This is a genomic window from Solibacillus sp. FSL R7-0668, assembly GCF_038006205.1.
In the GTDB taxonomy this organism is placed as follows: Bacteria; Bacillota; Bacilli; order Bacillales_A; family Planococcaceae; genus Solibacillus.
In genome coordinates, this window is sequence record NZ_JBBOUU010000001.1 from 2,495,111 (window position 1) to 2,725,796 (window position 230,686).

227 protein-coding genes, 1 other RNA gene, 1 pseudogene and 5 other annotated features (2 of these 234 cut by a window edge) are annotated in these 230,686 nt (G+C 39.1%); of the genes and pseudogenes, 44 read left to right on the forward strand and 185 right to left on the reverse strand.

Annotation, left to right across the window (positions count from 1 at the left end):
* Window positions 1-288, reverse strand: the start of a protein-coding gene (gene comGB / locus MKX47_RS12485; protein WP_340774628.1) for a competence type IV pilus assembly protein ComGB. The gene continues 789 nt to the left of window position 1, outside the view; 288 of the gene's 1,077 nt are visible here — the first part of the coding sequence; its start codon is at window positions 286-288; its stop codon lies beyond the left edge, outside the window.
* Window positions 269-1,273: a competence type IV pilus ATPase ComGA gene (comGA, locus tag MKX47_RS12490; protein ID WP_340777808.1), complete on the reverse strand. Its 1,005-nt coding sequence runs from the start codon at window positions 1,271-1,273 to the stop codon at window positions 269-271. Before comGA ends, comGB begins: the two co-directional genes overlap by 20 nt.
* A gap of 328 nt (window positions 1,274-1,601) precedes the next feature.
* Between comGA and MKX47_RS12495 the strand changes: the two genes are divergently transcribed.
* Both MKX47_RS12495 and MKX47_RS12500 read left to right on the forward strand, forming a co-directional pair.
* Complete coding sequence (locus tag MKX47_RS12495; protein WP_340774630.1) at window positions 1,602-2,300, forward strand: helix-turn-helix transcriptional regulator; 699 nt, start codon at window positions 1,602-1,604, stop codon at window positions 2,298-2,300.
* 120 nt (window positions 2,301-2,420) lie between these two features.
* Window positions 2,421-2,663 carry a DUF2626 family protein gene (locus MKX47_RS12500; protein ID WP_340774632.1) on the forward strand — a complete coding sequence of 81 codons (243 nt, stop codon included), beginning with the start codon at window positions 2,421-2,423 and terminating at the stop codon, window positions 2,661-2,663.
* Between the two features lie 44 nt (window positions 2,664-2,707).
* Here the strand turns inward: MKX47_RS12500 and MKX47_RS12505 are convergent, their stop codons facing one another.
* A complete protein-coding gene (locus MKX47_RS12505; RefSeq protein ID WP_340774634.1) occupies window positions 2,708-3,352 on the reverse strand; it encodes an MBL fold metallo-hydrolase in 645 nt (214 codons plus the stop codon).
* A 172-nt stretch (window positions 3,353-3,524) separates the two neighbouring features.
* On the opposite strand from MKX47_RS12505, the gene MKX47_RS12510 reads away from it, so the two are divergent.
* The gene (locus MKX47_RS12510) at window positions 3,525-3,704 is read left to right on the forward strand and encodes a DUF2759 domain-containing protein (protein ID WP_340774636.1); all 180 of its coding nucleotides are present in this window, start codon (window positions 3,525-3,527) and stop codon (window positions 3,702-3,704) included.
* A gap of 92 nt (window positions 3,705-3,796) precedes the next feature.
* Here MKX47_RS12510 and MKX47_RS12515 read toward each other — a convergent pair whose 3' ends face one another.
* From MKX47_RS12515 to rpmG, 4 genes are all read right to left on the reverse strand, one after another.
* Window positions 3,797-5,689: an LTA synthase family protein gene (locus tag MKX47_RS12515; protein ID WP_340774637.1), complete on the reverse strand. Its 1,893-nt coding sequence runs from the start codon at window positions 5,687-5,689 to the stop codon at window positions 3,797-3,799.
* A 320-nt stretch (window positions 5,690-6,009) separates the two neighbouring features.
* Complete coding sequence (locus MKX47_RS12520; protein ID WP_340774640.1) at window positions 6,010-6,213, reverse strand: YqgQ family protein; 204 nt, start codon at window positions 6,211-6,213, stop codon at window positions 6,010-6,012.
* A gap of 16 nt (window positions 6,214-6,229) precedes the next feature.
* Entirely contained in the window at window positions 6,230-6,796 is a 567-nt protein-coding gene (locus MKX47_RS12525; RefSeq protein WP_340774643.1) for a 5-formyltetrahydrofolate cyclo-ligase, read from the reverse strand.
* A gap of 149 nt (window positions 6,797-6,945) precedes the next feature.
* Complete coding sequence (gene rpmG, locus MKX47_RS12530) at window positions 6,946-7,095, reverse strand: 50S ribosomal protein L33 (RefSeq protein ID WP_008408521.1); 150 nt, start codon at window positions 7,093-7,095, stop codon at window positions 6,946-6,948.
* Window positions 7,096-7,257: 162 nt separating this feature from the next.
* On the opposite strand from rpmG, the gene MKX47_RS12535 reads away from it, so the two are divergent.
* From MKX47_RS12535 to MKX47_RS12545, 3 genes are all read left to right on the forward strand, one after another.
* Window positions 7,258-7,716, forward strand: a complete 459-nt coding sequence (locus MKX47_RS12535; protein WP_340774645.1) for a hypothetical protein — start codon at window positions 7,258-7,260, stop codon at window positions 7,714-7,716.
* The gene (locus MKX47_RS12540) at window positions 7,713-8,228 is read left to right on the forward strand and encodes a hypothetical protein (RefSeq protein WP_340774646.1); all 516 of its coding nucleotides are present in this window, start codon (window positions 7,713-7,715) and stop codon (window positions 8,226-8,228) included. Before MKX47_RS12535 ends, MKX47_RS12540 begins: the two co-directional genes overlap by 4 nt.
* A gap of 186 nt (window positions 8,229-8,414) precedes the next feature.
* Window positions 8,415-9,626: an MFS transporter gene (locus tag MKX47_RS12545; RefSeq protein ID WP_340777810.1), complete on the forward strand. Its 1,212-nt coding sequence runs from the start codon at window positions 8,415-8,417 to the stop codon at window positions 9,624-9,626.
* A 46-nt stretch (window positions 9,627-9,672) separates the two neighbouring features.
* Here MKX47_RS12545 and MKX47_RS12550 read toward each other — a convergent pair whose 3' ends face one another.
* Entirely contained in the window at window positions 9,673-10,524 is an 852-nt protein-coding gene (locus MKX47_RS12550) for a DegV family protein (protein WP_340774648.1), read from the reverse strand.
* A 329-nt stretch (window positions 10,525-10,853) separates the two neighbouring features.
* On the opposite strand from MKX47_RS12550, the gene MKX47_RS12555 reads away from it, so the two are divergent.
* Both MKX47_RS12555 and MKX47_RS12560 read left to right on the forward strand, forming a co-directional pair.
* Entirely contained in the window at window positions 10,854-11,330 is a 477-nt protein-coding gene (locus MKX47_RS12555; protein WP_340774650.1) for a glutathione peroxidase, read from the forward strand.
* Between the two features lie 104 nt (window positions 11,331-11,434).
* The gene (locus tag MKX47_RS12560) at window positions 11,435-12,169 is read left to right on the forward strand and encodes a glucose 1-dehydrogenase (RefSeq protein ID WP_340774654.1); all 735 of its coding nucleotides are present in this window, start codon (window positions 11,435-11,437) and stop codon (window positions 12,167-12,169) included.
* A gap of 47 nt (window positions 12,170-12,216) precedes the next feature.
* Here the strand turns inward: MKX47_RS12560 and MKX47_RS12565 are convergent, their stop codons facing one another.
* From MKX47_RS12565 to cymR, 9 genes are all read right to left on the reverse strand, one after another.
* Window positions 12,217-13,074 (reverse strand): hypothetical protein, encoded by an 858-nt coding sequence (locus tag MKX47_RS12565; RefSeq protein WP_340774657.1) that lies wholly within the window; start codon window positions 13,072-13,074, stop codon window positions 12,217-12,219.
* Window positions 13,067-13,561 carry an RNA polymerase sigma factor gene (locus MKX47_RS12570; RefSeq protein ID WP_340774660.1) on the reverse strand — a complete coding sequence of 165 codons (495 nt, stop codon included), beginning with the start codon at window positions 13,559-13,561 and terminating at the stop codon, window positions 13,067-13,069. Before MKX47_RS12570 ends, MKX47_RS12565 begins: the two co-directional genes overlap by 8 nt.
* 298 nt (window positions 13,562-13,859) lie before the next feature.
* Entirely contained in the window at window positions 13,860-14,207 is a 348-nt protein-coding gene (locus MKX47_RS12575; RefSeq protein WP_340774663.1) for a DUF2500 domain-containing protein, read from the reverse strand.
* Between the two features lie 116 nt (window positions 14,208-14,323).
* Complete coding sequence (locus MKX47_RS12580) at window positions 14,324-14,905, reverse strand: anthranilate synthase component II (protein ID WP_340774666.1); 582 nt, start codon at window positions 14,903-14,905, stop codon at window positions 14,324-14,326.
* Window positions 14,902-16,290, reverse strand: coding sequence for an anthranilate synthase component I (gene trpE, locus MKX47_RS12585; RefSeq protein WP_340777813.1), 1,389 nt, complete (start codon window positions 16,288-16,290; stop codon window positions 14,902-14,904). The genes MKX47_RS12580 and trpE overlap by 4 nt, the downstream gene beginning before the upstream one ends.
* Before the next feature lie 53 nt (window positions 16,291-16,343).
* Window positions 16,344-16,547 (reverse strand) — a binding site (T-box leader).
* Between the two features lie 100 nt (window positions 16,548-16,647).
* Complete coding sequence (locus MKX47_RS12590; protein ID WP_340774669.1) at window positions 16,648-17,313, reverse strand: tetratricopeptide repeat protein; 666 nt, start codon at window positions 17,311-17,313, stop codon at window positions 16,648-16,650.
* A gap of 57 nt (window positions 17,314-17,370) precedes the next feature.
* A complete protein-coding gene (mnmA, locus tag MKX47_RS12595; RefSeq protein WP_340774672.1) occupies window positions 17,371-18,489 on the reverse strand; it encodes a tRNA 2-thiouridine(34) synthase MnmA in 1,119 nt (372 codons plus the stop codon).
* A gap of 57 nt (window positions 18,490-18,546) precedes the next feature.
* The gene (locus tag MKX47_RS12600) at window positions 18,547-19,692 is read right to left on the reverse strand and encodes a cysteine desulfurase family protein (protein WP_340774674.1); all 1,146 of its coding nucleotides are present in this window, start codon (window positions 19,690-19,692) and stop codon (window positions 18,547-18,549) included.
* Between the two features lie 24 nt (window positions 19,693-19,716).
* Complete coding sequence (cymR, locus tag MKX47_RS12605; RefSeq protein WP_340774675.1) at window positions 19,717-20,136, reverse strand: cysteine metabolism transcriptional regulator CymR; 420 nt, start codon at window positions 20,134-20,136, stop codon at window positions 19,717-19,719.
* Between the two features lie 120 nt (window positions 20,137-20,256).
* Here cymR and MKX47_RS12610 point away from each other — a divergent pair, with 120 nt between their 5' ends.
* On the forward strand, window positions 20,257-21,531 hold the full coding sequence (locus MKX47_RS12610; protein ID WP_340774678.1) for a replication-associated recombination protein A: 1,275 nt from the start codon (window positions 20,257-20,259) through the stop codon (window positions 21,529-21,531).
* A gap of 153 nt (window positions 21,532-21,684) precedes the next feature.
* On the opposite strand, the gene MKX47_RS12615 is transcribed toward MKX47_RS12610, so the two are convergent.
* Entirely contained in the window at window positions 21,685-22,179 is a 495-nt protein-coding gene (locus tag MKX47_RS12615; protein ID WP_340774680.1) for a GTPase, read from the reverse strand.
* Between the two features lie 169 nt (window positions 22,180-22,348).
* Window positions 22,349-22,753 (reverse strand): aminopeptidase, encoded by a 405-nt coding sequence (locus MKX47_RS12620; RefSeq protein WP_340774682.1) that lies wholly within the window; start codon window positions 22,751-22,753, stop codon window positions 22,349-22,351.
* Between the two features lie 162 nt (window positions 22,754-22,915).
* Here MKX47_RS12620 and MKX47_RS12625 point away from each other — a divergent pair, with 162 nt between their 5' ends.
* On the forward strand, window positions 22,916-24,373 hold the full coding sequence (locus tag MKX47_RS12625) for a methyl-accepting chemotaxis protein (protein WP_340774684.1): 1,458 nt from the start codon (window positions 22,916-22,918) through the stop codon (window positions 24,371-24,373).
* A 45-nt stretch (window positions 24,374-24,418) separates the two neighbouring features.
* Here the strand turns inward: MKX47_RS12625 and MKX47_RS12630 are convergent, their stop codons facing one another.
* The 4 genes from MKX47_RS12630 to hisS all read right to left on the reverse strand — a co-directional run bounded on the left by MKX47_RS12630 (window position 24,419) and on the right by hisS (window position 28,780).
* Entirely contained in the window at window positions 24,419-25,180 is a 762-nt protein-coding gene (locus MKX47_RS12630; RefSeq protein ID WP_340774686.1) for a tRNA threonylcarbamoyladenosine dehydratase, read from the reverse strand.
* 132 nt (window positions 25,181-25,312) lie between these two features.
* Window positions 25,313-25,513: non-coding RNA, 6S RNA (ssrS, locus tag MKX47_RS12635), on the reverse strand.
* Between the two features lie 213 nt (window positions 25,514-25,726).
* A complete protein-coding gene (gene aspS, locus MKX47_RS12640; RefSeq protein WP_340774689.1) occupies window positions 25,727-27,496 on the reverse strand; it encodes an aspartate--tRNA ligase in 1,770 nt (589 codons plus the stop codon).
* 15 nt (window positions 27,497-27,511) lie between these two features.
* Entirely contained in the window at window positions 27,512-28,780 is a 1,269-nt protein-coding gene (gene hisS / locus MKX47_RS12645) for a histidine--tRNA ligase (protein ID WP_340774691.1), read from the reverse strand.
* 83 nt (window positions 28,781-28,863) lie between these two features.
* Window positions 28,864-29,103, reverse strand: a binding site (T-box leader).
* Window positions 29,104-29,296: 193 nt separating this feature from the next.
* On the opposite strand from hisS, the gene MKX47_RS12650 reads away from it, so the two are divergent.
* Window positions 29,297-30,889, forward strand: a complete 1,593-nt coding sequence (locus MKX47_RS12650) for an SH3 domain-containing protein (RefSeq protein ID WP_340774693.1) — start codon at window positions 29,297-29,299, stop codon at window positions 30,887-30,889.
* A gap of 58 nt (window positions 30,890-30,947) precedes the next feature.
* Here MKX47_RS12650 and purU read toward each other — a convergent pair whose 3' ends face one another.
* From purU to MKX47_RS12670, 4 genes are all read right to left on the reverse strand, one after another.
* Window positions 30,948-31,847 carry a formyltetrahydrofolate deformylase gene (gene purU / locus MKX47_RS12655; RefSeq protein WP_340774695.1) on the reverse strand — a complete coding sequence of 300 codons (900 nt, stop codon included), beginning with the start codon at window positions 31,845-31,847 and terminating at the stop codon, window positions 30,948-30,950.
* Between the two features lie 105 nt (window positions 31,848-31,952).
* Window positions 31,953-33,152 carry an iron-containing alcohol dehydrogenase gene (locus MKX47_RS12660; protein WP_340774698.1) on the reverse strand — a complete coding sequence of 400 codons (1,200 nt, stop codon included), beginning with the start codon at window positions 33,150-33,152 and terminating at the stop codon, window positions 31,953-31,955.
* A 134-nt stretch (window positions 33,153-33,286) separates the two neighbouring features.
* On the reverse strand, window positions 33,287-34,072 hold the full coding sequence (locus MKX47_RS12665) for a hypothetical protein (RefSeq protein WP_340774701.1): 786 nt from the start codon (window positions 34,070-34,072) through the stop codon (window positions 33,287-33,289).
* 342 nt (window positions 34,073-34,414) lie between these two features.
* Window positions 34,415-34,636, reverse strand: coding sequence for a phosphate-starvation-inducible protein PsiE (locus MKX47_RS12670; RefSeq protein WP_241368761.1), 222 nt, complete (start codon window positions 34,634-34,636; stop codon window positions 34,415-34,417).
* 331 nt (window positions 34,637-34,967) lie between these two features.
* On the opposite strand from MKX47_RS12670, the gene MKX47_RS12675 reads away from it, so the two are divergent.
* Window positions 34,968-35,837, forward strand: coding sequence for a hypothetical protein (locus MKX47_RS12675; protein ID WP_340774704.1), 870 nt, complete (start codon window positions 34,968-34,970; stop codon window positions 35,835-35,837).
* Between the two features lie 47 nt (window positions 35,838-35,884).
* On the opposite strand, the gene MKX47_RS12680 is transcribed toward MKX47_RS12675, so the two are convergent.
* The 11 genes from MKX47_RS12680 to MKX47_RS12730 form a co-directional block, all read right to left on the reverse strand.
* Window positions 35,885-36,448, reverse strand: coding sequence for an NUDIX hydrolase (locus MKX47_RS12680; protein ID WP_340774706.1), 564 nt, complete (start codon window positions 36,446-36,448; stop codon window positions 35,885-35,887).
* Window positions 36,449-36,559: 111 nt separating this feature from the next.
* A complete protein-coding gene (locus MKX47_RS12685) occupies window positions 36,560-36,988 on the reverse strand; it encodes a GatB/YqeY domain-containing protein (protein WP_340774708.1) in 429 nt (142 codons plus the stop codon).
* Between the two features lie 83 nt (window positions 36,989-37,071).
* A complete protein-coding gene (locus MKX47_RS12690; protein WP_340774711.1) occupies window positions 37,072-38,313 on the reverse strand; it encodes a hypothetical protein in 1,242 nt (413 codons plus the stop codon).
* Window positions 38,306-38,803: a sigma-70 family RNA polymerase sigma factor gene (locus tag MKX47_RS12695; RefSeq protein ID WP_340774714.1), complete on the reverse strand. Its 498-nt coding sequence runs from the start codon at window positions 38,801-38,803 to the stop codon at window positions 38,306-38,308. The genes MKX47_RS12690 and MKX47_RS12695 overlap by 8 nt, the downstream gene beginning before the upstream one ends.
* 102 nt (window positions 38,804-38,905) lie before the next feature.
* Window positions 38,906-39,559 (reverse strand): phosphate signaling complex protein PhoU, encoded by a 654-nt coding sequence (gene phoU / locus MKX47_RS12700; protein WP_340777816.1) that lies wholly within the window; start codon window positions 39,557-39,559, stop codon window positions 38,906-38,908.
* 22 nt (window positions 39,560-39,581) lie between these two features.
* Complete coding sequence (gene pstB / locus MKX47_RS12705; RefSeq protein ID WP_340774717.1) at window positions 39,582-40,397, reverse strand: phosphate ABC transporter ATP-binding protein PstB; 816 nt, start codon at window positions 40,395-40,397, stop codon at window positions 39,582-39,584.
* 11 nt (window positions 40,398-40,408) lie between these two features.
* A complete protein-coding gene (gene pstA, locus MKX47_RS12710) occupies window positions 40,409-41,287 on the reverse strand; it encodes a phosphate ABC transporter permease PstA (RefSeq protein WP_340774720.1) in 879 nt (292 codons plus the stop codon).
* 1 nt (window position 41,288) lies between these two features.
* Entirely contained in the window at window positions 41,289-42,233 is a 945-nt protein-coding gene (gene pstC / locus MKX47_RS12715; RefSeq protein WP_340774725.1) for a phosphate ABC transporter permease subunit PstC, read from the reverse strand.
* A gap of 69 nt (window positions 42,234-42,302) precedes the next feature.
* Window positions 42,303-43,268: a PstS family phosphate ABC transporter substrate-binding protein gene (locus MKX47_RS12720; protein ID WP_340774727.1), complete on the reverse strand. Its 966-nt coding sequence runs from the start codon at window positions 43,266-43,268 to the stop codon at window positions 42,303-42,305.
* 222 nt (window positions 43,269-43,490) lie between these two features.
* Complete coding sequence (locus MKX47_RS12725) at window positions 43,491-43,904, reverse strand: response regulator (protein WP_340774730.1); 414 nt, start codon at window positions 43,902-43,904, stop codon at window positions 43,491-43,493.
* 59 nt (window positions 43,905-43,963) lie between these two features.
* A complete protein-coding gene (locus MKX47_RS12730; protein ID WP_340774734.1) occupies window positions 43,964-46,177 on the reverse strand; it encodes a peptidoglycan D,D-transpeptidase FtsI family protein in 2,214 nt (737 codons plus the stop codon).
* 187 nt (window positions 46,178-46,364) lie between these two features.
* Between MKX47_RS12730 and MKX47_RS12735 the strand changes: the two genes are divergently transcribed.
* Together MKX47_RS12735 and crcB are read left to right on the forward strand one after the other, a co-directional pair.
* The gene (locus tag MKX47_RS12735; protein WP_340774737.1) at window positions 46,365-46,727 is read left to right on the forward strand and encodes a fluoride efflux transporter FluC; all 363 of its coding nucleotides are present in this window, start codon (window positions 46,365-46,367) and stop codon (window positions 46,725-46,727) included.
* Window positions 46,727-47,068, forward strand: coding sequence for a fluoride efflux transporter CrcB (crcB, locus tag MKX47_RS12740; protein ID WP_340774740.1), 342 nt, complete (start codon window positions 46,727-46,729; stop codon window positions 47,066-47,068). Before MKX47_RS12735 ends, crcB begins: the two co-directional genes overlap by 1 nt.
* Window positions 47,069-47,090: 22 nt before the next feature.
* Here the strand turns inward: crcB and MKX47_RS12745 are convergent, their stop codons facing one another.
* Window positions 47,091-47,549: a universal stress protein gene (locus tag MKX47_RS12745; protein WP_340774743.1), complete on the reverse strand. Its 459-nt coding sequence runs from the start codon at window positions 47,547-47,549 to the stop codon at window positions 47,091-47,093.
* Window positions 47,550-47,726: 177 nt separating this feature from the next.
* The gene (locus tag MKX47_RS12750; protein WP_340774747.1) at window positions 47,727-48,164 is read right to left on the reverse strand and encodes a DUF1801 domain-containing protein; all 438 of its coding nucleotides are present in this window, start codon (window positions 48,162-48,164) and stop codon (window positions 47,727-47,729) included.
* Between the two features lie 165 nt (window positions 48,165-48,329).
* Between MKX47_RS12750 and MKX47_RS12755 the strand changes: the two genes are divergently transcribed.
* A complete protein-coding gene (locus MKX47_RS12755) occupies window positions 48,330-49,466 on the forward strand; it encodes a fused response regulator/phosphatase (RefSeq protein WP_340774749.1) in 1,137 nt (378 codons plus the stop codon).
* Between the two features lie 171 nt (window positions 49,467-49,637).
* On the opposite strand, the gene MKX47_RS12760 is transcribed toward MKX47_RS12755, so the two are convergent.
* The 4 genes from MKX47_RS12760 to MKX47_RS12775 form a co-directional block, all read right to left on the reverse strand.
* Window positions 49,638-50,453 (reverse strand): CheR family methyltransferase, encoded by an 816-nt coding sequence (locus MKX47_RS12760; protein ID WP_340774753.1) that lies wholly within the window; start codon window positions 50,451-50,453, stop codon window positions 49,638-49,640.
* Window positions 50,446-53,148: an ATP-binding protein gene (locus tag MKX47_RS12765; RefSeq protein ID WP_340774755.1), complete on the reverse strand. Its 2,703-nt coding sequence runs from the start codon at window positions 53,146-53,148 to the stop codon at window positions 50,446-50,448. The genes MKX47_RS12760 and MKX47_RS12765 overlap by 8 nt, the downstream gene beginning before the upstream one ends.
* Window positions 53,149-53,442: 294 nt before the next feature.
* Window positions 53,443-54,048 (reverse strand): superoxide dismutase, encoded by a 606-nt coding sequence (locus MKX47_RS12770; RefSeq protein WP_340774757.1) that lies wholly within the window; start codon window positions 54,046-54,048, stop codon window positions 53,443-53,445.
* Window positions 54,049-54,258: 210 nt separating this feature from the next.
* On the reverse strand, window positions 54,259-54,738 hold the full coding sequence (locus tag MKX47_RS12775) for a DUF456 domain-containing protein (RefSeq protein WP_340774760.1): 480 nt from the start codon (window positions 54,736-54,738) through the stop codon (window positions 54,259-54,261).
* Between the two features lie 133 nt (window positions 54,739-54,871).
* On the opposite strand from MKX47_RS12775, the gene MKX47_RS12780 reads away from it, so the two are divergent.
* From MKX47_RS12780 to MKX47_RS12795, 4 genes are all read left to right on the forward strand, one after another.
* Window positions 54,872-55,381 (forward strand): DUF1189 family protein, encoded by a 510-nt coding sequence (locus MKX47_RS12780; RefSeq protein ID WP_340774763.1) that lies wholly within the window; start codon window positions 54,872-54,874, stop codon window positions 55,379-55,381.
* 59 nt (window positions 55,382-55,440) lie between these two features.
* Window positions 55,441-55,776, forward strand: coding sequence for a hypothetical protein (locus MKX47_RS12785; protein ID WP_340774765.1), 336 nt, complete (start codon window positions 55,441-55,443; stop codon window positions 55,774-55,776).
* A gap of 131 nt (window positions 55,777-55,907) precedes the next feature.
* Window positions 55,908-57,023: a flavodoxin-dependent (E)-4-hydroxy-3-methylbut-2-enyl-diphosphate synthase gene (ispG, locus tag MKX47_RS12790; RefSeq protein WP_340774768.1), complete on the forward strand. Its 1,116-nt coding sequence runs from the start codon at window positions 55,908-55,910 to the stop codon at window positions 57,021-57,023.
* A gap of 18 nt (window positions 57,024-57,041) precedes the next feature.
* Window positions 57,042-57,617, forward strand: a complete 576-nt coding sequence (locus MKX47_RS12795; RefSeq protein WP_340774772.1) for a 5' nucleotidase, NT5C type — start codon at window positions 57,042-57,044, stop codon at window positions 57,615-57,617.
* Window positions 57,618-57,680: 63 nt separating this feature from the next.
* On the opposite strand, the gene MKX47_RS12800 is transcribed toward MKX47_RS12795, so the two are convergent.
* The 13 genes from MKX47_RS12800 to MKX47_RS12860 all read right to left on the reverse strand — a co-directional run bounded on the left by MKX47_RS12800 (window position 57,681) and on the right by MKX47_RS12860 (window position 70,534).
* Complete coding sequence (locus MKX47_RS12800) at window positions 57,681-58,496, reverse strand: C40 family peptidase (protein WP_340774774.1); 816 nt, start codon at window positions 58,494-58,496, stop codon at window positions 57,681-57,683.
* Entirely contained in the window at window positions 58,497-59,270 is a 774-nt protein-coding gene (locus MKX47_RS12805) for a serine hydrolase (RefSeq protein ID WP_340774776.1), read from the reverse strand.
* Between the two features lie 5 nt (window positions 59,271-59,275).
* Complete coding sequence (locus tag MKX47_RS12810; RefSeq protein WP_340774779.1) at window positions 59,276-60,214, reverse strand: S66 peptidase family protein; 939 nt, start codon at window positions 60,212-60,214, stop codon at window positions 59,276-59,278.
* Window positions 60,211-61,164 (reverse strand): oligopeptide/dipeptide ABC transporter ATP-binding protein, encoded by a 954-nt coding sequence (locus tag MKX47_RS12815; protein WP_340774781.1) that lies wholly within the window; start codon window positions 61,162-61,164, stop codon window positions 60,211-60,213. The genes MKX47_RS12810 and MKX47_RS12815 overlap by 4 nt, the downstream gene beginning before the upstream one ends.
* Complete coding sequence (locus MKX47_RS12820; RefSeq protein ID WP_340774783.1) at window positions 61,157-62,203, reverse strand: ABC transporter ATP-binding protein; 1,047 nt, start codon at window positions 62,201-62,203, stop codon at window positions 61,157-61,159. The genes MKX47_RS12815 and MKX47_RS12820 overlap by 8 nt, the downstream gene beginning before the upstream one ends.
* A gap of 15 nt (window positions 62,204-62,218) precedes the next feature.
* Entirely contained in the window at window positions 62,219-63,193 is a 975-nt protein-coding gene (locus MKX47_RS12825) for an ABC transporter permease (RefSeq protein WP_340774785.1), read from the reverse strand.
* Window positions 63,193-64,137 (reverse strand): ABC transporter permease, encoded by a 945-nt coding sequence (locus MKX47_RS12830; RefSeq protein WP_340774787.1) that lies wholly within the window; start codon window positions 64,135-64,137, stop codon window positions 63,193-63,195. Before MKX47_RS12830 ends, MKX47_RS12825 begins: the two co-directional genes overlap by 1 nt.
* A gap of 95 nt (window positions 64,138-64,232) precedes the next feature.
* Window positions 64,233-66,062: a peptide ABC transporter substrate-binding protein gene (locus MKX47_RS12835; RefSeq protein ID WP_340774791.1), complete on the reverse strand. Its 1,830-nt coding sequence runs from the start codon at window positions 66,060-66,062 to the stop codon at window positions 64,233-64,235.
* Window positions 66,063-66,105: 43 nt separating this feature from the next.
* A complete protein-coding gene (locus MKX47_RS12840; protein ID WP_340774794.1) occupies window positions 66,106-67,173 on the reverse strand; it encodes a dipeptide epimerase in 1,068 nt (355 codons plus the stop codon).
* Window positions 67,174-67,186: 13 nt separating this feature from the next.
* The gene (locus MKX47_RS12845; RefSeq protein WP_340774796.1) at window positions 67,187-67,981 is read right to left on the reverse strand and encodes a M55 family metallopeptidase; all 795 of its coding nucleotides are present in this window, start codon (window positions 67,979-67,981) and stop codon (window positions 67,187-67,189) included.
* The gene (locus MKX47_RS12850; protein WP_340774798.1) at window positions 67,978-68,727 is read right to left on the reverse strand and encodes a M15 family metallopeptidase; all 750 of its coding nucleotides are present in this window, start codon (window positions 68,725-68,727) and stop codon (window positions 67,978-67,980) included. Before MKX47_RS12850 ends, MKX47_RS12845 begins: the two co-directional genes overlap by 4 nt.
* Window positions 68,728-69,124: 397 nt before the next feature.
* Entirely contained in the window at window positions 69,125-70,168 is a 1,044-nt protein-coding gene (locus MKX47_RS12855) for a DmpA family aminopeptidase (protein ID WP_340774801.1), read from the reverse strand.
* A 159-nt stretch (window positions 70,169-70,327) separates the two neighbouring features.
* Complete coding sequence (locus tag MKX47_RS12860) at window positions 70,328-70,534, reverse strand: hypothetical protein (protein WP_340774804.1); 207 nt, start codon at window positions 70,532-70,534, stop codon at window positions 70,328-70,330.
* A 176-nt stretch (window positions 70,535-70,710) separates the two neighbouring features.
* Between MKX47_RS12860 and MKX47_RS12865 the strand changes: the two genes are divergently transcribed.
* The 3 genes from MKX47_RS12865 to MKX47_RS12875 all read left to right on the forward strand — a co-directional run bounded on the left by MKX47_RS12865 (window position 70,711) and on the right by MKX47_RS12875 (window position 75,506).
* Entirely contained in the window at window positions 70,711-71,196 is a 486-nt protein-coding gene (locus tag MKX47_RS12865) for a lipoprotein (protein ID WP_340774806.1), read from the forward strand.
* A 275-nt stretch (window positions 71,197-71,471) separates the two neighbouring features.
* Window positions 71,472-73,622, forward strand: a complete 2,151-nt coding sequence (locus MKX47_RS12870) for an EAL domain-containing protein (RefSeq protein WP_340774809.1) — start codon at window positions 71,472-71,474, stop codon at window positions 73,620-73,622.
* A 192-nt stretch (window positions 73,623-73,814) separates the two neighbouring features.
* A complete protein-coding gene (locus MKX47_RS12875; protein ID WP_340774811.1) occupies window positions 73,815-75,506 on the forward strand; it encodes an FAD-dependent oxidoreductase in 1,692 nt (563 codons plus the stop codon).
* 41 nt (window positions 75,507-75,547) lie between these two features.
* On the opposite strand, the gene MKX47_RS12880 is transcribed toward MKX47_RS12875, so the two are convergent.
* From MKX47_RS12880 to yneA, 6 genes are all read right to left on the reverse strand, one after another.
* Window positions 75,548-76,198: an alpha/beta hydrolase gene (locus MKX47_RS12880; protein ID WP_340774813.1), complete on the reverse strand. Its 651-nt coding sequence runs from the start codon at window positions 76,196-76,198 to the stop codon at window positions 75,548-75,550.
* A 13-nt stretch (window positions 76,199-76,211) separates the two neighbouring features.
* Window positions 76,212-76,775, reverse strand: coding sequence for a DNA helicase (locus tag MKX47_RS12885; RefSeq protein ID WP_340774814.1), 564 nt, complete (start codon window positions 76,773-76,775; stop codon window positions 76,212-76,214).
* A 169-nt stretch (window positions 76,776-76,944) separates the two neighbouring features.
* Window positions 76,945-78,939, reverse strand: a complete 1,995-nt coding sequence (gene tkt, locus MKX47_RS12890; RefSeq protein WP_340774816.1) for a transketolase — start codon at window positions 78,937-78,939, stop codon at window positions 76,945-76,947.
* Between the two features lie 191 nt (window positions 78,940-79,130).
* The gene (locus MKX47_RS12895) at window positions 79,131-79,367 is read right to left on the reverse strand and encodes a DUF896 domain-containing protein (RefSeq protein ID WP_340774819.1); all 237 of its coding nucleotides are present in this window, start codon (window positions 79,365-79,367) and stop codon (window positions 79,131-79,133) included.
* Between the two features lie 65 nt (window positions 79,368-79,432).
* Window positions 79,433-80,089, reverse strand: coding sequence for a YneB family resolvase-like protein (locus tag MKX47_RS12900; protein WP_340774821.1), 657 nt, complete (start codon window positions 80,087-80,089; stop codon window positions 79,433-79,435).
* Window positions 80,076-80,426, reverse strand: coding sequence for a cell division suppressor protein YneA (gene yneA / locus MKX47_RS12905; protein ID WP_340774824.1), 351 nt, complete (start codon window positions 80,424-80,426; stop codon window positions 80,076-80,078). Before yneA ends, MKX47_RS12900 begins: the two co-directional genes overlap by 14 nt.
* A 160-nt stretch (window positions 80,427-80,586) precedes the next feature.
* On the opposite strand from yneA, the gene lexA reads away from it, so the two are divergent.
* On the forward strand, window positions 80,587-81,210 hold the full coding sequence (gene lexA / locus MKX47_RS12910; RefSeq protein WP_340774826.1) for a transcriptional repressor LexA: 624 nt from the start codon (window positions 80,587-80,589) through the stop codon (window positions 81,208-81,210).
* Window positions 81,211-81,276: 66 nt separating this feature from the next.
* Here the strand turns inward: lexA and MKX47_RS12915 are convergent, their stop codons facing one another.
* The 6 genes and pseudogenes from MKX47_RS12915 to MKX47_RS12940 form a co-directional block, all read right to left on the reverse strand.
* A complete protein-coding gene (locus tag MKX47_RS12915) occupies window positions 81,277-82,320 on the reverse strand; it encodes an IS3 family transposase (protein ID WP_340777817.1) in 1,044 nt (347 codons plus the stop codon).
* A pseudogene (locus tag MKX47_RS12920) lies at window positions 82,236-82,631 on the reverse strand (transposase); the annotation flags it as partial. The pseudogene MKX47_RS12920 and the gene MKX47_RS12915, both read right to left, overlap by 85 nt.
* Before the next feature lie 78 nt (window positions 82,632-82,709).
* Window positions 82,710-83,408 (reverse strand): gamma-glutamyl-gamma-aminobutyrate hydrolase family protein, encoded by a 699-nt coding sequence (locus tag MKX47_RS12925; protein WP_340774828.1) that lies wholly within the window; start codon window positions 83,406-83,408, stop codon window positions 82,710-82,712.
* Window positions 83,408-84,121, reverse strand: coding sequence for a gamma-glutamyl-gamma-aminobutyrate hydrolase family protein (locus MKX47_RS12930; protein WP_340774831.1), 714 nt, complete (start codon window positions 84,119-84,121; stop codon window positions 83,408-83,410). Before MKX47_RS12930 ends, MKX47_RS12925 begins: the two co-directional genes overlap by 1 nt.
* A gap of 141 nt (window positions 84,122-84,262) precedes the next feature.
* Window positions 84,263-84,808: a 5' nucleotidase, NT5C type gene (locus tag MKX47_RS12935; protein ID WP_340774833.1), complete on the reverse strand. Its 546-nt coding sequence runs from the start codon at window positions 84,806-84,808 to the stop codon at window positions 84,263-84,265.
* Between the two features lie 69 nt (window positions 84,809-84,877).
* Window positions 84,878-85,585 carry a DNA alkylation repair protein gene (locus MKX47_RS12940; protein ID WP_340774835.1) on the reverse strand — a complete coding sequence of 236 codons (708 nt, stop codon included), beginning with the start codon at window positions 85,583-85,585 and terminating at the stop codon, window positions 84,878-84,880.
* A gap of 158 nt (window positions 85,586-85,743) precedes the next feature.
* On the opposite strand from MKX47_RS12940, the gene MKX47_RS12945 reads away from it, so the two are divergent.
* Window positions 85,744-85,902, forward strand: a complete 159-nt coding sequence (locus MKX47_RS12945; RefSeq protein ID WP_340774838.1) for a hypothetical protein — start codon at window positions 85,744-85,746, stop codon at window positions 85,900-85,902.
* 567 nt (window positions 85,903-86,469) lie between these two features.
* On the forward strand, window positions 86,470-87,240 hold the full coding sequence (locus tag MKX47_RS12950) for a glucose 1-dehydrogenase (protein ID WP_340774839.1): 771 nt from the start codon (window positions 86,470-86,472) through the stop codon (window positions 87,238-87,240).
* A 116-nt stretch (window positions 87,241-87,356) separates the two neighbouring features.
* On the opposite strand, the gene glnA is transcribed toward MKX47_RS12950, so the two are convergent.
* From glnA to MKX47_RS12965, 3 genes are all read right to left on the reverse strand, one after another.
* On the reverse strand, window positions 87,357-88,691 hold the full coding sequence (glnA, locus tag MKX47_RS12955; RefSeq protein WP_340774840.1) for a type I glutamate--ammonia ligase: 1,335 nt from the start codon (window positions 88,689-88,691) through the stop codon (window positions 87,357-87,359).
* 70 nt (window positions 88,692-88,761) lie between these two features.
* The gene (locus MKX47_RS12960) at window positions 88,762-89,142 is read right to left on the reverse strand and encodes a MerR family transcriptional regulator (RefSeq protein ID WP_340774841.1); all 381 of its coding nucleotides are present in this window, start codon (window positions 89,140-89,142) and stop codon (window positions 88,762-88,764) included.
* Between the two features lie 169 nt (window positions 89,143-89,311).
* Window positions 89,312-90,559 carry a methionine gamma-lyase family protein gene (locus MKX47_RS12965; RefSeq protein ID WP_340774843.1) on the reverse strand — a complete coding sequence of 416 codons (1,248 nt, stop codon included), beginning with the start codon at window positions 90,557-90,559 and terminating at the stop codon, window positions 89,312-89,314.
* A gap of 118 nt (window positions 90,560-90,677) precedes the next feature.
* Between MKX47_RS12965 and MKX47_RS12970 the strand changes: the two genes are divergently transcribed.
* Window positions 90,678-91,289 (forward strand): trimeric intracellular cation channel family protein, encoded by a 612-nt coding sequence (locus tag MKX47_RS12970; RefSeq protein ID WP_340774844.1) that lies wholly within the window; start codon window positions 90,678-90,680, stop codon window positions 91,287-91,289.
* A 48-nt stretch (window positions 91,290-91,337) separates the two neighbouring features.
* Here the strand turns inward: MKX47_RS12970 and MKX47_RS12975 are convergent, their stop codons facing one another.
* From MKX47_RS12975 to gpr, 15 genes are all read right to left on the reverse strand, one after another.
* Window positions 91,338-91,640: a rhodanese-like domain-containing protein gene (locus tag MKX47_RS12975; RefSeq protein ID WP_340774847.1), complete on the reverse strand. Its 303-nt coding sequence runs from the start codon at window positions 91,638-91,640 to the stop codon at window positions 91,338-91,340.
* A 261-nt stretch (window positions 91,641-91,901) separates the two neighbouring features.
* A complete protein-coding gene (gene hfq, locus MKX47_RS12980; protein ID WP_340774849.1) occupies window positions 91,902-92,129 on the reverse strand; it encodes an RNA chaperone Hfq in 228 nt (75 codons plus the stop codon).
* An 85-nt stretch (window positions 92,130-92,214) separates the two neighbouring features.
* Window positions 92,215-93,114: a tRNA (adenosine(37)-N6)-dimethylallyltransferase MiaA gene (miaA, locus tag MKX47_RS12985; RefSeq protein ID WP_340774851.1), complete on the reverse strand. Its 900-nt coding sequence runs from the start codon at window positions 93,112-93,114 to the stop codon at window positions 92,215-92,217.
* On the reverse strand, window positions 93,107-94,021 hold the full coding sequence (locus MKX47_RS12990) for an alpha/beta hydrolase (RefSeq protein ID WP_340774853.1): 915 nt from the start codon (window positions 94,019-94,021) through the stop codon (window positions 93,107-93,109). The genes miaA and MKX47_RS12990 overlap by 8 nt, the downstream gene beginning before the upstream one ends.
* 31 nt (window positions 94,022-94,052) lie before the next feature.
* On the reverse strand, window positions 94,053-95,942 hold the full coding sequence (gene mutL / locus MKX47_RS12995; protein ID WP_340774856.1) for a DNA mismatch repair endonuclease MutL: 1,890 nt from the start codon (window positions 95,940-95,942) through the stop codon (window positions 94,053-94,055).
* 13 nt (window positions 95,943-95,955) lie between these two features.
* Window positions 95,956-98,580, reverse strand: a complete 2,625-nt coding sequence (mutS, locus tag MKX47_RS13000) for a DNA mismatch repair protein MutS (RefSeq protein ID WP_340774858.1) — start codon at window positions 98,578-98,580, stop codon at window positions 95,956-95,958.
* Window positions 98,581-98,716: 136 nt separating this feature from the next.
* Window positions 98,717-99,292: an outer spore coat protein CotE gene (gene cotE, locus MKX47_RS13005; protein WP_340774862.1), complete on the reverse strand. Its 576-nt coding sequence runs from the start codon at window positions 99,290-99,292 to the stop codon at window positions 98,717-98,719.
* Between the two features lie 108 nt (window positions 99,293-99,400).
* Window positions 99,401-101,584: an EAL domain-containing protein gene (locus MKX47_RS13010; RefSeq protein ID WP_340774863.1), complete on the reverse strand. Its 2,184-nt coding sequence runs from the start codon at window positions 101,582-101,584 to the stop codon at window positions 99,401-99,403.
* A gap of 288 nt (window positions 101,585-101,872) precedes the next feature.
* Entirely contained in the window at window positions 101,873-102,310 is a 438-nt protein-coding gene (locus MKX47_RS13015; RefSeq protein ID WP_340774864.1) for a RicAFT regulatory complex protein RicA family protein, read from the reverse strand.
* Window positions 102,307-103,830 (reverse strand): tRNA (N6-isopentenyl adenosine(37)-C2)-methylthiotransferase MiaB, encoded by a 1,524-nt coding sequence (gene miaB, locus MKX47_RS13020; protein WP_340774865.1) that lies wholly within the window; start codon window positions 103,828-103,830, stop codon window positions 102,307-102,309. Before miaB ends, MKX47_RS13015 begins: the two co-directional genes overlap by 4 nt.
* A 75-nt stretch (window positions 103,831-103,905) precedes the next feature.
* Window positions 103,906-104,250, reverse strand: a complete 345-nt coding sequence (locus tag MKX47_RS13025) for a hypothetical protein (protein WP_340774867.1) — start codon at window positions 104,248-104,250, stop codon at window positions 103,906-103,908.
* Between the two features lie 199 nt (window positions 104,251-104,449).
* Window positions 104,450-104,938, reverse strand: coding sequence for a L,D-transpeptidase family protein (locus tag MKX47_RS13030; protein ID WP_340774870.1), 489 nt, complete (start codon window positions 104,936-104,938; stop codon window positions 104,450-104,452).
* Window positions 104,939-105,187: 249 nt separating this feature from the next.
* A complete protein-coding gene (lepA, locus tag MKX47_RS13035) occupies window positions 105,188-107,017 on the reverse strand; it encodes a translation elongation factor 4 (protein WP_340774872.1) in 1,830 nt (609 codons plus the stop codon).
* A 264-nt stretch (window positions 107,018-107,281) separates the two neighbouring features.
* Window positions 107,282-108,097 carry a stage II sporulation protein P gene (gene spoIIP / locus MKX47_RS13040; protein ID WP_340774875.1) on the reverse strand — a complete coding sequence of 272 codons (816 nt, stop codon included), beginning with the start codon at window positions 108,095-108,097 and terminating at the stop codon, window positions 107,282-107,284.
* 38 nt (window positions 108,098-108,135) lie between these two features.
* On the reverse strand, window positions 108,136-109,167 hold the full coding sequence (gene gpr, locus MKX47_RS13045) for a GPR endopeptidase (protein ID WP_340774880.1): 1,032 nt from the start codon (window positions 109,165-109,167) through the stop codon (window positions 108,136-108,138).
* 165 nt (window positions 109,168-109,332) lie between these two features.
* Here gpr and rpsT point away from each other — a divergent pair, with 165 nt between their 5' ends.
* Window positions 109,333-109,581, forward strand: coding sequence for a 30S ribosomal protein S20 (gene rpsT / locus MKX47_RS13050; protein ID WP_340774882.1), 249 nt, complete (start codon window positions 109,333-109,335; stop codon window positions 109,579-109,581).
* A gap of 103 nt (window positions 109,582-109,684) precedes the next feature.
* Here the strand turns inward: rpsT and holA are convergent, their stop codons facing one another.
* The gene (holA, locus tag MKX47_RS13055) at window positions 109,685-110,695 is read right to left on the reverse strand and encodes a DNA polymerase III subunit delta (protein ID WP_340774886.1); all 1,011 of its coding nucleotides are present in this window, start codon (window positions 110,693-110,695) and stop codon (window positions 109,685-109,687) included.
* Window positions 110,696-110,945: 250 nt separating this feature from the next.
* On the opposite strand from holA, the gene MKX47_RS13060 reads away from it, so the two are divergent.
* Complete coding sequence (locus MKX47_RS13060) at window positions 110,946-111,119, forward strand: YqzM family protein (protein ID WP_340774888.1); 174 nt, start codon at window positions 110,946-110,948, stop codon at window positions 111,117-111,119.
* A gap of 48 nt (window positions 111,120-111,167) precedes the next feature.
* On the opposite strand, the gene MKX47_RS13065 is transcribed toward MKX47_RS13060, so the two are convergent.
* The 12 genes from MKX47_RS13065 to MKX47_RS13120 form a co-directional block, all read right to left on the reverse strand.
* The gene (locus tag MKX47_RS13065) at window positions 111,168-113,486 is read right to left on the reverse strand and encodes a DNA internalization-related competence protein ComEC/Rec2 (protein WP_340774891.1); all 2,319 of its coding nucleotides are present in this window, start codon (window positions 113,484-113,486) and stop codon (window positions 111,168-111,170) included.
* Entirely contained in the window at window positions 113,455-114,030 is a 576-nt protein-coding gene (locus tag MKX47_RS13070) for a ComE operon protein 2 (protein ID WP_340774893.1), read from the reverse strand. The genes MKX47_RS13065 and MKX47_RS13070 overlap by 32 nt, the downstream gene beginning before the upstream one ends.
* A gap of 85 nt (window positions 114,031-114,115) precedes the next feature.
* Entirely contained in the window at window positions 114,116-114,772 is a 657-nt protein-coding gene (locus MKX47_RS13075) for a helix-hairpin-helix domain-containing protein (RefSeq protein ID WP_340774895.1), read from the reverse strand.
* A 117-nt stretch (window positions 114,773-114,889) separates the two neighbouring features.
* Window positions 114,890-115,627, reverse strand: a complete 738-nt coding sequence (locus MKX47_RS13080; RefSeq protein ID WP_340774897.1) for a class I SAM-dependent DNA methyltransferase — start codon at window positions 115,625-115,627, stop codon at window positions 114,890-114,892.
* Window positions 115,620-115,973 carry a ribosome silencing factor gene (gene rsfS / locus MKX47_RS13085; protein WP_340774899.1) on the reverse strand — a complete coding sequence of 118 codons (354 nt, stop codon included), beginning with the start codon at window positions 115,971-115,973 and terminating at the stop codon, window positions 115,620-115,622. Before rsfS ends, MKX47_RS13080 begins: the two co-directional genes overlap by 8 nt.
* Before the next feature lie 6 nt (window positions 115,974-115,979).
* Window positions 115,980-116,540 carry a bis(5'-nucleosyl)-tetraphosphatase (symmetrical) YqeK gene (gene yqeK / locus MKX47_RS13090; protein ID WP_340774901.1) on the reverse strand — a complete coding sequence of 187 codons (561 nt, stop codon included), beginning with the start codon at window positions 116,538-116,540 and terminating at the stop codon, window positions 115,980-115,982.
* Window positions 116,509-117,099 carry a nicotinate-nucleotide adenylyltransferase gene (locus MKX47_RS13095; protein WP_340774904.1) on the reverse strand — a complete coding sequence of 197 codons (591 nt, stop codon included), beginning with the start codon at window positions 117,097-117,099 and terminating at the stop codon, window positions 116,509-116,511. Before MKX47_RS13095 ends, yqeK begins: the two co-directional genes overlap by 32 nt.
* 11 nt (window positions 117,100-117,110) lie before the next feature.
* A complete protein-coding gene (gene yhbY, locus MKX47_RS13100; RefSeq protein WP_340774906.1) occupies window positions 117,111-117,416 on the reverse strand; it encodes a ribosome assembly RNA-binding protein YhbY in 306 nt (101 codons plus the stop codon).
* A 5-nt stretch (window positions 117,417-117,421) separates the two neighbouring features.
* Window positions 117,422-118,252 carry a shikimate dehydrogenase gene (gene aroE, locus MKX47_RS13105; protein ID WP_340774908.1) on the reverse strand — a complete coding sequence of 277 codons (831 nt, stop codon included), beginning with the start codon at window positions 118,250-118,252 and terminating at the stop codon, window positions 117,422-117,424.
* 38 nt (window positions 118,253-118,290) lie between these two features.
* Window positions 118,291-119,394 carry a ribosome biogenesis GTPase YqeH gene (yqeH, locus tag MKX47_RS13110; protein WP_340774911.1) on the reverse strand — a complete coding sequence of 368 codons (1,104 nt, stop codon included), beginning with the start codon at window positions 119,392-119,394 and terminating at the stop codon, window positions 118,291-118,293.
* 36 nt (window positions 119,395-119,430) lie between these two features.
* Entirely contained in the window at window positions 119,431-119,946 is a 516-nt protein-coding gene (locus MKX47_RS13115) for a YqeG family HAD IIIA-type phosphatase (protein ID WP_340774915.1), read from the reverse strand.
* A 33-nt stretch (window positions 119,947-119,979) separates the two neighbouring features.
* A complete protein-coding gene (locus tag MKX47_RS13120) occupies window positions 119,980-120,762 on the reverse strand; it encodes a phosphatidylserine decarboxylase (RefSeq protein WP_340774916.1) in 783 nt (260 codons plus the stop codon).
* A gap of 277 nt (window positions 120,763-121,039) precedes the next feature.
* Between MKX47_RS13120 and pssA the strand changes: the two genes are divergently transcribed.
* Both pssA and sigK read left to right on the forward strand, forming a co-directional pair.
* Entirely contained in the window at window positions 121,040-121,579 is a 540-nt protein-coding gene (gene pssA / locus MKX47_RS13125; RefSeq protein ID WP_340774918.1) for a CDP-diacylglycerol--serine O-phosphatidyltransferase, read from the forward strand.
* A gap of 77 nt (window positions 121,580-121,656) precedes the next feature.
* Complete coding sequence (gene sigK / locus MKX47_RS13130) at window positions 121,657-122,361, forward strand: RNA polymerase sporulation sigma factor SigK (protein WP_340774921.1); 705 nt, start codon at window positions 121,657-121,659, stop codon at window positions 122,359-122,361.
* A 93-nt stretch (window positions 122,362-122,454) separates the two neighbouring features.
* On the opposite strand, the gene mtnN is transcribed toward sigK, so the two are convergent.
* The 15 genes from mtnN to MKX47_RS13205 all read right to left on the reverse strand — a co-directional run bounded on the left by mtnN (window position 122,455) and on the right by MKX47_RS13205 (window position 137,537).
* The gene (mtnN, locus tag MKX47_RS13135) at window positions 122,455-123,147 is read right to left on the reverse strand and encodes a 5'-methylthioadenosine/S-adenosylhomocysteine nucleosidase (protein ID WP_340774925.1); all 693 of its coding nucleotides are present in this window, start codon (window positions 123,145-123,147) and stop codon (window positions 122,455-122,457) included.
* Between the two features lie 128 nt (window positions 123,148-123,275).
* Complete coding sequence (locus MKX47_RS13140; RefSeq protein ID WP_340774927.1) at window positions 123,276-123,950, reverse strand: YrrS family protein; 675 nt, start codon at window positions 123,948-123,950, stop codon at window positions 123,276-123,278.
* Window positions 123,951-124,038: 88 nt separating this feature from the next.
* Window positions 124,039-124,524 (reverse strand): transcription elongation factor GreA, encoded by a 486-nt coding sequence (gene greA, locus MKX47_RS13145; protein WP_340774929.1) that lies wholly within the window; start codon window positions 124,522-124,524, stop codon window positions 124,039-124,041.
* Window positions 124,525-124,790: 266 nt separating this feature from the next.
* Window positions 124,791-125,429 carry a uridine kinase gene (gene udk / locus MKX47_RS13150; protein WP_340774931.1) on the reverse strand — a complete coding sequence of 213 codons (639 nt, stop codon included), beginning with the start codon at window positions 125,427-125,429 and terminating at the stop codon, window positions 124,791-124,793.
* Complete coding sequence (locus MKX47_RS13155) at window positions 125,430-126,707, reverse strand: peptidase U32 family protein (protein WP_340774933.1); 1,278 nt, start codon at window positions 126,705-126,707, stop codon at window positions 125,430-125,432.
* Window positions 126,708-126,726: 19 nt separating this feature from the next.
* Window positions 126,727-127,659: a peptidase U32 family protein gene (locus MKX47_RS13160; RefSeq protein WP_340774935.1), complete on the reverse strand. Its 933-nt coding sequence runs from the start codon at window positions 127,657-127,659 to the stop codon at window positions 126,727-126,729.
* 5 nt (window positions 127,660-127,664) lie between these two features.
* Window positions 127,665-128,297 carry an O-methyltransferase gene (locus MKX47_RS13165; RefSeq protein WP_340774937.1) on the reverse strand — a complete coding sequence of 211 codons (633 nt, stop codon included), beginning with the start codon at window positions 128,295-128,297 and terminating at the stop codon, window positions 127,665-127,667.
* Between the two features lie 434 nt (window positions 128,298-128,731).
* On the reverse strand, window positions 128,732-129,982 hold the full coding sequence (locus MKX47_RS13170; protein ID WP_340770139.1) for an IS4 family transposase: 1,251 nt from the start codon (window positions 129,980-129,982) through the stop codon (window positions 128,732-128,734).
* Window positions 129,983-130,204: 222 nt separating this feature from the next.
* Window positions 130,205-131,296, reverse strand: coding sequence for an endolytic transglycosylase MltG (gene mltG, locus MKX47_RS13175; protein ID WP_340777820.1), 1,092 nt, complete (start codon window positions 131,294-131,296; stop codon window positions 130,205-130,207).
* 217 nt (window positions 131,297-131,513) lie between these two features.
* The gene (locus tag MKX47_RS13180; RefSeq protein WP_340774940.1) at window positions 131,514-132,026 is read right to left on the reverse strand and encodes a DUF1292 domain-containing protein; all 513 of its coding nucleotides are present in this window, start codon (window positions 132,024-132,026) and stop codon (window positions 131,514-131,516) included.
* Between the two features lie 166 nt (window positions 132,027-132,192).
* Entirely contained in the window at window positions 132,193-132,480 is a 288-nt protein-coding gene (locus MKX47_RS13185; protein WP_340774943.1) for a DUF1292 domain-containing protein, read from the reverse strand.
* Between the two features lie 105 nt (window positions 132,481-132,585).
* Window positions 132,586-133,002 carry a Holliday junction resolvase RuvX gene (gene ruvX, locus MKX47_RS13190; protein WP_340774946.1) on the reverse strand — a complete coding sequence of 139 codons (417 nt, stop codon included), beginning with the start codon at window positions 133,000-133,002 and terminating at the stop codon, window positions 132,586-132,588.
* Complete coding sequence (locus MKX47_RS13195) at window positions 132,999-133,271, reverse strand: IreB family regulatory phosphoprotein (protein WP_340774949.1); 273 nt, start codon at window positions 133,269-133,271, stop codon at window positions 132,999-133,001. The genes ruvX and MKX47_RS13195 overlap by 4 nt, the downstream gene beginning before the upstream one ends.
* A gap of 114 nt (window positions 133,272-133,385) precedes the next feature.
* The gene (gene alaS / locus MKX47_RS13200; protein WP_340774952.1) at window positions 133,386-136,058 is read right to left on the reverse strand and encodes an alanine--tRNA ligase; all 2,673 of its coding nucleotides are present in this window, start codon (window positions 136,056-136,058) and stop codon (window positions 133,386-133,388) included.
* A 66-nt stretch (window positions 136,059-136,124) separates the two neighbouring features.
* Window positions 136,125-136,334: a binding site (T-box leader), on the reverse strand.
* Between the two features lie 54 nt (window positions 136,335-136,388).
* Complete coding sequence (locus MKX47_RS13205; protein WP_340774954.1) at window positions 136,389-137,537, reverse strand: MFS transporter; 1,149 nt, start codon at window positions 137,535-137,537, stop codon at window positions 136,389-136,391.
* 103 nt (window positions 137,538-137,640) lie between these two features.
* Here MKX47_RS13205 and yeiL point away from each other — a divergent pair, with 103 nt between their 5' ends.
* Entirely contained in the window at window positions 137,641-138,309 is a 669-nt protein-coding gene (gene yeiL, locus MKX47_RS13210) for a transcriptional regulator YeiL (protein ID WP_340774955.1), read from the forward strand.
* Between the two features lie 70 nt (window positions 138,310-138,379).
* On the opposite strand, the gene recD2 is transcribed toward yeiL, so the two are convergent.
* Window positions 138,380-140,878 (reverse strand): SF1B family DNA helicase RecD2, encoded by a 2,499-nt coding sequence (recD2, locus tag MKX47_RS13215; protein WP_340774957.1) that lies wholly within the window; start codon window positions 140,876-140,878, stop codon window positions 138,380-138,382.
* Between the two features lie 164 nt (window positions 140,879-141,042).
* Between recD2 and hisA the strand changes: the two genes are divergently transcribed.
* On the forward strand, window positions 141,043-141,795 hold the full coding sequence (gene hisA, locus MKX47_RS13220; RefSeq protein ID WP_340774959.1) for a phosphoribosylformimino-5-aminoimidazole carboxamide ribotide isomerase: 753 nt from the start codon (window positions 141,043-141,045) through the stop codon (window positions 141,793-141,795).
* Between the two features lie 38 nt (window positions 141,796-141,833).
* On the opposite strand, the gene MKX47_RS13225 is transcribed toward hisA, so the two are convergent.
* The 9 genes from MKX47_RS13225 to MKX47_RS13265 all read right to left on the reverse strand — a co-directional run bounded on the left by MKX47_RS13225 (window position 141,834) and on the right by MKX47_RS13265 (window position 152,183).
* Window positions 141,834-142,727 carry a manganese catalase family protein gene (locus MKX47_RS13225; protein WP_340774962.1) on the reverse strand — a complete coding sequence of 298 codons (894 nt, stop codon included), beginning with the start codon at window positions 142,725-142,727 and terminating at the stop codon, window positions 141,834-141,836.
* Between the two features lie 55 nt (window positions 142,728-142,782).
* Window positions 142,783-142,995, reverse strand: a complete 213-nt coding sequence (locus MKX47_RS13230) for a YuzF family protein (RefSeq protein ID WP_340777822.1) — start codon at window positions 142,993-142,995, stop codon at window positions 142,783-142,785.
* 70 nt (window positions 142,996-143,065) lie between these two features.
* On the reverse strand, window positions 143,066-143,515 hold the full coding sequence (dtd, locus tag MKX47_RS13235) for a D-aminoacyl-tRNA deacylase (RefSeq protein WP_340774965.1): 450 nt from the start codon (window positions 143,513-143,515) through the stop codon (window positions 143,066-143,068).
* Between the two features lie 18 nt (window positions 143,516-143,533).
* Window positions 143,534-145,729 carry a RelA/SpoT family protein gene (locus MKX47_RS13240; RefSeq protein ID WP_340774966.1) on the reverse strand — a complete coding sequence of 732 codons (2,196 nt, stop codon included), beginning with the start codon at window positions 145,727-145,729 and terminating at the stop codon, window positions 143,534-143,536.
* Window positions 145,730-145,939: 210 nt separating this feature from the next.
* A complete protein-coding gene (locus MKX47_RS13245; protein WP_340774968.1) occupies window positions 145,940-146,452 on the reverse strand; it encodes an adenine phosphoribosyltransferase in 513 nt (170 codons plus the stop codon).
* Between the two features lie 15 nt (window positions 146,453-146,467).
* On the reverse strand, window positions 146,468-148,789 hold the full coding sequence (recJ, locus tag MKX47_RS13250; RefSeq protein WP_340774970.1) for a single-stranded-DNA-specific exonuclease RecJ: 2,322 nt from the start codon (window positions 148,787-148,789) through the stop codon (window positions 146,468-146,470).
* Between the two features lie 116 nt (window positions 148,790-148,905).
* The gene (locus tag MKX47_RS13255; protein WP_340774972.1) at window positions 148,906-149,277 is read right to left on the reverse strand and encodes a LapA family protein; all 372 of its coding nucleotides are present in this window, start codon (window positions 149,275-149,277) and stop codon (window positions 148,906-148,908) included.
* Window positions 149,278-149,392: 115 nt separating this feature from the next.
* Window positions 149,393-151,666 (reverse strand): protein translocase subunit SecDF, encoded by a 2,274-nt coding sequence (gene secDF, locus MKX47_RS13260; RefSeq protein ID WP_340774977.1) that lies wholly within the window; start codon window positions 151,664-151,666, stop codon window positions 149,393-149,395.
* A 211-nt stretch (window positions 151,667-151,877) separates the two neighbouring features.
* Complete coding sequence (locus MKX47_RS13265; RefSeq protein WP_340774980.1) at window positions 151,878-152,183, reverse strand: post-transcriptional regulator; 306 nt, start codon at window positions 152,181-152,183, stop codon at window positions 151,878-151,880.
* Between the two features lie 121 nt (window positions 152,184-152,304).
* On the opposite strand from MKX47_RS13265, the gene MKX47_RS13270 reads away from it, so the two are divergent.
* Window positions 152,305-153,777 carry a putative polysaccharide biosynthesis protein gene (locus tag MKX47_RS13270; protein ID WP_340777825.1) on the forward strand — a complete coding sequence of 491 codons (1,473 nt, stop codon included), beginning with the start codon at window positions 152,305-152,307 and terminating at the stop codon, window positions 153,775-153,777.
* On the opposite strand, the gene MKX47_RS13275 is transcribed toward MKX47_RS13270, so the two are convergent.
* The 8 genes from MKX47_RS13275 to MKX47_RS13310 all read right to left on the reverse strand — a co-directional run bounded on the left by MKX47_RS13275 (window position 153,745) and on the right by MKX47_RS13310 (window position 160,696).
* Entirely contained in the window at window positions 153,745-154,398 is a 654-nt protein-coding gene (locus MKX47_RS13275) for a DUF421 domain-containing protein (protein ID WP_340774982.1), read from the reverse strand. The genes MKX47_RS13270 and MKX47_RS13275 overlap by 33 nt on opposite strands.
* Before the next feature lie 87 nt (window positions 154,399-154,485).
* On the reverse strand, window positions 154,486-154,746 hold the full coding sequence (yajC, locus tag MKX47_RS13280) for a preprotein translocase subunit YajC (protein ID WP_340774985.1): 261 nt from the start codon (window positions 154,744-154,746) through the stop codon (window positions 154,486-154,488).
* A 123-nt stretch (window positions 154,747-154,869) separates the two neighbouring features.
* Window positions 154,870-156,027 carry a tRNA guanosine(34) transglycosylase Tgt gene (gene tgt, locus MKX47_RS13285; RefSeq protein ID WP_340774986.1) on the reverse strand — a complete coding sequence of 386 codons (1,158 nt, stop codon included), beginning with the start codon at window positions 156,025-156,027 and terminating at the stop codon, window positions 154,870-154,872.
* A 134-nt stretch (window positions 156,028-156,161) separates the two neighbouring features.
* Window positions 156,162-157,199: a tRNA preQ1(34) S-adenosylmethionine ribosyltransferase-isomerase QueA gene (gene queA / locus MKX47_RS13290; RefSeq protein WP_340774989.1), complete on the reverse strand. Its 1,038-nt coding sequence runs from the start codon at window positions 157,197-157,199 to the stop codon at window positions 156,162-156,164.
* Between the two features lie 16 nt (window positions 157,200-157,215).
* Window positions 157,216-158,220, reverse strand: coding sequence for a Holliday junction branch migration DNA helicase RuvB (gene ruvB, locus MKX47_RS13295; RefSeq protein WP_340774992.1), 1,005 nt, complete (start codon window positions 158,218-158,220; stop codon window positions 157,216-157,218).
* Window positions 158,221-158,236: 16 nt separating this feature from the next.
* Entirely contained in the window at window positions 158,237-158,857 is a 621-nt protein-coding gene (gene ruvA / locus MKX47_RS13300; protein ID WP_340774994.1) for a Holliday junction branch migration protein RuvA, read from the reverse strand.
* A 121-nt stretch (window positions 158,858-158,978) separates the two neighbouring features.
* On the reverse strand, window positions 158,979-159,758 hold the full coding sequence (locus tag MKX47_RS13305) for a phosphotransferase (protein ID WP_340774996.1): 780 nt from the start codon (window positions 159,756-159,758) through the stop codon (window positions 158,979-158,981).
* Between the two features lie 47 nt (window positions 159,759-159,805).
* Window positions 159,806-160,696, reverse strand: a complete 891-nt coding sequence (locus MKX47_RS13310) for a LysM peptidoglycan-binding domain-containing protein (RefSeq protein WP_340774999.1) — start codon at window positions 160,694-160,696, stop codon at window positions 159,806-159,808.
* 201 nt (window positions 160,697-160,897) lie between these two features.
* Here MKX47_RS13310 and MKX47_RS13315 point away from each other — a divergent pair, with 201 nt between their 5' ends.
* On the forward strand, window positions 160,898-161,425 hold the full coding sequence (locus tag MKX47_RS13315; RefSeq protein WP_340775001.1) for a transcription repressor NadR: 528 nt from the start codon (window positions 160,898-160,900) through the stop codon (window positions 161,423-161,425).
* Between the two features lie 42 nt (window positions 161,426-161,467).
* Here the strand turns inward: MKX47_RS13315 and MKX47_RS13320 are convergent, their stop codons facing one another.
* The 3 genes from MKX47_RS13320 to MKX47_RS13330 are packed head-to-tail and all read right to left on the reverse strand — an operon-like array spanning window position 161,468 to window position 163,692.
* Window positions 161,468-162,766, reverse strand: a complete 1,299-nt coding sequence (locus MKX47_RS13320) for an FtsW/RodA/SpoVE family cell cycle protein (RefSeq protein WP_340775003.1) — start codon at window positions 162,764-162,766, stop codon at window positions 161,468-161,470.
* Window positions 162,756-163,154: a helix-turn-helix transcriptional regulator gene (locus MKX47_RS13325; RefSeq protein WP_340775006.1), complete on the reverse strand. Its 399-nt coding sequence runs from the start codon at window positions 163,152-163,154 to the stop codon at window positions 162,756-162,758. The genes MKX47_RS13320 and MKX47_RS13325 overlap by 11 nt, the downstream gene beginning before the upstream one ends.
* Before the next feature lies 1 nt (window position 163,155).
* On the reverse strand, window positions 163,156-163,692 hold the full coding sequence (locus tag MKX47_RS13330; RefSeq protein ID WP_340775008.1) for a sigma-70 family RNA polymerase sigma factor: 537 nt from the start codon (window positions 163,690-163,692) through the stop codon (window positions 163,156-163,158).
* Window positions 163,693-163,894: 202 nt separating this feature from the next.
* Here MKX47_RS13330 and MKX47_RS13335 point away from each other — a divergent pair, with 202 nt between their 5' ends.
* A complete protein-coding gene (locus MKX47_RS13335; RefSeq protein WP_340775010.1) occupies window positions 163,895-164,491 on the forward strand; it encodes an HD domain-containing protein in 597 nt (198 codons plus the stop codon).
* Window positions 164,492-164,647: 156 nt separating this feature from the next.
* On the opposite strand, the gene MKX47_RS13340 is transcribed toward MKX47_RS13335, so the two are convergent.
* From MKX47_RS13340 to MKX47_RS13445, 22 genes are all read right to left on the reverse strand, one after another.
* A complete protein-coding gene (locus MKX47_RS13340; RefSeq protein ID WP_340775012.1) occupies window positions 164,648-165,037 on the reverse strand; it encodes a thiol-disulfide oxidoreductase DCC family protein in 390 nt (129 codons plus the stop codon).
* Window positions 165,038-165,047: 10 nt separating this feature from the next.
* Window positions 165,048-165,920, reverse strand: coding sequence for a prephenate dehydratase (gene pheA, locus MKX47_RS13345; protein ID WP_340775015.1), 873 nt, complete (start codon window positions 165,918-165,920; stop codon window positions 165,048-165,050).
* Between the two features lie 96 nt (window positions 165,921-166,016).
* A complete protein-coding gene (locus tag MKX47_RS13350) occupies window positions 166,017-166,472 on the reverse strand; it encodes an ACT domain-containing protein (protein ID WP_340775018.1) in 456 nt (151 codons plus the stop codon).
* A 17-nt stretch (window positions 166,473-166,489) separates the two neighbouring features.
* A complete protein-coding gene (gene obgE / locus MKX47_RS13355) occupies window positions 166,490-167,779 on the reverse strand; it encodes a GTPase ObgE (protein WP_340775021.1) in 1,290 nt (429 codons plus the stop codon).
* Window positions 167,780-167,784: 5 nt separating this feature from the next.
* A complete protein-coding gene (locus MKX47_RS13360) occupies window positions 167,785-168,309 on the reverse strand; it encodes a Spo0B domain-containing protein (RefSeq protein ID WP_340775023.1) in 525 nt (174 codons plus the stop codon).
* Between the two features lie 161 nt (window positions 168,310-168,470).
* Window positions 168,471-168,767 carry a 50S ribosomal protein L27 gene (gene rpmA / locus MKX47_RS13365; RefSeq protein ID WP_241369299.1) on the reverse strand — a complete coding sequence of 99 codons (297 nt, stop codon included), beginning with the start codon at window positions 168,765-168,767 and terminating at the stop codon, window positions 168,471-168,473.
* A gap of 13 nt (window positions 168,768-168,780) precedes the next feature.
* Complete coding sequence (locus MKX47_RS13370; protein ID WP_340775030.1) at window positions 168,781-169,122, reverse strand: ribosomal-processing cysteine protease Prp; 342 nt, start codon at window positions 169,120-169,122, stop codon at window positions 168,781-168,783.
* 11 nt (window positions 169,123-169,133) lie between these two features.
* Window positions 169,134-169,442, reverse strand: coding sequence for a 50S ribosomal protein L21 (gene rplU / locus MKX47_RS13375; RefSeq protein ID WP_340775032.1), 309 nt, complete (start codon window positions 169,440-169,442; stop codon window positions 169,134-169,136).
* Window positions 169,443-169,456: 14 nt separating this feature from the next.
* Window positions 169,457-169,535, reverse strand: a sequence feature (ribosomal protein L21 leader region).
* 45 nt (window positions 169,536-169,580) lie between these two features.
* A complete protein-coding gene (locus MKX47_RS13380; RefSeq protein WP_340775034.1) occupies window positions 169,581-170,192 on the reverse strand; it encodes a site-2 protease family protein in 612 nt (203 codons plus the stop codon).
* Window positions 170,193-170,732 carry a hypothetical protein gene (locus MKX47_RS13385; protein ID WP_340775036.1) on the reverse strand — a complete coding sequence of 180 codons (540 nt, stop codon included), beginning with the start codon at window positions 170,730-170,732 and terminating at the stop codon, window positions 170,193-170,195. It abuts the gene before it with no gap.
* A 104-nt stretch (window positions 170,733-170,836) separates the two neighbouring features.
* On the reverse strand, window positions 170,837-171,634 hold the full coding sequence (gene minD, locus MKX47_RS13390; protein WP_340777827.1) for a septum site-determining protein MinD: 798 nt from the start codon (window positions 171,632-171,634) through the stop codon (window positions 170,837-170,839).
* Window positions 171,635-171,721: 87 nt separating this feature from the next.
* Window positions 171,722-172,390 (reverse strand): septum site-determining protein MinC, encoded by a 669-nt coding sequence (minC, locus tag MKX47_RS13395; protein ID WP_340775039.1) that lies wholly within the window; start codon window positions 172,388-172,390, stop codon window positions 171,722-171,724.
* Window positions 172,391-172,476: 86 nt separating this feature from the next.
* On the reverse strand, window positions 172,477-172,992 hold the full coding sequence (mreD, locus tag MKX47_RS13400) for a rod shape-determining protein MreD (RefSeq protein WP_340775041.1): 516 nt from the start codon (window positions 172,990-172,992) through the stop codon (window positions 172,477-172,479).
* Window positions 172,992-173,912 carry a rod shape-determining protein MreC gene (mreC, locus tag MKX47_RS13405; RefSeq protein WP_340775044.1) on the reverse strand — a complete coding sequence of 307 codons (921 nt, stop codon included), beginning with the start codon at window positions 173,910-173,912 and terminating at the stop codon, window positions 172,992-172,994. Before mreC ends, mreD begins: the two co-directional genes overlap by 1 nt.
* Before the next feature lie 14 nt (window positions 173,913-173,926).
* Window positions 173,927-174,943, reverse strand: coding sequence for a rod shape-determining protein (locus tag MKX47_RS13410; protein WP_340775046.1), 1,017 nt, complete (start codon window positions 174,941-174,943; stop codon window positions 173,927-173,929).
* Window positions 174,944-175,307: 364 nt separating this feature from the next.
* Window positions 175,308-176,006 (reverse strand): RadC family protein, encoded by a 699-nt coding sequence (gene radC, locus MKX47_RS13415; RefSeq protein ID WP_340775049.1) that lies wholly within the window; start codon window positions 176,004-176,006, stop codon window positions 175,308-175,310.
* Window positions 176,007-176,017: 11 nt separating this feature from the next.
* Window positions 176,018-176,611 carry a Maf family protein gene (locus MKX47_RS13420; protein WP_340775052.1) on the reverse strand — a complete coding sequence of 198 codons (594 nt, stop codon included), beginning with the start codon at window positions 176,609-176,611 and terminating at the stop codon, window positions 176,018-176,020.
* 104 nt (window positions 176,612-176,715) lie between these two features.
* On the reverse strand, window positions 176,716-177,318 hold the full coding sequence (locus tag MKX47_RS13425) for a translation initiation factor 2 (RefSeq protein WP_340775054.1): 603 nt from the start codon (window positions 177,316-177,318) through the stop codon (window positions 176,716-176,718).
* A gap of 110 nt (window positions 177,319-177,428) precedes the next feature.
* A complete protein-coding gene (locus tag MKX47_RS13430) occupies window positions 177,429-179,114 on the reverse strand; it encodes a GGDEF domain-containing protein (RefSeq protein ID WP_340775056.1) in 1,686 nt (561 codons plus the stop codon).
* Window positions 179,115-179,184: 70 nt separating this feature from the next.
* Complete coding sequence (locus MKX47_RS13435; RefSeq protein ID WP_340775058.1) at window positions 179,185-180,438, reverse strand: bifunctional folylpolyglutamate synthase/dihydrofolate synthase; 1,254 nt, start codon at window positions 180,436-180,438, stop codon at window positions 179,185-179,187.
* Window positions 180,439-181,704, reverse strand: a complete 1,266-nt coding sequence (locus MKX47_RS13440) for a bifunctional folylpolyglutamate synthase/dihydrofolate synthase (RefSeq protein WP_340775059.1) — start codon at window positions 181,702-181,704, stop codon at window positions 180,439-180,441.
* A gap of 98 nt (window positions 181,705-181,802) precedes the next feature.
* On the reverse strand, window positions 181,803-184,445 hold the full coding sequence (locus MKX47_RS13445) for a valine--tRNA ligase (protein WP_340775063.1): 2,643 nt from the start codon (window positions 184,443-184,445) through the stop codon (window positions 181,803-181,805).
* A gap of 62 nt (window positions 184,446-184,507) precedes the next feature.
* Window positions 184,508-184,891, reverse strand: a binding site (T-box leader).
* Between the two features lie 103 nt (window positions 184,892-184,994).
* Here MKX47_RS13445 and MKX47_RS13450 point away from each other — a divergent pair.
* Window positions 184,995-185,186, forward strand: coding sequence for a hypothetical protein (locus tag MKX47_RS13450; RefSeq protein ID WP_340775066.1), 192 nt, complete (start codon window positions 184,995-184,997; stop codon window positions 185,184-185,186).
* 224 nt (window positions 185,187-185,410) lie between these two features.
* Here MKX47_RS13450 and MKX47_RS13455 read toward each other — a convergent pair whose 3' ends face one another.
* The 16 genes from MKX47_RS13455 to MKX47_RS13530 form a co-directional block, all read right to left on the reverse strand.
* On the reverse strand, window positions 185,411-186,037 hold the full coding sequence (locus tag MKX47_RS13455) for an alanine racemase (protein WP_340775068.1): 627 nt from the start codon (window positions 186,035-186,037) through the stop codon (window positions 185,411-185,413).
* A 129-nt stretch (window positions 186,038-186,166) separates the two neighbouring features.
* Window positions 186,167-187,456, reverse strand: a complete 1,290-nt coding sequence (hemL, locus tag MKX47_RS13460) for a glutamate-1-semialdehyde 2,1-aminomutase (protein ID WP_340775070.1) — start codon at window positions 187,454-187,456, stop codon at window positions 186,167-186,169.
* 1 nt (window position 187,457) lies between these two features.
* Complete coding sequence (hemB, locus tag MKX47_RS13465) at window positions 187,458-188,438, reverse strand: porphobilinogen synthase (protein WP_340775072.1); 981 nt, start codon at window positions 188,436-188,438, stop codon at window positions 187,458-187,460.
* Complete coding sequence (locus MKX47_RS13470; RefSeq protein ID WP_340775074.1) at window positions 188,435-189,178, reverse strand: uroporphyrinogen-III synthase; 744 nt, start codon at window positions 189,176-189,178, stop codon at window positions 188,435-188,437. The genes hemB and MKX47_RS13470 overlap by 4 nt, the downstream gene beginning before the upstream one ends.
* Window positions 189,168-190,100, reverse strand: coding sequence for a hydroxymethylbilane synthase (hemC, locus tag MKX47_RS13475; protein ID WP_340775075.1), 933 nt, complete (start codon window positions 190,098-190,100; stop codon window positions 189,168-189,170). The genes MKX47_RS13470 and hemC overlap by 11 nt, the downstream gene beginning before the upstream one ends.
* 18 nt (window positions 190,101-190,118) lie before the next feature.
* Complete coding sequence (gene ccsA / locus MKX47_RS13480) at window positions 190,119-190,946, reverse strand: cytochrome c biogenesis protein CcsA (protein ID WP_340775078.1); 828 nt, start codon at window positions 190,944-190,946, stop codon at window positions 190,119-190,121.
* Window positions 190,947-191,134: 188 nt separating this feature from the next.
* Complete coding sequence (gene hemA, locus MKX47_RS13485) at window positions 191,135-192,493, reverse strand: glutamyl-tRNA reductase (RefSeq protein WP_340775080.1); 1,359 nt, start codon at window positions 192,491-192,493, stop codon at window positions 191,135-191,137.
* Window positions 192,494-192,710: 217 nt separating this feature from the next.
* The gene (locus MKX47_RS13490; RefSeq protein WP_340775083.1) at window positions 192,711-195,686 is read right to left on the reverse strand and encodes a VWA domain-containing protein; all 2,976 of its coding nucleotides are present in this window, start codon (window positions 195,684-195,686) and stop codon (window positions 192,711-192,713) included.
* A gap of 12 nt (window positions 195,687-195,698) precedes the next feature.
* Window positions 195,699-197,141, reverse strand: coding sequence for an S-layer homology domain-containing protein (locus MKX47_RS13495; RefSeq protein ID WP_340775085.1), 1,443 nt, complete (start codon window positions 197,139-197,141; stop codon window positions 195,699-195,701).
* Between the two features lie 95 nt (window positions 197,142-197,236).
* Complete coding sequence (locus tag MKX47_RS13500; protein ID WP_340775088.1) at window positions 197,237-198,937, reverse strand: phosphate ABC transporter ATPase; 1,701 nt, start codon at window positions 198,935-198,937, stop codon at window positions 197,237-197,239.
* Window positions 198,938-199,115: 178 nt separating this feature from the next.
* A complete protein-coding gene (locus MKX47_RS13505; RefSeq protein ID WP_340775089.1) occupies window positions 199,116-199,289 on the reverse strand; it encodes a YjfB family protein in 174 nt (57 codons plus the stop codon).
* Window positions 199,290-199,426: 137 nt separating this feature from the next.
* The gene (gene yihA, locus MKX47_RS13510; protein ID WP_340775090.1) at window positions 199,427-200,008 is read right to left on the reverse strand and encodes a ribosome biogenesis GTP-binding protein YihA/YsxC; all 582 of its coding nucleotides are present in this window, start codon (window positions 200,006-200,008) and stop codon (window positions 199,427-199,429) included.
* Window positions 200,008-202,350 (reverse strand): endopeptidase La, encoded by a 2,343-nt coding sequence (gene lon / locus MKX47_RS13515; RefSeq protein ID WP_340775091.1) that lies wholly within the window; start codon window positions 202,348-202,350, stop codon window positions 200,008-200,010. The genes yihA and lon overlap by 1 nt, the downstream gene beginning before the upstream one ends.
* Before the next feature lie 282 nt (window positions 202,351-202,632).
* Window positions 202,633-203,904 carry an ATP-dependent protease ATP-binding subunit ClpX gene (clpX, locus tag MKX47_RS13520; RefSeq protein WP_340775092.1) on the reverse strand — a complete coding sequence of 424 codons (1,272 nt, stop codon included), beginning with the start codon at window positions 203,902-203,904 and terminating at the stop codon, window positions 202,633-202,635.
* A 380-nt stretch (window positions 203,905-204,284) separates the two neighbouring features.
* Window positions 204,285-205,574: a trigger factor gene (gene tig, locus MKX47_RS13525; protein WP_340775095.1), complete on the reverse strand. Its 1,290-nt coding sequence runs from the start codon at window positions 205,572-205,574 to the stop codon at window positions 204,285-204,287.
* Between the two features lie 107 nt (window positions 205,575-205,681).
* Complete coding sequence (locus MKX47_RS13530) at window positions 205,682-206,656, reverse strand: tetratricopeptide repeat protein (protein WP_340775097.1); 975 nt, start codon at window positions 206,654-206,656, stop codon at window positions 205,682-205,684.
* Window positions 206,657-206,873: 217 nt separating this feature from the next.
* On the opposite strand from MKX47_RS13530, the gene MKX47_RS13535 reads away from it, so the two are divergent.
* The 4 genes from MKX47_RS13535 (at window position 206,874) to nspC (ending at window position 210,998) form a co-directional block, all read left to right on the forward strand.
* On the forward strand, window positions 206,874-207,332 hold the full coding sequence (locus MKX47_RS13535; RefSeq protein ID WP_340775098.1) for a hypothetical protein: 459 nt from the start codon (window positions 206,874-206,876) through the stop codon (window positions 207,330-207,332).
* 160 nt (window positions 207,333-207,492) lie between these two features.
* Window positions 207,493-208,302 carry a pyrroline-5-carboxylate reductase gene (gene proC, locus MKX47_RS13540; protein WP_340775101.1) on the forward strand — a complete coding sequence of 270 codons (810 nt, stop codon included), beginning with the start codon at window positions 207,493-207,495 and terminating at the stop codon, window positions 208,300-208,302.
* Window positions 208,303-208,569: 267 nt separating this feature from the next.
* Window positions 208,570-209,805, forward strand: coding sequence for a saccharopine dehydrogenase family protein (locus MKX47_RS13545; protein ID WP_340775102.1), 1,236 nt, complete (start codon window positions 208,570-208,572; stop codon window positions 209,803-209,805).
* Between the two features lie 32 nt (window positions 209,806-209,837).
* Window positions 209,838-210,998, forward strand: a complete 1,161-nt coding sequence (nspC, locus tag MKX47_RS13550) for a carboxynorspermidine decarboxylase (protein WP_340777830.1) — start codon at window positions 209,838-209,840, stop codon at window positions 210,996-210,998.
* Between the two features lie 37 nt (window positions 210,999-211,035).
* Here the strand turns inward: nspC and MKX47_RS13555 are convergent, their stop codons facing one another.
* The 3 genes from MKX47_RS13555 to MKX47_RS13565 form a co-directional block, all read right to left on the reverse strand.
* Window positions 211,036-212,178, reverse strand: a complete 1,143-nt coding sequence (locus tag MKX47_RS13555; protein WP_340775105.1) for a hypothetical protein — start codon at window positions 212,176-212,178, stop codon at window positions 211,036-211,038.
* Window positions 212,165-212,662 carry an RNA polymerase sigma factor gene (locus tag MKX47_RS13560; RefSeq protein ID WP_340775107.1) on the reverse strand — a complete coding sequence of 166 codons (498 nt, stop codon included), beginning with the start codon at window positions 212,660-212,662 and terminating at the stop codon, window positions 212,165-212,167. Before MKX47_RS13560 ends, MKX47_RS13555 begins: the two co-directional genes overlap by 14 nt.
* Window positions 212,663-212,809: 147 nt before the next feature.
* Complete coding sequence (locus MKX47_RS13565; RefSeq protein WP_340775108.1) at window positions 212,810-214,261, reverse strand: protein adenylyltransferase SelO; 1,452 nt, start codon at window positions 214,259-214,261, stop codon at window positions 212,810-212,812.
* Window positions 214,262-214,491: 230 nt separating this feature from the next.
* Here MKX47_RS13565 and MKX47_RS13570 point away from each other — a divergent pair, with 230 nt between their 5' ends.
* The gene (locus MKX47_RS13570) at window positions 214,492-215,082 is read left to right on the forward strand and encodes a biotin transporter BioY (protein ID WP_340775110.1); all 591 of its coding nucleotides are present in this window, start codon (window positions 214,492-214,494) and stop codon (window positions 215,080-215,082) included.
* Between the two features lie 109 nt (window positions 215,083-215,191).
* Window positions 215,192-215,641 (forward strand): universal stress protein, encoded by a 450-nt coding sequence (locus tag MKX47_RS13575; protein WP_340775113.1) that lies wholly within the window; start codon window positions 215,192-215,194, stop codon window positions 215,639-215,641.
* A 43-nt stretch (window positions 215,642-215,684) separates the two neighbouring features.
* Here MKX47_RS13575 and MKX47_RS13580 read toward each other — a convergent pair whose 3' ends face one another.
* The 3 genes from MKX47_RS13580 to MKX47_RS13590 all read right to left on the reverse strand — a co-directional run bounded on the left by MKX47_RS13580 (window position 215,685) and on the right by MKX47_RS13590 (window position 220,722).
* Entirely contained in the window at window positions 215,685-218,876 is a 3,192-nt protein-coding gene (locus MKX47_RS13580) for a DEAD/DEAH box helicase (RefSeq protein ID WP_340775115.1), read from the reverse strand.
* A 121-nt stretch (window positions 218,877-218,997) separates the two neighbouring features.
* Window positions 218,998-219,981 carry a M23 family metallopeptidase gene (locus MKX47_RS13585; RefSeq protein ID WP_445683590.1) on the reverse strand — a complete coding sequence of 328 codons (984 nt, stop codon included), beginning with the start codon at window positions 219,979-219,981 and terminating at the stop codon, window positions 218,998-219,000.
* Window positions 219,982-219,990: 9 nt separating this feature from the next.
* The gene (locus MKX47_RS13590; protein ID WP_340775116.1) at window positions 219,991-220,722 is read right to left on the reverse strand and encodes a polysaccharide deacetylase family protein; all 732 of its coding nucleotides are present in this window, start codon (window positions 220,720-220,722) and stop codon (window positions 219,991-219,993) included.
* A 208-nt stretch (window positions 220,723-220,930) separates the two neighbouring features.
* Here MKX47_RS13590 and namA point away from each other — a divergent pair, with 208 nt between their 5' ends.
* A complete protein-coding gene (gene namA / locus MKX47_RS13595; RefSeq protein WP_340775117.1) occupies window positions 220,931-221,941 on the forward strand; it encodes an NADPH dehydrogenase NamA in 1,011 nt (336 codons plus the stop codon).
* A gap of 63 nt (window positions 221,942-222,004) precedes the next feature.
* On the opposite strand, the gene MKX47_RS13600 is transcribed toward namA, so the two are convergent.
* From MKX47_RS13600 to MKX47_RS13615, 4 genes are all read right to left on the reverse strand, one after another.
* A complete protein-coding gene (locus MKX47_RS13600; protein ID WP_340775119.1) occupies window positions 222,005-222,514 on the reverse strand; it encodes a hypothetical protein in 510 nt (169 codons plus the stop codon).
* A 289-nt stretch (window positions 222,515-222,803) separates the two neighbouring features.
* Window positions 222,804-224,213, reverse strand: a complete 1,410-nt coding sequence (gene hpaB, locus MKX47_RS13605) for a 4-hydroxyphenylacetate 3-monooxygenase, oxygenase component (protein WP_340775121.1) — start codon at window positions 224,211-224,213, stop codon at window positions 222,804-222,806.
* A gap of 120 nt (window positions 224,214-224,333) precedes the next feature.
* Window positions 224,334-225,335, reverse strand: a complete 1,002-nt coding sequence (locus MKX47_RS13610) for a VanW family protein (RefSeq protein ID WP_340775124.1) — start codon at window positions 225,333-225,335, stop codon at window positions 224,334-224,336.
* 401 nt (window positions 225,336-225,736) lie between these two features.
* Window positions 225,737-228,100: a bifunctional 2',3'-cyclic-nucleotide 2'-phosphodiesterase/3'-nucleotidase gene (locus MKX47_RS13615; RefSeq protein ID WP_340775127.1), complete on the reverse strand. Its 2,364-nt coding sequence runs from the start codon at window positions 228,098-228,100 to the stop codon at window positions 225,737-225,739.
* 184 nt (window positions 228,101-228,284) lie between these two features.
* Between MKX47_RS13615 and MKX47_RS13620 the strand changes: the two genes are divergently transcribed.
* A complete protein-coding gene (locus tag MKX47_RS13620; RefSeq protein ID WP_340770139.1) occupies window positions 228,285-229,535 on the forward strand; it encodes an IS4 family transposase in 1,251 nt (416 codons plus the stop codon).
* Window positions 229,536-229,866: 331 nt separating this feature from the next.
* Here the strand turns inward: MKX47_RS13620 and MKX47_RS13625 are convergent, their stop codons facing one another.
* A protein-coding gene (locus MKX47_RS13625) for a ribonuclease J (protein ID WP_340775129.1) crosses the window boundary here: on the reverse strand, window positions 229,867-230,686 show its 3' end. It continues 845 nt past the right edge of the window; the window shows 820 of its 1,665 coding nt (coding positions 846-1,665); the start codon falls outside the window, past its right edge — the gene reads right to left on this strand; its stop codon occupies window positions 229,867-229,869.

The following is a 230,686-nucleotide window of genomic DNA, read 5'->3' on the forward strand; positions in this document are numbered from 1 at the left end:
TTCAGCTAGCTCGATCGAAATCAAATATTGCTTATTAAGGCCCAGAAATGTGAATACTTGCGTCACACTCCCACCACTCGTCAAGATTGCCTTTACTTGCTGTTGAACGGGCTCATAATGTTTGATGTGGTATGGCAGTAACATTTCAATACTATGCGCAAAGGTGTAGCCCTCGTTTAATAATGTTGCCGTGCGTTCTAATAATGTTGGAAATTCATGTGCCTTTATAATCGGTCTCGTGAATAGTTCACGCTTCCAAATCGATTCTTTAGCTAGAGGTATATTCATAGCGCCCTCCTGACAATTTATTCTTTTGCCCTAGAAGTGTAGCCTCTGTGGATAATTGATAAGCCGCATTATTTCGGATGGCTTCAAACACATCGTCCAAGTCCTGACCATGCAGCAACTCGAATAACGCCTTATATTCCCCACCCTGCTCCACTAATGTTTGACAAATAACCGCGCGCATCATTTGACGCATTTCCTCATAAGAAACAGATAAATCATGTAAGCGATATAAGCAATTAATGCTATCCTTCGCGTGAATTGTTGAGATGACTAAATGACCCGTAAAGGCGGATTCAATCGCAATCTTCGCCGTTTCCTTATCGCGTATTTCACCAATCATCAATACTTGTGGCGAATGACGTAACACCGCTTTTAATGAGGCCGCATACGTGACACCTGCCCTTTCATTCACTTGAATTTGAAGTAGCTCCGGTTGGACACTTTCAACCGGGTCCTCAATCGTGATGACATGGCGATTTAGCTGATTCGCGCAATAATGTAGCAAGGAATATAATGTCGTTGTTTTACCACTGCCTGTCGCACCACTTATTAGGATCAGACCACTGTCCTGCTGTACAAAACGCTCTAGCAGCTGTGCGCTTTCTTGAAAATGGCATAAATCCTGTAAGGGGATGGCATGGTTCTGCTTTAAAATTCGAATGGCGAGGCTTTCTTTTAAGTAGGCGGATGGCAAGGATGAGATTCTAAAGGAGTAATGAAAATCATGGAATTGTTTTTGAAAGGCGCCACTTTGAGGTTTGCGCTTTTCACTAATATCGAGTGCAGATAAAAATTTAAAATAAGAAATCATACGGATGGAAAGCTCGCTTGGACTTTCTCGTATTTTTTGAAAGTGACCATATTTGCGAAACATAATTTGATAATGGTCTTCTTTGGGCAGTAAATGTATGTCTGAGGCTTGAAAATCAATGGCTTGCTGAATGAGCTCAATGCACTTTTGTTCAATAATTGCTTCTTGTTCGATTTTACTTCACTCCCTCCATCTAGTTTATCCCTCAAAACGGGACAGTAAGACGCCCATCATCAACAGGCAAATTCACAAGACAGCTAAATGGGCAATCAGCTGTCCTTTAAGGCCCGATTCATGAAAGTAAATGCATGCCAGAAAATGAGCCTCTAAGCCATGCTTTTACTTTATCGAAAGTATATAAGATGCTCGGGAAAATAGGAATAGCTTTGTTAAAAATTTCTTTTTATATGGGATATTTAGGCGAAATTGACATTTTGGCCATTATTTCATGTAAAATAGAAATAATGAACCATTATAAATACCAATGATTGGAGGATAGAAAATGCTACATCCAATAAAAATAACTAGTACTTTAGCCGATGAAACACGTTTTTCAATTTACGAATACATGTTACAGCATAAAAAACTTTTTACGGTTCAGGAAATTGCCGATGAATTCCAAATCCATTCGAATGTAGCGCGCCTACACTTAACGAAGCTTGCAGAAATCGGGGCAATCTCAGCTGAATTTCTTAAGACGGGGAAAGGTGGACGCCCCGGTCGAGTTTACCGAATCAAACAAGAAGGGATTCAACTTAGCTTTCCATATCGCGACAATTCGACGATTTTGAAGTGGTGCATTCAATTAATCGATCAACTTGGCGAGGAGGCACTACAACAAGCAAAAAAAATTAGCTATGAGGATGGGCGTCAAATGATGCAACAACTTATCCATACCCAAAAGGACACTTTGCCATTATCATTTGATGAAAAATTAGCCATTTTAACAAAAAGTGCTCAACAAATTGGCTATATTCCAGAAGTCATTCATGAAGCACATTCCAAGAGTTTATTATTTTCCATTTATAATTGCCCTTTTCATGAGCAAATGAAGGAAAATGGCGAAATCACATGTCAGCTACACGAATCATTTTTACGCGGACAAGTTGAAATATTATTTGGTGACAGCGAATTCGCACATTTCGAAAGTATGCTGCATCATTGTGACTTTTGCAAATATAAAATTACGATACGCAGTTGATGGAAAAATAACACGCGATTGTCACAACTCTCCCATAAGTTCTAGTTTACATTGTTTGGAGCATTGCCTTATAATAGATGAGAGATTAGTCTATTTTACGTAAAAGGAGGGAAAATCTAAATGAGCAATATGTATAAAGTTATGGCATTCTGGACAGCTGTTTTCGCCGTTATGTTCTACCTTGGTGGTATGAACGAGGTTTCGCTATTATTCGTAGGTAATACAGGATTATTTTTATTATTAGGCTTCTTAAATCTGTCAGAACGCATGTATCTATACATTTTCGGAGCTTACTTAACTGTTTTCTTCGCAGGATTCACGTATTTTACAACGTTCATGCACACTCCTGGTGGAGGACACTAATTAAAAAAACGACTGCTTCTAGTACGCAGTCGTTTTTTTATTTTTTAGAAGCCATTTAAAAACGGATTTTGATCCATTTCAGCAGCTGGTGTTGTATAGCCTCCATGACCCGGATAAATAATTGTATCCTCAGGCAATGTGAGCAGTTTATCATGAATCGACTTCAGCAATACTTGCGTCGATCCCCCAATCAAGTCTGTACGACCTATACTTCGTTCAAACAATGTATCCCCTACAATTGCAAAGCCATCTTCTTTAAAGATAAACGACACACTGCCTGGAGAATGTCCTGGTGTATGTACGACATCAAAGGTGAAATCACCAATCGTTAATTCCCCTTCTGCACGAAGAATATGCGCTTCGTCCGGTGCTTTTACAATGTAGTTTGGCAACTCAGCATATTTTCCAGAGCCGTTTTTGAGAGGATCTGCTAACCAGTCCACTTCCTTTTCATGTACATATAACGGGAGCTCAAATACTTCTCGTAACGCCTCAACTGCCCCAATATGATCAAAATGTGTGTGCGTTAATAAAATCGCGAGCGGCTTTAGTCCATTATTTCGTAGCTCTTTTACAATACGTGTTCCTTCTTCACCTGGATCAAAAATTAAACAATCTTTATTCTTATTACTGACAATATAGCAATTTGTTTGGATTGGTCCGAGTGGGTAAGTACGGATATTCAGCATTTCTTTCACCTCAAATTGTGTTATAACGATCGTTTCTAGTGTACCATGACTTAAGTGTTCATATAAACGTCATTTTTAGTCCTCGACAAACGATTAGGAAACATTTACAATAAAAGAGGAATATTGTTGCGACATTATTTGGAAACTAATGTCGAAAGGAGTGTCAATTTTCATGAACTTATTAATGGTTATTTTTGGCTTAATTGCAATTTTTGGCGTAGTTGGCATATTCCAATCAATCAAAGAAAAAAACCTCTTAGCTGTGTTATTTAACGCCGCTGCTGCAGGTGTTTTCGGTTGGTTCGTTATTATGACGATTCTCAATCAAGGTTATCCACCAGTTAGTCACTAATTGCAAAAAATACCCGCACATTTGTTGCGGGTATTTTTTTTGTTCTTTATCATCCAAAGAAAAAAGCGCCCCCTAATTGGAGACGCTGTTAATTATTTTTCCTCTACTGTTAGATTCCCCGTTTCAACATCATAGAAGCGTAGTAAATCGCCGTTAATAATTTGATCCGAATAGCCTAACTCTTTTGTTGCTCGCTCAATATATGGCTGACAGCCCGCGATGTCGACCTCTACGCCTGTTTCACGGTCATAGCATACTTCCCCAGCATAAACTACCTTATCCGTAATAAATCGACCGTCACGGAATATTACAAAGTCCTCATGCTCCTCAGAGAATAAGTCTGCCCCTAACTGCATGTCCTTAGATGTGTCAATCCCTAATAAATGCAATAATGTTGGACGTAGATCTAATTGCCCTGAAACGGCTTCCATCACTTGTCCATCATTTGAGCCTGGAATATGGATGAAGAGCGGTACCGATTGTAATAACGCACTGTCATAAGGCGTAATTTCCTCTTTCCCTAAATATTGCGCCATTGCTTTATTATGGTTTTCAGAAATCCCATAGTGGTCACCATACATGACAATAATGGAGTTTTCATATAACCCTTGTTCTTTTAAATCCTCGAAAAACACCTTTACAGATTCATCTAAATAACGAACCGTTTGGAAATAACGATTTAATGTACCTGAATTTGAATTGAATTCATTAATCATCACGTCTTCCGGATCTAAATAGAATGGATAGTGATTCGTTAATGTAATTAAACGGCTATAAAACGGCTGTGGCATTTCCTTCATCAATGCTGTTGATTGCTCAAAGAATGGGATATCCTTTAATCCCCAGTTCACTGAGTTCTCATCATTCACATTATAGGATTCAATATCATAAAAGTTATCTAAATTGAATGAATTGTAAATCATGTCACGATTCCAGAATGATTTGTTGTTGGCATGCATGACATTTGTGTAGTAATCATTTTCGCCTAATCTTTCTGCAAATGAGTTGTACGTATTTTCACCATGTGTGAAGAATACCGCACCACGACCTAATCCGAATAATGAGTTTTCAAAAATAAACTCTGAATCCGATGTTTTCCCTAAGCCTGTTTGGTGGTAGAAATTATTAAAATAATACGTGTCTTTATCCTGTGTTAATGAGTTTAAAAATGGTGTAATCACTTCGCCATTCATTTCATTGTTAATTACAAACGTCTGTAATGATTCTAATGACACCGCAATGACGTTACGCCCTTCATACTTACCAAACATTTGGACGTTTGGTTCTGCTTGATTGGCACGAACATAGTTGCTTACTTCGACTAATTCACTGCCGTCTGCTAACGCACGTTGCGCAGATGATTTTGATTGCACATAAATATCATAAAGATGATAGTTGTATGTCCCGATATTTTTCACTAATAATTCACGGTCAAATGCACGTGTTAATAATTGTGGACGCTCCGTTTCAGCTAACCCTAAGTTTAAAAATAAGACAGCTGTCGCCAATACAAAGTAAGCTTTACGAGCATCTTTGCGCACTGGCGTAACGTTTTGAACTTTCGGTAAATATTTCAATGCGATGAAAATGATGAATACATCGACAAAGTATAAAATATCGATCCAGTTAATAATAGCCGCAGCAGATGTCCCTAATTCCCCAAAGTTACTTGTTTGGAACAATACAGGCAATGTAACAAAGTCATTATAGAATCGGTAAAATGCTACATTCCCATAGAGAATTAACGCAAGTAAAATACTGCCGCCTACGATATAACGATTTTGAGCTTTTGGAGATTTAAAGAATAATGATAGACCGTAGAAAAATAACAAGAAGCTTAGCGGGTTAATGATTAAAATTAACATTTGCATCGCATTTTCTACATCCATATCAAAGCTAGTTACGTAGACAATAACCGTCTTAATCCAAGTTGCTATTACAGCAATCGCTAATATCGAATGTTTAGGCCACTTAAGACTTTTCATATCCTATACATCCTTTCTCCAGTAGTACTCTAATTTATATATTAATAAAATAACATGCTAATGAAAACAAAGTTTATCTTAATCCTTTTTGTAACGGTGTGCAACATAAATTCACACCACAACAAAAAAACACTTTCAGATAAGTTATTCTGTTACACACATTAATAGTTAGTACGTTTGAAAGAAAAAGAGGTTTCACAAAATAGTAAAACAGCGAATTTCACCGCTGTTTTAAGGAATATTTGCTTCAAACACTTTTATTCCTTGCCTAACAAATAACAAAGTAAGATAGAACTCTTCAAAAATGCAGCATTTCGTCGTTAGTGTTTTTCCATTTTCAGTCTTTGCTCTTCTTGTCGTAAGATTAATAACGCCATTTGAAAATCTTTTGTATCAATAAATTTCGATCGATACAGCTCCTTCACTTCATCTTCCATTAAGTGTAAGTCACCAATTCGATCCTTCGTATAAATGTATATGCCATATTGCTTTAATAAGTGAATAATATCTAACATTGATTGCATCCGTCTGTCCTCCAAATCATTGCCCACAATTCATACAATTGTGCTCTCCTACTATTATATGTACCGGCAAATCATGTGATTCTCGCGGTACTTCGTTTATTACTTGTTCTTCAAATGCCAGGGCGATTTTCATCCCTGTATAATGCTGTAAATAGCGGTCGTAATAGCCCCCACCAAATCCAATACGATAGCCCCTTTTATCAAAAACGACACCCGGTACAATGATGACATCCATCTGTTGCTTTTCCACCGGCTCACAAAGGGCTGGAATCGGTTCTAAAATATTTTGATAAGCCCGTTCTGTTTGAGCAAACGTATCGATTTCGTAAAATTGCATAGTACGATCGGATGCATTGCATTTTGGGACAGCGACTTTTTTATTCATTTTCCACAATTGCTCAATTATAAAACTTGTATCCACTTCTGGTTTGTTAGATAAAGTAATACCGATTGTCGTCGCCTGAATAATGGCCGACTGTTGCAATAAATTTTGTGCAATCGCATAGGAGCGCTCCCGATACTGCTGATAGGGCATATTATTTAGTTGCTGCAAAACGGAATTTCGAAGCTGTTTTTTATCCATGCTAATCCCCCATTTCAAGTAAGAACAACAGAATTCATTTAAAAGCTAGTATCATTCTTCACCATCACGTAAAGAATCATAATAACATTTAACAAAAATGCATATAAAAAGCCAAAACCAACAAGTGGCTTTGGCTAATTGAGCGATTATTACTTTGTTTCACGGTGAAGAGTGTACTTCTTCTCGCGAGAGCAATATTTTTTAAGTTCAAGACGCTCTGGATTGTTACGCTTGTTCTTTTTAGAAATGTAGTTACGTTCGCCGCAGTCTGTGCAAGCTAAAGTAATGTTTACGCGCATTATTAACCCTCCCACTCTAAATTAAGAATATAAATTTATTTGAGCATGATTTATACGACTTACCCATTATAACATACTCTCCAAAAAAATCTAGCATGATTTATTATTAACTTTTGATATGGTAAAATAAATTTTAGAATAGCTTTGCAGGGGGTATACATAATGGAAATTTCATCGATTTTAATGATTGTCGGTATCGTTATCATCATCTTATCCTTATTTATGAAAGATAAGTCATCTAAAATTGAAAAGGAATTAGATGATTTATCCATTAATATTTATCAAGAAACAAATTCTTTAAAGCGCCGTATTAAAACATTAGAAGAGGAATTGCTTGTTGAGCCAAACTTCCAAGTAAAATCACCAAACGGCAATCAAAAAAAGCAGCAAGAGGCCATGCAGTCATTTCAACAGATAGCCGCGCAAGTTAAGGCGTCACAAAGCTATGGTGCTCCATCACAAAATGCACCTAAAGCGAGCAATAAACCGATTAACGGCATATTAGTAAGCCAGGTGTTAGCGCTCAATGGACAGGGCCTATCAATCGACGAAATTAGTAAGCGCTCTACCCTTTCACATGCTCAAATTCAGGCGATTATTGCAAACGGAGGCATCCAATGAAAAAGTCTATGCGTGCATTCGGTATCGGCGTGTTTTTAACAGGGGCTGTCTTTGCTAGCTATGAGCAATTATTCCCTGATCAACAAGCGAAGGATACAAAAGTGCTTGAAAAACAGGTAAAGCAATTTGAGCAGCAAATCGAAAAATTAAATAAGCAACTGGCCGCGCAAGAGACAACCGAAACGAGCGAAGCCAAACAACAAAAGGAAGAAAATACTACCAATCAGTCACCAAATACGGACGAAAAAACAAGTAAAGATAAAGTAGCATCCTCAGAGGCTTCAACAGAAAATATTACGGAAGCAACAATCTACATATATGAAGATGTTTCAATCTATACCATTGGCCAGCAAGCAGAGGATTTAGGCATTGTCAAAAATGGTCGTGAATTGGAACTTTTCTTAGCAAAGCCCGAATATTCACGTTCGATCCAAAAAGGGGCATTTGATTTGCGCTCTGATATGACGATTGAAGAAATCGCCAAAACACTAACTGGCAAAAAGCTAGAATAAAATCAGGTGGTAGAATTTTCACATTCTATCACCTTTTTTCGTTTCAAAACACGTTGCTTCACTTATAACCTATTTTTATTATGTACATAAAAATAATGCATTATCTTTCTGAGAATAGGTCGACTATACTAAATGGTAATTATTGTACAAAAATTTGTCATATTTTTATCGATTGAAGGGATATTTGTGGAATACATAAAAAAAGGAACAAAAGAGTTTACATTTACGAATTTGGCATTGTTTGCGGCTGGATTTATAACATTTGCTAATCTATATAGTACACAGCCGCTCATGCCTCAATTCACAAAAGATTACGGGATTTCACCGGCAGTCGCCAGTTTATCATTATCGGTAACGACTAGTATGCTCGCATTTAGTTTACTCTTATTCGGGTCATTGTCAGAAGCTTGGGGACGAAAAAAATTAATGACCGTTTCCATTTTTGTTGCATCCCTTCTAACAATCGTACTTGCATTTTCTCCTAATTTTGAAATGCTTCTTTTATTACGTCTTGTACAGGGATTTGTTTTTGCAGGAGTACCCGCCATTGCTATGGCCTATTTAGGGGAAGAAATGGAGCCTGCAAGTCTTGGGGCTGCAATGGGACTATACATTAGTGGAAACGCAATTGGTGGGCTATCAGGGCGCGTCATCATGGGCACGATGACACATTATTTTGATTGGCATATCGGTATGCTTGTGCTCGGCATGCTCAGCTTAATCATTTGTGCGTATTTCGTTTGGGCATTGCCACAATCAAAGCATTTTACAGCTCAACCATTACAATTTTTAACTTTAACGAAATCATTATTACACCATATAAAAAACGGCAAGCTCCTCTGTTTATTTGGAATTGGCTTTACGCTGATGGGGAGCTTTGTCACGATGTTCAACTATATAGGCTTCAAGCTAGTTGAGCCTCCGTACAATTTAAGCACGGTAATCGTCGGCTGGATTTTTGTTGTTTATTTAGTTGGTTCATGGAGTTCCGCATGGTTTGGGACTTTATCGGATCGTTTTGGTCGTCAGAATGTTTTATATAGCGGGGTAGTTATTATGTTAAGCGGTGCTTTGCTCACAATGCCCCATAGTTTATGGATCAACATTATCGGACTTGTTATTTTTACTTTCGGCTTTTTTGGCTCTCACTCAACCGCGAGTGCATGGGTATCAGCTACCGCAAAAAAAGATAAGGCTCAGGCATCTTCCCTATACTTATTTGCTTATTACATCGGATCAAGCATCGGGGGAACGGCTGGTGGTGTGTTTTGGTCAACGTTTAGCTGGACAGGTGTCATATTATTTATAACAAGCGCTCTTGTTCTTACACTCGTTTTAACTGCCGTAATTCAAATCATCACTTCAAGCAAAAAAGTTCATTCTGAAATAACTCTATAAAAAAAACAGTACTTAAAGTCTTCTCGACTTTAAGTACCGCTTCTTTTTATTCACGAACCCAAGTTAATCCAAGTGTTCCCTCACCAGCATGCACGCCGACACATGCCGACAGTGGTGTTGGGGTAAATGTAATGGATGGGAATAATTGTTGTAGCTCTTTTTTCCACTCCATCGCGCCTTGTTCATTATTACAGTTAATAATGGCTACCTCGTTCACGGTTGACTTTGCCATAGCACGCTGTAATTTTTCAATGACTGCTTTTTTGGCACGCTTATCAGCACGTACCTTTTGGACGACCTCTACGCCACCTTCTTTATTGTACTCTATTACTAATTTAATATTTAATAGATTACTTAAAAACATTGCTGTTCCAGAAACACGACCACTTTTGTGAAGTTGCTCTAAGCTTTCTGGAATAAATGCTAGCTCGGCCTTTTCGCGCATCGCTAAAATTTGCTCAACAATTTGCTCTGGCTCTAGCCCTTGTTTTTCTAATTTCATCCCTTTTTCAAGCATCGCCTGCATTGGGTACGAACCGATTAATGAATCGATTGGATAGTTTTTAAAACCAGCTTGCTCGGCAGCCATTGGCGAGCTTGCGACAGTACCCGATAAACGCTCAGACGTATGAATCGCAATTGCACAATCATAGCCTTGTTGTTTTAACTGCTCATATAATGCTACATGCTCCCCAAAAGCTGGTTGTGACGTTTTCGGATGTATATTGGCATTGCGTAATTTTTCATAAAATTCATCATGTGTCATATCAATTGTTTCACGTAATGCGCCCTCTTCAAAAACAATATTTAAAGGTAATACGTGAATATTATGTTTTTTAATAAAGTCCGGCGATAACAACGCTGCCGTATCTGTAACCCATGCAATCTTTTTAGTCATTTTAAAGCCCCTCAAATTTTTTTAGTGGATATGAGCCTTACATACATTCAAAGCAGCTCCACAAAAGAAAAGATTGTCTTGACGTCTCATCACGAAAAAACACCTTTTTCTAACCTTCAAACAATGTAAGCGGATTCACATGAGGGACATAGTGACATATGTCATATTGTCAGAAAAAAATTATATTCCAGACAATATTTCGACACGCTTTTCCTAGGTTTTTCTTAGCTTAATAGAGGATAATTATTTTACAGACAATAATTTTTCTTGTACGATAAAATTGCATAAAAAATTCCACACTAAATTTTCTTCGCAAAGGAGATTTTTTTATGAATATTTACGATATTCCTGTTAACAATGAAAAAGGAGAATCCTATCAATTAGATGTGTATCAAGGTCAAGTACTGTTAATTGTTAATACGGCAAGTAAATGTGGGTTTACCAAGCAATTTACACAACTAGAAGCTCTTTATGCAAAATATAAAGAGGATGGCTTCGTTGTTTTGGGTTTCCCTTCCGATCAATTTAAGCAGGAACTCGAAACTGGTGAAGAAGCGGCTAATTTTTGTCGCCTCGATTATGGCGTAACCTTCCCGATGCATGAATTGATTAAAGTAAATGGTGCAGAGGCACACCCATTGTTTCAATATTTAACTGCCGAAACGAAAGGTTTTCTTGGACAAGCAGTAAAATGGAACTTCACAAAATTTCTCGTTGATCGTGATGGCAAAGTTGTAAAACGCTATGCCCCACAGGATAATCCACTCAAAGCAGAACAAGAAATTACAAAGCTTTTAAAGAAATAAATGTTGCCAGAGCTTTTTAGATGACGAAAAAGTAGTTTACGCGTATACTATCAGTAATATGTACGCAAGACATATATTAAATTCAACATTAGGAGTGTTATATTATGGGTCGTTTAGAAAATAAAGTAGCAATTATTACAGGTTCAGCTCAAGGTATGGGTGCAGAACACGCACGTCTTTTCATTTCAGAAGGTGCAAAAGTAGTTTTAACCGATTTAAACGAAGAAAAAGGACAAGCATTAGCAGCTGAATTAGGTGAAAATGCTGTATTCGTAAAACAAAACGTAACAAGCGAAGAAGATTGGGCAACAGTATTAGCAACTGCTGAAGAAAAATTCGGTCCAGTTAACGTATTAGTAAACAATGCTGGTATTACAATGGCTAAAAACATGTTAGATGTAACTGTAGAAGAATACAAACGCATCGTAGACATTAACCAACTATCTGTATTTATCGGTATGAAAACAGTAGCAAGCTCAATGCAAAAAGCAGGCGGCGGTTCAATCGTTAACATTTCTTCAATGAACGGCTTAGTTGCTGGTGCAATCGGTTACACAGATACAAAATTTGCCGTTCGTGGTATGACAAAAGCGGCTGCAATCAACTTAGCACCAATGGGTATTCGTGTAAACTCAGTTCACCCAGGTGTTATCGCAACGCCAATGGTTGTACAAGAAGATACAAAAGCAGCCGTAGAAGCATTCTCAAAACATATTCCATTAAAACGTGTTGCACAACCTGCAGAAGTATCGAAAATGGTATTATTCTTAGCGTCAGATGATTCAAGCTACTCAACTGGTTCTGAATTCGTTATCGATGGCGGTTTAACAGCTCAATAATTATAAAAATCAAAGCAGCCGAGGTCACTTACCTCAGGCTGCTTTTTTTAAAATAATGGCTTTTCTTCACCTTCTAGCTCTATAAATAATGGAAATAAATAACCGAGTCCGATGCCATACATCATAACAGCGCCTCCAATTGTTAGCCATAAGGGAACACCAAAATTGGATGGTAGTAAGAGGAATGCGGTGAAAATAAATGATACCAGTCCTGATACTTGACGTGTTTTTTTAGCATAAAAAAGCTTACCAGCACATACTTGACATTGCATTTGAATGGTGAAGCGCATCATCAACCTGCGTTTTTCCTTTTTAGTATATGCGTGCTGGCAATGTGGGCAGCATACTTGCTCACCTTGATTGCGTGCACTATATAAAATGAGTAATAATACAAGACTTAGCAAGCAAACATAAATCAGCATGCCTTTTATTTGTAAAGATACTTGAAGTTCATAAAATGTCCTCACTACTGAGAAGAGATATGAAAACGCAAAAAATACTAGTATATGGCGTGTTTTGATTATATTTTGACGGATTTTATTAATACGAGCGCCCTGCCAACGCTTTGTTCGAACGATTGTCAACATTGCCACGAAGGCGTTTAATATGGTTAATACTCCGATTACATAGCTTAAAGCTGTTTCGAGTGTCAAATTATTTTTCTGCTCGACATTCGGAGGCTGACTTGCTTGCTGCTGTAACGGATTCACTGGGGCATCTGTGAAAAATAGCAGCATACAAAATCCGAGTAGCCCAACAAATGCCGGGGCAACGAGCCAGCTCCATGGAAATGGCTTGCCTTCCTTTTTAAAACTTTGCGCTTGAACATTTTGCTTTATCCGTTGCTTTTGCTGTGCTGATAGCTTTAATTCTTGTAGCTCCTGCTTCCACTGCTCGTTATTCATCACGTATCCCCTCCCACTTTAACTTTGGCTTTAATTTGACGCGTGCACGTTGCAATCGCGATTTCACCGTAGAAACCGCGAGCTCTAATAGTTCTGCAATTTCAAATACCGTCATTTCTTCATAATAATAGAGCAAAAGCACTTCACGATCCTTTACCGGCAATGTCAAAACAGCTGCCGTAATTTCAGCTTGGAGCTCCTGTTCGATATAAAGTTGCTCCGTATCCTTTGTGGTTGCTTGAAAAAATTCGAGCAACGTATGTTTTTTATTTTTCCAGCTGCGCAAATAATCATAGCTTCGGTTAATGGTCATTTTCACTAAATAGGTTTTTAATGATGCTTCCCCTTTAAATTGCGTAGAGGTTTGATAATATTTCATAAACACATCCTGCACAACTTCCTCTGCTGCTAGGCGGTCCTTCGTATAAATAAAAGCCATGCGATATAAATAATCGCTATATGTATCAATAATTTGTTCGATATCCACAGTGCTACCTCCTTTCACTACAATAGACGGAGCAACTTTCAAAATGGACGCATTTTTTAAAAAAAATAAATGGAGAATTTTGGGGAATCGCAAATAAAACGTGAAAGTCGCAAATATAATCTAAATTTCGCAAATAAACTCAAAAAATCGCAAATATATCTCCTCCACATAGTCCCTAGCTTCCGAAATAAATCCTGACTTTCTTTTTTTGCTAGGAAGATAACAAAAGGAATGCGTGTATTCTGCAACACGCATTCCTTTTACATAAACCTATTAATACATTTCACTTGAACAATTTTTATGCTTTCTGGCGTTCAAAAGAAATATAGCGCGTGCCCTGAAAGGATAATAAACCAAGATCTTGCTCAACTAATTGCCCATACTCCTTACCTGCAATGCTGAATTCCATTCGATCCCCGCTTTGTACTTCAAACGTTATATAATAGGTCGTACGTGAATTGTCACCTTGAACATGGATTCGCTTTGAGACAACCTCTGCTGGCACTGTAAGTAAAGGAGAATTATTATTTTTAATTCCTTGTTTTATACTGGATCCGATGCCGAAAATAAACATACCAATGACAATAACAAATACAATCCCTATAAAGATTGGGCCAATCATAAACATCATATCACCAGAAAACATATGAACACGTCCTTTCTCTCTTTCTATACGTTCATATAATAGAAGGGTTTCATTTGTTACCATTTTTTGAAAAATACACTACTCCATCACCACGAGCTCAAATTTTCAATTCCTCATCAAGCTTCCACCTCTATTTGCTGTAAAAAGGCTTGAATCATGTTGTCGCCCGCTGCTGTGCCAATAGATTCAGGATGGAATTGCAAGCCGAACAGTGGATAAGCTTTATGCTGGATGGCCATTATCTCGCCATCATCCTTACTGGTAGCCACAATATCAAATTCAGAACTTACTGTGCCCGCCTCGATAATCAGTGAATGATAGCGCATGACTTCAATTTCCTCATCAAACCGAGCAAATAATCCCTTCTGCTCATATTTTAAGGGACTCGTCTTGCCATGCATAATGTTTTTTGCGCGGCTCACCGTTGCACCAAAGGCTTCTCCAATCGATTGATGCCCTAAGCAAATACCTAAAATCGGGTACTCCTTGTAAAGCGCTTGAATCATCTCAATAACAATGCCTGCCTCTTTTGGCTCACCTGGACCTGGCGAAATAACGATTGCTTTTGGCTGCAGCTTGCGAATGTCCTCCACTGTTAACGCGTCATTTCGAATAACTTTGATTTCCTCATAAAATTGTCCGATTTGATGATATAAATTATAGGTAAATGAATCATAGTTATCGATTAGTAAAATCATTTGCGCACCTCCAGTAGAGCCTTCGCTTTATTTAAAGTTTCCTCATATTCGGACTCGGGCACAGAATCATACACAATCCCTGCACCAGCCTGCACGTAGGCCTTTCCATCTTTGACAATCATCGTGCGAATGGCGAGCGCTAAATCCATATTACCTGAAGTCGATAAATACCCAATCGCACCCGCATAAATGCCGCGCTTTCGTTGCTCTAGTGTGTTAATAATTTGCATCGCACGAATTTTCGGTGCCCCCGATACCGTCCCTGCTGGTAAGCTCGACGCTAAAACATCCACCAAATGGGCATCCTCACGCAGTGTGCCAATGACCTCGGATACAATATGCATTACATATTTATATTTTTCAATCTGCATATATTTTTTCACTTCAACCGTGCCAATTTGTGAAACGCGTCCAACATCATTACGCCCTAAATCAACCAACATCTTATGCTCGGCAATTTCCTTGGCGTCTTGCAGCAGCATTTGCGCAATTGCTTCGTCTTCCTGTGGTGTTTTGCCACGAGGCTTCGTACCTGCAATCGGATTCGTTGTGACAATGCCATTTTGCACCTTTACTAAGCTTTCTGGTGAAGTCCCTAAAATCGTGTACGGCCCAAAATCCATGTAAAACATATAAGGTGAAGGGTTCGTTGTACGCAGTTTTCGATACAGTGCAAATGGATTTTCATGAAAGTTTGCTTCAAATGTTTGTGACAGCACGACTTGGAAAATATCACCACGACGAATATGTTCCTTTGCCGTTTCCACCATATCAATAAAGCGCTGTTTTTCAATCGTTGGCGCAAAGCTTACTGGCGCTACCTCTTGTTGCTGATAAATGACATTAGTCGTTATTTGCGCTTCAATCTGCTCAATTTTCTCAAGCATTTCCTGTCCACTTCGCCCCTGCTGCAATAAATCAATCACAACAATCGATACTTGCTGCTGTAAATGATCCATCACAATAAATGTATCATAGAAAAAGACATGGACATCTGGCATATTATAGACATCGCCTATTATTTCACCAATCTGTTCAAAGTGAAAGGCGGTTTCATAGCCAAAATAACCAATGACCCCACCAAAAAAGGCAAAGGGTAACTCGGTCGTTCGAATCGGTAATAGCTCCTTTAACAGCGCGAGCACTGGCTTTTCAACAGTCTGTTCTGCCTCGTCACCTAATGTATAGGTACTCGATGTCGCGCCACCCTTTAGCTCACCAATCGAGTCTAGTGCAATAAATGAATAACGCCCACTATCTTTAAATTTTGCATTGGACTCAAATAATACCTTTTGCTTTGCTTGTAATGCCTCATAAATCGCAATTGGCGTTAATGTATCTCCGTTCAATTGCTTCATTACATAATCCTTCATCTCAACTATCATGCTCATCTCTCCTCAGCTCCTGCTTTTATGCACACAAAAAGGCCCTTTCGCTTGTAAAGGACGAAAGAGCCGTGGTGCCACCTTTATTGACTATAAAAACTATAGTCCACTCATTTCTCGTAACGTGAGAGCTACGGCATAGCATTTCCTCTATGCAGCTAGAAAGTCCATTTCATCAAGTGTATTTACTAACTCCCACCAACCGTTAGCTCTCTTAAAAATACCACTTCATTACTTTTCTTCATCATCGCTTTTGTATTAGCTAATATTGTATAACGACTTCATTATTTTTTCAAACTATTTTAAATAAATAAAAAATCCCCGCTTCACAAAATGTAAAAGGGGAATTGTGTATAATTAATTTTCGCGTTGGCAAATCATATCATAAATATATTTTGCTTGATCGAATTCAGGTTGCAATGTATAAGCTTGCTTTAGATGATATTTCGCTTTTTCTGTATCTGTCGTTGAAACTGCATACAATACACCTAAATTATAATGGGCATCGGCGTTGTTCCAATCTTCTTCAATAACAAAATCAAGCTCAGGCTTTGCAAAGTCGAACATTTCCAGCGTACATAATAAAATCCCATACGCTAAACGAATTTGAAGATCCTTCGGTGCCAGTTCTGCTGCCCGTTGCATATACGGTAAGGCTAATTTGTACTGTTCACCACGCTCGAAGCATTTAGCGAGCATATAGTAAGCATCTGCTCCTTGAATGCCGTGGTCAATTGATTTTTGATAAAGCTTCGCCGCTTCTGTGTAGCGCTCTACCTCATAATATAGATTGGCTAAGCCGTAGTAAGCAGTTGCCGCTTGTTCATCCACTGTAATGGCTTTTTGGAAGAAACGCTCTGCACGCTCAATATCGTTCATTGCTGCAAGTAATGTACCAAAATTGACATAGCCCACTGCTTCTTCAGGATTTGCTTCAATTGCCTGAGTGAATGCTTGTGCTGCATCCTCATAGCGTTTTTCTTGAAAGGCCTTTATGCCGATTTCGTTATAATTTGTATCCATATTTTCACCTCTAAACAAATATATAGACGTTCACGTTAAATGAACGTCTATCGAGTATTATCCTACATATGTTAGTTTTTCATTATTTTTAAATACTTCATCAATTGTACCGCCACCTAAGCATACCTCACCGTCGTATAAAACAACGGCTTGCCCCGGTGTAATCGCACGTACTGGCTCTGCAAATTCAATATAGGCTGTGCCGTCTTCACGCATCGTTACGGTAACAGGTGAATCTTCTTGACGGTAACGGAATTTCGCCGTACAAGCAAATGTACCTGTTTTCACTTCGGATGCAAAGCTCATTTTCACCGCTGATAAGGCATCTGAATACAGTGCATCATGGTGGAAGCCTTGCCCAACGATTAATACATTACGTGCTAAGTCTTTACCGATTACAAACCACGGCTCCCCGTCGCCACCAATGCCTAAGCCATGACGCTGACCTAATGTGTAGTACATTAATCCATCATGCGTGCCCTTCACTTCGCCATCAAATGTTTCCATATTGCCAGGCTGTGCAGGTAAGTACTGACTTAAAAATTCCTTGAAGTTGCGCTCCCCGATAAAGCAAATCCCTGTTGAATCCTTTTTCTTCGCTGTTGCAAGACCCGCTTGCTCGGCAATTTTACGCACTTCTGGCTTCGGTAAATGGCCGATTGGGAACATGACTTTTTCTAATTGCTGCTCTGTTAATTGATTTAAGAAGTAGGTTTGATCTTTATTATTATCAATGCCGCGCAGCATGCGAACACCTGATTCGTCACGCTCGACACGCGCATAGTGACCTGTTGCTAAATAATCCGCGCCAAGTGCCATCGCATGCTCTAAAAACGCCTTGAATTTAATTTCTTTGTTACACATCACATCTGGATTTGGTGTACGACCTGCTTTGTATTCTTCCAGGAAGTACGTAAACACCTTATCCCAATATTGTTTTTCGAAATTAACCGCATAATACGGAATGCCAATTTGGTTACATACTGCGATTACATCTTCGTAATCCTCTGTCGCTGTACATACACCATTTTCGTCCGTATCATCCCAGTTTTTCATAAAAATCCCGATGACATCATAGCCTTGCTCCTTTAATAAATGAGCGGCTACTGATGAGTCTACCCCACCACTCATGCCGACTACTACTCGAATTTGTGATGGATTTCTTGTTTCTACCATTTACTATTCACCTTTTCTTAGACAAATCGCGTAAAAGGCGCGAAGTCTTTCATTAAATTATTGAACGGTGCGCTTCACAATATCAGCTGTACGCTTACCTGCTTCACGAACTTGCTCATTTGTTAATCCTAACCCAAAACTGAAGCGAATGGAACTACGAAGTTCTGGTGCATTTTCTCCAAACATCGCAACCAATACATGCGAAGGATCAATCGCACCCGCTGTACAAGCCGAGCCACTTGATACGAGCACGCCTGCCATATCTAAATTAATTAAAAATGACTCAACATTTGTTCCCATAAAAGTCACATTAAACACATGCGCTAATACTTCCTTTGGATGACCATTTACTTTAAATTGAATGCCTGCTTCTTGGAATTCTTCAATTAAAATCCGTTTGAATTCATTGTATTGTGCTGTACGAGTTTGTGCTTTTTCTGTCGCCAGTTCAGCCGCCTTTGCGAATGCCACTGCCGCTGGGACATTTTCTGTACCCGCACGGCGCTTCTTCTCCTGCGAGCCACCATACATAAAGTTGGCTAGCTTGCTGCCTGTTTTTGCGTACAAAAAGCCAATTCCTTTAGGACCATTAATTTTATGCGCTGATACGCTTAATAGATCAATATGCAATGCTTCGACATCGATTTCCTGTAAGCCAAATGCTTGTACCGCATCTGTATGGAAAGTAGCTGAATGATTTTGTAACAATGCCCCAATTTCGGCAATCGGCTGAATCGTTCCTACCTCGTTATTGCCGAACATCATCGTTACTAAAATCGTATCCTCACGCAATGCCTTTTCAACATCTGCAACAGCAACACGGCCTGTTTTATCCACAGGCAAATACGTTACCTCAAAGCCTTCACGCTGTAATTTTTCGCAGGCATGCAAAACGGCGTGATGCTCGATTTGTGTTGTAATTATATGCTTGCCTTCTTGTTGACGTGCGTATGCTGTACCGAAAATCGCCGCATTATCTGCCTCGGTACCACCACTTGTGAAAATAATTTCCGTTGCGTTGGCATTTATTTTTTTCGCCAAAGATGAACGCGCCTCGTCTAATGCTTTCCGTGCTTGACGTCCTATTGTATGAATACTAGATGCATTGCCGCTTTCTTCAGCCATTGCTTTTGCCATTACGTCAATGACTTCCGGTGCAACGGGAGACGTCGCCGCATGATCTAAATAAATTATGTTGTTCAACGTTGTTTACTCCTTTAATACCGACTAAATATAGAACATATAGCCATCTGTTGCTTCGTTGTTTGTATATTTTGCTAAGTCTTCGATCGATGTTGTATCTAAAACATTTTTTACGGCATCACGAATACGCATCCATAGCTCACGCTGAGGTGCTTCTTCGTTTTCAATTCCTTCAACCGGCTGAATCGGTCCCTCTAATACACGAATGACATCTGCTGCAGAAATTTCAGCTGGCTTTGACGCAAGCATATAGCCACCATATGCACCACGTACACTTTTTACTAAACCTGCATTGCGCAGTGGTGACACAAGCTGCTCTAAATACGCCTCAGATAACTCTTTTTCCGCAGCAATTTGACGCAATGGAATAGGTCCTTCCCCGTAATGCTTTGCTAATTCAATCATAATTGTCAGACCATAACGTCCTTTTGTTGAAATTTTCATCAATTACACCTCAAATTTTTCTAGTCCTTTACTAACATTTATTATAGCATAACTCCTTTTAAACCACTCGGAAATACTTTATCATAGAATAGATAATTCAAAAAAAAGGAGCGAAATCCTATGCAAAACGAACCGCTCGCTTATAAAATGAGACCAAAACATATCGATGAGATTGCCGGACAAAAACATATTCTTGGTCCGGATACACCGCTTTATAAAATGATCGACAAAGGTCATGTGCCTTCTATGTTGCTCTACGGACCACCCGGCGTAGGAAAAACATCGATCGCCAATGCTATTGCTGGTAGCTCCAAGCTTCCCTTTTTTGCGTTAAATGCAACACATGCCGGGAAAAAGGATATTGAGCAAGTCGTGATGGATGCCCGGATGAGTGGCAAAGTCATTTTATTTCTGGATGAAATCCATCGATTCAATAAATTACAGCAAGATACGCTGCTGCCTCATGTTGAAAATGGCTCCATCGTCTTAATCGGCGCGACTACGGAAAACCCATTTCACGATGTCAATCCTGCCATTCGTTCACGCTGTGGGGAAATTCTGCAATTAGAGCGTCTAACAGAACAAGATGTATTTCAGCTACTAAAAATCGCCTTAGCGGACGAAGATAGAGGTCTAGGTAAACTAGCCATTCACGCTACGGACGAGCAATTAGAGAAAATCGCCAACGCAGCAAATGGCGATGCCCGAAAAGCGCTTACCCTTCTAGAATCGGTCTACTATGCATCAGATGAAATTGACGGTACAACGATTTTAAATGACAAGGCAATCGATGCACTTGCAAAACGGATCGGGGTTTTTGGAGATAAGGGCGGCTCGAACTTTTACAATTTATTATCTGCGTTGCAAAAATCAGTTCGAGGCAGTGACGTAAATGCCGCGCTCTATTATTTAGCACATTTACTGGAAAGTGGGGATTTAATTGCGGTTTGTCGTCGCTTACTGGTGATGGCGTATGAGGATGTGGGGCTCGCCAATCCGGCAGTCGGCGCACATGTGCAAGCCGCTACAGAAGCAGCTATTAAGCTTGGATTACCAGAAGCGCGCATCCCACTTGCCACTGTCGTAGTTGAAATGTGCTTATCGGATAAATCCAACTCTGCCTATCAAGCGCTTGATGCTGCCATACAGGCCATTCACGAAGGCAAAACCGGAAATATTCCCAATCATTTAAAGGATGCCCATTATGCAGGGGCGAAGGAGCTCGGTCATGTTGGCTATCGCTATCCACATGATACACCCATTGGCACATTCGGTGGCTGGGTGAAGCAACAATATTTACCGGAGGAGCTAGAAGGGATGGAATTTTATAAACCGGTAATTGCTGGTAAGGAAAAGCGAATGGCCGCCATTTATAAAAAGCTAAAATCGTTTTAATCCTAAAAGATGAAGGGAATGTCCCTGAATGCTTTTCTAGGACATTCCCTTTTATTACTTCATCAGCCAAGCGATAAAATATAGAAGAATTTTGCTTAATTAAGTGACTCAATAAAAAAAAGTGCCTGAAACAGTTTGTTCAGACACTTTTCATTATTTGTATGTTTTTGATAATGCGTAAAACGTTTCAAAGCATGTATTCGATTCCCCAGTTGTCAAAAGTTCAACTGCTTGACCTGTTAATTGCTCCATACTCTTTTGAATTTCTGAAAGGAACTCCTCATTTTCTTCTAATGAGGCATTGGGTAAGCAGCCTGCACTTGTTTTGAATAATTCATAAATTTGTGCACTCGCCTCTTGATCGCCAGCATCGATTAAATGAAATTTAGCTAGACCTGTAAAATACACTAATTTTGCAGCAATATCCATAAATAATATCCAGTAGGTAGATGCTTTTGGTAATTCACCTTCATTTCGGGCAATATAGCCATTGAAGTTTTGCACAACCTTTTGCAATAAGTCTTCCAATTGCGCATAGGCTTTTGACCAATTTTGTGTCGAATCAATATAATCAAATACAATGGTATCGACCTGTAATTGTAACTGCGGTAAATTTAATAAATCATTTTTTAACTCAATATTCGTCATTTAAGCTCCTCCTTACATCCCCGAACGTATAAGCAATACGTATTCTAACTATAGCAAAAAAAAAACGCCTTTCCGTAAAAACGAAAAAATCACTAATATTCCGCCATATTTTTGACATATTCATTACTTTAATAGAATATTATGTAATTTGATGTCACTTTATTCCTTCTCACTTCAGTCGGTTGATATATATAGAATAATATTTTTGATGAAACGTAGCAGATTGCTCAATTACTGGAAATTGCTCTCTATGAAATATATGAAATTGTCCATGTACATATTCCTTAATCGTCTGTTTAGAACTATAGAACACCCAACGATATGTCTCAATCCAGTGGTATAGTTCGCATTCTTTGTAATTTGAAAACAATGGCTTCGCTTGGAGAACAGCCGCCATTTTATAAAAACCCTCACTTAGACGGTAGCCCTTTGTCATAAAATCGTATTCCGGCTCAACAATTTGCTGTGTATCCAATACATGGACTGTATGATGCGCGGCGTCAATAGCAATCTCAACGGTACTGACAACATCCATTAAATTAAGACCTTTATATTCTATCTGTTGTATTGGCATAAAAGTCTCCCTTCAAAGTACTCCGTAATATTATATCATCATAATTTCCACACAAAAATAATGAATGACCATTCAAAAAAGACGTGACAGAATCTTGAAAATAATATATAAATTAATACAAATGATTTATTTTTAAATATGTAAAAGGGAGAGGTTCATGCAATGATTAATCAATTAAAAGAACAAGATTTAATCGAAAAAAACACCATTTTAATGCTCGTTTATGGTATTTCAGCCGTATTAGGAACCATAGCGCAATTTATTATTGACCGCCCTATAGGTGTAGCACTTTCTCTTTTCCTCCCTGTTAGTATTGTCTTTATTCTTTATATGGCGCAACGGAAATTATCGGTGCTTCAGGCTTACTTTCCTTATGCTGTAATTGTCGCTGCTGTTATTACAGTTTTAGGGACAATCATAACGAATAAAGTTACGCTAGCAACGATTATTTTAAGTATTTTTGTGCTCATTTTATCAAGTGTGCACAACAAATTATCCATCCTAATTGTTGGCTATATCGGCTCAACATCCGGACTGATTTTCAATTTTATACTCGACACAAATGGCTTTGCTGTAGACCCAGCGAATGTTTTCGTTACTCAAACATTAATGTTCATCGCGATTTTGCTTCAAGTTCGCCAAAATCGTTCGTTGCTACATAGTGTTGAAAAGCTCATGATCGATGCGAACGACCGCGCTGTAGAAGAAGGTCAATTACATCAGCATTTAGAAAATTCGGTGCAGTCCATTACATCAAAGCTAGAGCTGATTACCGATAGCACCAATCATTCGAGTGCGGCACATCAGCAAATGCTCGCTTCATTAAAGGAAGTAAGTGTTGGCGCGCACAAGCAAGCCCATTTTGTCCAAAATATTGTGCAAAGTACCGAGCAAACCAATCAAGCGATTCATTCCATTATTTCTGAATTAACGAATATTGTGGAACGTGCCGAACAAGCTAGTATCCGTGCGGTAGATGGTGCAAATTCTATGTCCCAGCTCAATCAAGAAATTAACAGCTTCACGTCCTTCTTTAACGAATTAAACACAACCTTCCATTCATTGTCAGAAAAAATAACAGAAACCAATGATTTTGCCTATTCCATCCATCAAATAACGGCGCAAACGAATTTATTAGCACTCAATGCATCAATTGAAGCAGCGAGGGCTGGTGAACACGGGAAGGGCTTTGCGGTTGTGGCAGATGAAATCCGTAAACTTGCTAGTCATACGGATGATATGGTAGTAAAAATCGATCAAAATCTAGCCCAAGTAAATAGCTTTAACCAACTTGCTCTTAACCGATTGCACAGTGGGCTTACCCTTGTCACAAGTCAGGAGCAAACCGTGCAAGCTTCAAGCGAAACATTTAATAACTTATTCGATGCGCTAAAAACATTACAGCAAAATTTACAGCAATTTTCATCCAACGTCCAATCAATCGAACACAATGCGGAGTCTATTGAAATATCAACCAATGAATTTGCTGCCATTATAGAGCAAAGTTCCAATTCAATTGATCAGCTATGCCTTGTACTCGAAAGGATTAACGAAGATCAACATCAAGTTTCAAAAAATATTGAAGACACCTATAATCAGGCAGTACAAATTATTGGCTAAATAAAGAGGCGTCCCGAAAATCTCTTCCGGACGCCCCTTTTCTCGTTAACCTTGTACGCGTGTAATTTTTACGTCTTTTAAAATCGTATTGATTACCCAACTTGCTGCAATTAAGCCCGCAACCGATGGTACAAATGCATTGGATGATGGTGGTAATTGGGCCTTACGGATATCAGCTTCTGGCTTGCCTACATATTGTGCAACATCGGCACGCACAACAATGGGTGATTCATCTGAGAATACTACAGTTATCCCTTTTTTAATGCCCTCTTTGCGAAGCTTTGTACGAATCACTTTCGCTAATGGATCGGTATGTGTTTTGGAAATATCGGCAATTTGAAAGCGTGTAGGATCCATTTTATTTGCCGCACCCATGCTTGAAATCATCGGAATTTTGCGTTTTAAACATTCCTTCATAATATGAATTTTGTAAATGACCGTATCCGAAGCATCAATGACATAATCGATTCCTTGGGCAAAAAATTGCTCATACGTTTCTTCTGTATAGAACATATGCATGTCAATAACTTCACATTCTGGGTTGATGTCGGCGATGCGTTCCTTCATGACACCTGATTTCGATTGTCCCACTGTCGATAAATACGCTACTAATTGACGATTAACATTTGTAATATCCACATTATCCTTGTCTACTAAAATAATACGACCAATTCCGCTACGTGCACAAGCTTCAGCAGCAAATGAACCGACGCCACCTACCCCTAAAATTGCTACGGTTGTATTTTTTAATTTTTCTAGCCCTTCTGTACCGATTGCTAGCTCATTACGAGAAAATTGATGCAACATCTCTTTGTACCCCTCAATCTTTATCATTCTACTAGGAATTATAACGACTCCAACCTGCACATGCAAGTAACAATGAGTAAACAACAAAAAAACTCTCCTACATATTAGGTAGGAGAGTAAGACAAGGAATAGACGAATCCCAAATATGCCGTCTTGCTAACAACATCGTTTTGATCCCGCATCATTAGCAGGGGGGTGCACTAATCGTAGCGTTAAACTTCCCGCTCTAAAATGGGGCATGTTTGCTTCTACGGAAATAAGTAGCTCCCAACGATTTAATGTTCGGTCAAAAGTGTTAGGTAACAATTTACGTGACGAACATCTTAGGATTCGTGTTACCATTATATTAACACCGAAATTCTGATAATTCAAATAAAAACGATATATTACTTTAAAATATCATATTTGAACTAGATTCATGGAAAATATTATAAATTTCGTGTGACCAACTGTCAAAAAATAACGTGCAAACAAATATAGAGTGTAGGGTTTTATCAAAAAAGACACTAAACGAATGATAATCGTCTAGTGCCTTTAAACAATCCATTATTTCTTTGGAACAGCTACTCGTAAACTTAATTCTTCGAGCTGTGCGTCTGAAACGCTTGATGGCGCTTCTGTTAATAAGCAGCTTGCCGTTGCTGTTTTTGGGAACGCAATTGTGTCACGTAAGTTTGTGCGACCCGACAGCAGCATCACTAAACGGTCAAGACCCATTGCTAAACCGCCGTGTGGAGGAACGCCGTAGTCAAATGCTTCTAATAAGAAACCAAACTGTGCACGGGCTTCTTCTTCTGAGAAACCAAGTAACTCAAACATTTTTGCTTGTAAGTCTGGCTCATAAATACGTAATGATCCCCCGCCAAGCTCATAGCCGTTTAATACGATGTCGTACGCTTGTGCACGAACCTCTTTCGGATTTGTATTCATTAATTCTAGGTCTTCATCGAATGGACGTGTGAATGGGTGGTGCGCTGCATAATAGCGACCTTCTGCTTCGTCGTATTCGAATAATGGCCAGTCTACAATCCATAAGAATTCGAATTTTGATTCATCAATTAAGCCTAATTCTTTCCCTAGTTTTAAACGTAATGCGCCTAAAGCATCTGCTACGACAGAAGATTTATCCGCTACGAATAATAATAAGTCGCCTGCTTGGGCTTCTGTTGCAGAGATAATGCCGTTTGCTGCTTCCCCTTCAAAGAACTTCGCGATTGGTCCGTTTAAGCCTTCTTCCGTTACTTTTAACCAAGCTAAGCCTTTTGCACCGTAGCGACCAGCAAATTCACCTAACGCATCGATGTCTTTACGAGAATAGTTTGCCGCAGCACCCTTTACATTAATCGCCTTCACTTCGCCACCATTTGCTACTGCTCCAGCAAATACGCCGAATGCTGAGTCTTTTACGATTTCTGAAAGCTGTTTTAATTCTAAGCCGAAGCGTACATCTGGTTTATCAGAACCGAAACGATCCATTGCTTCTGTATAGCTCATACGTGGGAATGGTGTCACCACATCAATCCCCTTTACATCCTTCATCACTTGCGTTAGTAAGCGCTCGTTCATTTCAATGATTTCATCCATTGATAAGAATGATGTTTCAATATCCACTTGAGTAAATTCCGGTTGACGGTCAGCACGTAAGTCTTCATCACGGAAGCAGCGTGCAATTTGGAAGTATTTCTCAAAGCCACCCACCATTAATAATTGCTTAAATAATTGTGGTGATTGTGGTAATGCATAAAATTCGCCATCATGGACACGAGATGGTACTAAATAATCACGTGCGCCTTCTGGAGTTGATTTTGTTAAAATCGGTGTTTCTACTTCTAAGAAGCCTTCATTTTGTAAGAAGTTACGAATCGTACGTGTTACATCTGAACGCATTTTGAATGTGTCATACATAACTGGACGACGTAAGTCTAAATAACGATATTTTAAACGTAATTCTTCTGAAACTTCTACATTATTGTCAATCGCGAAAGGTGGGTTTTTTGCTTCGTTAATAATTGTTAATTCCGTAGCAACTACTTCGATTTCGCCTGTTTTCATATTTGGGTTTACTTGAGATGCGTCACGTAAAACGACTTTCCCCTTTACTTCGATAACGTATTCATTACGGATTTTTTCAGCTAATGCTAATGCGTCTTTTGCTTGATCGCCGAATACGACTTGTACGATGCCTTCGCGGTCACGCATATCTACGAAGATCAGTCCACCTAAGTCACGACGCTTTTGTACCCATCCTTTTAATACTACTTCTTGCTCTGCTTGTGCCGCCGTTACTAGGCCGCATGCATGTGTTCTTTGTGCCATTGTCTATTCCTCCAACTATTTGTTTTCTAAAACGTACTGGACTAAATGACCGAACTCGACTTTTGTTTGGTCGCCTGTTTGCATTGCTTTCACGTTTACTACTTGCTCTTCTAATTCTGTCTCACCTAACACAATGGCAAATTTTGCATTGGCACGGTCAGCCGCTTTCATTTGCGCTTTCATTTTGCGATCTACGTAGTCAATATCTGCAGAAATTCCTTTTGCACGGAATGAGCTTAGAAGTTCTACTGCTTTTAACTTTGCCTCATCGCCCATTGCCACAACATAGATATCTAACGTATCCTCTGTTTCTAGCTCAATGCCCTTTGCTTCCAGCGCTAATAGTAAACGCTCAATTGACATTGCAAAGCCGATACCTGGTGATTCTGGGCCGCCAATATCTTCTACTAAGCCGTTGTAACGACCACCACCGCAAAGTGTAGTAATCGAGCCGAAGCCATCGCCTGTAATCATAATTTCGAACGCTGTGTGATTGTAATAATCTAATCCGCGCACTAAATTCGGGTCAACTTCATAGGAAATGCCCAATACATCAAGGTAGCTCTTCACTTTTGCGAAATATTCTGAAGAAGCGTCTGTTAAATAATTTGTTAGCGCAGGAGCAGTTGCCATCGCTGGGTGCTTCGCGTCTACCTTACAGTCTAAAATACGCAATGGATTTTTTTCTAAACGGCTTTGGCAATCACTGCAAAGCTCGCCAACAACCGGTGTAAAATGATTAATTAACGCGGTGCGGTGTGCATCACGTGTTTCTTTATCTCCAAGTGAGTTAATGACTAATTTTAAATCTTTTAAGCCAAGTGATGTGTAGACATCCATCGCTAGTGCCATAACTTCTGCATCAATTGCTGGATCCGCAGAACCGATTGCCTCAACACCAAATTGTACGAATTGACGATAGCGACCCGCTTGCTGACGTTCATATCGGAACATCGGCCCTGTGTAATAGAGCTTCACAGGTTGATCAGGATTTCCAAACATTTTGTGCTCCACATACGCACGTACTGCGGATGCTGTACCTTCTGGGCGTAATGTTAATGAACGATTGCCTTTGTCGGTAAATGTGTACATCTCTTTTTGTACGATATCCGTTGTATCTCCTACACCGCGTTGGAATAATTCTGTTGACTCAAACATCGGTGTTCGAATTTCTTTATAGCGATAAACATGACAAAGCTCACGAATGGTTTGTTCTACTTTTTGCCATTTTTCTGTTTGTCCTGGTAAAATGTCCTGCGTTCCTTTAGGTACTTTAAAATTCATGTAAAGCACTCCTTTCATAGCTGTTTTGACCAAATTTTCACGAAAAAGAAAATAAAAAAAGCCCTCGTCCCCTGCAAAATTTTGCAAGGGACGAAAGCTTATAGATACTTCCGCGGTTCCACCCTAATTGATATACATCAACATGTACATCCTCTCGAACTCGGATAACGGCCGATTCCGTTTTCCCCTACTAAAAATTTTTTTCGAGGAAACGCCTCTCAAGTGTTGTTCACATGTTACATACTGTAGGAAAGATTTCAGCCGATGTCTTTCCCTCTCTTGTCAGTAGTGGCAACCGCTACTTATTTGGTCATTGGCAATGTTACTTTTTTTAAATTAACACTAATGTTAATGATGTCTCGCACTGTTGTCAACTGTTTTTTACTTGTGTGAATGCCACATAGAAAAAGCCTATTTCTCTTTCCTTTAAAAAAATGATATATTTCTTATCAGATATCCTTTTATAATATAAGGGTAAACAATACATATCAAGTTTTTACTAAAAAGGAGGCGCCTATGAAGAATAAGCGTTTGGCGATTTTACTTTCGCTGCTTTTAGTATTCACAACCATTTTTACACTCCCAATAAGTAAAGAGCCTGCCTATGCTGAAGGTGAGCAGCTTTATGTGAATGCAGAAATATTATATTTACGTGAGGGTCCTGGTCTTTCCTATCCAATCATCGAAACATTAAAAGATGGGACAGCCGTTACTTCACTAGAAAAAGAGGGAGACTGGCACAAGGTTCGTGTAGGAAATAAAGAGGGCTATGTTGCATCTTGGCTTGTAAAATCCGCGGCAAATAATTCAGCCGCAACAAGCAAAAAAACAGTCGTTGCACAAGTAAATTCACTCAATTTACGTGCAGAGCCATCCCTGTCAGCAGCCGTTTTAGCAAAAATCTCTTCTGGCACTGAAAGTACATTTATACAGCAGCAAGGTGAATGGATTCAAATTCAATTTGATGGCATGACGGGCTGGGTATTTGACGATTACGTTACGGTAAAAGAAGCGACTGTCTTACAAGAATCTAAAACAGATACGAACCATGCCAATGAATCCAAAGGCACACAATCCGTTGAAAATGATCCCAACACATTTACGATCAATGTCAATGCGGTAAATATTCGAAAAAAGCCGGATCTAACGGCGAAAAAATTAAAAACAGCAAAAAAAGATCAGCAATTTGCTGTAATAAGCCGCGATCATAATTGGGTACAAATCGAATATGAAAAAGGTAAAAAAGGATGGATTTACAGCTTTTATGGCACCTTTACAGAGCAAAGAACAAAAGAAAAGCAAAAAGAAACAAAAAATAGTGAAAGCGTTACAATCATTTATAACGGCACAAACTTACGTGAAGAACCCTCTACAGCATCTCAAGTTGTAGCACGTGTCGATGCAGGAACTACATATAAAATTATTGAGTCTGAAGGCGAATGGTACAAGATTGCATTGAATGATGAAAATACGGCATATGTTGCCAACTGGGTTGTGACAAACAATCAAGAAACAGATAAAGTCAAAACAGCCAACAAGGCAAAACGCAAAAAAGGCACATTAAATGGTCTAACAATCGTAGTGGATGCTGGGCATGGAGGAAATGACCGTGGTACAACAGGTGCCCGTAATACAGATGAAAAGGATATCACCATCCTTACTGCTGAATTATTACGTTCCAAATTACAGGCAGCGGGTGCCAATGTTTTGATGACACGCGAATCAGACGTCTACATAGATTTACGCAAACGCGTAGCTATTTCACATCAATCAAATGCGGATGCCTTTATAAGTATTCACTATGATGCATTAGAAGATAGCTCCGTACATGGCTTTACAACTTATTACACGAACAGCTATCAGCAAGAATTAGCTGAATCGATTCACGCAGGCATTGCCGAAAAAGTCTCGTTAAAGGATCGTGGTGCTCGCTATGGGGACTATTTAGTATTACGCGAAAATCGTCAGCCCTCTGTACTATTAGAGCTCGGTTATTTAAGTAATCCAACAGAGGAACGTGCCATTACAACGGACTATTTCCGTGAGCAAGCAACACTTGGTATCTATCAAGGGTTACTCGATTATTTTGATGATCAAATAGAGAAATAAATTCCAATAAAACAGGGCATGCACGGATGTTTCTTTCCGTACATGCCCTTTTCATTACCTAGTAAAATACAATCGTTTTATTACCTTCTACAATAATTCGATTTTCCAAATGCCAACGTACCGCGCGTGCTAATACACGACGTTCAATTTTCCCACCAATTTTCTTTAATTCCGCAACATCATTTCGATGGTCTACTCGCTCGACATCCTGCTCAATAATTGGCCCTTCGTCTAAATCATTCGTTACATAGTGACTTGTCGCACCAATTAATTTCACCCCCCGTTGATAAGCACGTCGATATGGATCTGCACCAATAAACGCAGGTAAAAACGAATGATGTATATTAATAATTCGGTGTTCATATTGCGCAACAAATTGAGGCGTCAATATTTGCATATAACGCGCTAAAATAATGAAATCAATAGCATATTGTTCGAGCAATTGTAGCTGCTGCAACTCAACCTGTTCACGTATTTCTTTGTTAGCTGGAATATAATAAAACGGAATATTATTTGCCTCCGCAATGCTTCGTGCTACCTCAGAATTACTAATAATGAGGGGGACATCCATATGTAAATCTCCATTATTCCATTCCCATAACAACTCCATTAAGCAGTTTAAATCCTTGGAAACAAAAATAGCCGCGCGTTTTTTTACAGTCGGATAATAAAATTTATACGTCATGTCATAGTCAGCTGCAATCTTTTCAAATTCTTGCTCCATTTGTGCCATCGCTACCTTCGAGTTATCAATATGATAAGCGATTCGGATAAAAAACATGCCACCTTCAGGATCATTTGAATATTGGCTCGATTCTACAATATTGGCTCCCTGTTCATATAAAAAGGTCGATAGCTTTGAAACAATCCCTGATTGATCGACACATTTTACTAATAAATGGCCTTCAATTTTTAGGTTTTGTCGTTCGGCTAGTGGTTGTTGAACGGTTTGTTCCACTTTCTTCACTCCATTCTTTTCATAAATGCTATTATTATTGATTTCAGAATATTCCGCAACCTAAAAAGCGTAATGTTCACAATTTAGCAACATTACGCTTTCTCATTATTGTTTGATTAGTTGATACAGATAAAACATTTCATCTTTATTGACGATTTTCGGTACGGGATAGAGTGGATTTGCTTCTTGCAACGCACGTTCCACCATGAGCGGTACATCGTGATTATCAATCCCTTGAATTTTATTTGGAATAGCCATCTTTGCGTTTAGCTGTTCAATCGCCTCAATAAAGAGCTGTGCCTTGCGTTCATCACTGTCTGAAATTTTACCAATGCCCACTAAATTAGCCAGCTCAGCTAATGGTTTTGCCACGCTGTCTCCGTAATACCTCAAAACATGCGGTAAAATAACGGCATTGGCATAACCATGTGGAATTTGATAAAAGCCGCCTAATGTGTGTGCAATGGCATGGACATAGCCCACATAGGCGCGCGTAAACGCTAGCCCCGCCAAATATGAAGCACGTTGCATTTGGGCACGTGCCTCCATATCCGTACCATCCTCATAGGCTCGGTATAAATATTTAAAAATGATAATGACCGCTTCACGTGAATATTTTCGCGTTTCTTTCGTGTTACTCAATCCAATATATGCTTCCACTGCATGCGTCAAAGCATCCATACCCGTAGTAGACGTAATATGCTTCGGTAAATTAACCGTTAATAATGGGTCGAGTACGGCATAATGTGGTACAAGTGATGGGTCCATAATGGCAAATTTCTCATGCGTTTCACTATTCGATACAACTGCTGCAATCGTCCCTTCACTGCCTGTCCCAGCAGTTGTTGGCACCGCAAAAAATGGCGGCATCTCTTTACGTACTTTAAACAAGCCCTTCATATCCGTTATTGATTTTTCTGGACGTGCTATACGTGCTGCTACCGCTTTGGCACAATCCATCGGCGAACCACCACCAAACGCAATAATCGCTTGACACTTTTGGCTTTGGTAAAGACTTAATGCTTCTTCAACATTAGTAAACGTCGGATTCGGAACCGTTTTATCGTAAATGACATACGAAATTTGAAGCGCTTCCAATTGGGCTAATAATGGCTGTAGTAAGCCTGTCTTTTGAATACCTTCATCTGTCACAATTAGCGCCCGCTCAAGCTGCAACTCTTGCATCAGCTCTGGTAATTTTAATAGACTATTTTCCCCTTCTAGTAATTCAGGTGTTCTCCAATTTAAAAACTTCATGCCTAAGCGCATGGATTTTTGAAATGTTCGACAATATGCGGTGTACATAGTAACACTCCATTTCTCTCTATATTTAACATAAACTATTCGATAAATAATAGAAAAGTCCTTTTAAAAAATACATCCTGGTCATTAAGGCAGCTTAATAACTCGGATGTACTTTTTCGTTTAGGCATTCATTTTTACTCATTAGCAAAAAATACCTGTTGTGCAAATGAAATCGGTTGTAGTTCAAAATTGTCTTCACTCATTGCAATCACTGAAAACTCAATATCAAGCGATTCCAAACGAGTAGCATAATCCTCTTCTGCTAATGCTTGGAAATCGTCAAATTGATTATCGGTAATCATTATCAAATCGCGCCCATTGCACAGTGCATCCTCCGCAAAAATAGCGAAAGCCTGCTCTATTGCTGGCACAATCATAGCTGAATTCCCCTTAAATTCATTTAAAAAGCGGTCAAATAACGCCAATTGAAGTACCCCGTTTTTAAAATGCAACGGTATTTCTAGCGTTTCACTAAATGGAATAATGATTAAATCGCGCTTTTGTGTCGCACATAAATGAAAGAGCGGCATGATTGTCCCTTTACAAAACACTTCATAAGGCTTTATCGTTGCGGATTGCTGTAATAACACAATCATTGGTGATTGACCCGCTTTTATTTCATTGAATGGGACAAAATAGACATTGTCCTCAACTACTGTTCGCTCCTTTAATAAACGCTGTTGCTGCGCTAATGAAAGTAAATAATCTTTGTCCTGCATTTTAGGCATCGTTGCTTCCACTTCTTGAATCATTTCCTGCAGTGATATGGAGATTTCCATTATCTTTATAAATTTTTCGTCCTGCTTATAACGCGTTAATAATTGCTGTTGCTCGATTTCCTCCAACCCTTGAAAGGAAGCATTTTTGTATAAAAACCGAAGAATTTCCTCGTTTAATAGCGTCTTTCGTTCGTTTGTCATGTGAAGAAGCTCCTCCATAATTTTTAGTCGATAAGGGTAGTATAGCCAAAAATAATACAGATAAGTAGTAACTTGCTTTGAGCATCATTTTCTTTACAAAATAAAAACGACATCCCAATTTGGAATGCCGCACCATACAGATGTATGTATATATTTCAATTACGCCTCGGCGTAATTGCGTCCAGATTTTTTTCAAGCGCGCTTGAAAAATTCCTTAAAAAAATCTGTGACATCCGCCGGGGCAAAATTTGATTCAGCTAGGGATTGAACCCCCTCTGAATTGAAATCAAATTTAGTTGTTATCCCACACTTTTCAAAGCGGAAGACTTTTGCTGAAGCAAATTATAGTTTTTCAGTTAAACCATGTAATGTGTCTTTTAATTCGCGATCGTGGTTTGAAAGCTCGATTAAGTTTTCTAAACGCTCGTGTAAAATTGGACGTTCGATTACTAACTGCTCGTCTAATACTTGTACGAATAATTCTAAAAGCATACGGTTTTGAATTAATAATGCTTCTTCTACACGCTCAGGAGCGATTGTTACTACTCTCTTTTTTTTCGCCATTGTTAGGGCCTCCCTTTTATTTATACAACGTTATTTTAGCACAAGGTGGGGCAATTTTGTGAAACTATTTCAAATTCCTCCACGCTTTTAAGCAAATTCCTTCCATTCTCCGTCTTTTTTTATAATGTAAAACAATTTTTGAACATGGATTTTTGAAATTGCTAACCCTTCCGCTGCCATTAAGCCTATCACTTAACCTGATCAACCGTTATAAACTTCTCCTCAAATAAAATATTCCTTCCGATTAATAGTTCCTATGGTATAATTATTTATACCTATTATCGGTACTTAATGTAGACTACTGATTGACTATATTGAAAGGAAGATTTGATTGCAACCAATAATATCTCAAATAGACTATGAAATTCGTTTAGTACAACACCTACTTTCGAACCGTTTTTTACGCACTGAAAACGGGAAACTTCTAACAGCCCGTTCGATTTCAGATGATACAGTCGGCTTTGAAACCGAGGATAGCCTATGTCGTGAGTGGCTTTTATCGATTTATCCTAGCTACCACTTTTATGATGGGTTCGAAACACTTGATTTATGTCATCAATATATTCAATCAACGAATTACGACAATGAGCTATTTCGGATTGTACAATTTCATGGGCAGTTTTTTGCAGTTGTTTATGAAAACGCACGGCATCAGCAAGTAATTGGCAGAGAAACTTCTTATTTCACAAAAAATAATCTTTTTCTTTGCGCAAAACGTCCTCCATCAAACTTAATGACTAAAGACCGTAATAAATTACCACCGATTCCACTAATCTATTATGAATTACATGCGTTTGATCCAGCGCTTAAGATTTATCAACTACATAAAGAAACACACGTATATCAGGAAGTTCCGATATTAGAGGCGATTGAATATGCCGTTCTCCTCGGAATTACCTTCAAAGATATTTGGTATTTATGCGATTCGCCACATGCGATTGCACATAATCGAGCACTATTGAATTTATATTTCAATCAAGGTCATAATTTAACATTGTTCGGCAAATATTCAAATGCCATTGCGATTAACCCATTCCAGCGACTTGTCCATTTACAAAAGGGGCGAATCGAGCATTTCCAAATGGACGTAGATAATCCACGTTCACAACAACGCTTAGTTCCCTATCGTGAAGTTCGTCGTTTGCACGAGCAGATGCGTACACGGCCCATTCAATTTGATACGTCACTACAACCAATATAGAAAAAGAGTGTTCTGAAAAAATCAGGACACCCTTTTTAGCTCTCGAATTAGAGTTGCTGTTCTTTTATTTTTGTTACAATTTTTTCGTATACTGGAATCATATGCTGCTCTGTACATTTTTGTTGAATTTCATCAATCTGAATCCAGCCAACCGCGCTATTTTCATCTAGCTTGGCTTTCAGCGGAGCATCCTCTTGCACCTCAAATACATAGGTCGCATTAAAATGTAAATGCGGTGCAACATATTTCCCTTTTTTCATATGACCGATTACAGGTAAAATATCGAGCGAAATCATCGTCTCTTGAAGTGTCTTTACCTCACTTAGCCCTGCCTCTTCCTTCAATTCCTTCTCTGCTACATGAAGTAAATCAGGATTTCCATCGGCATGTCCACCTGTCCAGCTCCATGATTGATAGATATTATGGTACACCATTAATACTTTCGTGCGATCCGAATTAACAGCAAACGCGGAAGATGTGAAATGCAAAATTTCATTGTTTCGCGTCAATACATCGGATAATGTAGCCATTGCACGCAAAATTAACTCTTGGTCTTTCGCTTCTTGTTCATTGTACGGTTTGTATAACGAAATTTGATCATGTAAATTCATTGGAAATCCTCCCTATTTACCCATAGATAACTAAATTGTACCGTATCAGTTTAGAAAAATATAGAAAAAAAGCTTTACAAAATGGGTCATTTCGTAAAGCTTAGATTGAACTTAAGAAATTAATGATTTCACGACTTTCGACATCGTTGCGCCATCCGCCTTACCATCTAATAATGGCTTGGCAATTTTCATCGCATCACCCATATTCATGCCAGCTGTTACACCAGCAGTTTGTAGTGCTTCAATGATTTCTTGTTCAGATAATTGCTTCGGTAAAAAGCCTTTCAAAATAACTAATTTTGCTTCTTCCTTTTCGATTAAATCTGTACGATTCGCTTGTTTTGCGCCATCTAACGCTTGGTTCGTTTGCTTCACTTCACGATTAATGATTGCGATTTCTTCTTGCGGTGTTAGCTCGGCACCCTTTTCTTTTTCTGCTAAATCTAATGCCGACTTCACAAGCGTTAATACACCTTTCGCCAATGCATCTTTATTTTTCATCGCTTGCTTAAGTTGATCAAATACTACTGTTTTTAACATGTTAAAAGCCCCTTTACATCTGAATAAGCATTGTAACTTATTCGAGTTCTTCTTATTGTATCATGTTAAAGTGCGTGTATAAATTATTTTGTCACGAATGATCGTAGCCAACTGTCCATTTTTTTCGTTTGCTCCTTTGATAGCTTGGCAATTGTTTGATCACCATGAGGAACGAGGAAAAAGTTATTGTCTTTATTTTGGAAAATTGTATATGCCTTTTCGCTTAAATGAACGATATAGCGCGGTGTTAAACTATTACTCTCCAGCTGTTGAGATTCCCACTTTTCTTGGTGTGTTTCCTGCTTCCAATAGCTTTCCTGCTCCGCTGTTAAATAGATTTCAGGGACCGTTGCCTCACTTGCAGAAATGACCACTTCTAAATCTTCTGCGATGCCATTAGTTAACTGCTGATCGTAAGAAGTAACCGTTCTATCTACGGACACACGAACAAAATCCCCTACTTGTAACGCAACATCATCATAATTAATGAGCCAAGCCTTTAAGCGTTGTTCCTGTAAGGCGTGTAGCTCTTGTGCCGTCATTTCTTCTATTTCTTGGTAGGTCGCGTTTTGAATGAAGTAAACCATCTTTCCTTCAATCGCTGCAATCGTCCCTGATTTTGATGAGGATGCGCCATGTATTGTTTTTGGCACTTGAAAATGGTCTCTAGCTATTTCTAATTCCGGCTCAAAATTTGCTTTTAAATAATCATTCGCTAAGCTTTCTGTATAGTACAGTACAAAGTCCTTTAGTAATTTCGGATTTTCTTCAAGCAACTTATTATTTAGCTGTTGGGCATAGATCGTATTTTCAATTAAAATTGGCTTCACATACTGCTCATACTGCTTTTCTGTAAGCTCTGATAGACTAAAAAATTCATTATAAATAGGTGTATTTTCCTCATTAAAAGCTTGTATAATTAACTGCTCCTGTGCCTCGTATTGTTCCTCCGTATACGTTAGCTTTTTCGATTTAGCATATTGCTGGAGGGCAATCGTATTTTGAAAACGCTCAAAAACGGCTTCATTTAAGGAATCTTGATCATCTTCTTTTACATCATAAAAGCCTGACATGAGCTCTGCCGATTTGTAGTACTCAAACAAGTGTTCATTATTAAACAAATCGTTCGCCTGCTGTTGCTCTGTTTTATTCGGCAAAAGCCATAGCATAAAGCCCATGATGCACAGGGCCATCACCATTACGGGGGCTACAAGTAAATTGCGCTTCGGTTTGTCGTTCTTCATTTGTAATCTTTGTTTTACAGTATGCTTACTATCCGCTAAATCCCCAGCCACTTCGATAAGTTCTTTTTTGAAATCAGTCATGATTGAGCACCTCCCAATCTCCTTCTAATACAGGACGCAATTGTTCACGGGCTCGCCTTAGTCTTGTTTTCACCGTATTTTCATTTACCTGTAACACCTGTGCGACTTGTAAAATCGACATTTCCTCAAAATAATATAAAATGATGGGCTCACGGTATTTTAATGAGAGCTTCAAAATCGCCGCACCAATTTTCGAACGCTCTTCCTGTTGTACGAGATGATCTTGGTCTGTCGTCTTCATCCACCATTTTGTTTCGAATTGTAGCTTTTTATAAGCCCAGCTCTTTAAATAATCTTTGGATTTATTGATAGTCAGGAGGGATAAATAGCTTTTTAGCTGCCCGCGTTCCTCATAATTGGCCTCCATAAATTTAAGAAATACATCCTGCACGATGTCCTCTGCTGCATGACGATTTTTCGTATAAAAGTAAGCGATGCGTAGTAAATGCGTGCTATATTCATCCACGATGCGCTCCAATTGATCATTCATCTACAGTCCCGCCCCCTTTCTCATATTGTAAACGATTGCCAGTTGCTTCACGTTTCAAAAAACGAAAAAAGCTATACGATTTATTTTCGCATAGCTCATCGATTAATTATTTAGTTCATAATGCTTGCCTTTAACAAGGTAGAATAAATGCTCGGCAATATTTGTCGCATGATCTGCTGAACGCTCGATACAGCGACAGATGAAGGATAAATTATTTACTTGCGCCACATGCTCATTTGAGATAGAAAGCTTCATTAAGTTGCTAATCGTATTGCCCGTTAAATCATCAACTTCATCATCTAGCTGCGCAATTTCCTTCGCTTTTGTTGTGTTTTCTTCAATGAAGGCTTCTACAATTTGACGCAGCATGGAAATCGTTTTATGGAACATTTCTTCAATTGGCTCAATGCTTGTAATAAAGGGCTGTTTGCCAATACGAATCGTCTCTTTCGCAATATTTACTGCGTAATCGCCAATGCGCTCCATATCAGCAGCTGCTTTTATAATGACAATTAATCGACGTAAATCCGTTGCAACGGGCTGCTGCTTGGCAATTAACAAAATTACACGATCATTAATCATTTCTTCTAAACGATTAATTTTACTATCTTGTTTAATCACTTGTAACGCCAAATCAATATCTTGTTTTGTTAAGGATTCAAAAGACAATTGGAATGCGCCAATACTCGTATCGCAAAGCTCCATTAAATCTTGCTGAACCGCCATTAAATCATGTTCAAATCGTTCGCGTATCATATTCGACATCCTTTAACGCTCCTTATCCAAATCGTCCTGAAATATAATCTTCTGTTCGTTGATCCGATGGTGTTGAGAAAATGACATCGGTTTTGTCAAATTCCACAACCTCGCCATTTAAGAAAAAGGCTGTTTTATCTGAAATACGTGCGGCTTGTTGCATATTATGCGTAACAATCACAATGGAGTACTGTTCTTTCATTTCCTGCACAAGCTCCTCTACCTTTAACGTGGAGATTGGGTCTAGGGCACTCGTTGGTTCATCCATTAAAATAACATCTGGTTCAATGGCTAAACAGCGTGCGATACAAATACGTTGCTGCTGACCACCTGACAAGCCGTATGCATTTTGGTTTAAGCGATCCTTCACTTCATCCCAAATCGCTGCACCGCGCAAGGATTTTTCAACAATCTCATCTAAAATCTTCTTATTTTTAATACCATGAATTCTTGGACCATAGGCAATATTGTCATAAATGGATTTCGGAAATGGATTTGGCTTTTGGAACACCATCCCTACTTTTGTACGGAGTTCTTCTACTTCATAGCCTGCGCCAAAAATATTGCGCCCACGGTAGTTCACTTCACCAGCCGTACGCACGATTGGCACAAGCTCCACCATACGATTTAACGCTTTAATATATGTCGATTTCCCACAACCTGAAGGACCGATAATCGCCGTTACTTCATTTTCCTTCATATCTAAATTAATATCCTTTAACGCATGGTGCTCACCATACCATAAATTAAAATCACTCGACTGCATTACGATTGCTTTATTATCAGGTGTTACAATTTGCGGGATTGCCTCAATTTGCTTTGATAAAACTTGAACCATATTGTTCACTCCTAGTATCGTTTTTGGAACTTATTACGAATGAAAATCGCAATGGAGTTCATCGTTAATAACACAAGCATCAATACAATAATGCCAGCCGAAGCTACATATTGGAACGCTTCTTGTGGTCGTTTTGCCCAGTCAAAAATTTGCATTGGCAACGCTGTAAATGTATCTAAATAGCCAGTAGGTAAAAATTGTAAAATTACAGGGATACCGATCACGACAAGCGGTGCTGTTTCACCAATTGCACGAGATAGCGCTAAAATACTCCCTGTTAATATTCCTGGAATCGCCCCCGGTAACACCACACGGACAATTGTTTGCCATTTTGTTGCGCCCATGCCATATGAGGCTTCACGCTGCTCTTTTGGTACTGCACGAATCGCTTCCTGAGACGCAACAATGATTACTGGCAAAATTAATAGGCTCATCGTTAAACCAGCCGCTAAAATACTTTTATCGAATCCAAACAGACGTACAAAAATTGTTAAACCAAGTAAACCAAATACAATGGAAGGTACACCGGCTAAATTGGAGATATTGATACGGATAAAATCATTCAATTTATTTTGCTTTGCGTACTCCTCTAAATAAATCGCGGTACTCACCCCTAAAATAATCGATACGGGCGCGACGACACTCATCAACCATAATGAACCAATAAGTGCCGCCTTAATCCCAGCGTTTTCTGGAATACGGGATGCAAAGCTCGTTAAAAATTGCATATCAAAATGACTAACACCTTGCGATATAATTCGGCCAAGTAGCATTGCCAATGAAATCAGCGCAAAGCTTGTCGCTAAAATAAAGATAAACTTCCATATTTTATTAGCCGAAAGTCGTTTCGACATACGTTTCATTACTACATCTTCTTGAATATAGCGCATGTTAATACTCCTCTCGGAAGCGTTTTGAAATATACGTTGCTAGTAAATTCATCGTTAATGTAAAGATGAATAATGTAAAGCCTACTGCGTAAATAGAATAATAAATTGTCGTTCCATAACCAGCATCACCTGTCGTTACTTGAACAATATAAGCCGTCATTGTTTGAATCGAATCGGTAAAGCCAAAATCAAATTTCGGTGTCGATCCACCCGCTAGTGATACGATCATTGTTTCACCAATTGCACGAGAAATTCCAAGTACAACCGAAGCAACAATTCCGGATAATGCAGCAGGTAATACGACTTTTATCGCCACTTCAAATTTCGTTGCGCCTAATCCAAGTGCGCCTTCACGAATCGAGCGTGGCACCGAGCTCATGGCATCCTCTGACATCGACGTAATCATTGGTAAAATCATCACGCCGACAACAATTCCCGGACTAATTGCATTAAAGATTTTTAAATTTGGAATAATGACTTGTAATATCGGAGTAATGAAGGTTAATGCGAAAAATCCATAGACAATTGTAGGTACCCCTGCAAGCACCTCTAAAATTGGCTTTACAACTTTACGAACACGCTCCGAAGCATATTCACTTAAATAAATCGCTGCTCCTAAACCAAATGGCACTGCCACAAGAATCGCGATACCAGTCACTTTTAATGTGCCTAATATTAATGGCAAAATCCCGTACAATGGCTCTTTCCCTGAAAACGGTAGCCACTCCTTACCAAATAAATAATCGGTAATCGATACACGCGTAAAGAATTCAATTGTTTCAAAAATAAGTGTAAAAACAATTCCAAATGTTGTTAATACCGAAATCGTAGCAGCTAAAAATAATAGCACCGGTACGCATTTCTCAATGATTTTTTTTCCTTTGCGATTGCGTGCCTGTTCAATTAACTGCTGAACATTTGGTCGCTCTTGTTGTTTGAGCGTCATAGGAAAACCCCTTCCACAAATAAATAAAAATCGTGTATGGTGCGAGGCCCACACACGATAGATGTTAAATTACTTTAAGCCTTCTAATACTTTTAAGCTTTCTTCGTACTTTTCAGCAGGTAAGCTTACATAGCCTACAACCTCGGCCATTGCACCAGCATTTTCTAAAGAGAATTTCATGAAGTCATATGCTGCTTCACTATCTTTTAAGGCACTGTTTTTCACGTAAACGAATAATGGACGTGATAATGGTGAATATTCACCTGATTCAATTGTTTCGTTTGTTGGCTCAACACCGTCTACTGAAACAACTTGTAATTTATCTTTATTTTCTAAGTAGTATGCATAACCAAAGTAACCAATTGCGTTGACATCACCTGTTACACCTTGTACTAACACATTATCATCTTCTGAAAGCATCGCGTCTTTTGCGATATCTTCCCCATCTAAGATTACTTCATCAAAGTAATCATACGTACCTGAGTCTGCACCTGGTGAGTAATAAACAATTTCTTCTGCTGGCCAAGATGGATCAATATCCGACCATTTTTTCTTCGTGCCATCTTCAATCCAAATTTTCTTTAATTGATCTACTGTTAAGTTTTTCGCCCATGTGTTGTCTGGGTGAACAACAACCGATAATCCATCATAAGCTAATTCGAATTCTGTATAGTCAACGCCTGCATTTTTTAATTCTTCTGCTTCTGTATCTTTAATTGGACGTGAAGCATTCGAGAAATCTGTTTCACCATTGATGAATTTTTCGAAACCGCCGCCTGTACCAGATACACCAACTGCTACACGTACATCTTTTTGTACCGCTGCATATTCTTCAACTAATGCTTCTGTAATTGGTGCTACTGTTGATGAGCCATCACCTACTACATTGCCTGTTAATTGTGCCGCACCAGACTCAGCTTGCTCTGTATTTTTATCAGCAGATGTTGTTGAAGCATCTTCACTATCTCCACATGCCGCTAAAAATAATGCCGATCCTAGTAATGCTGTTGATGTTAAGTACTGCCACTTTTTCATTTAATTTTCCTCCGCTTGTATAAAGAATTGTTTTTCTTACAATTCAAACTATAAAGCGAGTTTATTGAGTTCATATATTCGATTGGTAAAAGGAATGTAAAGCATTGTAAAGAAAAAAGACAATTTGCAAATTTTTTTAGCAAATTGTCTTAATTCCTTCATTAATCTTCGGTTATTGTAAATATTTTAATAGATTGTAATGAGGCAAATTACCTCGTACGATTACTGAACCTTTTTTACGTCTTTTATATCCATCAGCTTTACTTCGTGTTTTGTGCTAGTAGATGCCGCCTTTTTTGTTTTGACGGTATGTACATGGAGAACAATCGTTTTAGCATCTCGGTTATTCGCATAGCCTTCAAATGAAGCATTATAAAAAATCGTACCGTCCCGTAATGTAACAGTTGCCTTTTTTGCAGCGGTTAATTCTCTATAAAATGAATAGGCCTGCAGATTACGCTCGCGTTCAGCACGCACAAGCCTCGGCTCTAGTACATATAATAGTCCTTCGAAAATTGCGACATAAATAAGCGTCATTAAGATGATTAACCAAACGGGCATATCCATGACCGCTAAAATAACAGCATTACTTAGTGCACCTACAATAACAATGCCTTGCATTACCTTTTTACGCATAATACGCTCCTTGAAAAAGCTCCTGCAGTCGATTCACTACAGGAGCGTTATGATTTATTTTATTCCGTAACTTTTTCTACTGCTTCATCTTCTGATAATTTTTCATCTGAATCTTTAATAATAGGTTTATCTACTTTGCTAGCAGAAAGGCCTTGTTCTGCATAGTTGCCCTTCAATTCAAAGTAAGCATCTAATAGTTCCCTTGCAGTTACATTGGCATGTGCTAAATAGTTACTATTACTAAAATTCGTCGTTGCCCATGGATAGATTACGGCATACGCAATTTCAGGATCTTCAAATGGAGCATAGCCTACGTTAACAATATTAATTGTATCCGTCCCATATTTTTCTTTTTGAGGACCATAATAAACTACTTGGGCCGTACCTGTTTTACCAGCCGCTGTGTATTTGGCATCCGCAAACTGTCTACGTGCCGATCCATTTGAACCATTGAAAACGCGGCGTAAGCCTTCTTGTACTTGTGCAATTTCTTTCTCACTATTTTCAATTTTATTTAAAATCGTTGGTGTCACTTCATCTACTAATTGTCCAAGATTTTCACCATCTGGAGACGGATTACGAATTTCTTTTAGCATACGTGGCTGAATACGATACCCACCATTTGCAATCGTCGAAATATATTGTGCTAATTGCATCGTTGTATACGTATCGAACTGACCAATTGCTAAGTTTAGTAATTTGACATCGGTATCTGGGTCAGCTTGATAACCAATCGCTTCACCAGGTAAATCAATACCTGTAGGCACACCTAAGCCAAATTGTGCATATTCATTCCGCATTGTTTGCAGGGTACCCTTCTCTAAACTAAAGCGTGCGCCTGGAGAATAGGTACGTCCCCCCATTGCCATTGCAATTTTAAACATATAAACGTTTGAAGAACGCTCCAATGCCGTTAAATCATCTAATATGACACTGCCTGTTTTGTTGAATAATGAGTTTAGTGTAATATTCCCGATACGCATAGGTGCATCGAGCATTCTTGTACCCGGCTTGATTACCTCTTCATTATAGCCCATCAATACCGTAGCAGCCTTGACAGCAGAGCCCGCCTCGTAAGCTGTTGTAAAGGTTCCATAAGAATAGTCGACAATGTATGGCTTGCCTGTTTCTTTGTCTTTTTCGATTTTCTTGCCGACTACGGAAAGCAGTTCACCAGTTTTAGGATTCATAGCAACTAAAAAGCCACGATCTAATAAATCCGAGCCCCCTCTAGATTTTAACTCTAATAACTGGGTCTCTAAAATTTCTTCTGCTTTCTTTTGTAAATCATTATCAATCGTTGTTACTAAATCTTTCCCTGGCTCCCCATCAAAGGTTGTCATCGTCTCGACAACTTGGCCCTTTTTGTTCGTCAAGTTTTTAACAACCGATTTTTCACCTTGTAAAATTTCTTCGTATTGTGCCTCAAAATAAGATTCCCCAACACGATCATTTCGAGAATAATCACGTGCTAAATAGTGATTGAGCTGTGATTTAGGAACCCCTTTACTTGGGACTGTCGTACGTCCTAAAATAGCGAGTGGCGATAAGCGAACACGTTTCCAATCCGTTGTCGTATTCACACCTGGTAAATCAGCTAGCTGCTCGGAAACACGGGCAAACTCTTCATCTGTTACATTTTCACCTTTAATAATTTGAGGGGATAAATTGTACCCCGTCGTCATTTCACGATAAATCGCTAACACTTCTAAATCAAAATCAGATAGTTGCGCTAGTTCTGCATCGGTAATACGCTCACGAATACGGCGATCATATTCTTGATTGATTTCTTTTGTTTCCATTTCTTCATTTTGATTGCGGTATTCCGTCATTTCTTCTTCGGTTACTTTCGCCTTGGCATCTTCATTATTACGTAAAATCCAGAAATCCTGCTTATCACGATAGGTCACCTTATCAGTAGGCTGATCTATTAATTGGGCAAGATTTTCTGCTATTTCTAGCATCTCAGCGGATTTTGTCGTTTGCATTTTTGTGTAGGTAATCGCATTTTCAGGCTGATTGTCTACTAAAATTCGTCCATAGCGGTCAAAAATTCGTCCGCGCGGTACACTTGTATTGACCCGTACTTCCTCTTTACGTTCCAATTCAAGTACATAATCTTCTCCCTTAACAATTTGAATATAGCCTAAACGAAAAATTAACAGGGAAAATAGGATAAATATCGAAAAGAAAAGGACGTTCATCCGAAATGTTAGGCTAGCACGCTGTTGCGCTTTTGGATTCGGCTTACGATTTTGCGTTATTTTCCGCAAAAGAAACACCCCTTTCTTAGTTATGTATTAGCTATTGAATACTTAGTCATACCTTTAAGTATAACATCCGAAACAGCTTGAAAAAAGAGTGGACTTTACAATTATTCACCTTTTAGACGGAGGGGAAAAAGAAAAGTTTCCTTTTTCATTCAACTTACGCGAAAATAGAACTTAAGAGGTGGTACGTTTGAATACTTTAGCCGTTGGATTTGGCGGTGCGCTCGGTGCGATGACACGCTATTTATTGAGTGAGCTTATTCCAGTAAATACGGGCTTTCCCTTTTTGACCATGTCTATAAATTGGACAGGTAGCTTGTTATTCGCCCTATTATTTTTAATCTTACCGAAAAAAATAGAATGGTTAAAGCTAGGGGCAACGACAGGCTTTTTAGGTGGCTTTACGACATTTTCTACTTTTAGCGTGGAAGCACTTCAGCTATTGGAGCAGCAAGCATATATTTTCGCATTACTCTATATTGTCGCAAGTTCAGTTGGTTCGATTGCCTGCTGCTATATGGCCTATTATTTTACTAAAAAGGTTGTGAATTAATGATGATCGCAGTCGCAATCGGTGGCTTTTTTGGGGCAATCCTGCGCTTTCAACTGAGCCAATGGATGCATAGTACGTTAAAAAAGGAAAAATACATCGCAACCTTATTGATCAATTGTATTGGCTCGCTTTTACTTGGGTTATTTATCAAGGATGCGCATTCAGAATTTTTGTCACAACTACTGGCAATTGGCTTTTTAGGTGCCTTCACAACCTTTTCTACGTTTTCATTTGAAGTCGTTCAATTAGTAGAAGCACGAAAATTGAAAACCGCGCTTCTTTATGCGAGCAGTTCATGCTTTTTCAGTATCGTATTTGCAGCTATCGGCTTCTTACTGTAAAAGGAAGTGACCCCGCTACATGTCACTTCCCTCTTTTTCTATAAATTTCGCACGACAAGCACATCACATTTTGCTGTCGTACAACAGCCTCCGAAATCGACCCCATCAAGAATCGCTCTACTTCCCCCTTGCCTGTTACGCCACAAATAATCAAATCAATTTTTTTCACCTTTGGGAGCGCTTTGGCGATGATCTGTCGTGGTGCCCCGTACTCTAAAATCATCTCTACCTGCTGAACGCCTGCTTGCTTGGCCATGTCTATATGAGAAGTCAACATTTCTATCGCCAAATCACTTGCTTTATCCGCCATATTCATATTATACGTTTCATAAAAAGCAAATGATCTTGTATCAATGACATGTACTACATATAACTTCGAATTGGCATTATTAATCGCCACTTGAATTGCACGTTTAAACGCTAACATCGATTCATTCGAACCATCCACCGCTACTAAAATATTTCGATACGTCATGCTCATGGAAATGCCCTCCCTGTATTTATTCTTTATCAATACCCTATGAATTTACCGTGTAAAACTTGTTTACAAACAGAAAAAAGCCTTGTAGACCTGCTACAAAGCTGCTTGAATATTTTATGATTATAAAAGATTGTGAATATTTAGCATAGCCTTTATTACATAGCTGGGTGCATATGCTTAGCGTGCTACTTCTTTTTCATATAAGGCAATCCATTGCTCAGGGGACATTTTTTGGCATAATTCACCGATTAATTCGTACGGAATATGCTTTGTTGATGTCCAGCGAATACAGCTTTTGCCCATATTTAACTTTGTCGGCACCACTTTGGCGTACGATTCCTGAAACCACGAAAGCAGCTGTGGATCACTATAGATCCCCATGTGATACAACGCAATATGCCGTTTTTGTGGCGCAATTGCTAAAAATGGTAACGGTGTATTAGGTGTACAGTGATAGCCCTTTGGATACGTTGCCAGTGGTACGCTATACGCCATCATATTTCGGTCTAGTGATTTTTCAAAGCCTTTTGGTAAATTTTCTTCAATGGTTATCATTAACTTTACAAAGGCATCATGCCATTTTTCATCGATTTGTGCTAGAAATTCGTCGTACAAAATCATCACTCCTTCTTTTTAAAAGAATAACAAATTCATTAGCTTTTCGTTACATATTTGAAGTAAACGGGGTGTAAATTTTCAATTCTTTTATCACATCTGTATAATGAATAGAGTAGAAATCAACAACTTTTCATATAATTAACAGAGAGTGAAGGTGTTAGTATGACGATACTTATTGTAGATGACAATCCAGTAAATCATTTCGTGATTGAGCAAATCTTAAAAAGCGATGGTTATGATAGCTATGTCTCCGTTCAATCTGCAAAAGAAATGTTTGACTATTTAGATCCATCCAATGCACCTAACTGTAATGAAATCAATGTCATATTACTAGATGTTATGATGCCAGAAATGGATGGCATTGAAGCCTGCCGAATCTTAAAACAAAACCCAAGGTGGAGAGATATTCAAGTTATTTTTATTACTGCGCTTGATGATAAAGCGAAATTATCAGAAGCACTTGATGTTGGGGGAATAGATTACATAACAAAACCAATTAATCGCATAGAGTTATTGGCACGAATTCGTGTTGGGAAACGATTGAAATCTGAGCTTGATTGGCATAAAAATCAAGAGGCAAAAATTCAAATGGAGCTTAATTTAGCTTCTAAGGTTCAACAAAGCTTATTAAGCCCACCAATTCAACAGCCCGATTTTTCCATAACGGCATCGTATTTTCCGTCTTCCAATCTAGCGGGAGATTTATATTATTGGGAAAAAATCGATGAGCATCGTTATGCTGTTATGCTGTTAGATATGATGGGACATGGCGTTTCCGCATCTCTCGTTTGCATGTATATTTCTTCCGTACTACGTGAGGCTATAAAAAAACTCACGAAACCTGAGCTTGTCATAGCAGAGCTCAACCACTATATGACACTGCTACAAAATGATAAAGAAAATCTTCTCTACTATTTTACTGGTGTGTATTTAGTAATTGATATGAAGGAAAAAACATTGGAGTATGTGAATGCAGGTCATCCAGCGGGCTATGTGTTCATCGATGAGCAGCAAACAATACCACTCGTACATACTAGCTATGCAGTTGGATTTGTTGAGGATATTAAGATCGAAAAAAAGGTCATTCATTTTAATTCTTCCATCCAAATCGTCTTATATACAGACGGTGTGTTAGAAGCAATGGGGGAATGTGACATAACTGCGGATCAGGAAATTTGTAAAATTGCCAGCTCTACATGGTCAACAGATATTCCACCCATTGACTATTTATTGGAGCAAGATTTACAGCAAAGTCAGCCAGATGATATGTGCGTATTATTATTGCAGGCAAAATGCTGAGAAAAGTTTGCACCGCACTAGATAATTTCGGGACAGAATTCCCAAAAATCCCTATATAAAAGACCACCGTTTTATTCCGTATAAAGAATAAAATGGTGGCTTTTCAATTTTAGCGAAGATGTATGACATATTTTCGGAAGTGACAAAGGAAACAATAATCTCTGCTACCCGCTATAATGCTTTTTGATATATACGTTCCGCTGCATTAACAGTCCTATATTTATGTGCAAGTGGTGTAAAATGTAATGTTTCTTTATCACCTAAACCTAAAAATCCTTGCTGTGCTAAGCTATCGTAAAATAAATGATGCACATCATGCTGAAGCTCCGGGGTGAAATAGATCAGGACATTGCGACAAATAATCACATCGAACTCTTGAAAAGATTGATCGGTCACTAAATTATGCTGTGCAAACACAATATTTTCTCTTAAATACGAATGAAAAACAGCAAAGCTATCATCCGTTTTATAATATTGTGATAATCCTTCCGTTCCCCCAGCTAAAATATAATTTTTAGTATAGGCTTGCATTTTTTGAAGCGGAAGTGCTCCCTGCTGTGCTTTTTTTAACACGCGTTCATTCATATCTGTTGCATACATCATCGTCTTCTCAAGGAGCCCCTCTTCCTGCAACAGGATGGCCATAGAATAAACTTCTTCACCTGTAGCACATCCTGCATGCCATATTCTGATTTTCTCTAGTTTTTGTAATTGCGGGACAACTTGTTCACGAAAGGCCCGAAAGAAACTAGGGTCTCGGAACATCTCCGTCACATTAATCGAGAAATCATTGAGCAAAATTTTCAGAAGCTCATTATCATAAATAATAGATTCCGTTAAACGAGATATCGTTGGAATATTATTAATTCGCATTCGATGCTCAACGCGACGTATGATTGATTGTAAATTATATTTTCGAAAATCAAAGCCTGATAAAGAATACAATGCCTCTAGTAGTAACTTTACTTCTAACTTTTTTTTATCCATTTCTTAAACGTTCTCCACTTGTTAACCATACTGTTAAAACTGAAAATAATTGTTCCAAGTTTAGGGGCTTACTTATATAATCAGATGCGCCTACTTCAAATGCCCGGTCACGATCTTGCTTCATTGCCTTAGCAGTTAATGCAATAATCGGTAGCTCTGTTAATTGTAATTCGCCACGAATACGTTCCATCGTTTCATAGCCATCCAATTCAGGCATCATAATATCCATTAATATCGCATCAACACGTGGCGCCGTTTGTAAAATATTCAAACATTCTAAACCATTTGTTGCTTCTAACACATGAACACCTTTTTGCTCCAACGCTTGACGTAATGCATAAATATTACGATAATCATCATCCACTATTAAAATAGACTTTCCATTAAAGATTGTTTTTGTCGAATCGATTGGTAAAGTTGCCATTGTAGTAGCGACTTCCTGTTCGGCAATTTGTACAGATGAAGTATTTCCTTCTGGCAAGCTTGGCAAATAAACAGTAAATGTACTGCCTTTTCCTTCAACGCTTTGCAATGTAATCCATCCACCTAAAAGTTTGGTTACTTCTCGACATATAGATAATCCGAGGCCTGTACCTCCATATTTGCGAACCGTTGCACCATCTGCTTGCTGAAATGATTCAAACACAATTTGCTGCTTATTTTGTGGAATACCAATTCCCGTATCGATTACACTCACCTTAAGCCATCTATCACTAATTTGTTGCATCGCTGAAGTAACAATCGCTTGTTCAATTCCCACTACAACAGACCCTTTTTCTGTAAATTTTAACGCATTGGATAATAAATTGTTTATTATTTGGTGGAAGCGTTTCACATCTGTATGGAAACTTTCAACTATGTTCTGTGCTACTTCCACCGTTAATTCAATCCCTTTTTGCTGGGCAATTGGTGAAAATAAACTCGTAATATGCTGTGTTATTTCGTAGACATTCATTTCCCTAAACCATAAATCCATTTTCCCAGCTTCCACTTTAGATAAATCTAAAATATCATTGATTAGATTCAGTAAATCTTCTCCTGAATTATGGATAACCTTCGCATACTCCAGTTCATCGTCAGTTAAACGCTTTTCGTTATTTTCTGCAAGCAACTCAGATAATATTAAAATACTATTTAGAGGTGTGCGCAATTCATGCGACATATTCGCTAAAAACTCAGATTTATAATTGGAGCTTTGGCGTAGCTGTTCTGCACTTTCTTTTAACTCAAATTGCGCTTTTTCTAGTGCATATGTTTTATTCTCAGCATCTCGAGTACGCTCTTCCAACCGTTCATTTATCGTCGTTAGCTCTTCTGTTTGCATTTTTAATTCTTCTGATTGGGTTTGAAGCTCTTCAGATTGCACTTGTAATTCCTCTGTCATTGCCTGTGATTCATTTAATAAACGAATAATTTCCATTCGTCCAGTAATGCTATTTATCATTGCTCCTAAATAAACAACAACTTCTGTAATTAATGCGTGCTGTTGTTCTGAATATTTTTTTAAGGAGGCTAATTCAATTACAGCAATGACCTCTTTCCCGAAAAATACAGGGACAATAATACCATTCGTAATCGGAATATTTCCTAAAGCTGTCTCTAGATAATGGAAGCTATTTTCTTTATTTTCATAACTTAGTATGCGCTTTTCTTTTACAGCTTGTCCGATATACCCTTGACCAGCTATAAAACTCTGGCGACCTACCTCCTCATTTGACTCTGCAAACGAAGCAATTTTATTAAATTGATCATGGTTACGGGTATCTTGAATATAAAATGCGCCATAAACAGAATTTGTCCGCGCAGTTAATGAATTAAGTAAAACTTTCCCTAACTCCTCCATGGTGTCAACACCTTGATAAGCCGTTACAATTTCAGCTAAATTCCTTTGATACCATTGACGATTTTCCATTGTAACTAATAGCTCATTCGTCGCATCAACAAGATCGCGGACTTCATCATTTGTTTTTGCTACAATACGTTTGCGCTTCTGACTATCCGACTTTTTCATATTTTGAATCGCATCGGTTACTTCGTTAATTGAACCTGTAATATTTCGTGATATCATCGTAAAGACAATAATCGTTGCTACTGCAATGAAGGTAAGAATAGCAAAAAGACTATATGTTAAATTTTCATTTCGCTTATTAAGCTCTAAAACATTTTGTTGAATCGCTTCTGTTTCAATATTACGAAACGTCGAAAATTTCTGTTGGAGTTCACTAAGCGCAACACTACTACGTTCGCCATCAAAACTCGCAACAGCTTTATCAATATTTTGATTTGTTAATATCGTATTTACTAATGGCTGTCCAATTTTATTAATCCAATCTGTAATACTCGTATAAATTCCATTTAACTGATTTTCTGCAGTAGAATAATCCTCTACAAGCGTTTCTAACTCTCTAAATGTGGTTTCCCATGTCGTGAACTCCTCATTATATTTCTGTAAATATGTCTCATCTTTTGTAATTAAATACCGATGTAGTGACGATTCCATATTCAGAATTTGACGTTCTAAATTGTTTGAGGTAATACGCATTGAAGAATCATATTGGATAATGCCATTTCGCTCTTGCTGTAAACTCGTTATTTGATTATTTAATACGATAGCAGAAATAGCTAAACATACAATTAAAATAAGATAACCACTCGTTATTTTAAAACCAATTCCAATTTTTCGTTTTCGATTCATTTTAATCCTACCTTTATCGGATAATTCTAACATTAGAGTAATAGGAAAAAACATACATCCTATTCTATTTTTACAATTATAGCTGAATGTAAAAACATAAATCAAATAGAATCATCTTAAACGAAGATTTCCATAATCCATTGCATTATTTCAGCATACTGGTATAAAAAAAGAACCACACCCCGCACAAATTGTACGAGTGTGATTCTAGGTCTTATCTGTCATCCAATTATTTTCTCTTTACAAACATTCAACATAAATATTGGTACAAAGATCAATTGAATCCGATAATAATTATTTTGCAGCGTTGAATTTAGCTTCTACAACATCCCAGTTTACTACGTTCCAGAAAGCACCGATGTAGTCTGGACGACGGTTTTGGTAGTTTAAATAGTAAGCGTGCTCCCAAACGTCTAATCCTAATACTGGTGTTTTGCCTTCCATTACTGGAGAGTCTTGGTTTGGAGTTGAAGTTACAGCAACACCGTCACCGTCAACGATTAACCAAGCCCAGCCTGAACCGAAACGAGTAGTTGCAGCTTTAGCGAACTCTTCTTTGAAAGCGTCGAAAGAACCGAATTTAGCATCGATAGCAGCTGCTACGTTGCCTACTGGTGTGTTAGAACCGCCTGGAGCGATTACTTCCCAGAATAATGTGTGGTTTGCATGTCCGCCACCGTTGTTACGTACAGCTGTTTGTTTGTCAGCCGGTAAAGCGTTGATGTCAGCGATTAATTCGTTGATGTCTTTGTCCGCGTATTCAGTACCTTCTACAGCAGCGTTTAAGTTTGTTACGTAAGTGTTGTGGTGTTTAGTGTGGTGAATTTCCATTGTTTTTGCATCGATATGTGGTGCTAATGCATCGTATGCGTAAGTTAATTCTGGTAATTTGAATGCCATGATTTATTCCTCCCTGGAACAATAAGTTTAATGTTGATTACAGTACTAGGTTATCAAAAATGGACACGTCATTCAATCATAAAATAGCGAGAATGAACAATTCAGCCTTTTGACCGAAAAAGCGTTTCCATTTATTTCTCCCCTTCATGTAACCCTTTCCATGTTTAGTGTATGCTAACTATCCCTTACTTTTCAACTAATCGGCTCACATTATATGGCAATAAAGAACAGGATGAGCATGATTGCTTGAATAATACCTTTTGTTGCTACTGAAGTTAAAAAACCAACAACCGATCCTACACCAACCTTGACCGCCTTCTTAAATTCCGTACGCTCTACAATCAGTTCACCAATAATCGCACCGAGAAAAGGTCCTACAATAATCCCTGCAAACGGAATGACAAAGGGACCGACCAATAAACCGACCGTTGATCCCCACATACCTGCCTTCGAACCCCCAAATTTTTTGACCCCTACTAAATTAGACACCGTATCTGCCACAAATAATAACGCGACAAATAGCAATTCAATTAGCCAAAACCACCAAGGTAGCTCACTAAAGCTATAAAACAACCCATATACAATAAATCCACCGAGCAAAAACAGTACCGATGGAATAATCGGGTATACTAAGCCAACAAAAGCAATGATAAATAACGCAATAATGAGCGTCCAAGCAATAATATCCAAAATAACACGTCCCCTAAAAAAGATTTCACTAACTATACGAAAATGCCACAGAAAAGATTCATTTTCCATCCCTTTTGTTTAATTGGGCATTTTTTCATGTTACACTATTCGATAAAGGAGCTCGAGAATACATATGAAAAATATTTCACATCTACAGCTATTCATTGATAGCTTAACGAACCCTAAAAAATTGGGGGCATATCGCATCCTTTCAATCGGAAAAGTGATGCAATATGCCTTTTTAATGATTGCTTTACTGACCGCATTTTCGTTTGGTCAATTTGTCAACGGAGGTTCCGATGCAATCTTTAGCTATTCCGAAATCGAACAATACGCGGCCGATGTTCAGTGGATTGTTTATCCAATTGCGGTTATCTTTTTATTCGTACTAAATACGAGTATCTACTTCATTAAAGTAAGCTTATACGCACTTGCGGGACAGTTTTTCGTCAAACCAATGAAGCGCCGTGGGGAATATCGTCAAGTATGGCGAAGCGCCGTGTTTGCCTGTACTTGGGCAACACTACTTACCATGTTTGGAGGTCTATTCCCGATTTCAGCAATGCTACTCACACTGCTTGGTATTTTTATTACGATGTTATGGATCATCCTTGCAATTACAAAATATCCACTCGCAAAATAATAATCTGCCCCCCTCCAACATATGATTGAATTATAGATGCATAGATTGGAGGGATTTTTTTGCGCTTTTTTATCATGTCCGTCATCCTATTAGTTCTTGCCTTCGTAATTAAAGTTGACTTGCAGGAAGGTACCATTCCAATGGCCTCGTTTTATCACACTGAGGAAAAATGCGAGCAGCAAGAACAATTACAATATGTAGCCGTTCAAATTCAGCAAGATGATACAATATATAGCTTATTTGCAGCAACACCTTCTCCTATTAAAACAACATTTCCAGAACGATTATCGCAATTTTACCAGCTCAATCCCCATTTAGAATTACAAACACTCATTCCCGGAAATACGGTCCTTGTACCAATTATCTCGAATACAACAAAAATATGTGTAAAATGACTTCCTGGCGTTTCTTTCTTGTTCTTCTAATCAGACACTGATAAAATAAGGAACAGTGACGGCTTACATATCGTTTCTATCTATGAAAGATAAAAACAACATTAAAAAGCCCGAAAAGGAGAGAATTTTTCATGAGTGAAATCGTTCACCGCACAAAAACGCGTCCTGTACGTGTCGGTAATTTAACAATTGGTGGAAATAACGAAGTCGTAATTCAAAGTATGTGTACGACAAAAACACATGATGTCGAAGCAACAGTTGCAGAAATTTTACGTTTAGAAGAAGCAGGTTGCCAAATCGTGCGTGTTGCCGTTCCCGATGAGCGCGCAGCATTAGCAATTCCAGAAATCAAAAAACAAATTCATATTCCATTAGTGGCAGATATTCATTTTGACTACAAATTAGCACTAAAAGCCATTGAAGGCGGGATTGATAAAGTACGTATTAATCCAGGTAATATCGGGCGTCGTGAAAAAGTAGAAGCGGTTGTGAATGCAGCAAAAGCAAAAGGAATTCCGATTCGTATTGGGGTTAACGCTGGTTCATTAGAACGTCATATCCTTGAAAAATATGGCTATCCTACTGCAGACGGTATGGTTGAATCTGCATTACACCATATTAAAATTTTAGAAGACCTAGACTTCCATGACATTATCGTCTCGATGAAAGCATCAGACGTTAACTTAGCGATTGAAGCCTATGAAAAGGCAGCAAAAGCATTTGATTACCCATTACACTTAGGGATTACCGAATCAGGTACATTATTTGCTGGTACGATAAAATCAGCAGCTGGACTAGGTGCCATCCTTTCAAAAGGCATCGGGAATACATTACGTATTTCATTATCTGCTGATCCAGTAGAAGAAATTAAAGTTGCTCGTGAATTATTAAAATCATTCGGCTTAGCGTCTAATATGGCGACATTAATTTCTTGCCCAACATGTGGTCGTATTGAAATTGACTTAATTTCAATTGCCAATGAAGTAGAAGAATATATTTCAAAACTAAATGTCCCATTAAAAGTAGCAGTGCTAGGCTGTGCGGTAAATGGTCCAGGTGAAGCACGTGAAGCTGATATCGGGATTGCTGGTGCTCGCGGTGAAGGTCTTTTATTCATGAAGGGGAAAACCGTTCGTAAAGTACCTGAAGAGACAATGGTAGAAGAACTGAAAAAAGAAATCGATAAATTAGCAGCAGAAATGGCTGAAAAACGCGAAGCTGAGGCAAAAGCTAACGCCAACGCGTAAAGAAACGGAGTAATGGAAATGACGAACTTAAAGCATCGATTCGGCATCGATATTGATGGAACAGTTACATGCCCTGCTACATTGATCCCTCATATTAATAAGCAGTACAATATTAATATGACGTTAGAGGACGTAACAGATTACGACTTTTTAAGTGGCTTTCCATATCCGATCGACCGCAACGAATTTAATACATGGTTCAAAGCGAACGAACCACATATGTATGAGGTGAGTGAGCTTGCACCAGATGCACAATCGGTCTTAACCAATTGGCAAAAACAGTACGAGTTATTTTATATTTCGGCTCGCGGTGAAAATGTATTTGATATTACGAAAAATTGGTTTGACACATACAAAGTCCCGTATGACCATATTGAATGCATCGGGAGCCATAAGAAAATTGAAATAGCGAAAAAGCATCAAGTAGAAGCCTTTTTCGAAGACAAACATGATAACGCTGTAGAAATTGCAGAGGAACTAAAAATTCCGGTTGTCCTATTTGACACACCATACAACCGATTAGCTGTACCAAACAACGTTATCCGCGTTGCAAACTGGCAACAAGCCAATGAATGGATTCGAAAAAACTTCTAATTGTAAACGATGAAAAAACGTCATTTCCCACAAATGAGGAAATGACGTTTTTAGTTTTTCATCTTATGAAAACAAGCTTCCATAGCCCGTAATCGTCGTCGCTAAATCTTCTCGATAATGATCGTCTAATGGGTTAAAGCTATTCACATTGACTTCATTGCCCCCCAAGGACGAATGAATGTATTGCTCATCCCCAATATACATGGCGACATGTCCCGGGAAGAAAATCAAATCCCCACGCTTTAACTGTTCACGTGTAATTTCTCGCAATGGAAAGCCATCCATAATTTTGGCATCGCGGTAAATATATGAACCATTTAACATATAAGCCATCGAGCATAGGCCTGAGCAATCGATACCAAGTGGCGACTTTCCACCCCAACGATACGGTGTGCCGATATAACGAAACGCTGTCTGCACAACTTGCTCACGGAATAACTCCTCATTGGCTGTATATACTTTTACTCGCTTTTGAAGCCAAGCTGAACGTACATAGCCAAATTGCCCAGTAACGAGCTGCACCTTCGTCCATGATCGTTCTAACCCTGCTTCTTCAATTACTTGAATAAATGCACCGCGCGTTAATGTCAGAATCTTATCGCTTTGAATTTTCGGCCCCGTTAATACATCCGCAAAGCTTTGGTTCACAACATAATCTGCATCAGCAATCCAGCTTGAAATGATGGCTGTACCTATCGCTAAATCTGATTTTAACATATATCCCTCATAGCGATAAAATGTACGAACCTTTACCCACGCTTCATCCATATCCTCTAAAACCTCTACCGGCATCCCATACAATGCTTCATCCACTAACTCTGAATGACTGTCCGTTTTTTCATGTAAATTGGCAATCATCACTTTTACAACTGCATTCATTCACTTGACCTCCATCTCACTTTTCGCCTCATAAACGATTTTTGAAATTTGTCCGATTAAACGCTTTGCTTGCTCATTATCGGTTACTTCCGTAATAAAGACCCCAATAAAATAGGCGCCTTTATTATGAAATACAATGCCACAATCATGATCAACCGTATCCAGCCCACCTGTTTTATGAGCTATTTTTACATCATCGACTAGATAACGCTTTAAAGACTCATGGCTTCGCTGACGACATAAAATATTTAAGGCAACAGCCGTCCATGTAGCATTTAATAACTTTCCGTTATAAAGTGCTTCAAAGAGTTTTTGCATATCACGTGCTGTCGTTTCATTGTCAAAGCCTTGCTGCTGGCGCTCAAAGTCCATCATTTTACGCTGTACTTTTGTATCGTGTAAACCAATCTCTTTAAAATACGCATTATACGCATCCATACCTAAATAATCGATACAAGCATTGGTCGCTGTATTATCACTGGTAATGGTCATCCACAATAATAATTCATGTAATGTTGCACGCTTTTCTCCTTGCTCGGTAAGGACACTAAAATCCACAAAGTTTTCGTCAGCAATATCAATCATTCGCTGTAAATCACCATTTGTCATTTGTAAATGCTTTAATATTGCAATTAAAATAGGGACCTTTATGACACTTGCACTACTAAATATATCAGAAGGCAGCTGCTCATAAATTTCTCCGTTTGCATAGTGTTGCACGGAAACGTGGACTTTAAACGGGCTTTGGGCAATGATCTTTGTTAATTGTTCCATCGCCTTTACCCAATCACTTCAATCGTGTGATTCGTCGCATTAATTGTTACTGTTTTCCCTAGAGGTAGGGACATCGTTGGTAATACATGACCACAAGTGATGTCCGCTAAGACCGGAATATTTAGAGGTGCTAAAATTTCTGCAAATACTTGCTCTAGTGTTAAATTATTGTCAGGATTTTTTGTATCCATCGGTCCACAATCTGTCCATGCGCCTAGCATAATTCCGGCACATGCGTCTAATTTACCTGCTAGCTTTAATTGTGTCAGCATGCGATCGATACGCTGTACATTTTCGTCGATATCTTCTAAAAACAAGATTTTCCCTGTAACGTCAATCTCATAAGGTGTGCCCAGTGAAGCGGCAACTAATGTTAAATTACCACCCGTTAAAATTCCTGTCGCTACTCCCGGTGTAATCGTCTGCATCTCTTCTCCCGATTTATTTTCCAGGAAATAATGCGCCCACTCTGTATTTGTTACACTGTTCACAAAATAGTCCCATGTGTAGTCATCCATCGCTGGCTTAATAAATTCGGTAGACGGCATCGGTGTATGATACGTCACAAAGCCACATTGTTGATTGAATACCATATGTAAAGCTGTCACATCACTATAGCCTGCAAATACTTTGGGGTTCTTTTGTATCATTTCTAAATCAAGCATCGGTAAAATACGTGTTGCGCCGTAGCCACCACGAATACAGAAAATTCCATCAATTGCGGGATTGGCAAACATTTCATTTACCTCTTTTGCTCGCAGCGCATCACTACCAGCTAAATAGCCGTGACGTGTGCGACAAGTTTCCCCAACAACGACGTTAAAACCTAATTTTTCTACCGCTTCAATCGCAGGCTGTAATCGCTCTGTTGGTGTAGCACCTGAAGCACTAATTAATGCAACGGTATCGCCTTTTTTCAATGATCTTGGAATAATTAAGCTCATACATTTGCCTCCTGACGTTCAATAATCGCACGATACGCTGCTTGTTCCTCTTGATTAGCTAATACAAAATGGCCTTCCTCAATTTCAACAAACTCCGGCGGATCTGTCTCATATTGGTGGACCGTTGGATCATATACTTGTAATTTTTTTTGACGCTCTTTAATTGGATTAGGCTCTGGAACTGCCGCTAATAATGCCTTTGTATAGGGGTGCAATGGGTTATTAAACAGCTTTTCCGTTTCGCCTAGCTCTACAATTCGCCCTTTATAAATGACCGCCGTTCGATCGGTAATAAAACGTACAATCGATAAATCATGCGCGATGAATAAATAGGTTAGGTCACGTTCCTGCTGTAAGCTAGAAAGCAAATTCAGCACTTGCGCACGAATCGAAACATCTAGGGCTGAAATCGGCTCATCTGCTACAACAAACTCTGGCTCCATCACAAGTGCACGTGCAATACCAATTCGTTGACGCTGCCCCCCAGAGAATTCATGCGGGAAGCGGGAAGCAAATTCTGGTAGCAGCCCTACTTCTAGTAATGCTTTCTTTACCTTTTCAATGCGCTCTTGCTCACTACTAAACTTCTTATTATTAATTAGACCTTCTGAAATAATATAATCCACCTTGGCACGTTCATTTAGTGACGCACCTGGATCTTGGAAAATCATTTGAATTTTTTGCGTAATTTCTTTATCCCATGCACTCGAAATACGTCCGTTAATTTTTTTACCATGGAATAGGATTTCGCCGTTTGTGATGGGGTTAATGCGCATAATGGCACGGCCGATTGTCGTTTTACCGGAACCGGATTCGCCTACTAAGCCAAATGTTTCCCCTTTATAAATATCAAAGCTGACATCATCGACTGCTTTGAATTCCTTTTTACCACTGCCAAAAATGATATCGATATTTTTGACTTCTATTAGCTTTTCACGTTCGTTACTCATGCATATATCGTCTCCCTTCCGCAAAAAATGCTTGTAACACTTCTGGAGGCTCGACTTTCGGTGCTTTCGGGTCAAGTAGCCATGTCCGTGCAAAATGCGTATCCGTCACTTGGAAAAATGGTGGACGTTCCACAAAATCAATTTTAAGTGCATATTGATTGCGCGGGGCAAATGCATCCCCTTTAATTTCTTTAAATAGGTTCGGCGGTGTTCCTTTAATGGAATAGAGTGCCTCTCCCTTGACACCAAGTTGCGGTAAAGAGGAAATTAACGCCCATGTATAAGGGTGCTTGGCATTAAAGAACACTTCATTCGTCTGCCCCACCTCAATAATATCCCCGGCATACATTACCGCAATTCGGTCTGCCACCTTTGCAACAACACCAAGGTCATGTGTAATGTAGATTGTCGTTAATAAATATTTTTCTTGTAGCGTTGTCAGCAGCTGTAAAATTTGCGCTTGAATCGTTACGTCAAGCGCAGTTGTTGGCTCATCACAAATTAAAATTTGCGGATTACATGCCACCGCAATGGCAATGACGATTCGTTGACGCATCCCACCCGAAAATTCATGCGGATATTGCTTGTAACGGCGCTCTACATCATGAATGCCCACATCACGCAAGAGCTGTAATGTTGTTTCATAGGCATCCTTTCCTTTTAACCCTTGATGCAGCACGACACTTTCTTCAATTTGTTTCCCAATCGTTTTAAGCGGATTGAGCGACGTCATCGGATCTTGCGTAACCATCGCAATCTTTTTACCACGAATTTTTAACCAATCCGCTTCTGTTTTAAACTGCGCTAAATCATGCCCATCATAGACAATTTTGCCCGAATCGATATAGCCATTTTTGTCTAATAAGCCCATAATGGATTTGACCAATACCGATTTGCCCGAACCAGATTCCCCAACAATCGCTAGACTTTCCCCTTTATATAAATCAAGTGAAATATCACGAATGGCCGTTAATGTTTGGCCACGTAATTTAAATTTAATAACGACATTTTCAATGGATAAAATCTTTTCTCGTTCCATACAACGCCATCCTTTCTACACATGGTTTTTCGGATCCGCTGCATCTGCAAACGCATTTCCGATAATATAAAAGGCAATCGTAATGACACTTAGCACAATACTTGGGAAAATTAATTGATAACGTAAATCCGGTGACATCATCAGCACGCGACCTTCGTTAATTAAGTTTCCTAAAGATGGCTCACTTACTGGTAAACCTAAACCAATATACGTTAAAAATACTTCCGCACCAATAGCAGCAGGAACCGCCAAGCTCATACGCAGCATAATGACTGAAATTAAATACGGCAATAAGTTTTTCAAAATAATTTTATAGCCGGGTGTTCCTAATGTTTTGGATGCTAAATTATACTCACGGTCACGTAAAATAACAATTTGATTCCTTAAGAAACGCGCCATCTCCACCCAGCCGGTAATACACATAGCGATAATAATTGTTGAAATGCCTGGACGTAAAATATACGCCATTAAAATTAAGACAATCGTCGTCGGAATATTATCTACAATGTTATACAGTTGCGTAATCGGCATTTCTAATTTTCGTGAATAGCCCCACAACGCACCGACCGTAAAGCCAATAATCACTTCAATAATGGCAACAGCAAAGCCGATAAATAAGGATGTCCGTGTACCTTGCCAAATACGCGACCATAAATCCTGACCAATCGAGTTTGTTCCGAAAATATATTCTTCATTCGGGGCAACATTTCGATCCTGCATCCCCGTCTCCGCATTAAGATAAATTTGGGTAGGCGATTTTTGATCTGGTAAATAGGGTTGTATAAAGGTAAACGCAATTAATAACACCACAAAGAATAATAAAAATACGGCAATTTTATTTTTTGTAAAGGAACGGAATGTCGAACGCCAATACGAGTAATTCGAATAAGCGGTTTCTTCTGCTTTTGCATCATCAACACCGGCAAATTCAAATAAATGCTCGTTCGATTTATCCGAAATATTTTGAATTTCTTTCGTAAATAAGCCCATTAGCGCACACTGTCTCCCTTCCCTAGCTTAATTCGAGGATCAACAATGGCCATCAGTAAGTCCCCTAAAATAAGCCCTATAATCCCTAACGAAGAAAACACAAGAACTAATCCTTGCACGACGTTATTATCTTGTCGCTGAATCGCATCTACTAACAAGCCACCCATGCCAGGAATTGAGAATAATGATTCAATATAAATCGAACCTGTAATTGTAAATAAAATCGTAGCTGGTAAATATTGCGCCATCGGAATAAAAGCATTTCGCATCACATGTCGGAACATGATTGTACGCTCCTTTACCCCTTTAGCACGTGCCAATTTAATGTAATCCTTGTTCAACTCATCGACCATATAACGACGCATCCACATTGCATAGGACGCAATCGGACCAAGCGCTAGACAAATTAACGGTAAGATGAAGCTCTTCGTATTGTATTCATCAAATAGCATCGGTAATCCGAGCCAATCTGAAATATACATCTGGATCATTAAGAAATAAACCATTGCCGGCACCGCTACAATAATGACGATGTAGCCTGTTCCAAGTCGATCTAGCCAGCGCCCTTTAAATTGCGCCATTAATATCCCTAGTGGTACACCTACTAAAAGTGAAAGCGCCACCGCCCCTAAACCAAATAAAATAGAATACATCATTTTATCTGCAATAATATCTACAACTGGAACATCTGTACGATATGTAATCGACTTTCCTAAATCCCCTTGGAATAAATTCACATAAAAGTTTTTCAACTGTACAAGGAGTGGATCACGTAAGCCCAAATTCGTTAAATATACCTCTTGTTGTTCCGGCGACATTTTTTCTGCTGCTGCCCCTAAATAGCCTTCATCTGGCATTAGACGTAGTAGGGAAAAAACAATCGTAATAATAATAAATAGCGTGAAAATCGATTGCACAATACGTTTGGTAAGATACTTTAACATGCGATTCCCTCCTTACATTTAAAATACGAAAGGAGATGCAGAAAAAAATTCTGTCATCTCCTGACGTTACTACATGTTAAAAGCGCATTAAGAAATTACTTTGAAGCGTTCGCTAAAGCTTCTGCACGTTCTTTTTCCCATGCCTCTTTAGCTGATTTATACTCTTCATTGCTCATTGGCTTTTCTAGGATAGACTGACCTTTAAATTTCTCAGATGTGACACCAAATGGCGAATATTGTGATTCGAATGGGTTTAATTTCGAAGCGACATAGCCGCCACCGCCAACAGCGTAAGGAATGACGAATGCTTCTTCAATTAAGAATGCCTCTGCTTTTGCAAATAGTTCATAGCGTTTTGCTGGATCCACTTCTGCTTTTGCAGCTTCTACTAACTTATCGTATTCACCGTTATATCCTTCTGCTAACTCAGGCTTGTTATAAGTACCACCTGTCGTGAATGGATCTGTATACGTTGATGGGTCAGCAAAGTCAGGACCCCAGTTTGCTTCGATCATCGCGAATTTACCTGGACGACGAACTTCCCCTAAGAAGCCTGTCGCTGGACCAGCAAATAATTCTACATCGATGTAATCTGCACCTAATAAGTTTTCAAGCTGTTGCTCTACGACTTGTGAGCGATTTGCCCATTCAGGTGAACCCGAGTTATAAGGTAATACTAATTTCACTGGGAATGTTGCTTTTCCTGCTAAAGCAGTCATTGCCGCTTCTTTATGCTGGATAGCTAAATCTTTATTAAATGAATCCGTTTCTGTAATTGCTTTTAATGGCTCTAAAACTGTGTAATCTACACCGGCAACGTCCACGAAGTTTTTCGGTGTAATCGTGTTTGATACTAAATCTTGCGGGTTGTATGGCTCAATTGTTAACAGCGCCGATACTCGGTCTAATGCATGGTACAGTGATTTACGGAAATCTTTGTTGTTCACTGCGACTTTCCAGTTTTCTGGCTGACTCTCTGCATCAAATTGTGGATCAAAGTTTAATGCATAGAAATATGTGTAGAAGTTATTTGTATTTTGACGTACTAACTCTTTTTTGTCCTCCGCATTTAACCATTCATCTAAAATAGATGTTGGAATGCTTGCGCCGTCAATTTCGCCACGTAAAAATAACTCAGGTGCTACTGTTGCTGCCTCTTTGTTATATTTATAGCGAATACGGTCGATTTTTACATTGTCTTTATCCCAGTACGTATCATTTTTCACAAGCACACGCTCATTTTGAGGCTCAAATTTGTCTAAAATATACGCTCCGTTGTATAAGAAATTATCCGCAGTTGTACCGAAAGCCTCGCCCTTTTCTGCTAAGAACGCTCCGTTAACCGGGAAGAAACATACGTAGTTCAGCATTGATAAGAAATAAGGTGTAGAGCCTTCTAATGTGTACTCTAGTGTATAGTCATCTACTGCCTTTACCCCAACTTGCGAGAAGTCTGTTACTTCTTCGTTGTAGAAAGCGTCACCATTTTTTACAACAGTAGCAATCCATGCTGTTGAAGATTCATTTTTCGCATCAAGCACGTAGTTTAATCCGTCTACGAAGTCTTGTGCTACAACATCAGCCACTTCTTTTCCTTGATTGTCTACCCATTTCACGCCTTCACGTAATTTGAATGTCCAAACCGATGCATCTGCATTTGCCTCCCAGCTTTCTGCTAAACCTGGTTGTACAACACCATATTGATCATATTCAATTAATCCGTCTACTAAGTTTGCCGCTACTGCGAACTCATTTGTTTCTGAAGTTTTTAAGTAATTTAATGTTTTAATTTCACCAGAATACACTGTGCGGTACTCTTGTGGTTTGCCTGAATCGCCATCCTTGCCTGAATCAGCTGAATCATCGCTACAAGCAGCTAAAACGAATGCAAACATACATGCTAAAGCTAATAAATATTTTTTCATGTACTTTTCCCCCATCATTTTCTTTTTCTTGGCTTCTAGGAGCCTATAGTAAAAATCCTAAACCGGCGCGTTCAACCATTTGAATTGTTTCCCCCTCAAAAATAGGTCCACCGTTTATCGGATCTTTAACACAAAGACTAGGTCCATCTAAATCGACCATTGTAACGATTTTGTTTGCTGCCGCAAAATGTGCTGCCGCGCTCACGCTAATTTTCGTTTCGAGCATACAGCCAATCATACATTCCACTCCGCTAGCCTGTGCGATATTCGCAATTTGCTGCGCCTTTGAAATGCCCCCTGTTTTCATCAGCTTAATATTTATTAAATCCGCCGCACGCTTTTCGATGACCTCGATGGCCTGCTTCGGTGAAAACACACTTTCATCTGCCAATATTGGCGTTTGTGTGTGATTGGTCACATACTGCATCCCAACCACATCACTATAATGGACAGGCTGTTCAACTAATTCCATTTGCACCCCTGCATCTTCTAATTGACCAATTATGGATACAGCCTGTTTCGGTGTCCAGCCTTGATTTGCATCAATTCGTAGCCCAATTTGAGGACCTACTGCTTCGTGAATTTTTAAAATGCGGTTCACATCCCCAGTCGGATCCTTTCCTACTTTAACCTTCAAAATAGAAAAGCCGCGTTTCACTGCCGCTAAGCTATCTTGCACCATTTCCGGATGCTCATTGACACTAATCGTAATGTCTGTAGTCAATGATTTCCGATAGCCCCCGAGCAATTCGTAAAGAGGCGCATTATATTTCTTCGCCCACAAATCATAAAGTGCGATTTCAACAGCGGCCTTTGCACTTGTATTTTGGTATAAGCAGCTGTCTACAAGCTCACATAAAGCCGCAATTTCTGCCAAATCCATTCCTTTAAGGAGTGGTGCAATGACTTGTTCAATTGCATACTGAATCGATCCAAGTGTTTCACCGGTGATGACATGCGTTGGTGCAGCTTCACCAATGCCTATTTGGCCATCATCCGTGTGAATGGTCACCATCACATTTTGTATACTATGCACCGTGCGTAAAGCCGTCTTAAATGGCGTAATAAGGGGCGCTTCTACTAAACTTACTTTGACATCTGTAATTTTCATGCTGTCACCTGCTTTATGTTAAAAATTGTAGTATCCGTAGCACTTCGAAAAAATCATCCGTTTCAAACACTACGGTATTATGCGCCTTAAATGTGGCACCCGGATAAAATGAATTACGATACGCCTTAATATGATCTTTATAAATAATTTCTACGTGAAAATGCTCTGGCAATTCAAGTTGTAGCTGTTCACGCTCTATTTTCATTGCTTGCTCGATTAATGCCTTCGTTTCTTTCAAGGTCTTTTGAGGACTGACATTAATTGTCGCATGCCCAACGCCCTCTTTCGTCGCAAACGTCACGATTTTTTCATTGAAGCGTGCAATATGTTCTGTCAGTGCTTGATCCCCACTAACAAAAGCTACAGGCACTTTATGAAGCGCTGCCGCATAAGCATTAATAATAAATTCACTTGCATAGTCTCCATTAATTTTCACATCAGCTAATAAACTTAATGTATGAGCAAGCGGATTTTTTGCACTGCCTCCTTCACTGTGATACCCAATAAAAATCGCTCGGTCAAAGCTGTCATCAAGTCCCGCGACCATACACATCGGTTCTTGTGTCCAACCGCGAATGATTTTCACATTTTCCGGCAATTGTTCTATTAAAATATTTCGCGCTGAATCATGCGCATCCTTTAATAGAATTTCTGTAGCGCCACCTGCAATCGCACCTTCAATTGCAGCAAGCACCTCTTTTGTCATTTGCTTTTGAAATTGAAGATAGTCTGGTGAATTTAATTCGGTTTCACTCCAAACCGTCGTTCCTGTAATCCCTTCGATGTCTGCGCTAATATATACTTTCATTTATATCGATACTCCTTTAGCTCATGGTTTTCGATTGTGGCAATGATTGGTCCATAAATGGCATGAGGCGCTTTTGATTTTCTTGCCCATGTGACATTTCCAAAATCAAAATGCCACCATTCTTCCTCATAATTGTGAAAGCCCGCATCCGTCATACTATGAAATAGCAGCCTACGATTTTTTAAAGCATCTGTATTTTCAGTTAAATGACTCTCGAAATAGGCCGTTGCCGATTTAGCACATGTTTCATCGAATGCCGTTCCTAAATCAAGTGGATTCCCTTCAGCGTCACCCAATGTAACATCAATCGCTCCACCCGTTAAATGGGGAGCGGGATATTGAAAATCCACACTTGGAAATGCGACATATTTCAATGTTTCCGCTTCAATTTGCTGTTCATTCCAGCTCGGATTGCTCAAAGTTATTTCACGCTTAAATTGCTCATACAACGCTTGCTGCACTTGTAGCGGTCTAAAGCCGTCATACACAATAAGGCTATAGGCGTTTGGCAAATATTGAAGTGCCTGCAATAATCGATTGGCTGCCTGCTCACGTAAATAGATGACTTGTAAACTATCAGTAATGCGCTGTTGATAATAGCTAGGTTTGATAAAAAGTCGTTTATTGATTGGCTCCAGCTTGATTAAAGACTCTTGATTATCCAAAATAGGTGGTCGCTCGCCTGTACCAATTATTATTTGAATTGGCTGTAAGTATTTTTCTAAAATTGTTTTGCACCCCACCATATGTAAATTAAATTATCAACAGAAAAATGATAACATTTAGATTTTTCAGTTTATTTATCTAAAATACCATAATTATTTCGAATGCGGAAGTTATTTATTGAAAATTCATTACTATTATTGTATTTATTTGGTTTATAACCATAAGTTAGGGTTTTCTTGCAGATTGATTAAAACGTGATTTCAAATTAGAAAACAATGGATGGTTTTGGGAAATCGCACGGATAAAAGCTAATATCGCACGGAAATTTAAAAAATCGCACGTATCTGCGTAAAATCGCACATAAACTCGAAAAATTCGCACACAAAAAAATTTCGCGAGCACTGCCACCCAAAGAGCCTTGCAATCGCCTATCTTAAGCCATTTACTAACGTTTTCCTCAAAGCAGCTATCCTCACCTTAAAAATCGAATGGATACCTTTTCACGCAGTGCCCTTGTCTGCCAATTGTTGTTTCTGCTTGTGTAAGTGAATTTAAAATGGCCTCTTCTGTTGCCTCTGCAGCCGCTGTAAATAATAAATTCATCATCGGCTGATCATCTCGTAATTGGACACGTGTCTCGAGCATTGCTTCACTTTGATGCGGTATTTGATGGGCTGTTGAAAAGCCAATGACAATATCGCCACTACCATTGGAAAAATGACTACCCGTACGTCCTAGCCCAATACCGCAGCGCTTGATTACACGCTTTAATTGGCGATTGCTTAATGGGGCATCTGTCGCCAATACAATGATAATGGAGCCATCTGTTGGCGCAATTGTAGAATTTTGTGCCTCTGTGTTTACGTGGTAGCGTTCCTTCATAAATTCCTCCGTCGTCCCAAAATTACTTAAGACAAGGCAACCTACTGTATAGCGTAAGTTTTCAGCTTCAACTATTCGTGAAGCACTGCCAATCCCCCCTTTATATCCAAAACAAATCATTCCCTTTCCCGCTCCGACCGCGCCCTCTGTTACAAGTTCTGTCGTCGCATTTTCAATTGCTCCAATAGCATGTGCTGGTGTTACAGAGCAATGACGAATCGAATTTAAATGGCTATCATTGCATTCTCCGACCACGATATTAACCGTCCCTGTCGTCAAACCAATTTCCTCATTTTGTGCTAATACATACTGTAGGGTACCTTGCGTAACAGCAGGCACACTAAATGTATTTGTCAGCATAATAGGTGATTCTAAAACCCCTAGCTCATCAACCTGTACAAGCCCCGTTGTTTTGCCAAAACCATTCAGCACATAGCTCGCAGCGGTCACCTTTTCGCGGAAAAGATTCCCTCCATGCGGTAAAATCGCCGTCACACCTGTACAAGCAACATCACCTTTTTCGTTTAGCGGATAATCCAATGTTACATGCCCTACTTTGACACCCGCTACATCCGTAATACAATTTTTTTCACCTGAAGTTAACTTGCCTATCTTTACACCTAATTGTTGAATTTTCATGTCGTTCTCCTTTTCATATGTAAATTCTATCCAACTCTATCATAATCAACATGTTTTGATTTGAATAGCAACAAAAAAGGAATTTGCCTTTACGAACAAAGACAAATTCCTTTACGTATCTTGAAATGGTGTTTGATTCCAAAGCAACATCATCATTGACTAGATTTCTAATATCCCTCTCGACCAACGATCTACAAAGCTTTCGAACGTAATGCCGTATTTATTGTACACTTCATGATAAACAAAATAAATACCGAGCTTATCTAATACTTCATCATTAATTCTCATCGTACCAGCTCCTTTATTCTTCATTACGACGATGATGATTGAGCCCATTTCATTGCGATACAGTAATACTTTAATCATACCCAATGATTTAATTTAATATTCAATCCATGCAATCAAGAGTAAAATATTATTCCTTTCTTTATCCCCTTTCATCTCGTTACAAATTTTTCACATTCTCATCAGAAATCAACCACTTATTGGGATTGCATTTTAGTATGATAAAACTGTGGATAAAGTTTGATGGAGGGAATGGGATGAGAAAGTTTTTAGCATTGCTGCTAGCAGTTACCCTTTTAACAGGCTGCAGTGATACGATGAAGGATATTAAAGATGCGGCGGCAGGTATTAACTCCAAGGCAACTGAAGCTGCTACTGCGATTTCGATTGATGTCCATTCAATTCGAGCGATTGAATTAGCATTTGACAACAAGCAAGTGGCAATTAACGACTTATTTAAAACTATATTACGTGATGTGCAATGGCATTATGACGAGTCAGCGAACATATTAAAAATTTCAGGTACATGGAAGAACAATCAGCTTTTTTCTGAACAGTATTTTACCGAACAGCAAAAGCAGCAGATAATAGAAAATGGCAAAGTAACCATTCAGTTACATTTCGTCGACAATCAATTATTAGAGTCCAAAACAGCCGCACAGCTAACCTTACATAACGAGTTGCTTGTCGATTTGCAAGGCGAGCAACTATTACAGCATTTTTACGACGTTTTTAAAAATTAACGCAAAACATGAATCCTACAAATTATTATATGCAAAGAAGCGTCCTGTGAATCGGACGCTCTTTTAATACAAAGGTATTATTAAGCGAAACTTATAACCTCTCATCTCGGTATACAGCATTTTCTTATAAGGACTTTGTATCAATAGCAGTCCATAATAAGCACTTCTACCTGTTAATAATGAATTTTTTTCATATTCTCATAAATTCTGTTTCCATTCATAGTAATTTTGTTATAATTTAATTAATTCTAACAAATTAATAAAGGGGAAATTTTATGCAGATTAATCAATTACCGCCCCTATCAAAAGATCAATTACTCCATTGGCTCATTGCCTTAAGTAATCAGCTTTCGAAAGGAACACTCATTGTCGATATTCATGATCGAAATTTAATGATTTTACATGCAAATGACCACTTTTTACAATTAACAAATTATGAATTACAGGAGATTTACAATCAAAACGTATCCATTTTTAACGGTAGTCGTACGAATACTGATGCTACAACGGAATTCATCACACATATTCGACTCGGACTGGCAAAAAAAATTACGCTTTTACATTATACAAAAAATGGTGCAGCCTTTTGGAACACGATTACCATTCATCCGATTCGAGATGCAGAGCAAACGATTCAATATGTATTATTAACATGTGAAAATACTACGGAAGCAGAATTAAATAAAATGGTTTACAAATTAGAGCATGAGGTTTACGAAGCAATTGACAATGAACATAATATTCAATCCATCTTGTCCCTCATCGCTCAAAAAATCGAAATGTTTTATATTCATGATGTGTATTGTACCATTCATATTTTCGATCAACATTATGCTTGTAAATCGCTCGGCTCCCACTCACTACCAGTAGAAGTAATTGAAGAACTTGATCTGTTGACTGTAACACCTAATATAAGCCATAGTCCACGCGCCATTTACTTAAAGGATTTTTCAAGTAAACAGATGGCTAGTAAGCACTTCAATTTGAATATGATCAAAGGCTCTTGGACAAAGCCCATTTTAACTTCTCAAAATGAAACGATTGGGATATTAACATTGTTCTTACAGGATGATTTAGAATTAAAGCAACATGATATCAACTATTTAAATCGGCTTGCGCTATTAATTCAGCTCTCCATTAAGTATGCAGAACAAAAAATTGAACTTAGTCACCTAGCTTTTTATGATATCGAAACGAATTTACCGAATTTACAGAACTTTAAAGTAGAGTTAGCAAAGTGGCTTGATGCGGGATTTACAGGCTATATTGCCGCCATTCATCCAACTGAGTTCAATAAAATTGTCGATTTATATGGGCGAAAAGCTGGCGCAGAGTTATTAAGCCAAATAGCGGATCGCCTGCATAGCTACTTACCAAGTGATGAGGAATTAATGGCACGATTTTCGAATTCCATTATTTTAGCAAAAAAGGCGCATCTGGATTCATTCCATTCTCATTTCAAGCACGCTGAGCCTTTAACACAAGTGCCGTTCATCATTAATGGGGAGGAAAACTATATAACGGTGAAAACAGGCTATACAGCATTCACCCCCCAAATGACCGTTGAGCAATGTATTCACCAAACAGACATTGCATTGACGAAGGCAAGAAAGATAAACGGCACAAGCTGTTCCATGTATGAGGAAAATAGTATCAAACAACTAACAGAAGAGATGAATATATTCAATCAATTGACGTTTGGCATTAACAACAAGGAGTTTGAAGTGTATTTACAACCCAAAATCAATTTTGAAACGATTGAGGTTGAGGGATTCGAAGCATTATCGCGCTGGAATTCTAGCAAGCTCGGCTTCATTTCGCCTATTAAATACATCCCAATTGCTGAAGAATCAGGGAAGATTAAGGAAATCGATCTGTTAAATTTAACGACGATTTTACATTGGCTACAGCAACGTATAGATGCAGGCAAAAAAATTGTTCCCATTTCGTTGAATATCTCACCTGACCATTTTTATGAGCCCTATTTTTTAGATAATATTATCGAAATCTTTAATCAGTTCCGTGTTCCAGCAAAGTACATCAAACTCGAAGTAACAGAAAGTATCGAACTTGTCGACTTCGCAAAAGCAAAGGATATTTTGGAAAAATTAAATGACTTTGGTATCGAAAGCTCCATAGATGACTTTGGTGTAGGCTTCTCTTCCTTAAGCTACTTACCAAAGCTACCTTTCTCTGAAATCAAGATTGACCGAAGCTTCGTCAATTCCATGAATGAGCCTGGGATGTATGCCGTCGTCCAAACCATTATTCAATTGGCACATCATATTGATATGCGCCCTATTGCAGAGGGAATCGAAACGGAAGATCAGCTCATGATGTTACAAAAACTAGGCTGTCCGGCTGGTCAAGGCTATTATTTCTATAAGCCTATGACCATACAAGATGCCGAATTATTACTTGACTAATCTCAGAGAGTGCCCAAGAAGTTTTCTAGGGCATTCTCTTTTTTAACTAGCAAAAAAGAAGGAAATATTCATTTTGTACCGAAAGTAATTACATAGGCTCATTTTTTTCATTCGTTCTCCTATGCATTGCCTTGCAACGAATTAAAAATGGATTAACTGAACTCTAGCTATTTTAGATTGGGGGATTTTATAATGAATTGGGATTTACAATATGATGTAGTAGTCGTTGGCTCAGGCGCATCTGGTTTTGCGGCTGCCATTACGGCAAAAAAAGAACAATTAAACACATTATTAATCGAAAAAGAACCCTATTTCGGTGGTGCTTCTGCGCTTTCTGGTGGAGGTGTATGGATTCCGAACAACCGCTATTTAGTGGATGCTGGCGCTGCTGACAGCTACGAAGAGGCAAAAACTTACTTAGATGCTACTGTAGGTAATGCAGTAGCTGAAGATGTGAAAGAGGCTTATTTAAAGCGTGGCATCGAAATGCTCGATTATATGCATGAGCTTAGCCCACATATGCGTTTTTCTTATGCGAAAAATTATTCGGATTACTACCCAACACTTCCAGGTGGCAAAGGGAAAGGACGTTCTATTGAGCCACTATTATTTGATTTAAATGAGCTAGGAGATTGGAAGGATCAGCTTCTTTCACCTACAATCGATACGAAGGGCTTTGTCATGACGGGGCAAGATTTTGTAAAAGTAAATATGATTGCCCGAACAACTGAGGGAAAGGTGCGCTCTTTACGACTTGGCTGGCGCTTAATGCAGCATTTACTGATGAAAAAGAATTTCGCCGCGCTGGGTCAAGCATTGATTGCGCGTTTGGCATTAACCTATAAAGAATTACAGGGCGAACTTTCATTGTCCACTGAATTTGTTGATTTTGTTTACGAGAATGACCGCATCATCGGAATGGAAGTAATGAAAGATGGCGAACGCCTCCTTATTAAAGCAGAACATGGGATCATTTTTGCTTCTGGTGGATTTTCACGCAGTCAAGAATATCGCGAAAAATTTTTACCAGCGCCACAGCATGCGGAATGGACAAGCTCGCCGAAAGGACAAACAGGTGACATTATCGCACCGTTTGAAAAGCTTCACGCAAAATTTGGGCTTATGGACAAGGTTTGGGGAGCACCATCAATCATTGACCATACAGGTAGACCCTTTTTCTTAGTGGCAGACCGTGGCATTCCAAACATGATCATTGTGGACCAGGACGGACAACGCTATATTAACGAGCCAACACCGTATCATGAATTTGTTGACAAAATGTATGAGCATAACGAAAAAACGGGTGGCAAAGCAATTACCTCTTGGATTATTTTAGACGGCCGCGCAAAAAGCCGTTATATATTTGCAGGGTTATTCCCAATGCAGGACTTCCCAAAAGATTATTACAACAATCAAATTGTTTACAAAGCGAATAATATCGCCGATTTAGAGCGTCAATTAGCTATTCCATTTGGTAATTTACAAAAAACAATTGAACGATTTAATAGCTTTGCCCGTAGCGGTGAGGATTTAGATTTCCACCGAGGCGAAACCGAGCATGACCGTTATTATGGCGATCCAACATTAAAAAATCCAAACTTACTCGAAATCAATCGAGCTCCATTTTACGCACTAAGAGTATATCCGGGTGATATTGGTACAAAAGGCGGCGTTGTCATAGACCGCGATGGCCGCGTATTACGTGAAGACGGCACAGCTATTGAAGGCGTCTACGCATGTGGCAACTGCTCAGCATCCGTTATGGGTGCGGCATACCCAGGTCCGGGTGCAACACTTGGCCCTGGCATGACATTTGGTTATTTAGCTGCACTGGACTGTAAAGTGAATAAAGCATTAGCCAAATCAAAATTAGCCTCGGTATAAGTAAAACCAGCTGACGTTTTTTACGTCAGCTGGCTTTTTAATTAGCTTAATGGTGTTGGTAAATCCTCTGCTAAAAAGGCAATTAAATCGCGTAAGTTATCTGAACTCACACCATGCCCTACTGGATAAGTTCTGAATGTGACATTCGTTCCATAATCATTGAAGAAACGTACCGCATGCTCTGCCCATTCAATCGGGAAATCATAATCATATTCACCATGTGAAATGAAGATTTTCGATGCATCCATTGTTTTTTTACTATATTCTAGCGCTGCAAACTCCGGTAAATAGCCACTTAATGCTGCAGTTCCACGTAATTTATTCCCCATCACCATGGCCAGAGATTGCGCCATTGCTGCCCCTTGATTGAAGCCCACTACATAAAGCTGTTGCTGATCTAAATCAAATTCTCTTACTGCCTCAGTAATAAAATTTTCTACACCCTTCAACACTTTATCAAAGATGTGACGCTCTGGTTTCCCCTCTTCTTCAGCAAATGTATAGAAGGCATAGCCTGGGCGATGCTGAATCGGACCTTGCAAACTGAAAATATGGCAGTGCGATGAAAAGGAATCTACTAATTGCAGCAAATCCTTTTCGTCGCTACCTAAACCGTGTAACAGAAAAATAGCAGGTTGCTTTATCCCTTGTACAGCAGGTGTCTTGTGTAAGTAAGTAAATGGTGTATTCATAAAAAAACTCCTTTTAAGAAAGCGTCATTTTATTGACAATCTGATCACTATGATATGCGATATAACCATCAATCGTTTTTAACGTTTCTTCAATATTTCCTTGTGTTAAAATTGTTGCCTTTTTTGAAGTGACTAATGTGATGAAATCGACACGTAATGCATGTTCAACCGATGCATAGGCATAATCGTATATCACATCTTCGTCCTCTACCTCAAGTTCCTCATAACGCTTATGAAAATCAGCCGTGTAAGCATCCATATTTTGAGCAACATTATCGCGGACACGCATTTGCTGTGCCATTAATTCATTTTCTAAAAAGCTCACTTTTGGCACTTGACCTTGCCCATATGTATCACGAACAATCGTTTCCCATGCCATCTTATTTTCAACGTAGTATGCCATATTTAGCATTAAACGATCATAAAATTCGATTGTTGATTTGGCAGATTCTCTTTTTTGATTTACATTATCTTGAATAATATTTTGAAACTTCGTAACATCTACATTTTTCGTAAGTAAAAAAAAGGTTTGTTCGATAAATTTATTCAGCTGTTTTTGTAATGGTTCTGTCGTCATAATCCGTTCACTTCCTTGTCTATTTACGCTTATTTTCACTGTCTATCGTACCATTCCTTCCCTAAGAAAGCACGTACTTTAGAACAGCAAAACCTATAGATGCCCTGTATTTTTAATGAACATAGAAAATGCCACCCGCTATTTTAACGGGTGGCATCTGTTCGTTAGATTATAGTGCTTTTGCTTTTGCTACTACATTTTCAACTGAGAAGCCGTACTCTTTTAAGACAACTTTTTCAGGAGCTGAAGCACCGAATTGATCGATTGCTAATACGTCGCCTTCGAAGCCAACATATTTATGCCAGCCGAATGATGCACCCATTTCGATCGCTAAACGTTTTGTTACAGCTTTCGGTAATACAGATTCTTTGTATTCTTTTGATTGCTGTTCGAAACGATCCATTGATGGCATTGATACTACAGAGGCATCGATGCCATCTGCTAATAGCGCTTTTTTTGCTTCAATTGCTAATGATACTTCAGAACCTGTTGCAATTAAAATCATATCTGGTGTTGCTTTCGTAGCTGGAGAAACCACATAAGCCCCTTTTTCTACACCTGTATAAACGGTTTCAATCGAAGCGTCTAATACTGGTAAGTTTTGACGAGACAATACTAAAACAGTTGGTGTTGAAGTACTTTCTAGCGCTAACTTCCAAGCAGCTACGGATTCGTTTGCATCTGCCGGACGAATAACAGATAAGTTTGGCATAGCACGTAATGACGCTAAATGCTCGATTGGTTCATGTGTTGGACCATCTTCACCAACAGCGATTGAATCATGCGTGAATACGTATGTTACCGGTAAGCCCATTAATGCAGATAAACGAATAGCTGGACGAACATAGTCAGAGAATACGAAGAACGTACCACCAAATACATTTAAGCCGCCATGTAATGCCATACCGTTCATCGCTGCACCCATTGCGAATTCACGTACACCAAACCAAATATTACGGCCTTCTGGAGTTTCTGCGAAGAAGTCACCAGCACCTTTGATTGTTGTTTTGTTTGAGCCTGCTAAGTCAGCGGAACCACCGAAGAATGATGGCGTTGTTTTTGCAATGGCATTGATCGCATCACCTGAAGAAGAACGTGTTGCAACGGATTTACCTGCTTCATACACTGGTAATTGGGATGCAAAGTTTTCTGGTAAATTGTTGTCCATAGCGTTAACAAACTGCGCTGCTAATTCAGGGTATTCATTTTTGTAGCCTGCAAATAATTCATTCCAAGCGTTTTCAGCTTGTGTACCTTGTACGTCTGCTGCCGCTTTAAACGTTTCGTAAACCTCTGCTGGAACGTGGAATGCTTCGTGTTCCCAAGCATATGCTGCTTTAGTTAATACCACTTCATCTGTACCAAGCGGCGCACCATGAGAATCTGATTTACCTGATTTGTTTGGAGAACCAAAGCCAATTACTGTTTTTACTTCAATAATCGTTGGGCCACCTGTATTTTGTTTCGCTGTTTCGATTGCTGTATTAATTGCCGCTACATCTGTACCATCTTGAACTTTTAAATAGTTCCAACCGTAAGATTCGAAACGTTTTTGGATGTTTTCAGAGAATGACTTTTCTAAATCACCATCAAGTGAAATGTCATTTGAATCATATAACACAATTAACTTATCTAATTGTAAGTGACCTGCAAGAGAAATAGCTTCTGCTGCAACGCCTTCCATTAAATCGCCGTCGCCACATAAAGCAAATGTATAGTGGTCTACTACATCATAGCCAGGTTTATTGTAAGTAGCTGCTAAATGACGCTCAGCCATTGCCATCCCTACAGTCATCGCAATACCTTGACCAAGTGGACCTGTTGTTGCTTCAACGCCTACTGTATGACCATATTCTGGGTGACCTGGTGTTTTTGAACCCCATTGACGGAAGTTTTTCAGTTCTTCCATTTCTAATCCGTAGCCACCTAAATGAAGTAGGCTATATAAAAGCATAGAGCCGTGCCCCGCTGATAATACGAAACGGTCGCGGTTATACCAATTTGGATTTTGTGGGTTATGACGTAATTGCTTTGTCCATAATGTGTAAGCCATTGGAGCTGCACCCATTGGTAAACCAGGGTGACCAGAATTTGCTTTCTCGATTGCGTCAATTGATAATGTACGGATTGCGTTAATTGCTAACTGATCCATTTGTTGTGTCATTATGTGACATCCTTTCTCGTACTTAATTTATACATTGTCTAGTTTAGACAAAATCACCAAAGAAAACAATGGGTATTCACAACGTTTCTGAGAATATGTCATACTTAATGATAAATGTGACATATTATTAAGTGAAATCCACCGAGCCTTAGCCTGTTACTGCAGAAGTATAGGACTTCTACGGTATCAAATTAATTTAAGAAGCCTTTTTGAGATTTCAATTGCTTTAATTTTTCTGGTGTTACGTCATTACCTTCTTCATCTACTACTTTTACATGTTCAATTGTGTCACGCATCGTCGAACGGAATACATCTAAATATTCTTTACGTAAAGCTGTACGCTCTTTCGCTAATTCCTCCGTTAATTTTCCTTCTTTTGCTAGCTTCGAAAGCTCATTAATACGAGCGATTTTTTCTTTTGATAACATACATTCTCACCTTTCTAATATCCAATACTACAAAGGTATAAAAAAACAACCTGGAGAGCAAGTGTTTACTCTTCAAGTTGCTCCATATATTCCATATAGCGGCGGTGAACGGTAGCTTTACTAATCGGGATGCCTAGACCTTTTAAAGTCGTGGCAATTTCAGCAAATGTCAATCCCTTTTGACGTAATTTGACGATTTCTTCAATTGACACTTCTATACGTTCACGCCCCTCTGCATTCCCGCGATTTTTAAAATTATTTTGTGGCATATAGCCATTTTCAACAGCACGGCGCATACCACGTCGTATTTTGGCATTATGCATACGGCGCTGATATTCTTCAACAATTGCCAATATTTCAAGCAACATTGTGTCCATTTCATTTAATGCGATTGGGCCCGCATCATTTAATGTATAAACAGTGGCTTCATATTTTTGAATTAAATGGAGTACGGCCATTCGGGCATTACCTCGTCCTAAGCGCGTTTCATCTTGCACAAATAGGGCTTTTACTTGCTGCTCTTTCATAAAATCGAGCATATCTAATAATCCATCTCGATCTACTTCATACCCACTATGCTGATCTTTGTATACATAAAGCTCTGAATAGCCCAATGATTTCGCATAGCTTGTTAGCTCTTCTTGCTGGCGAACTAACGAGGTTTCTTGCGTGTCTTTTTCAGTACTAACACGGCAATATAATACTGCTTTACTTTGATTCATGATTTCTCGCTACCTTAACTGTCTTATCTCCTGATGATTCTTCGTCATTTAAGTTGGCAATATAGTTGGAATCCTGCTCTACAGGGACCATCAGTACTTGACCATATACTACCTTTTCATCTTGTAAGCCATTTTCCTTTTTTACAAAGTGAATCCAATCGTTCTTTGCCATTTTACCACGATATGTTTCTGCTAACGACCATAAAGTATCCCCCTGTGCAATGGTCACCTGTTCGTATTGTTCGATTTTTTCATCTTCAACGATAAAGAATGTAAACATAATAATAGAAAATGCCAGTACCATTGTTGTGAAACTGTTTAATTTGATTTTTTTCATCGTAAAAACCCCTTTAAAGAATGTATGTTCGGAATGTTTGTTCTCATAATAATACGAACATACGTTTTTGTCAACACCTTTTTCGAACCTATGTTTGCTTTTATTTATACATACTGATATACTGTAGTTAAGAAAATCGTATTATAAAGAGGTGAGTTCGTTGACACAAAAAATTTCTAAAAGGCAGCAAGCAATTTTAAATTTTATTAAAGATGAAGTACGTGCCAAAGGTTATCCACCATCCGTTCGCGAAATTGGAGAAGCGGTTGGTTTAGCTTCTAGTTCGACTGTTCACGGGCATTTAGCGCGTTTAGAAAGTAAAGGGCTTATCCGTCGCGACCCTACAAAGCCACGTGCAATTGAAGTATTAGATCAAGAAGCATTAACAATTCCGAAATCCGGTGTAATTCAAGTTCCTTTAATTGGAAAAGTTACTGCTGGATTGCCAATTTCAGCCATCGAGGACATTCAAGAATATTTCCCATTACCTGATACGTATGGCGCTTCTGAGGATGAATTATTTATGCTTGAGATTATGGGTGAATCGATGATTGAAGCAGGGATTCTAAATGGAGACTATGTAATCGTCAAAAAAACAGCGACAGCCAACAATGGGGAAATTGTTGTGGCCATGACTACGGAAGATGAAGCGACTGTCAAACGCTTCTACAAAGAAAAAACACATTTCCGTCTACAGCCCGAAAACAGTTCAATGGACCCTATTCTTGTGAATCAAGTTACTATTTTAGGTAAAGTAGTAGGATTGTATCGTAATATTCATTAAATAAAAAATCCTCCGCCAACTGACATGACTGAAGTGACCCCTAAAAGTTAGACACGGTTATTTCACTTAGGCAGCTTGGGTAAAATGAGTTCGGTATTGCACCGGACTCATTTTTAATTTTGCCTTCATGCGTTTCGTGTTGTAATAGTGTATATAGTTTTCAAGTTCCTTTTTAAAATGCTCGACGCTTTCAAATTCCTTTAAGTAAAGGAATTCAGACTTCATGATGCCAAAGAAATTCTCCATCACCGAATTGTCATAACAGTTCCCTTTACGTGACATGCTTTGCACAATGCCTCTCGATTGGAGCGCATGGCGATATTGTTTCATTTGATAATGCCAACCTTGATCGGAATGCATCAGTAGCTGGTGTTCCGCTGGTAATCGCTCTAACGCCTTCTCCAACATCTCAGAAACCAACGAATAGGTTGGTCTTGAGCCGATTGTATACGTGATAATTTCGCCATTAAATAAGTCTAAAACAGGCGATAAATAGAGCTTTTCGCCAAATAATTTAAACTCCGTAATATCTGTTACCCACTTCTCATTTGGGGCTTCAGCTGTAAAGTTGCGATCTAAAATATTTGGCGCAATTTTACCGACTGTCCCTTTATAAGACTTATATTTTTTCATACGCACTACGCACTTTAAACCAAGTTCTTTCATGATGCGTTGAACCTTTTTATGATTCACTTTTTGTCCACGATTCGCGAGCTCATCGCGAATACGACGATAGCCATAACGACCTTCGTGTTCCTCATAAATCGATTGAATATCATCTTTTAGTTTGGCATCTGGATCCGGTCGATGCATCTTCTTGACGTAATGATAGTATGTGCTACGTGGAATGCCTGCGAACTTCACAAGCGCCTTCACCGGGTATTTATGCCTTAATTCATAGATGACCTTTACTTTGTCTTCTTTGGTGATTTTTCCTTGGCTTGAACTAAGGCGTTCAACTTTTTTAAATACTCGTTTTCCATACGTAGCCGATTGATTTCTGCTTGAAGTGCTTCTGGTGAGCCTTCTACTGGTGTTTGTTTTAGTTGTGTATTTGTTTCTTTTTTCATGGATGGACGCCCCTTTTTCTTTGATTGAAGGGCATCGAATCCTTTTGTTTCAAACTGTTTTTGCCACTGTAGAATAGTGGATGGAGCTGCTATGCCAAAGATAGCTGCTGTTTCATTTAAGGACGTACCGTTTTCAATCATGAAGTTTAGTACGTCTAGTTTAAACTGTGCTGAATAATTTGTATATCGTTTTACAAATGCTTCTGCACCATTATGTTCGTATTGTTTCTTCCAAACCCGAATATTTTTTTCATCAGCCCCGATTGATTGAGCAATTGTTTTGAAGCTTTCATTGCCGTTCATATACCTTAGAACAGCTTGTAGTTTTTCTTCAGCTGTAAATTTAGCCATAAAAAATGCACCTCCAAATGTTAGATGTGTCTAACATTTGGGGTGCAGTTCACCAACTGACATGACGGAAGGATTTTTTTAATTCTTATAGTGAATTGCTGCATCTATAAAACTAGTAAATATTTTTTTAGAGGGGGCATCATTTTGTAGCCCTTCTGGATGCCACTGCACACCGATAAAATAGGGATGTTCTTGGTGTTCAATTCCTTCAATTACCCCATCCTTTGCCCGCGCATTCATTATAAAGCCTGGAGCAACTGCATCAACGGCCTGATGATGGAAAGAATTCGTTAAAATGGATTGTTCCCCAAGTATTTGTTGTAACTTTGACGGAAGTAGCTCAACGGTATGTGTTAGCTCATGACGCATTGACGCTTGAGTATGCTTAAGCACATTTTTTACTTGTGTATCAATATCTTGGTATAAAGTTCCACCAAATGCTACATTCATCACCTGTTCTCCTCGGCAAATTCCTAAAAGAGGCATATTGCGTTCAAAGGCTTTTTTAGCAATTAATAGATCACTTTGATCCCGTTCATCTATCACAGTTCCCAGTTTATAATGGGGCTCCTGACCAAAAATAAGTGGATTGACATCATATCCTCCAATTAATAATACTGCGCTTACACTACTTAGTATGGCATCAACCGTTCCTTCATCCACATACGGCAAACAAATAGGAATACCCCCAGCATGTTTGATCGCCTGAAGATACGTATTATTTATTTCCATTTTCCCTTCAACAGGGTGCATCGTTAAACCGATAATTGGTTTCATTATTCTCCTCCAGCAACACTCGTTTTACATGCCTCTACAAAGCTTTTAAACAACCGTTGTGCATGCATATTTCCAAGTGGCGCCAACTCTTCTGGATGCCATTGTACGGAAATACAATACGGATGATCCTCATGCTCCATCGCCTCAATTACGCCATCCTTCGCAACACCTGATAAAACAAGCCCTTCTCCAAGTTTACCAACCGCTTGATGATGATAGGTATTGACACGAAACTGATTTTCTTCAAAAATAGCTTTCATTTTTGGTGTAAGCACTTCCACATAATGTGCCAATGCACCGCGCTTCGATTGCTGTTTATGCCCAATTGCATCTTCTACTTGTGTTGGAATGTCTTGAATAATCGTACCGCCAAAAAAGACATTCATAATTTGCATGCCTCGGCAAACCCCTAAAATCGGCATATCACGCTCAAATGCCCGCTTCATAAACAACAAATCACTATCATCACGCTTCCGTACAACGCGCCCAATATTTTGATGAGGTTCCTCGCCAAATAAATCAGGGTCAATATCTTCCCCACCTATTAAAATAATGCCGTCCACTCTATCTAATAGTGCATCCACATGGTCTTCTGTCGCATTAGGCAAACAAATTGGAATTCCTCCTGCAATTTCCACGGAATCTAAATAAGCATTATTAATATCCAATTTTTTATCAATATCATACATCGTTAAGCCAATAACTGGTTTCATCTCTCTATCCCCTTAAAATGCAATAATGATTCAAACTATTCAAATTATACTATTATACAGCTGTAAAATACTAGCATCTAGTTAATATGTATATAAAAACAAAAAATCACCCACAACATTGTCAATGGGTGATTTTGTTCATTAGTTTTTAGCTAATATATCCATGAAATACGATTGAATTTCTCGCCAATTGTATACGCGCTTAAAGCGATCCTCTGACGCGTTATAAGGCATTGAATAAAGTAAACCCGTACCACGAAAGGCTGCTAATTGACGCGGACTATCATCAATTAAATAGTCCGTATGTATAACGGCCTTATTGCCACAAAAGACGATGTTTTGCGTTTTTAAAAACGGCAAATGCTCCATTAGCCATTCATATTTCGCATTAAAAGAGCCCGGTACATCCATTGCAGCCGTCGCAATATAAATTTCAAAATGTTCTTGTAGCTCTTTTATCACCTCAACACAATCTGGATCTAGTACGGCTAAATCACGGAAATAGTCTGGCTCATTTAATAATGCAAATAGCTTCTTCGCCTCTTCTCGTGGTAAATCACGCTGTGTTGTCAGTAAAAATTCGCCATTTGAAAAATTTGTCCCGAAATTTTTATTATAAGTGTCGCATAATTTCGTATAAAAATCCGCTAACACCTGATCCATATCAATTGCAATACTCGGTTTCATTTTATGCCTCCTCAATGATTTCCTCTTATTAGTTTATACAGGGTATTCTCTAAAAAACAAGCGTTAGCCTTAGCAGCGTACATATTTACGTTTGAAGCCGATTCGTCCCTTTTCAATTTGCTTTTCAATTTCTAATGCTGCATGTAAAATGCCAGGTTTCTTTCCTTCACGTTGCATTTCAACCGGACCAATTTCATGTGCGATTTTTAAGGCTTCTTCATGTAATGGCTGAAAGGAAACCCCCACCGTCATGACAAAATTATTCATCGATGCTTGTGCTCGCGGTGGCGCTAGGTGTATCTCTTTCTTCACTTGCTCGAGCATGCCTTGAATTTTCTGAACATCAAAATAATCATCTTTGCGATTTCCTAATAGCCAGCAATAGCAACTCCAACCCGCGGACATTTTCAATTCCTCACCACTGGCAATCCATTTATCACTTACTCGCTGAGCAATATCCGATTCCGCCAATGTTACCGCCACGACGTAATCTGAAATCATATAAAAATAAGCACCGTCAATCCAGCGATCATAATCCTCCTCGGTCATCGCCTTTGCATCTGCAATTACCCCCGCAAAATACATGGCATCATAATTGCCCGTTGCATATAATTTTTCCGCTAATGGTTGGTCAATTTTAATTTGCTTTCGATAAGGCTTCATCGATCCTGTTGTTACACCAAAAACAGGCTCCACCGCTCCATTACCCATATAAATCTTTTTCGTACGCTCTTTCCCAAGTGCCTCTAATTCTTGCATCATCGTTTGAAATTCCATCAATAATCCACCATCTTTCTTCCCTATCCAAAAGAGTTCACCTTGTTCTATTACAATAATCGATTTTCTTCATTCTGTCATTTTCAATTCGTTTACAAAGGATAAACAGCTAAGAATTTCTCATACTAACTTTATTATTAAGATAGGATGTGATCTATTTGGTAAAATCAAAATTCGCAAAGCTTGAGCCTGCGCAAATTGAAGAATTAATCAAACTTGAAGAAAAACTAGAGGTAACTTTACTCGCTTATGACCATTTCGTCACGGAAGAGCAATCACAAGAAAGCAATAATACAAATACAATTAATCCGTCGTAAGATTTCCTTTTTTGCCAATAATGTAATCGTAATATACCTTTTTTTATACAGAAAACGCATCTGCCAGCGTTTTCTGTATAACCTTGAAAAGTCTTATTGTAGCTAGATTTATCGTTATCATTTAAATTCGATACCAAGCTCCTCTTTAAACTATTTACTTTCAACGCGATTTAAATCAAGCTCGGATATTTTTGATTTTATAATAACCTTTTGCGCTTCTAAATACAGTTCTTTATTACTATTACTACTACAAGCTGATAGTATAAGCACTAACATAACTATAATTATTGCTCTTACTTATTTTTCAGTTAACATCCCCAGTATCTTAGTGTAATATATACTCCACCAATATATTACACTATGTTAAAAAGCTAATCTTTCCCAATGAAGTTATTTCCTAGAGCTTAGAACATAATGATTTAACAAGCTTTTGTAGTCACAAAAATTCAATACAAAATCTTTGTACATCATAAATATATGATGTATATTATAAAAATAGTTTACTAATAAACATTTACAATTGAAGGTATTATTTACAAGTAAACAAATTACGAGGAGATGAAATTGATGATGTTAATGGAAGGTAAAGCTGGTTTAGTATCAGCAGCAGGATCAGGCATTGGACGCGCGAGTGCCCTAGCATTAGCGAAAGCTGGCGCAAAAGTAATGGTTTCAGACGTAAATGAAGAAGCAGGTCTAGAAACCGTTAAATTAATTGAAGAAATCGGTGGCGTAGCAAAGTTCTTCAAATGCAATGTTATGAATGAAGACGAAGTAATTGCATTAGTTGATGAAACGGTAAAAGCTTTCGGTAAATTAGATTTTGCCCACAATAATGCAGGCGTAAACTTACAGCGCACTAAAATTGGAGAAGCGGATTCAGATGCATGGGATAAAACAATCCGTATCACATTATATGGTACATTTTATAGCATGAAGCACCAAGTAAATGCGATGTTGAAAAATGGTGGTGGCTCAATCGTCAACACTGCTTCGGGTGCTGGAATCGAAGGCGCTGTAAATATGGCTGCTTATGTAGCTTCTAAACATGCTGTAGTGGGAATTACAAAAACGACTGCATTAGAATATGGTAAAGATAAAATCCGTGTTAACGCAATTGCTCCAGGTTCTACGGTTACACCAGCAATCGAACGCTGGGCAGAAACTTCACCAGAGCAATATAACGCCGTATTAAAAGCGATGCCTTCAGGTGAAATGACAAGAGCTGAAGACCAAGCGAATGCTGTATTATTCTTATGCTCAGATTTATCAAAACAAATCAACGGTGTAACACTACCTGTTGATGGTGGCTATACAGCAGGTAAATTACCACTATAAGCTTTTTTCACGTTTAAATTAAAGGCATCATAAAAGCTTTGAAAAATACATGGAGAAATTGAGGCAGTAAAAAGTTAAAAAAAGCGTTGGAGCTAGTCACCCCAACGCTTTATCAATTAATACATCTTCATATATTGGTCGCGTTCCCACTGGTGGACAGTTGAACGGTACATCTCGAACTCGATTTCTTTTGCTTCTTTAAAGTTCGCATAAATATGGCTACCTAAAGCGCGTTGAACAACTTCATCTTTCGCAAGTAGACCCAGTGCATCGTCTAATGCTGCTGGTAAGTTGTCGATACCATTTGCTTTACGCTCTTCTTCGCTCATTACATAGATGTTACGGTTGATTGCTGGAGGTGGTGTCAATGCTTGACGAATTCCCTCTAAGCCAGCCTCTAAAATAACAGCCATCGCTAAGTAAGGGTTAGCAGATGGGTCCACAGAACGCACTTCTACACGAGTTGATACACCGCGAGAAGATGGGATACGGATTAGTGGTGAACGGTTTTGTGCTGACCATGCTACGTAACATGGTGCTTCATAACCTGGTACTAAACGTTTGTATGAGTTAACAGTTGGGTTTGTAATTGCTGTAAAGCCTTGTACATGCTTTAACACACCCGCCATGAATTGCATCGCTGTATCGGATAAGCCAATTTCTGCTGATTCATCGTAGAAAGCATTTTCTTTCCCTTTGAATAACGATACGTTAAAGTGCATGCCTGAACCCGCTTCACCGAATAATGGTTTTGGCATAAATGTTGCATGTAGGCCATGTTTACGAGCAATTGTTTTTACTACTAATTTAAACGTTTGGATGTTGTCACAAGCTTTGATTGCATCCGCATATTTAAAGTCGATTTCGTGTTGACCTGGTGCTACCTCATGGTGTGAAGCTTCGATTTCAAAGCCCATTTCCTCCAGTTCTAACACGATATCACGACGACAGTTTTCCCCTAAGTCTGTCGGTGCTAAGTCGAAGTAACCACCGTTATCATTTACTTCTAACGTAGGCTCCCCTTTTGCATCTAATTTGAATAAGAAGAATTCTGGCTCAGGCCCTAAGTTAAAGTTCGTGAAGCCCATTTCTTCCATTTCTTTTAATACGCGTTTTAAGTTATTACGTGGGTCACCTGCGAATGGTGTACCGTTTGGATTATAAATATCACAGATAAAACGTGCTACTTTCCCTTTTTCTGCTGTCCATGGGAATACCATAAACGAATCATAATCAGGATATAAGTACATGTCTGATTCTTCAATACGTACGAAGCCTTCAATAGAAGAACCGTCAAACATCATTTTATTGTCTAATGCTTTATCTAATTGGCTTACTGGAATTTCTACGTTTTTAATCGTCCCTAAAATGTCTGTGAACTGTAAACGAATAAATTTTACTTCTTCTTCTTGTACGAGACGTTTAATATCGTCTTTTGTGTATTTACCCACTAAATTCCACACTCCTACTATTGTTCAGTACTCAATATATTGCATTTTTTAATCTTATATAATTCACACGTTATTGGTAAAAACGTGATAAATCCCCTTGTCGAATGGATGTTTTTTGCATGCGCTGTGCTTGACGCATTTCTTCACGCAAAATTTTACGTAATTCTGTATCCGAAATTTCTTTAGTTGCCTGCTGTAATGCTGGGTCATTTTTCATCGCGAATACTTTTTTAATGCCTGCCATATTGACACCTTGCTCTAACATATCTTTGATTTCCAATAATAGATCGATATCATTCAGTGAGAACATGCGTCGATTTCCTTCAGTACGGTGTGGCTGAATTAAATCATGTTCTTCGTAATAACGAATTTGGCGCGCAGTTAAATCAGTTAACTGCATAACGATACTAATCGATAATAGTGGCATGGAACGTCGAATTTCGCTACTCATTTAATCCACCTCCCTTGCACTTATCATAATCCTTTGTGACATCCCTTGTCAATCTAATGTCAGAAAAACTAACACAAGATGTATAAACTAGTAAATCTGGTTCTGAAAGTAGAGAATTATCTAAAAATCCATCAAAAAAAGTCGTCCGAAGATCGAACGACTGAAGAAATTATTTCAACTTCTGTACCGCCACACAAATGGCATACTTGACATGCTCGTACGTTAAACCACCCTGTACGAATGCTGTATATGGCGGACGGATCGGACCATCTGCCGTCAGTTCAATGCTTGAGCCTTGAACAAATGTACCTGCTGCCATAATAACATCATCCTCATAGCCTGGCATATAAGCTGGCTCTGGGGCAAAGTGTGCGTTAATTGGCGAAGCGGCTTGAATTTCACGACAAAACGCAATCATTTGCTCTGCCGTTTGGAATGAAACGGATTGAATTAAATCCGTGCGTGTATCCGTATAATGCGGCGCTGTTGTCATCCCGATTTCTTCAAGCATCGCGGAAGTGAAGATTGCACCCTTTAAGCTTTGCGCAACAGTATGTGGGGCCATAAAGAAGCCTTGGTAAAAGTCTGCTAATGTATTTAAGGATGCCCCTGCCTCAGCACCAATACCAGGAGAGGTCATGCGGTAGGCACATTTTTCTACTAAATCGGCACGTCCCGCAATATAGCCACCAATTTTTGCAAAGCCACCACCAGGGTTTTTAATTAAAGAACCAGCCATTAAATCGACACCGACTTCTGTTGGCTCTAATTCTTCTACAAATTCCCCGTAGCAGTTATCTACAAAAATGACAGCCTGTGGTGCGATTTCTCGAATTTTTTTCACCATGTCTGCAATGGCTGCAATCGTAAATGAAGGGCGTGTTGCATAGCCTTTCGAACGCTGAATCGCAATCATTTTTGTCTTTTCTGTTACTTGTGCTTGGACACCTTCCCAGTCGATGTCTTGATTATCAATTAAATCAACATGACTATACCCAATTTTATAGTCCTTTAAAGAACCGGTATCTTTTTCTCCGCCGTCCACGATTGATTGCAATGTATCATATGGTTTTCCAGTAATGTATAAAAGCTCATCACCCGGACGTAGCACACCGAATAAGCTTAATGTAATCGCATGGGTACCTGAAATAATTTGCTGACGGACAATCGCTGCCTCTGCACCAAAAACTTCTGCATACACGCGCTCTAAATTGTCACGCCCTTCATCGTCATAGCCATAGCCTGTTGAAGGATGTAAATGAAAATCACTTACTTGATGGTTGCGAAATGCGGCTAGTACTTTTTGTTGGTTATAAAAGGCGCGCGCATCTACCGCCGTATGATAGGGACGAACTTTTTCTTCGATACGCGTTGCAAGTGCCATCGTTTCGTTCGTTAAAATTGATTGAAATGCCATTTTTTAAAACTCCATTCTATGTTCAAACTCTTCCTATTATACCTCATAATTTTTCTTTTTGACGAATGATTGAAAAACTGCTATTCTCATGGTCTAGTAACTTTAAGGAGGAAGTCAGTTGGCTTGGGATGTGTTTAGTGTGATTGGCACAATTGCCTTTGCTATTTCCGGCGCGATTGTCGCAATGGAAGAAGAATATGATTTATTTGGTGTGTATATTTTAGGAATTGTAACCGCTTTCGGTGGGGGTGCCATTCGAAACCTGCTCATCGGCTTGCCGGTCTCTACATTATGGAGCCAGGAAATGATGTTTCAAATTGCATTAGCAGCCATTACGATATTCTTTTTAATGCCACATCATTTAATTAAGCATTGGAATCGTTGGGGCAACTTTACGGATGCCATTGGATTATCAGCCTTTGCAATCCAGGGGGCTATGCATGCGGTTCATTTAGATCTACCACTTTCTGCAATCATTGTCGCTGCGGTATTAACAGGTGCTGGCGGTGGCATTGTGCGTGATTTACTTGCAGGAAGACGCCCGATTGTTTTACGTCATGAAATATACGGTGTATGGGCAGCATGTGCTGGTCTGTTGATTGGTCTTGAATTTTTTAGTGGTGATTTCTTTTTATACGGCTTATTTATCATCATTACGATTTTACGGATTTTCTCCTATACACGTAGCTGGAGCTTACCGATACGCAAGCTACACTTTTCAAAACAATAATAAAAGCACAATCACTCAAAACCGAGCGATTGTGCTTTTTTGAATTCATTATTTAAATTCTAATTCGCCATCATATGCCAGCATACCACCTTCAAGGTTCGTCACATCGAAACCTTGAGCAGCTAAGTAATCGCAAGCACTTGCACTACGACCACCAGCTTTACATACGACAATGTATGGCTTTGAAGCATCTAATTCACTTGTACGCTCTGGAATCGATCCAAGTGGAATATGTACAGCACCCGGAATCATTCCTTCCTCTACTTCAAAATTTTCGCGCACGTCAATTACATTTAAATCTTCATTGGCGTCTAGTAAATTAATTATCTCTTCTGTTGTCATTGTTTTCATGATAGTTCCTCCAATACGATCTTGCTTCTACGTTATTATAAACAATCCCACTGCAATGTGCTATTCAATTCTATTAAGGCATACTTGCGCTCACACTTTTTTCTTGATTTCTCGAAAAACGGCGCGAAAAAATTGCCAGCCTTTGTAAGGGATATGCTAGATTCGGCTAGGGGTTGAATCCCATCTTAATAAGAATTGCATACTTGGCATTCATCCCCAGTAGAATGGTTTCTCTGACGCAAGCTCTATTTCTTGAATTTATTATTCCTCTTCTGTTAAGGCTATATTTTTTGAAGGCACGAATGTTGAAATAGCATGCTTATAAATCAGCTGCTGCTTACCGTCTGTTTCTAATAGTACAGTAAAATTATCATAGGATTTTACGAGGCCCTTTAACTGAAAGCCGTTTAATAAAAATACAGTAACGAAAATATTATTTTTACGCATATTGTTTAAAAAGGTATCTTGTAAATTGATTGATTTTGTCATCGTATTTGTCTCCTCATCCATAAAATATATGCAATATCTAACTATTCGTTATTCGGAGAGATTATCCCTTTAATTTAATGATAATTTATAAGAAAGTTTTAATTTTAGCCCAATCATTTCCGATCCATTCGATTTCCATTTTATTGCGGAAATACGTTAATTGGCGCTTTGCATAACGGCGTGAGTTTTGTTTCACTTGCTCAATTGCTTCATCTAATGTGATTAAACCATCAAAATACGCGTAAAATTCTTTATAGCCAATTGCTTTAATCGCTTGTACATCGCGGATTCCTGCATCATAAAGCACGCGAACTTCCTCTAGCAAACCCGATTCCATCATTAAATCGACACGCAAATTGATGCGCTCATACAATTTTTCTCGCTCCATATCCATACCGATTATTAAATGGTTGTAAAGTGCGACATCTCCGCGATTGAACTGCTCCTCCGCACGCGAAACCCCTGCAAGCTCTGCCATTTCTAACGCACGAATGACTCGGCGCGTATTGTTCGGATGAATTTCCGCCGCGGCAGCTGGGTCGATTTGTGTCAACTTTTCATGCATGGCTTCAGGACCAAGCAGTTCAAGCTCTTTATAATACGCTTCACGCGCTTCTTCATTTACTTCTTGCTTCGTAAATTGGAAGTCGTATAAAACGGATTGTACGTAAAGCCCAGTCCCCCCCACTAAAATCGGCATTTTCCCACGCGATTGAATTTCCTCAATTTTTTCACGGACCAATGTTTGATACTCTGCTACCGAAAAGCCTTCTGTCGGTTCTTTAATATCAAGCAGATGATGCGGCACACCGTCCATTTCTTCTGCCGTAATTTTTGCTGTCCCAATATCCATATGACGATAGATTTGCATCGAATCGCCGTTAATAATTTCCCCGTCAATCTCTTTCGCTAAACGGATACTTAATGCTGTTTTGCCTGATGCAGTTGGGCCAATAATGGCCACGACATCGATTGTTTTACTCATGCTCTAACCACCGTAATATACTTTCATACACTTTTTCTTTGCCGATTTCATTTAATAGCTCATGGCGCATGCCCTCAAACAGTTGCACCTTTACATGTTCAACACCGGCATCGGCTAACTGCTGACCCGCCTTTAATACACCTTTTGCCTGTTTTTCACCAACTGGGTCATGCGTTCCACTAACAAGTAAAATTTTTAAATCTGGGCGAATGTGAGCATTGAGCGCAGGTACATCCAGCTTTGCAAGCGCACCTGTTAAGTCGGCATACAATTGATTCGTCGATACAAAGCCACAATATGGATCGTTAATATATTTTTGCACCTCTGCCTCGTCCCTCGTCAGCCAGTCAAATGGCGTTTTAGGATTTGGTACTTGGGCATTAAAGCTACCAAAGCTTAATTGATCCATTATTTTACTTGGTTCTGCTGGCCCATTTAAATGCACGAGTTGACTTGCCAGCATATGGCCGGCTTTATGCATCAATTTCGGTGAACCTGTTCCACTTAAAATAAGGCGCTCTATATGCTCACTATACTGTTGGATGAAACGACGCGCGATAAAGGAGCCCATACTATGTCCGAATAGAATCGGCTTGCCTAATTGCGGTAAAGTAAGCTGCTGTAAAATTTCCCTTACATCTTCTACCACTCGTTCAAAGCCATTTTCCAAATCAAAATAACCAAGTGTACCATTATTCTCCGCAGTGTAGCCATGACCACGATGATCATGTGTTGTCACATAATAACCTTGCGCACACAGCACTTCTGCAAAAGCCTCATAGCGCTCACTATGCTCCGCCATGCCATGTAATAAATGAATATGCTTTGTCGGTTGTTGCGGTTTAAATGTTCGTACAAAAATATCGTAGCCATCTGACATTGTTAAATAATATGTGTTTTTTTCCATACCTTCACCTCATCAATTTTTTTGTTTCAAGTTACATCACGCGTTTGAACATTTTTTCTACTTCATAAGTTGTAAAATGAATGAGTACCGGACGCCCATGCGGACAAGTGAATGGATTGTCTGCTTTGCGTAAGTCTTCAATTAACCGTTCCATTTGCTGCTTATCTAAATAATGATTAGCCTTAATCGATTTTTTACAGCTCATCATAATTGCGGCATCCTCACGTAATTTCTTTATATCCGCTTTACTTGCATTCAACACTTGCTCAATTAGCTCTTCAATAATTGCTTGTTCTTCACCTTTTGGGAACCACGTCGGATGTTCACGTACAACAAACGACGAATGACCAAATTCCTCAATAAACACGCCGACAGCTTCCAGTTCTTGTTTTGATTCCTTTAAACGCAGGGCTTCATCGGCTGAATAGTGAAATGTAAGTGGCATTAACAGCCCTTGACGTTCGTTCGCATTCACTTCGCCTACTTTATCTCGGAAAAATTCATATTTAATACGTTCCTGTGCAGCATGCTGGTCGATTAAGTAAAAGCCGTCCTCCATTTGTGCAACGATATACGTACCATGAATTTGCCCAACGATTTCAACTTGTGGGAAATGTTGCTTGTGCTTTTCCGGTGCAAGTTGTGTGTTCAAATTTTGTTTGGTAGCTGGTTCCGTATTCAATGGCTCGTTCGGTTCATCGAAAGAGGATTCTGTTAAGGGCTCTTGCACATTTTGCACAGGTACTGATGGTGTGCTTGTTGGCATAGGTGCATACGGCTCCTTAATCACAGTAGGCTCTGACGATAAGCGTTCAACGATTGAACTCATTTTCGTTGCATCGAAGGACGGCTCTGCTGTCTTTTGTGGATTCCAAATATCCAGCTGTTCACTTGATACACGTACCGGCTTTTCCTTTTTCTCTGCAAGCGGAATACGAATGACCTCCCGAATTGCCGCGCGAATCGTATCTTCAATCAGCTTTAACAATTCCGGCTCTTTACTTAAGCGCACTTGATGCTTGGCGGGGTGCACATTGACATCGGTTAGCTGTGGATCCCCCTCTACATACAGCAATACAATCGGAAAACGTTCAATTGGTAAATACGTATGATAGGCATCGGTAATCGCTTTTTGAATGACAAAATGCTTCACCCAACGCCCATTGACAAAGAGGGACATATAGTTTTTTGAGGCACGCGTTACTTCAGGTAAGCTTGCAAAACCGTGAATTTTATAGTCCTTATTGCTTCCTTCAAAGGCCAGCATTTTTTTGGCATTGTGCACGCCATAAATTGCTGCTAACACTTGCTGTACTTGTCCACGACCATTCGTTTGCAGCAAGGTTTGTCCGTTATGCACAAGCTTGATCGCTACTTCTGGATAGCCAAGCGCAATACGGTTCACAAAATCAATCGTATGTCCCAACTCGGTTTGAATCGTTTTCAAATATTTTAATCGTGCAGGCGTATTGTAAAATAATTGCGCAACCGTAATATCCGTTCCTCGTCGAAGTGCAGTTGGCTGATGTTCTTTTAAATGCCCACCCTCTAAATAGAGATGCACGCCGCCTTCTCCATCCGACGTTCTTAACGTCAGCTTTGAAACGGAGGCAATCGATGCTAATGCCTCACCACGGAAGCCTAATGTCCGAATCCTGAATAAATCCTGTTCTTTTTCAATTTTAGATGTCGCATGACGAGAAAAGGACAGGAGCGCATCCTCCTCATCCATCCCACTACCATTATCGACTACTTGAATCGAGCTAAGACCCGCTTCTTCAAGAAAAATTTCAAGGGATGTACTGCCTGCATCTATTGCATTTTCTACAAGCTCTTTGACAACAGATGATGGACGCTCTACTACCTCACCGGCTGCAATTTTATTCGACAGCCATTCATCCATAATTTGAATTTTCCCCATGCGAATCCCCTCCTTAGTGATTGCCTACTAATTTTTGCTGCAATTCATATAGTAACGTCATTGCCTGCATCGGTGTTGTCCCCATCACATTTAATTTTGTTAGTGTATCGAGTACCTGTTGCTGCTCAGGTGACAAGACAGGCTCATCACTAATGCTAAACAATGATAATTGCAATTCATCCTCTGCTACTTTTGGTGATGCTGTTGCAATTGGCTCAGATTGCTTGGGTTCCACTGCTTGTACAGCTGATGCTGGCTTTTCCGTATTTCCTGCTTCAAATTGCGCTAACAACACACGCGCACGTTGTAAAATAGCTTGTGGCATTTCTGCAAGCTCTGCAACATGAACACCGTAGCTTTTATCTGCCGCGCCTTTTTTCACCTTGTGTAAAAATACGACACGTCCATCCTGCTCCGTTGCACTCACATGGACATTTTGGAGTCGAGCCAATTCTTGCTCTAAATCGGTTAGTTCATGGTAATGCGTTGAGAATAGCGTATTTGCCCCGATTTCATTGTGAATGTATTCCATCATCGCCTGCGCTAAGCTCATCCCATCATAGGTTGACGTCCCGCGCCCAATCTCATCAAATAACAGTAAGCTCTTTTTCGTTGCGTGAGTGATGGCATGCTGTGACTCCAGCATTTCAACCATAAATGTCGATTGTCCAGCTGCTAAATCATCCGCAGCACCGATTCGTGTAAAAATTTGGTCTGTAATCGGTAGCTCTGCCTCGGCAGCTGGTACATAACAGCCCATTTGTGCGAGCACGACAATTAATGCTACCTGGCGCATATATGTACTTTTCCCAGACATGTTCGGACCGGTAATAAGCATCATATTTTTGTCATCCGTTAAAATACAGTCATTCGGTACATAGCTTTGTTTATTGAGCATTTTTTCTACGACTGGGTGACGCCCCTCTACAATCTTTAATGCTCGCCCTTCATGGAATACTGGCTTCGTAAAACGGTATTTATCGGTAACCGTTGCAAAGCTCATGAGCACATCCAATTCACTAATAGAGGCCGCTAGCTTTTGCACGCGTGGAATATACGTTTTTAATTGATCACGTAAGGCAACGAATAAATCATATTCTAATGCTAAGCTTTGTTCTTCTGCATTTAAAATAAGCGCTTCTTTTTCTTTTAATTCCTCTGTAATAAAGCGTTCGGCATTCGCTAATGTTTGCTTGCGTTCAAAGCGTGCTAAGTCAGTATTGCCCAAGTGTGATTTCGTAATTTCAATATAATAGCCAAACACGCGATTATAACCGATTTTCAAATTCTTAATGCCTGTTAATTCACGTTCTTTTTGTTCAAGCTGCGCAATCCAGTCCTTCCCATTACGCGAGGCATCCCGGTATTCATCCAATTGTGCATTGTAGCCATCGCGAATGACATCGCCTTCTTTGATAGAAATGGGTGGATGATCGGTAATGGCATGTGCCAACAATTGCTCGATATCGGCACATACATCTAATTGTTGCCCGAGTGTTGCTACTTGTTCACGTCCACTGTCCATTAACTTTTGCTGAATATGCGGTACTTGGCGCAGTGATTCCCGAAGCTGTGCTAAGTCACGGCCACCTACTGAACCGAATGCGACACGACCAGCTAAACGCTCCAAATCATAGACATTTTTTAGTAATTCATTTAATTCTTGACGTAAGAAAAATTCTTCCAATAATTCAGTCACAACGGTTTGACGCGCTTCAATCGCTTTTTTGTTAGCAAGTGGCTGATGCATCCATTGTTTAAGCTTACGTCCTCCCATTGCAGTAACTGTTTCATCTAAAAGCCATAGCAAGGTTCCTTTTGAATCGCCACCGCGAATGGATTGAATTAATTCTAAATTACGCTTCGAGTTCGTATCAATGCGCAAATAGCTGTCTGCTTCTATATAGGTAAACGCTTGAATATGGGAAAGTGAACGCATTTGTGTGCGCTCAACATATTGTAATAAACGCTTGGCAACTCCCTGCAACTTGCCTGGTAATGCGGCTACATAGTTGTCCGCGCGTAAGCTGTCCATTTCTTCTTTTTCAAGTGATAATACGATGCCGCTTGTTTCCGCGTAATCCGCTAATAATAGCTTCAATTGGTCCGTAACAATTACTTCCTTAATGGCATATGCCTGAAGCTGCTGAACCAATTCCTTTGCGCTACCTTCGATAATGGACGTATTGGCTTCACCTGTCGAAACATCTAAATAGGCAAATGCTAATTCATTTTCCGAAAGTTCCTCCGCTGCTGCAATGAAGTGGTTGGATTTCCCGTCAAGTGCTTTTCCTTCCATGATCGTTCCAGGTGTAATGACTTGTACAACTTCACGTTTCACAACACCTTTTGCATTTTTTGGGTCTTCGGTTTGTTCACATACCGCTACTTTATAGCCCTTTGCTACAAGCGTTTCGATATAGCCCTGTGCAGCATGATGCGGTACACCACACATTGGTATCGGGTTGTCTGTGTTCCCTGCTCGCGCGGTTAATGTAATCTCTAATAGCTGTGATGCTTGAATGGCATCATCAAAAAACAGCTCATAAAAATCGCCTAAACGATAAAATAAAAACGCGTCTTGATAGTCTTGTTTGACGAGCAAATATTGCTGCATCATTGGCGTATATGTAGTCATTAATTATTCCCTCATTTACTAAACTTGTACTCTGTATTATACCACTTGCTTCGGGAATTTCCTTATGCTCGCTTTTGGAAATATCGAACAAATAAAAAAAAGCGCTCAAGCACGGAACTGTACTTGAGCAAAATCATTATGAAAATGATGAGGAATCAAATTCGGCATGATCGGAGCTTGATGACGATGAAGATGAGGATGAAGAGCTCGATGCACTTGGAGAATGATGTGAACTTTCATCAAATGACCACTCCTCCTCATAATCAGTTGGATGTACATTAATGACAACCGTTGTTTCTCCGATAATTTCAACTAAGAATTCTCGTTCAATCGTTACTTGAATTTTATCTCCTGATTTTGTAATGATGGCTTCGATACAGTTTGGTTGTTGAATGACACGCACTTTCACATCGTTAGAATCAATTACTTCTCCATCTCGGAAAGATAACTTTATTCGATCTTTATAAGCAATCGTTTCCGTATGAACGGCAGTTTTTGAATGATTACTATACGCGTACCAAACATTCACATCAAATTTCCCTGTTACTTCAACAAATTTACCATTGCGCTTTGCTTGATATTGATGGTTAATAACCCAACATCCTAAAATACTTGTCGGCGCATTTGGTGGACATAGTAATTCTTTGCTTTCGGTACGCTTTTTCCCTTTCGCTACCACTGCTTTTGTTACAATTTGACGCAAACGCTTCACGAAAACTTCTCTCCTTTCTTAACTATTGCTAATGTATGCGATAAGTGCCTAAAGGGTGATGGAACAAAAAAAGAACTACTACATTTCGATGTAATAGTTCCGATTGTTTTAAACGGGTATGGAGTCCTCGAGTAATTTTTCGACGTCGGATAAGGTCATTGGTTTGTAATAATAGTAACCCTGACCCGTTTGACAGCCAAGACGCTTTAACTCTTCATGCTGTTCTTTTGTTTCAATGCCTTCTGCTACGGATAGCATATTTAAATTTTTAGACAGTTGAATAATTGTTTTAACAACGGCGTTCATGCGTGAATCGGCTAAATGATCGACAAAACTTTTATCTATTTTTATTTCTTCAAATGGGAGCTCTTGCAAATAGCTTAACGAGGAGTAGCCCACACCAAAGTCATCAATCGAAGTATCAATACCAATTGCCTTTAGTTCATTAATAATTTTTTTGGCACGCAGTATATTATCTAATTCAGTACTTTCCGTAATTTCAAATTTAATGTACTTTGGCTCGATATTGTAGCTTTCAATTATTGCTAATGATTTTTCAACAAAGCCTGGACTATAGAAATGGCTTGGTGATACATTTACCGACACTTGGTACTGCTTTAAGCCACGTGTCGCCCGTTCCTTCTGCCATTGTAAAACCTTTTGAAAAATAGCGAGATCGATTTTATAAATATTGCCCGTATTTTCGGCAACTGGAATAAACAGTGCTGGTGATACAAAGCCCATATCTGCTGAAATCCATCGAGCTAGTGCCTCAAAGCTCTCGATTTCACCTGTTTCGATATTTACTTTTGGCTGTAGCATAGGGAAAAACTCATTATTTTTCAAGCCTTTTGTAATATAGGCAAGTACATTCATTTCTTGTTCTACTGATTCCACTTGGCTTTGCTCAAATTGTTTGATGACTGTACCTGAAGCCTTCAATGCATTGGACAACGCTGTATCCGCTTGCTGAATCGCTTCAAAAAACGGCTGATTTTCATTAAATGCCGACTTTCCAATCTTAAGTGTCATATACGTTTCTTTGTCATTAATATAATAGGGATCATTCAAAACCCCGTCGATTTCTTGCTGCGGCGTGTTCATTTCGTCAATGGTAAACCGACTCGCTATAATAATGGATGAACTCGTATACCGGGCAATTATTGAATCATTAAAGGTCGACATATTTTGCAAACGACTCGCCAATTGTTTTAGGATCTCATTGCCACCTTGGCGTCCATACAAGTCAACAATATTTTGATATTCTCCCGGCTCAATAATAAATAAATGACCTTCACAGCCATGTTCAATTAATGCCATCAACTGATTTTTAAAATGTTCAAAATTATTTAAACCCGTCGAGACATCTTGATATGCCAATTGACGGATGGCCGTTTTTTGATCGAAATATTTTATGGCAAGCGTCACAATCGGCGCAATTCGATTTAAAAACTTGAAGTCAGCCGTCAAAGGTTCGGCTAGTTGGTCAAAATACATCGAAAATAAACCGATAAATTGCCCTTCAGAATTAACAATAGGTTGGCTCCATAATGAAACAAATGAATACTGTTCTAAAAGCGGATTAAACAATTCGTTGTATGGTGATTCCTTTAGATTTTTAATAATGATAGGCTTTTTGATTGGGTTATTTCCATGAAAAGTTAAGCCTGTTAAGAGCACATCTTGTTCCATGTTTGGCTTTCCCTTCATTAAGTCACCATATACATGCTTGACATGGTTGTGTTTATCCACTAGCACGATTGCTGTACAGCATTTCTTACCAAATGTTGTATCAATCGTATGACAAACATTATTCAGGACGCGTTCAAAGGTGTCGCCATTTTCTAGGCTATAATATATTTCTCGTTCTAATTCAATCAACAGTTCGACATTCATCGAATCCGTGACATCTTTCATTAACAAGATACTATAGTGTAAGTCACCATATTGGTTACGCACAGGTAACACATTCACTTCATTCCAAAAGGTCGTGCCATCTTTGCGATAATGGAGTGACGATGTTTTAAAGGTTAGACCATTTTCAATGCTTTCTTGAATTGCTTCCTCGTTCATTACATCAGTGAGTGGCCCATGTAATTGATCGATTGTCATGCCACTCATATCCTGTTCACTATAATCTGTCATACGTGTAAAAACATGATTCACAAAATCAATTGTATTGCCCTTTTTAATATTGATAATAACAACTGCTGAATCAAGCTGTCTCGCCATTTGACATAACCAAAAATACATTCCTGCATCACTTAAGCTTCGATTATCGAATTCATTCATATAGGGAGTCCTTTCATATTAATTATACTAATTCAATAGTATAGCAAAAAAACAGGCATTTCGACTGATTAATCCGATAATTCTTTCTAACTATTTTTTTGATTTCATCAGTTTATGTACTTAATTTATCATCATTACTATACTTTCATTTTTTATATGTGCAAGTTTACTAAGATTCATTAGTAATAAAAGCTAAAAGCAGTTTTTTTAATTTACTTTCCTTATTTTCCAATAAAAAAAGCGATTTAAATAAGCTTGCCTGCTTACTTAAATCGCTTGAAAATTTATTTATGAACAAGAGCCTGGCACACTATTGCGTACTTTAGAGCCTGTTTCGCCTTTTAGTATATCGCCACCCGTTGAAGCAATCACTTCATTTGTCACATTGTTTGCAATGGCATTCGAAACAAGCTGCAATAGGTCATTGACATCTGTTTGCGACTGCTTGAATTGCTGTACAACTGGAAGTTCATCGATTTCTTTCTCAATGTTTTCGATTTTAGTTTCCATTGTTTGTACTGCGCGCTCTTTTCCTAGGTGCTGGAAGTTTACTACTTGCTTCTGAAGTGTTTTTAATGAAGCAATTTTTTCACGCACAAATTGATTTTCATTAATTTGCTCTTCTGCCTTTTTGAAAAATTCCACTTCTTCTGTGTTGGCAATCATATGAGCAATTTCTTTCGCCTTTTCAACGATTTCATCTTTTGTATATAGTTTTGTTGTCATTTTACGAATTCCACCTCTTCTATAAATTCACCCAATAATGAGTAGGATTTTGCTTCTACAATTTTCACTTGAACAAGCTTACCAATGTATTTGGGATCAGCTTTAAAGTTGACAAGACGGTTTTTACGCGTATAGCCTGCTAAAACATCCTCACGTCTTTTACTGCTTCCTTCTACCAACACTTCAACAATTTGACCTTCCAAATCTTTTAATGCCTTTGCAGAAAATTCTCCCACAACGGCATTTAAGCGATGGAGACGATCTTTCTTTTCTTCCTCTGTTACGTTATCCACCATTTTCGCAGCAGGTGTACCTTCACGTGGCGAGTAAATATACGTAAAGGCCATATCAAATCCAACTTGTCGATATAAATCTAGCGTTTCTTGGAATTGTTCCTCTGTTTCATTTGGATAACCAACAATAATGTCCGTCGTTAAGGTCACATTTGGAATGGCTGTTTTAATTTTATCGACTAATTGTAGGAAATGCTCGCGTGTATATTTTCGCGCCATTATTTTCAAAATTTCATTTGAGCCTGATTGCACCGGTAAGTGAATATGGTCGACTAAATTGCCACCTTTTGCAAGTACTTCGATTAAGTGATCATCAAAATCACGTGGATGACTTGTTGTGAAACGAATACGCGGAATATCAATTTTGCGTAATTCATCCATTAGGTCTCCTAAACGATAGTCGATGTCCTCGAAGTCCTTCCCGTAGGCATTTACATTTTGACCAAGCAACATGACCTCCTGATAGCCCTGTGCAGCTAATTCACGTACCTCCTGAATAATTTCCTCTGGGCGACGTGAACGCTCTTTCCCGCGTGTATACGGCACGATACAATACGTACAGAATTTATCGCAGCCGTACATAATGTTCACCCATGCTTTAATCGAGCCAAGACGTTTTTTCGGTAAATTCTCAATAACGTCGCCCTCTTTTGACCAAACTTCGACAACAAGCTCCTTCGACATATAAGCTTCGTGCAAGATGTTTGGTAAGCGGTGAATATTATGTGTACCGAATACCATGTCCACATGCTGGTACTGCTTTAAAATTTTGTTTACGACAGATTCTTCCTGCGACATACAGCCACAAACGCCAATTAGCATTTCTGGGTTTTTACGTTTATATTTTAACAAGAAGCCTAGCTCACCAAATACTTTGTTTTCTGCGTTTTCACGAATCGCACATGTGTTTAGTAGCACGACATCTGCTTCTTCAATGATTTCCGTCGGTGTATAGCCAAGCTGCATGAAAATACCAGCCATCACTTCTGTATCATGCTCGTTCATTTGACAGCCATAAGTACGAATGTAAAACTTACGATCCTGTCCCATGCCTAAATATTTTTCTTCAATATCAAAATCTTTATGGTATTTTACTTCTTCTTTTCCGCGTTTTTTCGCATCTTTCAATGAAGGAGCCGTAAATACTTTCTCAAAATATTTACTATAGTCTTTTTCTTCTTTTGGTTGTTTAATCTGCTGACTTGCTAGTCGTTGTTCTTCATTCATCGACTAATTGCCCCCTATCATTTATTACAATTACTCATTTCAACATTATAGCGAACAGTGACTAGTAGTTACAAGCTAGTCGATAAATTGTTTGTAACTATTTCTGTCATTTGTCCGCAAAATTGTAAGAAATGTGACACTTAATTTCATTACCTGTGACCAATTCATTGCATACCTTGCTTCAAACTGATGCTTCGGTAGTTTCAGTACATCTCGAAATAATGTTTCAGCATCGAGCTGTTGTTCATTTAAATACGCTAAAAAGGCTAAAAACAGCTTGTGGTCTTCTAGTGCAAGCTCTTTACTTTCGATGAGCGCATCCATACGATCACTAGGTGAATTGGCACGAGAAAGTAACAGCTCCAACTTTTGCTCCAGCTTGTCATTTTTATATTGTAAAAAATCCAAAATGTCCGTCATGCCGTACCTCCTCTGCAAAAATGGGTGTTGTTTCCTTTCTTACTGTAGCAGATTTGGGTGGTTTTCTCATTAAAAAGGTAAAGCCAAAAAGATTGCTTCTCTAGCAATCACATTCATTATTCATTTAATAAGATACTCATTTTTCAAATAAAGAGTTCCACTCGAAAGAATAAAAAAACGGTTTAATTTAAGATTCACTTTACGGATGAATAATAACTTGTGTCCCTATTGGAACAATACTTGCTAACTTTTCAACATCTTTATTATGCATACGAATACAGCCATGTGATACAGCGTGACCGATAGAGCTTGGATTATTTGTCCCATGAATTCCATAATGTTCTTTCGATAAACTCATCCACATTGTCCCGAATGGACCACCTGGATTTGGCTGCTTGTTGATAATAATAAAGTTTCCTAGTGGGGTTTCAGTAAGTATTTTTCCTACAGCAATAGGATATTGTTTTTGTAGAACACCATCTTTAAATAAGCGTAACCAGCGATTATTTACTGAAATCTCAATTTGAAATGGGGTCGTATTTGGAAAACCAGGTATGATTATTTGCTGTCCAATATAAAGTACATCAGGGTTGATACCAGGATTGGCATGAATGATGGCCGATAAGGGGGTTCTAAAATTTCTAGCTATTTGGGACAATGTATCCCCAGCTTTTACCGTATAAATCATTGTAATCATCTCCAACATCAAAGTTAATACCGTATATTATGCTTTGAACGAAGAATGAGTTTGAAATCCTGGCATCCTATTACTCGGCAAAAACTAGAATTCAGCAAAAATGATATCTGATTTTTTTGAGTTACCTAATAATAATTACCCCTAACCTTATCTCAGAGTAAAAAAAGGGGAATGACCAAATTCATGATTGGTCATTCCCCACACAATTCAACTAAAAAAAAATTTAACAGAATTTCTAACTTACTTCGTATCATCCATCTTCAATACAGCCATGAACGCCTCTTGAGGTACTTCGACTGAACCGACTTGCTTCATACGTTTTTTACCGGCTTTTTGCTTTTCAAGTAATTTACGTTTACGAGAAATGTCACCGCCGTAACATTTGGCAAGAACGTTTTTACCGATGGATTTAATTGTTGAGCGGGCAACAATTTTTTGACCAATCGCTGCTTGCACAGGAACCTCGAATTGCTGGCGAGGAATTAATTCCTTCAGCTTTTCTACGATTACTTTTCCACGCTCATAGGCAAAGTCTTTGTGAACGATGAAGCTTAATGCATCGACATGCTCGCCATTTAATAAAATATCCATTTTGTTTAACTTCGAAGGCTGGTAACCAATTAACTCATAGTCAAATGACGCATAACCTTTTGTATTGGATTTTAAGAAATCAAAGAAGTCATAAACAATTTCCGCTAATGGCATTTCATAAACAATTTTTACACGTGTATCATCGATGTAATCCATGCCTGAGAAGTTCCCGCGTTTCTTTTGGCAAAGCTCCATTACCGCTCCAACGAAATCATTTGGTACCATAATTGTTGCTTTTACATATGGCTCTTCAATACGGTCGATTTTTTGAGGATCTGGCATCATTGATGGGTTATCTACCTTTAATACCGTTCCATCTGTTTTCGTTACTTCATAAATTACAGATGGTGCTGTTGTAATTAAATCAATATTAAACTCGCGCTCAATACGCTCTTGGATAATTTCCATGTGTAAAAGCCCTAAGAATCCACAACGGAAACCAAAGCCTAGTGCTTGAGAAGTTTCAGCCTCGTATTGTAATGCAGAGTCATTTAACTCTAATTTCTCTAGTGCTTCACGTAAATCATTATATTTTGCTGTATCAATTGGATATAGACCACAATATACCATCGGGTTTAATCTACGATAACCTGCTAATGGCTCTTTCGCACCGCGAGCACCCGCGAATGTTACCGTATCCCCTACACGCGTATCTTGCACATTTTTAATAGACGCTGTTAAATAACCAACATCCCCTACTGTTAGCTCTGCTTGAGGAACCGCTTTCGGTGAGTGAACACCTACTTCAATTACCTCAAATTCAGCACCCGTTGCCATCATGCGAATTGTATCGCCAGCTTTCACAGTACCGTTGATAATACGAATCGAGATGATAACCCCTCTATAAGCATCATAGACCGAGTCGAAAATTAACGCTTGTAATGGCGCGTCTGGGTCCCCTTGTGGAGCAGGTACTTTTTCGACGATTTGCTCTAATATATCTTCAATACCAATTCCTGCTTTTGCTGAAGCTAGTACGGCTTCTGATGCATCTAAACCAATGACATCCTCCACCTCTTGACGTACGCGCTCAGGGTCTGCAGCTGGTAAATCAATTTTATTGATTACTGGTAAAATTTCTAAATCATTGTCGAGTGCAAGGTATACGTTTGCTAAAGTTTGCGCTTCGATCCCTTGAGCAGCATCGACTACTAGAATAGCCCCTTCACAGGCAGCTAATGAACGTGAAACCTCATAGGTGAAGTCGACGTGACCTGGTGTGTCAATTAAGTGGAATGTATATTGCTCGCCATCTTTAGCATTGTATTTTAATTGCACGGCATTTAGTTTAATCGTAATTCCGCGCTCTCGTTCTAAATCCATAGAGTCTAATAATTGTGTTTTCATTTCACGCTGCGTTACCGATTTCGTTGATTCTAAAAGTCTGTCCGCTAGCGTTGATTTTCCGTGGTCGATATGCGCGATAATCGAGAAATTTCGGATATTTTCTTGGCGTTTTAAGCGTTGTTCTCGGTTCATAGTAATTTCCTCTCCTAATTAGAAAAAACACCGCTTTCATCGTTCAAAGCCTGGTGTTATGACGTATGTAAATAATACCCCACTTACTTTTCTACTAAAATACAGCCCCTATGCGCTCATGTTTTTACACAAATAAGCGATAGAGGCCTTTCGTATCTTTAATTATACTATGAAAGGTCATGCTACGACAACAACGAACGTACCTCATCTACGTGCATTTTTTCTGAATCCACTAAAAAATGTGCTTTATTAGACGAAAAAATGCTACACAATCGTTTCGACAAATGCGAGACGAATTGCTTGTGCTAATACAGCCATTGTCCGTTGTAGCTCTTCCTCCGTATTATCAATTCCACCAAATTCAATGAGCAGCATATTTGGCGCTAAATCTTGATTGTAAATACCATTCACATGGTCACCTTGCTGTTTCAAGATCCCCCGCGAAATGCCTGGAACAATACTGTTTAATTGATCATTTAACGCATTTGCATACGCTAAGTTCGCCTCATAGCCTGCATGTTCAGCTCCGACAACGAAAGCAATTTTTGCGTAGGTTTCTTCACCATATTTTAAAGTAGTTGCCTTTTTACCAACGGCATCTCGGTGAAAATCAATAACAAGCTGATAGTCCTCTTGTTGTAAATATTCAGCTAACACAGGACGCACCACCTTATACGCCTGGGGAAGCTTCTTATTTGTTAATTGCATTTCCGTCATCACATCAAAATCCATAAAATGTGGGGTAATACCATTCAATTGTAAGTAGTGTTCCATCATTTGCTGCAACGAGTAGATATTCGTTTGCTCATCATAAACCGCCTGTAAACCCGTCGTTTTTTCAACAATGGGTTTATAGGATTCATGTGAATGAGTAAAAAGCAAAAGCGCATTAAACGGTTCTGGCTGTTCCATCACTGTTTCCGGTTCTGGTACATCTGCTGCGGCAAATACGAGATGGGGCTGCTCTTTTTTTTCGGTTGCTACCTTATTATTTGGAAAAGGGAGTTGCCCAATAATGAGGGGCAGTGAAAATAAAATAAGCAGTAAGATTGTAAAGCGTTTTAGTTTTTGCAAACACATCACCCTTTCTCCACTACGATATGGAGACTTGATGAAAATTAGAACGATTTTCTAGCATTTTTTATCCATTCAAATAAACTTTCACTTAGTAATACGGCAAATTGAGTTAACCAAAAATCCACCTCTTTTGGTGTCACAATAAGGCGTTCAGGATGGGAGCTAAACACTTCCTCAAACAGTTGACGGCGATCCTCATTAGACCATGTTACCCATTGACCAAATATCGGTTCTAATGATGTTAAATCAAGCTTTTCCTTTGATGAAGTCCAATTCGTCACAGATAATTTACTAGAAGGCTTTCCTTTTTCGCTAATTTTTGCGGCAATCGATTGAAACACTGCTTCGACAGCATCGGCCATCAAAATGGGTGCCTCTACAACTGTAGGAATACCAATCGCGCTTATTGGTACGTTTAACACTTCCTTTGAAATTTCTTTTCGGTGATTCCCTACACCACCACCCGGCTGGATGCCTGTATTCGTTAATTGAATTGTACGGCATAGTCTTGCACTACCACTCGTTGCAAGCGCATCAATAATAATGACAAGCTCAGGTTTAATGCTTTCTGTCAAAGCTTGTACATAATCGCTTGTTTCAAAGCCTGTTTGTGCTGTCACACCTGGCGCATACAAAATAAACTCCGGGGATTCTAGCTCTGATTGCTTTTTATGCATGGCGTCAATGACATATGGTCCAATTGCATCAGGGGTAATCGTTTTATTCCCCAATCCAATAACTAAAATTTTCGAATCGGTCGTTATAGGAATTTCCTTATGCATCTCTTCTAAATAATGAATAAGAGATTCCTGCATTTGCGAAAAGCCGTGCTGGTCTTCAGAGGTTAATGTGGGAATGGATAACGTCACATAGACCCCTTGTTTTTTATGAATCTGTCTTTCCCCAACTTCACTGACTTCCACCTTCGTGACCTTTACCCGATTTTGCTGTGATTCTTCAATTTGAATCCCACTGGTTTCTTGTAATTTTTCTTTATGTTGCTCATCCGTTTGTAAAACAACTTCTGCTGTCTCATCAATTAAATCTGTCCGATTCCAAGTAATTCCTTGCATTTTAACACCTCCATTAGCAGTGTGTTCAAACTGTCAAGTAAATATTCTTTGCGTTTATGTATTGCATTTCCTTCAATCCTTTGGTAGAATGATTTTTGTTGTATTGACACATGAATTAAGTGAGAAAATACTCATCTCGTATCTAAAATCTAGGAGGTGAAAGAAATGCCAAACATTAAATCTGCTATTAAACGTGTAAAAGTTAACGAAAAAGCTAACGCTGCAAACGTACAAGCTAAATCAGCTATGCGTACTACAGTAAAAAAAGCTGAACTAGCGATCGCTGAAGGTGCTGCAAACGCACAAGAATTAGTAGTTGCTGCTTCTAAAGCATTAGATAAAGCTGCTTCTAAAGGTCTTATTCACAAAAACGCGGCTTCTCGTAAAAAGTCTCGTTTAGCGAAAAAAGCTTAATTTAACTTATAAAGCCAACTGTCATTTTGATAGTTGGCTTTTTTCGTTGTCTCTCAACAAAAATAGTAGGTGCTTAGAAATACATTCTGAAACACCTACTTTTTTATAATTTTTTCATTAAAAATAATTCTAAGTGACGTTCACGATTGCCACCTGTCGTCTTTAGCTGTAAATCTACATCTGCGAGGCTGTAGAGTGCCTGTAACAGGCGTTGCTCACTCGGTCGATTTCTCTGTCCTGAAATGATTTGAACGCGGTATGGGTGGATTTTGAGCTGTTTGGCGATCTGCTGTTGATGATAGCCCTTCTTTTGCAAATAAAAGATATGATTCATCGTACGAATATTGCTCGCAAGCAATCCTACCAATTTAATTGGCTCTTCTTTTTGACGAAGCAAATCATGATAAATTTTCAATGCCTCTTCTTGATTATGCTCTAAATAGGCATTAAGCATTTTAAAGGCATCATGCTCCAATGTTTTCGCTACCAAATCCTCCACTAAGTCAATCGTCATTTCAAGCTCCTCACCTAAATAAAGCGCCATTTTTTCGATTTCCATTTGAAGTTGCAGCATATTCGGTCCTACCATTTCCAAAAGCTTACCGATTGCATTGTCTGAAATGGCTTTGCCGTGCTTTTGCGCCTCATTTTGTATCCACACATTTAAATCATTATTTTGCGGTGTTTCGGCAAGTAGGACGACACATTTTTCTTTCATAAGCTTGGTCATTTTTTTACGCTCATCCAGCTTTTCATAGGGGGCGATAAATACTGTGACTGCCGTATCTGTCGGGTTGTTCAGCCAATTTTCAAGACGCTTAACATCATGCTCTATTTTTTCCTTCCCTTTTTCTGTCGCTTTTAAAAAGGAAGCGTTTTTGGCGATAATTAATTTACGCTCCGTAAAGAAAGGGATTGTATCGGCCTCATCGATCACATAATCAATCGGCTGTTCGTTTAGATCAAACGTCATCACTTCCGCCTCATCTTGTGCACTGAGCGCCGTTTTCAAGCGCATAATCGTTTCATCTATAAAGTAGGATTCTTCCCCTACTATTAAATATACTGGAGCGAAATTCCCTTTTTTTATATCTTGCCATACTTTTGTCATCATACTAGGGAACCTCCTTACGTTTTCGTATCCTATAGTATACACATTTTTTCGCAAATTGAGAATGTAGAGTTTATAGGAAGCATGCTATGTATAAGCTCGTTTTGCGGATTCTACAAAATTGTTTGCGACTTTGTGGATTTTTCTTGAAATTATTTGACAATACTTTGCCTAATAAAAGGAATAATTAGTATTTCGTATAGCATTTTGGGTGGGATTATTTTATAATTATGGCAGATTAGGAGGGATACTTATGGCAGGACATCAAGATCCAAACTACGTAACTGAAAACCCATTTGAAGGTCGCGGCCGCGCAATGAAAGGTAACGACTTCCCAGATGCAGGTTACGGTTTCGCTATCGGCGGCGGTTTCTTCATCACATTGTTCATCATTGCGGTTATTGTAGAAGCAGCTGTACGTTTATAATCCATTAAAAAGAGAGCAACTGACACGATTCAGTGGCTCTTTTTTTAGTTATTTATGAAATAATTGATTCGACGTTTCGAATCGAACTTGGTCATGTTTCACATACAGTTCCACGGTGCCGACCTCTCCTATTGTTAAATACGGAATTTGGCGTTGTTCAAAACGGTTGACAACATCAATATGAGGATGCCTATAACGATTATTTTCACCTGCTGTAAAAATCGCAAGCTTTGGCAACGTTTGCTGTACAAATGCTTCCGTACTCGACGTTTTACTGCCATGATGCCCTGCCTTTAAGACATCGAGCCGTTCAATCGCCGTGCTATAGAGCCGTACAATTTCCGTTTCCCCCTCCTTTTCTACATCCCCTGTAAATAACGCCTTAAACGCGCCCTGCCTTACTAACAGCACCAAAGAATCATTATTGCCTTCATAGATCGTCTCTTGTGGCCAAATATAATCAAAGCGTACATCGCCAATTTGCCAGCCATCACCCGCCATTTTTTCTTTTATGGTCGTCTTTGTATGGGCTAGCTCCTCTAAAAAATCATTCATTACCGCTTTATTAAGTGAATTCGGTGTGACATGTACTTCCGAAACACGAACCTCCCGCAATACCTCCTCTGCCCCCTCCACATGATCTGCATCCGCATGTGTCAGTACAAAGGTATCAATTTTTTGAATGCCACGCCCCTTTAAATAAGGAACAACGACTTGCCTCCCCACTTCATAGGGCGTATCCCGTTCCTTCCAAGCCTCTTGACCAAAGCGCAGCAAGCCTCCAGCATCAATCATAACAACGGATTTTCGGTAGGGCATTTCAATAACAATACAATCCCCTTGTCCCACATTGACAAAGGCGATTTTTAAATCCCCATGTAAATACGTTTGAAAATGAAAAATAAGCGCCGGGATAAATAATGTTGCAAGGATTCTTTTCATATTTGCGCCTTTATCAAGGAAATAAAAGGTCACAAACACCGAAATATATAGCATAACCAACCAAAATAAGGACGGCTTCCCGGGATTCCACATTTGCATAATCGGCTGCTGCATCACGAGAATCAGCTCGGTCAGCCATGTACGAAGCGGCTCATAAACAGCAAGAATTACGTGATTAATCGGTAGGGGAATGAAGGAGCCCATGAGTAAAATTAAATTGACAGGTAAAATAATGAAGGAAAACAATGGCACAAAAAAGATATTGGCAATAAAGGATGATAAACTAATTTCGAAAAAATGATGTAAAAGCAGTGGGTAAACGAGGATTTGACAAACAAATGTAATAAAAAAGGACTGAATCCAAAAATTTTCATAGCGCGCTAAAATGCGGCTTGAGTATACAAGACTGTACGTAGCCAAATAAGATAATTGAAAGCCTATCTGATAGATTGCACCGGGCTCCATCAGTAAAAAAAAGAGGAGACTCAGTGACAACGCATCGTCCATTGGAATTTTCCAGCGAAAGTATTGTGCCAGCATAATGAATTCAACAACCGTAACCGCACGCCAAATCGACGGCGCACCACCCGCTAAAACGGCATAAATCGGCAATAAAATAAGCAACAGACTATTTGCCACTTCACGCCGTACACCTAAACGTAATAATAGTTGAAAAAACAAGTAGGATACAAGGGCCACATGAAGCCCCGATATCGCAAACAAATGCGTAATGCCTAGTTTTTGATATGCGCGGTTCAATTCTTCATCGACATTTTCCTGCAAACCAATTAATAATGCCTGTGCTTCTGCAGCAAGTGAAGGTGGAAACGTTCGTTCAATATGCTCCTTTAACCAAAAACGCTGTTCATAAATCGGTTGTAATAGCGTCTTTTTCGTGCCCACAAGCGTCATATTGTCGATTTCCACAATGCCACGTGCACCTTTACTTTGCAAATAGCGCCCCATGAAAAAGCCGTAACGATGAGCTGGAATGGAAGGCGCTACTTGCTGGCCCGTGACATGATAAATTTGCCCCGCTAATTGGCTCGCTTGTAATTCCTGCTTTTGCTGCTCACTCTTTATTTCGTAGGTTACATAGACATTGTTGCCTTGCGCATCTTTCATAAAGCCTCGCAACATGACACCGTTTATTTTGTATTGATCGCTCCAAGTTAGCTCAGCAGGCAAAATGACCGGCTCCTGCAACTTCTCGACCTCATAGCTAAAATAACTATAGGTCAATAAACCAAGCGCAGCAATCCCGACTAAATGCCATTTCCATAACTTTTTATAGGAACAAAAACCAACTAATAGACCGAGTAATAATAAAAGCCTTACCGATTGAAAACTAGCGACAGCACTAATACAAACCGATAAGGCATAATAAATCCAATTATGCTTCCATAAGTTTACCAAATAAAGCATGCATCTTCTCCTCAAACGGGAGCAGCTCTTCATGGCTCGCACCTAAAGCACGCATTTTTTCAAGCATGTTAAATGTTAACGCAAATTTTTCATCTTGTAAAAAATCAATTTTCGCTTCATCAAAAGGAATATGTACAACCTGAACATTTGCTTTTGCAAATAATTCTAATGCATATGTACTATTTTTATAATCCTTTGCATAGTAGATGTTTTTAATTCCGGCTTGAATAATCGTTTTCGTACAAGGTAAGCACGGGAAATGCGTTACATAAAGGTCGGCCCCATTTGCTGGTGTACCGTACTTTGCACATTGTAATAAGGCGTTGGTCTCTGCATGCACCGTACGCACACAATGATTATCCACAACATAGCACCCCTGTTCAATACAATGCTCGTCACCCGAAATCGAGCCGTTATAGCCACCTGCAATAATGCGTTTTTCGCGAACAATTGTTGCGCCAACAGCTAAGCGTGTACAAGTACTACGCAATGCTAATAAATGACTTTGTGCCATAAAAAATTGATCCCAAGTAATACGCTCCATATGATAACCTCCAAAAATTATGTCACTTCTCAGTTTATACGTAAGTTTTGCGAATCGCAATGCTCGATTATTTCGAACTTTTACATTACTTTACATCAATTAACTCTTTTAGTTGTTCAAATGTCTTTTCACCGATTCCTGTTACCTTCTTCAAATCCTCAATCACTTGAAACGACCCCTGCTCTGTACGATGACCAATAATCGCATTGGCCTTTGAGGGACCGATGCCTGGCAGCTGCGTCAATTGACTTTCATCTGCCTTATTGATATTGATTTTGCCGGATTTATTGACCCCACCTCCGCCACTAGATGAGGAAGGACTTGCAGCAGCTGTTACAAGCGTTTCAAGCTCCTCCGTTAGCTGCTCACCAACTTTTGGGATATAGAGCACCATTTCATCTTGTAGCTTTTGTGCATGGTTAATGAGTGTCGGATTGGCCTGTTCCGTATAGCCTCCTGCCGCTTCTATGGCATCCACAATGCGCATTCCTTCTTCAAGGGTATATACCCCCGGATAACGAACAGCGCCTTTCACATCGATCATATACGCTTCAGGTGGACTCTTTTCAATTATTTCAGGTTCGGTAGGTTCAATGGCTGCAAGCGGTGTGATCGGTTCAATAGTTTGCAATGAGGAAGGTTGGGATGAATCGTCAATGGTGAAAAAATAAAGTATGAGTGCTGCGATGACAGTTCCTGCAATCACAGCCCACTTTTTATACTTCTCTAAAAACGGCTGCACAACAAAAAACACCCTTTCTTAAAGAAGGCTTTGTATATGGAGCTACTTCCACTATACAAAGTTTCATTCCTCAAGAAAAGGTATTTCATGTAAACTTGTTGAAACTGTCTATTTCGACTATTTGACCGCGCGAATAAAAATACGTTCACTTTCATCGTGTGGTGCTTCGTCAGTCCAATCTGCTGAAATTTCAACCGATGCAAAGCCGATTTCTTTTAACCACATCTCATATTGCCCTATGGCAAAGGTACGCTGAAAATGCTCTTCGTCAAAGCGTTCAAATAAATCGCCTGCTGTTTGTACAAAAAACGTCATTTGATGATAGACGGAATGCTCAAATTCACCTGGCTCGGTATGCCAAACATAGGTCAATTCACCATCATCATACGTAAATGGCCCATCTAAAAAGATTTCGTCCATTTTAAATAGGGAATGCACATCAAAAAACAATTGCCCACCGTCGCGCAAACTCACATAAATACGCTTTAACGTTTCCATAACGTTTGCCTCGTCTTTTACATAGTTAATCGAATCAATCGGTATAATGGCAACATCTAAGCCGTCAAAGCCTTCGATTTCGTCCATACTCATCGCAAATAACGGCATTGTGATCCCGTTTGCTGCCATTCGTGCACTTGCCACAGCCAACATGTCTTCTGATAAATCAATTCCAGACACCTGATAGCCCTCTGCATGGAGCAAACTTGCTAATGTTCCAGTACCACAGCCAATATCTAATAATTGCTTGAATTGTATTGCGGGTGCATGGCGTGTAATCCATTGTACATACTGCCCATACGGAATATCCGTCATCAGCTCGTCATACACCTCTGCAAAACGCTCATAACTATTCATTGTGAGTTTGTGGCGCGTCTAATTGTGGTGCATCTCCCCATAAACGCTCTAGGTTGTAGTAAGTACGCTCATCTTTGTGGAAAATATGCGCCACAACATCGCCCATATCTACTAAAATCCAACGAGCTGTATCGAAGCCTTCTAATTTGCGCACATTATAGCCTGCTTCTTCTGCTTTTTCTTTAATTTCACGTGCAATTGCTTGTACTTGGCGCTCTGAGCTACCTTCTGCGATGATGAAATAATCGGCTAAAAGTGAAATACCTTGCATATTTAATGCAACAATATCCTCCCCGCGTTTGTCATCAATTGCTTTATACGCAATGCTTAATAATGTATCATTCATGTATGTTTAGTCCTCTCTCATTAAACTGTTGTAACATTCAATTGAAACCGGATAAATGGCTAATTGCGCACTTACTAAATGCAGTAGCGAATGCGTTACACATGCGCGAAAAGCATCATTCAAGTCCACCTTGGCATAGGCACGTAGCTCATCAACCCCAGGAAACTTTCGATTTGGTTCAATCATGTCGGCAACAAAAATTATTTTTTCAAATGTGGTCATATTCGCTCGTCCAGTCGTATGGAATCGAATGGCATTTAAGATGTCTTCATCGTCAATTTGGAATTCGTTTTGGACAATCCATGCGCCAACAGGTCCATGTAAAATCTCGCTATTCCATTCTAGTAATCGCGGATCTAAATGATGTTCGTAAACGACTTTTTTCATCCATTCGACATCGGCATATTTAGCAATATCATGAAAAATCGCGGCCACTTCAGCCTTTTTTTCATCTTGCCCATAGCGCTTTGCCAATTGAATCGCGGTTTCCATTACACCAATCGTATGAATATACCGTTTATTTGGCATACGATCTTTAATTGCCGCTAACATTGCTTGACGCTCCATAGAGACCTTCCTTTCGAATATACTGCTCCACTGTTTCGGGTAATAAATACTTTAGGGAGCCTTGCTGTTGTAATCGATTCCGAATAAATGTTGAAGAAAGATTAATCTCCGGTGCTTCCACCATTTGTACATTATAATCTGTTTTGGCCTCAAAACCTGGACGCTTCACTCCAACAAAATGGACAAGCTCGACCAACTCATCAATGCGATACCATGTATGAAGCGAGTCAATCATATCGCCACCAATGATGAAATAAAATACTACATCGGGTTCGCGTTCACATAATGCCTTCATCGTATCGTACGTATAGGATATGCCTCCACGCTCAAGCTCAAACGTTTCCAGCTTAAAATAAGGTACGCCTTCAATTGCAAGCTCAACCATTTTTAAACGCTGTTCATTTGTGGCAGATTGAGATACCTCTTTATGCGGTGCTTTTGCATTTGGCATAAAGCGTACTTCTGACAAACCAAGTGCCACATACACCTCATTCGCCATTATTAAATGACCAATATGTGGCGGATTAAATGTCCCTCCAAAAAGACCAACCTTCTTCATAACCATTCACCTTATTTCGCTTGTGCTTTTGGTAATACGATTTTTTTGTTGTTGCGAGATTCTTTATATAACACAACCGTTAATCCGATTAATTGTACGAGCTCTGCGCGAGTACCTTCCGCTAACGCTTGTGCTACGTCTTTTTTGTCTTCTTCACAATTATCTAAAATACGTACTTTGATCAGTTCACGCGCTTCTAATACATCGCGTAATTGTGTAAGCATGGCATCATTTACGCCACCTTTTCCTACTTGGAAGATTGGATCTAAATGATGTGCCTCAGCACGTAAAAAACGTTTTTGTTTACCTGTTAACATAACTTCTATTTTCCTCCTAATTGCTCTGATAAGCGAGCAATCATTGCATTTGTATTTGGGTAACTGCCTAACCAATGCTCATAAGCGATCGCCCCTTGATGAACGAACATGCCTAAGCCGTTGACAATTGTTGCTCCTTTTTGCTCAGCCGCTCGCAAAAAAGGCGTCATTAATGGATTATACACAATATCAGCTGCAATTGCCCCTGTTGGGAACTTATCAAGAGAAAATGGTAATGAAAAATCTCCTGTTGACATGCCTGCTGGTGTTGTTTGAATAAATATTCGATAGGCATCTAAATTTGCTTCGGCTTGCTGCATGGAAATGGCTTTACCGGCATTCATTTCGTCGATGATTTGTTGTGCCTTTTGAACTGTGCGATTCGCCATAGTGATATTTTCATAGCCCGCCATTTGAAGTGCAAACGCAATGCCACGCGCTGCACCACCCGCACCGATTACCAGAACAGGCTGTTGACGCTTTGCCGTACCAATCGCTTCTTCCAGTGACTTGACAAAGCCTGGGCCATCCGTGTTATAGCCTTTCAGCTTGCCCTCTGCTGTTCGTACAACGGTATTGACGGCACCCATTTTTTGGGCCAGTTCATCTAATTCGTCTAGATGTGGAATGATCGTTTGTTTGTGTGGAATTGTGACGTTCCAGCCACTCGCACCTAGTAGCTTAAACGACGCAACGGCCTGCTGTAAATTTTCAGGCTTTACGTGTACTGGAATATACGTTGCATCGACATCTTCCTGCTCATACCACGCATTGTGCATTTCAGGAGATTTTGATTGTGCAATCGGATCTCCAATAACCGCAAACCACTTTTTCATCGATAAGTCCTTCTTTCAGAAAAATTTATATCTATCTGTTAAATCAATGACGGGCGAATGAATACTTCTACCCCTTTAGGTGCAAATGCTGCTACGACAACATTGGCATGCTGTACGGTAATCCAGCCTAAGCCTGAGAAGACAACATCTGTTTTCGCCTCTTTAATTGAAAATTCATGGCGTACTAATTCTGGTAATTTTTCAATATGCGCTGCTGTAGGTGGTGCTAAAAGCTCCCCTTTATGCTCCGCGTATAGTGAGTCTGCACGATCTAGCTTCGTACGGTGAATCGGTAAATCATTGGCCACATGTACTGTAAAGGCAGAGCGCTCCCCTTTGATAAAATCAAAGCGTGCGAGTGCACCAATAAATAATGTTTGCCCTGGATTTTGTTGGTATACTTTTGGCTTAATTTCTTTTTTCGGCATAATATATTTTAGTTCACTCGAATCAATATAATGCGCCATTTGGTGGTGATTAATAATACCAGGTGTATCAAATAAAGCAGAACCGTCATCTAATGGAATCCCAATCATATCAAGCGTTGTTCCTGGGAAATGAGAAGTTGTAATGACTTCTCCCTCACCTGTTGCTTGCTTAATAATGCGATTAATAAATGTTGATTTCCCTACATTCGTACAACCGACTACATAAACATCTTGTCCATGACGGTATTCTTCAATCGCCTCAACTACTTCTTGCATGCCCATTCCTTTATGTGCAGAAACAAGCTTGACATCGATGGGCTTTAACCCTAATGCCTTCGCTTCACGTTTTAGCCAATTAATGACTTTCTTTTCTTTTACTGATTTCGGTAAAAGATCGGCTTTGTTGGCCACTAAAAGCACCGGATTATTTCCTACAAAGCGGTGTAAACCAGGTAACCAGCTGCCATTAAAATCAAAAATATCAACAATTTTCACGATGAGACCTTGCTGTTGTCCAAGACCATTTAAAATACGTAAAAAATCGTCATCTGTTAAGCTAACTGGTTGAATTTCATTGTAATTTTTTAAACGGAAACAACGCTGGCAAATAATCGTTTCCTTTTCTAATGAAGAAGCTGGCGCATAACCTAGCGCATTCTTATCTTCGGTTTGAATCACTGTTCCACAGCCAATACATTGTGGCATTTCATTCATTAAATATTTCCTCCTAAAATAAAGGGCATCGAGGGATTAGTCTTCCCACGGATATTGCCCTTTTCGTTTTAAATCATTGTACACACGGCGCTCAACAAAGCGGTTAAACTTTGTTACAATTCCGTCCGAATCCGCAACAGGGCGCACTAAAAACGTATAAATTTTTTGACGCTTTGCCCCCATGACATCTGTTAATAATTGGTCCCCTAGCATCGCAACCTCATGGCGACGTAAGCGAAGTTGCACCATCGCATCATAATAGGCCTTGCCTAGTGGTTTTTTTGCACGATAAATAAACGGGATTCCATGTGGCTCTGCAAACGTTCTTACGCGTTGTTCGTTGTTGTTTGATGCGATAATAATTTTAATCCCTGCTTCACGCATCATTTCAAACCACGCAACCAATTCTTCCGTTGCATCTGCACGATCCCATTCTACTAACGTATTATCTAAATCTGTAATAATGCCCTTGATACCGAGGTTGGCTAATTTTTCTGGCGTTACTTCGAAAATACTCGTGACAAATTCATTTGGTAATAAAAAGCTATACAAATTCGTTACTCCTTACTCAAATTGATTTTTCTATTATAACATAGTAGCAAAGGCTTCTCCCATTTTTATCTTTGCCCCATGCGTTACGTTGTCGCAAAATGCCACTGCATCTCGTTCGAATAGCATGACAACCGTCGAACCAAATGCAAAATAGCCGACTTCCTCACCTTTCGTCCACTGGCTCGTTGTATTCGTTAACTCAATCGAATTGACAAAGGTTGCTCCTACTTTTATAAATGCCGTTTCATGCAAAGCATCATATTTTATTTCACTAATCATACGATAATTATGGCTAATTGGTTTTTTTCCATATTCAAGACCCATTTGATTGACTGGATATGATTTTTGTCCGAGTACATACTGGCGTGTGATCCGTCCGTCAATTGGGCTATGTATGCGGTGGTAATCTGCTGGGCTTAAATAAAAGACAATATAGGTGCCCTCCTCATAGCGCTTTGCTTGCTTAGTCGAACCGAGTAAAGCGGCTAGTGAATAGGGCTTGTTTTTCACGGTAAACATCATGCCCTCTGTTATTTGCCCAAACGCTTCAATTTTTGCATCTACGGGACTGGCAAATTTCGTTGGGCAATGAGCTACGGGTCTTGCATCCGCTTTCAACTCACGCACAAAAAAATCATGTAAACTTGTAAATTGTTGTGGTGATTTTGAAACCTCTGATAGGTTAATTCCGTATATATTACTATAGCTTTTTATAAAGGATTTACTTATTCGTGATTGAGCAACTGTTTGAAGCATTTTTGATGAAATTTTCCCATTCGAAAGTTCGATCAAATTTTGATATATTTTTTCCTTCATATGCACTCGCCTCCATCGTTCATTTTTCGTATATTATCTACTAATAGTTTTTGACGTTTATTTTTGCACAGTGAAATTTCTAGCCACCACATAGCTGAATTGCTCGCACCATATCAGGCTTTTCAGACCCTATTTTTACTGTTCAGAAATGCAGGATAAATATAAATTATATAATGGAAATGCACACAAATAAAGGGCTTATTATGAATAAACTACTACCTTTTTTTCAATTAACAAGTATAATAAAGAATAGCGAATGAGCAAAGGAGTGTTTCCGATGTTTCTATTTCAGAAGGTGGATTCCACATTGAAAAAGATAAAAGCAAATGCTGCAAATATTATAACAATTACTAATATGTCATTTGGTGGCGCTGCTATTATGGCGACGTTAAATGATTCATATAGCTACAGTGTCCTATTAATTTTTTTCGCAGCATTTTTAGACCGCTACGACGGAAAAGTAGCACGAAAATTTAATCAAGAGTCTGAATTAGGGAAACAACTCGATTCAATGGCTGATATTATTTCGTTTGGTGTCGCACCTGCCCTCTTAATGTATGAAATGGCTTTAATCGATGCTGGTGTTTCGGGAATGATGATGCCCGTATTATTTATCGCAGCTGGTGCAATCCGTTTAGCACGTTTTAATGTTATGGATTCAACAGGTTATTTCGTAGGATTACCCATTACAGCGGCGGGTACGCTACTTACATTTTCATATTTCTTTACGGATATACTATCAACGCAATTTTACATGATTTTGTTCCCTGTACTTGCGGTCATGATGGTTAGTACATTTACATTAAAAAAAGTGTAGGCACTTAAAGTCCTACACTTTTTTCATGCGCTGACGAAATGTATCATATACTGTCGAAAACATGAAAGGAGATTTCTTTGAGCGGTGTTTTAACTGTACTGCTTCAACTTTGGCTTGAGTTCCCTGCACTTGTCGGCTATTTAAAAGGGCAAACCTTTTCGAAGCCACTCAGTCGTGAACGAGAACAGCAAGTAATTGCCCGCTTTATGGAAGGTGACGAACAGGCTCGGATTGAATTAATCGAGCATAATATGCGACTTGTCGCGCATGTCGTCAAAAAATTTCATCCCCCACACGAATTGCTTGATGATTATATTTCAATTGGCACGATTGGTTTAATGAAAGCTGTCAGTAGTTTTACCCCTGAAAAGAAAACCCGCCTAGCTACGTATGCCGCGCGCTGTATCGAAAATGAAATTCTCATGTATTTACGCACACAAAAAAAGGTACAAAAAGACGTATCCCTTTTTGAACCGATTGGAATCGATAAAGATGGCCAATCCCTTCAAATTCGTGATTTACTTCAGCTTGATGAACCCACTGCTATCGAAAAAATCGAAAAGAAGGAAGATTTCGCGAAGCTGTATCATTATTTAAACACACTCGATCCGCGTGAACTCGAAATCATCTCCTACCGCTATGGCTTGCAAAACTTTGATCCACACACACAAAAAGAAATCGCCACACGCCTTAATATTTCACGTAGCTACGTATCCCGGATTGAAAAACGAGCACTCATCAAGCTGTATCAGCAGTTTAAGCATAATGAAAACCAACATTAGCGTGAGTTATACGATTTTAACATTGTAAAAAGGGCACTTTGCGATTTGCAAAGTACCCCTTTCAATTAAGCATTAATGAAAACGCATTTCGAATTATAATTTTGTAATGGCCTTTAATACGATCTCTGTCGAATGCTTTGCTGCTACTGATAAAAACTCATCGAAGCTAATATTTGATTCTTGACCTGCGATATCAGATAACGCACGGATTACAACAAAGGGTGTGCCAAATTGGTAGCAAACTTGCGCTACGGCCGCTGCTTCCATTTCAACTGCTTTCATTGTTGGGAAGTCTTTACGCACCGCCTCAACGCGAACAGGATTGCTCATAAAGACATCACCTGAACAAATTAAGCCTACCGCTGCGTTGTGCTCGCCTACTTCCGCTACTGCTTGTTTAGCCACTTCCATTAGCTTTTCATCTGAAAGATATGCTGCTGGCATGCCCGCCATTTGTCCAATTTCATAACCAAAAATCGTCACATCACAATCATGGTGGCGGACTTCATCAGAAATGACAATATCGCCTACGTTTAATGCACGATCAAAGCCACCCGCTGAACCTGTGTTAATTACAACATCTGGCTGATACTTTTCTAGTAAGATTGTTGTCGACATTGCGGCGTTTACTTTACCGATTCCACTTTTTAAAAGCACTACTTCTTTGCCTTCGTATGTACCTGTTGTATATTCGCTGTTTGCGATTGTTTCTGAATGTGGGTTTTGCAATGCTGCGCGTAATAATTCTACTTCTTGTTCCATTGCCCCAATTACTGCGATTTTCATGTTTGTTCCTCCAATAATCAATTACGCCAAGACATAATTGTATCCAAATTCATTTCAAGCCCAGGACATCTGCCAGGGCTCTACTTAAAGTACTCAATTCCACTGCACTTCGTCAAGCTTAAATATCGTTAATAGGCATCTTCTACCGTATTTAATACTTCTAAGCGTGTTGGTTTCCAGCCCTCTCCGTCAATCCATTCGATGCTGACACGATACATTTGCTCTTTATCCATGGATGTGACAACGGCAATGGCAGTTGATGCACTACCATTATTTTTTATTCTTAACACAATACTATTCTCTTGCTCTAAGTCAAGCACGCTAAATATGGCCTTTAGCTTCTCTTCATAATCGATATGACCTTTTTCAAATATCGACTCATGAGTACCCGTTTGCTCTGTCGGGTAGGCTGTCCACGTATCATTTACTTGAACTTCCTGTACAATTGGATCTGCTGAAGGAAGTACCGTATTTTCTACGACATCGGTTGTTTCTTCAGCATTATCAGTTTCCTCAGTCACATTTTCATCGTCTTGGTCGTTTTCATCCGTTATACCTGTACCCGTTTGATCTTCGCCCGATTGTTGCTCATCTGAAGAAACTTGCTCGTTTGCATCCTTTGCTTCTGCCTGATCATTTGGTACTGGATCTTTTGATAATATTATCGCTAATGTTGCCACAATCGCTATTGCTACAATGGCAATCAATACATTTAAATTTTTGTTGACCCTATCAAATTTTGTATTTTGCGCCTTTTCTTCTGCATATTGCTGTCTTGTTTGAAAGCGTCGTTTACGTTCCATCTCAATCCCCCCTATGCCTGTACATATTGTAGCAAAAAGAAAAGCAGTTAGCGAATGAGAGCTAACTGCTTCTTACATAAAAATTCAATTATTTAATATCTAAAATAACAACTTCCATGTCGCCGCCTGGTGTTGTTAATTTTACTACATCATCGACTTGTTTGCCCATCAATGCTTTTGCGATTGGTGAGTCATTTGAAATTTTCCCTTCAATTGGGTCTGCCTCTGCTGAACCTACGATTGTATAAGATTCTTCAAAGTTTGCACGCTTGCCATCGATGAGCTCATCGAATGTAATCGTTTTGCCAAGAGACACAACGTTTGTAGTAGCGTCTTCCGTAATGATTAATGCATTACGTAGCATTTGCTCGATTAAAGAAATACGTCCTTCCACGAATCCTTGCTCTTCTTTTGCTGAATCGTACTCAGAGTTCTCTGATAAGTCACCAAAAGAACGTGCTACTTTAATACGCTCTACTACTTCTGGGCGTTTTACTGTTTTTAATTCGTTTAACTCATTTTCTAATTTTGCTTTACCTTCAAGTGTCATTGGATATTGTTTTTCGTTTGACATTTGTTCTCACTCCTCCGTTATACCTTGAAAACGTTTACTTATTCCATTTTCATATTGCTGACTTTATTCTTATTTCGAACAAAGTTTACAAATCAAATTTTTTGTTCATAAATAACAGAAAACCCGACTACTAGTTTACGGTATGTGTAAAGATTGCTAAATAGAATCTTTACACAGCGTTTACTAGCAGCCGAATTTCATCTTTGCTTATTTATGTGTTGTTTCCATAATTGAAATGCAATATTTGTAAATACTACACCATCATATTACAAGTTCGCATCAGTTTCAAGAATTGTTTTTATTTTCGTTACCATCAAATCAATTGCCACGTTATTATCGCCACCTTCTGGGATAATCACATCCGCATAGCGTTTTGTTGGTTCGATAAATAAATTATGCATCGGACGTACTGCCGATAAATATTGCTCGATTACTGAATCTGCTGTACGACCACGGTCTTTAATATCACGTTGAATACGGCGAATGATGCGCAAATCCGAATCCGTATCTACGAATAATTTAATATCCATTAAATCACGTAAACGCTCATCCTCTAACACTAAAATACCTTCCAGGATAATGACATCTTTGGGCTCAACATGAATAATTTCTTGTGAACGTGTATGCTGCACATAATCGTAAACAGGCTTTTCTACCGATTGATAATCTAATAAGCTGTTCACATGTTCGATTAATAAGTCTGTATCGAATGCTAATGGATGGTCATAGTTTGTCAGTAAACGTTCATCAAACGTCATATGGCTTTGGTCTTTGTAATAATAGTCTTGTTCAATCACAACAACTGAATCTTCACGGAAAACATCATAAATGGCACGTGTAACACTCGTTTTACCTGAGCATGAACCACCAGCAATCCCGATGACAACTGGGCGCTTCTTTGTCATTTAGTTGTTCTCCTTTCGCATCATATCAAAGTGCGAAATCGGTTGATCCACTTTGAATTTCACGATTTGTAATGGATGACGGGCAACATCTAGCTCATTGCCATCCTCGTCCCAAATTTGGCCGACTGTCATTTTGAATGTTTCGATGTTTGGACCGAAAAATTCAATTGTATCGCCTGGTTTGAAGTAGTTACGCTGCTCTAATGTGACCATTTGCGTCTCTGCATCATAGTCCATGACAAAGCCGGCGAAATCCCATTTCATTTTGTGTGAGTGGAAACCGAACATTTGCTGTTTGTAGCTTGGCTCACCTTCAAAGAATGATGAAGCCGTTGCACGGTTTGCACAGCGCGCTAATTCTTCTAGCCATTCTTTTTGGAATGAGAAGTTCTCAGGGTCTGCACAGTATGCGTCAATTACTTTACGATATACAGAGACAACTGTTGCAACGTAGTGAATTGATTTCATACGGCCTTCCACTTTTAATGAGTCAATGCCAAGCTCAATCATATGTGGAATCGATTCGATTAATTTTAAATCTTTCGGGCTCATCGCGAAAGGTGCTTCCCCTTCGTTAAATAACGCCACTTCTTCGCCATCTTTTTCTTCGTATAGGTCATAATCCCAACGACAAGATTGACAACAGCCACCACGGTTTGAGTCACGTGCTGTCATATGGTTCGATAATGTACAACGACCAGAGTAAGCGATACACATTGCCCCGTGCACGAATGCCTCGATTTCAATGTCTACTTCCTCTTTCATTTTGCGCATTTCCTCGCCGCCAACTTCACGTGCTAAAACGACACGCTCTAAACCTTCGTCCTTCCAATACTTCACTGCTTTCCAGTTCGAAAGGGATTGCTGTGTCGAAAGGTGAATTTCTAAAGATGGTGCTGCTTTTTTACAAGTTTCGATAATTAATGGGTCGGCTACGATAATCCCTTTAACGCCGGCCCCTTCAATCGCTTGTAAATAGTCTTCCAGCCCGTCCATGTTTTCGTTATGGGCAAAGATATTTGTCGTAACATAAATAACCGCGCCATATTTATTGGCGAACTCGACGCCTTCCTTCATTTCCTCAATTGTGAAGTTCCCTGCGTTTGAACGTAGACCAAATTCTTGACCGCCGATAAATACAGCATCAGCGCCGTAATGAACGGCAACTTTTAATTTTTCTAAGCTTCCTGCTGGTGCTAGAAGCTCAGGTTTTTTCGTAATGATTGTTTTTCCGTTAATTGTCTCACGGATTTTTTCGTTTTGAATTAACTGTAGCATACTGCCTTCGTTCTCCTTCCTAGTAAACTGTTTCTTTGTAGATGAAGCCAGTATCCAGTGGACGTAACGCCGGCTGAATTGCCTCTACTTGCTCGAATAATTCAGATTTGATGTCTTCATACGCATCTTCACCTTGTTCAAAATACGTATCAATCGCCTTACGGTAAAGTGATGTTACCTTAACGACATAATCAAACGTTTGTAAAATACCGTCGATTTTTAACGAATCAATGCCAGCTTCGAATAATTCGTTTAACTCCTCGATGATACACATATCATTTGGCGAATAAATATGCGTACCATTCATATCTTCATAAATTGGGTATTTATTTTTACGCTCTTTATCATGTAAGAACATGTTTTTATTGTCTTTACGGTTTTCGATTTCCATCGCTTGATCGCGGTATAAGAAATAGTTACCTAAAAGAGAGCGCTTAGATTGGAACATACATGTCATGCCGTGCACTTGCACTTCAATTTCATGCTTTGTATTTTCTTTAATTTCTATTACTTCATCAACTGAAAGCTCGCGTGCTAATACACCGCGCTTACTGCCGCGCTCGCCCCAATAATTCACTTGGAACCAGTTAGTTGCTGTCGTTTCTGGGTTCCAATGTAATGGAATCGTAATGCCTAATTCACGGACGGCTACGATTACCGCTGGATCACCGAAAATCAGTGCGTCAACACCAATTCGTTGCATTTCTTGTAAATACACGTCTAGCGCTTCTAAACGATCGTTATGGAATAACACGTTCACCGCTACATATACTTTTTTACCTGCAGCATGAATCAGCTTTGTTGCCTCTTCTACTTGTGCTACTGTAAACTCTCCAGCTAATCGTAAGCCAAATTTTTGTTCACCAATTACAAAGGCATCTGCACCTGCATCAAGTAATGCTACAACATGCTCAACCGATTGTGGTGTTACTAATAATTCTGGTTTTTTCACACTAATCACCTCTTCAAACAAATTAACAAACCATCGCCAACTGGGAAGAACGCACTTGTATAATCAGGATGCGCCATAATCCAATCAGAAAATGTTTTTAAATTTCGAATCATCGTTCTTTTTCTTCTCGGTACTTCTTTTATATCTAAATCTGAAAGCCCGTGCATATACATATTATCGATGTATAAAACGCCACCCGACGGAACGAGCGGTGCATACTTTTCGAAAAACTTCATGTATTGCCCCTTTGCCGCATCAATAAAAACAGCATCAAAAGTAGGTTGAATGGATTCCACCTCTACTTCTAACGCATCGCCTTCAATGACTTGTATACGGTCTTTTACCTGTGATCTTGCAATGAATTGTTTCGCATATTGTACACGCGACGCATCACGTTCAATTGTGACAATATGGCACGTTGGTAACGCTTGTGCCATACGCATTGCCGAATAGCCAATCGCCGTTCCAATTTCTAAAATTGATTTCGGATTTTGAATACGCAATAGCTGGTTTAATGATTCAATACCTGCAAGCTGCATAATTGGTACATGGTTTTCCTCTGCAAAGCGTTCCATTTCTAATAATAATTCATCACGTTCAGGAATGAAGGAAGCAATATAGGCATCTGATAATTCCATTCGTCAATCTCCCTTTACGTGTAGTTTTTGCGCATGTCTTTTCATAAGAAAAAAGACGAAACGTAAGATGTTTGCGCCTACAATTTTTTTTTATATAAGGACAAAAAATCACAACTTATGATAGCACGAAAACAAGAGGAATGCGAATAATCTTTCCTAAAATCCGCCTTTTGACGTAAACAGCCAACCTGTTACGAGTAATCAAGACTCAATTTTTAAAAATGTCTTTCTAAATTCGAAACTCTTTATTCTATTTTAAGTCATTAACGTTGCATAAAAATTTTTAACGTTTGTCAAAAGAGATAAAATACCTATTTAATATTAATTCCAGAATTTTCTGAACAATTGTTCTTCCTAGATTTTAAAAAAAGTCAACATGCGCATAAGCGGTAGCTCTTATCCACAAATTGTAAATTATTTACATCCGATACAGCTTAGAAAATTGGATCATACGTTAATTCGTCCAGATGTTCCACCTCTCTTTCGTGGAACTGTCTGACGATGTGCTGAAATTCTCTGTTCCAATCGTACTTTTTCCGTCCTTTTGATTTTCTGGTTGGCGCCCTAAATAGCGCTTTTATAAATACTTCAAATGGCTTAAAGAGTAGATTTTGGAGCGTTTCTTTTAAGTCTAAAAGAGGTCCATTATGGTTCAATTTCAGTTTTAATAATACCTGTAAGCAATACGTAATTAAGGCGATCCAAATTTGTGTATACACAGCGTTTTGACTTTTTCCGTAGAAGCTTTTGATTCTTAGATGTTGTTTCATCCATTTAAAAAACGTTTCGATTTTCCAACGATAGCGATAGAGGTCACCAATTTCTTTCGCCGATAAATCGAAACAACTTGTAAGAATGATAATTTCATTCCCTTCACTGTCCTTCGTTCGAATTAAACGTAGTGTATTCTGCATTTTCGTTCGGTTCTGCTCATCACCTAGAAAGACTTCTTGATCAGAAAAGATGTTATTTTCAACGTCTGGGACTTGTTCATTCAACACTTCGATTTTTGCATTTTTCTTCAGTCGTGTGATAAAACGAATTCCTCGATCGCAGAGTTTATCGTATTGTCGATAGTCCGTATAGCCTCGGTCAAACAGATGAATCGCATCGGAATCGACATCAATTAACTTGTTCATTTGCGTGCGATCTGCGTGTTTCGCTGGTAAAATGACCGCTTGATCAGGAAGTGTCACATCTTTTGTGACAACCACGCGCAAATGTAGACGAACGCCTGCCTTTGTTTTTCGAAACGTTGCCCAAGGATATTGGCTTAGACTCATCGACATCGTAGAAGAATCGATGACAAGTAATTTCCCAATATCACGAAGAAACGGTGAGTTTCCTTTCATTTTCACCTGAATGGAAACGGCGAGATGGCGAAAGACTTTTTCGAATATTCTAGGGGTGAGGCAGGATTGTTTACGCGAAAGCTGCGACGAACTAATGGCATCCATTTGAATAAATGTATGAAGTTCTTCGGTATCTTTCAGCTGTTTCGCTAATTTTTTAAGCGAACTTTTTTCATTCAATTGCGCAATGATGAACAGCTGAAGAAACTTATAAGCTGTCAACTTTTTAATGTAAGAGTCGAGATTTGAAACGTTCACAACTTTTAAAAATGTTTTCTCATCGAGTACTTTTAACAATTCATTTAATGTGGATTTTGTGGTATCCTTGTCCATGGGTAAGCTCCTTTAAATTGGGATTTGGACAGAACTACCAAACCTAATTATAAGGAGTTTTTTCGTGCAATGGAATACCTAATTTTGGGATATTTTTAGATAGAAAGACTCTTGATATAATGTGTTTTAAATTAATGCAATGTTAATGATTTTAAGTATAAAAATCAGCGTTCAACTCCACTTTCAAAAAAGTGTGAGACAAACGCTGAATAGGAATGAAGCCTAGCGTAAATACTTTTCAATATTTGCTAAATGCTCATCATAGGTTTTCGCAAAGTGATTTGTTCCTTCTTTGTCTGCTAAGAAGTATAAATAATTCGTATCCGTAGGGTTCAACGTTGCGTCAATCGATATTTTTCCAGCACCGGCAATTGGTCCTGGTGGTAGACCAATATTGACATACGTATTGTATGGATTCTTCACTTCTAAATCTTCATAGAGCACGCGGTCTTTATGCGAGCCTAACGCATAGAGCACGGTTGGATCCGTTTGAAGTGGCATATCAATATCCATTCGATTATAAAACACACTCGCAATTGTTTCACGGTCTGTTTGAGCTGTTGCTTCTTCTTCAAGAAGTGAAGCAAACGTTAAAAACTCATGAATCGACATTTCCTTTTCTGCTAACACCGTTGAATATTCAGACACAATGGTATTCATGGACGTCAGCATCGTTTTAATAATGTCATCTAGCGTCGGATCTTCCTCAAAGAACGGGTAAGTTGCTGGATATAAGTAGCCTTCTAATGCATAGCGAATATTTTCATTTAAAATAGCCTCTGTCAGTAAATCTGGATACTCTGTCATCATTTGCTCGATAAATGCTTGATCTGTCACTCGCGCCATAAATTTTTCAGCACTATGTGATGTATTTTTTTCTACAACTTTTGCAATTTGCTCTAATGTTAACCCTTCAGGTACGGTCATTGTAAATACAGGCTCACGATACACACGCCCTGTTTTTAAGCTTTCGATAATTTCATCCAGCGTCATAGATTGCGTTAATGAGTAATTTCCTGCTTGGAAATCTGATTCGTTTTTAAATTTTGTGTAATATTTAAAAATGCGGGCATCTTGAATGATTCCTTTTTCCTCTAAAATACTAGAAATCAATGTAATACCAGACCCCATCGGAATCTCCACTTCAATTTTTTTATTTGACTCCGGGTCTACTGGCTCTAATGCCGAAGTTACATAATTATAGCCCGCATAACCTACTATTGCGATGACGATTAGAACGACAAGCGCGATAATCCCAACAATTTTTCGCACGGTTTTCACCTCTCCTTTGCGTTCCTTCATCTTCTCGAACATTTCTTTCTTGGAATTTTCATCTAGCACGGGAGTCCCCCCTTTTTCTCTTTCATTATGATACATAAATTTTAGCTTTCATACAATAATTGGCGTTAAAGTAATGAATTTATTCTCGTAAATGACGACGAAAAATATATTTAGAGGTTCAAACAGAAAAAAAAGAGCTCTGCAAAAGTTTTTCAACTTTCAACATAGCCCTAGTTTTAAATACATTAAGTTAGTTTTGTGCTAATGAATTGAGCATTTCTTCTACCATTGCCCATTCTTCATCGGTTTCGATTGGTAATAGGTCTGCTACCTCACCATTATCCCCAGCAATATAAGCTGAAGCAAATACTTCATCTAATTGTGGCTCATCATCTTCTAAAATTGCATAGAATAAATAGCTTTTTCCTGCATTATCGAAACGGTGTAAGATTTGACACATAATTTCTTCATCATTCTCATTTGTAATCGTGAAGTAATTGGCTTGATCTGCACCAAATTCAGCTAATACCGTATTCATCACTTCTTCCACCATTGCCCATTCTTCATCGGTTTCGATATCTGAAAAATCAGCCATTTCGCCATTTTCGTCTAGCTCATAGCGCAATGCAGAAATGCCCGCATCTTCATCGCCTACTAATGAAAATAAAACATAGGCATGTTCGTCTGAATCAAATGTGAAGACAACACGGCATTGCTGCTCGCCGCCATCTTCTTTTTGTAAAATGAATATATTCTCTTCCATTTTTTTCCTCCTAAATGATGGGTGCTGTTTTAAGCGCCCTGACTTATTTAGCAAAAACTTTTATGAGACGAAGCATTCATAATCCCCATTATGCTACTTTCCATCTTCGCGCAAAGGGATTGTCCAGAAAGCACTTCCAGACAATCCCTTTGTTTTTTAAAAAAAATTATTCTTCGCCTAATTCGTCTTCGATTTGATTTAATACTTCTTCAATTAAATCCCATTCCGCTTCAGTTTCGATTGGCATTAATTCGCCATCTTCACCATTTTCAGCTGGAGCAAACGCTGATGCAAAGATTTCTACAGCGCCATCTTCATCTTCTTCAGCACCTACTAAAGAATAAAGCACGTATGATTTACCGAACTCTTCTGATTCAAATGTGTGTAAAATTTCGCAAAGTTGTTCGTTACCTTTTTCGTCTACTACTGTAATGTGGTGTTGTTGTTCTGACATTCTCGTCACCTCTTCATAAAATTTAGGCAATGCCTATTATTGCACAACTCATTATACATAAAGCTTTCTGTATTCAGTACAAAAAAGCCTCATTTTAATCAGTTTTTAATTTCGGCTGTCTAAATAACCTTGTAGAATCATGACAGCAGCCATTTTATCAATGACTTGTTTTCGTTTTTTTCGGCTTACATCTGCTTCGAGTAACACGCGCTCTGCAGCCATCGTTGTTAAACGCTCATCCCACAGCTTCACAGGGAACCCAAATGTCTCTTCTAATAACTTTTTATAGTTTTCGGAAGCTTCCCCGCGAGGACCAACTGTATTATTCATGTTTTTTGGATAGCCGACAACGAATTCTGTGACATTGTGCTCTTTGACAAGCTCTTGAATGCGCTCAATGCCGAATTCGCCCTCTGCTTCGTTGATTTTTACAGTTTCAATCCCTTGCGCTGTCCAACCGAGTGCATCACTAATTGCCACTCCGATTGTTTTTGAGCCAACGTCTAAACCCATAATTTTCATTTTTCCGCCTCAGTATTCTCTCTAATATAAAATTTCACGAGCTCTTCTAGTATTTCATCACGCTCGAGCTTGCGGATTAAATTACGCGCGTCCTGGTGGCGAGGGATGTATGCCGGGTCACCAGATAATAGATACCCTACAATTTGATTTGTTGGATTATAACCTTTTTCTTCTAGAGACGTATACACCTTCAACATCACTTGCTTTACTTCTTGTTCCATTGACTCTTCAGGAAAACTAAATTTCATCGTTTGATCGAAAGAACTCAAGACCAGCACCTCGCTTTCAGCAATAAGGAGATGGAGCTAGACCCCATCTCCATTTTTACCATTATAACTTATTCAAGCAAGCACTTCAAATATGCTTCGTCTATATTTTCAAACTTATAAAGATTTTACGTGCTCATATACGTTTGCTAATGCTTCATCTAGTTTAGAAGCATCTTTTGCACCAGCCATCGCCATATCTGGACGACCGCCACCTTTACCACCACAAGCTTCTGCTACTAATTTTACGATATTACCTGCGTGATAGTTACCGCCAACAATATCTTTTGTCACACCCGCACATATCATAACTTTTTCGTCATCTGAAGCACCTAAGACAATAATTGCAGACGCCATTTTTTCTTTTAAGTCATCCATCATTTGACGTAACTGATTGTTGTCCTTTGCTTCAACGCGTGTTGCAAGTACTGTAACATCACCAATTTGTTGTGCCGCATCTAATACCGCACCAGCTTGAGCGTTAGCAATTTTTTGTGATAAGGATTCATTTTCACGTTGTAATTCTTTATAATCTGCTTGTAATGATGCGACGCGTGTTGCTACATCTTTTGGATTTGCCTTTAATAATGCCGCAGATTCATTTAGAATGGCTTCTTCTTCTTTAATTGCTTCATATGCAGCTTTACCTGTTACGGCTTCGATACGACGTGTGCCAGCACCAATACCGCCCTCAGATACGATTTTGAAAATGCCAATTTCAGAAGAACGGCTTACGTGTAGTCCACCGCAAAGCTCGATTGAATAATCTGAAACCGCTACTACACGCACGACATCTCCGTATTTTTCGCCGAATAACGCCATTGCGCCCATTGCTTTGGCAGAGTCGATATCCATTTCTTGAATGATCACTTCAATATCTTCCCAAATTTTTTCGTTTACTGCACGCTCTACTTGTGCAAGCTCTTCTTTTGTTGCTGCGCCGAAATGAGAGAAGTCAAAACGTAAACGGTCAGGACCTACATAAGAACCGGCTTGTGCTACATGATCACCTAACACATCTTTAAGTGCGCGGTGCATTAAGTGTGTCGCTGTATGGTTTTTTAAAATTAATTTTCGTTTTGCTTCATCTACTTTTGCTGTTGCTACGTCGCCAACATTCATTTCACCAGACTCTACAACAACTGTGTGTAAGGGTTGTCCATTTGGTGCTTTTTGAACATCTTTTACGATGGCTTTAAATGTGTCTGATTCAATTACACCTGTATCGGCGATTTGACCACCCATTTCAGCATAGAATGGCGTTTCAGATAAGATGATTAGCGCTTCTTGTCCTTCAGAAGCAGTAGTTACTTCTTGTCCATTAATGACAATTGCTGCAACCGTGCCTTGTAGTTCATACGCATTGTAAATGAATGTCGATGCTTGTTTTAAGTTTGATAATACTTCATTTTGTACTTGCATAGAATCTACATCTACACGTGCATTACGAGCGCGCTCACGTTGCTCTTCCATTGAAGCCTCGAAGCCTGCGTGGTCAACTGTCATGCCTGCTTCTTCTGCATACTCCTCAGTTAATTCTACTGGGAAACCAAAAGTATCATAAAGCTTGAATGCATCTGCACCCGGAATAACCGTTTCACCTTTTGCTTTTTGCGCATCAATCACTTCAGAAAGAATAGCTAAACCACCGTCTAATGTTTCGTGGAAGCGGTCTTCTTCGTTTTTAATAACACGTTGGATGAATTCTTGCTTTTCTGTTACTTCTGGATAGAAGTCTTGCATGATTGCACCAACTGTTGGCACTAATTTGTACATAAATGGCTTATTGATACCAATTTGTTTTGCATAGCGAACTGCACGACGTAATAAGCGGCGTAATACATAGCCACGACCTTCGTTTGATGGTAATGCACCGTCACCGATTGCGAACGCTACTGTACGGATATGGTCAGCGATTACTTTGAATGGCGTGTTAATATCCTCCGCTGAGCCGAAAATTTCTTTTAAGTCTACTTCGCCTGGACGTTTGTATTGACGGTTGGCGAATTCTTCTGTTTTTTCGATTATTGGCATAAATAGGTCTGTATCGAAGTTTGTTGGTACGTTTTGCACAACGGAAACAATACGCTCTAGCCCCATACCTGTATCAATGTTTTGCTTTGGTAGTGGCGTGTAAGTGCCATCTGGATTGTGGTTAAATTGAGAGAACACAAGGTTCCAAATTTCTAAATAGCGCTCGTTTTCGCCACCTGTGTATAGCTCCTCTTCAGGTGCACCGAATGCATAAGCCTCACCGCGGTCATAGAAAATTTCAGAGTTTGGACCAGATGGACCTTCGCCGATATCCCAGAAGTTGCCCTCTAAACGGATTAAACGCTCAGCAGGAATGCCGATTTCGTTATGCCACACGTCATATGCTTCTTGGTCTTCAGGGTGAATGGTAATTGATAATTTTTCCGGTTCAAAGCCCATCCACTTCGGATCTGTTAAGAACTCCCAAGCGTAGTGAATGGCCTCTTTTTTGAAGTAATCCCCGATTGAGAAGTTCCCTAACATTTCAAAGAATGTATGGTGACGCGCTGTTTTCCCTACGTTTTCGATATCGTTTGTACGAATTGATTTTTGCGCATTTGTAATACGTGGATTTTCTGGAATAACACGGCCATCGAAATAAGGCTTTAGTGTTGCTACCCCTGAGTTAATCCATAATAATGAAGGGTCGTTGATTGGTACAAGTGGTGCTGAAGGCTCAACATGATGGCCTTTTTCTTTAAAGAAATCTAAATATAAACGGCGAATTTCAGATCCTGTCATTGTTTTTGTTGTCATATAATTTTTCCTCCTAATAATATTGAATACGATGGAATTCCCAATAAAAAAAGCCTCCATCCCAGGTAAAGGGACGAAGACTGTTATCTCGTGGTACCACCCTAATTTATAATGCCAAAAGCACTATATCTCAGATGCTTGTAACGTAAGCATACGGCAGGGATTAGCTGCACTCTGGAGTAGCTTTCGGTAATAGATTAGGGAGATTTTTTCAGCCGAGAAATCTCTTTCTAATGCCTAATTAACATTACGTACTTATTCCATCATCGTTTTCATGTTTATTCTTTGTTTATTATAGAAAAACGAACTCCTGCTGTCAATTGTATGTCGTTAATAATCAAAACGTTTTTTCGTCAACACAATAATAAATACAGCCGGAACTGTAAAGATTAGCATTCCTAAAAAGGCTAAGCCCGGCTCCACTTCATACAGAACTCCACCAAGCCATGTTAATAGAGCGGCACTTAAGCTCATCGCTAATGCCGAGTACATGCCTTGTGCATTCGGAATTTGCTCTTTTGGTAATGCTTTTGAAATATATTGAATGAAGGCATAATGCGCCATGGCAAACGACAAGGCATGCAGCGCTTGTGACACGACGAACATCGGCATATTTGGAAATAAATAAATGAGTAGCCAGCGCAGCGTCGAACCAATTGCCGCAAGTAACAACAGCGAAGAAGGCTTCCATTTCGTTAAAAACGTATCTGCCTTTAAAAAATATAATATTTCAAAAAGCACTGCCACATTTAAAATCATCCCAATATAAAATGCATTGACATTTAAATCTTGTAAATAAATATAACCATAATTGTAGTAAGAGGCATGTGCACCTTGCAATAAAATCACGACAATTAATACAATGGCAAAACTTTTTACCTCAAACAGGCCTTTCATCGATAATGATTTCGTTTCCTCTGACTTCGGTATAACCGTTAACATCTGAGGTGCAGGCATTAATTGAATGGCAAATAAGGCCGTTAACCCAAATATCATCGCCCACAGGATCGTTTGCTCCCCGTAAATACCTGTTAGCATACTAATAATTAATACCGCCACAACATAGCCAAACGAACCAAGTGATCGTGCTTTTCCGTAATGAACTTGCCCATGTTGCATTAATGTAGCGGCACTGCTTTCCATAGCTGGTAAAAGTGCCGGATAAAACATACTAAATAACATAGTAATAATAAACAGCCCGACAAACGAACTGACCGGAATATATAATAGCGTCACAATTAACGACACTAAGGTAAAGAATATAAGTACGCGTTTATTACTCATAATTTTCGAGATAGAAGGGAATATAAACATCGTCGAAATCGCCCGTGCTACTAATCCGAACCCCATAATAATACTGGCCTCTGAAACCGAAATTCCCTTATCATTTATTAGCCAGCCTGTCCAATAGGCAATAAAAATGCCCCAAGTTGCAAAAAACATAAAGAAGTTTTTCGCTAACCAACGTTGTTGATTCATACAAAACCTTCCTTTTCTTAATTCTTCTACGTTGAATAGTAGCACGATACCCAGTACAATACTGTGAGATATCTCATATTTTTGTTAGGAGTGGCAAACGTAATTGAAAAAATTAGTACAGGATGAAGCAAATTACTATATTAGCAAATACCCCATTTCACATTTCTTTTCATTTGATATTACCCCATATATCCATGTCTATGAATTTGAAAAAGGAGAGTATATATTCCAGGAGCAATCCTACCCCGAAGCGCTGTTCTACATGGTTGAAGGCAAGGCAAAGCTCTATATTACCCATAAAAACGGCAAAATTTCGTTAATTGAATTTTTAACTTCCCCGATGTTTATGGGTGAAATCGAATTATTAAACGAAGCACGCTACTCAAAAGGTATACAGACGGTGACGCAAACTATTTGTCTTGCGATTCATTTCCGAGATGTAAAGGACAAGCTACTCGCCGATCCAGTGTTTTTAAAAATGCTTTGTTTGTTTTTAAGCACCAAAACGATGAATATGACGACTCGATATACGCAAAACCAAGCCTATCCGCTAGAAAATCGACTCGCCTCTTTTATATTGCTCACTTCTGACAATGAGTTTTACAAAGAAAAACATACCGAGGTGTGCGAATACTTAGGCGTATCTTACCGTCATTTACTATTTGTCCTCGCCAAGTTTACAGAGGCTGGCTATTTAACAAAGCATAATCGTGGCTATCTTATAAATGACCGAGAACAACTCGAGCAATTAGCAGCTGAAATCCAGTACTAAAAAAATCCAGTAATCCCCTCTGTTTCACTTGGGAGAAATTACTGGATTTAATACATAAGTTATTTTCATTCTACTCATTAAAATCATATGGTGAAATACCGTCCATGCCAATTAACGGATGGATGTAGGGTGCTGTTTCCACCGTTAAATTGGTTGGCAATGTTTCACCGATTTTATGTGAATCTACTGTATTCAATAATCCAAGCTGCTCTGTAGCAGGCTGCTTTGGTGCTTGCTGCTGCGTACTTTCCGAAACGGCTATTGGCTTTTCTTGCGTCACCACCGCTTCAGCCTCTGTCGTTAACGCTGGATTTAAACGTGCCTTTAATGTTGTGAAGCGCTGCAAATCATCGGTTGTTGCTAATCCTTTTGCAAGGACATCGGGTTCGCCACATAAGATTAAAAAGTTTTTTGCCCGTGTAATCCCTGTGTACAGCAAATTACGTCGTAGCATTTTTGAATAGCCACGCACCACTGGCATAATGACCGTCTGGAATTCCGAGCCCTGAGATTTATGAATGGAACAGCAATAAGCGAGTGTAATTTGATTTAAATCAGGGCGCTGATAGGTTACTTCAATGCCATCATAGGAAACGACAAGTAAATCCTGTTTTTCTACCGTCTCCTTGGCACGAATAATGGCAATGACTTCCCCCATATCTCCATTAAAGACATTGTTTTCAGGCTGATTGACGAGCTGTAGCACTTTATCGCCAATACGGTAAATCGTATCCCCAAAGACGAGTTCTTTTCGGGTACCATCGTTTGGATTAACAAGTTCCTGAATTTCTTTATTTAAATTATCAATTCCAGCAGGTCCTCGATACATAGGCGCGAGTACTTGAATATCACGAATGGCCTGGCCTTTTGACATGGCCCCCTTCACAACTTGTGTGACGACACTTGTTACTTGGCCTGCTGCGGCTTGAATAAACGAACGGTCCGAAGTTTTCGCCGTTAATGTTTCAGGTACAATACCTTTTTTAATTTGATGGGCCATTTCGATAATCGTGGACCCCTCCGCTTGACGATAAACATCGGTTAATTCGACGATCGGAATCTGCTGTGAACCTAGCAAGTCCTTTAATACTTGACCCGGTCCTACAGGAGGGAGCTGGTCCTGGTCGCCCACAAACACTACTTGTACATCTTCATGCAATGCTTTTAATAGCTGATGTGCTAGCCATGTATCGACCATCGACATTTCATCAATAATAATGAGTCGTCCCACTACTTCACGTTCGGTTTCTTCACCCTTTTCCTGCCCGTTAAAGCCAAGTAACCGGTGGATGGTCATCGCAGGTAGACCTGTTGATTCGGCTAATCGCTTGGCTGCGCGTCCAGTTGGGGCTGCTAGAACAATGGGAAATGGCTCGTCCTTTTCCACATAGGTTTTCGGATCCAACGACAAACCATGCAATTCGGCATAGACTTCCACGATTCCACGCACAACGGTTGTCTTCCCTGTACCTGGCCCACCAGTTAAAATCATGACGGCTGAATTAAGCGCCGTTTCAATTGCCTGTGCTTGTGTTGGTGCGTAGGTTACCTCGTACTGCTCCTCGATATTACCGATTGCTTTTCGGATTTCGTCACGAGAAAAATTTTGTGCTTGTTTATTTTTTTCTTTTAGCTCATTTATTTTACTCGCAATTCCTACCTCACTAAAATAGAGCGAGGGCAAATACAGGCGCGTTTCTTCACCGCAAATTTTGGATTCCTCTCGCATTTCAATTGCGGCTTGGGAAATCGCCTCATACGGAATTTCAATGCGCTGACTTTGCTCCAGCATCGACTTTACTTGAGGCAGCACGATTTCAGCGTCTAAATAGACATGCCCTTCCGATAAAGACGCTGCTGTTAGCACATGAAAAATCCCGGCTTTAATTCGGTCTGGATGATTCCCTGTAATGCCAAGCTTCCCACCAAGCTCATCCGCGCGAATAAACCCTACACCATCTACTTCCTCGATAAGACGGTAAGGATTTTCGGTTAAGAGCGTAATCGTTTCCTCACGATACGCTTGGTAAATTTTCATCCCCAGCTGTGGACCAAATCCCCACTCATTCAGACGTACCATGACGCGCTCTAAGCCAAGGTTTTCTTCGATGGTTTGGCGAATATGCAATTTTTTTTCTGCCGTTAAACGTGGTACCACATCGAGTGCGGATGGATCTTCTAAAATGATCGTCAATGCATCAAGGCCAAGCTTTTTAACAATTGTCTCCGCTGTTTTGCGTCCAATTCCTGTAAATAAATCGCTCGATAAATAATGCACGATCCCTTGCTCTGTTGTTGGCACTTCTTTTTCAAAAGTATCAATTTGAAATTGCATCCCGTATTTTGGATGTGTTTTCATTTGCCCTGTAAAACGGTAGAGCTCATCCTCCGCTAATTTTGGAAAATAGCCAACAATAATGATTTCTTTTTCTTCATGTTGAATATTGGTTTCTTGAATTTTGACACGAACAATGGAGTACATATTCGTTGCATTATGAAAAATTGTTACGATTGGGCGACCTAGAATAAAATTTTTATTTAAGTCGAACAAATTGAGATTTTCCGCCATTTCCATGCCACACTTTCTTTTTTCTTCGTATCGCCATTTTATCATATGATGCCTAGACTGTCTTAGCTATTACTACATCTACAATACGTCTGATTTTTCTATTAATTTCATGTAGTAAAGTGTTATGATAGAACATATTGAACGAAAGAAAAGGTAGTGATGATATGCAATTTAGACCATGTATTGACTTACATGATGGCAAAGTCAAACAAATCGTCGGCAGCACGCTCGGCTATGAAGACAAAGAAGTTGTCGAAAATTTTACATCAGCGCATGATTCCTCGTATTATGCATCATTATTCCAGCAAAACAAATTGACGGGTGGGCATGTTATTATGCTTGGTCCTGGCAATGAAGATGCGGCCATTCGCGCATTACAAGCCTATCCAAACGGCTTGCAAATTGGCGGCGGCATTACAGCAGACAATGCGACAAAATATATTGAAGCTGGTGCATCCCATGTCATCGTAACCTCTTATATTTTCCATGATGGAATATTAGATAGTGAACGTCTTGAAAAATTAGTACAGGCTGTTGGCAAAGAAAAATTAGTCCTTGATTTAAGCTGTCGCAAACGAGATGATAAATGGTTTGTTGTAACAGACAAATGGACAAAATTTAGTGATTTTGAAGTAAATGCCACGTCCATTCAACAAATCGAAAACTATTGTGATGAATTATTGATCCATGCAGTTGACGTGGAAGGCAAAAGAAGTGGGATGCAGGAGGAGCTTGTTCGCGATTTAGCGCAGTGGACCTCGATTCCAACAACGTATGCAGGTGGTGTCCGTTCGCTTGAGGATCTAAAAAAATTCGAAAAGATTGCTAACGGGAAACTACATGTCACCATCGGCAGTGCTTTATCCATATTTGGTGGCGATTTAGATTTCCAAAAAGTTGTGGCGTATTGTGAATAATAAGAAAAACGACGAGCCATCATATGCTCGTCGTTTTTTTATAAATTCCACATTAACCTTTTGGCAATCATTTGATATTCTTCAGGACCAATGCCCGGTGCAAATTCTTCAGGTAATTCATGTAAATCCGGAATTTTCGCTCCCTTTGGTGTGCCCTCCTCCACAATGAGCGGCGCGTTCGTCATTGGATGCGTACCTTTCCAAATCTTATCAATATCTTTATAATCCCCCACATAATTCCACGTAAACAGCACATTGCCATAACCGCGCTCTTCATATTTCCTCGCCTGATCAAACACATGATTATCAAGGCTTGGGATTGGTAGCATTCTCGTGACATCGAGTCCTGTCGCCATTTCGAGCGCTTTGGCATACGCCACGACATGAACCCCACCACGCACAAGTAAATACCCAATCATTTCCCGCGCAGTTGGATGATCGGTCATCTCAAACACACGCATTTTATGAGTACGCGCTCCGCATTCTAAGAAAAAGTTATGCAGTAAATCGAGCACTAAATTCCCACTAGAAAACACATTTTCCCCCGTCCAAGGCTTCCCCATCGAATCCACTGGTAAAGACGTTTGTGCAGCAGCAATAAAACTTTGTGTATTCCGCATGTTTTTTGCATTTTGCAATGGCGCCACATTCGGTACACCTGAAAATGAGCTATCTTTATGGAGTAAATTAATCGTATTGGCGACAAGCTCTACGTGACCAAACTCCTCTGCCGTAATACTTGCCACTAAATCATAAAATGGCTTTAGCTTCTTTTTACCACGGAAATTAAACGATTGATACATATAATTATTCAGTGTCGACATTTCACCAAATTTGCCACCTAACAATTCCTGAACCGCACTTGCTGCATTGGCATCGCCATATTCAACTTGCGGCAACTCAATTAATAAACGATTAACACGTTGAAACAAACTCAGCATCCCTCCTACTCAACAAAGCATATGCCGGTAGAAGTCGCGCTAGACCTTAGTCTTTGTGATTTACAAACGGCGTAATCCACACAATTTGATCAATGCGAATGTAAAAAGGGGTACGGCATACATCTAGTATAATATAATCTGGGCAAACTGCTGCTAAAACACCTTGCTGTACATGATTACCCGTTTGCTGTACAGCGACCATTTGCCCTAAATAATGCTGAATGGCTTCCAACCAATAGGCATTTGAATAATTATTCATTTGAACCAAAAAATCACTCCTTTAATTGCATACCCTACAATATGCATAAAAGGAGTGATTCGTTCTTCAATTATGATTTTACCTTCGATTCTATAATTATCGTGACAGGACCATCATTGATCAGCGCTACATCCATCATTGCGCCAAAAACACCCGTTTCGACTTGTAGCCCGTGCGTTGTCAACTGTTTATTAAATGCTTGCCATAACGGCTCAGCTTGCTCCGGACGTGCCGCTTCGACAAAGCTTGGACGCTTTCCTTTGCGTGTATCCGCATAGAGCGTAAATTGTGATACCGATAAAATCGCGCCACCTACCTCATGGATTGCACGATTCATTTTGCCATCTTCGTCTTCCCAAATTCGCAAATCTGCAATTTTTTTGGCAACATATTGAATATCCTCAAGCGTATCGCTATGTGTGATCCCAACTAATAACACATAGCCTTTATCAATCGCACCTGTAACTTGTCCATCCACGGTAACGGACGCTTGCTTTGAACGTTGTAATACTACTCGCATTTATAACCCTTCAATCTATTAATTAATGACGCGCTGTACCGAATAAATATCGGGCAGTTGCTTAATTTTTTCAACCACTTTATGCAGTCCCGAAATATTCGAAATTGCAATTGTTAAATGAATCGTTGCAATTTTCTCGCGGTCAGCACGGCCTGTTACGGCTAAAATATTCGTCTTCGCTTCACTTACGGCATGCATGACATCATTTAATACCCCCGGACGATCAAACGCTGATATTTCAATATCTACTGGGTATTCCTTACGCATTTGAGTCGCGGCATTTTCCCATTCTACTTCAATTAAGCGTTCCACATTGCTGTCCTCTTGAATATTCGGACAATCTGCACGGTGCACCGATACACCACGACCTTTTGTAATAAAGCCAACAATTTCATCACCTGGCACTGGCGTACAGCAACGGGATAAACGAATGAGTAAATTATCGATACCTTTCACAATGACACCCGACTCCGTACGCTTTTTCGGTGCACTGCTGTTCATATTTTTAACGATTTTTTCAAGCGCTTCTTCCTGTTCACGCTCTTTACGCATTTTTTCAGCAAGGCGATTGACAATTTGCTGTGCCGTAATACCGCCTACCCCTACCGCTGCATATAAATCATCTTCATGTGTGTAATTGAATTTCTCAATAACACGCTTAATATTCTCTGATGTTAATACCACTTTAGCGTCAAACTCTTGTGCTTTTATTTCTTTATCAACAAGTTCTTTCCCCTTCACAACGCTTTCTTCACGTACATGCTTTTTAAAGAACTGCTTTATTTTATTTTTCGCCTGTGAGCTTTGTGCAATTTTTATCCAATCTCGACTCGGTCCGAATGATTGTTTGGATGTTAGCACTTCAATGATATCACCTGTTTTCAGTGGTGTATCAAGTGGTACCATTTTACCATTTACTTTGGCGCCAATCGTTTTATTGCCCACTTCTGAATGGACACGGTACGCAAAGTCGATTGGGACAGAACCCGCTGGTAACTCAATGACGTCCCCTTTTGGCGAGAATACGTAGACCATATCAGAAAATAAATCAAATTTTAAAGACTCCATAAACTCCGCAGCGTTCGAGGATTCGTTTTGGAATTCTAAAATTTCGCGGAACCATGTTAATTTTTGGTCAATATTTTCGACATTTTGCTCCACTGTTCTTCCTTCTTTATAAGCCCAGTGCGCGGCGATACCGAATTCGGCAATTTTATGCATCTCTTTTGTGCGGATTTGCACTTCAAGTGGATCGCCATAGGGTCCGATAACCGTTGTATGCAATGACTGATATAAGTTTTGCTTCGGCATCGCAATATAATCTTTAAAACGACCAGGCATCGGCTTCCATAATGTATGGATAATTCCGATAACCGCGTAACAGTCTTTAATGCTATCTACTAGAATACGTACCGCCAGTAAATCATAAATTTCATTGAACTGCTTCTTTTGCAACACCATTTTACGGTAAATGCTATATAAATGCTTTGGACGGCCATACACATCGGCTTCGATCTCAACTTCTTCTAATTGGGAGTTGATTTCATCCATCACATTGTCTAAATAAGCTTCACGTTCATCACGTTTTTTCTTCATTAGACTAACAATACGGTAATATTGCTGCGGATTTAAATAACGTAGCGCTGTATCCTCAAGCTCCCATTTCACCTTCGAAATTCCTAAGCGATGTGCCAATGGTGCAAAGATTTCCAACGTTTCTTGAGAAATGCGACGTTGCTTTTCTGCCGGTAAATGCTTTAACGTACGCATATTGTGCAGACGGTCCGCTAATTTAATTAAGATAACGCGAATATCCTGTGCCATTGCGACAACCATTTTTCGGTGATTTTCTGCTTGTTGTTCTTCTTTTGACATATATTTAATTTTTTCAAGCTTTGTTACGCCATCAACTAATTTTGCTACTTCTTCACTAAACTCGTTCACTAAGTCTTCACGAGTTACTTCTGTATCTTCTACTACATCATGTAAAAAGCCTGCTGCGACTGTTGCTGGGTCCATTTGCAATTCTGCTAAAATGCCAGCTACTTGTACAGGGTGAATGATGTATGGTTCTCCAGAACTACGGAATTGCTCTTGATGCGCTTCCCTTGCTACCTCATACGCTTTTACAACAAAGGCAACATGTTCATCATTCATATAAGATTTGACGAGCTCGAAAACCTCTTCGGGCGCCATTATTTGTTCTTTCGCCATTTTTTGTCCACCTTGTTTCATATTTTCACGTTAAGTATAAATTCAATTGTATAAAAAATGTCTAGCAAATGTAAAGACACGTAGGCATTTAGTTTTGCAAAAACGAGAAATTTGTAGAATTGTTGAACAGGAATGGGGGGACATTCATTTGCAATATCCTCCATAAAGCAAAAGCTACCCTGCTTAACATGCACAAGGTAGCTTGACTGATTAATATTGAATTAACGTTTTAATCGGTACTTTGCTAATTTTTTCGCGGCCCTTTAATTCCTCTAGCTCAATAATGAATGCCGCACCAACAACAACACCGCCTAATTCCTCGATTAAGCGTACCGTTGCTTCCACAGTTCCGCCCGTTGCAAGTAAATCGTCACAGATTAATACTTTTTGACCTGGTTTTACAGCGTCTTTGTGCATTGTTAATGTGTCTGTTCCATATTCTAAGCCGTAATCAGCTGAGATGACTTCACGTGGTAATTTACCTGGCTTACGCACCGGGGCAAAACCAATTTCTAATGCATATGCTACCGGGCATCCAATGATGAAACCGCGCGCTTCAGGACCGACGATAATTTCTGCGCCCACTTCTTTTGCATAAGCAACGATTTGATCTGTCGCATATTTATAAGCTGGACCATTATCCATAATTGTCGTAATATCCTTAAAGCTGATTCCTTCTTTAGGCCAGTTTTCGACTGTTGTTACATATTGTTTTAAATCCATTGTTCCTTGTCCTCCTCAAGAACTCAATCGTTCGTCAAACCAATGCTTTAGCTCACTATATGTAGCATATAAAAGTTTTTGCTCCAGCTCAATTTGTTTTGAACGCATTTTATATGACGGTGCCTCTGATAATGCTTTCTTCGGCGCATGATCATTAACAGTCGTCAAACCATTCTCTATTGTAACAAATCCTAGCTCAAAAAACACTTTTGTCATAAACTTAATTACTTCGATATTGAGTCCGATATGTTGCGATAATTGTTGAATATGCTGATTCAGATTAAAGGCAGGACGTTTTTTTAAGAAACCGTAGTACCATTTAAAATGATCGCGTGTAGGCATCCCATTAAAGTAGGCCGAGTTTTTTGTATAAAAATGTGCATAAATTCGTTCAATCTTTGCAGTTTGTAATAATGCCTCCAAAATGGCTACATTTTCAGGCAAATCAAGTAGTACGAGATTACGCTGTATAGTAGTGAAATCCGTTTGTGCTGTTACAAGGACAATCTCTTTCGGAATCGCCTCTGTATATTCTTGTTTTGTTTGCTCTGTAAAGGCGATAAAGTCCGTTTGCTCAATCGGTATTTTAGCAAGCCAATGCGCTGTTTGGCTTTTTCCACGGTAATCATACAGCTGCCATTCCTTGACCCCAACATCTTGAATCATAAATTGCGGCTTTTTATTCCCTTGCCACTCATTAATTTGCAAATCACCAACGAGCGATAAATCAATGCCATACGAAATTTCATCGAATAAATAGCCTTTGCCAAAGCCAATAGCATCGAGTGTCGCGTAGGCATCTTCTAGCTCCATTTTTAAATGATTTTCTGCTGAACCAATTTTACGCATCGATTTGACTTTAACATTTTGAATTGCGAAGTTTGGTTTCGGAAACTCTGTCCCAAATGGCGCTAATTGACGAATTTCTTCAATCGCTTCCACTGAAATTTCGTTTAAGGTAATCGGCACATCAATATGTAGCTTTTGAATGAGCTGTTCTTCGGTTAAACAGGCACTTGCTTGGTCATGCAGACGCTGACGTAACTCATCAACATGTTCCAATGGTAACGTCATCCCAGCTGCCATTGGATGCCCACCGAAATGCGGTAATAGTTCACGGTTTTTGGCTAATTCATTATACAAATGGAAGCCTTCAATACTACGCGCAGACCCCTTGGCAATGCCTTTTTCATGGTTCAAAGAGAGCACAATCGTTGGGCGATAATATTTCTCCACTAAACGAGATGCAACAATCCCTACAACACCAGGGTTCCAGTTTTCTCCCGCAACTACTAACACAAGGGAGTCCTTTATTTGCGGTGAGCTTTCTATCATTGTTATCGCTGCATTCGCAATTTCCTCAACGATTTTTTTACGCTCGGTATTTTGGTCATTTAACTGTTTGGCTAAATCGTTTGCCTCTATTGGATTTTCGCTCATTAAAAAATGAACCCCTGGCTGTGCGTCACCTAATCGACCAATTGCATTTAAGCGTGGTCCAAAATAAAAGCCGACTGTTTCTTCATTAATATCCTTTTGGCTTACTCCAGATGCCTCAGAAAGGGCAGGAACCCAAGGATTGTGCGACTGTTGTAATGCCTGTAACCCACGCTGAACAAGATAGCGGTTTTCGCCAACGAGTGGTACTAAATCTGAAATTGTGCCCACTGCCACATATTCAAATAAATGTTCAGGTAGCTCCCCATATAAAGCATGCGCTAATTTAAAGGCCACTCCTACACCTGCAAGCTCTCCAAACGGATAATGCCCTTCTGGTACACGCGGATGCACGATGACATTGGCATCAGGCAATACATCTCCTGCTTCATGGTGATCGGTAATGATGACATCCATTCCAAGCTCGCGCGCTAATTTTACTTGCTCGATGCCACTGATGCCGTTATCGACTGTAATTATGAGCTGTACGCCATCTGCATGTGCTTGGCGGAATAATTCTTCATTCGGTCCATAGCCATGCTTAAATCGATTTGGAATGACAAAATCGACATCCGACCCTAAATCTAGCAGCACATTTAGCAGAACGGTCGTACTTGTTATGCCGTCCGCGTCATAATCTCCATATACTAAAATCTTTTCACCACTGTCTAGAGCCTGTTCAATTCGTGCGACAGCCTCTTCCATACCTGCCATTAAAAACGGATCATGGTAATCATCCGAATTGATTGTTAGTAAAGGTTTCGCTTGTTCTACTGTCTCACAGCCACGTGCAATTAAGATTTTTGCAGTAATGGATGAAATCTTTAGCTGTGACGTGAATTGTTTGATAAGTTCTTCATTTGGTTTTTGAATTGTCCACAGTTTTTGTGACTGAATCATGTCATTTCACTTCCTCATGCAGTCCATTATACAAAAAATAAAGCGGGTTTCCTAAGGTTTCCTTCCAAATAAAAAAAGATGCTTTGTGAATCGTTCTACAAAACATCTTTCCATTTTTATTGAGCATTGATTCTTTTCGAAACCTCTGAAGACTCCTCCTCAACAATTGCCGAAACACTGCGCTCACTCAATTGTTCTTTTAAACGTAGAAGTTCGCTATCCTTTTCATTAATAATTGTTCGGGCATTGTCCAATTCTTTTCGTATCATTTTGATTTTGTGCTCACTGTTAAACATTCGGAAAGCCGAAAAGCAAAAGCTAATAATAAATCCAACCAAAACCGAGCTTAAAATGACTAGAATTAATGGCCAATATGCTTCACCGAATACATAATCAACCGGAACCCTTTCAACATTTACCGTTGCAAAAATGGCAATAATAAGTGCAAATAGCAGCCCTACAACAAATGTCCATTGCATTTTCATCATCGTCTCACCCACTCTTATAAAATGACTATCTAGTTATTTCTATTCCCATTTTATACATTCCGCAAAACTAAAAGCACCCGATAAATAAATATTTATCAGGTGCTTACATGTTCTATTAAACTTGTGGCTCGTCTGAACCCCATTGTTTTTTCTCTTTTTTCACAACAGCCGTACCCTTTTTGTCCATTTCGCGAGACTTTAATGTGTACCAAACTTGCGCTGCGATACAAATTGATGAGTACATACCTGTAACTAAACCAATTAGTAAGGCAATCGAGAAGTTTTGAATCGATGGTGCACCTAAGAAAATAAGCGCAATGACTACGATAATAACCGTTAATACCGTATTAATCGAGCGTCCCATCGTTTGACGCAGTGATTTGTTGACGATTAAGGCAAGCTCTTCCTTCGTAGTAATCGAACCTGCACGATCAATATTTTCACGAATCCGGTCAAACGTTACAATCGTATCGTTGATCGAATAACCAACAATCGTTAATACCGCTGCGATAAATGTAATGTCTACCTCTAGACGTAGAATACTGAAAATCACCACAATAAAGAATACGTCATGCAGTAAAGAAGCAATTGCCCCTAGACCCATGCGCCATTCAAAACGAACTGCTACATAAATGATAATGCCTAGTGCCGCTAATGATAAGGCATAAATCGCATTTTTTGCTAACTCTTTACCAACTGTTGCTGAAACGGTGCTTAAGCTTGGCTCATGCCCGTATTGATCCATAACAGCTGCTTTAAAGTCTAATACTTCTTTTTGTGTGAAGTCGGTTTTATAACGCATAACCGCGATATTTTGATCATCTCCTGAAATGACAACATCTTCATTGGCGAAGCCGATTTCATCTAAGTAATCCACAACCTCTTCTTGTTTTAACGCTTGGTCCGCTAAAATTTCGACACGAGTACCTTGTGAGAAATCAATGCCTAAGTTGAGTTTGAACACGCCAAGCACGACAATACCGATGACAAGAATAATCGATGATAGCGCATAGAATTTTTTACGATTCTGTACGAAATCCAGCTTATCAAATTTTGTTGTTAAATCTAAAGAAGTAATATTATCCTCTAAATTATGCTGCTTTGACTTTGGAATACCAAACCATGCTGGATTGCTAAAGTAGCCACTATTTACTAATAGTCCTTGTAACATACGTGAACCCCATACCGCTGTTACAAATGATAATAAGATCGAAATGATTAATGTTGTTGCGAAGCCTTTTACCGAGCTTGTACCAAAGTAGAATAATACAACCGCTGCCAGTAAAGTCGTTAACTGTGCATCGATAATAGCTGATAAGGACTGTTTTGAACCTAATTTAAAGGCATCTTTTACCGTATGCCCTACACGTAATTCTTCACGAATACGCTCGGCCGTTAAAATATTCGCATCTACTGCCATACCAATACCTAATACAATTGCTGCAATACCCGGTAATGTTAATACCGCATTGATTCCGTTAAATACGATTAATACTAAGTAAGTGAATACTGATAATGTAATGATTGAAATAAACCCTGGTAAACGGTAGTACAGTAACATGAAGACGAAAATTAAAATAACGCCGACAACACCCGCAAATACTGTATCATTTAAAGCATCTTTACCAAACTGTGCACCAATCGAAGTGGAGTATTTTTCAGTTAATTTTACAGGTAATGAACCCGAGTTTAATATTGACGCAAAGTGTTTTGTTTCATCAACAGTAAAGTTACCTGAAATCATAACATCTGTCGTATTTAGTACTTGTGTAACAGAGGCAGCTGATTCAAACTTTTGCTCATCTGCTGGCTTTTGAATTTCAGCAGCATATGAATCTACGCCCTCTTCAAAATCTAACCAAACGACTAATAGGTTATTTGGTGCACCCATATCTTTTACTTTTTGTGTTACTTCAGCAAATTTTGCTGCATCTTTTAATGTTAATGTAACGATTGGACGGTTTTGTTCATCAAATGATGCATTTGCACCACCCTCTTTTAAATCCGTACCATCTAATAAAATGTTATCATTCACATCACGGAATGTTAAATTGGCCGTACTTGATAAGAGCTCACGCGCAGATGATTGATCATCTAAGCCCGCTAGCTGTACGCGAATACGGTCTTCTCCTTCAATTTGAATGCTCGGCTCACTAACACCAAACATATTTACACGATTATTCAGCGCTGCTGCCGTATCTGCAAGCACCTTTTGTGTAACTTCTTGTCCATCTACCAATGATTCGACTTCATAAAGAACCTCGAATCCACCCTGAAGGTCTAAGCCGAGTCTTACATCGTTTAGCACCTTCTCTACCGTTGTGCCCATTCCTGTAAATAGCAATGCTACAACAAGAACAAACGTAATAATACGGTTTGCTAATTTCATTTAAAAATCCTCCTCAATGTCGTACAAAAAAGTACGAGCAAAAACATCAAGCTACATACCACAAACTATGTAATCATGGCGATTTATTTACTTTTTGCTTTTCAAATATAATATATCTCCGCGTTGAAAAGCGCAACACTCTCATTATGAAACAGCTTGTGGAAACTGTCAAATTATTACTAGATATTACGATTTACTTTTTTACGAAAATCTATTTTTTCGGATCGAATAATTCGTCTAGCTCGTCCTTCGATAACATTTGCTGTACATCACTATGCTTCAATCCCTTTATTTGGATATAATTCAACAATTCTGAAGCACCTACTCCTAAAATACCTGAAGCAAGCTCATGAAGCCTTAATTTTTGAACGTCCTGCTTACGCCAGATTTTATCAATGCAATAGCACCATACATCTTGCTCTGTAATAGAATTATAGCCAAAGTAATGAATTTCCTCGACTTTGTTTTTCAAAATTTCTTGAACTTGTTCATAAAGTTGTGAATACGGAATTTGCATAGCAATCACCCCTACTGTAGGTTTTAACTTAATTTCATGGAGCATACGTTAATTGTATATGAATTCGAAAGGAGAGAGCAGAAGGTAATTGGGCTCATTTTTAAAAGGAACATTATTTTTAATGTTCGTCATTTTCATATCTAAATGTTTTGGATTTCTTTACCGCATGCAATTTATGCGTATCGCAGGTGAAGAAGTTGTCGGGCTCTACATGACCGCCTATCCGACATTTATCTTTTTTATTTCTCTTATTCAATTAGGGATTCCGATTGCTGTGTCAAAGCTTATCGCTCAATATGATGCGACACGCAAAAACGAGCAAACTGCAGCTGTTATGGCAAGCGCTATTAAACTATCTATCATTTCCATTATCGTATTTACACCAATCGTCTTACTCAGTACGCCTTTTATCGCAAAAACATTATTACATAATGAAAATTTAATTTTGACACTTTATATTAGCGTCTTCACGATTCCACTTGTCATCGTATCAAGTCTCATAAAAGCATACTTACAAGGGTTAGCTAAAATTGCGCCTACCGCTTGGGCACAACTGCTTGAGCAAGTTGTTCGAATCGGACTAATCATGGCTGTTTTGCCGTATTTTGTTTCAACATCCCCTGCCAAAACCGCTGCAGCAGCAATGGGGATTACTGCGATTGGTGAAATTTTTTCATTATTATTTTTAAGCTACTTTTACTTCCGAGCAAAACGAAAACATGCAATAACTAAAAAATCTAATTCTTCTTTCACGAAACCGATTATGCAAATTGCTTTACCCTCTGCTGGGAGTAAATTATTCGGCACATTTACCTGGTTTTTAGAGCCGATTGTTTTTTTAAAGGCGTTGACTGTTGCTGGGCTAACTGCTGGTGCAGCCACTACACTATACGGGGTAATTTCTGGTGTACATATCCCATTATTATTATTCCCGGCATTCATTCCAAGTGCGTTATCAATTATACTTGTACCTGCTGTTAGTAGCGCCTTGGCACGCAATGATTTGCCCCTACTCACAAAACGAGTTAGCCATTCCTTAAGACTCAGCTCTCTCGTTGGCTGTATTGCTGCTACCGTATTCTTCATACATGGAGACGAATTGGTCACTGTTTTGTTTCATTTAGAAGAAAATCGAGGCTACATGAAAGTTTTAGCACCTATTTTTTATTTTTATTATATTCAAAGTCCACTACATGCCATTTTACAGGCGATGGACGAGGCACAAGCCGCTATGATGAACTCGATTTATGGTGGTCTCGGCAAACTGTTTTTATTATTTTTCCTTGCGTCTCAGCCGGAAATTCAAGAATTTGGTGCTATTATTGCCATTGGTTTTGGCGTGTTAATCACGTCCTTTCTACACATCGCCTCCATTAAGCAACAGCCCAAAATTCGTGTAGGCTTCCGATTTTTTATTTTGCCCTATAGTGTATTTATCGTTACAGCAGCAGTTTTGCCTACCTACACGCACCAATATCCACTGACAATTCAAATTATGATAACACTTGTCGTTACCGTTGTATTACTTCTTCTTACAAAACAAATTCGCATTCAAGATATTTTATACATTCGGACGATCTTTTCGCGCTCGTAATTGGACAAACCACTTTCCATGATCATAGCTACAATAAAAAATATCTCTAATATTAGTATAACCTTGTAGCATCAGTTCGTGCTCAAGCCAAGCTACATCTTTATTAATAATTTTCAAATGTCGCTGATCCACATATCCATCTAGTACAAGTGGTAAAATTACCGGGTCTTGGTCCTTTAGATAGATGGACAATTTTCCAGACTGCTCTAAAAATGCATAGGCCACATCCTGTACAGTGCTCACACCCTGCTCACGTAATTGCTGTAGCAAATCATCTAAATTATAGCGCTGCTTTTTCATTTCAGCTTCACAAAGCCAGCCGTCACGAATGATTAAGGTCGGGTCGCCTTCAATAAAATCACGTAACTTTTTATTTTTTAAAATAAACCAGGAATTCACATACTGAATGAGAAATAATACACCAATTGGTAATATATCCTTCACTAAATCATGATTCAAATCATCCAAAGCAAGTGCTGCCACTTCTGCCATTAAAACAAAAATTGCCAAGTCGACAATGCTCAATTCGCCAACTTCTCGCTTGCCCATTAAGCGAAAAACAACAAGTAAAATAATATATAAAAAGATTGTTCTACCACTAATCAGTAAATAATCATTCATATGATCACCTCCTAATTAGCATGAACAATAATAGAAAATTCATACAAAAAAGGCTTGCAGAATCTACTTCCACAAGCCTTTTACTTATTACACTGATTCTACACGACCAATTGCTTGGCGTTCGAATTTTAAACGTGTGTTACCATCAACTAATAAATATACAGTTGTATCTTCAATTGCGTCGACTTCACCATGTAATCCACCAACTGTAACGACTTTATCGCCACGTTTTAAACTATTTTGCATTTGTGCCGTTGCTTTTTGACGTTTTTGTGCTGGTCGAATTAATATGAACCACATCGCAATGAACATTACGATAATCGGTAAAAATTGTACTAAAGCATCCATTCTCAAATTGCCCCCCTTCTATATCTCACTTTCATAGTATAGTATAAACTTACGCAATTTTGCGCAAAAAAACTCTAAAATTTCTCAAAAATTTATAGAACCGCTCATTTTTCATTCAAACCGTTAGAAGTTTTTTGCATTGGGCTTATTATAGCCATACTTCTCAAAGAATTCCTCTTTAAAATCACCTAAACGATCTTCACGAATCGCCTCACGAACTTGCTCCATTGTTTTAATTAAGAAGCGTAAGTTATGGTAAGACGTTAAGCGTAAACCAAATGTTTCTTCTGTACGCATTAAGTGACGCACATACGCACGTGTATAATTTTTACAAGTATAACAATCACATGTTTCGTCAATTGGTGTAAAGTCTTTAGCATACTTCGCGTTTTTAATAACCATACGCCCCTCTGACGTCATTAATGTACCATTACGAGCAATTCGTGTCGGCAACACACAGTCAAACATATCAATCCCACGAATCGCACCGTCAATAAGTGAGTCAGGAGAACCGACGCCCATTAAATAACGTGGCTTGTCTGCTGGCATCATAGGTGCAGTAAAATCTAATACTTTGTTCATAATTTCTTTTGGCTCGCCTACTGATAAACCACCAATCGCATAGCCTGGGAAGTCTAATTCAACGAGTGCTTCAGCAGATTTGCGACGCAATGCCTCATACTCGCCCCCTTGAATAATCCCAAATAAGCCCTGCTCATCTGGACGCTGGTGCGCTTCCTTACAGCGTTTTGCCCAACGCGTTGTACGGTCTACAGAGGCCTCCATATATTCATAAGTGGCTGGGAATGGTGGACACTCATCAAACGCCATCATAATATCTGAGCCTAAGTCGTTTTGAATTTCCATCGCTTTTTCAGGAGATAAAAATAATTTATCGCCGTTTAAGTGGTTACGGAAATGAACGCCTTCTTCTTCAATTTTACGGAACTTGGATAAAGAGAATACTTGGAAACCGCCTGAATCCGTTAAAATTGGACGATCCCAGTTCATGAATTTGTGTAATCCGCCCGCTTCTTTTACGATATCATTCCCAGGACGTAACCATAAATGATAGGTGTTCGATAGGATGATACCTGCATTCATCTCTTTTAATTCTTCTGGGCTCATTGACTTAACCGTCGCCTGTGTTCCTACAGGCATAAATGTTGGGGTTTCAAATGAGCCATGTGGTGTATGCACAATGCCTAAACGCGCCCCTGTTTGCGCACATGTCTTAATTAATTCATAACGAATGGGTGGTTGTTTTTTTGTTTCTGTCATCTATAATTCCTCGCTTTTCTAAAGTATTAACACTACTTCGAATCTTTTACACCTTGGCGTAAAAAACACCTACCACTCATTGTAGTAGGTGCACACAAATACTAATTGTATAGAGATTATAGCCTAAATGCAAATTACTTCTTCGGACGAATAAACATCGCGTCACCAAAGCTAAAGAAGCGATATTTTTCTTCCACTGCTTTTTCATAGGCATTCATAATCGTTTCCTTTGAAGCTAATGCACTGACAAGCATGACTAGTGTTGACTTTGGTAAATGGAAGTTTGTAATTAATCCATCGATTGCTTGATAGGTAAAGCCCGGGAAAATGAAGATATTTGTCCAGCCTTGTGAAGCTACGATTTTACCGCCATGATCACGCGCAACAGTTTCTAATGTACGTGTTGAAGTTGTGCCAACAGAAATCACTTTACCGCCAGCATCTTTCACTCCTTGAATCGTGGCAGCTGCTTCCTCAGATACGCTGTAAAACTCGGAGTGCATATCATGGTCCTCAATGGAATCCACACTTACCGGACGGAATGTACCTAAGCCGACATGTAATGTGATGAATACCACCTTTACCCCTTTTGCCTTAATGGCTTCCAGCAATTCTTCTGTGAAGTGAAGGCCAGCTGTTGGTGCTGCTGCCGAACCGCGCTCTTTTGCGAAGACCGTTTGATAGCGATCTTGGTCGTCTAATTTTTCGCGAATGTATGGTGGTAATGGCATTTCACCTAATTGGTCTAATATTTCATAAAAAATGCCGTCGTACTCAAATTTGAATGTACGTCCACCATGATCTAACTCACCTGTACAAGTTGCGGTTAATAAGCCATTACCAAACGTCACAACTGTGCCCACTTTGACACGCTTTGCAGGTTTCACTAATGTTTCCCACTCATCGTCATTCGTTTGCTTTAATAATAACAGCTCGATATGCGCCCCTGTTCCTTCTTTTTCACCCATTAAACGAGCAGGTAAAACACGTGTATCATTTAATACAAGACAATCCCCTTCGTTTAATTCATCTAAAATATGTCCGAATTTATGATGTTCCAGTGCTAGAGAATCCGGATTGACAACCATTAAGCGACTCGCAGTACGGTCTAATAATGGGGTTTGGGCAATTAATTGTTCTGGTAAATGAAAATCAAAATCTTCTACTTTCATGCTGATTACTTCCTTCTTATTCTTTTTGTGCAGGCGGATAGCCGAAATGGTCATAGCAAATCATCGTCGCAATCCGTCCGCGCGGTGTACGCTGAATAAAACCAATTTGCAGTAAATACGGCTCGTACACATCTTCAATTGTAATACGTTCTTCTCCGATAGACGCAGCTAATGCATCTAAGCCTACCGGACCACCACCAAAGCGCTCAATCATGGACTGCATTAATTTATGATCAATATGATCCAACCCGCGTGGATCGACCTGTAATAATTCCAAAGCCTGCTGTGCTAGGGCTTCAGAAACAACACCATTTGCTAACACCTGTGCATAGTCACGTACACGCTTTAGTAAGCGATTGGCAATACGCGGTGTGCCACGAGAACGACGCGCAATTTCATAGGCTGCCTGCTCATTTAGTTCAACGCCAAATAGCTCACCCGAACGAATGACAATTTGTGCGAGCGCTTCCTCATCATAATACTCTAGGCGGGCCAGTACACCAAAACGATCACGTAATGGCGCGGATAAAGCACCTGCACGTGTCGTTGCACCGACCAATGTAAAAGGTGGCAAGTCTAAACGAATCGAACGGGCTTCAGGGCCTTTACCGACAACAATATCTAAGCAAAAGTCTTCCATTGCCGAATACAATACCTCTTCAATGGCACGTGGCAAACGATGAATTTCATCGATAAATAAAACATCACCTGCTTCCAGTGAGCTTAATATGGCAGCTAAATCACCTGGACGTTCAATCGCTGGACCACTCGTCATTTTGACATTGACTTCCATTTCATTGGCAATCACTACCGCCAACGTAGTTTTCCCTAAACCTGGTGGACCATAAAGGAGAACGTGGTCAAGACTTTCTTGGCGTAGCTTTGCGGCTTCGATAAAGATTTTTAAATTTTCCTTTACTTTATCTTGGCCTATGTATTGCGCCAAGCGTTGTGGCCTTAACGAAAGCTCAAATTGCTGTTCAGCTTCTGCCGCTTGTCCAGAAAGTACACGGTCTGACAAAGTTCTCACTCCTTTTTTATTTTAACTTTAATAATAATTTTAACGCTTGTTTAATGTAAGCATCTGTCGTTTTTAAATTTTCATCTTCATCTAGTTGAGACTTGATTTTTTCTAGCTCTTTTTCAGAATAACCAAGTGCGACTAATGCTAACATCGCTTCCTCTAGCTCATGTTTATTTGGATTGACACCAAACAATGGGAGCTCATCTTCTGTGCTCGGCAATTCAACCGCATCTAGCAGCATGTCCAGCTTGCCCTTTAAATCTAAAATCATTTGACGCGCTGTTTTCTTACCGACACCTGGAAAGCGCACTAAAAAGGCCTCATCCTCCATTTCAATTGCTTGAATAACGGAAGTCGGATTGCCACTTGCTAAAATGGCTAAGGCTCCTTTTGGACCAATGCCTGACACTTGTATGAGCTTTTTAAATAATTCACGCTGCTCTAAACTATGAAAACCGTATAAATTTTGTGCATCCTCACGCACTTGCATCGATACGAATATTTGCTGCTCACTTGCTGACATTCGAAAAGCATATGGATTTGGTGTATAAAGTAACCACCCTACCCCTTGTTGCTCCAACACGATATACTCTGGCGTAATTCGCGTCACTTGTCCTTTTAAATAATCATACATCGCTTATCCCTCACATTTCTGGCTTCATTATAGCATAGTTTGATTGGATTTACCGAACGTATGTTGCATTAACCAATAGAAAAGACTGCCTAATCGACAGCCTTTCTAAGTGTAACATATTCTACTTCATCATAGTTTGAATCGTGCTTTTTAACGGCGCTTTATATTTGAGCCAATCACGAACAATCGATTGGATAAATGGATAGCAGGAAAGCTTCTGCCGTTGGTTTAATTTCAAATAAAATAAGCTTTCTCTTAAGATTTCATTCGGGAAATTCAAATAATGCAATTTATGCTTGGCTGTTTGTAAATACGGATGCGTTTTCATCAGCTTTGCTAAATTATATTTTGTTTGTGGTAACACACGATGCATCCATAATATTAATTCATCTGAAGCTTCTCCAAGAGTTGCTAAATCAAAGTCAATAATTTTTACATCATTTGCTGAAATCATAAAATTATGGTGTACTACATCCCCGTGTAATATTGTGAGCGGTTCGAAATTTCGCTGACTTTGCTCAATTGCGTTTAATGCCTCAAACGCTTCCTTTACAAGGACTTCATAATGATTGTGGAGCAAGCCCTTTAATGCCTCTTCTTGCGCAACAAAACGTTCAAATCTGCGCTGCCACTTTTGGAACAACTGATAATTGGGCAATACGTCTTGTGACCAATTGATTTTATCCGTTGATTTGTGTAGCGTCTCCAGAGCTTGCAAGGCTAGTATTTGATGCCCTCTTTTTTCATAGTTTACGCTCGTACCGTCAATCCATTTTTGCTTTAAAATATGACGATCTTCATTGTGCTCAAGTGGCACATGGTACGGAAAATCAATATTTTCTAACTGTTGATGAACGTATTTCACTTTTTGTGCAAGCCATATATCTTCATAATATTTCATAAAAAAACGACCCTTTGGTGAATCCCATTGCCAACAGTTTTCTTTAATTACGATCGACATGACTTATTTTGTGGTGGCATTTGGTGCATCGGGTGCGTTTGATGCATTTGCGGCATCTGTGGCATCTGTGGCATTTGATGCATCTGCGGCATCATATATGAAGGATATGGCATCATTTGTGGATGGCAACAAGGGTTCGGCATGCACATCATTTGTTGAATTTCTTCATAATAATGCTGTAATTGCTGCTCTTGATCAGAGCAGTCACATTTTCTCATTGGTGATTCTTCTTCTCGCATGATTGGTAGCATCGGCATCGGCTCTTCCATTGGCATACGGTGACAGTGTGGGCATCGAGGCATTGGCATCATTTGTGGCATGCAATGATGCATCATAGGCTGCTCAATAAATATCGGCTGCTGTGGTGGTTGCTGAATATAGATGGGCTGTGGGTGAATTACTTGTGGTTGCGGCATTGGCATTGGCATCGGCATCGGTTGTGGGACGGCTTGTGGCATAGGTTGTGGTTGTGACGCTGTTACGTTTTGCTCAATGGATGGTTGCACATGTACATGCGTTTGCCAATTTGGCATCGGCATTGGTTGTGGGATTGGTGGTTGGAAATAAAGGTCACCTTGCCACAATGGTCTTTGCATTTGCGGAGCTGGTAATGGCGTTGGTACTGGAGTTGGAGTAGGCTTCGGTGGTTGTACTTGTACTTGTGTTTCCTTCATTGGTTTTTGATGCTCTTTTTCTACATGCGGTACCTGTACCTCTTTTTTCGGTGCACTATTTGGTAAATAAATTTCCATTCCCGGCACAATATAATCGGGATTGGTTAAATGTGCGTTTAAACGCTTTAATTCTTCAAAGCCAACAGCATATTGCTTGGCTATCTTCCACAAAGTATCTCCCTTTTGGACAATATGAACGCGCACATCTTTCCTCCTTTTCTCGTAATAGCATATGCAACAATCGCCTGGTTGCCACCATTTTAGTATTTAGAAAAACATATTTTGCGCGAAATGATGAATTTTCTTATGTGGATTCCCTTGAATAAGTTACGCTTGCTTATCCGCCAAGTTAATCAAAATTGTGTTACACTTAAAAGAAGAGCTATGTTGATAGAGGTGAATTTAATGAAAAAACTCTTAGGAGAAGATCGCAGAATCGAACTTCTTGCCTTACTAAAAAATGCCAAGCAACCATTGACAGGAACCGATTTGGCTAAGCATACAAATGTGTCACGTCAGGTCATTGTCAATGATATGAATTTATTAAAGGCGCGTAATGAGCCGATTGTCGCAACAAGTCAAGGCTATATTTATATGCATCATGTGCACCAAGAAAAAATCACTCGTAAAATTGTATGCACGCACAAGCCCGAAGAAGCAAAAGAAGAGCTCTTTATTTTAGTGGATTGTGGTGTTACGGTAGAAGGCGTTATTGTTGAACATCCTGTATATGGTGAAATTACTGCCTCAATCATGGTATCCAATCGTTTAGAAGTGGAGCATTTCGTCAAACGCGTAGAGGAAACCAATGCCCTTTATTTATCCGCTTTAACAGACGGCACCCATTTACATGTCATTAGTGCAACGGCACAAGAAAATTTAAATTTAGCTGAAGCGAAATTGCGGGAACGCGGATTTTTAGTAGAACATTAAAATAGCAGCCTAACGGTTTTTTTGCCGTTAAGCTGCTTTATTTTATGACGCCATCTTGTGCGCTATCATATAAGATTTTCTTCGATACACGCTTAATACAAGCCCAATTAAAATGGCGTTGAGTAATAATGGTGTCATCCCATAGCTGATAAATGGCAATGGCACACCTGTCAGTGGTAGGAAACCAAATACCATTAATATCGAGTAAAGACTTTGGGCACTGTATAATGTCACCGCGGCGATGACAAGCAATTTTCCAAATGATTGCGGCATCGTGCGTGCATGCCATAAAATGCGCAGTGCAATCCCAAGTATAACTAGTATGGCAGCGACACCCGCCACATAGCCATATGCTTGAATGAGCTGGATTAAGGCATAATCGGTATGTGCTTCTGGTACATAGTAAATCGTTTCCGCTCCAAACCAACCCGCCCTTGCAAGTGCTGTTTTAATTTGGAGCATCATATAGCCTTCCGATGTCGCAAATAAGTCAGGATTTAAAAATGCGGCGATACGCACCGTTTGATACGGTTCGAGTAAAAAATGATAAGCATATATACTGTACAAAATGAGCGCTACGTTTATTGTTCCTACTACTACAAAGACCGTTTGCTTCACTTTACGCGCAAAATGACTAAAGCTAAATAATACTGCTACAACGACAATATATAGCATTGCAACCGCAAGATTTGGTAGCTTCATAATTAAATAAAGCGGCAATAAAAATAACCCCGTTAACTGCCATAGCTTCCATTTTCGTTCGGTAAAAAACCCTGCAAATGCTACTAGTAATAGTGGTAGCACTGTCCATGCTTGAATGAGAATTGGCCCGATTCGAAACATCGCTTCTCCATTACGGAAGGTATTAGAAATCAAGGGCAGTATAGCAAGTAACAGGGTTGCCACGCCATAAATTGGAAAACTAAAGCGTTGTAACTTACGGTAATCCACAAACATTAGCCCCACAATTAACGCCATTGCTAACACTATATGAATAATTTTATTTTCTACTAAATAACGTGTCATATCATATCCGAACACTTCATTTACATCCACTGTTAAAATCGGTACAAAGCTTGAGGCTATCAGTAAAATAACCGCACCCATTAACCAAAAATCCCATTTCGGTCGGTGAATTTTGTCTAGTGATTTTCCCAATTGCGATGCAGAGCCCATTTCGCTAATCGCTTTTTGCTCGGCTTCCTCTCGAGAATAGCCCTTACTGACCCATGCCTTTGTAGAATGCCCAATATGCTGCTGCAACTCCTGTTCGACATGGCTACGTGCCTCTTTCGAACGGATATAGCTTGTAACTTGCTGTAAAAACTGCTTACTCGACATGCATGCGCACCCCCAAAATTCGTTGTTTTAGCGTAAGTTTGATGCGCTCGCTGTCCTGCTGCAATTGCTTTGTCCCAAGCTTTGTTAATTGATAATATTTAATACCTTCATGCCAGCTTGCCATCAGCCAGCCCTGCTGCTCTGCTTCATGTAAAATGCTGTAAACCAATCCTTCATTCTCAACAATTTGCTCAACAGCGCGCACATGCAGCTGCTGTGTCAGCTCAACACCTGATTTTGCTTCAGTCAGCATCGATAAAATTTGCTGCTTTAATGAAGCGCTTTGTAGCTGCTTTCGAATATTTTGCTGATGCTCATTTGTAAATTCCAGCTGTTTAAAGGCCGTTTGATCGACGGTTTTTTTTAATTTTTTTAATCGCTCTTCCACATTATTCACGCTCCAATCGTTTCTTTAATAATTGTTTTGCCTTGCGAAGCCTTGTTTTTACAGTGCTTTCATTTAACTGCAAGACCTCTGCCATTTCCTTCATCGTTTGTTCCTCGTAATAGCATAAATAAATGACTTCGCGGTATTTCATAGGTAATGCAAATACCGCGCGCACTAATTCATCATCCTGCTCTTGCTGGATGACCTGCTGTTCTACACAATCAGCACTCTTCACTTGTGCAAATAAGTCTTCCTTTGCGGCCTCTACATTTCTTGCATACCAGCTTTTTAAATAATCCTTTGTATGATTAATCGCAATACGCCACAGCCATGTTTTTAGCGAGGAATTAAAATGGAATGTGGGCAATGCCTGATAGCATTTCACAAAAATTTCTTGCGTTAAATCTTCTGCAATCGCTCGATTATGTACGTACTGCATGACGAGCTGTAAAATATCTTGGCCATAATCACTCATCAGCTCATCAATGATAACTTCATAGGAAAGTTGTTTCGTTTGTTCAATTGAATAGCTATCCACTTCTTTTCCTCCCTTCCTAACATTAGACGAGTGCCGTTTAATCAAAGTTTGCTTTTTCTTTCAAAACAATTAATAACAATATAATACTATAAAATAATATACAATAACTTCGATACAATCTAGCCGTTTATTAATTCAACCAAAATTGGAACTTTGGTAAAATTATTACATATCAAAAAATCATAAAAGGTGATACAAGATAATGGAAAACTTAAAAAATGCATTAAAATTAATTAAATTAGGAGAAGTGTTAAAGAAAGAATTAAGACATAGTTGGCTCTCTGATGGACGAAGGGAAAGTGTCGCTGAACACACATGGCGTGTAGCTCTCATGGCAATGGCGCTCGAATCCTCTTTACCTCAGAAAGTAAATAGTGAAAAATTGCTGAAGATGATTATTATTCATGACTTAGTAGAAGCATATGCGACAGATATTCCGGCTTTCGATACAATGAACAATGTAGAAGCAAAGCAAGCGAAAGTTGAAAATGAAATAAAAGCGATTGAAAAAATTCGAGATTTAATTGGTGGAGAAACAGGTCAATTATTTTACGATTATTGGTTCGAATTTGAACATAAGGCAACCTATGAAGCAAAGGTTGCGAACGCATTAGATAAATTAGAAGCACAAATTCAGCACAATGAAGCAGACCTTGAAACATGGTTACCAATTGAAATGGATATGCTATTCATGTTGGACAAGCATACCGATTTTGACCCAGTATTGACATCACTTAAAAATCTAATTGTCGAGGATGGTATTATTAAACTTAAATCTGCGGGCATTAATGTCCAGTAATTTTATATAAAGGAAGTTTAATAAACATACCCAAATCAAAATTCGTACACAAATTAAAAGCCAATAAATGCTCATACAACAACGTTTACTGGCTTTTCTAATCATTATTTTATACACCCACCAATGTAGGAAATTACCCTACAAAGAACTATGCCTCTATAAAAACCGCTCACGCTGCTCCACTGATGGCAATTGACATACCTCTTTTTTTCCAAACCATTTATAACGATTTTTGGCGATGTAACGATAGACCGTATCACGAATAGGTCTCGGGGTTATCATTACACCATACAACAACTTCCACAAGCCATCCAACTGCTTGGCGATTTTTAAGGCAGCAGTAGATTTCGTGTGATAATGTGAGCCTTCAATCAGTACTAAACTATTTACATCATTCGGCACCGAAAGCTCCTTTAACAAAGCTTGCCCTACTTCACTTTGAAGCGCTGCAAATTGAAATGTCGCTTTTTGATCCCGTGCTAGGATAAACTGCACGCTCGCATCACAAAAATGGCATTCCCCATCAAATAATACAATACGTCTCACGTGATTCACCTCACTCTGGTGTAACGTATGTAAAATAAGTACCGAGTGACTTTACAGTACAACCAAGTGCGATAAGCTCTTCAACGGCACCTTTCATCATCGGTTCATCCTCGTCTGCTAGTATATCAATAATAAAGAAATAATTCCCGAGTCCTGTTTTTAATGGACGCGATTCGATTTTACTCAAATTAATTTTGCGCCATGCAAATACTGATAGTACTTGGTGTAGTGCTCCTGACACATCTGTTGGTAATGTTAGCATAAATGTCGTCTTGGGCTGTGCTTGTAGCGGCACTAAACCGTGGCGAATATTTTGCTTTGATAGCACAAAAAAACGTGTATGATTAAAATGGAAATCATGAATATTCGTTTCGGCAATATGTAAATCGTATTTTTCCGCAGCAGAAGCATTGGCCACTGCCGCAATACAACGGTCTTCCGTTTGGGATACCAATTTTGCCGCAGCGGCAGTCGATGCATAGGGCGTTTGTTTTACGCTACCATGATTGTAAAACAAAAATTTATGGCATTGTGCGAGTGCGTGCGGGTGTGAATAAATTTCTTCAATTTCATCTAGTTGATCTGCATATTTTTTATTGACTAGCAAATGCTGTTGAATTTTTGACATCACTTCCGCTGTCACAAACAGCTCTGCCTCATGGAATAAATAATCCACCGTTAAAGGTACCGAACCTTCCAACGCATTTTCTACAGGAACAACGGCTAACTCAACCTTGCCCTCCGATACCGCTTCAATGCATTCGGGAATTGATTGATATGGAATATGCCAATCGTGCGGAAATAGTCCCTTTGTTGCTAAATATGTAAACGACGCCTCTGGACCTAAATAAGCGATACGTTTTTCCCACTGTTGTTGTGACATCTATTACACCTCGTTTTAGGTTCTAAATTTTCTGTAAATTATATTAAAATAAATAGGCTGCCCAATATGTCCGAAAACATTGGACAACCTATTCAATTATAGTGCACCCGAGCTAATTACTTCAGCCGATTCAATAAAATTAAGCTGATTTAAGCTACGAATCAGCTCATCCAGCTCACTGATCATGCTTGTTACATCTAATGACAATGTAACATTCGCACGCCCCTGAATTGGGATCGTTTGGTGAATCGTCAGCACATTGCAGTGTGCATCTGATACCGTTTCAAGTAATTTGGCAAGTGTGCCTTTACGATCTTGCAATTGGATAAAGACCGTTAAAATACGCTCTTGCACGATTGAATGGAAAGGAAAAACTGCATCGCGATATTTATAAAATGCACTGCGCGATAAGTCAACTTGCTTTACGGCATCCCATATTGAAGCAACTGATCCATTTTGTAAGAGCTGTTTGGCCTCTAATGTTTTTTGCATGGCATCCGTTAACACGTCTTCACGCACTAAATAATATCGTTGATTCGCTACGTTTTTCATTAAGATCCCTCACTTCATTAGTCAACAAAGTCAAATTCGAATTCCATTAAACGAACAGTGTCGCCATTTTCAGCGCCTCGTTTACGTAATTCTTCGTCTACGCCCATTGCACGTAATTGACGAGCAAATCGGCGAATACCATCTTCACGGCTGAAGTCTGTCATTTTAAATAGACGTTCGATTGTGTAACCAGAAAGCACGAATGAACCGTCATCATCACGCGTGATTTCAAAATCAACACCTTTAGATTCGTGTTTATATAGTACGACTGCATCTGATTCTTCATCTACTACTTCATGTAATAAGAATTCTGGTGTTACTTCTAGTAAGTCTGCTACTTCGAATAATAACGGCTTTAATCCTTGACGAGAAACAGCTGAAATTGGGAAGACCTTTACATCGTCGCCCACTTTCTTTTTAAACTCTACTAAGTTTTCCTCTGCATCTGGCATATCCATTTTATTCGCTACCACGATTTGTGGACGCTCTAACAGACGTAAGTTGTATTGCTCAAGCTCGTTATTAATCGTTACGTAATCTTCGTAAGGATCGCGACCTTCCATACCACTCATATCAATTACGTGTACAATAACACGTGTACGCTCGATATGGCGTAAAAATTGCATCCCTAATCCAACACCTTGGTGCGCGCCTTCGATTAGTCCTGGTAAGTCTGCCATAGCAAACGAACGGCCATCCTCTGTTTCAACCATTCCTAAGTTGGGCACGATTGTTGTAAAGTGATAGGCACCAATTTTTGGCTTCGCTGAAGAGACTACCGATAATAATGTTGATTTACCGACTGATGGGAAACCAACTAATCCAACGTCCGCTAATACTTTTAGTTCTAAAATAACTTCTAACTCTTGACCTGGCTCACCTTTTTCAGCTAGCTCTGGTGCTGGGTTTGATGGTGTTGCAAAACGACAGTTACCACGTCCACCACGCCCAGCTTTTGCGATAATCGCCTGCTGGCCATGCTCAACTAAGTCTGCGATTACATTTTTAGTTTCTGCATTAACAACAACTGTTCCAGGCGGTACTTTAACGATTAGGTCCTCTGCACGACGTCCATGCATGCCTTTACTCATCCCATGCTCGCCGCGCTCAGCTTTAAAGTGACGCTTGTAACGGAAATCCATTAGCGTACGTAAGCCTTCTTCTACCTCAAAAATAACATTCCCACCACGGGCACCATCGCCACCTGCTGGACCACCATTTGGTACATATTTTTCACGGCGAAACGCGACCATTCCGTCTCCACCGTCTCCACCTTTAACGTAAATCTTTACGTGATCGACAAACATTGCTTTCACTCCTCATAATTACGAACAACATACTTCCATATAGTATCGGTTTGCTCATATGTTTTCACTTCAAAAATTGTTTCTTCTATTGGAAATGGTGTCATTTGCCAATTCCCGCTTAAATGGAATGTTATCGACCATTCCTTGTCATTTGCTTCAATGTTCAACTGTAATTGATGCATCGTATAAGGGTCAAGCGCATCATAAACATGAATAATTGTCTTTTCCAAGTATTGTACAATTGCCTCATCGTACGCCTCCTTAATGGAAGATTGTACATCACTTATGAGTTGCAATTGTAAAGCAGGGTAGCGCCAATGAACAGTTTGTAGCCATTCTACTGTATTCTTTAAGCCAAGGCGATTGATGTTTGATAGGATTTTACAATGTTCAGATTGTTGTAAAATCACTTTTTTAGCATCCTCTACTCTTCCTAGATCTAAATTCATTTGAATTAGATGAAGCTGATTTAAATAATCGTGATTAGCGTAACGTAACGCTTCACTAACAGTTAGTTTGGAAACGACCATTTTGCACACTCCATAATAAATATTCGTTATTTAGTATAACAAGTTTTCATACATTTTTCTCTTCATACCTCACACGAAAATCGTATTCAATACTTAAGAAAACTTCAATCATTCATCCAAAAAAAAGGACTGCAATAAATGCAGTCCTTTAATTGCAAAAATTATGCTTCTTGTGCAACTGGGTATACTGATACTTTTTTCTTGTCGCGACCCATGCGTTCGAATTTAACAACGCCGTCAACTGTTGCGAATAAAGTATCATCTCCACCGCGGCCTACGTTTGTACCTGGGTAAATTTTTGTACCGCGTTGACGGTAAAGAATTGAACCACCAGTAACGAATTGACCATCAGCACGTTTAGCGCCTAAACGTTTTGACTCAGAGTCACGTCCGTTTTTAGTAGAACCTACACCTTTTTTAGATGCGAAGAATTGAAGATCTAAAGTTAATAATAACATACTGTTCCACCTCCTAGATCATTTTATATTTCAATTCGATATATTCTGAATAGCTCGCAGTCATTGTATAGAACTGCGTCACCATTGTGTTCAGAATAACTTGTAATTTAGCGTCTGTTTCATCAGTCAGCTCCGCTTGAGGTATTGTTACCTTTAAGTAACCCCCCTGTGAACCTTGCTCGATTTCAGGAGTAATCCCTGTAAGTTGTGGAATGGCATTTACTGCACCAAAAGATACAGCAGAAGCACCTGCACAAACTAAATCTCGACCATAAACGTCCGACAATGCGTGACCTGAGATTTCAAAGCCATATGATTTGCGATTTGCGTCACTATAAATAGTTACTGTAATCATAATTTCACCTATTAAGCGTTGATTGCTTCAACTACTAATTTAGTGTATGGTTGACGGTGACCTTGTTTACGACGGTAGTTTTTCTTCGCTTTCATTTTGAAAACAGTAATTTTCTTTTGCTTACCTTCTTTAACAACTTTAGCTGTTACAGTAGCGCCAGCAACAGTTGGAGCTCCAACTTTAACTGTTTCTCCACCTACGAATAAAACTTTGTCAAAAGTAACGATTTCGTCAGCAGCTACACCTAGTTTTTCAACGTAGATTTCTTGACCTGCTTCAACTTTGATTTGTTTACCACCAGTTTCGATAATTGCGTACATTAAAATGCACCTCCTCTTAGACTCAGACTCGCCCGGAATTGCAGGTGACCATAAAAGATACTTAAAACCTGTTCAGCGCGGTTGCAGTAGCACGGGTGCTACAAACAATAACATTAAAATACTACCATACCAAAATTCTTAAGTCAACCGGTTCATCACATGTTTTTCAAATGCTGAACGGTATTTTCGAATTCTCCAATCTGCTATTACTTTGCTCCATAAGAAAATACTTACAACAACGAAAGGAAGAGATTGTGGTAGTAAATATAATAGTACGATAATTGTGACTGTAAGTAAATAGAAAGAGTTGGAGACATAATATTCAAATAATTTAGAATGAGCGTAACGATTTAGTAAAGTAAAACAAAGTATTCTGCCACCATCAAGTGGCCAAATAGGCAATAAGTTCAAACATAAAATAAAAAACTGAATTTCGATAAACAACTCTTTTAATAAGGGTGGCAATAAAAAACTAAGCGCTATGCCTATTATTGTTGCAATAGGTCCGCCCATCGCAACGACAATCAATTTCCGATAAGATAATTGCATTTCGTGCTTCAAAGTCATTTCCCCACCATATGGCATTATTTTGCATGTCTCCACTTGAACGCCGACACATTTTGCCGCTAGAAAATGACCAAGCTCGTGGATCACTAGCGAAATCATTACCGCACTGTACATGGCAATATCGCCATAAAGGGCAATCAACAATAAAAGCAATAAAAATGCTGGATGAATGGAATACTTCATTTAAATTTCGCGATCCTTTAACCACTTTGTAGTTTGCTCCATATTCCAAATAACACCGTCTTTTTCAATTTGAATATAAAGCTCCCCACCTTTTTTCGTTGCAATAACGGTTCCTTGACCAACTGTTGTATACGGCAATACATAAAATTCATCAACAAAGCCAAATGTCATCGTCATTCCATTATCATAAATTACCGAAATCGATTTTCCGTTGTATTGCGTATGACCCGTAAAAATAATCAGTCCGTCATAAAGCGCATTTAAAACAAAAGGTTCCTTATACGTTAATAAAAAGCCTTCATTAAAGCGTTCGATTGTTTCGAACATTTGCAATTGCTCCACTGAATTATGAGCTGTCACAGTAATTTGCTGGTCCTTTGGCTGTGTGAAAGCGATAACTAGTTTGCGCATATACAGCAAATCATCCGAGCTATAAACAATTTTATTAATCGCTCGCTTTATTGTTAAATCGCCAAAATGATTCGCGCCTGCAATGCCAAGAAAAAGAGCGATTGCGATGAGCCATTGCCATTTTTTCAAGCTCACCATCCTATCCTTTTTTTCTCTAGTATATGCTTCATACAAAAGTGCATGAAAAAAGGAACGCTAAAAGTTTTTTTGACCTTTAGCATTCCTCTGATTCATTACTTAAATAATGATTTTATTTTAGCCAATACGCCTTTTGGTTGTTCGTCCTCTAATGTCATTAGGGGCACAGAATCCCCTAAAATACGGCGTGCAATATTACGGTAGCCTAATGAAGCTTTGTTACTTGGATCCATCACAATAGGCTCTCCTTTATTGGAAGAGCTGATAACATCCTCGCTATCTACAATAATCCCTAATAAATCGATGGATAGATGCGTCGTTACCTCGGTAATGTCCATCGCATCCCCATTATTCATTAAGTGCTTACGAATACGGTTAATAATTAATTTTGGCGGTTCAATTGGCTCTTGTTCAAGCAATCCAATAATGCGATCTGCGTCACGTACAGCTGAAATTTCAGGTGTTGTCACGACAATCGCTCGATCCGCACCCGCAACAGCATTACGGTAGCCTTGCTCAATTCCCGCTGGACAGTCGATTAATACATAGTCAAAATCACGCTTTAATTCGTCAACTAATGCCTTCATTTGCTCAGGATTTATTGCATTTTTATCTGTATTTTGAGCAGCTGGTAATAAGTATAAACGATCATCTACACGTTTATCTTTCACGAGTGCTTGATGTGTTTTACAGCGCCCTTCAATCACATCGACTAAATCATAAATAATGCGATTTTCTAACCCTAAAATAACATCTAAGTTACGTAGCCCGATATCAGTATCGACTAAACATACCTTTTTTCCTTGCAGTGCTAATGCAGTTCCAAGGTTAGCGGTTGTCGTCGTCTTCCCTACGCCACCTTTTCCTGATGTTACTACGATTGCTTCTCCCACATTAGCGGCCCCTTCCTTATGTAAGGTAGCATCTTGAGTAATTGCTTCATCAATATTCTTTGCGAATAATAGCTCTTCTTCACTCATTTAGCTTCCTCCTTTAAATGTTGATAAATTCGGTCGAATATTTCTTAATTCTTGGATTCGGTCATAGGAAATCGTACCATCTTCGCTTATATAGGCAAAGACTTGATGCATATGATCTAAAATATAATTGCTTTCATTTGTCATAACCTCGACAAAATTGGCGATTAACACATGTGTTGGCTCAAAATGTGAAGCAAAAACAATGGCTTCTTCATTACCATTTGCACCAGCATGAACAATCCCCTTCAGTTTTCCGGCTATATGAACATTGCCTCCTGCTTCGACACGTCCATTTGGATTGACATCACCTAAAATTAGAAGATCTCCCGTTGCACGCAAAACTTGCCCAGAACGTACAATACCAACAAATGTTTCAAAGTGGCTGGATTTCACCTGCTCTAGACTTTCTTCTACAGTGAGAACATCACTTTGAATATTTTTCACACGGTATTTTTGATGTTTCTCGACAGCTTCAATGAGCTGCTCCTTTTGTTCGGGCGTACAGTAACGTTTTCCTATGTGCAATTGTACATCTATTTTACCATCAAGATGTCCATCTGTAACTTTTTTTCCGAGTTCTTCAAGCAATTCCGTATAAGAGCATTGATCGTCTAAACGAAGGACTAAGCCATCCTTCGTCCCTTTAATATGGACAAGTTGCTTCTTCATAACAAATTCCGTCACCTCGCGCCAAATTATTATGAAAAGAAACAATCCAAAATAACGTGAATTGTTTCTTTTCATCATGTTGCCACTTAAGCGCGTTGAAATACGCGAGCGCTAATACAATATTTAAACGCCCAGGCAAGCATTATTAAAAATAAAAAGTTTGCAATTAAAGTTGGAGCTAATCGATAAATTAAAAATGGTTGTAATGCCATCGTAGTAAACTGAATTATATAGAAAAATTCATATAAAACCACTTCTAATATCGCTAACAGCCCAAGAGATAAAAATGTTGTAAATAGTAAATGCGCCTCAACACGTTTTACAAACCACGCTGCAATAAAGCAAATGGCAGGATATAAAACAGTGTAGAGCCCAATAATATTAATATAAAATACGTCAAAGCATAGTCCAAAGATCAACCCGTAAATCATGGCCTTTTTACGACTATAGTAAATGGCTAAAAAGATTAAATACAATATTAAAAAACGCGGAATTAAATAATACGTGCTGTTATTCCACTGAAGCGGTGAAAACATCGCAAACTCAGATTCTACTAAAAATAATAGTATTCCAACAAGTACAATCACTAATCGAGTGAGCATTATTCATCCCCCTCGGCAGTTGCCTCGTCTACTTTATTTGTTAAATCTGCATTTGTTGCATTGCCATCAGAGCCATCAACTGCTGTCATTTTACGCTTTGCAATAATGACATTTTCTAGCATCGAAAAGTCTGCTGCAGGCTTTACATAGGCCATTTTCGTCAGACCAAAGTCATCAGTCGTCACTTCGGTAATCTCACCGATGAGCACACCTTTCGGGAAAATCCCCCCTAAACCTGATGACAGTACTTTTTCGCCTTCTTTTATTTTCAGTTTTGAATCAATGCGCTTTAATAATAATTCGTTACGCTCGACGTCATAACCTTCAATTAAACCATGAATTTCTTCATTGTTTTCACCAAAGACAATTGCGGAAACACGGTAATTTTCGTTGTTCGTATATAGTAGCTCGACTTCAGAGGTATACGGTGTCACGACTACAATTTTACCGATTAGCCCACGCGTTGTCATAACTGCCATGTTCTTTTCAACACCGTTTGCCGTTCCTTTGTTTAAAATAATCTTATCTTCCCATTGATCAGGGTTTCTTGCAATGACCGTCGCCTGAATCGGGTCAAAATCACGTAAGCCTTCCTCTACTTTGGCAAGCTCACGTAATGTAGCATTTTCAGCCTTTAACGTACTTACTTCCGCCTGTAAAACGGCGAAATCCTCTAAGCGCATTTTTAAGCGTTGATTTTCCTCGTACGTATTCATGAGCGAGTCAATATTGCTAAAAATACCCGTTATGTAGTTTGTTGGCTTTGCGACAAGTGATTGTGCAAAGCCAACTGTATCTTTAATAATTTTTTCGGGTAATGTTGCGTTATGACGATCACGCAAAGAGAAACCAATCAATGCCACTAGAAAAATTACACTTACTAAAAGTATGATTAATTTTTTATTTGTTAAGTGTGGCATAAGAATAGGCCTCCTTATTTTGATTGTTGAGCACGAATAAGATCGATATTATCTAGTGCTTTACCCGTACCAATTGCTACACAGTCCAATGGGCTTTCGGCAATAAATACAGGCATTTTTGTTTCATCGCTAATCACTTTATCTAAGTTACGTAATAATGCGCCACCACCTGTTAATACGATGCCGCGCTCCATTACGTCTGCTGATAATTCTGGCGGTGTTTGCTCTAATGTTTTCTTTACGCCATCTAAAATCGCTACAATTGCCTCGTGTAATGACTTAGAAATTTCATCAGATGTAATTTCAATTGTTTTTGGTAGACCTGTAACTAAGTCACGACCACGAATTTCCATTGTTTCTGCTGGACCTTCTGCACGTGCTGTACCGATTTCTACTTTTACTTGTTCGGCCGTACGTTCTCCGATTGTTAAGTTATATGTTTTGCGGATATAAGCGATAATCGAATGATCCATTGCATCCCCGCCTACACGTACCGATTCACTTGTTACGATACCACCTAATGAAATAACCGCAACCTCAGTTGTACCGCCACCAATATCAACGACCATAGAACCTGTTGGCTCCCAAACTGGTAAATTTGCACCGATTGCTGCTGCAAATGGCTCTTCAATCGTAAATGCTTCTTTTGCACCTGCTTGTCGAGACGCGTCGATTACTGCACGTTGTTCCACTGATGTTATGCCAAAGGGTACACAAATCATGACATTTGGCTTCTTCCAGTTAGAACCAGATGCCTTCATTGATTCACGTAAATAGTATTGAATCATAGCTGTTGTAATTTCAAAATCAGCAATTACTCCATCCTTCATAGGACGAATGGCTACGATTGAACCTGGTGTACGACCGATCATATTTTTAGCATCATTACCTACCGCAACGATATCTCCAGTTTTTGTATTTTTTGCTACTACTGAAGGCTCACGTAATACGATCCCTTTTCCTTTAACAAATACTAATGTATTAGCTGTGCCAAGATCAATCCCGACATCTTTATTCCCTAATCCAAACAAATTAAGTACTCCCTTTCTTATAAAAACCGTTCTTTATTTATGGTGTTACTGAAATCATACGCTCTATTATAACGAATTACATCAAAAAATTATAGTGTCACAAGCACTGAATCGCGAATTTTGTCGAATGTTTTCAGATAACACTACTTTTCTATTGTATTTCTATTTTCGTTTTGAAACAAATAAAATTAATATGTAAGATTTAACAATATCACAACATGGACATGACGAATATGACAATAAGAAGTTCCTTAATGCACTCATATTTTAATAAATTTTCATAATGTAATAGTTGTTATTGTAATGTAACAAACAAGAAAAAGGGTCTATCCCAAAATTACCGTTTAGGCAGACCCTTGTCCATTTAAAAATACCCTTTTTCCTTCATACTAATAAATTGATGATCCCCGATGATAACATGATCAAGTAAATCGACACCAACAATTTTACCTGCTTCATAGAGTCGTGTCGTAACATCAATATCCTCAGGACTCGGGGTTGGCACGCCGCTGGGGTGATTGTGCGCGCAGATTATTGAAGCAGCAGAGCGCTTGACAGCTTCGCGAAATATCTCGCGCGGATGCACGATACTAGCGTTTAAGCTACCAACAAAAATCGTTTTCTTATGCAGAATTTGGTTTTTGACATTCAAAAATAAGACAACAAAATGCTCCTGCTGCAACGAAGTCATATCCTGCATTAAAAAATTGGCTGCATCCTCTGGCGACCGAATCGTGTAACGCTGCTCGCCTTCTTTTGATGCTAATCTTCTTCCTAGCTCAATCGCTGCCAGTAATAACACCGCCTTAGCTTCACCAATGCCTTTAATTTCAGTCATTTCCTCTAGTGTGGCAAATTTCAAATTGTGCAATTTTTCAAAAGTTAGCAATACGCGATTCGCAACTGCAAGTACGGATTCATGTTTCGTTCCTGTACCTAGTAAAATGGCAATTAGTTCCTGATTCGAAAGACTTTTTGCTCCTTGACGCAATAATCTTTCACGTGGCCGATCTGCTTCATGGACATCATGAATTTTCATATTTAACAAAGTTGTTTCGATCATTTACAACACTCCTAAACATGTAGTTTGAGAAGTTGTAAAGTAAGCAATTTTTGAACCAATGATGCAATCGGTAAGCCTACGACATTATTATAATCTCCTTCAATTCTATCAACGAGTAAGGCGCCACTCGTTTGAATGCCGTAGCCACCAGCCTTGTCAAATGGGTCTTTTGTTTGAACATAGGCCTCAATCATTTCATCCGATACATGCTTAAAAAGGACGGATGTTTTCTCGACCATTGTATGCTCTGTACCATCTGCTAAAATAATAGCGACCGCTGTCATCACCGTATGTCGATGGCCTCGTAGCTGCGTTAAGTGCGCTATTGCTTCTTCATATGAAGTAGGCTTATGTAAAATTTGGTCTTTAAAAACAACGATTGTATCGGCCCCGATGATGCATTGCTCAGGACATTTTTTGGCAACATCTCGTGTTTTTAAAAGCGCAACCCCTTCTACATATTCTGCTGCAGTCATAGCTTGTACACTTGTTTCTTCAACATCACTTGTTACAATTGTAAATGGCACACCTAACATCGATAATAGTTCTTTACGTCTCGGAGAAGCTGATGCTAAAACGAGTTGTTCAGTAGTAGTAAAATTCATTTTCCAATCCTCCTACTACTATAGTAAACGACAATTCAAAATTTGAAAAATGCCCCAAATCAATTGAATCTAGTCAATTTGACAATTTACGCATCTTTTTTAGCTCAAAAAGTCACTTTCAAGCAATCTAGCTGTTCAAAATAATTTTTTGCTAAATGAAGTCGGATGACATTTGGATTTGTTGTGAGCTTCAACACTTCTTCAGCGCGCTTTACCCAATCCTCTGGAACTGCTGTTGCGTCTGCCTGATCTATTCCTTGTAATGTCAGCCATTTCGTATCTTTCAATGTTTTCGGCAATTGAAGCTGAGCTGGGTTAGGACAACTGCTATGAAACGTTAGTTTTTTATAAAACGCACTTGGCACAACAGTTAATGCCGTATCTACCTTTTCGATATCTAGGCGCGACCATACAAAATATTGCCCCTCAATTTCCACAATTGCCGATTTATTTAACGTTGGAAACGAGGCAACAAATTGTGCCGCGCTGTCCGATGACGAAAATACTCCATGCTGCAACGCATAAAATACTTGAACAATTTCTTCCTGCTCTTGCTGTGAAGTCGTTTCTACAACGGGGCCTGCATCCTGTGCTTGTTCTTCAATCGGCATTTTTAATAGCATGATTAATAACAATACACCGATAATGCCTGTCATACTTCCAATGAGCATCGCCTGAAAGACTACATTATTTTTTATCTTTTTCATTTAGAAATCGCCTCAACTCTTTTAGCTCCACTCTAGCAAAATGCACATAAAAAAAGACGAGACTGCTGTCGTCTCGTCAAAAAAACTTTTCGATATTGTTCGAGCAAATTTTACAAATGCTCCTGATAAATAGCCACGCGATTACGTCCGGCTTGCTTTGCACCAATATAGAGCGCCTTATCAGCAAATGATATTAAATCCGATAAATGATGCGTATGCTCAGGAACACTCGCTAATCCTATAGATACTGTCACATGAACCGTGGTCTCTTTTTTTAGTTGTTGCTCTAATTCAACTACTTGGAATGACAATCCTTCAATGACTTGTCGATAATATTCGGCTATTTTTAGTGCTTCATCGGACGTTGTGTTCGGTAATAATACGACAAACTCCTCACCACCATAGCGCGCCAAAACATATGTTTCTTCAACAAGCGCCTGTAATTGAGAAGCAAATTCCTTCAAAATTATGTTCCCATTCTCATGACCATATGTATCATTTAAACGCTTAAAATGGTCAATATCTAATATAATTACCGATATATTTTCTATTTCTTGTTGCGTGAATTGAATTTCCATTTCTTTCATGCGCTCTGTTAAATAACGATAATTATACAAATTTGTTAATGCACAGCGTTCACTTTTATATGTCGTTTCCTCGATGACCGATTTCTGCTCCAATGCCGTTTTATATGCGGTCACAAGCAGCTGACAATGATCTACTTGGGCTTTATTAAAGGCAAAAGGCACATCACTTTCTAGCACAAGCATTGCCGGCTCATTGAATTGGGTAATCGGCATGACTAGTAAAGATTCAGCCTTTAAATCGGTTGCCAATAAGTCTTCCATTTGTAAATAAGCTCTTTTTTTTACATCGTGCACACGCTTTTTGGCATACACCTCTTGTAACAGAGCGAGCTGACACTGCTTAATCGCACGTTTTTCAAGCTGATCATTACGATGAATAAAATAGGCATTTTTTTCATAGACAATGGAAGCTTGCTTTGCTCCGGTAACAAGTAATACCTTTTGCAAAAAATTTTTTGTAACTTGTAGCTGTGTTTCATACTCATTAATATTCACTTGAAATTCCATCACATTTTCTAATGTAGCCGATTTTTGCAGTAAGGTATCATAGCTACGTAATAGCTTTGCTGTGATTAAGTAAACGAGTAAGGCTATGACTACAGCATAGTTTCCATACATTAAGATAAAGACATATAACGCTGTACCTAACAATATAAAAAACACAGAATATAATAGCTCTCCAAATAGCCGTCCTTTATATTTAACGGCTTTTAAGTAAGTTTCCTGCTTATTTAAAATCATAAAGGCAACTCCACTGAAAAGCCCAAATATTGCATAAAACAGACTATTCACAAACAGCATTTGTAAAAAGGACATTGTTTCAAAATCAAAGCCAATTCCCTTAATAAGGCTATAAGACAGTAAAGGACCGACTAAAAACACCAGTGAATAGATCGGGTATTGTGAGAAATTTCCCGTTTTCGTGCGACCTAGTAAAAAAGCAATAACAGCTAATTGATAATAAAGTAACATCATCGGCAACCCGTACAAGTATAAAATCGGAATTGTTAACCAAAAAACATTTATGCGCTTCACTTGTCCATATTTTAATGGATAGCAGGCACCAATACATATTACTAACAATAAGCTTAAAAATGTAAATAAATCTATTTGATGCGAAGGCACTCTATCAAATAAGAGGGCCAGCACAATTGTTACAATTATGAAAACAACTGTATTCATGATTATTCTTTTTAAATAGCTATACATATTTCCCCCACCAGAAAACACTTAAGTCCAACTATAGTACCAAACTAGCGATTCGATGTCACCTGATTTCTCATAAGCGGGTAATTTTCTGTCGTATCTCGCTCAATAAATAGAGTGAACCTGTCACAATTCGTATTTTTTTACTATTTATTGGAGTATGTAGCAAAGCATCTACATCTTTTACAACGGATTTTTTACTGGCATTACTTTTTTGAAGTAATTGCTGGGCTGGCATTGCACGTGGATTCTCTATATCCACAAAATAGAAGATGTCACTCACTTGTTCCAGCATGCTTAAAATTTTGTCTACATCCTTATCCGCTAATAAACCAACGACAAATTCGATCTGTTGTGCTGGAAATTGCTGCTGAATCGTTTGTACGAGCATTTCGATACTCGCTGGGTTATGTGCCCCATCAAAATAAACATCGGGTAATACTTGTTCAAAACGCCCCGCTAGTTTTGCTTTGCTAACGGCTTGCTTGATTTTTTCTTTGTTTACTGGCAAATCAAATGCTTGAAGCACTTGTAAAAATGCAGTAATTGCCAGCGCCATATTTTTTCCTTGATGTGTTCCTAAAAATTGACGAGATAACTGGTCAATGGACAGCCCTATTGAAGTATGTGTATAACTTTCGTACAGTTTAGTTGGTGTCACACTAAATTCACGCCCGTATTGCGCTATGGACGTATGCTTGCTATGCGCTTCCTGTTCGAAAATACATTGAACCTCCTGTGGCACCTCGCCAAGTACAACAGGTCGACCTGGCTTGATAATACCCGCTTTATGTGAGGCGATACTAGCGAGTGTCGTGCCTAAAAAATTTGTATGCTCTAGCGCAATGCTTGTAATAACTGAGACAATCGGCGTCACCACATTCGTACTATCTTCACGCCCCCCCATACCGGCTTCAAGCAGCACTAAATCCACCTGCTGCTGCTTGAAAAAAAGCAACGCGACGACGGTTAACAGTTCAAAATCAGTTAACTTCCCACTTAAGCCATATTCCTGTAATTGTTGAAAAATCGCATCTAGCTGCTGGGCATTAATTGCCACACCATTGATTTGAATTTGATCATGGATATCGACAACGCATGGTGACATAAACTTCCCAACAGATAGGCTATATTCACGGGCCATTGCCTCCACAAAGGTTAAGGTAGACCCCTTGCCATTCGTACCGGCAAAATGCACAACCTTTAGCTCTTTTTCAGGGTTTCCAAGTATTTCAAGCGCCTGTTCAATCGAAGCTAAACCTGGTTGAATCACCGGATCACTCGCTACTTGCCAACGTTCTTTATAGACATCTAATAACGGTATCATTTATACCCATCCTTTGCTTACAAAATAGCTTCGCACTTCGGCAATGAAATAAAGTGAGCCTGTAATGACCAGCACCTCATCCGCCGTTATCTGTTCCATTTTTTGCTCAAGTAGTGCAATCCAATTTTCATTGGCAAACTTTTGTTGATGATGACTTTGTGCAAATAATTGCGCCGCTGTAGCTGCACGTGGTAAGTCAATTTGTGTGAAATGCATTTCTGAAGCAATTTGATCCATTAATTGAATGCTGAGCGCATGATCTTTGTCCTGTAATGCCGCATAAACAAAGACGTATTGTTTATTCGGAACCACTTGTTGCAATGTCTCAATAAGTGCGGTTGTTCCTTCCGAATTATGCGCTCCATCTAATACAATATTAGGGCGCACCCATTCAAAGCGACCTTCCCATTTTGCTTTTTTCAATGCTTCACGTATTTTCACTTCATCTAATTCTTGCAAAAATAGCTTCGTTGCCGTAATCGCAAGTGCCGCATTGGCAATTTGATGCTCACCAAACATCGCTAGCTCCACATTTCTTAGCTCCATCTCACCTAAATAATCGAACAGCCCTTGATGAGGCTTTGCAAAAAATTGCTCGTTTAATGTATATATCGGTGCCTGTAATTGCTGTGCCGTTTCTTTAATAACCGCTAATGCTTCCTCATTTTTCACACCGACTACGACCGGTTTCCCAGCTTTCACAATTCCGGCTTTTTCAGCTGCAATCCGTGCATGCGTGTCGCCTAGCATTTCGGTATGCTCTAAGGAAATCGTTGTAATGACTGACACCTCAGGAATAATAACGTTTGTTGAATCTAAACGCCCCCCAATCCCTGTTTCAAGAAGTGCCACATCTAAATTTTTCTCGGAAAAATAAACAAGTGCCAGCAATGTCACAAACTCAAAAAAGCTTGGAAATTTGCCACCAAGCTTGTCTGCAATCACCCTAGCTAAAAGATTGGCAATACGTAAAAAATCAGCGTCCGAAATTTGCTGCTTGTTGATTGTTACGCGCTCATTGGCACGCTCTAAATGAGGCGAAATAAAAGCACCTACCGTTAAGCCATGAGCCATTAAAATTTCACGCGTAGCATTTAATGTGGAGCCCTTTCCATTAGAGCCAGCAAAATGAATGAATTTTGTTTTCTTCTGTGGATTACCAAGTGCATTTAAAATGATGCCTGCCGATTGCAGTGGCTCCCCTTTATACTGACTTGCCTTTAAGCGAAAAATAAAATCTGTGCATTGTTCCATCGTTTGAAACATAATTCTTCTCTCCCTAAAACCGTTAATGAATGCAATACATCCTATTATAGCGAAAATTAAAGAAAAGAGGCACCGAAAGTTCGGCACCTCTAGTTAAATTACATCGCTTTTAATTCGGCAATACGTTTTTCAACGGTTGCAAATTTTTCTTCGTAGTCGGCAAGCTTTTCACGCTCAGCGGCTACTAATGCTTCTGGTGCTTTTGAAACGAAGCGTTCATTTGCTAATTTACCAGAAACTAATTTTACTTCTTTTGCCCATTTTTCGAGTTCTTTTTCAAGACGGGCGATTTCTTCTTCAATATTAATTAATCCAGCAAGTGGCATGAAAATTTCTGCGCCTGAAACAACGGCTGACATTGCTTGGGCTGGTGCTTCAATACCATCCCCAATTGTTAAGCCATCTGGATTACAGAACTTTTCGATATAGCCTTTATTTGCTTCTAGTACAGCTGCGATGCTCGCTTCTTTTGCAGAAATCGTCATCGCTACTTTTTTGCTCATTGGCGTGTTTACTTCTGCACGAATATTACGTACTGAACGAATGATGTCCATTAATAGCTGCATATCTGTGCTTTCTGCCTTGAAATCAAATGCAGGGTTTACAGTTGGCCATGCCGCTACTGTAATTGATTCGCCCTCATGCGGTAAGTGCTGCCAGATTTCCTCTGTTACGAATGGCATTAATGGGTGTAATAGGCGCATTGTATTGTCTAAAACATGAGCCAGTACAGAACGTGTTGTTAATTTTGCGGCTTCATCTTCACCGTATAATGGTAATTTCGCCATTTCGATGTACCAAGAACAGAAATCATCCCAAATGAAGTTGTATAGCTCACGACCTACTTCACCGAATTCGTATTTATCTGATAATGTTGTCACACGCTCGATTGTTTCATTTAATCGACTTAAAATCCACTTGTCTGCTGTAGAAAGGTCGCCTGTTAAATCGATTTGTTCGAATGTTAAGCCTTCCATATTCATTAAAGCAAAGCGTGAGGCGTTCCAAATTTTGTTGACGAAGTTCCAAGTTGATTCTACTTTTTCAGTAGAGTAACGTAAATCCTGACCTGGTGAAGAGCCTGTTGCTAAGAAGTAACGTAATGAATCGGCACCGTACTGCTCGATTACTTCCATTGGGTCAACCCCGTTACCTAATGACTTAGACATTTTGCGTCCTTCTGCATCACGAACTAAGCCGTGAATTAAGACATCTTCAAATGGACGTTTGCCTGTGAATTCTTTCCCTTGGAAGATCATACGGCTTACCCAGAAGAAAATAATGTCATAGCCTGTTACTAATGTGCTTGTTGGGTAATAACGTTTGTATAACGCATCCTCTTCGTTTGGCCAGTTCATTGTAGAGAATGGCCATAATGCAGATGAGAACCACGTATCTAACACGTCTTCATCTTGTGTCCAGTTTTCTTTGTCTGCTGGTGCTTCTTTCCCTACGTAAATTTCGCCTGTTTCGTTGTGATACCACGCTGGAATTTGGTGACCCCACCATAATTGACGCGAAATACACCAGTCATGAATATTTTCCATCCAGCGGTTATACGTATTTTCGAAACGATTTGGTACGAAGTTTACTTTTTCTGCTTCATTTTTTTGCATAGCTAACGCTTCTTCCGCTAATGGGCCCATTTTTACAAACCATTGTGCTGAAAGATAAGGTTCAACTACTGCATTTGTACGCTCTGAGTGACCTACTTGGTGTACGTGAGGCTCGATTTCAACGAGTACGCCCGCTTCTTGTAAGTCCGCTACAATTTGCTTACGGCATTCGAAACGATCCATGCCTGCATATTTACCTGCTAAATCATTCATTGTGCCATCTTCGTTCATAACTAAAATACGCTCTAGGTTATGACGGTTCCCTACTTCAAAGTCGTTCGGGTCATGGGCTGGTGTCATTTTTACAACACCTGTACCGAACTCTTTATCTACATAATCATCGGCAACGATTGGAATTTCGCGACCTACGATTGGTAAAATAACCGTTTTCCCTACTAAGTGGGCATAGCGCTCATCCTCTGGGTGAACAGCAACACCAGAGTCACCTAGCATTGTTTCTGGACGCGTTGTCGCAACACGTAATTTACCAGAGCCATCAGCAAGTGGGTATTCCATATGGTAAAATGCGCCTTCTACTTCTTTGTGAATAACCTCGATGTCAGAAAGGGCTGTTTTTGCAGCTGGGTCCCAGTTAATGATGCGTTCGCCGCGGTAAATTAAACCTTTTTCGTATAATTTAACGAAAACCTCTTTTACCGCTTCTGATAAGCCTTCATCTAACGTGAAACGCTCTTTTGAATAGTCTAATGCTAGACCTAACTTCGACCATTGTTCACGGATGTGAGAAGCATATTCGTCTTTCCATTCCCATGTTTTTTCTAGGAATTTTTCGCGTCCTAAATCATAGCGTGAAATACCGTCTTCACGTAATTTTTGCTCTACTTTCGCTTGTGTGGCAATCCCTGCATGGTCCATCCCTGGTAGCCATAGTGCATCATAGCCTTGCATGCGCTTCATACGGATTAAAATATCTTGTAATGTTGTATCCCATGCGTGACCAAGATGTAATTTCCCTGTTACGTTTGGTGGTGGAATGACGATTGAGTAAGGCTCTTTATCGCTTGTTGGGTCTGCTTCGAAAAATTTACCGTTTAACCACCATTCATAGCGGCCGGCTTCTGTTGACTGTGGATCATACTTTGTTGGCATTGTAATTTCCGTCATGTGAATCTCTCCTTTTAATTAAAAACTTTTTCAATGAAATCAAAAAACTCCCTTCGTCTTTAAAAAAGGACGAGGGAGTTAAATCGCGGTACCACCTTTAATTCCGTTTGGGTTTAGTCAAGCGCTCGCATACGTCGTCACTTGCTTCACTCGTCCACTCGTGAACTATATGTTCAACTCGCGTCTTCGCTCAGCTGCGTTCCTCGTCTGACAAGCGCTTTCTTTAAACCCTTATGATTTAATTAAGCGCTCGCAAAATCTGCGGCGTTCCTATGCCCAATCGGCACTTCATTCGATAACGGTGTTTAACCGGAACTTAGCTACTAATCGTTCACTAAGTCAGCTCCTAGGCTACCTTCTGTAATTACAATGTAGAAACTTTGCAGCTACCGTTTCCTCTCTTACACATTGCCAATTTACATACTCTTCCTATTCAACGCTTCAATTATAGAGTTAGTCTTTATTTTATGATGTTTCGCATAAAATATCAAGGACTTCATCACACATGTTAAATATTTTAAACATATACTATACAAAAGGAGTTTTGCTGTGCGAAAAAATTATAATCCATACTTATTGCCGCCTTGGCTTCGAAAATTCCGATTTTTAATGCGCCATTGTATTATTCCATTAACGGTTTTCCAAGCAATTCGTACCATTATCTTTCCCACAACGCTCGACATTATTTTGCTTTTTATCTTAATGTTATTTTGCTATTTACTATTAACCGATTTTATTTAGTGTCATACACCCATTCTTTAAGAAATGATAATGTGTATTCCCCAATCCAAAATTTTGATTTAAGTGTAGTGATGCATTATCACTACAGAAGGCCAACACGCTCTTTGCCATGAATGAGTTGCTGCACGATGTGACGATTTTAGCAATGTGAGGAAGAAAACATATGTATGACAAATTAAAAAGAGGCAATAACGAATTATTTTAGTTTCGTTATTGCCTCTTTATTATTTGTGTTCTTTATTTAAGTGTACTTGTACGACGCTATAAGCTTCTGCTAGTTGCTCAAGAAAATCAACTTCCTCACTCGATAACTGAGGGCTTTCTTCAATTATTGCTTTCACATAGTCGATCGGTTCGTCAGACTGCGTTACTTCAACAATTGGCTCTGACTTAATTTCCTTTTTCATAACTGGCTCTAATTGAAGATCCTCTTTAACCATGGCAATCTCTTCATTTGGTTGCGCCTTTTTTTCAACATCACAATGTACTTGCCAACTACATACACATTGCCCTTGCTCATTCACATCCACAGTGGATTGTAATGCCTTAATGTTCACATTTTCCACGTCATCATTTGGGATATCAATCGAAAACGGGATTGCATATTCAAAATAGGCCTCGTCCTTTTCGATTGCCAAATGCTCAATAAACGTACCTTCTTGCTCTGTTTCTTCACGTTCTTTGAAATCAAATTGCATACTTCCCTTTAATACATAGACACCCTTTAAAACAATCGAGCTTTCCGTCATTTCACTATGCCAATTTGGTTCTACTTTAATTACGGAACCTTGTTGCACTGTACCAAAATGAGCAGGAAAGCATAACACCTCTTGCATTTGCCAATTTTGCATATTCGCATCTCCTCTCTACGTTTACTTTATGCCGCCCTAAAACTTTTAGACCTATTGCCTGTATTTTCAGTAATGAGGAGAACTAAAAAGACCCTTGTTTCTTTTGATTAGAAACAAGGGTCTATCAAATTAGCGTGCCAACTTTTCAAATACTGTATGGAAAGCCGCAACAGTTTTAGCGATATGCTCTTCTGTATGAGCAGTTGAGATGAATAAACCTTCAAATTGGGATGGTGGTAAGAAAATGCCTTCCTCTGCCATTAATTTGAAATATTCAGCGAATAAGGCTAAATCAGATGTTTTGGCTGATTCAAAATCAACCACGTCTTCATTTGTAAAGAAGAAACCAATCATGGAGCCCGCACGATTGACCGTGTGCGGAATATTGAATTTCGTTGCTGCTGCGCGGAAGCCTTCTTCTAATTGGTCTCCAAGCTTTTGGAAATACTCATAAGATTCTGGTGTTAATTGCTCTAAAGTGGCACGACCCGCTGTCATCGCAAGTGGGTTACCTGATAGTGTACCCGCTTGATAAATCGGACCAGCTGGCGCAATGTTTTCCATAATCTTACGTTTCCCTGCAAACGCACCTACTGGCAGACCGCCGCCAATTACTTTCCCTAGCGTTGTTAAATCAGGGGTAACACCATAATAGCCCTGTGCACAGCTATAGTCTACACGGAAGCCTGTCATTACCTCATCAAAAATTAACACGGTGCCATGCTTTTCTGTTAATTCGCGTAGGCCTGTTAAAAACTCTGGCTTTGGCGGAACAACACCCATATTACCTGCAACTGGCTCGACAATAACCGCCGCTAATTCAGAACCATATTTTTCAAAGACTGTTTTTGCGGCCGCTAAATCATTGTAAGGCACTGTCAATGTATTTTTCGCGATATCCGCTGGCACACCCGGAGAATCTGGTAAACCTAATGTTGCCACGCCTGACCCAGCTTTAATTAATAGTGAATCACCATGCCCATGATAAGAACCTTCAAATTTCAAAATTTTGTCGCGTCCTGTATAGCCACGCGCTAAACGTAATGCCGACATCGTTGCCTCTGTACCCGAAGAAACGAATCGAATCATCTCAATACCCGGTACACGATCCAATACTAATTTTGCTAGCTCATTTTCAGAAAGAGATGGCGCACCAAAAGAAGTTGCCTTTGTTGCTTGCTCTTGAATCGCCTGCACGACTTTTGGCTCTGAATGACCTAAAATAAGTGGTCCCCAAGATAATACGTAATCAATGTATTCATTGCCATCAATATCTTTAATGACCGCACCTTTACCTGAATCCATAAAGATCGGGTCTAAATTCACAGATTTAAATGCACGTACCGGTGAGTTTACGCCACCTGGCATTAAGTGAACAGCTTCCGCAAAAGCTGCCTTTGATTTCTCGTAACTACGCATATTATTTTTCCTCCAACCAACGACAAACGTCTTTTGCATGATAAGTAATAATTAAATCAGAACCCGCACGCTTCATACCTAATAATGTTTCCAGTACAACGGATTTTTCATCAATCCAGCCATTTTGAGCTGCTGCTTTAACCATTGAATATTCACCAGAAACATTATAAGCAACAACTGGCACTGGGAAGCTGTTTTTCACATCACGAATAATGTCCATATAGGCTAGTGCTGGCTTTACAATTAAGAAATCCGCGCCTTCTTCCATATCTGAAGTAGCTTCACGAATGGCTTCCATACGATTCGATGGGTCCATCTGATACGTTTTACGATCCCCGAATTTAGGTGCGCCCTCTGCCGCTTCACGGAATGGTCCATAATAGCTCGATGCATATTTCACGGCATACGACATAATCGGAATATGCTGGAACCCTTCTGCGTCTAAGCCTGCACGAATCGCTGCAACAAAACCGTCCATCATGTTCGATGGGGCGATAATATCAGCACCCGCTTTTGCTTGAGATACTGCTGTACGCGCTAAAATATCTAAAGATGGATCATTTAAAATTTGCTCGCCCTCAATGACACCACAGTGACCATGATCAGTAAATTCACATAGGCAAGTGTCAGCAACTACTAATAGCGCCGGATGACGTTCTTTAATTAAACGCGTGGCCTCTTGAACAATACCATGATCGTGGAAAGCACCCGAGCCAACCGCATCCTTTTCAGCTGGAATCCCGAATAGTAAAACTGCTTGAATGCCTAATTCAACAATTTCATCGATTTCTGCTGCTAAATTGTCAAGTGATAATTGGAACACACCTGGCATTGAGCTCACTTCATTTTTAATGTTCTCGCCTTCAATAATGAATAACGGATAAATTAAATCTTCTTTGTGTAAGTATGTTTCTTTTACTAATGCACGCATCGCAGGTGATTGACGTAAGCGACGGTGGCGTTGGAAATAAAGTTCTGTCATGATGATAATTCCTCCAAGATGAGCTGTTCAATGACAGCTTGCATCGTATAGATTTTTGGTTGCACAATCGGCTTTACACCGTATTTTTCTAGTGCTGCCGTTGTAATATGACCAATCGAAGCAAATTTTACATAGCGCCAATCGACAGTTGGCACAATCGAGTGTGCATAGATTTCTACCGCAGATGGGCTTGCAAAAATGACAATAGGCTCTTCATGCGCTAATAAACACTCTTCTAATGGCTGTAAATAGCTTTTACAAGGACGTGTTTCATAAACGGTCCATTCATCAGCACCTGTGCCGTCATGAATGGTGCTTTTCGCCATAGAGCCACGTACAAATAACGCCCGCTCATTTGGCAATAGCTCGAATTGTTGAATAAACACATCGGCGCTATAAACAGTCGGCATAAAGTGAATCTTAAACCCATGCTGATTTAGTAATGTGGCTGTCTTTTCACCGACAGCCGCAATTTTCAACGTGCTCGGTACTGTGACTAGGGCACGCTCTAGCTTATCGACAAAAAATGTAACGGCATTTTGACTCGTAAAAATAAGCCAATGATACGTCTCAAGATTGTTAAGATACGTTTGATCTTCCATAGTCACTTTTTCAACGGTTTCAATTAACGGATAGCAATAGACTTGACCACCATGCTGTGTAATAAGCTCTTTGACAGACATAACAACACTTGAGCCCGTTAAAATAATCGTTTTGTTTGCAAGTGCCTTACTGTGCATCAAGCTCAGCCTTTACTTTTTGAATTAAATCAAAGGCACCTTGTTCAGTTAATTTGGCTGCAACCTGTTTCCCTAATACATCTGCATCTGTTCCTGTTAATGTTTCTTTATAGCTTACAGAAGCATCCGGTGCTGCGACCAAGCCTGTTAATGTGATATTGTCCCCATCAACCGTTGCATAGCCAGCGATTGGTACTTGGCAGCCCCCATCCATCGCAGCAAGGAACGAACGCTCCGCATGGGCAGTTTTCCATGTTGGTGCATCTGTTAATTTGGCCAATTGCTCCAGTAACTCAGCATCATCCGCGCGACACTCGATGCCTAAAGAGCCCTGTGCTACTGCTGGTAGACAAATATCTGTCTCTAAATATTCTGTTACGACTTCATCGCTCCAGCCCAGACGTTTAAGGCCTGCTGCCGCTAAAAGTATCGCATCATATTCTTCTGTTTCAAGCTTATTTAAACGTGTATCGACATTGCCACGAATCCATTTAATCGTTAAGTCTGGTCGTACTGTAAGTAGCTGTGCTGAACGGCGCAATGAGCTCGTCCCAACAATTGCACCTTTTGGTAAATCGGCAAATTTCACATGATTTTTTGAGATGAACGCATCACGCGCATCTTCACGGGGTGGAATACAGCCAATGACTAAGCCCTCAGGTAACACAGCAGGCATATCCTTCATGGAGTGCACAGCAAAATCGATTTCTTTATCGTATAAAGCTTGCTCAATTTCTTTTACGAATAAGCCCTTGCCCCCAACCTTTGAAAGCTGCACATCTAAAATACGGTCACCCTTTGTAACGATCTCTTTCACTTCAAATTCAAACGGTACACCTGCTGCTTTTAATTCGTTAATAAACCAGTTTGTTTGCGTTAAGGCTAATTTACTTTTACGTGAACCTACAATAATTTTTCTCAAGTTACTCCGACCTTTCTGTTATACCCATAGATGGAAATTCGATAATTTGCTGCCGAGGAAGAAATTCACGACAACGAGTAAAAACAAGTAAATATGGACGCGTGCATACATCGTACCTAATAAAATACCTTTGCGGTGCAATAAAAAAATAATTAAGTACACAACCGACACGACAAATGAGCCAATAATTTTCACGTCAAAAATGGAAAGTCCCTCTAACGTTAAAAATGCCCATTCCAGCCCTAAAATTAAACTAATTAATAATAAGGGTACACCAATAATGGTTGAATAGTTAATCCAATTCATCGTTTGCTGTAAATTAGGCAACCGCGACCATAAATTATTCCATTTTTTTTGCTTTAGTAGACGATACAAAATCAAATACAAAATGGCAAAGATAAACGCGACAGAAAATGCCGCATAGGAAACAATAGCAAAGCTAATATGAATCAGTAGCATTTCGGAAATCAGTGCTTCCCCAACAATTTGCCGTGCTGATTGTGGTGCAATTAAATGAATCGACATAAAAATAAAGCTCAATACATTAATAAAGAACACCGGTAAATCAACGCGAACAATGCAGTGTAAGACAATCGACAGCATTGTAAGCAGCCATGCGTAAATAAAGACTCCCTCATAAAGTGATAAAATGGGGAAGCGTTTCGTCTCTAGGACAAAAAGCACTATGTAAATCGTTTGCAATACCCAGACAATCGAAACAAACCAAAATGCCACACGTCTACATTTCACATTTTTATATAAATAATCAATAAAATATAGCACGATACTGAGCGCATAGAGAACAATCATGAGCTCATATAATCTTGCCATAACTACATCCGTCATATGCACTATCCCCTATTTGAAATTTGCTCCAATAGCCCATTTCTAGATATGCTTAGAACACATATCTAAAAACATACATGAAAAAGCGTTTTCGCTATCTATAATTTTACCATATAGATACGAAAACGCTTATGTTTTATTTGAAGAAAGTACGTCAATAAGACCTTGTTTCTATTGGCATTGTTCAATTAATAAGACAAACGTGGCTCGAAATTCGCATCAGGTGCCGTTTTATCTTGCTGCACCTTTTGCTGTTGCATTTGCAGTACTTCCTGCTCAACATCCTCTTCTATTCCAAAGATTTGTTGGAACAATGCAAGCTGTGCTGCCGCTTCATTGGAATTGGCCAATTCCTTTGCCTGTAAAATTGGATTTTTTAACAACTGATTAATAATTGATTTCGTATGTTTATTTAAAATTTTTCGTTCACGTTCAGTTAAATCAGGCATTTTGTTTTCGATACTCATCATCGTCTCTTCTTGAATAGACGCGGCCTTTTTACGCAATGCTGAAATTACCGGAACGACACCTAATGTTTTAAACCAATCCTTAAACTCGATAATTTCGTTTTGAATCATAGCTACAATATCATTAGCAGCACGTTCACGCTCGGCTAAGTTAGCTTGTACAATACCTTGTAAATCATCAATATCATACAAAAAGACATTTGGCACATCACTAATTTTTGGGTCTAAATCACGTGGCACCGCAATATCTACCATAAATAATGGATCGCCTTTACGGAATTTTGCAACATCCTTCATTAACTCATAATCAATCACATATTCTGTCGCTCCTGTTGAACTGATCAAAATATCCGCCTCAAGGAGCGTACATTGTAACTCGTTCATTGCCTTGGCATCCCCATCAAATTTAGCTGCTAGGTTTTGTGCTTTTTCAAATGTACGATTGATTACCGTTACCTTCCCAACACCATTACCATAAAGATTTTGAATCGCGAGCTCACCCATTTTACCAGCACCTAAAATCGCTACATGCTTGTTTTGTAATGAACCGAAAATCTTCTTTGCTAATTCAACTGCTGCATACGAAACAGATACGGCATTTTCTCCGATCGCGGTTTCACTATGAGCACGCTTAGCAAATGTGACAGCTTGTTTAAATAATTGATTGTAAACGGTTCCCGTAGTCCCTAATTCTTGACCTTGTAAAAAGCTTTTTTTCACTTGGCCTAAAATTTGTGTTTCACCTAACACCATCGAATCAATCCCCGCCGTTACACGGAATAAATGATCTAATGATGCATCCTCCTCACGAATAAAGAGGTGATCCTCAAATTGTTCCATCGGGATATTAAACCAGTTTGCTAAAAATTGCTTGATATAATAACGACCTGTATGCAATTGATCTACAACCGCATAAATTTCGGTACGGTTGCATGTCGAGATAATTACATTTTCTAATATACTTTTTTGATTTTGTAGCGCTTCCATCGCATTTGCAATATCAGTTTCGATAAATGATAATTTCTCACGGATCTCGACTGGCGCTGTTTTATAATTCAAGCCTACTACCAATGTATGCATGAATCCCCCACACCTCACACGTTCTAATTCATAGTGTCTATTGTAACATAATTCCAACATGAATCACGTCTAGTTTGTGAACATGCTATGAATAATATCGTTTGCACTAGATTGTAATAATTCTAATGTAAGTTTAACAAAGTTCCCTTAATAATTCAATGTGTTTAACTCAGAAAGAAGGCTACACCAAAAGTTACCTTTTAGTATAGCCTCATTTTTACATCATATGTTTTTTTATTGTAATCACATTTCCTGAAGCATCTAACGCTTGGAATTCTACTTCTGTATAAAGATCGAATTCTGGGAACTCATATAAATTTGGTCGATGCATATAGCGTGAAGAACCACGCGACGGTAAGTCATATTGAACATTACCACTTGGCGAATGGAAAATAACACGCACACCTTTTACAGTTGTACAGCTTGTATTAACATCCGCAATCAATGTTACTTTTGTAGGTTCAATTCGTACATCCGTATTATTGAATAATGTATCGCCAACTAAGCAGCTATTATTGCTTACAGGTGTTTTACATAAAATCGAATTAATAATCGATTGTAAGGCACCATGTAAATTCTCAATCTCTACAATGTTTTGGTAAGTCCCTTTTGTCTCAGAGGCGATATCTTTTAACAGCTTTTCGTTTACTTGCTTATACGAGCCAACGGAAACAGTATGAATTGCAACGCCTTGTTCCTTTGCTTTTCGAAGCACTTCATCTAAGCCATTGGTATTGGAATAACCATCTGTAATTAAAACAATCGCTTTATTCGTAAATTCATTGGTTGAGAAGTTGCTTAATGCTGTTTTCAACGAAGTGATGATATTTGTACCACCTGAACGCTTTTGATCTAACAGGCTTGCCATATTCGCAACTTCCTCTGCCGTATCTTTCGCTTCAAAGGTTGCTCGTGTATTAAAACGATAGACATGCGTTGGATTTGCATTTATTCGCTTCACCGTTTGCTTCACTTTACTTCTTGTTTCGTTAGTAGGATCTACTCTATTCATCGAACCTGAATGATCGACTACAAACATGACCTCCGATTCAAGTAAACATAAATTATTCTCAAATCGAGGATTAGCGAAAATTGGTGCTGAAACGGTTTGCCCTTTCAATGAACCAATTACCTTATCATAACGCGGGTCTAAGTCGACTAAACGAACCTTAACCTGAGATTTACCGTAAATAATATCATCAAAGAACACAACGGCAGAGCCGGGGCTACCTGTACCGGTATTGTAATCTTTTGTATTCGTATCGAATGACACCAGCTTTGATTTACCGTTAAAGGTTACTTCAACCGTTCCGTAATAATCGGTAATGATTGTTCCACCTGGTGCAACAAGGTTGACAATCACTTTCGTATAACGATCCATACCTTCTGGACGCTGTTCTAATTCTTGCCCTGCAAGTAATACATCGATTTTAGCAATCGCTCCGAGTAATTTACCGATTAAATCTGCTTGTTCCTTCTGCAATAGGTTTTTATCCACCTGACCTAATCGTTCGTACATCGCTTGAATCACTTTTACTGTTTCTGCATGGGCTAATGTAATATTATCCGCAGGAGGTAAAAATTCTTTAATTAAATAAATAATAACGGCGTGTACTTTACTCTCAAATTGGTCTAAATATTCTTTTCCAATTACACCTTGTAAATCATATGTGGCACGGCCTTCACTATTGATTGTGTACATTACTTTTGCACTACCTACGCCGCCCCACTCTGAGTCTTTATCTGCGCCATAAATCATATAATCTAAAATTTGCTCAAATAACCAAACAGAAATGATTTGCCCCTCTAACTTTAATTCTGCATTTCCATATTGAATTTCATCCGATTCTACGTCACCTTGCGTCAAGGCACCTTGCTCGTTTGTATACGTTTCCCATTTCGAACCGGTCATCAATTTCGTATCGACATCATAATCCGTTACAGTAATTTCGCCATTCACTGTAAATGGAACTGTAATCGTACCTACCGTCCCTACAGGTAGCGCTGGTAATGGCTTCGCTCCTGGGTCTACATTGCCGCCATCCCAATCTGTTTGCTCTGGGTCATGTACTTGATACGTAACGCGTAATTCTGGCTTTGGCACATAACGAACAGATGTTTTGATTACTTGATTTTTATACGTGTAATATTTCTCTGTTGGGTTCACCATTTCAAAGCAAATCGTATCCACAATTGATTTGGATGCAGCTGGTGCCGTTACATAAACGCTTAACAATGGACCATCTGTGTATACGACGCTCGCTTCACCACTTGTACTGTTATTCGTTTCAGAAATTTTTGCCTTTGCTTGTGATGTTACTTTAAATGCTAATGATTCATCATAAGGGATGTCATTGCCATAGCTATCTCGTAAATCAATCGTAATCAGTGTAGAATCCACACCATTTGCGATTAATTCTTCATTTTTAACATCAATGCTTTTTACTGCTTTATACACATCTGGGCGTTTTTCTTTGTCATCTGTGCTAGAACCCGGCTTAGATGGAATCGTCACCGAATTATCTTTAGATGTAACAAAGTTTACAGGTATTGTAATTTTATTATTATCCTTACCTGATGGCGATGCTGGTAGCCCTTCGATCGATAGCTTACCTTGCTTATAAACACGATACATAAATACGGCTAAGTCGCCGCGCTTCATTGTATTGCTTGCCACATAGTCTTCATACGTTTTTTGTCCCGTTGTACCTGTAGTAATTTCGCTCATATATAAATAACGAACCGCTTGAACGTCTGATAAATCCAGTCCATTCGCTGCTGCATAAATGAGCGCAAATTGCCCCCTCGTTACAGTTGATGTACGCTTGTTCGGGCTTGCCACTCCATTTAATGGCATATTTAAATCACCATAATAATTATATAAAATCTCTTGAATCGCTCGGTCTGACTTTCCCTTTAAATCAATATGAAAATTATCATCTAATTTTGAAATAAAATGAAGTAGCTCCCATTCCTTTACAGAATAGCCACCATCAAATTTATTCCCAGGAAATAAGGCAAGATATTGATTGTCAACCGCCCATTTAATGGCAGTATACTTTGGATTCTTTGTCGTAACATCCGAAATTTTTGTAGTAGCTGCCTCCACCGGGGACGCACTAAATGGTAATGCTGTTGAAAGAATTAGTACACAAATTAACACTAGCGCCATATATTTTTTCAAAGTAATCAAATTAGCACTCCTCTACTCGTAGAACAAAATATTGTCACGATAATTTTCTTTTAAATCCGTTTCTAAATAACGTAAGAAGCGTTCAATAATGGCTGCTGATTCGGCACGCGTTAAGATTCCCTTTGGATTGAAGTTACCACCATCGCCCTTTAGTAACCCTAATTCTGTCGCTACATACACCGAGTCACGCGCATAGTCCGAGATTTTATAATCGTCCCCATACGAAGTAGCAAAGTTTGGATCTGGTGCTTTTCCTTCAAGCCCTAATGCACGCACTAAAATTGTCGCAGCTTGTTCACGTGTTAAAAAGCCATCTGGTTCAAAGGTTTGTGGTGTAATACCGAATATAACGCCTTTTTTCACTGCTGCTTCTAAGTAGTTATAATCTTTCATTGTACGCTTTACATCTTTAAAAATCGTCGTTGTTGTTGCTTTCTTTTTCTTCTCTTCTAATACACGAATATCAATTGCTTTACCAATTGCCACCGCAAAATCATAGCGCTGCTCGGGTGTATTTGGCGAATAGAAATTCGATTGATCATCTAAAATACCTAATGAATAAAGCTTTTCAATTTGTTCGCGCGCCCAGTTTGATGAAAGATCACGGAACTTAGGGATCTTTAACATCTCAATTTTTGGCATATACTCAATTTCCAGCGATACTGTGCCACTAGTTTTTGGTAAATCATATTCATATTGCGATAATGTATCCGCTGAGCTAATTGTTTTGTAATTTCCTTTAAAACTCGATAAGCTTGCATCACTTTCGTTGTACTCTAGTACGCGTGACTTCGCAGTGGATACTTTATTTGTTACCGTTCCAATTTCTCCGTCTCCGAACTGGATTTCATATTCTGTGATTTGCGTTTCAGCCGCACCCCAGAAGTTTTCATAGCCTTCATCTCGGCTATCAATATGCACCGTAATTTCTTCTGTCTTTGCATTTCTGCCGCTGCCGACTACTGTTGTATACGTCTTGCGTGCAATCGCATTGCCTGCATAATAATCCGAAGCCGGGCGCTTATCGGTTACTGAGCTGTCAGAAAGCTGATAGTCCGCTAACGTATACGTTGCATTATTAATCGTAATTTTTTCGGTAAATTTCGTAACGTTACCCGTTGCTGTACTTTGACCAATTTGATCATAGTTCGTTACATCATATGTATACGCAAAGTTACGCGCTAGCTTTTCGCCTTTTGGTCCAGTTAGCGTTAATTTATACGTTTCTGTCAGCTTCCCTTTACTCTCTTTTGTTGTAACGGAGATATTTTTGCTTGTGCCTGTAAACTTAATCGGTTCACCTGTTATAAAGATATATTCTTCGTAGTCATATTCATTTTTAATACCACCTGTAAAATCCAGTGATTGCGCCGAGCTCTTTTGCGGCATGATTAGCCCAAGCATCAGCAAGCAGGAAAAGGCTAATGAAAGTATAAATTTAAATTGGTTGTTCACTCAAACATCCCTCTTTTCTTTAAATCGGTTCTATTGTAACATTTCTCCAAAAACATGGATTGGCATGCGAGTAGTTCACTCACATGCCATCTTACTTATTCGCTTACCATTAAAACATAAACATCCGATGTTGAACGAGCAATGGCCGTAATATGATCAGATTTTTTAATATCATTGATTGTAATTACTTTACCATTTTTAACAATCATCGCTTTCGATAAATCAAGCGTTAATGCCCCGTATCGGAAACTCCATGATCCATCTTTATTCCATTGACTACTATTTTTCACCGATAGCTTTTTCGTATTATAGTTGATATCCACAACACGGCCAGTTAACGTTAATGACGCTAATTTTTCATTTGGAACAAAGTGAATTCCTTGAATATGACCACCCTTCTCATAGAAATAACCGTAGTATGGGTTTGGTGAGTTTGTATAGTTATCATATAAATCTAAATCTAATTCAGGTATGACTTTGAACTGTGCTGAGCCATCTAATTCAGATGCAATTGTTGAATTACTATATGCAAATTGCTTATTTGAATTATCCGTTTTCCAGAAATGATTATCGAATCGTTCAATATCTGTTAATTCTAATTGATATGCATCCATATCAGCTACATCAATACGACCGAAGTATAGACCATAGTCTGATAAGTTTGGCGCTAAGAAACCATCATTTGTAATATTGACAACATGTGCATAATCGTTCTTCGTTGCCCCATCTGTCAGCACAAATGCCGTTGTAGAAATAGGTGTTTGCTCTGTATCTAACGCGATTAAGCCCTCTGGTTCTACTAAACGACCATTTCGAATTAAAATCGAGCCATCATGATATTGAATTTTTGATACGTTTTTCAATGAAATTGTATTGACATCCAATGATACATATTCAATCGGTTGATAATACGTACGCTCATTTTTAGCTAATACAATAATTTTGTCGACTACTTCTTTACTAAATTGCTTTTTCGTTACGAAATATAATTCATTATTTTTATAGTTCGCTAATTTTGCTTTTGAAATCTTTTTGTTGCCTACATAAATCGTTGTATTATTCGTGAAGTTAAATGTTTGTTGCGCTTTCGTCTCTTCTGTACCGAAACGCCAGTTCAACATTGGGTGGGCATTTTTAACAACCATTGTATTTTTCGATGTATTAACTGCGTTTAAACTTGCCTTATATAAATCTTCTACTACTATTGCCGCAGTCGAAATAATATGAATTTCTGACACGCGTGATGTAGTCGCCGTTTCGAACTTTAATCGAACACGATCCCCAACATAAAGAGTGCTTAGATCAACAGCAGAATTACCTTTAAACACCTCGGTATTGTTTGATACTGTGAATGTTTTTGTTGAAGAACCGTCGACTTTCACACGAATTTGTAAGCCATTTGCGTCAACCGATGTCACGCTACCTGAAAGCTGCTTACTATTGGCAACAATTGAACCATCCTCGATATTCGTTGTGCCACGCATTTCTTTAATTTTACCATTCGATAATTTAATCGTTACGGGCATTCCGCTTTTGAAGCCCTCAACCGTTGTTAGCGTATTATTGATATAGTAAATGCTGTTTGCAGATACTTGGAATACGCCCGTCGTACCATTGCTCTTTTTTAACGAAATATTTTTTAGTGTACGTTTCACACTACCGTCCTTATTTTCCGTTTCACTATAGTGTGCTTTTACAAATGTATATGTAGTTGCTGCCTCAGCTTGTTGTCCTGTTGGAAACATTGCTAAAGCAAGTATAATTGCTAGTAATGCTGTTGCCCATTTTTTTAGCAATTGTTCCGCCTCCTTTATGTTCCTTCTACCTACTAATTCTATCAAAATAGATTCATGCATAATCTATTAATCAAAATTCGTAACAAAACGCTCGTAACTTTTGTATAATTTGTAAAGAAAAACAAATTATTTACTATATTTAACAAAAAGTGAGCGTTTTTGATTTTGGTCAAAAATTTTAAATAGATACATCAATTGAATGACCAGATGTTGGGTGTGGCGCGTCTAAGATTTCAAGTACTTGCTCAGTAGATTGCTCTTGAAATTCCATCGCTTGTTTCGTTACAGCCAATGAAACGTTTTGCATTAATTGTGCTTTTTTCATCGACATCGCTACTGCTGCAATATCCAAATGTAACACCTCCCTACACCATTTATCGACATTCCCTATTAAATATCAAGTCATTATCCTTTATTTATCATCAATATTATCAATTTTCTTCAAAACAAAAGCAATCTCACAGACAAACATGAGATTGCTTTTTATTGTTATATACGTCCTTCAATTTCAGCCCAAGCTTGCTCGAAGCCAAGACCTTTTTCAGAAGAAAATACAATTAATGGATCTTCCTTTTCCATTTGTAGTTCGTCACGGACATTCTTTTTATGTTTGTCCCATTTACCTTTTGGAATTTTGTCAGCCTTCGTCGCAACAACAATGACTGGAATGTTGTAATGCTTCAAGAAGTCATACATCATTTGGTCATCATTTGTTGGATTATGGCGGATATCGACGATTAGCACGACCGCTTTTAACTGCTCGCGCCCCATGAAGTATCTTTCAATCATTTTCCCCCATGCGGCACGCTCAGTCTTTGACACTTTCGCATAACCATAACCAGGTACATCAACAAAATACAGCTGTTCTTCAATACGGTAGAAGTTTAACTGTTGCGTTTTTCCCGGCTTTGACGAAATACGTGCCATCGCTTTACGGCCAATCATACGATTAATGAACGAAGATTTGCCGACATTCGAACGACCCGCTAACGCAAACTCAGGTAAACCATCTTCTGGGAACTGTTCTTCTCGGACAAAACTTCCGATCATTTCAACGTTATGGACTTTCATTACTTATTAAAACCTCCATCTAGTGCAATCGCCAATACTTCTTCAGCTTCTGACACTAGCTTAAATGTGAGCTGCTCACGAACTGTTTCTGGAATATCCTCAATATCACGTTCATTGTCTTTCGGAATAATAATCGTTGTAAGTCCCGCACGATGCGCACTTAACGATTTCTCCTTTAGACCACCAATCGGTAATACGCGACCACGAAGCGTAACTTCACCTGTCATGCCGACTTCGCGCTTAATAGCTTTACCCGTAATTGCCGAAACAATGGCTGTTGTCATCGTAATCCCTGCAGAAGGACCATCTTTTGGAACAGCACCTTCTGGAACGTGAATATGGATATCGGTCTGCTCAAAATAATCGGCATCTACGCCTAAATCATTTGTTAATGTACGAACATAAGACAATGCGATTTGAGCTGATTCCTTCATCACATCGCCAAGCTTCCCTGTTAACACTAACTTCCCTTTACCAGGCATTAACGAAACCTCAATTTGAAGTGTATCGCCACCAACCGTTGTATAAGCAAGACCCGTTGCTACCCCAACTTGATTTTCCGTTTCAGCTTGACCATAACGGAAGCGATGTTTTCCTAGCATTTCTACTAAAATTTTTGATGAAACCGTTACTTTTTTCTTTTCTCCGGAAACAATTTTCTTTGCTGCTTTACGGCAAACCGTTGCTACTTGACGTTCAAGGCCCCGCACACCTGCTTCACGCGTATAGTAACGAATTAAATCGATCACTGCCTCCTCTTTAATAAGTAGCTGCGCTCGCTTTAAACCATGCTCCTTCATTTGCTTCGGAATTAAATGATTTTTTGTAATTTCGATTTTCTCATACTCGGTATAGCCCGCAATATTAATTACTTCCATACGGTCAAGTAATGGTCCTGGAATTGTACTTAAATCATTCGCTGTCGCAATGAATAACACATCCTGCAAATTGTATGGCTCTTCGATGTAGTGATCGCTAAATGTATTGTTTTGCTCTGGATCTAACACTTCAAGCATTGCTGCTGAAGGGTCGCCACGAAAATCATTTGACATTTTATCGATTTCATCAAGTAAAAATACAGGATTGGTTGTACCTGCTTTTTTCATGCCTTGGATAATACGCCCTGGCATTGCCCCAACATACGTACGACGGTGACCACGAATTTCTGATTCATCACGCACACCACCAAGAGAAATACGGACAAATTTGCGGTCCAAGCTTTCTGCAATCGAACGGGCTAAACTTGTTTTTCCTACACCTGGAGGTCCTGCTAAGCAAAGAATCGGACCACGCAAGGAATTCATTAATTGGCGTACAGATAAATACTCTAATACACGCTCTTTTACCTTTTCTAAGCCATCATGATCGCGATTCAATATTTCCTCAGCAAACGCGATATCGATACGGTCTTCTGTTTTTTCGCTCCAAGGAATTGATACGAGCCATTCGATATAATTGCGAATAACACCACTCTCTGCACTCGCAGCTGGTAGTTTTTCATAACGATCTAGTTCTTTATAGGCTACTTTTTGTGTGGATTCCGGCATACCTGCTGCCTCAATTTTTTTGCGAAGCTCGGCAATTTCACCTGTTTTACCTTCGCGATCACCAAGCTCTGTTTGGATTGCCTTCATCTGCTCGCGTAAATAGTATTCCTTTTGTGTACGCTCCATTGCTTGCTTTACTTTTGTACTAATTTTCTTTTCTAAATTTAAAATTTCTTGCTCATCATGCAAACGAATCATGAGATGATCTAATCGTTTTTTGATATTTGTAATCGCTAATACTTCTTGCTTTTCACCAATTTTAAACGGTAAATGCGATGTAATGACGTCTGCCAAACGACCTGGCTCTTCAATATCTAATACCGATTCAATCGTTTCCGTTGTGATTTTGTTCGATGATTTTGCATACTTTTCGAAGTAAGTTAACACCGTACGCATTAATGCTTCCGTTTCCGAATCTTTATATTCTTCGTCTTCAAAAAGCTCCAAGTCAGCAACCGTAAATTTTTCTGCTTCCTCGTAACGTAGAATCTTTGCACGGTGCAAGCCTTCCACTAAAATACGTAATGTACCATTTGGTAATTTTAGCATTTGCTTTACTTTGACTAATGTCCCCATCTCAAATAGGTCTGATTTTACAGGAGCTTCTACACGTAAATCTTTTTGTGTTACTAAAAAGATGGTGCTATCTCCTAACATTGCATGTTCAAGTGCAGCAATTGAGCGCTCTCGTCCCACGTCAATATGTAAAACCATTGTTGGGTATACTAAAAGACCTCTTAAAGGTAAAACTGGCATATTCGTTAATTTTTTTGTCACGCGGGTATTCACCTCCATCCAAATCTTTAAAAAAACCCGCATTTGTAGTATGTGTTAGTTTTTCATCAATTACGCTTTGCTATACATAGTCTCATTTTTTTCCTAGCTTCTAGCAATGCTCTTCCAAAAAATCCGAGACATTTACTAGCAACTTTCTTCATTCAGCGAGTAGACGATTCGCTTTCATTCCGTTCGATACTCCAATTTATTACCAATATGTATGATTAACTGTTAGAAAAAGCTGACTTTGGACTTGTTTATGAAGTCAAAGTCAGCTACATCATTGGATAACTTCAGCAATTAAGCTGTTGTTTTCTCGTTATCATCTTTTGTAAAGATTGTGCCGTCTTCTAATAATAGCTTTGGCTCTGCTTTATCGCGAATTGTTTCTGCTGTAATGATGCATTTTTTAATCTCTTCATTAGATGGTAATTCAAACATCACATCGAGCATTGTCGCTTCAATGATGGAGCGTAAGCCACGAGCACCTGTTTTACGTTCAATTGCTAATTTTGCAATTTCAACTAATGCCTCGTCCTCAAACTCAAGCTCTACTTGATCAAGCTCCAGCATTTTTTGGTATTGCTTTGCTAATGCATTTTTCGGCTCTGTTAAGATTTGAACTAATGCATCAACATTTAATTGTTCTAATGTAGCTAATACTGGTAAACGCCCGATAAACTCTGGAATTAAACCAAATTTTAATAAGTCTTCAGGAATTAGTTGAGCCATTAATGAGCCGTTATCTTCATTCCCTTTGTTTGGGTTTGTACCAAAGCCGATTACTTTTTCGCCTTGACGACGTTTAATAATCGTTTCGATACCGTCAAACGCACCACCTACGATAAATAGGATGTTTGACGTATCGATTTGTAAAAATTCTTGATGTGGATGCTTACGGCCACCTTGTGGAGGAACGCTTGCTACGGTACCTTCTAGAATTTTTAGTAAGGCTTGTTGTACACCTTCTCCTGAAACGTCGCGTGTAATCGATGGGTTTTCAGATTTACGTGCCACTTTGTCGATCTCATCGATATAAATAATCCCTTTTTCAGCACGCTCGATATCATAATCTGCTGCTTGGATTAACTTTAATAAGATATTTTCTACATCCTCACCAACATACCCTGCTTCTGTTAAGCTTGTAGCATCCGCAATGGCAAATGGCACGTTTAAAATGCGCGCTAACGTTTGTGCTAGTAATGTTTTACCACTACCAGTTGGACCGATTAAAACGATATTTGATTTTGATAATTCCACATCATCAATTTTTGAATTTGAATTGATGCGTTTATAGTGATTATAAACCGCAACAGCTAATGCTTTTTTAGCACGCTCTTGACCGATTACATATTCACCTAAAATATTTAAAATTTCTTTAGGCTTTGGAATATCCTGGAATTCAATTTCTTCCTCAATTCCTAGCTCCTCTACGACAATTTCTGAGCATAATTCGATACATTCATCACAAATATATACACCCGGCCCTGCAACCAGCTTACGAACTTGTTCCTGTGGCTTACCACAGAAAGAGCATTTTAAATTGCCTTTCTCATCATTAAATTTAAACAATTCGGTTCACCCCTATTCAAGCAACAATCTTACAAGATTCTATTCGTTTTATCAAATATATTGACTGCATGACGTTACTTCGTTTTTTAAAATTATTATATTTCAATATTTCGAAAATGCTAGGTAATTTTAATAAATCTATCATTTTCAAGTTTTTCTGCAACAAGAAAAATAGTGCTACGTATGTATTATGGCATATTTCGTCATTATGTAAAAATGAAAGCTTTTATGTGTTAAAAACAAGGCACGGCAAAAAACCGTACCTTGTTTTTACTACTGGATCATTCAGTTTTCCTTATTTAAGAATCAATAAATAATTGCCATCCATTCCTTACCATGGTGAACAGACAGCTTGGTTACTGAATTTCAATCAAAGTTTATTAGTTGATTTTAGCGTTTTCTACTAATAATTCAACTGTTTTTTGTGTGCGGATATCGTTCTCAAGGATTGTTGAAGAACCACCTAAAGCCGTTAAGATTTGGTCTTTATCCATACCAAATTGTGCACTCATTTTTTCGATTTCTGCGTTGATTTCTTCTTCAGTTACTTCGATGCCTTCAGCTTGACCGATTGCTTCTAATACTAAAGAAACTTTTACGCGGTTACCAGCTTCTTCAGCCATTTGAGCGCGTAATGCTGCTTCGTCTTGACCTGAGAATTGGTAATAAAGATCTAAGTTCATACCTTGCATTTGTAAACGTTGACCGAATTCTTGGATCATGCGGTCTACTTCTGTGTTAATCATCCCTTGAGGAATAACAACTTCTGCGTTTTCAGCAGCTTTTTCAACTAACTCATCGCGTAAAGTTGCTTCTACGTCTGCTTCTTTGCTCGCGATTGTTGTTTCTTTTAATTTTGCTTTTAAAGCTTCTACTGTTTCAACTTCTGGGTCGATTTCTTTTGCAAACTCATCTGTTAATTCAGGTAATACTTTCGTTTTTACTTCTTTCACGTTAACTACGAATTTTGCTTCTTTACCAGCTAATTCAGCAGCATGATACTCTTCTGGGAAAGTAACGAATACGTCTTTTGTTTCGCCAGCTTTAGCACCGATTAATTGTTCTTCAAAGCCAGGGATGAATGAACCAGAACCGATTTCAAGTGGGTAGTCTTCACCTTTACCACCTTCGAATGCTTCTTCACCTACGAAACCTTCGAAATCGATTACAGCTGTATCGAATTCTACGATTGCTTCGTCTTCTTTAAGCTCTAATTCTGCTTTTTTCGCTAATTGAGCATCAATCATTGATTGAATTTCTTCATCTGTTACTTCAGCAGATTGTTTTGTTACTTCTAAACCTTTGTAATCGCCTAATTTTGGTTCTGGTTTCACAGTTACTGTTGCAGTATAAGTGAAGTCAGCGCCTTTAGCGAAGTTTTCTGTACCCGCGATTTCTGGGTAATCTACTGGCTCAATACCAGCTTCGTCTAATGCTGTTGGGTAAGAACCGTTAATTACGATTTCTAAAGCATCTTGGTATAATGCTTCTACACCATACATTTTTTCAAATACTGGACGAGGCATTTTTCCTTTACGGAAACCTGGTACATTAATTTGTTTTACTACTTTTTTGAAAGCTTGGTCTAAAGCTTTATCAACTTCTGTAGCTGCTACAGTAACTGTTAATAAACCTTCGTTACCTTCTTGTTTTTCCCATTTAACTGACATGTATATTACCTCCAAAGTTAACATTCGTTTGCTTTACAAACTGTCATATATAATGTTTGACAACCATTTTAGTATAACATAGATGCTCAATGTTTCAACAATTTTCACTACTGCTGTAAATCTGATAGATATTCTAATTTTTGTAAAAAATCAACCAGCTCATTATTTATCTCAGGTTGTTCACCAAACATTGTTTTCACGAAATGGACATAACTATTCGCCACCGCTTCATTCGTATAGCCTCTCCACTCAAACGGATAAAGGACAATCGCATGCTTGGCAATTAAATGACCCACCACCTCTAGCATGGAGGGATCTTGCTCCAGGCTCTCAGTAATTCGCTCCATTACCGCTTGAAATTGTGGTAACTTTGTCGGCAATACCAACTCAGCAGGATTTATCGTATCCATATAATCAAACTTAGCAAGCGCAATGGGCATGTTCACTTGTTGTTCTACTAATAATATTAGCAGCAAGCTTTGAATAAACGGATGAACAGATTCGTCTTTAATAATCATTATGATTTCTTTCATAAATGGTCGAATATTTCGCTCTGTCATTTCATGAATTTGCAATAATTGCTGTTGCACGGGTAATTGTAAAAAATGTTGTGCATCAAAATTCTCATCATCCTCGATTTCTAATTGCGAAAAATGGACCTCTTGATTTTCAGCAATCTCAGCATTTAATTTTTTCAAGCGAGTAAACTTATCAATTTCATCACTTGGAATTAACTCTTCTTCTAATAAGGATTGAATAATTTTTTCTACTTGTTTAAACTGACGGAGCTGCATGCAAATCGTTAAATACAATTCCATCACTTCAAAATACATGCTCGGTCCCTTTGCAAGTATATCCTCACAAATTTCCTTTGCTCGCTCATAGCCTTTCGTTTCATAAAGTGAATAAGCATAGACACTTAATGTAACTTCATCGCCCTCTTCCAAAAGTAATGCCTGTTCGAATAAATCATTCGCCTCTTGAAAACGATTTTGCTCGGCTAATATTTTCGCTTCATTAAATAATCGTTGCACCGTTCCAGGAAATAAAATTACTTTCCGCGATGTTTTATGGTTTTCCATCTATTTCAACTCCAATCATTGTGAAGTAGTACAATGATACAATTTACATTCAAATTATAGCATATGAAACGTCCATCCTTCCTGTCATGAAAATTCACAATTTTAATATTTGTCATAATTTACATTAATTAAAAAAAGTATATACTAAGTACTAAGTTACACATATTCCCGTTATGCTCAGTAAATAATCTAACTCATTTAAAAAGGAGCGTTTCACATGGTCGTACTTTCTGAAAATGTATTATTAGAGTTTAAGCCGCGTTTCGAAAAGTCTTTAGAAAACTTACCGATTACGGTTGTTAGTCGCAGTACTGCAATTATCAATGAAACCGAATATCCTGTGAAGTTCGATTTTATTACAGAGACATTTGTTGATTACAAAAAGCAAGTGGTGACAACGAATATCATTCAAATTGAAGGCACGATTCCCGGATCGATTAAAATTGGTGCGCTAACGGTCGTTCCTCAGCATCTATACATCACTTGTGAATTTGAAATTTTGTCGATTACGAACAATGAATTAAAAACATTAGTTCAAGACGAAAATCCATTGCTTTTATATAGTAACTGGCTGCTGGAAGCCATTGAAAATGAAACATTCGTGCTTGAAGTAAAAACAGATACAGGTCAAATAGTAGACTGGCCCGTCGGAATTAAAAATGCATACTTTTTATAAACTTTGGACGATGCTAACCATTTAGCATCGTTTTTTCGTATAATGCGCGGTGGTTTAGTTCAAAAAATTCATTTCAATTTAAAATTTCAACTAGCTACTGTATACTAGGCGCTATGCACATTTCAATAAATTGAACGATATGAAAGAAGGAAAATGGAACATGAAATATGGATTTATCGGGCTTGGTAATATGGCCAGCGCTATCATACATGGAATGATTACGAGTAGAAAATTTACCCCCTCAGATGTATACGGGATTAATCGCTCCATCGGAAAAACCGAACTTCTAATGGATAAATATGCAATTCAAGCTACTACTTCGATTGAACAGCTCACGAAAGAAGTTGATGTCATCATCCTTGCGATTAAACCACAAATGTTCGAGGATGTTCTGCCAACCATCCAAAAACACATCACGGACAAACACATCGTCATCTCCATCGCAGCGGGAAAATCGCTGGATTATTTACATGAACAATTAGGGAAGGATACAACCATCTTCCGCGTCATGCCCAATATTAATGCGACAATTGGGGCTTCCACAAGCTGTTATTCTACACTTCATGCCAATGACGCACAAAAAGCATTGGTGGAACAATTATTTTCAACAGTTGGTTCAATTGTTGAACTTCCTGAAAACTTATTCTCGATTTTTACAACGATTGGTTGTGCTTCACCTGCATTTACCTACCTCTATATTGATTCATTGGCTCGCGCTGCTGTTCGTGAAGGTATGCCTAAGGAAATGGCATTAGAAATCGCAGCCAGTTCGGTACTAGGTAGCGCGAAAATGGTTTTAGAATCTGATTCGCATCCGTGGGCTTTAATCGATCAAGTTTGTTCACCAGGTGGAACGACAATTCAAGGTGTTACTTCCCTACAAGTAAATCATTTCGAAAGCACCATTTACGAGGCTGTTGATGCTGTTACGACAAAAGACGCCCTTCTGCAAAAGCAAACAGTAAAATAATTAGAAACCTAGTGATTTCAAGTCACTAGGTTTTGTTTTTCATAATGAAATTTTGAGAATTATCAAGATTATTCAAACAAATTTGATTGAGCTTCCATCTCGTTTTTCTTTCTCTGACACCGAAATTCCCCTACTCCATTCTTATTATTGACACTCCCTCTAAATTTTTTTAAAAACTTAATTGCTAACTTTCCTACTATTTTATATAATCAATCTTGTTTCAAAAGAAACAACACTATAAAAGATGATTGGGAGCGTGACAAGGAATTGGGTAAAGCATTGATTATTGGAGCTGGCGGTGTAGCTAGCGTAGTGGTACACAAATGTGTCCAAAACTCTGAAGTATTCGAAGAGATTATGATCGCAAGTCGAACAAAATCTAAGTGCGATGCTTTAAAGGAAAAATTAGATGGTGGGAAAACGATTATCCATACAGCACAAGTGGATGCGGATAACACTGAAGAACTAATTGACCTAATCAATGGATTTAAACCAGATGTGGTAATTAACGTAGCTTTACCATATCAAGACTTAACTATTATGGATGCATGTTTAGCAACGAAGACTCATTATGTAGACACAGCGAACTACGAGCCTTTGGATACGGCTAAATTCGAATATAAATGGCAATGGGCTTATAAAGAGCGTTTTGAAGAAGCGGGCATTACTGCGCTTCTAGGTTCTGGTTTCGACCCAGGTGTAACAGGCGTATTCACAGCGCATGCACAAAAGCATCACTTCGATGAAATTCATTACATCGATATCGTGGATGCAAACGGTGGCGACCATGGCCTTCCATTCGCAACGAACTTCAACCCAGAAATCAACATTCGTGAAATTACGGCGAACGGTCGTTTCTGGAAAGAAGGCGAGTGGGTAGAAACAAAGCCTTTAGAGCACAAAATGGTATATAACTTACCAGAAATCGGCGAAAAAGATTGCTATCTTCTATACCATGAAGAATTAGAATCTTTAGCGAAAAATATTAAAGGATTAAAACAAATCCGATTCTGGATGACATTTGGTCAAAAATATTTAACACACTTAAATGTACTTGAAAATGTTGGCATGACTTCAATCGAGCCAATCGAATTCCAAGGTCAAATGATTCAACCAATCCAGTTCCTAAAAGCAGTGTTACCAGACCCAGCAACATTAGGTCCACTAACAAAAGGTAAAACAAACATCGGCTGTATCGTTCGCGGACTTAAAGATGGCGAAGAGAAAACATACTATGTGTACAATGTTTGTGACCACCAAGAATGCTACCAAGAAGTGGGCTCTCAAGCCATTTCTTATACAACAGGTGTCCCAGCAATGATTGGTGCCATGTTAGTCATGAACGGTGAGTGGCAAAAACCAGGTGTTTGGAATGTAGAAGACTTCAATCCAGACCCATTCATGGACGCTTTAAATAAATGGGGATTACCATGGCAAGAAACAGAAAACCCTGATTTAGTAGATTTAGATTTCACAAATCCAACGCAAGAGGTTAAAGCGTAATGGCGAGCGTGAAGGCAGATTCGAAGCCGATTATGACTGCTGCTCTTAAACAAGAAACAGGCATAGATTGGCAGACAGCCCCATCCCCTGCTTTCGTTGTCGACGAACGCTTACTCGAGCGCAATTTAAAGCTTTTAAAATCCCTACAAGATCGTACTGGCTGTGAAATTTTACTTGCGCTGAAAGGTTTTTCAATGTGGTCAACATTTCCAATGGCACGCAACTATTTAGCAGGGATTACTTCCTCTTCTCTATTTGAGGCGCGCCTTGGTTTTGAGGAATTCGGCAAGGAAGTCCATGCCTATGCACCTGCCTATGCAGAGCACGAAATTGACGAATATTTAACGTATGTGAATCACATCGTCTTTAACTCATTTGATCAGTTAAATAAGTATAAAGACAAAGTATTAAGTCATGAGAAAAACATTTCGATTGGCTTACGTGTGAATCCTGGTTATTCCGAGGTGGAAACACCACTTTACGACCCTTGCTACATTAATTCTCGCCTTGGGATTCCGGTTGAATCATTTCGACCGGACGAGCTTGACGGGGTAGAAGGCATTCACTTCCATGCCATGTGTGAACAAGGGGCGGATGTATTAGAACGTATTTTAGTTCACTTTGAAGAAAAATATGGTCAGTACTTGCATCAAATGAAGTGGGTAAACTTCGGTGGTGGTCATCATATTACAAAGCCTGGTTATGATGTGGAGCTCCTTGTAAAGCTCATAAACCGCATTCAAGACACATATGATGTCAAAGTTATTTTAGAGCCAGGAGAAGCCATTGCGCTCAATACAGGTTATTTAGTCGCTACGGTTTTAGATATCGTACACAACGGCATGGAGCTCGCGATTGTAGATTCCTCAGCAACTTGCCATATGCCTGATACCCTAGAAATGCCGTACCGCGCACATATTATTGGCTCAGGTGAAGCAAATGAAAAAGCATATACATACCGCCTAGGTGGTATGACATGCTTAGCTGGTGATATAATCGGTGATTATTCATTTGATGAACCATTAAAAGCTGGCGACAAGCTCGTATTTACAGACATGGCGCATTACACAATGGTGAAAACGCATATGTTCAACGGGGTTAACTTACCAAGTATTTGCTCTTATAATGAAGAGGATGGTATGAAGGTCATTCGTACATTCCATTATGAGGATTATAAAGGGCGTTTGTCATAAGAAAAAGCAGAAACGTTTAGGCGTTTCTGCTTTTTTGTCATTGAAGTGGGAAATATATGATTCGATGGAATGTTGGTTGCCAAATTCCTTGCTCGTTTTTCTCCACTCTCACCTCTGATGGCAGTCCATTTTCTCCAGTAAACACAACCCAGCCCTCTTTATCTGAGCGCTGATCAAATGTGGCATTTTCAATTCCGTTAAAATACCTTGCAATTATAAGACGATTTAATTCCGGTGTGAATAATTGCTGGCGTACAGCTTTTGTTTTTTCATAATGCTGCCTTGCTTCTAGTATGTCTTTATTATTAGAAGTTGACATTAGTGCTTCGTATGTTCCGTAATCCTGATCAATATCACTCAAGAAAAACATTTTAACGATTGAAACAGGTGAAATATGATGTAAACGCTCTAAATCATGATCCATTTTAAACGCCTCGTACACCGCCTGTTCTTCTGGCGTCAAAGTATACGCTAATTCTTCCGTGGCTTGAATCGCTGTCACCTTACCAACGAGTTGTGTGTCCTTTATTTTTAGTAATTGATGACGAGATTTTTCAAGATGATAACTATAAATAACGAGCTCATCTTTAGCCACCTGAATGATTTCATTGACAAAAGGTGAAAAGGATACTCCCCTTTCATGAAAGTAATACGGATTTTTAAAGGGGTCTTTTTTTAAGTCCCCTACTATTTTCTCACCGAGCCCACGCATTTTTAATACTGTACCATTGACTATAATTTGACCCTCATCCATCGTTACAGAGTCATCCGCTAAACCAAGCACTGTTGAGACAATAATTCCAGATGGCGTATAGTAAGCAACATAATCCCCGTAAGTAATTGGGGCTTCTTTATCAATGACCATTGGAAATCCCTCTAGCATCCATTGTTCACCAAGTAAATGTGCATAATAGGGTTCAATAACCTCTAATCCGGACACATCATCCAGTAACGGCAATAACGTCTCCCCTTCACTGGCAGTTAGAACACTTTTTTGAGGTGCAAATTGTGCAAATAACAGCATTCCAATGAGACAGCACACTGCAACCGATACAGATAGCACCTGCCAATTGCGCTGTTTTCGCTTTGGCTTCGTTTGTAGTAGACGTTGCTTCATTTCTTTCGTAAACGGTGCATCTTGCTGTAATTCCTGCCGTAGTTGATTTTTAAACCCCTTCATAAAAAATCGCCTCCAACTCCTGATTGGTTTTTAATAATTCCCTGGCCCGACGAATTCTTGTACGCACCGTATTTTGCGAAACATCTAATAAATCAGCAATTTCAGCTACCTCAAATTCCTCGTAGTAGAATAAAATAATGACTTCTCGGTAATGCACGGGCAATGCAAACACAGTTTCTTTTAACGTTGCAAACGCCACTGTTGCTAAGTATGCTTGCTCTGTAGAAGGTTCACTTTTACGTAATGGGAGAAATTTCGTTAATATATTTTTTCGCTTTTGTTTGCGCAATTCATCATGACAGCAATTTATCGCAATCCGCGTTAAATATGTTTTTAATGAGGCCTCGTTACGGAAATCTTCTTTATGTAATAGAAACTTCATCAATACGTCCTGTGTAATTTCCTCTGCAAGCTGAATATCCTTCACATATAAGTAGCTAAAATGATATAAATATTCACCATATCGCTCGATTATTTGCTCCACCGACCATTCACCTCTTTTCCATTCTACCGCTTAGACGGATGTTGTCCGAAAAATTGTTCAAATCATTTGAAATTATTTTTGTAGATGTTTATTTTCCACACCATAAACATGAAAAAACACCATAGCGAAATACTATGGTGCAAAAATTCATGTGCCACAATAACTGACGAAGGGTGGTGCATCATCGGTTGGTGGTTCGCTAAATTTTGAGTCAGCGTGTGCATATGGATTGGTTACTACCTGTAGTAGCTCTAAATATAAAGCTGGCTCTCCTTCAACAAATTCATTAATCGCCTGTTCAACGACATGGTTTCGTGGAATAACAGCAGGATTCACCGTTTTCATAAAGTCCCTTGCTTCAGCAATTGTTGTTCCTTGCGATTCCAAACGTGCAAGCCATTTTTGCTCCCACTCCTTGAATTCCGTTGATTGGAATAATGGCTCACTCGGCTTGGCTCCTTCAGAAAGAGCACGGAATGTATTAGTAAAATCCGCTTCAAAGCGTTGCATATAATCAAGCAATTGTAAAATAAGTTTTTCATCTTGTGCTTCGATTGAAAGAAGTCCGAGCTTTTTACCCATTTCACTAAAATAATTCGCTTCAAACATACTTGGGAAGGTTTCAACAACCGGCTGTGCTAAGGCAATGGCTTCTTCAAGATTATCATGAAGAATCGGCAGCAAGCTTTCGGCAAAGCGCGTTAAATCCCATAAAGCCATATTCGGCTGATTGCCATATGCATAGCGCCCTTGCGTATCAATTGAGCTGTAAACAGTCGTCGGATCAAAGACATCCATAAATGCACATGGACCGTAATCAATCGTTTCACCGCTAATCGTCATATTATCCGTATTCATAACACCATGAATAAAGCCGACACTTTGCCATTTCGCAATGAGTGCTGCTTGCTTTTCTAATACATGCTCTAATAGCGCTAAATAACGATTTTCAGCCTGCATGATATTCGGATTATGACGTTCTATCGCATAATGTGCCAATGCACGTAAATCCTCTTTTTCTGCGAAGTTTGCCGCATATTGAAAGGTCCCGACCCGTAAATGACTTTGCGCAATTCGTGTTAGCACCGCACCTTCTAATGCTTGTTCCCGGTAGATGAGCTCCCCTGTCGACGTCACCGCTAAGCTACGGGTTGTTGGAATATTTAGCGCATGCATCGCTTCACTAATAATAAATTCACGTAGCATTGGACCAAGCGCTGCCCGTCCATCTCCACGACGCGAATAGACTGTTCGTCCAGCACCTTTCAATTGAATATCAAAGCGCTCTTCATTACGTGTTAAATGTTCACCAAGTAATACTGCACGCCCATCTCCAAGCATATTAAAGTGTCCAAATTGATGTCCTGCATAGGCTTGTGCAAGTTGCGCCGCGCCCTCTAATTTTTCATTGCCCGCTAAAACCGAAGCGCCCTTAGCTAATAATGCATCGGCATCTAAACCTAGCTGCTGTGCTAACGAGCGATTAAAAATTACAATTTCTGGATTTGCAACCGGATTAATTGCCACTTCCGTAAAAAAGCCAGATGGTAATGTCGTATAAGTATTTTCAAATTGAAAACCGAATGAATCCCCTGTCATAATCACGATGCCTCTTTTCATTTTAAGTTAATTCCATTATAGACACACAAAAGATTCAAACCAAAAGAAAATACTTTTATGACGATTTTCGCTAATTTAGCGCGAATAGTTAGATAATTTTAAATCCTTTGGGTTAACTACAATAAAATTTAAGTTGACGTAATAAAATTCACACATTATTATTTATGTTAACAAATAAAAACAAAAAGTTAACATAAAGGAGTTTTACTATGCAAACTGTTGCTGCTAATAATCGTTTTAAAACGATTGATTTAGTATATTGCGCATTATTTTCTACTTTAATGATGATTGGTGCAAATATCACATCATTCGCACCCTTTCTAGTTGTTGGCGGAGTTCCCATTACATTACAAACCTTTTTCGCCATTTTAGCTGGTCTCATACTAGGAGGTAAAAAAGGGGCCATCGCTTGTACGGTCTATATGTTAATCGGGCTAGCAGGTGCACCGGTGTTTTCTAAATTCACAGGGGGCGCTTCCGCTGTTCTATTTCCAACATTCGGCTTTATCGTTACGTTTATTTTATGTGCGTATGTAGCTGGTAAAATTGTCGAGCACTATAAAACAAAATCAGCTTATATTGTTGCTGCTCTTATTGCGTTTGTACTTAATTATGTTCTAGGTACAACTTGGATGTATGTTGCCTATAAGTTTTGGGCTGCCGCACCAGAAGGCTTTAGTTATGGAATGGCTTGGTTATGGATGTTACCACCGATGCCAAAAGACATCATTCTAGCTATTTTTGCTGGTATTTTCGCTTACCGCATTCAAAAAGTACTAAAAATTTTACCGATCAAGTAAGAATTATTTTGAGCTCCTACCTAGTTCCCTTTGTACTAGGTAGGAGCTTTATTTTTCCAAATTCTATTTCTTTGCTATAATAAAGTGAATTACAAAGGAGGAATCCCCTGTGTCGAACCATTATCAAAATATTGTCGTTGCAGTAGACGGCTCAAAATTATCAGATTACGCATTTAAGAAAGCAATTGATGTAGCAAAACGAAATGTTGGCTCTACGCTACATATTATTCATGTCATCGATACAAGTGTTGCCACAACATTCGATATGCTCTATGACAACATGGTTGAGTTAATTCGCAAGCACGGTGAAGTGTTATTAGATAGCTGCGAAACACAAGCAAAGGATGCGGGCATCGAAAAAGTAGAAAAAATCCTAACAAAAGGCGTGCCAAAACAAGTTTTATCAAAGAAACTACATGAGCATGTTCAACCCGATTTAATCATTTGTGGGGCAACAGGTGTCAATGCGGTAGAGCAAGTTTTCCTTGGCTCAAATACAGAAGCGATTGTGCGCCATGCAAAATGTGATGTATTAGTAGTACGTACACCAGAAGCATAAAGTATAAGGGTATGAGGTCAATTAAACAGGCCTCATACCCTTTTTAAATGGACAATATTTCCCGTATATCTTGTTCGGTTAATGTAGACGACTGCTCGGAATCTAAAATATCGGCAATGAGCGACTTTTTCTTTTGCTGCAGCTGGTTCATTTTTTCCTCAATCGTGCCACGTGCAATGAGCTTAATTACTTGAACAACATGCTGCTGCCCCATGCGATGTGCGCGGTCTGCGGCTTGCTCTTCAACTGCTGGATTCCACCATAAGTCATATAGTATAACCGTGTCTGCGCCAGTTAAATTAAGCCCTGTTCCCCCAGCCTTTAACGAAATTAAAAATAGATCACTTTCCCCTTCATTAAAGGCATTACAAAGCTGTACTCGTTCTTCAGATGGTGTTTGTCCATCTAAATAAAAATAATAGTCCCCCCGCTTTGTTAGCTCTGTCGCAATGAGCTTTAGCATTTGCGTAAACTGCGAAAAGATGAGCACGCGCCGCCCTGAATTCTTCGCCTCATTTAAAATCCGCAAAAGCTGCTCAAACTTCGCCGAACGCCCCTGATAATCTTCCATAAATAATGCCGGATGACAACAAATTTGCCGTAATCGCGTAATCCCTGCCAAAATACGAATTCGATTTTGTAATAAGGTGTCCTTATCTAAATGCTTCAATGTATCCTCACGTAATTTCGCTAAAAATGCTGCATACAAGGCTTTTTGCTCTGGTAGTAAATCACTAAAATCCAATGTTTCCTCCTTACCGGGAAGCTCCATTAATACATCCTCCTTCATACGACGCAGTAAAAATGGGCGTACACGACGTGCAATATCCTTGCGCTGCGTATGCTTAAACTCCTCTAACTCACGGAAAAGCTGTGGGAAAATGACACGGTAAATCGACCATAACTCTGCTAATGAGTTTTCAATCGGCGTTCCCGTTAGCCCAAAGCGATTCGTTGCTCGAATTTTTTTCACGGTGCGGGCTGTTTGCGTTAATGGGTTTTTAAAGGCTTGCGCTTCATCAAAAAATACCGTGTGGAAATGCTGGCGCTCATAAAAGGTGATATCTCGGCGCAATAAAGGATACGTCGTAATGACCACATCATGCATCGGGAGCTGTCGTAATAATTCTCGGCGCTCTGCTGTTGTGCCATCGACAATAATTGCTTCAATTTCAGGTGCAAATTTCATTAGCTCATAAAGCCAGTTATAGGCTAGTGAAGACGGACAAACAACCAGTACAGGTTGTTGATTCGCTCGAATGATTTCTAGCTCAGACACGATAAAGGCGATGCTTTGAATCGTTTTACCGAGCCCCATATCATCTGCAAGCACACCCCCAAAGCCGTAATTGGCAAGCAGCTTGAACCAGCTATAGCCATGCTGTTGATAGTCACGCAGGACGTTTTCTAAACTCGAAGGAACCGCAAATGTTAATTGCTCTGGTTGCATTAATTGCTGTGTAAATTGTTTAAAGGACGCTTCTGCTTCAAAAATAGCGCTATGCTCAAATTGCTCTAAAAACGGTAAGCTCTCTAAAATGGGCATATTAAACGTCAGCTCATATTCATCATCCTGTGCTGGAATCGCTCGTAAAAAGCGCTGAATTTCCTCCATTTCACCCGTTTCTAACGACAATAAGGCCCCGTTTGCGAGTCGATAAAATTTTTGCTTGACTGTCAGCCCTCTTAATATTTCTTTAATTTGCTTATTCGTTACGCCGTCCATTTCGAATTTGAATTCTAGCCAATTAGTACGCTCTCGTTGAACATTGACACGAATTTTTGGAAAGTTATTTTCCTTAGCAATGCGTAATTTCACAGAAGTCGTCGTGTAGATTTGCGTGAGCTTTTGCAGTTTAGGCAATGTATGATACAAAAATTGATATTCTAATTCATCATTTTGCATATAATAGCCACCCTCTGTTTGGGTGAATCCACTCTCAGCCATTACTTGCATAATGGCTGCCTCTTTTTCGATATCACGCAAAATTAATACTTCATCAGCAATCGAAGCCTCTTCCAGTGGTTGAATCACAAATTGATCATACTGAAATTCAAGCCCTGCTAATAGTCGATTGTTAACACGATCTAAATACAGTTTTGCTTGTAGCGGAATTTTCATTTGCTCCTTTGTAATAGCCGCGGCGATTTCGACACAGCCAATTTTCTTGAGCTTTGGTACAACTACATCTAAAAAATGCGCTAACTGATTAGTTTCAATGATGAAGCGCTCCTGCTTTGCAAACAGCTGCAGGATGTCTTTTACTTGCTTTGTGCTTTGCGAAGACAATCTATACAGCTCATTTCCAATTAATAAGGCCTCATAGCTTTCAAATAAGATGATACTTTCTATATGTGGAATGCGCATTTCATAATGATCGTCCATTTTTTCAACTTTCACCATTAATGAGGATGGCGCTTCCTTGTAATGAAAGCCCTTAAAAATGTCATGCTGATAGTGAACTTCAATTTCTCTTTGTTCTGCTAAATTCGGCGCAAGTTTATGCCATGCAGATGGTGGAATGAACAATATATCTTCAACCAAATGAAATTCATCTTGCTGTAAAGCCGCATCGATATAGAGCACTTCATCCTGCACAATATGATGTAACTGCTGGATGATTTTATTTTGATTTGCTTCAAAGCAGTGCTCACCTTTCTCATACGTAAAATAGGGGGCAATTTGGTAAGGCTGCGCGCTTGAAACAGCCTGTAAAAATGGGCGAATGGTACGAATCGGAATGTCCTCAACCTTTAAACGAAGCCCAAATAGGGTTTCCTGTTTCGTTAACTCAATCGGTGTTAGAACAAATTGAAGCAACAATGGCTCTCGCTGTTCAAAATGACGCTGATAGCCGCTACCACGCACAGATGGCTCTTCAAAAATAGAAAATAATTCGCTCTTGATAGCCTCTTTGTGCTCCTGCTGGCGTTGTAACTCCCTTTGCTGTACTTTTTGCTGCTGCAACGCAATCAAAACAGCTGCTACATGCTGGCATTTTTTCGAAAACTGAATAAGACATTCGCAGCTACAGCTCGTTTGTAAGTCCTTTGACGTGTCTGTTTGCCTAATCGTCACGTGAAAATCCTCTGCACTTTTCACGATAGCCGTCGCGTGAGAGGCATCCATTTCTACAATTGTTACTTTTCCAGTTTGATAAAAGGTTTGTCCCTTTTTATAAGAGACGGTTCCGCATAGATCCTTTACTTTTTTGTCTGTTATATTGATGTCCATGCATAGCGCCCCCTTTCTCAGTACTTCTATTTTCGCATGAAGTCTGTATAATTTCTATCCCATTAGCACCGAACGAACCATAAAAAAGACATCTTCACGAATGAAAATGCCTTCTCTCATTTTATTGCTTATTTTTTTCCCATCTTAGCAATGATGGGTACGGGTCATATGCCCATTCCGTCCGACCATTGAATTTATACATGCCATAATGCAAATGTGGCGGAAACTTTCCCGCTGTTCCCTCTTTTCCATAGCCCGTGCTCCCCACATAACCAATCGTCTGCCCTGCTTCCACAATGTCCCCTTGTTGTAGCTGTTTGTCAAACGATTGTAGATGCGCATAATAATGGTACGAATTATGATGATCACGTATCCCAATACGCCAGCCACCAAATTCATTCCAGCCAATCACTTCCACAACACCATAAGAAGTCGAAACAACGGGTGTACCATAATGCGCAAAAATATCTGTCCCCTCGTGGATACGTCTGCCACCCCAGCCACGATTCGCTCCCCATGTGCCTGTATAGCTATAACTATAATTTTTCGGAATCGGGAAATAATGTGCGTCTAAATCTATCGTCCCAAATTTTTTAAATAACTTTGCGATCACTGTAATCTGATTAACGGCAAGCTCATTTTTATAATAATCCCACAACGCTAATTTAAATTCCTGTTCACTATGCCCATACGTTCGTAAGTATTTAGCCATCGTAAACAATACATCTTCATCATCCATCGGCGAAGCAACGCCATCTCCATTACCATCTAATCCCATGCCGCCAAACAGGTCAATAGAATTGGGCAATGTATCATCATGTACTGGATTCAATGCCCCAGCCCAATATTCATTTGAAAATTGAATCGCAATAATGCTCTCTTTTTTTGGGATGTCTTTTCGCACCTGCTGAATATTTCGCTCATACTGATCAATAGCCGCTAAATAATGCCATGGAATGATGAAATCTTGAAATTGCACATAATATTTCATGCGCTGTTGGATTAGCTGCTCTTTTGAATCTTGTTCCTTTGCATGTATCTCTTCATGCCCTATATTCATCGATGCTATCGCTGCAACAACCATCGCTACTATTGTTCTGTGCACAAATCCTCCTCACTTTCTGACTTGCTGTAACTTCAACATTTCTGAAATTGTCACAAAACGATAGCCCTGCTTTTTAAGCTCCGGTAAAATTTTCTCTAACGCTTGAACCGTTTGCTTACGGTTTCCGCCCCCATCATGAAACAGTACGACATCTCCCTGCTCGACACCTGTCAGAACCGTATCAATAATCTGGTTAACGCCAGGGTCCTTCCAATCTTCCGTATCTAAATGCCATGACCACATCACTAATTTATAGCCTTCTCGCGCCACCTCGGTTACTAATTCTTCCGTATAATAGCCCTCTACTGGACGAAATAACTTCGGTCGAAAACCTGTAATGCTGTAGAGAATTTCATTTGTTTGTTCAATTTCCTTCATCACCTTTGGGACAGCTTTGGAATAGGGATGGCTGTATGTGTGATTGGCAATTTCATGACCTGTTTCATACATGCGTCGAACGATTTGTGGATATTTTTCAGCTTGCTGTCCTACAATAAAAAAAGTACCTTTCGCATCATATTGATCGAGTAAATCCAAAACCTGTTCTGTGTGCTTCGCATGTGGGCCATCATCAAATGTCAATGCAACGACCTTTTTTTCCGTTTGAATATCCCAAATAATATACCCGGCTTCTTCATAATATTTGCGACTTTTTTCAGCAGCTGTTCGGTCAATGACGTAGACTACCGATAGGCCAATAAATACAAATAAACTTAAAAAAAAAAGCCATTTCTTTTTCATTACTAATCCACATCCTTCATTTCTATCGTTCCCTTTATTATTGTTCATTTCAGTAAAATTATTGACGAAACATTAAGGAATTGCTGTAAAAAAAAACAAATTTTATTTTCGCTTAATCGTTCTCAACTCATCAAAATCAATCCATAGTAAAACAATATGTTTTTTGCTATACTTTTTTATGAATGTTTTTGAAAGTGAGGAAATTTCTATGACCTTATTATTTGAGCCGTTTCAATTACGAAACATTATGCTAAAAAACAGACTGGTAATGGCACCTATGTGTATGTATGAAGCGGATAATGACGGCATTGTGAAGCCATTTCATATTGTACACTATGCTTCCCGGGCAGTTGGAGGTACAGCACTTATTCTTTTAGAGGCAACTGCGGTTGTACCTGAGGGCAGAATATCGGAACAAGATCTTGGCATTTGGTCTGATCAGCATATCCCAATGCTGGCTGAGTTAACTACGCAAATGAAGCAGTATGGAGCGGTAACAGGCATTCAACTTGCCCATGCAGGTCGAAAAGCGACAATACAAGGTGACATCTTTGCACCATCTGCTATTGCCTTTAGTGAGGCGTATCAAACCCCAAAAGCTCTTACATTAGAGCAAATTACAGGTATTGTGCAATCCTTTAAAGACGGGGCTCAACGCGCGATTAAAGCGGGCTTCGATGTGTTAGAAATTCATGCAGCTCATGGCTATTTAATTAATGAATTTTTATCACCACTTACTAATAAACGCACCGACGTCTATGGTGGCACTGCTAAAAATCGCTATCGTCTCCTAAGTGAAGTAATCGATGCCATACGTTCGATTTGGGATGGTCCATTACTTGTCCGTGTATCGGCAGAAGAGTATGTGGAAGGCGGCTTAACTCCAACTGATTATGTACAATTTGCGCAGTGGATGAAGGAACAAGATGTAGATTTAATTGATGTTTCTACAGGGGCTGTTGTTCCGGCTACAATTGATACCTTCCCACTTTACCAAGTGCCACATGCAAAAGCTCTAAAAGCAAGTGGCTTACCAGTTGGTGCTGTAGGACTTATTACTACCGGCACTGAGGCTGAGTCTATTTTGCAAAACAATGAAGCCGATTTGATTTTGATCGGACGTGAACTTTTACGTGATCCTTATTTTGCGTATCGTGCAGCGAAGGAATTAGGCGTTACACTAGAAGCAACCGCAAAAACATATCGCCGCGGCTGGTAGGCTCTCGAATCCATTAGAACAAAACAAACACCTGTAGCTCTTTTTGTCTACAGGTGTTTGATTTTATATGGATGCTTTAATAGAACTTGAAGTTTTATTAATGATGGATTTTTCATAAGCATTTTGCGTTTCGCGGCATAAAATTATATTTGGAATTTGCTTTGTTTCGGTTGTGATGAAAATTTTTCTGTAGCGCGTTTTCAACGTTGATATTTGCTCTATCTCTGATGATGAAATGATAAATTGGTTGGTCATTATATCAAATGGTGTGGTTTGAACCAGTTGATCGGCAACAAACGTATGGACAACTAGCTTCGGAATGCCCCATATCATCTCGAGCTTATTTGTAATTAAGCCGTCACGCTGATTCAATAATTTGTTGAAGCTATCTAAATTAGGCAATGTATAAATAATTTGCTGAAATGGTAACTCAGTTAACGATGTCGATAAAATCAATTTAAAAAATCTCATATTATTAGAGCTTACATTGCTAGAATCTTCTTCATTTAGCGACTCATACGTAAAAGGAACTTCGAAAACTTTACCACAATCTGCTTTAAATAAAATATTCATTCGAAACACCTACTATTTCAAATTTTTCCGCTATTTTTGCTGCTACTATTAAAGATATACGACAGCAATATTTTTCCATAGCGTCAAAAGTATTATACCATAAGTAGTTCAAAACTCATCATTTTTAATAATTCAGTCATTACTTTTGATTCAACGATAATATTCTATAAATAAAATACTATTAAATAGAAGGTGATTTGTATGAAAATGCTGTATCGATATAGGATTTTGTATAGGATTAGACATGCTTGTTAATTATTCACACTACCTACTAAAATTATATTGAAATCTATAAATCCTGTTTTTCTTTGTATAAATTATAGATGGCTCCAAACATTCTTTCTGGATCACCAAAGAAAAAGCGTTCATACAACGTTTGACGAGTACCAAACGGACTCATTGTCAAATCCCAGGCCATGCGAAATAGCTTCACGCGTTCTTCACCTAAATGAGATTTTGATTGGAGAAAATGATTCAAATCACTGTTTAGCTCTGTTTGAAAGGTTTTTTCTGTCGGTATATTCACTAAACCACTTGCCCCTAAAAGTTGAATGATCTCGACCATGCGTGGATACATTTTCGGATAAATCAAAATGGCCACCTCTAAAGGCTCACGTTGCGGGCATATATAGCCAAATTTGTGCATCTGTGCGTTTTGCTCAGATTTTAATAACAGGGCATCCAATGTTTCCTGAAGTACAAGCATTTCCACTATTTTTTGTTGCACATGAGCATGTTCTTCGATTTGAATTGAATCAACAATGGCGCAGGCAAGCGTGATCAAAAATTCGGTTTTCTTTACTTGCCTTGATACAACTTGATGGAGTGACAGAGGACGAAATAATGAATTTTGGGCAAATGTATTCGCTACATGCACATTATTTGCATAAAAAACGCGCTCCCACGGAACAAATACATGGTCAAATATGACGAGGGCATCGATTTCATCAAACTTTGAGCTAAGTGGATAATTAAATTCACTTTCTCCAAGTGCAAAGGATTCACGGCATACAAACTTTAAGCCTTTCGTATTACTCGGAATCGCAAAAGCAAATGCCCGATTGCCGTCTCCGTCATTACTGCCAGACATGACAAAAATCTCATCCGTCATACCGCCCTGCGTTGCGAGTAATTTTGCACCATCGACGATAATTCCATCATCGTTTTGTTCAATAATGGTTGCTGCAATTGGTTTTTCATCAAACTCGATATAAAATTTCGAACGATTCACTTGTGGGTCAATAAATGTATGCGTGATCGATAAATCATGCTCACGTGCATATTCATAATACGCCTGTAAATGGGCAGGATAGCAATTCTCTTTTCCTTGCAAATAATCTGTGGAGCAAGCGAGTGCGGTAATGACTGTATTCATATAATCCGGGCTACGTCCCATTAAACCATGATGATAGGAAGCATAGTGCTGAACCATTTTCCGACGCTTAACTAAGTCCTCCTTCGTTTTCGGTTGGAGAAATGACAGCCCTACTAAATTACTCGTAGTCGGTGATGAATAGGTCAATTCCTGTTGTAGGCTTTCATCATGCTGCATGGAATAAAGCTCAGCCTGACTTTTCATAATGCCTTTTAATGCATGATGCTCCGAAAGCTTGCCCTGTATCTGCTCCCCATCAACCCAAACCTCAATCCCTAATTGATCAATACGTGATAGATATTGCTCTCCTGTAATGCTAGGCATGAACTCGCTCCTTCTTTCACAATCATTCGATATATCATATTAAGCGATCTAATCATTTGACCATTTATTCCTTACTTAACGGCAGTAAAACATTCCAGCGCAGGATTTAGATGTGTTACCTTACCTTTTTCCCAGTAAATTTTTGTAATGTTGCGCCGTTCGGATTTCGATGGTTAAAATATCTGCACGGTAAAAACTTCTGATTAATAATGGCACGCCACTCGTGTTTTGAAATTTAAAATCTAATGTGCCATAGGATACGGTTGCATCTCTGCCTGCAACTACATAGCCTACACTTAATGAATGATGATGTCGCTCCGTTATCCTTAATGCAAGCTGATCGATGGCATTAAATAATGTGGAAGATGTTTGACAGATCCCTCCACCAATGCCCATTACCATCTTTTTATTGACAATTTCATATGCGGGTTGATAGCCTCTTGCTTCAGACCTTTCGCCAACCATTGTATTGAAAGAAAAATAATCTCCATCACCAACAATGATGTTATTAAGCGCCAATGCCGATAACTCGATGTTTTTACTTCTTCCTTCCTCCGACGACTGAAAATAGGTTGTAAATGATGCAATGACCGTCTCGTTCAAGGAGCTGACTGCCTCGATTGGATAATTACTTGTCATTTCGTATAATGGTAAATACACATTGCCACCATTTTTGGAAGCACGAATAATTTCCTCTACTAATACACTTTCTTTTAATACGGTTCCTGCATTCCCTTTCACAATCTGTCCATTCTCGTTTAACCGATCCAGCTCCATTGTTTGATCGTATCCGATAAAGTGTTCCGTTCCTCTTGCTAATGTTTTCGCTAGTTGTTTTAACTGACTTTCATACGATGCAAAATCCGATTCAAAACCTAATTCTTTCGGATGAATCGTTTGAACAATTTCCAATGTTCGGGGGTCAATTAATGTCACAACAGCCGATTTTAACAGTGGTTGTGTCGCAGCATTTTCCTCTGTTGCATTGGTGGTATCTTGTGTAGGCTGACTACTAAAGGTTGGTTCCATATTTACCTGTTCGCTCTTTTGCGACGTCTCCTGACATCCTGCTAACAGCCAGATTGCACAAAATATCCAGATCATGTACCCAATTTTTTTCACCTGATGTCCCCTATCCTAAAATCAAGTTACTTCTAGTATATTCAACACCATTATATTTCGTGTTTTGTCAGAAAAACTTCTATTTTGCTAACTAAAAAAAGCATCTCCTCCCTTGAATTGACGAAGGGAGGAAATGCTTCATTTATTTAATGCTTACTATGATTTACTGTAATCATCGTTGTACCATCTGTTTTTATCAAATGCAAAGGAACCCTTTTGATTTAGCATAATTGCTTGTGGTTCTTGGGCCACGTCATTTTCTGTAATGACATAGGTTGCTTTTAATTTATCATTTAAATCATAGTTTAAGCCATAACGAGCAAGTTCCTCATTATACTCAATATATTTGTCGTTCTTTTGCCATAAACAATCATAGTTTTCCAGTGGTCTTGCATTTTTTCTTATTGATTTGATTTTAATGAATATTTGCCAAAGCCGCTTGTGCCATCACCTAAATATTTAATATTCGAGTCTTTTTCTAAAACATCCACTGCTTTTTTCGAAGATTCAAATACAACTTCAACTGAAGCTGGAATAGATGTGAATTTCCAGTTGCCATCAGCTGACGGATCGATTGTTTTTTCAGCTAAAATATAATCAATAATTACTTGACGGTTTTCATCTGTATAATTTTCAATAGCTGTTGCATTACGCACGCCTGGTAAAGTGCCACTTGCACGGTAATTGTTAGTCGCTACAACAAATTCTTGCTTTAAATCAATTGGCTTACCATTATATTGTAAGTTTACAATACGTGAAGCTTCTTCGTTTACAACATTACCTGATGTGTCATACTTCGCTGGTTGTGTTACATCAATTTCATACGTAACACCATCAATTACATCATAATTGTATGAACGGAAATCGGTGTTAATTAATTGCTGCTCGCCTGCTTTGTTGACATCAATTTGATGGAATTGACCTGCCGACATTTCTAACCATTCTTTTACATCTGCACCTGTAAGTTTTAGCATTGCTACTGTATTATCGTATAAATACAAGTCTGCTACGTTTTTAATTGCTAACTCACCTTTTGGAATATATGTGTAATAATCTGGATCACTACGAGTTCCTGCTTTAAACGGTGCACCTGCAGATAATACTGGTAAGTTTTCGTATTGTGTCCCTTTGATTTTACCCTTTACATAGTCCATTTGCGCATTTGTTACAATTTGAATCGATGGGTCATCTTGTACTTGTGAGAAGTAGCTATGAATTGTTGCTTCTGTTGTTCCAACTGCTTGACGTACATAGTCAATTGTTCCATCATGTGCTTCTTTTACACTATCTACAACAGCTTTGTTTACATCTGAGTTCTCTTTTTCAATTTCACGAACCTCACCTGTACCTGCTGTTACGTCCCATGAATCTCCTTTTTTCTCTAGCTGTAAATCAATTACACCTAAATGGCTACCAAATTTACCTGGCATAACTACTGGTACATCATTCATTGTGCCTTTTTCTAGTTCTACATTCGTTAAAGACGCATCGACTTTACCTGGGAATACGTCATGAGCATGCCCTGTAACAATCGCATCAACATCTGGAATTGTTGAAAGTAGGTACGTAACATTTTCCTCACCAACTTCATGCTTAGCATCACCAATTCCTGAATGTGATAATACAACAATGACATCTGCGCCAGCTTTTTTCATTTGTGGTACTACCGTTTTTACTGCCTCAACCGAATCATCAACTGTCACTTTTCCTTCAAGTACAGTTTTATCCCATTTTAAAATTTGTGGTGGTACAATACCTGTCACACCCACTTTAATTGTTGTTGGCTGACCATTTGAGTCCACCATTTCCTTCTCGATAATGGCATATGACTCGTACATCAATTCTTTCGTAGTGGCATTACGCACATTGGCATTTAAATATGGGAAAGCCGCATCGTCTGTTACTTCATCTAAATAGCTTAAGCCATAGTTAAACTCATGGTTACCATATGTAGCAGCATCATAATCTAATGCAGTCATTGCCGCTACCGAAGGATGAATGTCGCCATCTTTTAATTTTTGAACGGATTGCACATACGAACCAAGTGGTGTTCCCTGAATCACATCCCCATTATCGAATAATAGCGTATTTGGATTTTCTTCACGCGCTTCATCAATTAGTAAGGCTGTTTTGGCAAGACCTAAGTTATTTGCCTCTACATCTTTATAATAATCGTAATTCACAATATTTGTATGAATATCAGATGTTCCTAAAATACGTAATGCTACAGTCGTATTTGCCTCTACTGGACTATATTCTTCTAAAAAGCGTTTTAAAATATTTTGCACTTGTACTTTAGTCACAAAATTATTTGGACGAATCGTGCCGTCCTCATAGCCATTAAGCAAGCCAAGACCGATTGCTTTTGCTACTTCTTCTCGACTGCCCTCTGCGATTTTGTTACCATCTTTATATTGATCTACTAAGCTAGCAGGATATGTTTCATTACTTTCAATCCCGCGCGCAGCAATAATAAAGGCATGTGAACGTGTTATTTTTTCATCAGGGGCAAATTGTGTTGCCGTTTTCCCTTTGATTAATTTTAATTCAACTGCCTTCTCAATATACGGCTTTAATGAATCTGGTACATCTTGAAACTTCACCGTTTCTCCACTACCAAGTGGCACGTCCAGCGCATCGATCATAGCCTTCACAAATTCACCGCGCGTGATATCCTCGTTCGCTGATGCGGCTACTAATTCTGTTGCAACGCCACCTGCTAAAAGGGATAGCGTCAATGCTGAAGCCGATAATTTTTTCCACATAAATAAATTCCTCCTACATATATAAGTATATCAATACATTAACATTGCATTAATTTAAAACACATTATATCAAGAGTCTTTCTATCTAAAAATATCCCAAAATTAGGTATTCCATTGCACGAAAAAACTCCTTATAATTAGGTTTGGTAGTTCTGTCCAAATCCCAATTTAAAGGAGCTTACCCATGGACAAGGATACCACAAAATCCACATTAAATGAATTGTTAAAAGTACTCGATGAGAAAACATTTTTAAAAGTTGTGAACGTTTCAAATCTCGACTCTTACATTAAAAAGTTGACAGCTTATAAGTTTCTTCAGCTGTTCATCATTGCGCAATTGAATGAAAAAAGTTCGCTTAAAAAATTAGCGAAACAGCTGAAAGATACCGAAGAACTTCATACATTTATTCAAATGGATGCCATTAGTTCGTCGCAGCTTTCGCGTAAACAATCCTGCCTCACCCCTAGAATATTCGAAAAAGTCTTTCGCCATCTCGCCGTTTCCATTCAGGTGAAAATGAAAGGAAACTCACCGTTTCTTCGTGATATTGGGAAATTACTTGTCATCGATTCTTCTACGATGTCGATGAGTCTAAGCCAATATCCTTGGGCAACGTTTCGAAAAACAAAGGCAGGCGTTCGTCTACATTTGCGCGTGGTTGTCACAAAAGATGTGACACTTCCTGATCAAGCGGTCATTTTACCAGCGAAACACGCAGATCGCACGCAAATGAACAAGTTAATTGATGTCGATTCCGATGCGATTCATCTGTTTGACCGAGGCTATACGGACTATCGACAATACGATAAACTCTGCGATCGAGGAATTCGTTTTATCACACGACTGAAGAAAAATGCAAAAATCGAAGTGTTGAATGAACAAGTCCCAGACGTTGAAAATAACATCTTTTCTGATCAAGAAGTCTTTCTAGGTGATGAGCAGAACCGAACGAAAATGCAGAATACACTACGTTTAATTCGAACGAAGGACAGTGAAGGGAATGAAATTATCATTCTTACAAGTTGTTTCGATTTATCGGCGAAAGAAATTGGTGACCTCTATCGCTATCGTTGGAAAATCGAAACGTTTTTTAAATGGATGAAACAACATCTAAGAATCAAAAGCTTCTACGGAAAAAGTCAAAACGCTGTGTATACACAAATTTGGATCGCCTTAATTACGTATTGCTTACAGGTATTATTAAAACTGAAATTGAACCATAATGGACCTCTTTTAGACTTAAAAGAAACGCTCCAAAATCTACTCTTTAAGCCATTTGAAGTATTTATAAAAGCGCTATTTAGGGCGCCAACCAGAAAATCAAAAGGACGGAAAAAGTACGATTGGAACAGAGAATTTCAGCACATCGTCAGACAGTTCCACGAAAGAGAGGTGGAACATCTGGACGAATTAACGTATGATCCAATTTTCTAAGCTGTATCGGATGTAAATAATTTACAATTTGTGGATAAGAGCTACCGCTTATGCGCATGTTGACTTTTTTTAAAATCTAGGAAGAACAATTGTTCAGAAAATTCTGGAATTAATATTAAATAGGTATTTTATCTCTTTTGACAAACGTTAAAAATTTTTATGCAACGTTAATGATATCAATATAACAATAAAACAAATTAATGGAAATGCTTACTTATTTTATCCATAAATTTTTAGTCAATAAAAAAACTAGTGTGTAATTTCTATATACTTACGCACCAGTTTTAATCATAATTATGTTAACTCCGTCTTTTCACTATTGAAATAAAAATTATATTTCAATAACAATCGGTAAAATCATTGGGCTCTTTTTCGTTAATGTATAAATGTATTGATCGACTACCTTCTTAATTGCCTTTTTCATAGCAAATGGATTGGCTTCATTAAATTTCAAGACAGCCGTTTTCGCAAGCTCATTTATATCATTAATTAACTGCTCGGCATCTCTCGCATAAACAAAGCCTCGTGAAAGGGTGTCTGGGTCTCGAATGATAGAACCATCCATTTTACTAATCGTGACGACAATAACAAGCATGCCATCTTCAGATAAACGTTTGCGATCACGTAAGACGATATCTCCTACTTCACCAGCGCCAATCCCATCCACATAAGTATCCCCAGCAGCAACAGCCCTTGTTTGCCGCGCCACTTGACCAAAAATATCGACAACATCCCCATTTTTTAAAATAAAGGTATGGCCTTGTTCCACGCCCACTGCCTCAGCGAGTAAGCGATGAAGATGGAGCATGCGATACTCTCCGTGAACGGGAATGAAATATTTCGGCTTCATAAGTGTCAGCATTAACTTCAAATCGCCTTGATAGCCATGCCCTGAAACATGTAAACCGGTGATGCTGGAATTTCCATAGACAACATTTGCACCTAGTTGAAATAAATTATCGACGATTTTCGAGACATCTTTTTCATTCCCGGGAATCGGTGACGCTGCAAAAATAACGGTGTCCCCCTGTATTACTTTTATAGCTCGATTACTGCCTGTAGATAGACGGGATAGCGCTGCTAAAGGCTCCCCCTGACTTCCTGTACAAACAATGACGACGCGTTCTGGTGGTAAATCACTTAAATCCTCA

Coding starts and splice junctions, on each gene's coding strand:
- MKX47_RS12495 (WP_340774630.1), top strand. CDS start 1,602: ATGCTACATCCAATAAAAATAACTAGTACTTTAGCCGATGAAACACGT.
- MKX47_RS12500 (WP_340774632.1), top strand. CDS start 2,421: ATGAGCAATATGTATAAAGTTATGGCATTCTGGACAGCTGTTTTCGCC.
- MKX47_RS12505 (WP_340774634.1), bottom strand. CDS start 3,352: ATGCTGAATATCCGTACTTACCCACTCGGACCAATCCAAACAAATTGC.
- MKX47_RS12510 (WP_340774636.1), top strand. CDS start 3,525: ATGAACTTATTAATGGTTATTTTTGGCTTAATTGCAATTTTTGGCGTA.
- MKX47_RS12515 (WP_340774637.1), bottom strand. CDS start 5,689: ATGAAAAGTCTTAAGTGGCCTAAACATTCGATATTAGCGATTGCTGTA.
- MKX47_RS12520 (WP_340774640.1), bottom strand. CDS start 6,213: ATGCAATCAATGTTAGATATTATTCACTTATTAAAGCAATATGGCATA.
- MKX47_RS12525 (WP_340774643.1), bottom strand. CDS start 6,796: ATGGATAAAAAACAGCTTCGAAATTCCGTTTTGCAGCAACTAAATAAT.
- rpmG (WP_008408521.1), bottom strand. CDS start 7,095: ATGCGCGTAAACATTACTTTAGCTTGCACAGACTGCGGCGAACGTAAC.
- MKX47_RS12535 (WP_340774645.1), top strand. CDS start 7,258: ATGGAAATTTCATCGATTTTAATGATTGTCGGTATCGTTATCATCATC.
- MKX47_RS12540 (WP_340774646.1), top strand. CDS start 7,713: ATGAAAAAGTCTATGCGTGCATTCGGTATCGGCGTGTTTTTAACAGGG.
- MKX47_RS12550 (WP_340774648.1), bottom strand. CDS start 10,524: ATGACTAAAAAGATTGCATGGGTTACAGATACGGCAGCGTTGTTATCG.
- MKX47_RS12555 (WP_340774650.1), top strand. CDS start 10,854: ATGAATATTTACGATATTCCTGTTAACAATGAAAAAGGAGAATCCTAT.
- MKX47_RS12560 (WP_340774654.1), top strand. CDS start 11,435: ATGGGTCGTTTAGAAAATAAAGTAGCAATTATTACAGGTTCAGCTCAA.
- MKX47_RS12565 (WP_340774657.1), bottom strand. CDS start 13,074: ATGAATAACGAGCAGTGGAAGCAGGAGCTACAAGAATTAAAGCTATCA.
- MKX47_RS12575 (WP_340774663.1), bottom strand. CDS start 14,207: ATGTTTTCTGGTGATATGATGTTTATGATTGGCCCAATCTTTATAGGG.
- MKX47_RS12580 (WP_340774666.1), bottom strand. CDS start 14,905: ATGATTTTACTAATCGATAACTATGATTCATTTACCTATAATTTATAT.
- trpE (WP_340777813.1), bottom strand. CDS start 16,290: ATGATAGTTGAGATGAAGGATTATGTAATGAAGCAATTGAACGGAGAT.
- MKX47_RS12590 (WP_340774669.1), bottom strand. CDS start 17,313: ATGGATACAAATTATAACGAAATCGGCATAAAGGCCTTTCAAGAAAAA.
- mnmA (WP_340774672.1), bottom strand. CDS start 18,489: ATGGTAGAAACAAGAAATCCATCACAAATTCGAGTAGTAGTCGGCATG.
- cymR (WP_340774675.1), bottom strand. CDS start 20,136: ATGAAAATTTCAACAAAAGGACGTTATGGTCTGACAATTATGATTGAA.
- MKX47_RS12610 (WP_340774678.1), top strand. CDS start 20,257: ATGCAAAACGAACCGCTCGCTTATAAAATGAGACCAAAACATATCGAT.
- MKX47_RS12615 (WP_340774680.1), bottom strand. CDS start 22,179: ATGACGAATATTGAGTTAAAAAATGATTTATTAAATTTACCGCAGTTA.
- MKX47_RS12620 (WP_340774682.1), bottom strand. CDS start 22,753: ATGCCAATACAACAGATAGAATATAAAGGTCTTAATTTAATGGATGTT.
- MKX47_RS12625 (WP_340774684.1), top strand. CDS start 22,916: ATGATTAATCAATTAAAAGAACAAGATTTAATCGAAAAAAACACCATT.
- MKX47_RS12630 (WP_340774686.1), bottom strand. CDS start 25,180: ATGTTGCATCAATTTTCTCGTAATGAGCTAGCAATCGGTACAGAAGGG.
- aspS (WP_340774689.1), bottom strand. CDS start 27,496: ATGGCACAAAGAACACATGCATGCGGCCTAGTAACGGCGGCACAAGCA.
- hisS (WP_340774691.1), bottom strand. CDS start 28,780: ATGAATTTTAAAGTACCTAAAGGAACGCAGGACATTTTACCAGGACAA.
- MKX47_RS12650 (WP_340774693.1), top strand. CDS start 29,297: ATGAAGAATAAGCGTTTGGCGATTTTACTTTCGCTGCTTTTAGTATTC.
- MKX47_RS12660 (WP_340774698.1), bottom strand. CDS start 33,152: ATGTACACCGCATATTGTCGAACATTTCAAAAATCCATGCGCTTAGGC.
- MKX47_RS12665 (WP_340774701.1), bottom strand. CDS start 34,072: ATGACAAACGAACGAAAGACGCTATTAAACGAGGAAATTCTTCGGTTT.
- MKX47_RS12670 (WP_241368761.1), bottom strand. CDS start 34,636: ATGGCGAAAAAAAAGAGAGTAGTAACAATCGCTCCTGAGCGTGTAGAA.
- MKX47_RS12680 (WP_340774706.1), bottom strand. CDS start 36,448: ATGAATTTACATGATCAAATTTCGTTATACAAACCGTACAATGAACAA.
- MKX47_RS12685 (WP_340774708.1), bottom strand. CDS start 36,988: ATGTTAAAAACAGTAGTATTTGATCAACTTAAGCAAGCGATGAAAAAT.
- MKX47_RS12690 (WP_340774711.1), bottom strand. CDS start 38,313: ATGACTGATTTCAAAAAAGAACTTATCGAAGTGGCTGGGGATTTAGCG.
- MKX47_RS12695 (WP_340774714.1), bottom strand. CDS start 38,803: ATGAATGATCAATTGGAGCGCATCGTGGATGAATATAGCACGCATTTA.
- phoU (WP_340777816.1), bottom strand. CDS start 39,559: ATGATACGCGAACGATTTGAACATGATTTAATGGCGGTTCAGCAAGAT.
- pstB (WP_340774717.1), bottom strand. CDS start 40,397: ATGGTTCAAGTTTTATCAAAGCAAATTGAGGCAATCCCGCAAATTGTA.
- pstA (WP_340774720.1), bottom strand. CDS start 41,287: ATGCGCTATATTCAAGAAGATGTAGTAATGAAACGTATGTCGAAACGA.
- pstC (WP_340774725.1), bottom strand. CDS start 42,233: ATGACGCTCAAACAACAAGAGCGACCAAATGTTCAGCAGTTAATTGAA.
- MKX47_RS12720 (WP_340774727.1), bottom strand. CDS start 43,268: ATGAAAAAGTGGCAGTACTTAACATCAACAGCATTACTAGGATCGGCA.
- MKX47_RS12725 (WP_340774730.1), bottom strand. CDS start 43,904: ATGCGTAAAAAGGTAATGCAAGGCATTGTTATTGTAGGTGCACTAAGT.
- crcB (WP_340774740.1), top strand. CDS start 46,727: ATGATGATCGCAGTCGCAATCGGTGGCTTTTTTGGGGCAATCCTGCGC.
- MKX47_RS12745 (WP_340774743.1), bottom strand. CDS start 47,549: ATGAGCATGACGTATCGAAATATTTTAGTAGCGGTGGATGGTTCGAAT.
- MKX47_RS12755 (WP_340774749.1), top strand. CDS start 48,330: ATGACGATACTTATTGTAGATGACAATCCAGTAAATCATTTCGTGATT.
- MKX47_RS12760 (WP_340774753.1), bottom strand. CDS start 50,453: ATGGATAAAAAAAAGTTAGAAGTAAAGTTACTACTAGAGGCATTGTAT.
- MKX47_RS12765 (WP_340774755.1), bottom strand. CDS start 53,148: ATGAATCGAAAACGAAAAATTGGAATTGGTTTTAAAATAACGAGTGGT.
- MKX47_RS12770 (WP_340774757.1), bottom strand. CDS start 54,048: ATGGCATTCAAATTACCAGAATTAACTTACGCATACGATGCATTAGCA.
- MKX47_RS12780 (WP_340774763.1), top strand. CDS start 54,872: ATGAAAAATATTTCACATCTACAGCTATTCATTGATAGCTTAACGAAC.
- ispG (WP_340774768.1), top strand. CDS start 55,908: ATGAGTGAAATCGTTCACCGCACAAAAACGCGTCCTGTACGTGTCGGT.
- MKX47_RS12795 (WP_340774772.1), top strand. CDS start 57,042: ATGACGAACTTAAAGCATCGATTCGGCATCGATATTGATGGAACAGTT.
- MKX47_RS12800 (WP_340774774.1), bottom strand. CDS start 58,496: ATGAATGCAGTTGTAAAAGTGATGATTGCCAATTTACATGAAAAAACG.
- MKX47_RS12805 (WP_340774776.1), bottom strand. CDS start 59,270: ATGGAACAATTAACAAAGATCATTGCCCAAAGCCCGTTTAAAGTCCAC.
- MKX47_RS12810 (WP_340774779.1), bottom strand. CDS start 60,214: ATGAGCTTAATTATTCCAAGATCATTGAAAAAAGGCGATACCGTTGCA.
- MKX47_RS12815 (WP_340774781.1), bottom strand. CDS start 61,164: ATGAGTAACGAACGTGAAAAGCTAATAGAAGTCAAAAATATCGATATC.
- MKX47_RS12820 (WP_340774783.1), bottom strand. CDS start 62,203: ATGGAACGAGAAAAGATTTTATCCATTGAAAATGTCGTTATTAAATTT.
- MKX47_RS12825 (WP_340774785.1), bottom strand. CDS start 63,193: ATGGGCTTATTTACGAAAGAAATTCAAAATATTTCGGATAAATCGAAC.
- MKX47_RS12830 (WP_340774787.1), bottom strand. CDS start 64,137: ATGTTAAAGTATCTTACCAAACGTATTGTGCAATCGATTTTCACGCTA.
- MKX47_RS12835 (WP_340774791.1), bottom strand. CDS start 66,062: ATGAAAAAATATTTATTAGCTTTAGCATGTATGTTTGCATTCGTTTTA.
- MKX47_RS12840 (WP_340774794.1), bottom strand. CDS start 67,173: ATGAAAATTACAGATGTCAAAGTAAGTTTAGTAGAAGCGCCCCTTATT.
- MKX47_RS12845 (WP_340774796.1), bottom strand. CDS start 67,981: ATGAAAGTATATATTAGCGCAGACATCGAAGGGATTACAGGAACGACG.
- MKX47_RS12850 (WP_340774798.1), bottom strand. CDS start 68,727: ATGGTGGGGTGCAAAACAATTTTAGAAAAATACTTACAGCCAATTCAA.
- MKX47_RS12855 (WP_340774801.1), bottom strand. CDS start 70,168: ATGAAAATTCAACAATTAGGTGTAAAGATAGGCAAGTTAACTTCAGGT.
- MKX47_RS12860 (WP_340774804.1), bottom strand. CDS start 70,534: ATGATTAAAGTATTACTGTATCGCAATGAAATGGGCTCAATCATCATC.
- MKX47_RS12865 (WP_340774806.1), top strand. CDS start 70,711: ATGAGAAAGTTTTTAGCATTGCTGCTAGCAGTTACCCTTTTAACAGGC.
- MKX47_RS12870 (WP_340774809.1), top strand. CDS start 71,472: ATGCAGATTAATCAATTACCGCCCCTATCAAAAGATCAATTACTCCAT.
- MKX47_RS12875 (WP_340774811.1), top strand. CDS start 73,815: ATGAATTGGGATTTACAATATGATGTAGTAGTCGTTGGCTCAGGCGCA.
- MKX47_RS12880 (WP_340774813.1), bottom strand. CDS start 76,198: ATGAATACACCATTTACTTACTTACACAAGACACCTGCTGTACAAGGG.
- MKX47_RS12885 (WP_340774814.1), bottom strand. CDS start 76,775: ATGACGACAGAACCATTACAAAAACAGCTGAATAAATTTATCGAACAA.
- tkt (WP_340774816.1), bottom strand. CDS start 78,939: ATGACACAACAAATGGATCAGTTAGCAATTAACGCAATCCGTACATTA.
- MKX47_RS12895 (WP_340774819.1), bottom strand. CDS start 79,367: ATGTTATCAAAAGAAAAAATCGCTCGTATTAATGAGCTTTCGAAGCTA.
- MKX47_RS12900 (WP_340774821.1), bottom strand. CDS start 80,089: ATGAATCAAAGTAAAGCAGTATTATATTGCCGTGTTAGTACTGAAAAA.
- yneA (WP_340774824.1), bottom strand. CDS start 80,426: ATGAAAAAAATCAAATTAAACAGTTTCACAACAATGGTACTGGCATTT.
- MKX47_RS12925 (WP_340774828.1), bottom strand. CDS start 83,408: ATGAAACCAATTATCGGTTTAACGATGCACCCTGTTGAAGGGAAAATG.
- MKX47_RS12930 (WP_340774831.1), bottom strand. CDS start 84,121: ATGAAACCAGTTATTGGCTTAACGATGTATGATATTGATAAAAAATTG.
- MKX47_RS12935 (WP_340774833.1), bottom strand. CDS start 84,808: ATGAAACCGAGTATTGCAATTGATATGGATCAGGTGTTAGCGGATTTT.
- MKX47_RS12940 (WP_340774835.1), bottom strand. CDS start 85,585: ATGGAATTTCAAACGATGATGCAAGAATTAGAGGCACTTGGGAAAGAG.
- MKX47_RS12950 (WP_340774839.1), top strand. CDS start 86,470: ATGATGTTAATGGAAGGTAAAGCTGGTTTAGTATCAGCAGCAGGATCA.
- MKX47_RS12960 (WP_340774841.1), bottom strand. CDS start 89,142: ATGAGTAGCGAAATTCGACGTTCCATGCCACTATTATCGATTAGTATC.
- MKX47_RS12965 (WP_340774843.1), bottom strand. CDS start 90,559: ATGGCATTTCAATCAATTTTAACGAACGAAACGATGGCACTTGCAACG.
- MKX47_RS12975 (WP_340774847.1), bottom strand. CDS start 91,640: ATGAAAACAATGACAACAGAAGAGATAATTAATTTACTAGACGCCAAT.
- hfq (WP_340774849.1), bottom strand. CDS start 92,129: ATGACAAAATCAATCAATTTACAAGATACCTTTTTAAACAATATGCGT.
- miaA (WP_340774851.1), bottom strand. CDS start 93,114: ATGAGTAAAACAATCGATGTCGTGGCCATTATTGGCCCAACTGCATCA.
- MKX47_RS12990 (WP_340774853.1), bottom strand. CDS start 94,021: ATGGAAAAAAACACATATTATTTAACAATGTCAGATGGCTACGATATT.
- mutL (WP_340774856.1), bottom strand. CDS start 95,942: ATGGGGAAAATTCAAATTATGGATGAATGGCTGTCGAATAAAATTGCA.
- mutS (WP_340774858.1), bottom strand. CDS start 98,580: ATGACTACATATACGCCAATGATGCAGCAATATTTGCTCGTCAAACAA.
- MKX47_RS13010 (WP_340774863.1), bottom strand. CDS start 101,584: ATGAATGAATTCGATAATCGAAGCTTAAGTGATGCAGGAATGTATTTT.
- MKX47_RS13015 (WP_340774864.1), bottom strand. CDS start 102,310: ATGACAACAAAACTATATACAAAAGATGAAATCGTTGAAAAGGCGAAA.
- miaB (WP_340774865.1), bottom strand. CDS start 103,830: ATGAATGAAGAACAACGACTAGCAAGTCAGCAGATTAAACAACCAAAA.
- MKX47_RS13025 (WP_340774867.1), bottom strand. CDS start 104,250: ATGACGGACATTTTGGATTTTTTACAATATAAAAATGACAAGCTGGAG.
- MKX47_RS13030 (WP_340774870.1), bottom strand. CDS start 104,938: ATGATTTATACGGTAAAAGCTGGGGATACATTGTCCCAAATAGCTAGA.
- lepA (WP_340774872.1), bottom strand. CDS start 107,017: ATGAACCGAGAACAACGCTTAAAACGCCAAGAAAATATCCGAAATTTC.
- spoIIP (WP_340774875.1), bottom strand. CDS start 108,097: ATGTGTTTGCAAAAACTAAAACGCTTTACAATCTTACTGCTTATTTTA.
- gpr (WP_340774880.1), bottom strand. CDS start 109,167: ATGCAAGGAATTACTTGGAATCGGACAGATTTAATTGATGAGACAGCA.
- rpsT (WP_340774882.1), top strand. CDS start 109,333: ATGCCAAACATTAAATCTGCTATTAAACGTGTAAAAGTTAACGAAAAA.
- holA (WP_340774886.1), bottom strand. CDS start 110,695: ATGATGACAAAAGTATGGCAAGATATAAAAAAAGGGAATTTCGCTCCA.
- MKX47_RS13060 (WP_340774888.1), top strand. CDS start 110,946: ATGGCAGGACATCAAGATCCAAACTACGTAACTGAAAACCCATTTGAA.
- MKX47_RS13065 (WP_340774891.1), bottom strand. CDS start 113,486: ATGCTTTATTTGGTAAACTTATGGAAGCATAATTGGATTTATTATGCC.
- MKX47_RS13070 (WP_340774893.1), bottom strand. CDS start 114,030: ATGGAGCGTATTACTTGGGATCAATTTTTTATGGCACAAAGTCATTTA.
- MKX47_RS13080 (WP_340774897.1), bottom strand. CDS start 115,627: ATGAATAGTTATGAGCGTTTTGCAGAGGTGTATGACGAGCTGATGACG.
- rsfS (WP_340774899.1), bottom strand. CDS start 115,973: ATGAATGATACATTATTAAGCATTGCGTATAAAGCAATTGATGACAAA.
- yqeK (WP_340774901.1), bottom strand. CDS start 116,540: ATGGAGCGTCAAGCAATGTTAGCGGCAATTAAAGATCGTATGCCAAAT.
- MKX47_RS13095 (WP_340774904.1), bottom strand. CDS start 117,099: ATGAAGAAGGTTGGTCTTTTTGGAGGGACATTTAATCCGCCACATATT.
- yhbY (WP_340774906.1), bottom strand. CDS start 117,416: ATGTTAACAGGTAAACAAAAACGTTTTTTACGTGCTGAGGCACATCAT.
- aroE (WP_340774908.1), bottom strand. CDS start 118,252: ATGAAAAAGTGGTTTGCGGTTATTGGAGATCCGATTGCACAATCAAAA.
- yqeH (WP_340774911.1), bottom strand. CDS start 119,394: ATGAATGAAATGCCACAATGTATTGGCTGTGGAACAGTGATTCAAACC.
- MKX47_RS13120 (WP_340774916.1), bottom strand. CDS start 120,762: ATGAAGGAAAAAATATATCAAAATTTGATCGAACTTTCGAATGGGAAA.
- pssA (WP_340774918.1), top strand. CDS start 121,040: ATGTTTCTATTTCAGAAGGTGGATTCCACATTGAAAAAGATAAAAGCA.
- mtnN (WP_340774925.1), bottom strand. CDS start 123,147: ATGAAAATCGCAGTAATTGGGGCAATGGAACAAGAAGTAGAATTATTA.
- MKX47_RS13140 (WP_340774927.1), bottom strand. CDS start 123,950: ATGGAACGTAAACGACGCTTTCAAACAAGACAGCAATATGCAGAAGAA.
- greA (WP_340774929.1), bottom strand. CDS start 124,524: ATGTCAAACGAAAAACAATATCCAATGACACTTGAAGGTAAAGCAAAA.
- udk (WP_340774931.1), bottom strand. CDS start 125,429: ATGACAAAGAAGCGCCCAGTTGTCATCGGGATTGCTGGTGGTTCATGC.
- MKX47_RS13155 (WP_340774933.1), bottom strand. CDS start 126,707: ATGCTACAGTTAATTCAAAACGAAAAAATCCGTGAGACAATTAACGGA.
- MKX47_RS13165 (WP_340774937.1), bottom strand. CDS start 128,297: ATGGAATTATCAGATGCCTATATTGCTTCCTTCATTCCTGAACGTGAT.
- MKX47_RS13170 (WP_340770139.1), bottom strand. CDS start 129,982: ATGGACAAGGATACCACAAAATCCACATTAAATGAATTGTTAAAAGTA.
- mltG (WP_340777820.1), bottom strand. CDS start 131,296: ATGTTCGAGAAGATGAAGGAACGCAAAGGAGAGGTGAAAACCGTGCGA.
- MKX47_RS13180 (WP_340774940.1), bottom strand. CDS start 132,026: ATGGAAGAGAATATATTCATTTTACAAAAAGAAGATGGCGGCGAGCAG.
- MKX47_RS13185 (WP_340774943.1), bottom strand. CDS start 132,480: ATGTCAGAACAACAACACCACATTACAGTAGTAGACGAAAAAGGTAAC.
- ruvX (WP_340774946.1), bottom strand. CDS start 133,002: ATGAAAATTATGGGTTTAGACGTTGGCTCAAAAACAATCGGAGTGGCA.
- alaS (WP_340774952.1), bottom strand. CDS start 136,058: ATGACAACAAAAACAATGACAGGATCTGAAATTCGCCGTTTATATTTA.
- MKX47_RS13205 (WP_340774954.1), bottom strand. CDS start 137,537: ATGAATCAACAACGTTGGTTAGCGAAAAACTTCTTTATGTTTTTTGCA.
- recD2 (WP_340774957.1), bottom strand. CDS start 140,878: ATGGCGGAAAATCTCAATTTGTTCGACTTAAATAAAAATTTTATTCTA.
- hisA (WP_340774959.1), top strand. CDS start 141,043: ATGCAATTTAGACCATGTATTGACTTACATGATGGCAAAGTCAAACAA.
- MKX47_RS13230 (WP_340777822.1), bottom strand. CDS start 142,995: ATGAATAATTATTCAAATGCCTATTGGTTGGAAGCCATTCAGCATTAT.
- dtd (WP_340774965.1), bottom strand. CDS start 143,515: ATGCGAGTAGTATTACAACGTTCAAAGCAAGCGTCCGTTACCGTGGAT.
- MKX47_RS13240 (WP_340774966.1), bottom strand. CDS start 145,729: ATGGCGAAAGAACAAATAATGGCGCCCGAAGAGGTTTTCGAGCTCGTC.
- MKX47_RS13245 (WP_340774968.1), bottom strand. CDS start 146,452: ATGGATTTAAAACAATATGTAACAACAGTCGAAAACTGGCCTAAAGAA.
- recJ (WP_340774970.1), bottom strand. CDS start 148,789: ATGATTCAGTCACAAAAACTGTGGACAATTCAAAAACCAAATGAAGAA.
- MKX47_RS13255 (WP_340774972.1), bottom strand. CDS start 149,277: ATGATGAAAATGCAATGGACATTTGTTGTAGGGCTGCTATTTGCACTT.
- secDF (WP_340774977.1), bottom strand. CDS start 151,666: ATGAAATTAGCAAACCGTATTATTACGTTTGTTCTTGTTGTAGCATTG.
- MKX47_RS13265 (WP_340774980.1), bottom strand. CDS start 152,183: ATGCAAATTCCGTATTCACAACTTTATGAACAAGTTCAAGAAATTTTG.
- MKX47_RS13270 (WP_340777825.1), top strand. CDS start 152,305: ATGTTCGTCATTTTCATATCTAAATGTTTTGGATTTCTTTACCGCATG.
- MKX47_RS13275 (WP_340774982.1), bottom strand. CDS start 154,398: ATGAATGATTATTTACTGATTAGTGGTAGAACAATCTTTTTATATATT.
- yajC (WP_340774985.1), bottom strand. CDS start 154,746: ATGGATGCTTTAGTACAATTTTTACCGATTATCGTAATGTTCATTGCG.
- tgt (WP_340774986.1), bottom strand. CDS start 156,027: ATGACAGAAACAAAAAAACAACCACCCATTCGTTATGAATTAATTAAG.
- queA (WP_340774989.1), bottom strand. CDS start 157,199: ATGAAAGTAGAAGATTTTGATTTTCATTTACCAGAACAATTAATTGCC.
- ruvA (WP_340774994.1), bottom strand. CDS start 158,857: ATGTATGATTATTTAAAAGGACAAGTGACGCGAATTACGCCAGAGTAT.
- MKX47_RS13305 (WP_340774996.1), bottom strand. CDS start 159,758: ATGAAATATTATGAAGATATATGGCTTGCACAAAAAGTGAAATACGTT.
- MKX47_RS13315 (WP_340775001.1), top strand. CDS start 160,898: ATGAAAAAACTCTTAGGAGAAGATCGCAGAATCGAACTTCTTGCCTTA.
- MKX47_RS13320 (WP_340775003.1), bottom strand. CDS start 162,766: ATGTCGAGTAAGCAGTTTTTACAGCAAGTTACAAGCTATATCCGTTCG.
- MKX47_RS13335 (WP_340775010.1), top strand. CDS start 163,895: ATGGAAAACTTAAAAAATGCATTAAAATTAATTAAATTAGGAGAAGTG.
- pheA (WP_340775015.1), bottom strand. CDS start 165,920: ATGTCACAACAACAGTGGGAAAAACGTATCGCTTATTTAGGTCCAGAG.
- MKX47_RS13350 (WP_340775018.1), bottom strand. CDS start 166,472: ATGAAAAACGTAGCGAATCAACGATATTATTTAGTGCGTGAAGACGTG.
- obgE (WP_340775021.1), bottom strand. CDS start 167,779: ATGTTTGTCGATCACGTAAAGATTTACGTTAAAGGTGGAGACGGTGGA.
- MKX47_RS13360 (WP_340775023.1), bottom strand. CDS start 168,309: ATGGTCGTTTCCAAACTAACTGTTAGTGAAGCGTTACGTTACGCTAAT.
- rpmA (WP_241369299.1), bottom strand. CDS start 168,767: ATGTTATTATTAACTTTAGATCTTCAATTCTTCGCATCTAAAAAAGGT.
- MKX47_RS13370 (WP_340775030.1), bottom strand. CDS start 169,122: ATGATTACAGTAACTATTTATAGTGACGCAAATCGCAAATCATATGGC.
- rplU (WP_340775032.1), bottom strand. CDS start 169,442: ATGTACGCAATTATCGAAACTGGTGGTAAACAAATCAAAGTTGAAGCA.
- MKX47_RS13380 (WP_340775034.1), bottom strand. CDS start 170,192: ATGAAGTATTCCATTCATCCAGCATTTTTATTGCTTTTATTGTTGATT.
- minC (WP_340775039.1), bottom strand. CDS start 172,390: ATGAAGAAGCAACTTGTCCATATTAAAGGGACGAAGGATGGCTTAGTC.
- mreD (WP_340775041.1), bottom strand. CDS start 172,992: ATGCTCACTCGATTAGTGATTGTACTTGTTGGAATACTATTATTTTTA.
- mreC (WP_340775044.1), bottom strand. CDS start 173,912: ATGCCACACTTAACAAATAAAAAATTAATCATACTTTTAGTAAGTGTA.
- radC (WP_340775049.1), bottom strand. CDS start 176,006: ATGATCGAAACAACTTTGTTAAATATGAAAATTCATGATGTCCATGAA.
- MKX47_RS13420 (WP_340775052.1), bottom strand. CDS start 176,611: ATGAATTTTACTACTACTGAACAACTCGTTTTAGCATCAGCTTCTCCG.
- MKX47_RS13425 (WP_340775054.1), bottom strand. CDS start 177,318: ATGAAAAAGATAAAAAATAATGTAGTCTTTCAGGCGATGCTCATTGGA.
- MKX47_RS13430 (WP_340775056.1), bottom strand. CDS start 179,114: ATGTATAGCTATTTAAAAAGAATAATCATGAATACAGTTGTTTTCATA.
- MKX47_RS13435 (WP_340775058.1), bottom strand. CDS start 180,438: ATGATACCGTTATTAGATGTCTATAAAGAACGTTGGCAAGTAGCGAGT.
- MKX47_RS13440 (WP_340775059.1), bottom strand. CDS start 181,704: ATGTTTCAAACGATGGAACAATGCACAGATTTTATTTTTCGCTTAAAG.
- MKX47_RS13445 (WP_340775063.1), bottom strand. CDS start 184,445: ATGACGGAAATTACAATGCCAACAAAGTATGATCCACAGTCAACAGAA.
- MKX47_RS13455 (WP_340775068.1), bottom strand. CDS start 186,037: ATGCAAAATTGGCAAATGCAAGAGGTGTTATGCTTTCCTGCTCATTTT.
- hemL (WP_340775070.1), bottom strand. CDS start 187,456: ATGCGTAGTTACGAGAAATCAAAGGCAGCTTTTGCGGAAGCTGTTCAC.
- hemB (WP_340775072.1), bottom strand. CDS start 188,438: ATGACAGAACTTTATTTCCAACGCCACCGTCGCTTACGTCAATCACCT.
- MKX47_RS13470 (WP_340775074.1), bottom strand. CDS start 189,178: ATGCACAGTAAGGCACTTGCAAACAAAACGATTATTTTAACGGGCTCA.
- ccsA (WP_340775078.1), bottom strand. CDS start 190,946: ATGACGGATGTAGTTATGGCAAGATTATATGAGCTCATGATTGTTCTC.
- hemA (WP_340775080.1), bottom strand. CDS start 192,493: ATGCATACATTGGTAGTAGGCTTGAATTATAAAACAGCGCCAGTCGAG.
- yihA (WP_340775090.1), bottom strand. CDS start 200,008: ATGAAAGTCCATAACGTTGAAATGATCGGAAGTTTTGTCCGAGAAGAA.
- lon (WP_340775091.1), bottom strand. CDS start 202,350: ATGGAGGTGAATACCCGCGTGACAAAAAAATTAACGAATATGCCAGTT.
- tig (WP_340775095.1), bottom strand. CDS start 205,574: ATGTCAGTTAAATGGGAAAAACAAGAAGGTAACGAAGGTTTATTAACA.
- MKX47_RS13530 (WP_340775097.1), bottom strand. CDS start 206,656: ATGGAAAACCATAAAACATCGCGGAAAGTAATTTTATTTCCTGGAACG.
- MKX47_RS13535 (WP_340775098.1), top strand. CDS start 206,874: ATGGTCGTACTTTCTGAAAATGTATTATTAGAGTTTAAGCCGCGTTTC.
- proC (WP_340775101.1), top strand. CDS start 207,493: ATGAAATATGGATTTATCGGGCTTGGTAATATGGCCAGCGCTATCATA.
- nspC (WP_340777830.1), top strand. CDS start 209,838: ATGACTGCTGCTCTTAAACAAGAAACAGGCATAGATTGGCAGACAGCC.
- MKX47_RS13555 (WP_340775105.1), bottom strand. CDS start 212,178: ATGAAGGGGTTTAAAAATCAACTACGGCAGGAATTACAGCAAGATGCA.
- MKX47_RS13565 (WP_340775108.1), bottom strand. CDS start 214,261: ATGACAGGGGATTCATTCGGTTTTCAATTTGAAAATACTTATACGACA.
- MKX47_RS13570 (WP_340775110.1), top strand. CDS start 214,492: ATGCAAACTGTTGCTGCTAATAATCGTTTTAAAACGATTGATTTAGTA.
- MKX47_RS13580 (WP_340775115.1), bottom strand. CDS start 218,876: ATGGACATCAATATAACAGACAAAAAAGTAAAGGATCTATGCGGAACC.
- MKX47_RS13590 (WP_340775116.1), bottom strand. CDS start 220,722: ATGAAAAAGAAATGGCTTTTTTTTTTAAGTTTATTTGTATTTATTGGC.
- namA (WP_340775117.1), top strand. CDS start 220,931: ATGACCTTATTATTTGAGCCGTTTCAATTACGAAACATTATGCTAAAA.
- MKX47_RS13600 (WP_340775119.1), bottom strand. CDS start 222,514: ATGAATATTTTATTTAAAGCAGATTGTGGTAAAGTTTTCGAAGTTCCT.
- hpaB (WP_340775121.1), bottom strand. CDS start 224,213: ATGCCTAGCATTACAGGAGAGCAATATCTATCACGTATTGATCAATTA.
- MKX47_RS13615 (WP_340775127.1), bottom strand. CDS start 228,100: ATGTGGAAAAAATTATCGGCTTCAGCATTGACGCTATCCCTTTTAGCA.
- MKX47_RS13620 (WP_340770139.1), top strand. CDS start 228,285: ATGGACAAGGATACCACAAAATCCACATTAAATGAATTGTTAAAAGTA.